General features: G+C 62.6%; 215 protein-coding genes, 6 tRNA genes and 4 pseudogenes (2 of these 225 running past the window's edge). 124 read left to right on the forward strand and 101 right to left on the reverse strand.

Annotated elements, in window-relative coordinates; translation table 11 throughout:
- The 7 genes and pseudogenes from F462_RS00190 to F462_RS00215 all read left to right on the forward strand — a co-directional run.
- Positions 1-712: the end of an asparagine synthase-related protein gene (locus F462_RS00190; RefSeq protein ID WP_244270823.1), read on the forward strand. Its footprint begins 1,073 nt before the window's first position; 712 of the gene's 1,785 nt are visible here — the last part of the coding sequence; its start codon lies off the left edge, out of view; its stop codon occupies positions 710-712.
- A gap of 78 nt (positions 713-790) precedes the next feature.
- Positions 791-918: pseudogene (locus tag F462_RS14030) on the forward strand (transposase); the annotation flags it as partial.
- A 649-nt stretch (positions 919-1,567) separates the two neighbouring features.
- Positions 1,568-2,518 (forward strand): glycosyltransferase family 2 protein, encoded by a 951-nt coding sequence (locus tag F462_RS00195; RefSeq protein WP_038050706.1) that lies wholly within the window; start codon positions 1,568-1,570, stop codon positions 2,516-2,518.
- A complete protein-coding gene (locus tag F462_RS00200) occupies positions 2,518-3,435 on the forward strand; it encodes a glycosyltransferase family 2 protein (protein WP_018874655.1) in 918 nt (305 codons plus the stop codon). Before F462_RS00195 ends, F462_RS00200 begins: the two co-directional genes overlap by 1 nt.
- Positions 3,436-3,601: 166 nt before the next feature.
- Entirely contained in the window at positions 3,602-4,615 is a 1,014-nt protein-coding gene (locus F462_RS00205; protein ID WP_244270824.1) for an EpsG family protein, read from the forward strand.
- Positions 4,616-4,810: 195 nt separating this feature from the next.
- The gene (locus F462_RS00210; protein WP_371180476.1) at positions 4,811-5,668 is read left to right on the forward strand and encodes a glycosyltransferase family 2 protein; all 858 of its coding nucleotides are present in this window, start codon (positions 4,811-4,813) and stop codon (positions 5,666-5,668) included.
- A gap of 16 nt (positions 5,669-5,684) precedes the next feature.
- The gene (locus tag F462_RS00215; RefSeq protein WP_038050710.1) at positions 5,685-6,635 is read left to right on the forward strand and encodes an NAD-dependent epimerase/dehydratase family protein; all 951 of its coding nucleotides are present in this window, start codon (positions 5,685-5,687) and stop codon (positions 6,633-6,635) included.
- 165 nt (positions 6,636-6,800) lie between these two features.
- Here F462_RS00215 and F462_RS00220 read toward each other — a convergent pair whose 3' ends face one another.
- Entirely contained in the window at positions 6,801-7,772 is a 972-nt protein-coding gene (locus tag F462_RS00220) for a hypothetical protein (RefSeq protein WP_038050712.1), read from the reverse strand.
- Positions 7,769-8,782: an aKG-HExxH-type peptide beta-hydroxylase gene (locus tag F462_RS00225; protein WP_051918092.1), complete on the reverse strand. Its 1,014-nt coding sequence runs from the start codon at positions 8,780-8,782 to the stop codon at positions 7,769-7,771. The genes F462_RS00220 and F462_RS00225 overlap by 4 nt, the downstream gene beginning before the upstream one ends.
- Positions 8,783-9,379: 597 nt before the next feature.
- Here F462_RS00225 and F462_RS00230 point away from each other — a divergent pair.
- Positions 9,380-10,507, forward strand: coding sequence for a DegT/DnrJ/EryC1/StrS family aminotransferase (locus F462_RS00230; protein ID WP_038050714.1), 1,128 nt, complete (start codon positions 9,380-9,382; stop codon positions 10,505-10,507).
- Between the two features lie 9 nt (positions 10,508-10,516).
- Here F462_RS00230 and F462_RS00235 read toward each other — a convergent pair whose 3' ends face one another.
- Complete coding sequence (locus F462_RS00235; RefSeq protein ID WP_038050715.1) at positions 10,517-11,665, reverse strand: ATP-grasp domain-containing protein; 1,149 nt, start codon at positions 11,663-11,665, stop codon at positions 10,517-10,519.
- On the reverse strand, positions 11,662-12,627 hold the full coding sequence (locus F462_RS00240; RefSeq protein ID WP_038050717.1) for a sulfotransferase: 966 nt from the start codon (positions 12,625-12,627) through the stop codon (positions 11,662-11,664). The genes F462_RS00235 and F462_RS00240 overlap by 4 nt, the downstream gene beginning before the upstream one ends.
- 1,135 nt (positions 12,628-13,762) lie before the next feature.
- Here F462_RS00240 and F462_RS00250 point away from each other — a divergent pair.
- From F462_RS00250 to F462_RS00270, 5 genes are all read left to right on the forward strand, one after another.
- Positions 13,763-14,407 carry an acetyltransferase gene (locus tag F462_RS00250; protein ID WP_038050720.1) on the forward strand — a complete coding sequence of 215 codons (645 nt, stop codon included), beginning with the start codon at positions 13,763-13,765 and terminating at the stop codon, positions 14,405-14,407.
- Complete coding sequence (locus F462_RS13905) at positions 14,404-15,510, forward strand: cytochrome P450 (protein WP_244270825.1); 1,107 nt, start codon at positions 14,404-14,406, stop codon at positions 15,508-15,510. Before F462_RS00250 ends, F462_RS13905 begins: the two co-directional genes overlap by 4 nt.
- On the forward strand, positions 15,447-15,797 hold the full coding sequence (locus F462_RS13910; RefSeq protein WP_244270826.1) for a phosphopantetheine-binding protein: 351 nt from the start codon (positions 15,447-15,449) through the stop codon (positions 15,795-15,797). Before F462_RS13905 ends, F462_RS13910 begins: the two co-directional genes overlap by 64 nt.
- Positions 15,798-15,885: 88 nt before the next feature.
- A complete protein-coding gene (locus F462_RS00265) occupies positions 15,886-16,491 on the forward strand; it encodes a sulfotransferase (RefSeq protein ID WP_244270827.1) in 606 nt (201 codons plus the stop codon).
- A complete protein-coding gene (locus F462_RS00270; protein WP_038050723.1) occupies positions 16,488-17,480 on the forward strand; it encodes a glycosyltransferase family 2 protein in 993 nt (330 codons plus the stop codon). The genes F462_RS00265 and F462_RS00270 overlap by 4 nt, the downstream gene beginning before the upstream one ends.
- Positions 17,481-17,812: 332 nt before the next feature.
- Here F462_RS00270 and F462_RS00275 read toward each other — a convergent pair whose 3' ends face one another.
- From F462_RS00275 to F462_RS00295, 5 genes are read right to left on the reverse strand one after another with little or no spacing between them, the layout of a single operon-like run.
- Positions 17,813-18,562, reverse strand: a complete 750-nt coding sequence (locus tag F462_RS00275) for a glycosyltransferase family 2 protein (protein ID WP_018874671.1) — start codon at positions 18,560-18,562, stop codon at positions 17,813-17,815.
- Complete coding sequence (locus F462_RS00280; RefSeq protein WP_371180477.1) at positions 18,559-19,590, reverse strand: glycosyltransferase family 2 protein; 1,032 nt, start codon at positions 19,588-19,590, stop codon at positions 18,559-18,561. The genes F462_RS00275 and F462_RS00280 overlap by 4 nt, the downstream gene beginning before the upstream one ends.
- The gene (locus F462_RS00285; RefSeq protein ID WP_038050727.1) at positions 19,545-21,269 is read right to left on the reverse strand and encodes a hypothetical protein; all 1,725 of its coding nucleotides are present in this window, start codon (positions 21,267-21,269) and stop codon (positions 19,545-19,547) included. Before F462_RS00285 ends, F462_RS00280 begins: the two co-directional genes overlap by 46 nt.
- Positions 21,262-22,536, reverse strand: coding sequence for an NAD(P)/FAD-dependent oxidoreductase (locus tag F462_RS00290; protein ID WP_081911333.1), 1,275 nt, complete (start codon positions 22,534-22,536; stop codon positions 21,262-21,264). Before F462_RS00290 ends, F462_RS00285 begins: the two co-directional genes overlap by 8 nt.
- Before the next feature lie 55 nt (positions 22,537-22,591).
- Positions 22,592-23,539: an NAD-dependent epimerase/dehydratase family protein gene (locus F462_RS00295; protein WP_038050728.1), complete on the reverse strand. Its 948-nt coding sequence runs from the start codon at positions 23,537-23,539 to the stop codon at positions 22,592-22,594.
- A gap of 410 nt (positions 23,540-23,949) precedes the next feature.
- Here F462_RS00295 and rfbB point away from each other — a divergent pair, with 410 nt between their 5' ends.
- The 9 genes from rfbB to F462_RS00340 all read left to right on the forward strand — a co-directional run bounded on the left by rfbB (position 23,950) and on the right by F462_RS00340 (position 34,508).
- The gene (gene rfbB, locus F462_RS00300) at positions 23,950-25,011 is read left to right on the forward strand and encodes a dTDP-glucose 4,6-dehydratase (protein ID WP_038050730.1); all 1,062 of its coding nucleotides are present in this window, start codon (positions 23,950-23,952) and stop codon (positions 25,009-25,011) included.
- The gene (gene rfbD / locus F462_RS00305; RefSeq protein WP_038050732.1) at positions 25,008-25,895 is read left to right on the forward strand and encodes a dTDP-4-dehydrorhamnose reductase; all 888 of its coding nucleotides are present in this window, start codon (positions 25,008-25,010) and stop codon (positions 25,893-25,895) included. Before rfbB ends, rfbD begins: the two co-directional genes overlap by 4 nt.
- Positions 25,892-26,776: a glucose-1-phosphate thymidylyltransferase RfbA gene (gene rfbA / locus F462_RS00310; protein ID WP_018874678.1), complete on the forward strand. Its 885-nt coding sequence runs from the start codon at positions 25,892-25,894 to the stop codon at positions 26,774-26,776. The genes rfbD and rfbA overlap by 4 nt, the downstream gene beginning before the upstream one ends.
- Positions 26,773-27,321, forward strand: a complete 549-nt coding sequence (gene rfbC / locus F462_RS00315) for a dTDP-4-dehydrorhamnose 3,5-epimerase (protein WP_038050734.1) — start codon at positions 26,773-26,775, stop codon at positions 27,319-27,321. Before rfbA ends, rfbC begins: the two co-directional genes overlap by 4 nt.
- Before the next feature lie 38 nt (positions 27,322-27,359).
- On the forward strand, positions 27,360-28,148 hold the full coding sequence (locus F462_RS00320; protein ID WP_018874680.1) for an ABC transporter permease: 789 nt from the start codon (positions 27,360-27,362) through the stop codon (positions 28,146-28,148).
- On the forward strand, positions 28,138-29,493 hold the full coding sequence (locus F462_RS00325; RefSeq protein ID WP_038050735.1) for an ABC transporter ATP-binding protein: 1,356 nt from the start codon (positions 28,138-28,140) through the stop codon (positions 29,491-29,493). Before F462_RS00320 ends, F462_RS00325 begins: the two co-directional genes overlap by 11 nt.
- Positions 29,493-32,393, forward strand: a complete 2,901-nt coding sequence (locus F462_RS00330; RefSeq protein ID WP_038050737.1) for a glycosyltransferase — start codon at positions 29,493-29,495, stop codon at positions 32,391-32,393. Before F462_RS00325 ends, F462_RS00330 begins: the two co-directional genes overlap by 1 nt.
- A gap of 150 nt (positions 32,394-32,543) precedes the next feature.
- Complete coding sequence (locus F462_RS14035) at positions 32,544-33,236, forward strand: class I SAM-dependent methyltransferase (RefSeq protein ID WP_371180480.1); 693 nt, start codon at positions 32,544-32,546, stop codon at positions 33,234-33,236.
- 720 nt (positions 33,237-33,956) lie between these two features.
- Entirely contained in the window at positions 33,957-34,508 is a 552-nt protein-coding gene (locus F462_RS00340) for a sugar transferase (RefSeq protein WP_026280117.1), read from the forward strand.
- A 113-nt stretch (positions 34,509-34,621) separates the two neighbouring features.
- On the opposite strand, the gene F462_RS00345 is transcribed toward F462_RS00340, so the two are convergent.
- Positions 34,622-35,566, reverse strand: coding sequence for an ATP-grasp fold amidoligase family protein (locus F462_RS00345; RefSeq protein WP_018874685.1), 945 nt, complete (start codon positions 35,564-35,566; stop codon positions 34,622-34,624).
- The gene (locus F462_RS12995; protein WP_244270829.1) at positions 35,563-36,276 is read right to left on the reverse strand and encodes a class I SAM-dependent methyltransferase; all 714 of its coding nucleotides are present in this window, start codon (positions 36,274-36,276) and stop codon (positions 35,563-35,565) included. Before F462_RS12995 ends, F462_RS00345 begins: the two co-directional genes overlap by 4 nt.
- Before the next feature lie 174 nt (positions 36,277-36,450).
- On the opposite strand from F462_RS12995, the pseudogene F462_RS00350 reads away from it, so the two are divergent.
- A pseudogene (locus F462_RS00350) lies at positions 36,451-36,858 on the forward strand (lipid carrier--UDP-N-acetylgalactosaminyltransferase); the annotation flags it as partial.
- A gap of 995 nt (positions 36,859-37,853) precedes the next feature.
- Here the strand turns inward: F462_RS00350 and F462_RS00355 are convergent.
- From F462_RS00355 to mgtE (F462_RS00375), 5 genes are all read right to left on the reverse strand, one after another.
- Positions 37,854-38,276, reverse strand: coding sequence for a type II toxin-antitoxin system VapC family toxin (locus F462_RS00355; RefSeq protein WP_038050743.1), 423 nt, complete (start codon positions 38,274-38,276; stop codon positions 37,854-37,856).
- Complete coding sequence (locus F462_RS00360; protein WP_018873277.1) at positions 38,276-38,518, reverse strand: type II toxin-antitoxin system Phd/YefM family antitoxin; 243 nt, start codon at positions 38,516-38,518, stop codon at positions 38,276-38,278. The genes F462_RS00355 and F462_RS00360 overlap by 1 nt, the downstream gene beginning before the upstream one ends.
- Positions 38,519-38,815: 297 nt before the next feature.
- Positions 38,816-39,250: a pilin gene (locus F462_RS00365; protein WP_038050745.1), complete on the reverse strand. Its 435-nt coding sequence runs from the start codon at positions 39,248-39,250 to the stop codon at positions 38,816-38,818.
- Between the two features lie 458 nt (positions 39,251-39,708).
- Positions 39,709-41,067 carry a magnesium transporter gene (mgtE, locus tag F462_RS00370; RefSeq protein WP_038050747.1) on the reverse strand — a complete coding sequence of 453 codons (1,359 nt, stop codon included), beginning with the start codon at positions 41,065-41,067 and terminating at the stop codon, positions 39,709-39,711.
- 10 nt (positions 41,068-41,077) lie between these two features.
- The gene (gene mgtE, locus F462_RS00375; protein ID WP_038050748.1) at positions 41,078-42,436 is read right to left on the reverse strand and encodes a magnesium transporter; all 1,359 of its coding nucleotides are present in this window, start codon (positions 42,434-42,436) and stop codon (positions 41,078-41,080) included.
- A gap of 530 nt (positions 42,437-42,966) precedes the next feature.
- Between mgtE (F462_RS00375) and F462_RS00380 the strand changes: the two genes are divergently transcribed.
- The 3 genes from F462_RS00380 (at position 42,967) to F462_RS00390 (ending at position 47,830) form a co-directional block, all read left to right on the forward strand.
- On the forward strand, positions 42,967-43,683 hold the full coding sequence (locus tag F462_RS00380) for an ABC transporter ATP-binding protein (protein WP_038050751.1): 717 nt from the start codon (positions 42,967-42,969) through the stop codon (positions 43,681-43,683).
- The gene (locus F462_RS00385) at positions 43,680-46,211 is read left to right on the forward strand and encodes an ABC transporter permease (RefSeq protein ID WP_038050754.1); all 2,532 of its coding nucleotides are present in this window, start codon (positions 43,680-43,682) and stop codon (positions 46,209-46,211) included. Before F462_RS00380 ends, F462_RS00385 begins: the two co-directional genes overlap by 4 nt.
- Positions 46,212-46,684: 473 nt before the next feature.
- On the forward strand, positions 46,685-47,830 hold the full coding sequence (locus F462_RS00390; RefSeq protein ID WP_038051074.1) for a lipocalin-like domain-containing protein: 1,146 nt from the start codon (positions 46,685-46,687) through the stop codon (positions 47,828-47,830).
- Positions 47,831-48,127: 297 nt separating this feature from the next.
- Here the strand turns inward: F462_RS00390 and F462_RS00395 are convergent, their stop codons facing one another.
- Positions 48,128-48,328 (reverse strand): PA3496 family putative envelope integrity protein, encoded by a 201-nt coding sequence (locus F462_RS00395; protein ID WP_038050756.1) that lies wholly within the window; start codon positions 48,326-48,328, stop codon positions 48,128-48,130.
- A 214-nt stretch (positions 48,329-48,542) separates the two neighbouring features.
- On the opposite strand from F462_RS00395, the gene msrP reads away from it, so the two are divergent.
- Positions 48,543-49,517 (forward strand): protein-methionine-sulfoxide reductase catalytic subunit MsrP, encoded by a 975-nt coding sequence (gene msrP / locus F462_RS00400; RefSeq protein ID WP_038050759.1) that lies wholly within the window; start codon positions 48,543-48,545, stop codon positions 49,515-49,517.
- Between the two features lie 25 nt (positions 49,518-49,542).
- Positions 49,543-50,187, forward strand: coding sequence for a protein-methionine-sulfoxide reductase heme-binding subunit MsrQ (locus tag F462_RS00405; protein ID WP_208854109.1), 645 nt, complete (start codon positions 49,543-49,545; stop codon positions 50,185-50,187).
- Between the two features lie 175 nt (positions 50,188-50,362).
- On the opposite strand, the gene argF is transcribed toward F462_RS00405, so the two are convergent.
- The 3 genes from argF to F462_RS00420 form a co-directional block, all read right to left on the reverse strand.
- Positions 50,363-51,280, reverse strand: coding sequence for an ornithine carbamoyltransferase (gene argF, locus F462_RS00410; protein WP_038050762.1), 918 nt, complete (start codon positions 51,278-51,280; stop codon positions 50,363-50,365).
- Positions 51,277-52,473 (reverse strand): acetylornithine transaminase, encoded by a 1,197-nt coding sequence (locus tag F462_RS00415; RefSeq protein ID WP_038050764.1) that lies wholly within the window; start codon positions 52,471-52,473, stop codon positions 51,277-51,279. The genes argF and F462_RS00415 overlap by 4 nt, the downstream gene beginning before the upstream one ends.
- A gap of 102 nt (positions 52,474-52,575) precedes the next feature.
- Positions 52,576-53,157: a superoxide dismutase gene (locus tag F462_RS00420; RefSeq protein WP_038050765.1), complete on the reverse strand. Its 582-nt coding sequence runs from the start codon at positions 53,155-53,157 to the stop codon at positions 52,576-52,578.
- 208 nt (positions 53,158-53,365) lie between these two features.
- On the opposite strand from F462_RS00420, the gene F462_RS00425 reads away from it, so the two are divergent.
- Complete coding sequence (locus F462_RS00425; RefSeq protein WP_018140891.1) at positions 53,366-54,868, forward strand: SLC13 family permease; 1,503 nt, start codon at positions 53,366-53,368, stop codon at positions 54,866-54,868.
- A gap of 331 nt (positions 54,869-55,199) precedes the next feature.
- Complete coding sequence (locus F462_RS00430; RefSeq protein ID WP_038050767.1) at positions 55,200-57,110, forward strand: methyl-accepting chemotaxis protein; 1,911 nt, start codon at positions 55,200-55,202, stop codon at positions 57,108-57,110.
- Positions 57,111-57,546: 436 nt separating this feature from the next.
- On the opposite strand, the gene F462_RS00435 is transcribed toward F462_RS00430, so the two are convergent.
- The 11 genes from F462_RS00435 to F462_RS00485 all read right to left on the reverse strand — a co-directional run bounded on the left by F462_RS00435 (position 57,547) and on the right by F462_RS00485 (position 70,359).
- A complete protein-coding gene (locus F462_RS00435) occupies positions 57,547-58,410 on the reverse strand; it encodes an amidohydrolase family protein (protein WP_038050769.1) in 864 nt (287 codons plus the stop codon).
- 95 nt (positions 58,411-58,505) lie between these two features.
- Complete coding sequence (locus tag F462_RS00440; RefSeq protein ID WP_018140894.1) at positions 58,506-58,961, reverse strand: glutaredoxin family protein; 456 nt, start codon at positions 58,959-58,961, stop codon at positions 58,506-58,508.
- Positions 58,962-59,289: 328 nt separating this feature from the next.
- Entirely contained in the window at positions 59,290-59,886 is a 597-nt protein-coding gene (locus tag F462_RS00445; protein ID WP_038050771.1) for a DsrE family protein, read from the reverse strand.
- A 67-nt stretch (positions 59,887-59,953) separates the two neighbouring features.
- On the reverse strand, positions 59,954-60,676 hold the full coding sequence (phoU, locus tag F462_RS00450; protein WP_018140896.1) for a phosphate signaling complex protein PhoU: 723 nt from the start codon (positions 60,674-60,676) through the stop codon (positions 59,954-59,956).
- Between the two features lie 11 nt (positions 60,677-60,687).
- A complete protein-coding gene (pstB, locus tag F462_RS00455) occupies positions 60,688-61,518 on the reverse strand; it encodes a phosphate ABC transporter ATP-binding protein PstB (RefSeq protein WP_018140897.1) in 831 nt (276 codons plus the stop codon).
- 348 nt (positions 61,519-61,866) lie between these two features.
- Positions 61,867-63,534, reverse strand: coding sequence for a phosphate ABC transporter permease PstA (gene pstA, locus F462_RS00460; protein ID WP_038050773.1), 1,668 nt, complete (start codon positions 63,532-63,534; stop codon positions 61,867-61,869).
- Positions 63,535-63,544: 10 nt separating this feature from the next.
- Complete coding sequence (locus tag F462_RS00465; protein WP_038050775.1) at positions 63,545-65,815, reverse strand: ABC transporter permease subunit; 2,271 nt, start codon at positions 65,813-65,815, stop codon at positions 63,545-63,547.
- Between the two features lie 273 nt (positions 65,816-66,088).
- A complete protein-coding gene (locus F462_RS00470; RefSeq protein ID WP_038050776.1) occupies positions 66,089-67,057 on the reverse strand; it encodes a PstS family phosphate ABC transporter substrate-binding protein in 969 nt (322 codons plus the stop codon).
- 299 nt (positions 67,058-67,356) lie between these two features.
- A complete protein-coding gene (gene phoR / locus F462_RS00475) occupies positions 67,357-68,700 on the reverse strand; it encodes a phosphate regulon sensor histidine kinase PhoR (protein WP_038050777.1) in 1,344 nt (447 codons plus the stop codon).
- A 55-nt stretch (positions 68,701-68,755) separates the two neighbouring features.
- Positions 68,756-69,445: a phosphate regulon transcriptional regulator PhoB gene (gene phoB, locus F462_RS00480; RefSeq protein WP_018140902.1), complete on the reverse strand. Its 690-nt coding sequence runs from the start codon at positions 69,443-69,445 to the stop codon at positions 68,756-68,758.
- Positions 69,446-69,579: 134 nt separating this feature from the next.
- Positions 69,580-70,359 carry a 3',5'-cyclic-nucleotide phosphodiesterase gene (locus tag F462_RS00485; RefSeq protein WP_038050778.1) on the reverse strand — a complete coding sequence of 260 codons (780 nt, stop codon included), beginning with the start codon at positions 70,357-70,359 and terminating at the stop codon, positions 69,580-69,582.
- A gap of 264 nt (positions 70,360-70,623) precedes the next feature.
- Between F462_RS00485 and F462_RS00490 the strand changes: the two genes are divergently transcribed.
- Positions 70,624-70,699 (forward strand) — tRNA-Ala (locus tag F462_RS00490).
- Positions 70,700-70,765: 66 nt separating this feature from the next.
- On the opposite strand, the gene cynS is transcribed toward F462_RS00490, so the two are convergent.
- The 8 genes from cynS to F462_RS00530 form a co-directional block, all read right to left on the reverse strand.
- Positions 70,766-71,212, reverse strand: coding sequence for a cyanase (cynS, locus tag F462_RS00495; RefSeq protein WP_018140904.1), 447 nt, complete (start codon positions 71,210-71,212; stop codon positions 70,766-70,768).
- A gap of 33 nt (positions 71,213-71,245) precedes the next feature.
- Complete coding sequence (locus tag F462_RS00500; RefSeq protein WP_038050779.1) at positions 71,246-72,157, reverse strand: ABC transporter ATP-binding protein; 912 nt, start codon at positions 72,155-72,157, stop codon at positions 71,246-71,248.
- 29 nt (positions 72,158-72,186) lie between these two features.
- A complete protein-coding gene (gene ntrB, locus F462_RS00505) occupies positions 72,187-73,038 on the reverse strand; it encodes a nitrate ABC transporter permease (RefSeq protein WP_038050780.1) in 852 nt (283 codons plus the stop codon).
- Between the two features lie 3 nt (positions 73,039-73,041).
- Positions 73,042-74,496: an ABC transporter substrate-binding protein gene (locus F462_RS00510; protein ID WP_038050782.1), complete on the reverse strand. Its 1,455-nt coding sequence runs from the start codon at positions 74,494-74,496 to the stop codon at positions 73,042-73,044.
- 188 nt (positions 74,497-74,684) lie between these two features.
- Positions 74,685-76,325: a sigma-54 interaction domain-containing protein gene (locus F462_RS00515; RefSeq protein WP_038050785.1), complete on the reverse strand. Its 1,641-nt coding sequence runs from the start codon at positions 76,323-76,325 to the stop codon at positions 74,685-74,687.
- Positions 76,326-76,499: 174 nt separating this feature from the next.
- Positions 76,500-77,339 carry an ABC transporter permease gene (locus F462_RS00520; protein ID WP_038050788.1) on the reverse strand — a complete coding sequence of 280 codons (840 nt, stop codon included), beginning with the start codon at positions 77,337-77,339 and terminating at the stop codon, positions 76,500-76,502.
- Positions 77,336-78,619: an ABC transporter substrate-binding protein gene (locus F462_RS00525; RefSeq protein WP_038050789.1), complete on the reverse strand. Its 1,284-nt coding sequence runs from the start codon at positions 78,617-78,619 to the stop codon at positions 77,336-77,338. The genes F462_RS00520 and F462_RS00525 overlap by 4 nt, the downstream gene beginning before the upstream one ends.
- Positions 78,620-78,658: 39 nt before the next feature.
- Complete coding sequence (locus tag F462_RS00530) at positions 78,659-79,513, reverse strand: ABC transporter ATP-binding protein (protein WP_038050790.1); 855 nt, start codon at positions 79,511-79,513, stop codon at positions 78,659-78,661.
- Positions 79,514-79,927: 414 nt separating this feature from the next.
- On the opposite strand from F462_RS00530, the gene F462_RS00535 reads away from it, so the two are divergent.
- Genes F462_RS00535 through F462_RS00550 form a run of 4 tightly spaced genes read left to right on the forward strand, consistent with a single transcriptional unit; the run spans position 79,928 to position 83,499 of the window.
- Positions 79,928-80,476 carry an OsmC family protein gene (locus F462_RS00535; RefSeq protein WP_038050792.1) on the forward strand — a complete coding sequence of 183 codons (549 nt, stop codon included), beginning with the start codon at positions 79,928-79,930 and terminating at the stop codon, positions 80,474-80,476.
- 33 nt (positions 80,477-80,509) lie between these two features.
- The gene (locus F462_RS00540; protein ID WP_038050793.1) at positions 80,510-81,649 is read left to right on the forward strand and encodes an acyl-CoA dehydrogenase family protein; all 1,140 of its coding nucleotides are present in this window, start codon (positions 80,510-80,512) and stop codon (positions 81,647-81,649) included.
- Positions 81,650-81,682: 33 nt separating this feature from the next.
- Positions 81,683-82,069, forward strand: coding sequence for a DUF302 domain-containing protein (locus tag F462_RS00545; protein ID WP_038050795.1), 387 nt, complete (start codon positions 81,683-81,685; stop codon positions 82,067-82,069).
- Positions 82,066-83,499, forward strand: coding sequence for an FAD-dependent oxidoreductase (locus tag F462_RS00550; protein ID WP_038050796.1), 1,434 nt, complete (start codon positions 82,066-82,068; stop codon positions 83,497-83,499). The genes F462_RS00545 and F462_RS00550 overlap by 4 nt, the downstream gene beginning before the upstream one ends.
- Before the next feature lie 21 nt (positions 83,500-83,520).
- Here the strand turns inward: F462_RS00550 and F462_RS13695 are convergent, their stop codons facing one another.
- Positions 83,521-83,685, reverse strand: coding sequence for a hypothetical protein (locus F462_RS13695; protein WP_018140916.1), 165 nt, complete (start codon positions 83,683-83,685; stop codon positions 83,521-83,523).
- Between the two features lie 3 nt (positions 83,686-83,688).
- Positions 83,689-84,735 (reverse strand): CAF17-like 4Fe-4S cluster assembly/insertion protein YgfZ, encoded by a 1,047-nt coding sequence (locus tag F462_RS00555; RefSeq protein WP_038050797.1) that lies wholly within the window; start codon positions 84,733-84,735, stop codon positions 83,689-83,691.
- Between the two features lie 191 nt (positions 84,736-84,926).
- Here F462_RS00555 and sdhC point away from each other — a divergent pair, with 191 nt between their 5' ends.
- The 6 genes from sdhC (at position 84,927) to F462_RS00585 (ending at position 89,511) form a co-directional block, all read left to right on the forward strand.
- Entirely contained in the window at positions 84,927-85,307 is a 381-nt protein-coding gene (sdhC, locus tag F462_RS00560; RefSeq protein ID WP_038050798.1) for a succinate dehydrogenase, cytochrome b556 subunit, read from the forward strand.
- Positions 85,304-85,642, forward strand: a complete 339-nt coding sequence (sdhD, locus tag F462_RS00565; RefSeq protein ID WP_038050799.1) for a succinate dehydrogenase, hydrophobic membrane anchor protein — start codon at positions 85,304-85,306, stop codon at positions 85,640-85,642. Before sdhC ends, sdhD begins: the two co-directional genes overlap by 4 nt.
- A 10-nt stretch (positions 85,643-85,652) precedes the next feature.
- Positions 85,653-87,428, forward strand: a complete 1,776-nt coding sequence (sdhA, locus tag F462_RS00570) for a succinate dehydrogenase flavoprotein subunit (RefSeq protein ID WP_038050800.1) — start codon at positions 85,653-85,655, stop codon at positions 87,426-87,428.
- Between the two features lie 80 nt (positions 87,429-87,508).
- Complete coding sequence (locus tag F462_RS00575; RefSeq protein WP_018140921.1) at positions 87,509-88,210, forward strand: succinate dehydrogenase iron-sulfur subunit; 702 nt, start codon at positions 87,509-87,511, stop codon at positions 88,208-88,210.
- 136 nt (positions 88,211-88,346) lie between these two features.
- Positions 88,347-88,601: an FAD assembly factor SdhE gene (locus tag F462_RS00580; protein ID WP_026181549.1), complete on the forward strand. Its 255-nt coding sequence runs from the start codon at positions 88,347-88,349 to the stop codon at positions 88,599-88,601.
- Entirely contained in the window at positions 88,555-89,511 is a 957-nt protein-coding gene (locus F462_RS00585) for a NifU family protein (protein WP_167549476.1), read from the forward strand. The genes F462_RS00580 and F462_RS00585 overlap by 47 nt, the downstream gene beginning before the upstream one ends.
- A gap of 215 nt (positions 89,512-89,726) precedes the next feature.
- Here the strand turns inward: F462_RS00585 and F462_RS00590 are convergent, their stop codons facing one another.
- Positions 89,727-90,713, reverse strand: coding sequence for a serine/threonine protein kinase (locus F462_RS00590; RefSeq protein WP_038050804.1), 987 nt, complete (start codon positions 90,711-90,713; stop codon positions 89,727-89,729).
- Between the two features lie 60 nt (positions 90,714-90,773).
- Between F462_RS00590 and F462_RS00595 the strand changes: the two genes are divergently transcribed.
- The 11 genes from F462_RS00595 to F462_RS00645 all read left to right on the forward strand — a co-directional run bounded on the left by F462_RS00595 (position 90,774) and on the right by F462_RS00645 (position 100,660).
- A complete protein-coding gene (locus F462_RS00595; protein WP_038050806.1) occupies positions 90,774-91,457 on the forward strand; it encodes a TVP38/TMEM64 family protein in 684 nt (227 codons plus the stop codon).
- A gap of 231 nt (positions 91,458-91,688) precedes the next feature.
- The gene (locus tag F462_RS00600) at positions 91,689-92,636 is read left to right on the forward strand and encodes an MBL fold metallo-hydrolase (RefSeq protein WP_051918094.1); all 948 of its coding nucleotides are present in this window, start codon (positions 91,689-91,691) and stop codon (positions 92,634-92,636) included.
- A 148-nt stretch (positions 92,637-92,784) separates the two neighbouring features.
- Complete coding sequence (gene thrS / locus F462_RS00605; RefSeq protein ID WP_038050808.1) at positions 92,785-94,701, forward strand: threonine--tRNA ligase; 1,917 nt, start codon at positions 92,785-92,787, stop codon at positions 94,699-94,701.
- Positions 94,702-94,707: 6 nt separating this feature from the next.
- Complete coding sequence (gene infC, locus F462_RS00610) at positions 94,708-95,241, forward strand: translation initiation factor IF-3 (protein WP_196800106.1); 534 nt, start codon at positions 94,708-94,710, stop codon at positions 95,239-95,241.
- A gap of 102 nt (positions 95,242-95,343) precedes the next feature.
- Positions 95,344-95,541 (forward strand): 50S ribosomal protein L35, encoded by a 198-nt coding sequence (gene rpmI, locus F462_RS00615; protein WP_017942014.1) that lies wholly within the window; start codon positions 95,344-95,346, stop codon positions 95,539-95,541.
- Between the two features lie 20 nt (positions 95,542-95,561).
- Positions 95,562-95,921: a 50S ribosomal protein L20 gene (gene rplT, locus F462_RS00620; protein ID WP_018140929.1), complete on the forward strand. Its 360-nt coding sequence runs from the start codon at positions 95,562-95,564 to the stop codon at positions 95,919-95,921.
- Positions 95,922-96,108: 187 nt separating this feature from the next.
- The gene (gene pheS / locus F462_RS00625; protein ID WP_018140930.1) at positions 96,109-97,137 is read left to right on the forward strand and encodes a phenylalanine--tRNA ligase subunit alpha; all 1,029 of its coding nucleotides are present in this window, start codon (positions 96,109-96,111) and stop codon (positions 97,135-97,137) included.
- Entirely contained in the window at positions 97,137-99,497 is a 2,361-nt protein-coding gene (pheT, locus tag F462_RS00630) for a phenylalanine--tRNA ligase subunit beta (RefSeq protein ID WP_038050809.1), read from the forward strand. The genes pheS and pheT overlap by 1 nt, the downstream gene beginning before the upstream one ends.
- A 3-nt stretch (positions 99,498-99,500) precedes the next feature.
- The gene (locus tag F462_RS00635; protein ID WP_018140932.1) at positions 99,501-99,800 is read left to right on the forward strand and encodes an integration host factor subunit alpha; all 300 of its coding nucleotides are present in this window, start codon (positions 99,501-99,503) and stop codon (positions 99,798-99,800) included.
- Positions 99,784-100,140: a MerR family transcriptional regulator gene (locus tag F462_RS00640; RefSeq protein WP_018140933.1), complete on the forward strand. Its 357-nt coding sequence runs from the start codon at positions 99,784-99,786 to the stop codon at positions 100,138-100,140. Before F462_RS00635 ends, F462_RS00640 begins: the two co-directional genes overlap by 17 nt.
- A 443-nt stretch (positions 100,141-100,583) precedes the next feature.
- Positions 100,584-100,660: transfer RNA gene (locus tag F462_RS00645), tRNA-Pro, on the forward strand.
- Between the two features lie 144 nt (positions 100,661-100,804).
- On the opposite strand, the gene F462_RS00650 is transcribed toward F462_RS00645, so the two are convergent.
- The 4 genes from F462_RS00650 to flgA form a co-directional block, all read right to left on the reverse strand.
- Positions 100,805-101,521, reverse strand: a complete 717-nt coding sequence (locus tag F462_RS00650; protein ID WP_038050810.1) for a flagellar brake protein — start codon at positions 101,519-101,521, stop codon at positions 100,805-100,807.
- 83 nt (positions 101,522-101,604) lie between these two features.
- A complete protein-coding gene (locus tag F462_RS00655; protein ID WP_038050812.1) occupies positions 101,605-102,090 on the reverse strand; it encodes a flagella synthesis protein FlgN in 486 nt (161 codons plus the stop codon).
- A 20-nt stretch (positions 102,091-102,110) separates the two neighbouring features.
- On the reverse strand, positions 102,111-102,416 hold the full coding sequence (gene flgM, locus F462_RS00660; RefSeq protein WP_038050815.1) for a flagellar biosynthesis anti-sigma factor FlgM: 306 nt from the start codon (positions 102,414-102,416) through the stop codon (positions 102,111-102,113).
- Between the two features lie 106 nt (positions 102,417-102,522).
- On the reverse strand, positions 102,523-103,254 hold the full coding sequence (gene flgA, locus F462_RS00665) for a flagellar basal body P-ring formation chaperone FlgA (RefSeq protein ID WP_038050818.1): 732 nt from the start codon (positions 103,252-103,254) through the stop codon (positions 102,523-102,525).
- A 266-nt stretch (positions 103,255-103,520) separates the two neighbouring features.
- Between flgA and F462_RS00670 the strand changes: the two genes are divergently transcribed.
- From F462_RS00670 to F462_RS00735, 14 genes are all read left to right on the forward strand, one after another.
- A complete protein-coding gene (locus F462_RS00670) occupies positions 103,521-104,450 on the forward strand; it encodes a chemotaxis protein CheV (protein ID WP_038050821.1) in 930 nt (309 codons plus the stop codon).
- A 229-nt stretch (positions 104,451-104,679) separates the two neighbouring features.
- On the forward strand, positions 104,680-105,495 hold the full coding sequence (locus tag F462_RS00675; RefSeq protein WP_038050824.1) for a CheR family methyltransferase: 816 nt from the start codon (positions 104,680-104,682) through the stop codon (positions 105,493-105,495).
- Between the two features lie 217 nt (positions 105,496-105,712).
- Positions 105,713-106,120, forward strand: a complete 408-nt coding sequence (gene flgB, locus F462_RS00680) for a flagellar basal body rod protein FlgB (protein ID WP_038050827.1) — start codon at positions 105,713-105,715, stop codon at positions 106,118-106,120.
- Between the two features lie 27 nt (positions 106,121-106,147).
- A complete protein-coding gene (gene flgC, locus F462_RS00685; protein WP_018140941.1) occupies positions 106,148-106,567 on the forward strand; it encodes a flagellar basal body rod protein FlgC in 420 nt (139 codons plus the stop codon).
- Positions 106,568-106,578: 11 nt separating this feature from the next.
- Complete coding sequence (locus tag F462_RS00690; protein WP_018140942.1) at positions 106,579-107,253, forward strand: flagellar hook assembly protein FlgD; 675 nt, start codon at positions 106,579-106,581, stop codon at positions 107,251-107,253.
- Between the two features lie 43 nt (positions 107,254-107,296).
- The gene (gene flgE, locus F462_RS00695; RefSeq protein ID WP_038050828.1) at positions 107,297-108,529 is read left to right on the forward strand and encodes a flagellar hook protein FlgE; all 1,233 of its coding nucleotides are present in this window, start codon (positions 107,297-107,299) and stop codon (positions 108,527-108,529) included.
- Between the two features lie 32 nt (positions 108,530-108,561).
- The gene (gene flgF, locus F462_RS00700) at positions 108,562-109,302 is read left to right on the forward strand and encodes a flagellar basal-body rod protein FlgF (protein ID WP_038050829.1); all 741 of its coding nucleotides are present in this window, start codon (positions 108,562-108,564) and stop codon (positions 109,300-109,302) included.
- 35 nt (positions 109,303-109,337) lie between these two features.
- Entirely contained in the window at positions 109,338-110,126 is a 789-nt protein-coding gene (gene flgG, locus F462_RS00705; protein ID WP_038050830.1) for a flagellar basal-body rod protein FlgG, read from the forward strand.
- Positions 110,127-110,130: 4 nt separating this feature from the next.
- A complete protein-coding gene (flgH, locus tag F462_RS00710) occupies positions 110,131-110,829 on the forward strand; it encodes a flagellar basal body L-ring protein FlgH (protein WP_038050831.1) in 699 nt (232 codons plus the stop codon).
- Positions 110,830-110,898: 69 nt separating this feature from the next.
- Positions 110,899-112,074 carry a flagellar basal body P-ring protein FlgI gene (locus F462_RS00715; protein WP_156100381.1) on the forward strand — a complete coding sequence of 392 codons (1,176 nt, stop codon included), beginning with the start codon at positions 110,899-110,901 and terminating at the stop codon, positions 112,072-112,074.
- Positions 112,074-113,114 carry a flagellar assembly peptidoglycan hydrolase FlgJ gene (gene flgJ / locus F462_RS00720; protein WP_038050834.1) on the forward strand — a complete coding sequence of 347 codons (1,041 nt, stop codon included), beginning with the start codon at positions 112,074-112,076 and terminating at the stop codon, positions 113,112-113,114. Before F462_RS00715 ends, flgJ begins: the two co-directional genes overlap by 1 nt.
- Before the next feature lie 62 nt (positions 113,115-113,176).
- Entirely contained in the window at positions 113,177-115,060 is a 1,884-nt protein-coding gene (gene flgK / locus F462_RS00725; RefSeq protein ID WP_038050836.1) for a flagellar hook-associated protein FlgK, read from the forward strand.
- A 22-nt stretch (positions 115,061-115,082) separates the two neighbouring features.
- Complete coding sequence (flgL, locus tag F462_RS00730; protein WP_038050837.1) at positions 115,083-116,303, forward strand: flagellar hook-associated protein FlgL; 1,221 nt, start codon at positions 115,083-115,085, stop codon at positions 116,301-116,303.
- Between the two features lie 74 nt (positions 116,304-116,377).
- The gene (locus F462_RS00735) at positions 116,378-117,067 is read left to right on the forward strand and encodes a hypothetical protein (protein WP_038050839.1); all 690 of its coding nucleotides are present in this window, start codon (positions 116,378-116,380) and stop codon (positions 117,065-117,067) included.
- A 404-nt stretch (positions 117,068-117,471) separates the two neighbouring features.
- Here the strand turns inward: F462_RS00735 and F462_RS00740 are convergent, their stop codons facing one another.
- From F462_RS00740 to egtC, 3 genes are read right to left on the reverse strand one after another with little or no spacing between them, the layout of a single operon-like run.
- A complete protein-coding gene (locus F462_RS00740) occupies positions 117,472-118,224 on the reverse strand; it encodes an SIMPL domain-containing protein (protein ID WP_038050840.1) in 753 nt (250 codons plus the stop codon).
- Positions 118,225-118,239: 15 nt separating this feature from the next.
- Entirely contained in the window at positions 118,240-119,430 is a 1,191-nt protein-coding gene (locus tag F462_RS00745; protein ID WP_038050842.1) for an SUMF1/EgtB/PvdO family nonheme iron enzyme, read from the reverse strand.
- Between the two features lie 15 nt (positions 119,431-119,445).
- Positions 119,446-120,228 carry an ergothioneine biosynthesis protein EgtC gene (gene egtC, locus F462_RS00750; protein WP_038050849.1) on the reverse strand — a complete coding sequence of 261 codons (783 nt, stop codon included), beginning with the start codon at positions 120,226-120,228 and terminating at the stop codon, positions 119,446-119,448.
- 83 nt (positions 120,229-120,311) lie between these two features.
- Between egtC and egtD the strand changes: the two genes are divergently transcribed.
- Genes egtD through ppx form a run of 3 tightly spaced genes read left to right on the forward strand, consistent with a single transcriptional unit; the run spans position 120,312 to position 123,354 of the window.
- The gene (egtD, locus tag F462_RS00755) at positions 120,312-121,334 is read left to right on the forward strand and encodes an L-histidine N(alpha)-methyltransferase (protein WP_038050850.1); all 1,023 of its coding nucleotides are present in this window, start codon (positions 120,312-120,314) and stop codon (positions 121,332-121,334) included.
- 5 nt (positions 121,335-121,339) lie between these two features.
- Positions 121,340-121,852, forward strand: a complete 513-nt coding sequence (locus F462_RS00760) for a SixA phosphatase family protein (RefSeq protein WP_038050852.1) — start codon at positions 121,340-121,342, stop codon at positions 121,850-121,852.
- A gap of 2 nt (positions 121,853-121,854) precedes the next feature.
- A complete protein-coding gene (ppx, locus tag F462_RS00765) occupies positions 121,855-123,354 on the forward strand; it encodes an exopolyphosphatase (RefSeq protein WP_038050858.1) in 1,500 nt (499 codons plus the stop codon).
- A gap of 255 nt (positions 123,355-123,609) precedes the next feature.
- Here the strand turns inward: ppx and F462_RS00770 are convergent, their stop codons facing one another.
- The gene (locus F462_RS00770) at positions 123,610-124,818 is read right to left on the reverse strand and encodes a response regulator (RefSeq protein WP_038050860.1); all 1,209 of its coding nucleotides are present in this window, start codon (positions 124,816-124,818) and stop codon (positions 123,610-123,612) included.
- Between the two features lie 114 nt (positions 124,819-124,932).
- The gene (gene ppk1 / locus F462_RS00775) at positions 124,933-127,017 is read right to left on the reverse strand and encodes a polyphosphate kinase 1 (protein WP_038050861.1); all 2,085 of its coding nucleotides are present in this window, start codon (positions 127,015-127,017) and stop codon (positions 124,933-124,935) included.
- Positions 127,018-127,486: 469 nt separating this feature from the next.
- Between ppk1 and F462_RS00780 the strand changes: the two genes are divergently transcribed.
- Together F462_RS00780 and F462_RS00785 are read left to right on the forward strand one after the other, a co-directional pair.
- Positions 127,487-128,104 (forward strand): hypothetical protein, encoded by a 618-nt coding sequence (locus F462_RS00780; protein ID WP_018874727.1) that lies wholly within the window; start codon positions 127,487-127,489, stop codon positions 128,102-128,104.
- Between the two features lie 48 nt (positions 128,105-128,152).
- The gene (locus tag F462_RS00785) at positions 128,153-128,467 is read left to right on the forward strand and encodes a putative signal transducing protein (protein ID WP_081911336.1); all 315 of its coding nucleotides are present in this window, start codon (positions 128,153-128,155) and stop codon (positions 128,465-128,467) included.
- A 351-nt stretch (positions 128,468-128,818) separates the two neighbouring features.
- Here the strand turns inward: F462_RS00785 and F462_RS00790 are convergent, their stop codons facing one another.
- Positions 128,819-129,568 carry a lytic transglycosylase domain-containing protein gene (locus F462_RS00790; RefSeq protein ID WP_018874729.1) on the reverse strand — a complete coding sequence of 250 codons (750 nt, stop codon included), beginning with the start codon at positions 129,566-129,568 and terminating at the stop codon, positions 128,819-128,821.
- A 114-nt stretch (positions 129,569-129,682) separates the two neighbouring features.
- On the opposite strand from F462_RS00790, the gene F462_RS00795 reads away from it, so the two are divergent.
- Genes F462_RS00795 through F462_RS00805 form a run of 3 tightly spaced genes read left to right on the forward strand, consistent with a single transcriptional unit; the run spans position 129,683 to position 131,434 of the window.
- The gene (locus F462_RS00795) at positions 129,683-130,483 is read left to right on the forward strand and encodes a biotin--[acetyl-CoA-carboxylase] ligase (protein ID WP_026280122.1); all 801 of its coding nucleotides are present in this window, start codon (positions 129,683-129,685) and stop codon (positions 130,481-130,483) included.
- Positions 130,476-131,258 carry a type III pantothenate kinase gene (locus F462_RS00800; protein ID WP_038050865.1) on the forward strand — a complete coding sequence of 261 codons (783 nt, stop codon included), beginning with the start codon at positions 130,476-130,478 and terminating at the stop codon, positions 131,256-131,258. Before F462_RS00795 ends, F462_RS00800 begins: the two co-directional genes overlap by 8 nt.
- On the forward strand, positions 131,246-131,434 hold the full coding sequence (locus tag F462_RS00805) for a hypothetical protein (RefSeq protein WP_018874732.1): 189 nt from the start codon (positions 131,246-131,248) through the stop codon (positions 131,432-131,434). Before F462_RS00800 ends, F462_RS00805 begins: the two co-directional genes overlap by 13 nt.
- Positions 131,435-131,475: 41 nt before the next feature.
- On the opposite strand, the gene F462_RS00810 is transcribed toward F462_RS00805, so the two are convergent.
- Genes F462_RS00810 through dapC form a run of 3 tightly spaced genes read right to left on the reverse strand, consistent with a single transcriptional unit; the run spans position 131,476 to position 133,871 of the window.
- The gene (locus F462_RS00810; RefSeq protein WP_018874733.1) at positions 131,476-131,829 is read right to left on the reverse strand and encodes an ArsC family reductase; all 354 of its coding nucleotides are present in this window, start codon (positions 131,827-131,829) and stop codon (positions 131,476-131,478) included.
- Positions 131,822-132,643: a 2,3,4,5-tetrahydropyridine-2,6-dicarboxylate N-succinyltransferase gene (gene dapD, locus F462_RS00815; protein ID WP_018874734.1), complete on the reverse strand. Its 822-nt coding sequence runs from the start codon at positions 132,641-132,643 to the stop codon at positions 131,822-131,824. The genes F462_RS00810 and dapD overlap by 8 nt, the downstream gene beginning before the upstream one ends.
- 34 nt (positions 132,644-132,677) lie before the next feature.
- On the reverse strand, positions 132,678-133,871 hold the full coding sequence (gene dapC, locus F462_RS00820; protein WP_018874735.1) for a succinyldiaminopimelate transaminase: 1,194 nt from the start codon (positions 133,869-133,871) through the stop codon (positions 132,678-132,680).
- 239 nt (positions 133,872-134,110) lie between these two features.
- On the opposite strand from dapC, the gene F462_RS00825 reads away from it, so the two are divergent.
- Positions 134,111-135,034 (forward strand): MBL fold metallo-hydrolase, encoded by a 924-nt coding sequence (locus F462_RS00825; protein ID WP_208854112.1) that lies wholly within the window; start codon positions 134,111-134,113, stop codon positions 135,032-135,034.
- Between the two features lie 17 nt (positions 135,035-135,051).
- Here F462_RS00825 and F462_RS00830 read toward each other — a convergent pair whose 3' ends face one another.
- Positions 135,052-135,780: a glycosyltransferase gene (locus F462_RS00830; RefSeq protein ID WP_038050870.1), complete on the reverse strand. Its 729-nt coding sequence runs from the start codon at positions 135,778-135,780 to the stop codon at positions 135,052-135,054.
- Between the two features lie 6 nt (positions 135,781-135,786).
- Positions 135,787-136,107, reverse strand: a complete 321-nt coding sequence (locus F462_RS00835) for a rhodanese-like domain-containing protein (RefSeq protein WP_018874738.1) — start codon at positions 136,105-136,107, stop codon at positions 135,787-135,789.
- Between the two features lie 644 nt (positions 136,108-136,751).
- On the opposite strand from F462_RS00835, the pseudogene F462_RS13570 reads away from it, so the two are divergent.
- The 3 genes and pseudogenes from F462_RS13570 to F462_RS00850 form a co-directional block, all read left to right on the forward strand.
- A pseudogene (locus F462_RS13570) lies at positions 136,752-136,959 on the forward strand (FCSD flavin-binding domain-containing protein); the annotation flags it as partial.
- 378 nt (positions 136,960-137,337) lie between these two features.
- Positions 137,338-138,141: an alpha/beta fold hydrolase gene (locus F462_RS00845; RefSeq protein WP_038050873.1), complete on the forward strand. Its 804-nt coding sequence runs from the start codon at positions 137,338-137,340 to the stop codon at positions 138,139-138,141.
- A complete protein-coding gene (locus F462_RS00850) occupies positions 138,107-139,150 on the forward strand; it encodes a sensor domain-containing diguanylate cyclase (RefSeq protein WP_156100379.1) in 1,044 nt (347 codons plus the stop codon). The genes F462_RS00845 and F462_RS00850 overlap by 35 nt, the downstream gene beginning before the upstream one ends.
- A 324-nt stretch (positions 139,151-139,474) precedes the next feature.
- On the opposite strand, the gene F462_RS00855 is transcribed toward F462_RS00850, so the two are convergent.
- Both F462_RS00855 and F462_RS00860 read right to left on the reverse strand, forming a co-directional pair.
- Positions 139,475-139,551: transfer RNA gene (locus F462_RS00855), tRNA-Arg, on the reverse strand.
- A 90-nt stretch (positions 139,552-139,641) separates the two neighbouring features.
- The gene (locus F462_RS00860; protein ID WP_038050876.1) at positions 139,642-140,349 is read right to left on the reverse strand and encodes an MBL fold metallo-hydrolase; all 708 of its coding nucleotides are present in this window, start codon (positions 140,347-140,349) and stop codon (positions 139,642-139,644) included.
- A 72-nt stretch (positions 140,350-140,421) separates the two neighbouring features.
- Here F462_RS00860 and F462_RS00865 point away from each other — a divergent pair, with 72 nt between their 5' ends.
- From F462_RS00865 to F462_RS00875, 3 genes are all read left to right on the forward strand, one after another.
- Positions 140,422-141,042: a methyltransferase domain-containing protein gene (locus F462_RS00865; protein WP_026280174.1), complete on the forward strand. Its 621-nt coding sequence runs from the start codon at positions 140,422-140,424 to the stop codon at positions 141,040-141,042.
- A 61-nt stretch (positions 141,043-141,103) separates the two neighbouring features.
- Entirely contained in the window at positions 141,104-141,904 is an 801-nt protein-coding gene (locus F462_RS00870; protein ID WP_038050877.1) for a TIGR01458 family HAD-type hydrolase, read from the forward strand.
- A gap of 152 nt (positions 141,905-142,056) precedes the next feature.
- Positions 142,057-142,581, forward strand: a complete 525-nt coding sequence (locus tag F462_RS00875; RefSeq protein ID WP_018875066.1) for a DUF302 domain-containing protein — start codon at positions 142,057-142,059, stop codon at positions 142,579-142,581.
- 76 nt (positions 142,582-142,657) lie between these two features.
- Here F462_RS00875 and F462_RS00880 read toward each other — a convergent pair whose 3' ends face one another.
- On the reverse strand, positions 142,658-144,616 hold the full coding sequence (locus tag F462_RS00880) for a DEAD/DEAH box helicase (protein ID WP_038050879.1): 1,959 nt from the start codon (positions 144,614-144,616) through the stop codon (positions 142,658-142,660).
- Positions 144,617-144,910: 294 nt separating this feature from the next.
- Here F462_RS00880 and F462_RS00885 point away from each other — a divergent pair, with 294 nt between their 5' ends.
- The gene (locus F462_RS00885) at positions 144,911-145,264 is read left to right on the forward strand and encodes a metalloregulator ArsR/SmtB family transcription factor (RefSeq protein WP_018875064.1); all 354 of its coding nucleotides are present in this window, start codon (positions 144,911-144,913) and stop codon (positions 145,262-145,264) included.
- 122 nt (positions 145,265-145,386) lie between these two features.
- Here F462_RS00885 and F462_RS00890 read toward each other — a convergent pair whose 3' ends face one another.
- The 7 genes and pseudogenes from F462_RS00890 to F462_RS00920 all read right to left on the reverse strand — a co-directional run bounded on the left by F462_RS00890 (position 145,387) and on the right by F462_RS00920 (position 151,840).
- On the reverse strand, positions 145,387-146,157 hold the full coding sequence (locus tag F462_RS00890; RefSeq protein WP_038050881.1) for a hypothetical protein: 771 nt from the start codon (positions 146,155-146,157) through the stop codon (positions 145,387-145,389).
- 155 nt (positions 146,158-146,312) lie between these two features.
- A complete protein-coding gene (locus tag F462_RS00895; protein ID WP_038050882.1) occupies positions 146,313-146,516 on the reverse strand; it encodes a YgaP family membrane protein in 204 nt (67 codons plus the stop codon).
- A 114-nt stretch (positions 146,517-146,630) separates the two neighbouring features.
- Positions 146,631-146,834, reverse strand: coding sequence for a YgaP family membrane protein (locus F462_RS00900; protein ID WP_038050884.1), 204 nt, complete (start codon positions 146,832-146,834; stop codon positions 146,631-146,633).
- 123 nt (positions 146,835-146,957) lie between these two features.
- Complete coding sequence (locus F462_RS00905) at positions 146,958-148,262, reverse strand: citrate synthase (protein ID WP_038050887.1); 1,305 nt, start codon at positions 148,260-148,262, stop codon at positions 146,958-146,960.
- Between the two features lie 107 nt (positions 148,263-148,369).
- On the reverse strand, positions 148,370-149,341 hold the full coding sequence (locus tag F462_RS00910; protein WP_038050891.1) for a sensor domain-containing diguanylate cyclase: 972 nt from the start codon (positions 149,339-149,341) through the stop codon (positions 148,370-148,372).
- 39 nt (positions 149,342-149,380) lie between these two features.
- Positions 149,381-150,330 (reverse strand): annotated as a pseudogene (locus F462_RS00915) (GGDEF domain-containing protein).
- Between the two features lie 13 nt (positions 150,331-150,343).
- A complete protein-coding gene (locus F462_RS00920; protein WP_038050893.1) occupies positions 150,344-151,840 on the reverse strand; it encodes an FAD-linked oxidase C-terminal domain-containing protein in 1,497 nt (498 codons plus the stop codon).
- Positions 151,841-152,222: 382 nt separating this feature from the next.
- Between F462_RS00920 and serS the strand changes: the two genes are divergently transcribed.
- The 3 genes from serS to F462_RS00935 all read left to right on the forward strand — a co-directional run bounded on the left by serS (position 152,223) and on the right by F462_RS00935 (position 155,036).
- Positions 152,223-153,509, forward strand: a complete 1,287-nt coding sequence (gene serS, locus F462_RS00925) for a serine--tRNA ligase (protein WP_038050896.1) — start codon at positions 152,223-152,225, stop codon at positions 153,507-153,509.
- 85 nt (positions 153,510-153,594) lie between these two features.
- Entirely contained in the window at positions 153,595-154,608 is a 1,014-nt protein-coding gene (locus tag F462_RS00930; RefSeq protein WP_208854113.1) for a thioredoxin family protein, read from the forward strand.
- A 23-nt stretch (positions 154,609-154,631) separates the two neighbouring features.
- Positions 154,632-155,036, forward strand: coding sequence for a hypothetical protein (locus F462_RS00935; RefSeq protein ID WP_038050901.1), 405 nt, complete (start codon positions 154,632-154,634; stop codon positions 155,034-155,036).
- Positions 155,037-155,076: 40 nt separating this feature from the next.
- Here the strand turns inward: F462_RS00935 and cyaY are convergent, their stop codons facing one another.
- The 3 genes from cyaY to F462_RS00950 form a co-directional block, all read right to left on the reverse strand.
- Positions 155,077-155,400 carry an iron donor protein CyaY gene (gene cyaY, locus F462_RS00940; RefSeq protein WP_018140988.1) on the reverse strand — a complete coding sequence of 108 codons (324 nt, stop codon included), beginning with the start codon at positions 155,398-155,400 and terminating at the stop codon, positions 155,077-155,079.
- Positions 155,401-155,470: 70 nt separating this feature from the next.
- Positions 155,471-155,857, reverse strand: coding sequence for a DUF423 domain-containing protein (locus tag F462_RS00945; protein WP_038050903.1), 387 nt, complete (start codon positions 155,855-155,857; stop codon positions 155,471-155,473).
- Positions 155,857-156,192: a hypothetical protein gene (locus F462_RS00950; RefSeq protein ID WP_038050905.1), complete on the reverse strand. Its 336-nt coding sequence runs from the start codon at positions 156,190-156,192 to the stop codon at positions 155,857-155,859. Before F462_RS00950 ends, F462_RS00945 begins: the two co-directional genes overlap by 1 nt.
- A gap of 136 nt (positions 156,193-156,328) precedes the next feature.
- Between F462_RS00950 and F462_RS00955 the strand changes: the two genes are divergently transcribed.
- Positions 156,329-156,832: a Rieske (2Fe-2S) protein gene (locus F462_RS00955; protein ID WP_371180481.1), complete on the forward strand. Its 504-nt coding sequence runs from the start codon at positions 156,329-156,331 to the stop codon at positions 156,830-156,832.
- Between the two features lie 11 nt (positions 156,833-156,843).
- Here F462_RS00955 and F462_RS00960 read toward each other — a convergent pair whose 3' ends face one another.
- From F462_RS00960 to F462_RS00985, 6 genes are all read right to left on the reverse strand, one after another.
- Positions 156,844-157,599, reverse strand: a complete 756-nt coding sequence (locus tag F462_RS00960) for a class I SAM-dependent methyltransferase (RefSeq protein ID WP_038050907.1) — start codon at positions 157,597-157,599, stop codon at positions 156,844-156,846.
- Between the two features lie 6 nt (positions 157,600-157,605).
- Complete coding sequence (locus F462_RS00965) at positions 157,606-157,824, reverse strand: SlyX family protein (protein WP_038050909.1); 219 nt, start codon at positions 157,822-157,824, stop codon at positions 157,606-157,608.
- 5 nt (positions 157,825-157,829) lie between these two features.
- Positions 157,830-158,813 (reverse strand): D-2-hydroxyacid dehydrogenase, encoded by a 984-nt coding sequence (locus F462_RS00970; RefSeq protein ID WP_038050910.1) that lies wholly within the window; start codon positions 158,811-158,813, stop codon positions 157,830-157,832.
- A gap of 77 nt (positions 158,814-158,890) precedes the next feature.
- Positions 158,891-159,580, reverse strand: a complete 690-nt coding sequence (locus F462_RS00975; protein ID WP_018140995.1) for a Bax inhibitor-1/YccA family protein — start codon at positions 159,578-159,580, stop codon at positions 158,891-158,893.
- Between the two features lie 123 nt (positions 159,581-159,703).
- Complete coding sequence (locus tag F462_RS00980; RefSeq protein ID WP_038050912.1) at positions 159,704-161,776, reverse strand: SulP family inorganic anion transporter; 2,073 nt, start codon at positions 161,774-161,776, stop codon at positions 159,704-159,706.
- Between the two features lie 469 nt (positions 161,777-162,245).
- Positions 162,246-162,335, reverse strand: a tRNA-Ser gene (locus F462_RS00985).
- Between the two features lie 235 nt (positions 162,336-162,570).
- Between F462_RS00985 and F462_RS00990 the strand changes: the two genes are divergently transcribed.
- Positions 162,571-162,645 (forward strand) — tRNA-Val (locus F462_RS00990).
- 30 nt (positions 162,646-162,675) lie between these two features.
- Here the strand turns inward: F462_RS00990 and F462_RS00995 are convergent.
- The 9 genes from F462_RS00995 to pdxH all read right to left on the reverse strand — a co-directional run bounded on the left by F462_RS00995 (position 162,676) and on the right by pdxH (position 168,477).
- Entirely contained in the window at positions 162,676-163,992 is a 1,317-nt protein-coding gene (locus F462_RS00995) for an RNA polymerase sigma factor (protein WP_038050917.1), read from the reverse strand.
- Positions 163,989-164,354 carry a DUF1428 domain-containing protein gene (locus tag F462_RS01000; protein ID WP_038050918.1) on the reverse strand — a complete coding sequence of 122 codons (366 nt, stop codon included), beginning with the start codon at positions 164,352-164,354 and terminating at the stop codon, positions 163,989-163,991. Before F462_RS01000 ends, F462_RS00995 begins: the two co-directional genes overlap by 4 nt.
- Positions 164,355-164,449: 95 nt before the next feature.
- The gene (locus F462_RS01005) at positions 164,450-165,367 is read right to left on the reverse strand and encodes a VOC family protein (RefSeq protein ID WP_038050919.1); all 918 of its coding nucleotides are present in this window, start codon (positions 165,365-165,367) and stop codon (positions 164,450-164,452) included.
- Entirely contained in the window at positions 165,364-165,963 is a 600-nt protein-coding gene (locus F462_RS01010; protein ID WP_038050920.1) for an AAC(3)-I family aminoglycoside N-acetyltransferase, read from the reverse strand. Before F462_RS01010 ends, F462_RS01005 begins: the two co-directional genes overlap by 4 nt.
- On the reverse strand, positions 165,953-166,408 hold the full coding sequence (locus tag F462_RS01015) for an SRPBCC family protein (protein WP_038050922.1): 456 nt from the start codon (positions 166,406-166,408) through the stop codon (positions 165,953-165,955). Before F462_RS01015 ends, F462_RS01010 begins: the two co-directional genes overlap by 11 nt.
- A gap of 51 nt (positions 166,409-166,459) precedes the next feature.
- Positions 166,460-166,816 (reverse strand): YciI family protein, encoded by a 357-nt coding sequence (locus F462_RS01020; protein ID WP_017926263.1) that lies wholly within the window; start codon positions 166,814-166,816, stop codon positions 166,460-166,462.
- 11 nt (positions 166,817-166,827) lie between these two features.
- Positions 166,828-167,211, reverse strand: a complete 384-nt coding sequence (locus F462_RS01025) for a VOC family protein (RefSeq protein ID WP_038050924.1) — start codon at positions 167,209-167,211, stop codon at positions 166,828-166,830.
- 415 nt (positions 167,212-167,626) lie between these two features.
- Positions 167,627-167,716: transfer RNA gene (locus tag F462_RS01030), tRNA-Ser, on the reverse strand.
- A gap of 116 nt (positions 167,717-167,832) precedes the next feature.
- The gene (pdxH, locus tag F462_RS01035; RefSeq protein ID WP_038050928.1) at positions 167,833-168,477 is read right to left on the reverse strand and encodes a pyridoxamine 5'-phosphate oxidase; all 645 of its coding nucleotides are present in this window, start codon (positions 168,475-168,477) and stop codon (positions 167,833-167,835) included.
- 124 nt (positions 168,478-168,601) lie between these two features.
- Here pdxH and F462_RS01040 point away from each other — a divergent pair, with 124 nt between their 5' ends.
- From F462_RS01040 to F462_RS01055, 4 genes are all read left to right on the forward strand, one after another.
- Positions 168,602-170,164, forward strand: a complete 1,563-nt coding sequence (locus tag F462_RS01040; protein ID WP_038051078.1) for a glutamate synthase-related protein — start codon at positions 168,602-168,604, stop codon at positions 170,162-170,164.
- A 66-nt stretch (positions 170,165-170,230) separates the two neighbouring features.
- Positions 170,231-170,674 carry a hypothetical protein gene (locus tag F462_RS01045; protein ID WP_038050931.1) on the forward strand — a complete coding sequence of 148 codons (444 nt, stop codon included), beginning with the start codon at positions 170,231-170,233 and terminating at the stop codon, positions 170,672-170,674.
- Between the two features lie 65 nt (positions 170,675-170,739).
- Positions 170,740-171,138 (forward strand): globin, encoded by a 399-nt coding sequence (locus F462_RS01050; RefSeq protein ID WP_038050935.1) that lies wholly within the window; start codon positions 170,740-170,742, stop codon positions 171,136-171,138.
- A 139-nt stretch (positions 171,139-171,277) separates the two neighbouring features.
- A complete protein-coding gene (locus F462_RS01055; protein ID WP_038050936.1) occupies positions 171,278-173,578 on the forward strand; it encodes a YgiQ family radical SAM protein in 2,301 nt (766 codons plus the stop codon).
- A gap of 12 nt (positions 173,579-173,590) precedes the next feature.
- Here F462_RS01055 and F462_RS01060 read toward each other — a convergent pair whose 3' ends face one another.
- The 3 genes from F462_RS01060 to hpnD are packed head-to-tail and all read right to left on the reverse strand — an operon-like array spanning position 173,591 to position 176,587.
- The gene (locus F462_RS01060; RefSeq protein ID WP_038050937.1) at positions 173,591-174,379 is read right to left on the reverse strand and encodes an SDR family NAD(P)-dependent oxidoreductase; all 789 of its coding nucleotides are present in this window, start codon (positions 174,377-174,379) and stop codon (positions 173,591-173,593) included.
- A complete protein-coding gene (gene hpnE / locus F462_RS01065; protein ID WP_038050938.1) occupies positions 174,376-175,722 on the reverse strand; it encodes a hydroxysqualene dehydroxylase HpnE in 1,347 nt (448 codons plus the stop codon). Before hpnE ends, F462_RS01060 begins: the two co-directional genes overlap by 4 nt.
- A gap of 1 nt (position 175,723) precedes the next feature.
- Positions 175,724-176,587, reverse strand: coding sequence for a presqualene diphosphate synthase HpnD (gene hpnD / locus F462_RS01070; protein ID WP_038050939.1), 864 nt, complete (start codon positions 176,585-176,587; stop codon positions 175,724-175,726).
- Between the two features lie 179 nt (positions 176,588-176,766).
- On the opposite strand from hpnD, the gene hemN reads away from it, so the two are divergent.
- Positions 176,767-178,155, forward strand: a complete 1,389-nt coding sequence (hemN, locus tag F462_RS01075) for an oxygen-independent coproporphyrinogen III oxidase (protein WP_038050941.1) — start codon at positions 176,767-176,769, stop codon at positions 178,153-178,155.
- 27 nt (positions 178,156-178,182) lie between these two features.
- Here the strand turns inward: hemN and hpnC are convergent, their stop codons facing one another.
- The 8 genes from hpnC to F462_RS01115 all read right to left on the reverse strand — a co-directional run bounded on the left by hpnC (position 178,183) and on the right by F462_RS01115 (position 187,610).
- Positions 178,183-179,040, reverse strand: coding sequence for a squalene synthase HpnC (hpnC, locus tag F462_RS01080; protein WP_038050943.1), 858 nt, complete (start codon positions 179,038-179,040; stop codon positions 178,183-178,185).
- A 49-nt stretch (positions 179,041-179,089) separates the two neighbouring features.
- A complete protein-coding gene (gene gph, locus F462_RS01085; RefSeq protein ID WP_038050944.1) occupies positions 179,090-179,779 on the reverse strand; it encodes a phosphoglycolate phosphatase in 690 nt (229 codons plus the stop codon).
- Positions 179,776-180,540, reverse strand: coding sequence for a bifunctional 2-polyprenyl-6-hydroxyphenol methylase/3-demethylubiquinol 3-O-methyltransferase UbiG (gene ubiG / locus F462_RS01090; protein ID WP_038050947.1), 765 nt, complete (start codon positions 180,538-180,540; stop codon positions 179,776-179,778). Before ubiG ends, gph begins: the two co-directional genes overlap by 4 nt.
- Positions 180,541-180,551: 11 nt before the next feature.
- A complete protein-coding gene (locus F462_RS01095; RefSeq protein WP_038050949.1) occupies positions 180,552-181,889 on the reverse strand; it encodes a TRZ/ATZ family hydrolase in 1,338 nt (445 codons plus the stop codon).
- A 79-nt stretch (positions 181,890-181,968) separates the two neighbouring features.
- Complete coding sequence (locus F462_RS01100; RefSeq protein WP_038050951.1) at positions 181,969-182,361, reverse strand: DoxX family protein; 393 nt, start codon at positions 182,359-182,361, stop codon at positions 181,969-181,971.
- 139 nt (positions 182,362-182,500) lie between these two features.
- A complete protein-coding gene (gene wrbA / locus F462_RS01105) occupies positions 182,501-183,121 on the reverse strand; it encodes an NAD(P)H:quinone oxidoreductase (RefSeq protein ID WP_018141017.1) in 621 nt (206 codons plus the stop codon).
- A 108-nt stretch (positions 183,122-183,229) separates the two neighbouring features.
- Complete coding sequence (locus tag F462_RS01110) at positions 183,230-186,034, reverse strand: EAL domain-containing protein (RefSeq protein ID WP_038050954.1); 2,805 nt, start codon at positions 186,032-186,034, stop codon at positions 183,230-183,232.
- A 511-nt stretch (positions 186,035-186,545) separates the two neighbouring features.
- The gene (locus tag F462_RS01115) at positions 186,546-187,610 is read right to left on the reverse strand and encodes a phosphate/phosphite/phosphonate ABC transporter substrate-binding protein (RefSeq protein WP_038050957.1); all 1,065 of its coding nucleotides are present in this window, start codon (positions 187,608-187,610) and stop codon (positions 186,546-186,548) included.
- 260 nt (positions 187,611-187,870) lie between these two features.
- Between F462_RS01115 and F462_RS01120 the strand changes: the two genes are divergently transcribed.
- A complete protein-coding gene (locus F462_RS01120; protein ID WP_038050958.1) occupies positions 187,871-188,923 on the forward strand; it encodes a hypothetical protein in 1,053 nt (350 codons plus the stop codon).
- The gene (locus F462_RS01125) at positions 188,923-189,687 is read left to right on the forward strand and encodes an OmpA/MotB family protein (protein ID WP_038050960.1); all 765 of its coding nucleotides are present in this window, start codon (positions 188,923-188,925) and stop codon (positions 189,685-189,687) included. Before F462_RS01120 ends, F462_RS01125 begins: the two co-directional genes overlap by 1 nt.
- A gap of 7 nt (positions 189,688-189,694) precedes the next feature.
- Here the strand turns inward: F462_RS01125 and glnD are convergent, their stop codons facing one another.
- Together glnD and map are read right to left on the reverse strand one after the other, a co-directional pair.
- Positions 189,695-192,370, reverse strand: a complete 2,676-nt coding sequence (gene glnD, locus F462_RS01130; protein ID WP_038050961.1) for a [protein-PII] uridylyltransferase — start codon at positions 192,368-192,370, stop codon at positions 189,695-189,697.
- A gap of 45 nt (positions 192,371-192,415) precedes the next feature.
- The gene (gene map / locus F462_RS01135; protein WP_018141023.1) at positions 192,416-193,201 is read right to left on the reverse strand and encodes a type I methionyl aminopeptidase; all 786 of its coding nucleotides are present in this window, start codon (positions 193,199-193,201) and stop codon (positions 192,416-192,418) included.
- Positions 193,202-193,445: 244 nt separating this feature from the next.
- Between map and rpsB the strand changes: the two genes are divergently transcribed.
- The 13 genes from rpsB to lpxA all read left to right on the forward strand — a co-directional run bounded on the left by rpsB (position 193,446) and on the right by lpxA (position 206,010).
- On the forward strand, positions 193,446-194,219 hold the full coding sequence (gene rpsB, locus F462_RS01140) for a 30S ribosomal protein S2 (RefSeq protein WP_038050962.1): 774 nt from the start codon (positions 193,446-193,448) through the stop codon (positions 194,217-194,219).
- 61 nt (positions 194,220-194,280) lie between these two features.
- Positions 194,281-195,150 (forward strand): translation elongation factor Ts, encoded by an 870-nt coding sequence (gene tsf / locus F462_RS01145; protein WP_018141025.1) that lies wholly within the window; start codon positions 194,281-194,283, stop codon positions 195,148-195,150.
- A gap of 104 nt (positions 195,151-195,254) precedes the next feature.
- Complete coding sequence (gene pyrH / locus F462_RS01150; protein WP_038050965.1) at positions 195,255-195,992, forward strand: UMP kinase; 738 nt, start codon at positions 195,255-195,257, stop codon at positions 195,990-195,992.
- Complete coding sequence (frr, locus tag F462_RS01155; RefSeq protein WP_038050967.1) at positions 195,985-196,542, forward strand: ribosome recycling factor; 558 nt, start codon at positions 195,985-195,987, stop codon at positions 196,540-196,542. Before pyrH ends, frr begins: the two co-directional genes overlap by 8 nt.
- Before the next feature lie 12 nt (positions 196,543-196,554).
- Entirely contained in the window at positions 196,555-197,307 is a 753-nt protein-coding gene (gene uppS / locus F462_RS01160; RefSeq protein WP_038050969.1) for a polyprenyl diphosphate synthase, read from the forward strand.
- On the forward strand, positions 197,300-198,136 hold the full coding sequence (locus tag F462_RS01165; protein ID WP_038050970.1) for a phosphatidate cytidylyltransferase: 837 nt from the start codon (positions 197,300-197,302) through the stop codon (positions 198,134-198,136). Before uppS ends, F462_RS01165 begins: the two co-directional genes overlap by 8 nt.
- A gap of 16 nt (positions 198,137-198,152) precedes the next feature.
- On the forward strand, positions 198,153-199,352 hold the full coding sequence (gene ispC / locus F462_RS01170; protein ID WP_038050972.1) for a 1-deoxy-D-xylulose-5-phosphate reductoisomerase: 1,200 nt from the start codon (positions 198,153-198,155) through the stop codon (positions 199,350-199,352).
- The gene (gene rseP / locus F462_RS01175) at positions 199,349-200,710 is read left to right on the forward strand and encodes an RIP metalloprotease RseP (RefSeq protein WP_038050975.1); all 1,362 of its coding nucleotides are present in this window, start codon (positions 199,349-199,351) and stop codon (positions 200,708-200,710) included. Before ispC ends, rseP begins: the two co-directional genes overlap by 4 nt.
- 72 nt (positions 200,711-200,782) lie before the next feature.
- On the forward strand, positions 200,783-203,116 hold the full coding sequence (gene bamA, locus F462_RS01180; RefSeq protein ID WP_371180478.1) for an outer membrane protein assembly factor BamA: 2,334 nt from the start codon (positions 200,783-200,785) through the stop codon (positions 203,114-203,116).
- Positions 203,117-203,169: 53 nt separating this feature from the next.
- A complete protein-coding gene (locus F462_RS01185; protein WP_038050979.1) occupies positions 203,170-203,673 on the forward strand; it encodes an OmpH/Skp family outer membrane protein in 504 nt (167 codons plus the stop codon).
- Positions 203,651-204,664 carry a UDP-3-O-(3-hydroxymyristoyl)glucosamine N-acyltransferase gene (gene lpxD / locus F462_RS13025; protein ID WP_081911337.1) on the forward strand — a complete coding sequence of 338 codons (1,014 nt, stop codon included), beginning with the start codon at positions 203,651-203,653 and terminating at the stop codon, positions 204,662-204,664. Before F462_RS01185 ends, lpxD begins: the two co-directional genes overlap by 23 nt.
- Positions 204,665-204,772: 108 nt before the next feature.
- Positions 204,773-205,231 (forward strand): 3-hydroxyacyl-ACP dehydratase FabZ, encoded by a 459-nt coding sequence (gene fabZ / locus F462_RS01195; RefSeq protein ID WP_038050982.1) that lies wholly within the window; start codon positions 204,773-204,775, stop codon positions 205,229-205,231.
- Entirely contained in the window at positions 205,228-206,010 is a 783-nt protein-coding gene (gene lpxA, locus F462_RS01200) for an acyl-ACP--UDP-N-acetylglucosamine O-acyltransferase (protein ID WP_038050985.1), read from the forward strand. Before fabZ ends, lpxA begins: the two co-directional genes overlap by 4 nt.
- Positions 206,011-206,452: 442 nt before the next feature.
- Here the strand turns inward: lpxA and lpxB are convergent, their stop codons facing one another.
- Genes lpxB through F462_RS01215 form a run of 3 tightly spaced genes read right to left on the reverse strand, consistent with a single transcriptional unit; the run spans position 206,453 to position 209,761 of the window.
- The gene (lpxB, locus tag F462_RS01205) at positions 206,453-207,625 is read right to left on the reverse strand and encodes a lipid-A-disaccharide synthase (RefSeq protein ID WP_038050986.1); all 1,173 of its coding nucleotides are present in this window, start codon (positions 207,623-207,625) and stop codon (positions 206,453-206,455) included.
- A gap of 40 nt (positions 207,626-207,665) precedes the next feature.
- Complete coding sequence (locus F462_RS01210) at positions 207,666-208,763, reverse strand: DegT/DnrJ/EryC1/StrS family aminotransferase (protein ID WP_038050988.1); 1,098 nt, start codon at positions 208,761-208,763, stop codon at positions 207,666-207,668.
- Positions 208,760-209,761, reverse strand: coding sequence for a Gfo/Idh/MocA family protein (locus F462_RS01215; RefSeq protein WP_038050990.1), 1,002 nt, complete (start codon positions 209,759-209,761; stop codon positions 208,760-208,762). Before F462_RS01215 ends, F462_RS01210 begins: the two co-directional genes overlap by 4 nt.
- A 120-nt stretch (positions 209,762-209,881) precedes the next feature.
- On the opposite strand from F462_RS01215, the gene rnhB reads away from it, so the two are divergent.
- From rnhB to glpK, 17 genes are all read left to right on the forward strand, one after another.
- Complete coding sequence (gene rnhB / locus F462_RS01220) at positions 209,882-210,490, forward strand: ribonuclease HII (protein ID WP_038050992.1); 609 nt, start codon at positions 209,882-209,884, stop codon at positions 210,488-210,490.
- Positions 210,487-213,960 (forward strand): DNA polymerase III subunit alpha, encoded by a 3,474-nt coding sequence (dnaE, locus tag F462_RS01225; protein WP_038050995.1) that lies wholly within the window; start codon positions 210,487-210,489, stop codon positions 213,958-213,960. The genes rnhB and dnaE overlap by 4 nt, the downstream gene beginning before the upstream one ends.
- Positions 213,961-214,361: 401 nt before the next feature.
- Positions 214,362-215,327, forward strand: a complete 966-nt coding sequence (locus F462_RS01230; protein WP_038050998.1) for an acetyl-CoA carboxylase carboxyltransferase subunit alpha — start codon at positions 214,362-214,364, stop codon at positions 215,325-215,327.
- A gap of 76 nt (positions 215,328-215,403) precedes the next feature.
- Positions 215,404-216,606 (forward strand): tRNA lysidine(34) synthetase TilS, encoded by a 1,203-nt coding sequence (tilS, locus tag F462_RS01235; RefSeq protein WP_208854114.1) that lies wholly within the window; start codon positions 215,404-215,406, stop codon positions 216,604-216,606.
- A gap of 100 nt (positions 216,607-216,706) precedes the next feature.
- Positions 216,707-217,435 carry a substrate-binding periplasmic protein gene (locus F462_RS01240; RefSeq protein WP_038051002.1) on the forward strand — a complete coding sequence of 243 codons (729 nt, stop codon included), beginning with the start codon at positions 216,707-216,709 and terminating at the stop codon, positions 217,433-217,435.
- Entirely contained in the window at positions 217,428-218,018 is a 591-nt protein-coding gene (locus F462_RS01245; RefSeq protein WP_038051004.1) for a SiaB family protein kinase, read from the forward strand. Before F462_RS01240 ends, F462_RS01245 begins: the two co-directional genes overlap by 8 nt.
- Entirely contained in the window at positions 218,018-218,410 is a 393-nt protein-coding gene (locus tag F462_RS01250) for a DUF1987 domain-containing protein (protein ID WP_038051005.1), read from the forward strand. Before F462_RS01245 ends, F462_RS01250 begins: the two co-directional genes overlap by 1 nt.
- Positions 218,411-218,433: 23 nt before the next feature.
- Entirely contained in the window at positions 218,434-219,276 is an 843-nt protein-coding gene (locus tag F462_RS01255; RefSeq protein WP_051918095.1) for a GGDEF domain-containing protein, read from the forward strand.
- A complete protein-coding gene (locus F462_RS01260; protein WP_038051006.1) occupies positions 219,276-220,952 on the forward strand; it encodes a PP2C family protein-serine/threonine phosphatase in 1,677 nt (558 codons plus the stop codon). The genes F462_RS01255 and F462_RS01260 overlap by 1 nt, the downstream gene beginning before the upstream one ends.
- Before the next feature lie 104 nt (positions 220,953-221,056).
- The gene (locus F462_RS01265; protein WP_038051007.1) at positions 221,057-222,724 is read left to right on the forward strand and encodes a CTP synthase; all 1,668 of its coding nucleotides are present in this window, start codon (positions 221,057-221,059) and stop codon (positions 222,722-222,724) included.
- Positions 222,725-222,789: 65 nt separating this feature from the next.
- Positions 222,790-223,632 carry a 3-deoxy-8-phosphooctulonate synthase gene (gene kdsA / locus F462_RS01270; protein ID WP_038051009.1) on the forward strand — a complete coding sequence of 281 codons (843 nt, stop codon included), beginning with the start codon at positions 222,790-222,792 and terminating at the stop codon, positions 223,630-223,632.
- A gap of 74 nt (positions 223,633-223,706) precedes the next feature.
- Positions 223,707-224,984 carry a phosphopyruvate hydratase gene (gene eno / locus F462_RS01275; protein WP_038051011.1) on the forward strand — a complete coding sequence of 426 codons (1,278 nt, stop codon included), beginning with the start codon at positions 223,707-223,709 and terminating at the stop codon, positions 224,982-224,984.
- A 190-nt stretch (positions 224,985-225,174) separates the two neighbouring features.
- Entirely contained in the window at positions 225,175-225,582 is a 408-nt protein-coding gene (gene ftsB, locus F462_RS01280) for a cell division protein FtsB (protein WP_038051013.1), read from the forward strand.
- Positions 225,575-226,321 (forward strand): 2-C-methyl-D-erythritol 4-phosphate cytidylyltransferase, encoded by a 747-nt coding sequence (gene ispD, locus F462_RS01285; protein WP_038051015.1) that lies wholly within the window; start codon positions 225,575-225,577, stop codon positions 226,319-226,321. The genes ftsB and ispD overlap by 8 nt, the downstream gene beginning before the upstream one ends.
- 2 nt (positions 226,322-226,323) lie before the next feature.
- The gene (gene ispF, locus F462_RS01290) at positions 226,324-226,815 is read left to right on the forward strand and encodes a 2-C-methyl-D-erythritol 2,4-cyclodiphosphate synthase (RefSeq protein WP_371180482.1); all 492 of its coding nucleotides are present in this window, start codon (positions 226,324-226,326) and stop codon (positions 226,813-226,815) included.
- Complete coding sequence (locus F462_RS01295; protein ID WP_038051018.1) at positions 226,812-227,201, forward strand: VOC family protein; 390 nt, start codon at positions 226,812-226,814, stop codon at positions 227,199-227,201. The genes ispF and F462_RS01295 overlap by 4 nt, the downstream gene beginning before the upstream one ends.
- 17 nt (positions 227,202-227,218) lie before the next feature.
- A protein-coding gene (gene glpK / locus F462_RS01300) for a glycerol kinase GlpK (protein ID WP_038051019.1) crosses the window boundary here: on the forward strand, positions 227,219-228,087 show its 5' portion. 634 nt of this gene lie beyond the right edge of the window; 869 of the gene's 1,503 nt are visible here — the first part of the coding sequence; its start codon is at positions 227,219-227,221; its stop codon lies off the right edge, out of view.

The following is a 228,087-nucleotide window of genomic DNA, read 5'->3' on the forward strand; positions in this document are numbered from 1 at the left end:
CTATGCACGGAAGCCCCGTGGCTATGAGAGGTTCCCGTTTCTTCCGGAGGTTTCGCTGAGTGGCGAATCGCGTTGCCGGCCGTTGGATAGCCCGGTGTTCCGCCTCGACCTGCTTCGGGAGGTCGAGCAACGGCGGTGTTCGCATCTAGAAAGGGTGCGGACCATCCGTCCGCGCACTGCCCACGAGTGGTTCGTGCTCTGGCCGATGACGATGCGTACGACCATCCCCAACCTCTACAGCACGCGCCGTCTATTTGCGAGCTATGAGCCGTTTATGTCGAATTCGGTGGTTAAGGTTTGCGCGTCGGTCCCATTGCGCTGGAAACTGAATCGCCGCTTGTTTTTGCGTTCGGCGCGGCCTTGGCTTCAACCCGCACGTTCTGTCCAGCACGGCGATGGCCGCTTTCCCCACCTCTCCTGGGTAACGAACACCCCACTGCAGGCAAGTGTGTGGGCATGGAGGCAGGTCCAGCGAAAAATCATGCGAAAGCGTTTCAATGAGGGGCCTTGGGGCGATTGGCAAACAGTGGTCCGCTCGCGGATATGGCAGGAGAAATGGTTTCGGCTGGCCGCTGGATCCGAGCTTTTTGAAAGACTTTTCGAGGGGGGAGGCGAGCAGGATAAGCATGAGCTCTTAGAACGCTTGCCAATACAGCAGCAGGTGAATCTGCTCCAGATCGCTGGGTCAGTAGGGTTCGTCGAAAAGGAATAGGACTACTGGCTTAAATTTCAGCAAATTCATTTTCCCGACTGAGAGTACGCCAGAAACGATGCGGGCGGTGCTGCGCACATGCCGCACCATTTGGTGTGGCGCGGGCACAACGGACAGGTGGTGTTTGCCGGGGCGAGGATTACGAGCGGTATCTGGAAGATTTGTGTGAGTTGAACGGTGCGCTGGGTATTCCGGTGTATGCGTACTGACCGATGTTCATCCTGTGCGCCTGCGCCTGCGCTTGCGGCAGGAAAGGAAGTGGCGGTGATAGGGCCGATGGTGAAGGCGGCGGCAGTTTTGGTCGGCGATATCGCTATTGATTCGAGGGCCGCTTGGGCACGTTGGCGAAAAGGCGTTAGAAATGCCGCCCGGAATAGAACGAGAAGGCCCTGTTTACGGCTGGGAGAGTGTATTTGTCCCCGTTGCCGCCAGTTCTATAGGCTGGTACCTGCTAGTCTGGATAGCTTGGTTCCAGTAATAACGGTTATCTGTGAGTTGTCGCTTTCACAGTGCGGCCGAGCGCTTACGTCCAGTGCAGTGGCTCGGGTAATGCCGGTTGGGTCAGCCTTGTGTCCGGCGATTCGACTGGGTCAGGCTGTCATGCGGTCAGGGGGAATGTTCGATGCGAGACTGTGGCCAACGTGGCGCTCATCATGATGGATTGGCAACGGTGCGGGGCAGCCTGGATTGCGGTCGTGCCAAGGGTGATCAGCCAGCGTATCCCGTAGTCGGCCCGGTCTGGGGGTGTGTATCAATGCGCGCAGACTGCCACGGGCGTAAGCCTGTCACACATGGAGGAATTGTCCCCAGCATTTCGCGCTCGCTTGGTGTGCCCGCGTAACGGAGTCGGTTGTCTTGCGTTTTTCCCTTATTGTCCCGTACTACGAGGATCCTGATCGTTTGGATCGCTTGTTGCGTTCGGTGCCGGTCGCGCGTGAGGACATCGAAGTAATTGTGGTCGATGACTGCAGCCTGGACCAGGCGGCTTTGGATGCATTGAGGGTGAGCTGGCCGGGCGTACGCTGGTGTTCGACGCGGGAGAACGCAGGTGCAGGGGTCGCCCGAAACGTTGGGCTGGACGCGGCGCGCGGGCGCTGGCTGGTGTTTGCGGATTCGGACGACGAGTTTCTGCCTGGGGCTTTCGAAACATTTGATGGCGTGCTGCGCCCGGACGACGAGCTGGTGTATTTCCTCGCGGAAGCGGTACAGGAGGCGGACGGTAGCCCGTCGGTTCGGTCCGAGCGGATAAACGCAATGGTGACGGCGTACGCCCGATCGCCGAATGTGGAAACGCTCGAAAGGCTTCGCTTGCAGCACGTGAATCCCGTTGCCAAGGTTTACTCACGAGCGTTCGTCGAATCGCGAGGGTTGCGCTTCGATACCGTTCGGAACGGTGAAGACGTAGCGTTCAATGTCTTGGCGGCTATGCAGGCAGAAACGCTGAGGGCCGAGTTGGTAGCGGTGTACCGCATTTATCGCCGCGCAGGCAGTCTCACGACGGATGCTACCGAAAAGGATTTGCTGGCGAGGCTCGAGGTCCTTGGGCAGTTGAATGAGCGGCTTCGGGACCTTGGCGTTAAGGAGCGCATGCACGCTGGTTCGTATATTGCGCGTGCGGCCCGCTTTGGTCCTAGGGCATGGATTGAGGCCTTTCGGCTGATGGTGCGCCACGAGATGCTGGCCGCGACGCTGCGCCGGACGCGGCCGCGAGAGGTGGTTCGGTTCCTGCGCTGGTTCTGGCGGAGTCGGCGGGAGCGGCAACGGCTCGAAGGACAGACGAGCTCCTCGGTGGATCGGAAGCTGTAATGGTAGTGGTGTATTCAGTGGTCGTCCCGCACTACGAGGATCCTGATCGTCTGGATCGCTTGTTGCGTTCGGTGCCGGTCGCGCGTGACGACATTGAAGTAATTGTGGTCGATGACTGCAGCCTGGACCAGGCGGCTTTGGATGCATTGAGGGTGAGCTGGCCGGGCGTGCGCTGGTGTTCGACGCGGGAGAACGCAGGTGCAGGGGTCGCCCGAAACGTTGGGCTGGACGCGGCGCGCGGGCGCTGGCTGGTGTTTGCGGATTCGGACGACGAGTTTCTGCCTGGGGCTTTCGAGGCGTTTGATCGAACCCTGCGTCCGGATGACGATCTGGTGTATTTCCTCGCGGAGGCAGTGCAGGAGGCGGACGGAGCCCCATCCGTGCGATCCGAGTGGGTGAACGAACGAGTGATTGAATATGCGCATTCACCCGATGAAGAGGCGCGGCAGGAGCTGTGCCTGCAGCATATTGTGCCCTGGGCGAAGGCTTATTCGCGTGCCTTTGTGGAGTCGAACGGGGTGCGTTTCGACCCAGTGCGGCGCGGCAATGACGTCGCATTCAATGTGTTGGCGGCCATGCGGGCGGGCCGGTTGCGAACGGAGCTGATCCCGGTATACCGAGTCTATCGGCGTTCCGAGAGCCTTACGGCTGATATGTCAGAGGCCGCGTTCATGGAGCGATTTTGGATTGATCGCTCGCTTTCACAGCGTCTATCGGCCTTGGGTGTGCGGAGGGGAAGATCCGCGACCGGTCAGATGTTGCTGTCTGTACGATATGGCCCTGGGACGGCGCTACGAGTGTGGTGGCTCGCGATCTGTTCACCGATGAAGATCGAATGGTCGCGTATTTTTGATGTTGGAAGATGGCGGCGGTTTTTAGTGAATCAGCGTCGGGATGCGCAGGAACGGATAAAGTGACGCCGTCGGTTCGACGGGATAATGCCTATCAGGGATGGAGGGGGTGCCCGTGACAGCATGGGTAGGCATGTTGGTCTGGGCGTTGTTGGTCGCAGGGTTTCTCCGAACTGGCACGGCTGTGGAGCGTACGTCTGGTCAGGCCGCAAGCCGGTTTGGCATGCTCGCAATGCGCGGTACCGAACTGCAAGTGCGGGGCGCGACTGGCGTGCTGGCGGTGTTGGCGGTTGCGCCGCTCGTGTTTTTACTCGCCGTGCGCCGCGATGTTGGTAACGATTACGCGAACTACGTTTGGATGTTTGAGTGGGCCCTTGCTGGGCACGAACTCACTTGGATTGAGCCGCTTTACTCCTTTCTTAATCGTCTGGCGGCACCACTCGGCCCCTCGGGAATGGTTCTGGTTTTCGCGGTATCGGCTGTCCTTGCCGCTTTGCCACTGTTCTATCGAGTGTTTCGCTCGAGTCCAATGCCGTGGTTGGGCGTTCTGATTCTGTTTGGACTGGCGGTTCCATTCTTCATGACCAACGCGGTGCGTTCGGCTATCGCCATCGGTATCGTCATGCTGGCCTTGCCTGCAATTTGGCAGCGTCAGCTCCTGTTCTGGACGTTCGGGGTTTCGGTCGCGGCAGGGTTTCACCTCACTGCACTCATCGTTTGGCCACTGTACTGGCTGTTGCACTTGGCTTGGCCGAGGCTTCTCGTGCTCGCGGGCCTCGCAGGCGCAGTCGTACTGTCCACGAGTCGCGACGCTGCGCTCGGATTGCTGCACTGGATGTCGGTTATCCTGCCTTTCTATGCACATTATCCGGGAAGGGTGGTCGAGCGACTGGATGCCTATGAGTTTGGGCTGGGGTATCTGATTTACCTGGGCTTGGTCGGTCTAGTGCTGCTGATGTGGGAACGCGTAGCCAGGGAAGGGCGTGCGGTGGTGGTGTTCCGAAACACCGCCATCCTAGGCCTATTGCTGACGATAGCCTTATACCAATTCTGGGCCGTGAATCGACTTGCGCTCTACTTTATGCCCGTTCTAGCCATGCTATTGCCGTGGGTTATCGCGTGCTTTGCAACAAGACTGGCGAGGATTGGGTGGACCGTGGGCTTCGTGGCCCTATTCGGAGCGATGTTCGCGCGAGGCTTGTGGGTCGGTGCCCATCAGGCGATGCCATACCAGTGGGTGCTTTGACGTTCTCGAACAGGATGGGAAACGAGCTTGCGCAGGATCGGTGCGCGCGGCGTGCGTGTTCGCCCATGCCTGGAAGCTGTAGCTAGACGGTGGGGCCGGTCCTGGAACTATGCAATGCGTTGATCGGGGTAATGGATGCGCCGCCGTTGCGCTCACACAAGAGAATGGCATGGGCTTTAGTGAGGACAAACTCCGTTGAACACTTCAGCAAATCATCACAAGCCTGTCGTTTCAGTGGTGATGCCGGTCTACAACGGCGAGAGATTCGTCGAGTCGAGTATTCGTTCGGTATTGGCGCAGACGTTCGTCGACTGGGAATTAGTAGTGGTCGATGATGCTTCGGATGATGCCTCTCCGCAGATTGTTCGCAGGTTCGCCAAGCAAGATGAGCGCATACGGTTGGTTCAGCTGGAGCGCAACGGGGGTGCGGCGGTGGCCAGAAACGCTGCGATCGACCTTTCCCGTGGGCGGTATCTCGCGTTTCTGGACGGGGATGACTTGTGGGTGCCGCACAAGCTGGAGCGCCAGGTGGCTTTCATGCAAGAGAATGGCGTGGCGTTCTCATACGGCGCGTATGACCGTGTCGATGAGAACGGTGACTGTCTGTCCGCGGTGGGAGTCCCGGCGAAATTGCGGTATTGCGACCTGCTGAAGACCTGCTATATCGGTTGTTTGACGGCAATGTACGACACGAACGTGTTCGGCAGGCGTTACATGCCGTTGATTCGCCGCCGGCAAGATTATGCGCTATGGCTTGAGTTGCTGCGCGACGGCGGGACAGCGATGGGCCTGAACCAGGTTTTGGGAGTGTATCGAGTGCGGTCTGGTTCCATTTCGTCGAACAAGGCGTCGACTTCGCTGTACACATGGCGGATGTACCGCGAGGTCGAGGGACTTTCTTTGTCGAGAAGTGCGTGGTGTTTTGCCCACCAGACTGGGCGGGCGGTGGTGCGGCACCGTTGGCCTGGACTCGCGCGGCGTCTGGGGTGGCTGCACTCGGTGGATGGGGCTTCGGCGGGGGGTTACTGTGGGCCCTATGGACCCTCGCAATGACTAGGGGACTTGAGTGATGGCGCGCTTGCTTGTCACGGGTGCGAGCGGGTTTGTAGGTGGCGCGTTGGTCGAGCGCCTGGCGGGTGAGGAGCGATGGAGGCCCGTGGCGGCTTCACGGCGCGATTTGTCGTTGCCGGAAGGAGCGGAGGTGGTGGTGGCTCCATCCCTTGGTCCTGACGCGGACTGGGGCAGCGCGGTGAGGGACGCGGATGCTGTTGTGCACGCAGCTGCTCGTGTACATGTGATGGAAGAGGGCTCTGCCGATCCGCTGTCGGAGTATCGGCACACCAACGTGGAGGGGACGTTGGCGCTGGCGCGGCAGGCGGCGCAGGCTGGGGTGCGGCGATTTGTGTTTGTCAGTTCGATCAAGGTGAACGGGGAGCAGACCGCTCCGGGTAGCGCATTTACCGCAGCAGATGCAGTCGCGCCAGTGGATCCTTATGGCGTCTCCAAGGCGGAGGCGGAGGCGGCGCTGTTCGCGCTGGGGCGCGAGACGGGAATGGAAATCGTGGCGGTGCGCCCACCACTAGTATATGGGCACGGTGCCGGAGGTAATTTCGCGAGAATGGCACGCTGGGTAGGAAAGGGCGTCCCGTTGCTTCTGGGCGCCGTGGACAATCGGCGTTCGCTGATCGGGCTGGATAATCTGGTGGATCTACTGATGACGTGTGTAGAGCATCCGGATGCGGCGAATCGGGTATTTTTGGCTGGCGACGGAGAGGATCTTTCCACCACCGATCTGTTGCGCCGGGTGGCGGTGGCAATGGATCGACGCGCTCGGCTGGTGCCGTTCCCCCCGGTGCTGTTGCGTGCTGCGGCGCGTGCGGTGGGGCGAGACGATTTGGCGCGGCGGTTGTTGGATTCGTTGCAGGTAGATATCACCGATACCTGTGAGACGTTGGGGTGGGAGCCGCCGGTGAGTGTGGATGAGGGGTTGCGGCGGTCGGTGAGGGCTCTTCTTCAATAGAGAGGCTATTGGGCTTATCGGTTACATGTCTGGCTGAAAGTCCGAAAGGTGGACCGGAAGCGGTCTTGTCTGCTCTCGCTTAGCATTCTCACAGCGTTGTGCAGCGCATTGAGGTTCTGTATGAGCTGTATGAATGTTGCGAGGACTCGCCGAAGCTCGACAAGATCAAGGCATGCGAGGCCAGCGGCTGAGGCGTCGTGTGCGGCGGAGATCGACCAGCCAGGCGCGCCAGGTGCGCGAGTCGGGAAGCTTGTGCCAGCGTTTTTGTGAAGGCGTGTCGATCTCAGACAAGGCATCGACGAGGTTATGGAAGAAGCACTGAAAGGTCTCAAGGCGAATGCTGAAGGGGTGGGACTTCAGGTTGCGGAAATAGGGATTGGTATTGATCTCGTAGACTTGGCGGCGTCCTTTGACCAGGCCAAAGTCCACCCGCCCGTATTCAATGTCGGCGGTATCGAATGCGCCGCCTAGAGCTTGTGCGTGCGTGTGCTCTGTAACCATATGATATTCTTCGTTATAAAGCTCCCCAGGTGCGATGCCACGCTGCCCATATTTGGCTACCCATGTTTCCTGGTGAGCGCAGGGCGCGCCGATGACGCGGTCGGAAATGCGGTAGGCGGCCAACTTGCGGTACAAACCCTCGTGCACAGGTTCGGCGGCGAACTGGACGATGATGAGTTCGCGTAGTGGAATGCCGCGGGCAACCTGTTCCTCAATGGCGTTTTCGAGGGACTTCGGGCTGTAGATCAAGTCTGTAAGGACACCCCGGTGCGCCGAGTCGGTACGAAGAAACACTGGGTACCGGTCGGTGGGCGGTTCGTCATCGGCTTGCCAGACGTTAAATTCGTTTATGCCTTGATGATGCAGGTGCCGCAGGAGCTGGTACCGGGAACGGTGTCGGGCAGGGTTGTTGAGGACTCGGGCGCCCGCCTCGCGCAGTTGCCTATAGATGCTGGCTACGCATTCCAGATCCCAGAAATGCAGCCGATCGAGGTCAGAGAAAATGTAGGTCGCCTGGGGTAGGCGCCTTGCTCGCAGGAGCCTTTCATACGGGATGACGCGTAAATCGATTTCCGGGTGACGTTCGAGGTCTCGATGTGTGGAGCAGTGCGGCTGCGTGGTAAAGAGAATGATCATTGATGGGTGGCGTCGATATAGGCCCGTGCATTGCTCATAAGGTTACTTCCCAGGTCGGTAAGGACACCGTGTGCGTCGACTACCTGATACCCGGCCTCGAAGTTGTCCCGGTCACGTTCTAGGGCCCTTCTTGCACGCTCTCGCTCCTCCTCGGCAAGAAGTTCCGATTGCAGAAGCTGTTGCATTGCCCAGTGCATTCGGGCTGACACGTAGGTGGCGTGATAAATGCCATCCATCGGGCGCGGGTCGGCGCGCAACGGCGAATCGAATAGTTCCGAGTCTTCGTTAAGTGTGAGCGGTTCATGTGTGCAAAAGCCGAACAGCAAGCTGTGTGCACTCTCGTGGGCGAGTACCTCGACCATCTCGATCCTGTCAGTGTGGAGAGCTGCGTTCAGGAACAGGGCGCCCCACAGCTGATAGTGAGAACCACCATGAAATTCGCCCTTGTCGTTTGGTCCTCCGGTTACGCCGACCACTTCGTGCACGATCGCCCGTATTTCTCCGGCAAGTCGGGGGGCCGCCTGATCGAGCAGGTCCATCGCGGCCTGGTAGCGCTTGACAAAGGCACTTGTGGTTTCGGGATCCGGCGTATGGAGGCTAAGGTCGGACCGCATGGAATCGCTCATGCGATTTTTGTAGCAGAGGCCACGGGTGCTGCTATCCAGTGCGCCGATCGCCTGGCCCGCGGCGAGCGCCTTTTCCTGCGCGAGCCGTTGCATGGAATTGGTAGCACGTTCTTCATCGTTCTCGATGAGAGCGAAGACAGCATCAAAGTAGAAGGCGAACGCCGTTGGTGCGAAGGTGGTGCCCGCTTCGAGTGCGGTGCATTGCTGCTCAAGCGTGCTGAAATCGAGTCTCAGGCGATTCTTGCAGGCATCAACGACCAGTCGCAGGCTGCGTCCAAGCTCGACATGCATGCGCTGATTGATGTGCTGGGCCCTTATCGGGTCGGGGCCGAAATCGGGTCGGATTGGCACAGGGGTAACCTTGAGGCGCAATGGCTGTCGCACTGGTTCGTACGGGTCGCTGGTCGACCCGTTGGGATCCGGAGGCACGCTGATCAACGCAACCAGCGATGGAATCAGCGTGCCCCCAGGGCTGTAGGAATACTGAATTTGCGAATACCACGGGTGGGTTTCAGTTGGGCCCACGGCATTCCCGCGTCAACCCAGGATCCTGGGAGAATTAGTCCTTGGCCACTCCAACCTTCGATCCAATCGAGGACGCAATAGGCTTCCCTTCTCCAATTTTCGCACCCAGGGCGGATGTCGGCGCTTTGGCGTGAAGAAGTCGGAAACCCAAGAGTTGGCGCGTGTCCAGCTTGATCATTTTTTTCATCTCGTGTTCCTTTACAGTGGCTTGGCAGAGTTAGTTGGTTGGGGGGCGAGAAACCACCCACCACCTTTGTAAACCAACCTCTCGCCGTCGCGCAAGCCTGCCGCTACCGGCGCGACCGTAAGTTCGGAGCGAGTAGTTCTGGATAATCCGAATCCGGAGAATATCCGGTGGCTCAGGGGATTTTGGGGCGAAGTGGAGACTCGAATGGTTTGGTTCAGAGTAGATTGGGACACGCTGAGAGCGATGCGATCTGATCGTAAATTCGCCACATGATTCCTGTTTCCCGTCCGTATCTACCCCAAAGGGAGAAGCTGGATGCCTACCTCGATGGCATCTATGCGCGCAATCGGCTCAGCAATGATGGGCCGCTTGTTCAGGAGCTTACGCGGCGGCTGTCGTCATTTCTCGGTGTCGAACATCTATTGCTGGTGGCCAATGGCACGCTCGCTCTCCAGGTAGCTTATCGAGCGCTGGGTGTTTCCACGGAGGCCGGCAAGAGTGAACCGAACGCGATCACCACTCCGCTAACATTCGTGGCGACCGCTAGCTCGCTAAAGTGGGAAGGCGTCGATCCGGTCTTTGGGGATGTTGATGCGGAGACATGGTGTCTTGACCCGGACAGCATCGCGCCACGCGTGACCCAGGACACCCGGGCCGTGGTGCCGGTGCACCTGTTCGGAAATGCTTGCGACGTGGAAGCGATCGATACGGTAGCAAGGGACTACGGGCTTCGTGTCATATACGACGGTGCCCACGCGTTTGGCGTGCGGTATCGGGGAGAGAGCCTGTTGAGCCGCGGAGACGCCTCTGCAGTCAGCTTTCATGCGACCAAGGCGTTCCACACGGTGGAGGGTGGAGCGATCGTGTTCCGCCACAAGGCGGATCTGGAACAGGCGCGCTCGCTGATCAATTTTGGGCAGACGGCTCCGGACCGCATCGAAGCGGTCGGGTTGAATGCCAAAATGAGCGAATTTCACGCGGCTATGGGTTTGTGCGTGCTGGACGAGCTGGAGCACTGTCTTGCGCCGCGCCGGGAGGCCTGGCATGCCTACGAGGCGGAACTGGGGGGTTGGGCTCGCATGCAGCGGCGCTCAAGCAGTGTCGAGAACAACAGTTATGTGTACTTCCCGGTCGCGTTCGCGGACGAGGCCCAGATGCACGCCGTCAAGAATGCGCTGGAACGGGCGGAGATCCAGGCTCGCCGTTATTTTTACCCAGCCCTGGATCGAATCCCGGATTTGAACCCTGTGCGCCCGCCAAGCGCACGCGCAGGGGACCTGGCTTCGCGTATGCTTTGTCTGCCGATGGGCCAGGACCGTTCCGAGACCGAGTATGTGCTGGAAATCCTGCGCGGGATGTCACGATCGATGCGCATGCAGGCGACGGGTGATGATTGAAGTGACGCTCTATGTTGGTTGCGCCGCCGCCTTCCAGTGCCCAGTTTGTTCGAGTGTTTCGACAGAGTCTTGCCAGGTGGAGTAGCTGTACAGAGATTTGCTAACCACCAGGTCGTACGCGGGTTCGGAACGCGAGAACCTGGGGAAGTCATGCTCCGGGAGCCACTCGTTCAGCAGGAAGCCAAGCTCGTCCTGTCCCATCATAAGCCTGGCGAACGTGCTGCCTGTTGTGCGCAGGTTCATTTCCTGGGCTTTGTTGTTGCCATTTCGATCTTCGCGGAACTGAACCGATAGAGCGCCTGCGCCTCCGTCGGCTATGAATGCCTGGGCAAACCGTCGCGCCAGCTCCTCCAGGTCCGGTCTGGCCGCTCGCTGCATGCGTGTGACCGCACCAAAATGATGATGGTTATGTAGTACGAAAATCTCACCGATCCGCCCATCGGGGGCAATGGGAATGTGGCAGGTGTGGTGATTGACTTCGGGGACTTCCGCGAACAGCGGTTTGGGGCCATCCAGGCGTTCGAAGTAGTCCTGTAGCGCGTCGCCCGGTCCGAGATACTCCTGAAACAGGTAGTCGCGGCGTTGAGCGAAATATTCTGCTTCCTGAGCGTCGCGTACAAAGTAAACGCCTTTTGAGGCGAAACCCTCAATGGGCTTGGCTACCATCGGATAACCGACCTGGCTCGCGAAGGCGTGCAATTTGTCGATATCGTCGGAGTGCTGCAAAACCAGCGTGTCGGCGAACGGCAATCCATGTGCCTTGCAGAAGGCGGCGCTTTTCCCCTTGTCCAGCGCGCCAATGATAGTCTCAAGGTTGCCGTAAGGGATGGCTCCTGGAAGTGCAGGGTTCGAATCAAGCAGACGCCACAGGGCGGCCGTATCGGCGTCGCGCGCGCTTAATATCAGATCGGGCTGTGTGCTCCGCAGAACCTGTGCCATTACTTTCGGGTAATCGATATGACCCGTCGTTGGCACTTGGTAGCACTCGTCGCACCGGAAATTGTTGGGGCTGGATGCAATGCTGTTGGTGCCGATGATATGCACCCGGTCGCGACGGTTCCATTCTTCGTATTCCAGGCTGTCGAGGATGTTCTGGCCTACAAGGCTCCCGACGCTGACGATGAGCAGGCGCGTTCGAGATCGCGAGGGTGTATTCATGTCGATAGGTCCTTTGGCATGTCTGGGACAACGTAACCGAGTGAGGGCAGGTCCAGCCCGGTTATCTCAGTGGTCTTGCGGTTGCTAAGGGCATAGCGCTCCTCTGCCCACGCTTCGAATTGTTCGACGAGCCTGTTCTCGACCAAGGCGTTCAAGTGACGGGGTAGAAAGGCACCCGTTCGTCTGGCCAGGGCAGCGGCGTAGCGCTCGGGCAGGGACCGACGTCCCGGGCGATTCGGTGAAGCGAGCAGACGGTTCAAGTTTCTCTGGATCGCGCAGAGTGTGGCGGGTGATCCAGGATTGACCCGGGCTTCGGGGGCGCTGGTGATCGTGCGCAGGCCCACAAACGTGCGGATTTGGTTCACGAAGTCTACGTGGTTTTCGGCAAGCCATTCGTAGGGAAGCACCAGTACGTTAGTCGTGCCGAAACGTTGCTGGTAATACTGAACGAGATGGTGGTATTCGAGGTATTTTCCGTTGAACAGGGGACTGTACCCATCCATGAGAGGCGATTGATCAAGGAACTGGCGCGGCGTGGCAGAAAGCCGGCCCTCCCAGCCACATACCATCCATTTGTAAATGGAGCGCAGCATAGCCCGCTGCTCGCGGATGACCATTAAGATGCGGGCGTCAGGAAAGGTGTCGTAGAGGCGATCGGCGAGTTCCTTTCGCCCAACCTCTCGTTCGCGCCGGCGTAGCCCATAACCGCCACCCGCTGGTTGGCCGGAGAATTGCTCGTGGCTGAGTACCGTTACGGTTTCCTCCGGATGATTGCTCGTTAGAAATTTGGAGAGGTGACTGCGGGCGAGCTCCGGCTCGAATGAGAACGCATCGGATGTGACGAACGTTTCCCGGAGCAGCAGCCGCGGTACAGGGCTTCGGAACCCAGCTCTGACATCATCAAATATGAGTCGCTGAAGATAGCTCGTACCAGTCTTATGCAGACCGATGTGTATCAGCATTGGGGTAGCCATGGCTTTGTATATGCTTCCTGTGCCCTGTCGTTTCGAGCAATCCGGGGTAAGCATAGTCAATGCCTGATGGGGATGCTTCCCGAGTGTGAGATCGCTCGTGTTCGCACGGAGTCCTCATGCGCGGAATTCGCTCTGGTGAAATCAATCATTCATCGGAACGGCGAACCAAGGTTGGTACCGTGTACAGGCCATGGTCCCAACGATCGTATTCGGGCAAGCCGTGGCCCGAGCGTTTCCAGTCGATGAACGGGGCGGCCGGATGGATTTCCCTGATATCGTGGTCGACCGGAGAGTCTGGATGCGGCCGGTTTATGGCCGTCGGTTGAAAACATGTGCCATGTTCCAGGCACTAACGAATGTGCTGGCCAGTGCCCGTGAGATAGGTGTGCGTAGGAGCAAATGGAAGGCCGCGCGCTGCGCAGAACGCGGTTGCTTTCGCACTTGCCATGGAGGGCTGAGCTGATTGTGGCACCACCCCACCGTGACGAAATCTCGGGCCCTATGAGTGCACGCGTTCCTTGAGTTCCGCAAGAGCAATGACGTCATCGTCCCGGCGGGGTATTACGAGGTCGGGTTGTTCGACCTCCAGTATCTGGTCAAGCCTGTCCTCGAAATCCCGACGTGCCGTCGCGGATTCAGGCACCTCGTAAGATCGGGTCAAATCGGTCGAGTCCATTAGCATTGGGCACGCTGTTGGTGGCAGCCACCAAAAGGCCGCTTCGACGGGCGGCAAGGCTGTCGCGAATGCTGTTTGCAACGAAGCTGCCGCCAGACAATAGCAACAGTGAACTCGCCCTCCCGGAAAGTGGGCGGGCTGGGACGTGATACGTCTTGCTAATGCCGAGGAACTCTGGATCATGGTGGCTCAGGGTAAGGAACGGTGCGAAACCGTTCAGTATTCTGAATGGGCTGCAGAATTGGGTTGTCCCCCCGATGCTCATGGTGGGTACTCCGCCGCGAGCAGGCGACGCAACTCACGCAAGGTTAGACCTGGATCAGGCGTCGCTCAAAAGCGGGTATGGTTCAGTGCAGGGTTCGAGCCGGTGCATCTTGCGGGGAAACCTCCAGTGCCTCGCAGGGAAACATGGACGCCCTCGCTCAAACGCGGAGGGTTGGGGGGAATATGAAAGTCCTGATCATCGGGGCCGGTGGCCATGGGCAATGTGTGGCTGATACGCTTCTGCGAGGTTGGCGGGCTGGGAGTGAGGTGGAGGCGCTGGGTTTTCTTGACGATGTGGAGCCGTTGGCGACGGACCACTTTGCTGGGCTTCCCCTCCTTGGGCGTGTTCCGGACCTGGGGGACTTTCCGGAAGCAGCCGTGGTTGTGGCAGTGGGCGATAATGCTGCGCGAAAGCGGCTATTTGAGGAGATGGCATCCTTGGGGCGCGTTCGGGCCACGGTGATTGATCCTACGGCTGTTATTGGCTCGGATGTGATCGTTGGGGCGGGTTCCTATGTTGGGCCCCTGTCGATTATAGGTCCCGGTTGTCGCCTCGGTTCGAATGTCATCGTGAACGGTGGCGGATGCATCGGCCATCACAGCAGGTTGGGGGACCATGTGCATATCGGCCCAGGTGTGGTGACTGCCAGGGGCGCGAACATCGGACACGGAGCGATGGTTGGCGCAGGTACAGTGATCAAGCCAGAGGTTTCGATTGGGCGCGGCTCCGTGGTGGGCGCGGGCTCGCTGGTTTCTCGCGACTTGGGTGAGCACGTTACGGCGGTAGGGGCACCCGCCCGAGCGGTTCGAAGGCAGGAGCCGTGGTGACCACCGAGACGCGTTCCTTATGGCTGCGCCAACTCATTCTGGAAAGAGTTCGTAAACGCCGTTCGGTTGCGCCACTACCTCACGAAGTTTCAACATCGAGGGTCGAAGTAATCGAACATCATGGGGAACGTTTGCACATCGTTGCCGACCCTGCGCTTATGCGCGAACTACTTTCGAATGCCCCTTTGTGTCCTTTTTCTCAGGCGGCTGGGTTAGAGGGGATGTGTGATCACTTTGGCCTGAATGGTTCGCTTGTCGGGGAGTTTTTCAGGCGGAGCCCAATTTTTCTCGACGGTGATTTTCACCGGGAGGGGAGGAAACATTTTTCCAGGCTGGCCCGTGTCGCGAAGGATGTCTTGCGGCCAGAGCTCGATGATCTGGTCGAGGTGCATTTTCGCACAATATGCCGTGCCGATAAGGGCATGGGGCTTGCGACCCTAGGGGCGGTGCAGTTTGTGGATAGGATGTTGTTTCGACTTTTCGAGCTTTTGTTACCAGGCTCGGAGAAGCATTACCCGGAATTGGCGGCGCACCCGCAGTCGCTGTTCGAGTTGGTGCACCATCCGCGTCGCCTCGGAGATACTCTAGATGCCATGGCGGGGCTATTGCAGGAGTATCACGAGGATTCCGAGGCACGAGAAAGGGCATGGGTGCTGATGAGCTTCGTCCTCATGGGGCGTGATCCGCTGGTCGGCGGTATGGCAGATTTTCTGCATTTGTGGCGTGCTCAGCCTGCGGCCGAACGAACGGAGTGGCTGGCCGGAATGCAGGCTCGGGATATCTTTCGGTATACGCGCCCGGTCAATCTAATCTCACGGGTGGCGCCCGGGCGATTGAATGAGGCCGAACTGGACGTGCACCCAGGTGAACTGGTGGTCTTTATGCTAATGGCTCGGGACCGGGCAGGTTCGACCTGTCCCGTCGCAAGGGATGATCTGGCTTTCGGACATGGGCCACATTTCTGTGTCGGAATGCCACTTTCTCTGGAGATTACGCAAGCCTGGATGGGAGGGCTGGCACGATGGGACAAAGAGATTCCATGGGAAAACTTTCAGCCGGAGCAGCCCGTTCCGAGCGTCTTCCGCCGCTACAGGGCGATGTAACCGGCGACGCCCTGGACATGTTCCTGGACCGGGTGGCCAAGCGGCTAAGGGACGCTGGTCAAGGCGAGTCTGCGGCCCGTGTGCTGACTGATGGGGCCGCCATGCGAATGGAGGATCTGGATCTGGACTCCCTCGAGTTGCTGGATCTGATGATGGGACTGGAAGATGATTTCAAGGTAGATATTGCGATCGAGAATCTGACGAATCACATGAGCCTTGGCGACGTGCTATCCGAGATCCAGCGTTGCCAGCGGGAACAGGGTGGCTGCGGAGCAGGGATTGCTTGACGAACTGAGGTTTGCGGCCCATCGGCTGCGTTTCGCGCCGAAGGTTCTGCGGAACCGTTGGCGGGCAAGAAATCGCCGCAAGATCTTCGTGATCGGACGAAACAAGACCGGTACCACGTCCCTGCGAAGGACGTTCGAGGATCTCGGGTTTCCGGTGGGCGACCAGCGCGAGGCGGAATGGCTCTATGACCGCGATTATTTCGAGGGGCGCTTCGGGGCGATCATCCGATACTGTGATTCCGCCCAAGTATTTCAGGATGTACCTTTTAGTTGTCCGGGGACGTTCCGGCATCTGGACGCAGCCTTTCCCGGAAGCCTTTTCATCTTGACGATTCGGGATAGTCCGGAGCAGTGGTACGAGTCCCTCGTACGCTTTCATTCCCGATTGTTTGGTCGCGATGGGAAGGTTCCAACGGCCGATGATCTGCGCCGCGCGCGGTACTGTCGAAAGGGGTTTCTGTACAACACCGTCCGAATGCACGGGACGCCTGATGACGATCCGTATAACGCGGAGATCATGATTCACCATTATCGACGGCACAATCGAGAGGTAATGGACTACTTTCGGACGCGCCCCCAGGATCTGTTGGTTCTCAATCTCGCTGAGCCTGGCGCCTACCAGCGCTTTCTCGAGTTCCTCGGGCTTCCCGACGAGCCAGAGGGTTCTTTCCCCTGGGAAAATCGAAGTTCATGAAGAGCGCAGAATCCAGTGGAAGCCGAGCGCCGGACCCGTCGGAGGAACCACGCTCCGAACAGGAGCTCCTGGCGGAGTGGGATGGACGCACCGAGCCCCTTCTAAGCATTCGATGCCTCACTTATAACCACGCTCCGTTTATTGAGAGTGCGCTTAGAGGGTTCCTGATGCAGCGCACCGATTTTCCGTTCGAGATCATTGTCCACGACGATGCGTCCACGGATGGCACGTCGGAAATTGTCCGTCGCTACGCGACGCGCTACCCAAACGTCATCCGTCCGATCCTGCAAGCCGAGAATCAGTATTCCCAAGGGCGGAAGGGCTGGCATGCGATGGAGCCTTTGACCCGCGGACGATACATCGCGGTGTGTGAGGGTGACGATTACTGGACTGATCCCGACAAGCTCCAGACTCAGGTGGACTATTTGGAGCGGCATCCGGAGTGTGTTGTGTCTGGCCACGATGCGGAGATCCGTGATGCGCAGGGGGAGCTTGTTGCAGCGTCAAAGCTGCCAAGGTATTGCCAGCGTGACTTTTCGGCGCGCGAGCTGGAGCAGGGCGACGGGTTTCTACTGACGCTGAGCCTGGTCTTTCGCAATGTGCCGCTTGCACGCTGCGTCGAGCGCAGTCTGGTCCGTAACGGTGACCGCTTTCTGCTGGTGCTACTGGGTGCGTATGGCGGAAGCCATCATCACAGCGACATTCGGCCTGGTGTTTACCAGGTACACGATGGCGGAGTCTGGTCCAGCCTCAATCGTCAGGACAGGCATGCAGAGGCCGCGCATACGTACTGCATGATTCACCGGTACTTCCGCCGCATCGGCCGCGAAGACCTGGCCCAACGTTTTCTGGACCGCTGCCGTGAAAATTACGCGTTGACCATACCCGTGCCGAACCTGTTGCGAGTGCTGGCGTTTCGTCTGGCAGACAGGCCCTGGCTGCGGCGCTGGTGGCACCGGCTGGTTCCATTTCACCCGCCGAGGCCTTAGGGAGACGCTGATTTAATCGCGCGTCCGCGCTCGAGTCGCTTTTGCGTGCGAACAAGGCGCGGTGACTGCCGTGCAGTCACTCTGCACAAGGGAACCGCAACGCTGTGCGCGCGCAAAAGCGGCCGAGCCCCTGCTTTCTATGGCTTGTGGGGTTGGTACCCCCTGTTTCCCGATCCTGCGTTGCGCCGCTTGCGGGTAGAACCACTACCCGCTGCACGACGCGCCTTGTCTCGGAAAACAGGGGGCACCAACGCGGACGTGCGACTAAATCAGCGTCTCCCTAACTGACAGGAATTCGTGTGCTGCTGGCAGGTCGACCGCGCGCAAATATATCAGGGCGCGTTCGGCGAGCGATTGGACCTCCTGGAGCGATGGAATCTGTGCTTTCGCAGGTAGCGCAGCAGACTTCGGACATGCATCAGGAAATGGATCGGATCTGCGTGGCTTCTTTTCTGTGCGTCGTGGGTGACGGCTGCGTTCGGGTCCAACACGACGGTGTGCCCGGCGGACCATATCCTGGCGCACAGGTCGACGTCCTCGTAGTAGAGGAAATAGGCCCTGTCGAAGCCGTCCACGTTGCGATATGCGTCCCTGCTCGCCAGCATGAACACACCGGCAACCCAGTCGGGGTAGGTGGGCGCAGACCCCGTGGGCGCCGGATAAGCGCCCATCTCGCCCTTCAGTAGCTTGCGGGTCAGTGAGGCCACCGTGGGGAAGCGGCGGGCACTGGGCTGGAGCCTATGAGCTGCGTCGTATACTTGAGGAGCCACAAGGCCTGCCCCTGTTTCGCGCAAAGTCTCGAGCAGGCTGGGAAAGGGATTCTCGGTGAGAATGACGTCCGGATTCATCACACAGAAATAAGGCTCAGTAGCGCGCTGGAATGCCCGGTTGTGGTTGCACCCGAATCCGACACGCCGTCGATTTTGAATGATTTCCAGCTTGGGGTGATCGGGAAACTCCAGGTTTTCCCGACGGTTGAGCGTGACCAGAATCTGGGACACTTCGGGAAGGGGGAGGAGGCTGCACGCGAGCTCGCTGACCATTTCGCCGTGTCCATGGCTGACGATCGAGACGGTGATCATCGCGGCCATCCCTTGTGAAGGAATGGCCACAAGGCGCGCGGGCCGACTCGGCGTTGTGCCTGTATGGCGCGTCGTTTCTTCCACACCTCACGGAGTTGGCTTGCCGCGTCCCACTTGGCGCGCAGGACAATGCGCCCCTGGCCGCGACTCATCGCGCGCAGGATGAGAAGGACGTTCACCAGGATGTGAGCGGGCAGCAGCGCCCACATCAACGTGGTCGGCATGTTCTTGAGGAAAACCCACGGTAGGTTGCGCTGGCCGTAGTAGGCCGCGAAATCGCTTTGCGTACCACCACTGGAGCCGCCCCCGACGTGGTAGGCGATAGCCTTAGGTACATAGAGCACGGTGTGGCCTGACAAGCGTAGCCTGAATCCCAGGTCGACATCTTCACCGTAGCAGAAGAAGTCTTCGTCGAATCCTCCCGCTTCACGAACGGCTTGCCGGCGATACAGTGCGGCCCCGGCGCAAGCCGAAAACACCGGGCGCGTGTGCAGCGTGGCGGGCGAGGGTTTGCGTCCGTGCCCGATGCGCCAGAAAAGGCCGGTAACGTGGTAGGCATCGCCCGCTCCATCCAATAGTTCGGGTTCATTATGCTGGATCATTCTGGATGCGAATGCGGCCGCCTCCGGACTCCGCTCTGCGGCGTGCAGGAGCTCTTCCAGCCACCCGGGTGCGGGGAATGCATCCGGATTGAGGAGGGCGATGAATTCGGTTGAGCACGCTTCGATGGCCCAGTTGTTACCGGCGGCAAAGCCCAGGTTGATGTCCGCCCGTTTCACCGTGATGTTTTCGGACTCGGGCAGGTTGTCGATGGAGCCATCGGTGCTGGCATTGTCGACCACCAGGATGCTCGAAGGGGTCACGCTCTGCTTCGAAAGGGCCTCCAAGCATTGCTGCAGGAGTCGACCGGAGTTCCAATTCACGATGATGACCGTGACCGGGGCGTACGTCGAACGGGAGGGATGTTCGCGAAACGCTTCCATTAGTGGGCCTTTTGGGTATGCATGCCGGGCAGCGGGCCACGACATCGCGTTGTGCCGATGCCCTGCACAGTCAAGTCATCCGTGAGCGCCGAGGCCTCAATGTAGCCCGAGAAACCGGCGTGTCTAGCGTCAGGGCCGATCGTTTCCGCCACGTCTGGGCGGTAGCGCCCGGTGATGCCGATGCCAACCGCTTCGCCACGCGAGTCCAGGATCTGAAGGGTTTGCGGCGATCGCCGCAGGTCGGGGGCGTGCGCCCAACCGGTGATATAGGCGAAGCCGGGTGCGAAAGGCAGGGCCTGGTAGCTATCGAGGAAGGCCAGGCAATTGGAAACCGGTCCGGGTTCTTTGGCTTGTTCGAGGAGCCGCGGTGCTTCGCGAAGGGGCGGTTTTGCGAACACGGTTACACCGGCGTCCTGTGCGCGTCTTGCCAGGTCAAGGGCGGTTTTCGAATCGGGATACACGCGCTGAATTCTTTCTGGATCATGGATCTGGAGGGCAAGGGGAAGTGCTGCGGCGTCACGATCGGAAGCCTGGTGGCCCTCGGGGTCCAGGGCCTGTAGTTGGTGTATGACGATAGCGACCGCCAGTACGGCAGCAGCTGCCAGCAGCGTGGCACGAACTGCAGCGGGAAGGATGACCAGCATGCGGGCATGGGCCACCAGCAATGCGGCCCAGCCCATTAGGGCCGGGGTGGTATATCGAGACGAAAGGGCCTGTTCGAGGCCGAAAGTCACACGACCGCCTGCGGTTGCGACAGCGGTGCCCACAATGAAGACGACAAAGGTCAGCATGGCGGCCTCGATCGTCAGTCGACGTGGCCCCAGCAGGAAGCGTATTCCCGTGAACGCGGTTGCGGCCACCATGAAGGCGCCTGCTGCGGTGGCAAGGTAGATCCCCTGTGTCCCGCCGCCCATCAGATGGAAGAAAGGCGAGCCCAGGTACAAGAAGACATAGCGCACGAGGCGGATCGGGCTGTCCCTAAGGGCGCTGGATAGCGATCCGTGACTCTCTACATCGTTGAAGCCATAGAAGTACGCGATTGGTCCGAGGATGGCGAGTGCGACCAGGATGGCGGTTCGGGAAAGCCCCTGTCGCGTCACGATGGCTAGAAGTGCCATAAGTGGGAGTGCGACGACGCCATTGGCCATCGTGCCCAGCGCGGCGACCCCGGCTCCGCATGCTGCGATGAAAGTTACATTGATCTCGGATGAGTAGTTGGAACGGTACAGCAGAAACAGGGCGAGGGCCGGCAGGAGTTGTGCCAGGAAAAATTGAATCTGAAATCCCCAAAGGAAGTTTTCGTGCTGCATCCATAGCAGGAACCAGGCAAACAACAGTGGGGCCAAAGCGGGGCCGAGCAGGCCGTCACTAGATTCCGAAAGCGCACTTCGGAGTGCGCCGATGAAGAGCATGGCGGCAGACACCGCGAGCAGATGATTCACTAGGATCAGCAGCCAGCCACTGCCGTTCAGCCAGTGGAGGTCCGCGAAGAAGAATAGCCGGGTCAGCAGGATGCGATGCTCGTTGTGCTGGTCCCACCAGGCTGTCAGGCCGGCCTCGGGAAGATTCAGGTAGAACGCTAGCTGCCCGTCCCACATGTCCCAGTAGGGCACCGGCGAGAAGCCTTGCACGGACCCAAAGGCCGTTAACCCGAGCGTCGCCAGGGCCACGCACCAGAAGAAAAGCATCGCCAGGCGCGGTGCCTGGTAGTTGTGCTCAGGCATCAACCATCCTTGCCAACTGGCGACCAAGGCGCACGCTCTCGGCAATACCGCGATCTTCCGGGTAGTAATAGGCGGTGTCGGCCATGTACAGCCCTTCGATCGAGCTGTTGGCAGGAGGAAGATCGTCAAGGTGTCCGGGGCGGCAAACCGGCTGCGCATGTCGGTATCGGCTGACTTCGGCCGCGATCCTGTCATCGGGCCGTAATGCCGGGTTAATCCGGCGCAGGTGTTCCCAGGTCCGCTCGATCAGCGTGTCGTCATCCTCCTGGTACGTCGGGTGCCCGGCAGGCAGGTAGTAGGGTGCATAGACAATATGGGCGTCCAGCGGGCGCAGGTTGGTGTATTCCACGATGCCGGGCAGGTCTACGGACGGATCGTTGATGTTGATCCAGAACTTGTCGCTAACTGGGCGCTTTAGTTTGAAAACCACACACGCCACGGCAAGGAACTTCAACGCGTGAATGCGGTTGCGGTCGCTCTGGGGGAGAGCGGGCACCATGTCCGGCACACGGCGGAGCGGAACGGTACTGATGACGGCGTCGTGTGCGTAAGTGCCAGCGTGCAGTTTCACGCCTTTGACCATGCCGTCTTGCACATGCACGCGGTCTACCGGGTGTCCGGGAAGTACGTGACCGCCTGCGGCGCGAATGTGCTCATGCAACGCTTGCAGCAACGTGGCCGAGCCGCCTTCAAGATAGCCGAGCCGTTCCTGCATAAGGTTTTTGCGCGAGCGGCCGAGACGGTGGATGCGGTTCCAGATCCAGGCGGCGGAAAGCTCCTCTGTGTGGTGGTGAAACTTCAATTCCAGGAGGGGCTTCCACAGACGATCATAGGCTCGCTTTCCTACCCAGCGCCGGAGCCAGGGGGCGGCCTGTTGCTGGTCCAGGTCGTGCCAGTGCCGCCATCGAGTGCAGAGGTAGGCATGGATCCCATATCGCAGTTTGGATACAGGGCCAAGTCCCGGCAGCCGGAGCAAGGCGAGGGGGTTCCCCCATTCATGGAGCTTGCCGTCCAGGAAGAATCCCATGCGCGTGGTTTCCCAGTGCAACCGGTCTTCGAGATCCAGCTCCTTCAGCAGGTCGAACATCGGCCGGTCGTGGGCACAGATAAAGTGGTAGAAGCGTTCTATTGGCGTTCCGCCCAGTTCGAATGTCGTGGACATTCCGCCGATGACGGGCGATGCCTCGTACACGTGAACCCGATGACCGTCCTGAAGGAGCTGGTAAGCGGCGGCCAGCCCCATGGGGCCGGCGCCGATGACGGCCACCTCGCGTTCCGGGCGTGGGGTGCCAGCGGATGCCCTGCGTTCGGTTGTGTGCCGTTCAGTCACCGGTGTGCCGGGTTTTGCCAAAGGTTTTTTCGAGCGCTTCGTGCAGCGGGGTAGGTTCGATTTCGAATCGCGCCGGCCAGTCGATTACTTCGAAATGGTCGCCGGCGATCAGCGCCTGCAGCTGGTTTCTGGTGAACGGGGGGCGCCGTGTCAGGGCCCCGTAGGTTTGCAGCAACGCTCCGAAAAGGGAAATGGGTATCGGCAGAAGCAGGGAGCGGGCTTGCGTGACGCGCCGCAAGTAACGGACCAGATCGATATACGTTATGGGCTCCAGGCCCGTCAGGTTGAGGCAGTCGAGTTCAGGGCGGTGGTCGAGACAGTGTTCGACGATCGCACAGAAGTCTTGCACAAAGAGCGGCTGGCGAAGATAGCGCCCGTCGCCGGGGATGGGGAACACCGGTGAGTACCGCATGAATCGAGCCAGCCATGCGAGGTGGCGGCGGTCATGGCGCCCAAACAAGAGCGTGGGGCGGAGAACAACGCCTGGAAGGCTGCTGTCCAGGAACATTTGTTCCTGCTCTCGCTTGGTCTGCGCATAAGGGTCTTCAGCCACGGAACAGACGACCGATGAACTCACATGCACTGTGTAAGGAACGCAATGTTGCTGTAGTGCGGCCAGTACTCGGCGGGTGCTCGCCAGGTTGTTGCGCTCGAAATCGGCTCGGTAACGACTGCTGATCTGGGCCTGGAGTACGACCGCAGCTGTTGCCCCATCAAAGCAGTCAGTCCAGTCACCAGGCTTTGACAGGTCGGCCGCAATGGTAGTCACACCGGGATGACGTTGTCGCAATTCGTGCAATCGAGCGACGTCCTTGTCGATGACGACGATTTCACCCGTCCCACTGGAAAGTATGCGGTCTACAAGGTTCTGCCCTACAAGCCCCGCGCCGCCGGCGAGAACGGTTTTCGGCGGGCACTTGGCGCCAGAGTCCTGCTTCATACGGGTCTCAAGAGGAAGAGAACAGCGGCGGGGTGCTGACGAAATGCGGGCTCGATGGCAAAGGGTGACAGCTGGCAATCGTGGGCAGTCTGACGGGGATGCATCTGGGTTGCTTCATGCTGTTTCACAAGCAGTCCCTGGCACGCTGGGCTTGCGGCGGAGGTTGGACCAGAAGAACAGGGGAAGTCCAGTCTGCGCCGGATTTGCAAAGCCCTGAACGAGGTCGTGCTGCGTGAATCCGGGGCGCTATTCAAGCCCGGATTATCCAATAACTGGGGTGTGGTTTTTCGCGGCTGAGATCGATATGGTGGGGAATCGGAGGCTGTGTTGAAAGCCCACGCCCACATTTGCTCTCTCGATACTGAGAGGGCGGGCGAATGTGGCCGACATCAGACTTCGTAGGGAGGATTGTGAGTATTCTGGTGACAGGTGGCGCCGGGTTCATCGGCTCGAATTTTGTGCTCGAGTGGCTGGCCACGCGTGATGAACCCTTGGTGAACCTCGACAAGCTCACCTACGCCGGTAATCTTGAGAATCTGATTTCGGTGCAGGGGGATTCCCGGTATCGGTTCGTCCGGGGTGATGTCTCGGATGGAGACTTGCTGTCGCGTTTGTTGCGGGAACACCAGCCAAGGGCTGTTGTGCATTTCGCAGCCGAGTCGCATGTGGACCGGTCCATTCTGGGGCCGGATGCTTTCATGCAAACTAATGTGTTGGGAACGTTCCGTTTGCTCGAGTCGGTGCGCGAGTACTGGGACACAATGAGTGGTGACCTGCGCGCTGGCTTTCGCTTTCTGCATGTGTCGACCGATGAAGTGTTCGGAGCACTAAACGAAGGGGATCCCGCCTTCGATGAGCAATCTCCGTATCGCCCCAACAGTCCCTACGCCGCCAGCAAGGCCGCATCCGACCATCTGGTAAGGGCCTACCACCACACGTATGGGCTCCCGACGCTTACTAGCAATTGTTCCAACAACTATGGCCCGTACCAGTTTCCCGAGAAGCTGATTCCACTGGTCCTCCACCGAGCGGTTCATGGGCAGCATATTCCGGTGTATGGCGATGGGCGTCAGGTTCGCGACTGGCTTCATGTCTCGGATCATTGTGCCGCGCTGCGCCATATGCTGGAGGCGGGCGAACCGGGAGCAGTGTACGCAGTGGGAGGCTCGGCGGAGCGCACCAATCTTGAGGTCGTCGAGGCCCTCTGTGATCTTCTTGGCGACGCGCGGCCGGGCCGCGATTATCGCTCACTGGTGCGCATGGTGAAGGACCGGCCCGGGCACGATCGACGCTATGCGATTGATGCCAGGCGAGCCATGGACACGCTGGGCTGGGCCCCGCAGGAGACTTTTTCCAGTGGGTTGCGCAAGACAATGCATTGGTATCTGGACAACGAAGATTGGGTCTCCCGGGTGACTACGGGCGCCTACCGCGATTGGATCGACCGTCAGTATCACGCGAGCGCGGGATGAGAATTCTGTTGTTCGGCGCGGGCGGCCAGGTGGGGTGCGAGTTGCGCGAGACCCTGGCCTCTCTGGGCTCTGTTCGTACTCTGACGCGATCGGAGATTGACTTGACGGATGTGGATGCCCTCCGGCAGGTGATTCGGGCGGCGCAGCCTGATGTGATTGTGAACGCGGCGGCCTACACCGCTGTGGATCGAGCTGAAGAAGAGCCTGCCGAGGCCGAGGTGGTTAACGCGATCGCACCTGGAGTTATGGCCAAGGAGGCGGACCGCCAGCAGTCGCTGATGGTGCATTTCTCTACCGACTATGTGTTCGACGGGTGTGCGTCGAGGCCTTATCGAGAGACGGATGTGCCGCGGCCCTTGTCGGTGTATGGCCAAACCAAACAGGCTGGCGAGGAGGCAGTGACCAGCCAGAATCCCCGGCATCTCGTCCTGAGGACCGGGTGGGTGGTGGGGGTTCACGGGCGAAATTTCGTGAAGACGATATTGCGTCTCGCAGCCGAGCGTGACGAACTGCGTGTCGTGAATGATCAGCGAGGTGCCCCCACCTCTGCGGCCCTGCTGGCCGCGGTGACCTCGCAGTTGGTCAACGCATGGCGTTCGAACGTTCGGGGCGAGTTTCCCTATGGTTTGTACCACGTCGCTACACATGGCGAGACGACCTGGTTCGACCTGGCAAGGCGGTTGGTTGGCTATGCTCAGAATCATGGGGCATCGCTTCGCGTGGCAAGAGATCGGGTGGTTCCCGTCAGCAGCGAGGAGTATCCGGTCCTTGCGACCCGGCCATCTTACTCGGTGCTTGACACTTCAAGGATCCAGCAGACATTTGGCATTACACCTCCCGCATGGGATGAGGAGGTGGATAAGATCATGGCTCGATTGTTATGAGTGAACGGAAGGGAATCATCCTGGCGGGTGGCTACGGGACGCGGCTGTATCCTGTTACGCGGGTCGTCAGCAAGCAGCTTCTACCGGTGTACGACAAGCCGATGATCTTTTACCCGCTCACGACTCTGATGCGGGCCGGTATCCGGGATATCCTGATTATTTCGACGCCGCGGGACCTGGGTGCTTTTGCCGAACTGCTCGGTGACGGCGAGCAGTGGGGCCTTAGCCTGCACTACGCAGCGCAGCCGAAACCGAATGGTTTGGCCGAGGCATTTCTGATTGGCGAAAACTTCCTTGCCGGTGACCCGGCGGCTCTGATTCTGGGTGACAACATCTTTCTTGGCGAAGGGTTGGAAGGAGTTCTGCAACAGGCCGCGGATCGAGAGGGCGATGGGACCATATTCGCATATCAGGTCCCCGACCCCGAGCGCTACGGGGTTGTCGAGTTTGATCAATCTGGGTGTGTCCGCACGCTGGAAGAAAAGCCGGTTTGTCCTCGCTCTGCATATGCCGTGGCCGGGCTCTATTTCTATGACGCAGACGTGATTGACCTGGCTCGAACACTGGAACCCTCGGCTCGTGGTGAACTGGAAATCACGGACCTGAATCGGCTGTATCTGGAAAAGGGGCGTCTGCGCGCGGAAGTCATGGGGGCTGACCAGCAATGGATGGACGCAGGTACCCATGCTTCGCTCCTGGAGGCCAGCCAACGTGTGAAGGTTCTGGAAGACGAGCGCGGAGTGAAGCTGGCTTGCCCGGAAGAGGTCGCGTATCGGAAGGGATGGATCGACGCGACGAAGCTTATGCAGGTTGCCCAGCCCTCCTCCGGGAATCCAGATGGGGAGTACCTTTCGCAGCTGGTCCGAGAGGTATCTCCATGAAGGGGTTCCCACTGGAACTTCCCGAAGTCATCGAGCTGCAGCCCTGCGCATTCGCGGACGGGCGTGGCTGGTTCTATGAGAGCTTCAATCAGCCGACTTTCGAGAGGATCGTCGGTGAGGAACACCACTTTGTACAGGACAACCATAGCTGTAGTGACACAGGCGTCTTGCGTGGGCTTCACTACCAGCTACCCCCGAAGGCGCAGGGGAAGCTGGTGCGCGTTGTCGCTGGGGCGATTTTCGACGTGGCCGTGGACATCCGACGCGATTCACCCACATTCGGTTCGTGGGTCAGTGCCGAGTTGACTGCGAAGAACCGAAGACAACTTTGGGTGCCGCCTGGGTTTGCCCATGGGTTCCTGTCGCTGACCGAAGGGACCGAGGTGCTGTACAAAACCACCGACGTTTACGCGCCAGACCGGGAGCGGGCAATTGCTTGGGATGACCGGGATATCGGCATCCAGTGGCCAGTGCTTCCCGTGGCGCCAAGACTGTCGCCCAAGGATGCCGAGGCGCCCCCGCTTGTGCACGCGGAGGTGTTCTAGTGGACCCGCATGCCATTGCTTCGACCGGACCACGAGCCATGGGGCAGAGTCTTTGGTCGAACAGACGGTTGTTGGCGCGGCTGACCAGGCGCGAGGTGGCCGGGCGATATCGAGGTTCAGTTCTGGGTTTGTTCTGGTCGTTTCTTCACCCCCTGTTGATGCTCCTGGTTTTTACATTCGTTTTTACCGTGGTGTTCGAGGCTCGCTGGGCCGTGGAACAACCCACGACGGTCCATTTTGCACTGGTGCTGTTCTCGGGCTTGATCGTTCATGCACTGTTTGCAGAAGTGCTGACGCGGGCTCCAGGCGTCGTAATTGGCCAGGCCAATTACGTCAAGAAGGTCGTTTTTCCGCTGGAGTTACTCCCAGTGGTTACGGCATCCAGTGCAGCGTTTCACGCTCTGGTAAGCGGCCTTATCCTCTTGTTGGCGTTTGCGATCGTGAACGGGCATTTGCATCCTACGGTTCTGCTGGTGCCTGTCATCTTATTCCCGTTGGTGGTTTTGAGTCTGGGTGTTGGCTGGATTCTGTCCTCCCTCGGCGTCTTTCTGAGGGATATTGGGCAGGTGACAGGGGTGCTGGCGACAGCACTGCTCTTTCTTTCGCCCGTGTTCTATCCGGTCAGCGCATTGCCTGAATTCATGCAGCCATGGATGGTGTTGAATCCGCTCACGTTGATGATCGAGTCTCTGCGCGACGTAGTGATCTGGGGGCGCGAACCCGATTGGTTAGCCTGGGCGCTCTATCTGATGGTCTCGACTCTGGTGGCGTGGGTTGGATTCGTGTGGTTTCAAAAGACAAGAAGGGGCTTTGCGGATGTCCTCTGACGACGTGGTCGCCAGAGTGACCGGCGTAAGCAAGCGATACGCCCTGTACGCCTCGCCGCGCGACCGCCTCAAACAGTATCTCCTACCCAGGCTCAGGGGAGCTTTGGGTCTTAAAAGCCACGCTTACTACCGGGAAGTGAATGCGCTGTCAGAGGTGGGTTTCACCGTGCACCGTGGTGAGTCACTAGGAATCGTTGGTTCCAATGGGTCCGGCAAGTCGACCCTGCTGCAGATCTTGTGTGGAACCGTCGCGCCCTCCTCGGGGACTGTGGAGATTCATGGACGGGTCGCTGCGTTGCTCGAGTTGGGGGCGGGCTTCAATCCCGAATTCACCGGTCGTGAAAATGTGTTCCTTGCGGCCTCCCTGTACGGGTTGACGCAGAGCCAGACGCAGCAGCGCTTCCAGAGCATCGCCGAGTTCGCCGATATCGGCGAGTACATGGAACAGCCGGTCAAGACGTACTCGAGCGGTATGTACGTGCGGCTCGCATTCGCCGTCATCGCCCATGTGGATGCTGACTTGCTGGTCATCGATGAGGCATTGGCTGTTGGTGATGCGACATTCATGCAGCGCTGCATGCGGTTTATTAGACGATTTCGCCAACGGGGCTCATTGATTTTCGTCAGCCATGACATGAACTCCGTGATGAGTCTCTGCGACCGGGCGCTATGGCTGGACCGGGGCCAGGTTCGAGCATTGGGAACGCCAAGAACCGTTGCTGAAGATTACCTCGAATACAGTATCCGTCAGGTCCATGGCGAGGAGGTGGAAGTCGAGAGCATTCGCTCTCCATCCCGAGACGATGGCGGGGTTCCACAATCCGACGAAGGGGCGAGGGCGCCGATCCCTGCATACGATGGCGAGTTGACGGTCAAGGCGAACCTGGATCTGGCCTCCGGCTGGAAGAGTGGCGCAGGGGAATTGCTCGACCTGTACTTCACGGATGAGCAGGGCGAGCATCAAAAGGTGATGCGTGGTGGCGAGCGGGTCGAACTAGTGATTAAGGCTAGAGTGCATCAACGAATGAATCGTCCAATCGTCGGATTTATGGTGCGCAACCGCTTGGGTCAGGATTTGTTCGGGGACAATACCCTTCCTTTCACGGACGTGAGTCCGACCCCGGCCACAGCGGGACAGACACTCGTGGCGCGCTATCGATTCCGTTTGCCAATGTTGCCCAATGGTGATTATGTGCTGACGGCCTCTCTGGCGGACGGAGACCTGCATGACCACGTCCAGCATCATTGGCTGCACGACGCACTGATGTTCTCGGTCGCCTCGAGCAAGGTGCGTTGGGGGATGGTGGGCGTAGCATTTGACCGTATTTCACTTGAGGCGAGCTGATGAAGTCGTTGAGATCGCTTTACCAGGAGCACCAGGGGAAAGTCTCGGACAAGTGGAGCGGCAATTTGGACGTGTACGAGGGTCTGTTCACCCCTCGCCGTGGTGAGTCCATCCGTCTGTTCGAGATCGGCGTCCAGAATGGAGGATCGCTTGAGCTGTGGTCCAGGTACTTCGCTTCGGCCGAACTCATACTCGGCTGCGATATCGACCCCGCTTGTGCTGAGCTGGCGTTTCACGACCCCCGCATCAAGGTGATCTCGGGAGATGCCTGCGAGCAGGCAACGGTGCGAGCGGTCGACGCGTGTGGTGGGGCGTTCGACATCGTCATTGACGACGGATCGCACCACGTAACGGACGTAGTGCGTGCGTTTGGAGAATACTTTCCTCGGGTCCATCCTGGAGGGGTGTATGTCGTCGAAGACCTGCACACAAGTTATTGGGAAGACTATGGGGGAGGCCTTGATGCCCCGTATTCCTCCGTCCACTTTTTCAAGCTCATGGTGGATGTACTGAACCGGGGTCACTGGGGTGTTCAGAGGACTGCATCCCAGTGGCTGACGGGGTATGCACGCCGCTTCGGTATTCGTCTGGATGACGCCATTCTTGGCCAGATCGAATCGATCCGTTTCTATGATTCCCTCTGCGTCATCGAGAAACGGGCCTCGCAGAGTGTTGGCCTGGGTACCCGGTTGGTTGCGGGCAAAGACGAAGGCGTCGCAGCAGGCCACCTTCGTTTTTCGGACGAGCCGTCCGAACCTCCTTCGCAGGCGGACAATCCTCGGTCGAAGTTGGACCGACCCTTAGTAGAGTATGTCGATCCCCTCATCCGCATGCTGGCACGTCAGCAGCACCGCGTCACCCAGCGGCGGCGGGAGCTCCAGGATTTACACAACGAGTTGATGGTTCGCATGCAGCGTATCGAGCAACTGCAGGCGGAAGTTGCGGAGGTTCGCGCTTCACGTAGCTGGAAACTCACCGCCCCCTATCGCCGCGTCGGTGGGTGGATCCACACGGGACGACACATCGTACGCAGTAAAGGAGGCTTGGCACGGACCCTCGGTGCAACTGGAAGAATTCTGCTGCAGGAGGGCCCGACAGGGGTTCGCAGACGCTGGCATGACGCCCGTACGTACGGAATCGGTGGCGCCGTTCGGGTCGATGGACGGATTGTAGATCCATCGGACTACCGAATGTGGGTGAAGCTGTATGACACCCTTGATGACACCGACCGTGCCGCGATCCGCGAGCGCCTCGACACCATTGAGGTACAGCCTACGATCTCTGTCTTGATGCCTGTCTATAACCCGAATCCGGAATGGCTCTATGAGGCCATCGAATCGGTGCGGAAGCAGCTCTACCCCGATTGGGAGTTGTGTATCGCCGATGACGCATCCACGGATCCGCATGTACGCGATCTTCTGCAGCGTTACGTAGATGAAGACTCACGCATAAAGCTCGCCCTTCGCGACAGCAACGGCCATATATCTGCCGCCAGCAATACCGCTCTGGAACTGGCCCAGGGCGAGTGGGTTGTTCTGCTGGACCAAGACGATGTCCTTGCCGAAGACGCGCTGTACCACCTGGTGGCATCTATCAATGAGTTCCCCGAAGCCCGGATGATCTATTCCGACGAAGACAAGATCGATGAGGATGGCCAACGTTTTGGACCTTATTTCAAGACGGACTGGAACCCGTACCTGTTTCTCTCGCAGAACATGTTTAGCCACCTTGGTGCGTATCAGAGAGACTTGGTTGTGACGCAGGACGGATTTCGAGAGGGATACGAGGGGGCACAGGACTACGATCTTGCCCTCAGGTGCAGCGCTGCAGTTCGCCCCGAACAGATCGTACACATCCCGCATGTCCTGTATCACTGGCGGGCACATGAAAAAAGCACCGCATCTGGGGCACAGGCCAAGCCCTACGCAATGGAAGCTGGCGCGAAAGCATTAGCTGAGCATGTTCGTAGCAGGGCGCCTGGCTCCGAGGTGAGAATGCTGCCCCATGGGTACCACGTGCGCTTCGCGCTGCCTAAAGAGCCGCCGGCCGCCACGTTAGTGATTCCGACTCGAAACAGGGTCGATCTGCTGCGTCGTTGTGTAGAAAGCATCCTCGCAAGGACTGATTACCCAAACTACCAGATCCTGATCGTCGATAACGGCTCGGACGACCCTGCAACCCTGGATTATCTGAGCGAGGTAGAGAGTAGTCGCGTCCGGGTTGTCCGGGATGAAGGGCCGTTTAACTTCTCGGCAATTAATAATCGTGCGATCGAGCATATCGAGTCACCAATAGTCGGGTTGATCAACAACGACACAGAAGTACGGCACCCTAACTGGCTGACCGACATGGTTGGGTATGCGTTACAGTCTGACGTCGGTGCAGTAGGTGCCCGGCTCCTCTACCCAAGCGGTACGATCCAGCATGCGGGAATTACGATAGGCGTCGGCGGTGTCGCCGCTAACGCTCACCAAGGCCTCTCGGAATACAGCTTTGGGTATATGGCGCGAGCGGGCCTCCCAGGCCAGTATTCAGCTGTGACAGCTGCGTGTCTTGTGATACGGAGGGAGGTCTATCAAGAGATCGGGGGCATGAACGAGGAACGTCTGGCAGTGGCATTCAATGACGTTGACTTGTGTCTAAGGCTAGCAGAGCGTGGTTACAGGAACGTTTTGGTGCCCACTGCTGAACTTTACCATCATGAATCCGCGAGCAGGCCCAGGGATGATCAAGGCGAATCGAGTGAGCGGTTCGTACAGGAGGTAGGCTACATGGAGAGTCGTTGGAAGGAGTGGATTCAGATGGATCCGATGTATAACCCGAATTTTTCATTGGAAACTGCGTCTTTTTCGCTTTCATGGCCCCCACGGAAGCCTAGGAACACGGCTGTGGTGAGCTAGTACATGCTTATGCTTGATTGTATTGCGTTGGGGTTAATCGAGTGATCGTAGACCGGTCGGAGAAAATACTTTCATGTATAAACGGTTATGGGCGAGGGCTGGAGATCGGCCCGAACCACCGGCCGTTAGCGCCAAAAGCCGCTGGGTATGATGTTGAAACGCTTGACGTGCGGTCTGGACCCGTCGCAAGTGGAAGAAATAGATTATGTATGGAGGGGGGAGCGGTACGCGGATTTGGTAGACCTTTCACGTGGCCGGTTCGACTGGATTATTGCCTCACATGTCGTGGAGCATGTCCCGGACCTGGTCGCGTTCCTTCGCGATTGCGAGCAGATATTGAACGACCGGGGGGTTGTTGTTCTCGCGGTGCCGGACAAGAGGTATTGCTTTGATCGGTATAGATCGATATCCGGACTGGGTGAGGTGTTGGATCGGTTTTTCGAAGAGCGAAGTCGCCACAGTATAGGAACGCTAGTCGAGTCACATCTCTATTACAGTGAGTTAGATGGCAAAGGGGCGTGGGGCTCGGCGAGTAGTGGCCGCCCGACCCTATGTAATGATGCGCAGTCAGCTCGAGAGCTTCTGCGCGCGCGTCCAGAGAGGGATGGGTATATTGACGGTCATGGATGGTGTTTTGTGCCTTCGTCGTTTCGGCTTATTTTGCAAGACTTATCGGATTTGGATTTGGTCGGATTGAGAGAGATTGGTTGGTTCCCATCCGAGGGTTGCGAGTTCTTTATATCGCTGGGAAGGCACGGCGATGGACCGGGGCTTTCGCGCAAGCAATTGCTAGAGAAGATAGACAGGGAGCTAGCGTCGGTCTGTGCCAGTGGCGGGAGGTGATGATTGGACGGTGATGTGCGCCTGCGGGGGGAAGAAGAACTTGACACGCTTGCTCGGGCTGTACCTCGGCTCGGACTGTCTCGCGTGGTGGGGCAGGGTCGTGACCCTTTTGAAATATTGGGGCAAGACAATAGGGCGGTGGGTTCAGGAACATGACTGACGCCTGTCGGCGGTTCTCTCTGAAAGTACGCAAGCAGGTGGGACACATTGCGGCAGTTTGCCATCGCTTGGACGGTGCGGCCGTTTAGCCTCTTTTGCGGTGCCGGCGTCTTGGTGCCGGTCTGTGACCTGAAGCCACCGTTGAAGGGGCATGGTCATTGGTGGGGCAAGCGCGATGAAGTTGACCGAGTCGTTTAGCTCTTCGAAAGAACGCATACCCGATGCAGACGCGGCCCTTCACGTTCGGCAGTGAGGATGGAGGCATGCTGGGCTACTTGAAGGGCTCGGCCGTCAGCTTTGATGGATCGTTGCGTCGATAATGCGAATCCTTAACTGGCTGCCAATGGCCGGTGAGGGCTATTAGCGATGGCTTTGTCGCCCGCCCCAGGGGCCGACTGTATGGTCGATTCGGCGGGAGCTTCGTGGCCCAGGCCGCTTCTACCGGGTGGAGAGAGGCCGCGCCGCTTCGGTTTAAGGAGGGTAACGCCTTGGGCGTGCCGTGCAGTGGGGCGTATTCACCGGGCTTTCGGTGCGGTGTCATAACAGAGATAGGGAGGTGTTCTGATTCGGGTTCTGGATGTGGTGCTGGCGTTGGTGGGGCTGGTGGTAGCGGCACCGGTGATGGCGGTGTTGTGGGTGCTGGGCTGGCTGGAGTCGCGTTCGCCGCTGTTCCTGCAGGAGCGGGTGGGGCGGTATCAGCGGCCGTTTGTGCTGGTGAAGTTTCGGACGATGCGGCCGGATACGGCGTCGGTGGCGACGCATCTGGCGCAGGCTTCGTCGATTACCCGTTTGGGTCACTTTCTGCGCAAAACGAAGCTGGATGAGTTGCCGCAGCTTTGGAACGTGCTGAAGGGGGAGATGAGCCTGGTGGGGCCACGGCCTTGCCTCGTGAGTCAGATGGAGTTGATCGCGGCGCGCGAGGCGCGCGGGGTATTTGCGGTGCGCCCCGGTATTACCGGGCTGGCGCAGGTGAACGGGATTGATATGTCGGACCCCGAAAGGCTGGCCGAGGTGGATGCCAAGATGATTGGGTCGATGACGCTTATGGGCTATTTCCGGTATCTGGTTTTGACGGTTACGGGGAAGGGTTCCGGGGATCGGGTGCGGGGTTAAGTTCCGCGGCGCTATTGGTGGTTTTCGGGTTTGGCGGGGGCTTCGCGGGCAAGTCCGCTCCCACCTGACAGGCGGAGCCAGGGGTACAACGTGTACTCAGGCTGCGCGTGTGTTCAGGTGTGCTGGCGCTGGAGCGCATGTCTGTACCAGTGGCGCCAGCCTGATAGTTCTCGTTGAAAGAAGCTGCTGTCGAGCACAGTCCAGTGTTGGGTGAGTGGTGAGTCTTTGTGGGTTCCCAAACGGCCCGGAAAGTGTCCGGCCTGGTTGTAGAGTGTAAGTTCTCCGAACCAGAGGCGTTCGCTATCCCAGAGAAGGTCGACCCGGACGTGGTCGAACTCTTGTCCCAGTTTTCGGGCAATCGTCAGAGCGTCATCGATGGATGGGGGCAATGGCTGGGTGGGGGATGGCGGGGCGACTGCGGCCCGCTCCACGCTGCGAATGGGTTCTCCCGATGGGTCGAAATTCCAGACGTTCGCACGCATGTCCCGAAAGCGGCCACTGATGTGGATGAGGCGTACCACACGAGAACCAAAGGTGTAGATTTTGAGTTCGTCCGGTCCGCCTGTGTTGGGTGCAATCATCTCTTCAAGGAATAGCTGGCGGGGGATCCCGAAATAGCCCCACTCGTGATGCCGTCGACCGTGTGTCTGAGACATCCACTGGAATCCCAGTTGCTCGATGTAGCCCCGGTCGCAGTGGCCCTGGTGAATTAGATGGTTAGTGCCGCAGCCATGGTTCGCCTTGAATACGGCGTTGCGCCGAAGGAGTGTGTCCGGTATGCCACGCGGGTCAGCACCCTTCCAGAGGACCGAAGCGATGGAGAGGCCGGGGACACGGGCTGCTACCCACTCCTTGCAGGCGAGTTTGTCGCTGACGATGGTAAATCGGGGGTCATGATCGAATATCTTGCGCCAGAAAAACTTGTCGTTTCCGGTTACGGGCAAGCCGGCACAAGGGAGACGATGCGTGCGGCGTAGGGTGCGCAATGTGATGGGGAGATACCGAATCCAGCACCAAAGGGTAACCGCCGCCAGCAGTGCTCGGTCCAGGTATTTCACGCGGAACTCGGATCTAAGGGCTTGGTACCTGAAGCATAGGTGAGAGACCATGGCATGTAGGCGCCACCGGGCGATTCGTAGGCTTCCAAGTGGTGGACAATAAGCCTCATGACGTCCGATGGCGGCAGTCGAACCATGCCGAACAACTGGTGAACAAAACGAGCCAAGGAGGGCAAGTCGGGGCATTGCCAAGTGATACGCTCTTCGGTCTCGAATGTGTTCAGGAATTTGGCTTGGACTAGGTGGTTGCGCAATTCACCGAGGGCGAAGAAGACACCGCGGTGGCCTGTCTCGGTCCAACGATCCACGGGTCCGTTCAAGAAAGCTGCAGCGGCTGATCCTGTTCGAACATCGGCGACAACGATCTGCCCGCCGGGTCGCAGCACCCGGCAGGCTTCGTTGAAGAAGCCGCGACATTCTGAAGAAGAAAGGTGATGGAGTCCCGCCAGGCTCGCAACCTTGTCAACGCTTTGATCCGGAAGAGGTATATCCCAGATTGGGGAGATGATCGTCGTATGGTTTTCTTCGAGAGGTGACGCAAACTCGGACGAGGGTTCTACGCACACCACTTCAGCGCCCTGGGTCTTCAACCGGTCGGCAACGTACCCACCCCCCGCTGGGGCATCCACGATCGTTTCCCCTGGAAGGGGCGACAGCCTGTTTAGTAGCTCGGCAAGCTCCTGATCACGGGCATTAGGGAACTCTGCCATCGCGTTGTTGTTACGAGCGGCCCCGCTGGTCGAATGTTTCGGTATACGTTTTCACAGCAGACGATCATAAGTGAGTTCAGGTTTTAAGCGAAAGCGATCTATCTGGTTCCAACTTGCGTTTGATACAGTCCATGCCCGAGGTGCCATTCGGCTTCTGTGGAAACGCATTGATCTGTGCTGGTGAAGTTTCGGACTATGCGGCTCAATACGGGATCGGTGGCGACACATCTAGCGGATGCTGCAGCGGTAACGCGGTTTGGGCAGTTCCTGCGCAAGTTCAAGTTGGATGAGTTGGCGCAGCTTTGGAATGTGCTGAAGGGGGATGTGAGCCTGGTGGGGCCGCGACCCTGCCTGGTGAGTCAGGTGGAGTTGATCGCGGCGCGGGAGGCGCGCGGGGTGTTTGCGGTGCGCCCCGGCATTACCGGGCTGGCACAGGTGAACGGGATCGATATGTCGGACCCGGAACGGTTGGCGGAGATGGATTCGGAGATGATCGGTTCTTTAAACCTCCGGGACTATTTCCGGTATCTGGTGCTCACGGTGACCGGAAAGGGTTCAGGAGATCGGATCCGACCGTCGTAACAACCAGGATCGGACTATTAGGTTCTGTTTTGTAGGAGCCTGCTTGCAGGCGAAGGTTGGGGTCGAATCGGGCGCTGGCGGGAGCTTCGCCTGCAAGCAGGCTCCCACGAGTCTAGGAATGCTTGATGTGGGCGGCGCAGCCCTTTGGCTGGCGTGCCGGCTCCGGTCTTCCATCGGCCAGGGGCTGGCCTCCTGCAGTGTGCTGTGCGCTTCGCCTTACGGCGTGGTTGGTTTTGGAGTCATCGTTGGGGTGCGCATTTGGTCCGTGAGTCGTGCTATTGGTAGGGTGATGGGCGAATACAGGTCGAGAGGCCCAGCGCTACCGTTGAGGGGTAAGAATCGACCGTTCGCATAAAGTTTGGTGAGAAGGGTGGAATCCTCTACTTTATGTGCTAGTTTTTGTCGCGGGGGACAAGGACGTCCCCTGAAAGGGCCACTTGGGCATGGACGCCGAGGTGGCCCTTTCTCTTTATGGGGCAGGCTCCCGCCAGTGTCACCCGATCCGATTATCTGTACGACGTGTAACAGTGGATGTCCCGCGTTCGAGGGCACCGCTGACATCGTCCTTGTCATTCCGGCCGTCGAGAAGCCGAGAGCCGGGATTCCCTGCGCGCCCCGGCGCTAGCTGTGCCGTACACGGTAAATCATGAATAACGGCATCCCCGGTGCCGGCAGGGCGTTCTAATCGATGTGCTTTCCAGGACCGAAGTCTCAGTGGTTCTGCGGCTTCGGTAACCGAGGGTTTTTTATTCCATGCACCTGCTACCGCTTAGCGGCCCAATCCGACCGTTGAGCAATTGAATTTGCGATACGCTGGAAATCGGCAGCATGTTTGATATGTTGCGTGTGGGGGCAGGGACGCCCCCGGAAGGGCCGCTCATGGAATGGATTCCAGGCGGCCCTTCTTTTTTGGGATGCCCTTTCTGCCCAAGGTGGGTGTCCCAGATGTCCCAGATGACCGGTGCAGAACGCTCGAAAGGTTTGGCGGGGTCTTATTACAGCAGCGTCGCATTCACGCCCATGGGTTCTGCAGCGGCCACAGGCGTCTTGTCGAGCGAGCAAAGTGCCACGCCGTGGTTGTACGCAATGGCCAGGTGAAGGGCGTCGCCAGCGCGCAACCCGAAGGCATGATCGTCGGCGAAGTGGGCAGCGGTGTGGTAATCGATAGTCCAGACCGGCAGGGTCGAGAGTGACGATTCCCGCAACGCCGCAAATGCGCCAAGCACGTTCGCCCGTTCCCAGGGTGTCAGGATTTCCATTCGAACCTTCATGGACAAGGCTGCGGAGAACTCCGTAAGCACCCAGTCACTGATGCATAGCGAATCGGCGTCCTGTGCCGCCAGCCAATTTTGTATATCTGCGGTACGGGGCTCGCGGGTGAGCGCCGCGACCAGGATGCTGGTGTCCAGATAGCGCATCAGTAGCGAGCATCGTCGCGGATGTGTCGCATGAAGGCCTCATCGGAACCGTGTTGCTGGGCATCCGTGACTGCACGGAGCGCATTTGCATCAATCGGTTTTTTGGGCGCCGTGGCGCTGGAAAGGCGTACGACGGCCTTCCCTCGCTTGGTGATGAGGATGGATTCCCCTGCCGCAGCGCGTTCCGCCAGCTCGCTCAGGTGGGCTTTGGCGTTCGCCAGGCTAACCGTCGGCTCGGGCATTTCGTGCGCTCCTGACCATGTAGATGGTCATATCATAGCTTGGCGACAACCGTCGCGGAAATGGGGTGGCGCGAGGGAAGGGGATGCAGACGCGGGGCTTGCGCCCGATTGCGTCGGCGAATCCGGCTTATGACAACAAAAACCCCGGCACGAGGCCGGGGTTCAAGAAGGGGAAAATAAATCTGTCCCCTTTTGATTCTTTCGTCGAAAATTAGACCAGCACAGACAACAAAAAACCCCGGCGTGAGGCCGGGGTTTGGAGAGGGGAAAATAAATCTGTCCCCTTTTGACCTAACCTTACGGACGGCAGGCAGACGGAAGGTACTTGTTTTCGAGACCACCGCATTGCCATTCGCTGATCTGGCCGTTAGCTTCAATTGCGGTCAGAGTCATTTCATCGCCAGAATGGACTCCCGAGTCAAAAGTGATCTCCAACACGCCAGGACCATCCAAGCTGACTCCTCCGGCGGAGAAGTAGTTACCGGCTAGAGCTGCAACGGAGGCGTCGAGGTCATCGTCGTCGCCATCGTCAGGCAGTGCACCCTCTTCTGAAAGATAGACGGCGATATCTGCACGAAGTCCGGCAGTCGCACTAAGAGCTTCCGAAGCCTGAGCCCGCGCCGTATAGTCCTGGTAAGCCGGCAGCGCAATGGCCGCCAGAATCCCGATGATCGCCACAACGATCATCAGTTCGATGAGCGTAAAGCCCTTTTGGGCGGTCTTCTTCTGCATGTTCGTACTCCCTTGATGTGATGAAAGCTGGGCCGGAGGCCCGGCCGCCCCGTGGGCAGCTGTCTGGGTAGAAGCAATGGGTGTGCCAGGAGCGGGCAAATCCGGATAAGCGGCGCTGTGTGGCCATTCGGTTTGGGGTTTGGGTCACGACATGCGGGCGTTCAGATGTGTCACGTGACAAAAATGGTCACCTGGGGTGACGTGGGTGGTCAGTTTGGTTTGGGGTTTGTCACCTGCGCGGTGCCGGCTCTTCGGGTTACTGGGCGCGGGTCTGCGAGAAGCGCTCGCGACTATCAGGCCGATTGCTTCGTCGCTCTGCTCCTCGCAATGACGGGTTTCTTTTGGCGAGGGCTTCGTCGATGAGGTCGCTCAGGGCTGCGTAGGACTCGGGGGTGTGTTCACGAGATTGCCACGGCCCCTTTGGGGCCTCGCAATGACGCGATTCCTGGGGCCGGGGGTTAGAGGCCGAGGATGGCGACGGCGACGCCGAAGTAGATGAGGATGCCGACGATGTCGACGACGGAGGTGATCAGCGGGGCGCTGGCTACGGCCGGGTCGAAGCCGAAGCGGGTCAGGGCGAACGGCAGGAGCATGCCGAACATGGAGCCGAAGATCACGACGAAGAACATGCCGAGCGCGATGGCGTTGGCCACCTGCATGTCGCCGAGCCAGTTGCCGGAGATCCAGATGGCGGCGGCCAGGGTGACACCCAGGGCGCCGGACACCAGGACTTCCTTGCCGCCGAGGCGCCACCAGTCGCGTAACTGTATGTCGTTCACGGCGAGTGATCGCACGACCAATGTGGCGGCCTGGGCGCCGGCATTACCGCCGGTGGCGATGACCATGGGCAGGAAGAACACCAAGGCGACGACGGCCTCGATGGCGGCTTCGTAGTAGCCGATGGCGATGCCCGCGAAGATGTTCACCGCGACGAGGATCAGGAGCCAGCCGATCCGCTTGCGGTAGAGGAGCTGCATGCTGGCATCGCGCAGGGAGAGGACGAGGTCGCCGACCGCGGCCATGCGGTGGAAATCCTCGGTGGTCTCGGCGCGCAGGACGTCCATGACGTCGTCCACAGTGATGATGCCGAGCAGGTGGCCGTTGTCGTCGACCACCGGGAGGACGTCCAGGTCGTAGTGGCTGATGCGGTGGGCGGCCTCTTCGCGATCTTCCTCGGCAGCGACGCTCACGACATCCGTGTGCATGCGTTCGCGCACGGTGGTGGTAGGGCGCGACAGCAGGAGTTCTTTTAGTCGTACCCAGCCAAGCAGCTCGCCGTCCGGAGTGATGACAAAGATCGTGTTGATGGTTTCCGCCAGCTCATGCTGTTCGCGCAGATGGTCCATCGCCTCGGCCACGGACCAGTCGGGCTGGACCGTGGCGAACTCGGGTGTCATCAGGCGCCCGGCGCTCTCTTCGGGGTAGCCGAGCAGGGTCTCCAGTGCCTCTTGGTCGTCGTCCGGCAGCGCTTCGAGCAACGTCTCGGCGTGGTCGTCCTTGAGGCCTTCGATGACCGATGCCGCGTCGTCATAGGACAGGGCGGCGATCAAGCGGCTGGCGTGTTCTTCCTCCAGGGACTGCAGAACCCGGGACTGGTGGTCCGGCTGCAGGTGGGCATAGATATCCGCCGTGCAGGCGATATCCAGGCGCTGGAAGAAGCGCTGCATGAGCTCTTCGGGCAGTGCTTCCAGGGCGTCGGACAGGTCCGGGGCCGCGTGGCTCGCGCACAGGGCTTGCAGGGCATCCTCCGTGGGTTGACCCAGCGCGGTGCCCAGCGTCTGTGGCAGGTGGTCGATCTCGTGGTCGGTCGGGCTCATCGCTTGCGTCCTACGGGGTGGCCAGGCCGAGCATTGCCACGGCCAGCGAGAAGTAGATCATGATGCCGCCAAGGTCGGCGATCGCGGTGACCATCGGTACGCTGGCCGTTGCCGGGTCCAGTTTCAGGCGGCTCAGAATGACCGGAAGCAGCATGCCGATCATGCTGGCAAAGGCGACGATCAGCGTCATGGCGACGGCGACCAGCAGTGCGATCTCGGCGCCGCCCCGCCACAAGCCTAGTAACGAGACGGCCAGGCCCATGGTCACGCCGATGCCGACGGATACCCCCAGCTCCTTGCCCCACAGCCGCAGCCAGTCGCGCGCGGTGACTTCGCCGGTCGCCATGGCGCGGACCATCAGCGTGGAGCTCTGGGCCCCGGCGTTACCGCCGGAGTCAATAATCAGGGGAAGGAAGAACACGAGCACGACGAGGGCCTCGATGGCCTCCTCGTACTGGGAGATCATCAGGGCGCCAATGCTGTTGAAGGCCACCAGCCCAATCAGCCAGCCCACGCGCTTGCGGTACAGCAGCCAGGGGCTGGCGGCGTCGGGCGACAGGGGGAGGCTGCCCACGGAACCCATTTTGTGGAAGTCCTCGGTGGATTCGGCCTCGAGGACGTCCATGACGTCGTCGACCGTGATCACTCCGAGCAGCTCGCCGGTTTCGCCGACCACCGGAAGCGTCTCCAGGTCGTAATGCTGGATCTTGCGGGCGGCGGCCACGGCGGTTTCGGAGACGCCGATGGTGATGGGGTCGGCGTCGTCCAGCAGGTCGCGTACCGGGCTGTCGGCTGCGGCGCGCAGGAAGTGCCGGATCGGTACGGCCGCCTGCAGCACCCGGTCCTGGTCGACGACGAAGATCACGTTGTTGGAGTGTTCGTCCGCGTTACGCCGGATGAAGGCCAGGGCCCGCTTGAGGGTCCAGTCCGGGTCCACGGCCACTACATCCGGCGACATCACACGGCCGGCGGAGTCCTCGGGGTAGTTCAGTTGTTTCAGGGCCCGGCGGATGGCGCGAAACGGCAGCAGTCGCAGATAGCCGCGCAGGGTGTCCGCATCCAGCGTCTGCAGCAGGGCGGTGAGGTCGTCCGCCTCCATCTCCGAGAGGATGAAGCGAGCATCGTCCCGCGGCGAGGACTCCAGCAGCCGGATCTGGTGCGCCGAGTCCAGGTAGGCGAAGACATCCGCTTTGCGCCCGGGGGGCAGCATGTTGAATACAGCGGTCAGGTCCGCCTCGCCCAGCTCCATCAGCGCGTGGGCGATATCCTGCACGCGCATGTAGTCGAGCAGTTCGTGGAGCCCGTCGCGGTCGTCCAGACGCAATAGCTCCTTCAGCTCGATGATGGATTGTTCGAGGTGAAGCTCCATGCCCTTCTCCCGGTGACATCCGGGCGCTGCGGGAGGGACACGTGCACGGGCACAGTCGCTCAAGGCGCCGCAAGGATGCGGTGGATGATTCCAGGGGCCAGTCGGGTTGTGGACCCGGCCGTTCCCGGCACTTTATTTAAAAAGGCCTGACGGGAAGCGACCGGTTTGGAGAACGGGCGCTTGCCGCTAGGCGCGGATAGATCGGCTGCGTGATTGGCGTTTCAAGGCGCGTTCCCGTGTGTAGAGGTGCTCTTCATTCTAACGGATGTGAGGCCTTAATCAACCGCTTGTGCGGGGTTTTGAAACGTTCATCTACTCTTCATGGTCTGCAGTGGGCGAAAGGGTGCGGCTGCCGATAAGTGCGGGGGGTTGGGTAATGGAGTGTGTTTCTGGACTCGGTTGGGGGTCGGTCGTTCGCCCGCAAGCAGGCTCCCGCACGGCAGGAAAATCCCCTGTAGTAGCCTGCTTGCAAGCGATCAACTCGGCGTCTGTCTGACGCAACGATTTGTGTATCAGAAAAGGTGTATGCGATGGAGCAACAAGGCTCGATAGAAGGCGCTGTGCTGTCGCTGACCGATGTGGCGTTTGCCTATCCGGGCGAGGGCGAGGTACTGCACGGGGTCGACCTGGAGCTGGCCGCCGGGGAGCGCGTGGCGATCGTCGGCGAGAGCGGCAGCGGCAAGTCCACCTTGCTGCATCTGGCGGCGGGGTTGGAGGCGGCGGATCGCGGCAAGGTGCACCTAACGGGGGAGGCGCTGGCGGGGCTGGACGAGGCGGCGCGGACGCAGCTGCGGCGTTCGCGCGTAGGGATCGTTTTCCAGTCGTTTCACCTGATTCCGACGCTGACGGTCCTCGAGAACGTGATGCTGCCGCTGGAATTGGCCACCGGTCTGAGCGCGCGCACGCGCCGCGAACGGGCGATGCGCCAGCTCGCCGACGTGGAACTGGGTGACAAGGCCGAGCGCTATCCGGAGGCCCTGTCCGGGGGTGAGCAGCAACGTGTGGCCATTGCGCGGGCGCTGGTGCATGAACCGGCACTGATCCTGGCCGATGAGCCGACCGGCAACCTGGATTCGCGCACCGGCGAGAGTGTGTTCCGGTTGTTGCTGGAGCAGGTGGCGGCGAATGGCTCAGCGCTATTGCTGGTGACGCACAGTGCAGAGCTTGCCGGGCGCCTGGACCGCGTACTGACGATGCAGGATGGGGTGCTGGAGTCGGATGGCGTGATCGAGGATGCGGGCGCGTGAGTTTGTTGCTGCGGGCCTGGCTGCGCGACTGGCGGCTGCGGCCGCTGCAACGCTTGTTGACGCTGGTGGGAGTGATTATCGGCGTGGCGGTCGTTCTGGCGGTGGATCTGGCGAATCAGTCGGCTCAGCGCGCGTTCGATCAGTCCATGGACGAAGTGGCGGGAGCCGCTACGCACCAGCTGCTGGGGCCGGCGCGCGGCTTTGACGAGTCGCTCTACCGCGATCTGCGCATGGCGGGTTGGCGCGATACGGCGCCCATCGTCGAAGGGCCGGCTCGCCTGTCCGATGGCACGACGATCTATGTGCTCGGGGTCGATACGCTGGCCGAGGGACCCTTCCGCGGGGCGGCCTCCGATATCGGGGATGCCCCGGTGCAGCGCCTGGTGACCGAACCGGGCACGATGCTGCCGCCTTCCGGCTGGTTCCGCGACTCGGGGCACGAACATGAGGCGCGTGTGACCCTGGAGGCGGCGGGAGGCGCGCGCGTGGTGACGGTGATCGACCGCGACCCTGAGCGCGAAGAGTCTGGCAACGAGGGGGATACGGGCGGATCGCTGTGGGTGACGGATATAGCGACGGCCCACGTTTTGCTCGACCGGCTCGGGCGACTGGACCGGATCGACGTTCGCTTGGCGGACGACGAGGTCGAGCGCTTCGAGGCCGCGTTGCCGGATGTGCTGGAGCTGGTGCCGGTCGAGGCTCGGGGGCAGGCCTCGCGCGAGCTGGCTCAGGCGTTTCGTATCAACCTGACTGCGATGAGCCTGCTGGCGCTGCTGATTGCGGCCTTCCTGATCTACAACACCCAGACTTTTTCGGTCCTGCGTCGGCGCGAGGTGATTACCAGCCTGCGCCTGGTGGGTGTGGGACGCCGGGCCCTGTTTGGTGTGGTGCTTGTGGAAGCGGCGCTGGTGGGCGTGATTGGGACCGTGCTGGGTGCGCTGCTCGGGATCGCGCTCGCCCAGGTGTTGGTGGGGCAGGTGGCGCAGACGGTCACGGATCACTTCTTCGCGGTGGCAGTGACCGAGGTGGCGCCGCGACCGCTGGCGCTGGCGGCGATTTTTTTGATCGGGGTCGGTCTGTCGTTGGCGGCGGCTTTGGCCCCTGCGTGGGAAGCCGCGCGTGGGGCCAGCCCGGCGCGGGCCGGTCATGGGAGGTTGGAGCGGCGTGCCCGGACCCTGACGAATTGGTTGGCGCTGGCCGCCGTTGGGTTGTTGCTGACTGGGGCGGGCTTACTGCTGACTGGGGCGGGGGCGCTCTTGGGTGGGTTTGTTGCGCTGTTCCTGCTGATTACCGGGTTTGTGCTCCTGTTGCCCTGGGTGCTGGCTTGGACGTTGCGCGGGTTGGGTGGAATGGTGCGCGGCATGGCGTTGCCGCGCATTGCGGTGCGCAGCCTGGAGCGCAGCCTGTCCCGCAGCGCACCGGCGACTTCCGCACTCACCCTGGCCCTGGCGGCGGCGATCGGCGTGGCGGTGATGGTAGGGAGCTTCCGTGGGAGTGTGGAGCAATGGCTGGGGCAGGCCCTGACTTCCGATCTTTACGTGGTGCCGGCGGCGCCCGCCTCGGCGCGTGGCGGGGCGCGATTGCCCGCCGACTGGATGGAGTCGCTGGCGGCACAGGCGGATGCAACGTCCGTGAGTACCGGCTCAAGTCAGGAGGTGGTGAGCGACCGAGGGCTAGTGGATTTATATATGGTGCAGCCACATGGCGACTGGCTGGAGTACTTGCCCCTGCTAGAGACGGCGCAGGACCGTTCCGAGCTGGGGCGGGCGCTGGTACAGGAAGATGCCGTGTTGGTGACCGAGCCGCTGGCCGCCTACCTGGATCTGGCGGTTGGCGATTTGCTGTCGTTGGCAGTCGAGGATGGCCGGCGTGCGTTCGAGGTGCTTGGGATCTATCGCGACTACGGCAACCCGCAAGGGACCGCGTTGATGACGCAGGCGGCGTACGCGGGGGGCGGTGCACCTCCGGACGAGGTCGGCTCTTTCGGTTTGCGGCTGTCTCCAGGCGCGGACGTCTCGGAGGCCGTGCAACGTCTGGAGCGCTGGCTGGCGGAGCAGGACCGGCCCGCGCTGGTGACTCGCCCCGGCGATATCGAGCAGGAATCCATGGCGATCTTCGACCGCACGTTTGCGATTACCCACCTGCTGCGAGTGATCACGCTGATTGTCGCGTTCATCGCGATCCTGGGGGCGCTGATTGCGCTGCAGATGGAACGCGCGCGGGAGTTCGCGACCTTGCGTGCGCTCGGACTGATCCCGGGCGGTGTGCGCGGGCTGGTGATCCTGCAGGGCGGCGTACTGGGCCTGTTTGCGGGGCTGGCGGCGATCCCGCTCGGATTGGGCATGGGCTGGTTGTTGATTGAGGTCATCAATCGCGAAGCCTTCGGCTGGGGCATGGATCTGCGCCTGCCATGGGCCGCGGTGGGCGAGACGGTGTGGCTGGGAGTGAGCGCGGCGCTTCTGGCCTCTCTATTTCCGGCCTGGCGAATGGCACGCATGCGGCTGGTGCCGGCGTTAAGGGAACACTGATCCATGTACACGCTCGCGTTGGCACCCCAGGTTTTCCGAGACAAGGCGCGTTGTGCAGCGGGTAGTGGTTCTACCCGCCCGTTTTCGATTGATTCGGGGCGCAACGCAAGATCGGGGAACGTGGGGTGCCAACCCCGAAGGGGCTCGGCCGCCCGTTGTTATCAAAAACGGGTGCGCGCACGGCGTTGCGGCTCCCTTGTGCAGAATGACTGCACGGCAATCACCGCGCCTTGTTCGCACACAAAAGCGACTCGAGCGCGAGCGTGTACATGGATCAGTGTTCCCTTAAGGGAGGTCGCGTGATGTTTGGGTTGCGGCTTGCGGGACCCGGCTTGGTGGCAGCGGGCTCTGTGGGGGTGGGCTTTGTGGGAGCGGGCTTGCCCGCGAAGCTCCTGCCCGCGCCAGCCTTTGGCAAGGCCCTTTCACGGGCAAGCCCGCTCCTACAGACACTCTTACAGCAGGTCCTGCGCCTTTTGGTGGTGGCTGGGCTCGTGGTGCTGCTGGTGGCCTGTGGCGGGGCGGAGCCGCCGGATGTGCGCGAGGCCGAGGTGTCCGGGCTGCGGGTGGGCGAGGCCCTGGGCGGGGAGGAGACGGACGGGTTTCGCCGCGCCGATGCGCCGCGGGTGTTCGAGTTTCCGCGTGATCACGGGCCACACCCAGGGTTTCGCAACGAGTGGTGGTATGTGACCGGCAATCTCGATGGGCCGGAGGGCGAGCGGCTGGGCTTTCACATCACCTTCTTCCGCGTTGGGCTGGCGCCGGAGCTGGCGGGGGACGACCCCTGGCATGACTCAGCCTGGGCCAGCCCGGATATCTGGATGGCGCATACGGCGGTGGTCGACCGCGAGGCTGGGCACCACGCCTCCGAGGAGCGCTTCGTACGCGACGGGGCGGGGCTGGCCGGCGCCACGGACCCGGTGGGCCGCGTTTGGACCGAAGACTGGCAGCTGGCGGATCTGGACCGGGATCGCTGGACGCTGGACTTCAGTGTGGACGACTACCGGCTGGCGCTGGAACTGGAGCCCCGGCGTGGACCGGTCCTCCAGGGCGTGGCGGGGCTCAGCCAGAAGGGCCCGGAGCCAGGGAATGCCTCCTATTACTACTCCGTGCCCCGCATCAAAGTGAGCGGCGAGGTCGAGCGCGCGGATCTCGGGCGCCTGGCGGTGACCGGCCAGGCATGGATGGACCGCGAGTGGAGCACCAGTGCGCTGTCCGAGGACCAGGTGGGCTGGGACTGGTTTGCGCTGCAGTTCGACGATGGGCTGGACGTGATGTACTACCAGCTCCGCAAGAAGGACGGCGAGCCGCACCTGCTGTCCAAGGGACGCTGGATGCCGGCGGATGCCGACGACCGGCTGCTGGAGCCCGATCAGGTCGAGCTGGAGGCCCGGCGCTGGGCCACACAGCCCTCCGGCAACCGCTATCCGGTGGAATGGTCCATGCGCATCGCTCCACCGGACGGCTCGGTGCCACGCGAATTCACCGTGCGCGCCATCCGCGACGAACAGGAAATGGACACGGTGATCCGCTACTGGGAAGGGGCGGTGGATATCCTCGGCCCGGATGGTAAGCCCATTGGCCGGGGGTTTGTGGAGTTGACGGGGTACGAGGGGGACTAAGGCGTTTTGACCACAGAGGGCACGGATAAAAACCCGATCAAAAGCGGCTAACAGGAAGACGCGAAGCCGGGAAGAGTTGTTTTGGGGCGCTTGAGTATCCCCTGCGCGCGAGCGACGATCCTGACGCCGATGTCGCATCGCAACGCACCGAAACAACCCCTTTAGGTCTTCCCATCTTCCTGTGGATGCTTTTCGCTTTTGACTGGGCTTTTCTCTGTGTCCTCTGTGCTCTCTGTGGTGGAGTAGGGCGGCTTGCAGGAGAAGGGTGGCGCGGGGCCACCCGGGCCCACCCGGGCGCTACCAGTCCATCGTCTCGTGGGGGGTGTCGAGGTCGAAGTCGTCCTGGAGGTGGGCGCGCAGGGCGCGTTCTTCCATCAGGCGTTCGAGGGTACGGCGGGCGGCGTGACGGGCCGGGCCGCGGTCGTTGACGAGCTGATCTTCGAACAGGCTGGCGATCTCGTCAGCGCCATCGGCCGAGAAGTCGATCGTCGGGTCCATTGTTGGGTCTCCTGACAAGCCGGCCGGGCCATCCCGGACTGCGGTATCAGAAAAGTCTTATAAAGTCTTCCGGCCGGTTCGCAAGCAGAAAATTCTTATTGTTCAGTAGTTCGCTTTATAGGGTCCTGGTGCCGAACTCACGGGCGCGGTTCTGGTCCATCGTGCACGAATGGCGACGCTTTCCGCCGCCACCGAACAGTCGTGAGGGCAGGCCATGTTGATCCGCACCCGACATCGTTCCGAATGTTCCCATAGTGAGGTCACCCCAAGGGAGGTCTACGCCCGCCGGCGCGAATTTCTGCGGACCAGTATCGGGTTGGGAGCCGGGTTGGCGCTGGGTGGACTCGGGATGAGTGCGCCGGCGGCGGCCGCGCTGCGTGGCTACGAGCTGGAATTCGAGCCCGGTGATTTCTCCACGGACGAGTCGAAGACCTCGCTTGATGAGATTACTAGCTACAACAATTTCTTCGAGATGGGACCCGGCAAGAGTGATCCGAAGACGTACGCCGACCAGCTGAAGACGGACCCGTGGACGATCACGGTGGACGGCCTTTGTGACAATCCGGGCGAGTATGCAGTGGAGGACTTCATCAACCCGTGGTCGCTGGAAGAGCGGATCTATCGCATGCGCTGTGTCGAGGGCTGGTCCATGGTGATCCCGTGGATCGGCTTTGAGCTGAATCGCATCATCGAGAAGGCGAAGCCAGGTGCCGGGGCGCGTTATGTCGCCTTCGAGAGCATCTACGACCCGGACAACTTGCGGGGTCAACGTCGGCGCCCCAGAGCTTCCGGTGGGCTGGAGTGGCCTTACACGGAAGGGCTACGCCTGGACGAGGCAATGCATCCGCTGACGATCCTGTCCGTGGGCCTGTACGAAGAGGTATTGCCTAACCAGAACGGGGCCCCGATCCGGCTGGTAGTGCCGTGGAAGTACGGCTTCAAGAGCATCAAGTCGATCCAGCACATCCGGTTTGTCGAGGAGGAACCGCCGACCCTTTGGAATCAGGCGCAGCCGGATGAATACGGTTTCTATAGCAACGTGAACCCGGACGTGGACCACCCGCGCTGGTCGCAACGCACCGAGCGGCGCATTGGCGAGTTCCGTCGCCGCCGAACCGAGATGTTCAACGGCTACGGGGACGAGGTAGCGTCGTTGTACGATGGCATGGATCTGCGCGAGCATTTCTGATGGGGCCCACCCTGAGGAGGCTCGTGTGACCGCTTCGCGGCGCCAGCGCGCGCAGCCGCCCAGAGGCGTGTGGACCGCGGTGCTGCTGCTATCGCTGGTCCCGGCCATCTGGATCGGCATGCGCGCGCTTGGACTGTTGGGTGGCTTAGGCGTCAATCCGATTGAGAAATTACTGGAGCTTTCCGGCACGCACGCCATGATCGCGCTGCTGATTGCGCTCTCGGTGACCCCACTACGGCAGATGACCGGGCTCGCCTGGATCGTGCGCCTGCGCCGGATGCTGGGGTTGGTGGCATTTGGCTATGTGACCGCCCACGCCCTGATCTGGCTGGGGGTGGATCTGTTTTTCGACTGGGAGCTGGTGCTCTACGACCTCACCGAACGTCCGTTCGTGATGGTGGGGTTTGCCGCCTGGTTGATCCTTCTGGTGCTCGCCGTCACGTCCACCAATGCCGCGCAGCGCTGGCTCAAGAAGAAATGGGTCTGGTTGCACCGAGGCGTCTACGTGGCCGGCGTGCTGGCGGTGCTGCACTTTCTGTGGCTGGCCCGAGCCGACTATGCCGAGGTCGCCCTGTACGCCGCCATCCTCACCTTCCTGCTCGGCTGGCGCGTCGTCTACCGCTGGCAGACCCGCCGGCGTAACCACGCCCGCCGCCGTGCCCCTGCCTGAAGGCCCGGGTCAAGGGCGTTTCACAGGAAGATGGGAAGACTGGAAGGTTTTGATTGTGGGGCCGAGATTTCGCCCACCGCGCGATGCTAGCCGCCCCGCCGGGGATGCCAAATCACCAATAACCCTTTCTAACTTCCCATCTTCCTGTTAACGCTTTTCGCCCTTACGACCCGCGCTAGCCGGCGTTGAGGGTGACGAGGAATTCGAGGAGGGCCTTTTGGGCGTGGAGGCGGTTTTCGGCCTCGTCCCAGACGACGCTTTGCGGGCCTTCGAGGACCTCGGTGGAGACCTCTTCCTCGCGGTGCGCGGGGAGGCAGTGCATGAACAGGGCGTCGTCGTTGGCCAGCTGCATCAGGTCCGCATCCACGAAGAAGCCGGAGAAGGCCCGGCGGCGGGCGCTCTTTTCCTGTTCCTGACCCATGCTGGCCCAGACATCGGTGACGACCAGGTCCGCGCCCTCGGCGGCGGCGCGGGCATCTCGCGTCAGCTCGAAATGGCTCTGGGTGGTGTCGACCACGCTGGGTTCCGGGTCGTAGCCCTCTGGGCAGGCGGCGACTAGCTGGAAGTCCAGCGAACGCGCCGCGTACATGTAGCTGTGACACATGTTGTTGCCGTCACCGATCCAGGCCACGCGTTTGCCGCGAATGTCGCCGCGGTGCTCGAAGTACGTTTGCAGGTCTGCCAGCAGCTGAGCCGGGTGTTCCAGGTCGGTCAGGCCATTGATCACGGGCACGGACGAGTGTTTGGCGAACAGTTCGAGCTTCTCGTGCTCGTAGGTGCGGATCATCACGCAGTCGACCATGCGCGACAGCACTCGGGCGGTGTCCTCAATCGGCTCGCCGCGGCCTAGCTGAGTGTCGCGTGGGGACAGGAATAGGGCATTCCCACCCAGTTGCTGCATGCCCACTTCGAATGACACCCGGGTCCGGGTCGAGGATTTCTCGAAGATCATGCCCAGGGTTTTGCCGCGCAGCAGGTCGTCGTGATGCTCGCCGCTCTTCAGTTGCTGCTTGAGCTCGATGGCCCGCTGCAGCAGGGCACGGGTTTCGTCTCCGGAGAGATCGAGGAACGAGAGATAGTGACGTGGGTTCATGCAGAGACCTCATTGACGGGTTTGGACGTCAGAAAGGCGTCCACCAGGTCGGAGACGGTTATGGCGATCTGTTCGACCTGCTCGTCGTCGATGATCAGCGGCGGGAGCAGGCGGATGACAGACCCGGCGGTGACGTTGAGGACCAGGCCCCGTTCCAGGGCCGCCATGACCAGTTCGCCTGCGGGACGGTCGAGTTCGACCCCGATCATCAGGCCGCGTCCGCGTACGGCCACCACGCCCGTGTGGTCCTCCAGACGCTGGCGCAGGCGTTGCAGGAGCAGCTCGCCCTGGCGTGCGGCCTGCTCGCACAGGGCCTCGTCCTGCATCACATCGAGCACGGCCAGGGCCGCGCGACAGACCAGCGGGTTGCCGCCGAAGGTGGTGCCATGCATGCCTGGGTTGAACAGCTCGCGGGCCGCGCCGGCCACCAGGTTGGCGCCGATCGGGATGCCGTTACCGAGGCCCTTGGCCAGGCTCAGTACGTCCGGGGTGATGCCCTCGTGCTGGAAGGCGAACCAGTATCCAGTGCGGCCGATGCCGGCCTGGATCTCGTCCAGCATCAGCAACCATTCCTTGCGGTCCGCCAGGTCGCGCAGCTGACGCAGGTAACCGGGCGGCGGGACATGGATGCCGCCTTCGCCGGTAACCGGCTCGACCAGGATGGCGACCACGTCGGGGTCTTCGGCCAGGGCCTCGACGGCGGCCGCATCCCCGTGCGGGACGTGCACGAAGCCTTCCACTAGTGGCTCGAAACCCTCGCGGATTTTGGCGTTCCCGGTGGCGGACAGCGTGGCCATGGTGCGGCCGTGGAAGCTGCCTTCCATCACGATGATCTTCGGCGTGCTAATGCCCTTGGCGCGGCCATGCAGACGCGCGAGCTTGATCGCCGCCTCGTTGGCTTCCGCCCCGGAGTTGCAGAAGAAGGCGCGGTCCATGCCTGACAGGGCGCACAGGCGCCGGGCCAGTTGCTCCTGTAGCGGGATGCGGTAGAGGTTAGAGGTATGGACCAGCGTGTTGGCCTGGTCGCAGACGGCATGCGCCACCTTGGGGTGGGCGTGGCCCAGCCCGCACACGGCGATGCCAGAGAGCGTGTCCAGATAGCGGTTGCCCTCGGTATCCCACAGCCAGGCGCCTTCACCGCGTGCGAATGCGATCGGCAGGCGGTTGTAGGTGTTCTGCAGGGCATCATTCATGGGTTTCTCCAAAACCAAAGAGCCGGCGGAGGACCGCCGGCTCGATGAAAGGCGTAGCCGCGTCATGCGGCCGAACACGCCTAGTGTAAGCCGCTTGGGGCGTTACTTCATCTGCTGGGCAACAAAGTCCCAGTTCACCACGGCCCAGAAGTTTTCCAGGTACTTCGGGCGCGCGTTGCGGTAGTCGATGTAGTAGGCGTGTTCCCAGACGTCGCAGGTCAGCAGCGGGGTCTTGCCGTCGCGCATCGGGTTGGCGGCGTTGGAGGTGTTCACGATTTCGACGGAACCATCGCTGTTCTGTACCAGCCAGGTCCAGCCCGAGCCGAAGTTGCCGACCGCGGATTCGTTGAACTTCTCCTTGAAGGCGTCGAACGAACCGAAGGCGCTGTTGATCGCATCAGCCACCTTGCCGGACGGCTCGCCGCCGGCATTCGGGGCCATGCAGTTGAAGTAGAAGGTGTGGTTCCAGACCTGGGCACCGTTATTGAAGATGCCGCCGGCGGGGGCCTTCTTGATGAGGTCTTCCAGCGAGGCATTCTCGAACTCGGAACCCGGCAGCAGGCCGTTCAGCTTGGTCACGTAGGTCGCGTGGTGCTTGTCGTGATGGTATTCCAGCGTTTCGGCGGAGATGTGCGGCTCCAGTGCGTTCTTGGCATAGGGCAGTTCGGGCAGTTCGTAGGCCATGAAAGACTCCTTGTGCTGTGTCGTGAGAAACTGCGTGGCGGCGCGCCCCGAAGCAGGACCGCCACCGAACTCGACAACGATAGTCACCTTGCCCAAGCGATGCAATTTCCGATGATTCCGCTCGGTCTTGTAATGGGGGGAAAACTGTTCTCGATTAGTGTTTCTTCAGTGGTTTTTCGAATCCCTGATCGCCTGAAAGACGAGGTAGATGGCCGATCGTGACGATAGTACGCAGCCGGACCAGGCGGAGTTGCCTGGAAAAACGCCGGTGAACTGGCGCGGCCGGTTCGGGTTGCTGCTTGGGCCACTGATCTTCGCGCTGTTCCTGATAGCGCCGGCACCGGCAGGCTTCGATCCCGCCGCCTGGTGGGTGCTGGGGCTGACTCTGTTCATGGCGATCTGGTGGATTAGCGAGGCTTTGCCGTTGCCGGTGACGGCGTTGCTGCCGATCGCGATCCTGCCGATCCTCGACATCACGTCGATGGAGTCGGCGACCGCCCCCTATGCCAACCCCATCATCTTTCTCTTTATGGGCGGGTTTGCGATCGCTCTGGCGGTGCAACGCTGGGACCTGCACCGGCGCATGGCGCTGGCGATTGTGGCGCGCTCCGGTAATCGTCTGCATATGCTGGTCGGGGCCTTCATGCTGGCGACCGCTGGGCTGTCGATGTGGGTCAGCAATACCGCGACCGCGGCGCTGATGCTGCCGATTGCCCTGTCCGTCCTGGGCCTGATTGAGCGGGGTGCCCCGCCGCAAGAGCAGGATGTGGCCTCGCGGCGCCCTGCGCTGGCCTTGCTATTGGGGATCGCGTTCGCGGCGAACATCGGCGGTATGGCCACCATCATTGGGTCGCCACCGAACGCCCTGACCGCGGCCTATCTTGGGGACCGGCACGGGATTGAGATCGGTTTTCTGGAATGGATGACCCTGGGATTGCCGCTGGCCGCGATTCTATTGGCGATGGCCTGGTGGCTACTGACGCAATGGGTGTTTCCTGTGCACCGGGTGGAGCTGAGCGGTCTACGTAGCTTGCTGGACGAGCAGCGAGCCTCTGTCGGTCGATGGTCGGCGGCGGAGAAACGGGTGGCGGGGGTGTTCGTGCTGGTCGCGCTGGCGTGGCTGACCCGGCCATCGCTGGAGGGGCTGCTGCCGATCTCGTTGACTGATGCTGGAATCGCGATTCTGGGTGCGGGGTTGTTGTTCCTGATCCCCTCGGGCTCGCGCGAGCAGCGCCGCCTGCTGACTTGGGACAACACCCGCGAACTACCCTGGGGTGTACTCCTTCTGGTCGGCGGCGGGTTGAGCCTGGGGGCGGCGATCGAGTCCAGCGGGCTGGCGGCGCTGGCGGCCGATGCGCTGGTGGTCGCACAGGTCTGGCCACTCATCTTGATCATGGCCGGCGTGGCTTTGCTGACGATGACGCTCAGTCATGTGACCAGTAACACCGCGACGGCGGCTACGTTGCTGCCCCTGGTGACCGCGTTCGCCTTGAGCATGGATGTGCCCGTGTTGTTGCTCGCACTACCCGTGGCGTTTGCTGCTTCGGTGGCTTTCATGCTGCCGGTGGCGACCCCGCCGAATGCCATCGTGTTCGCCAGCAATCGGTTGCGAGTGCTGGATATGGTGCGCGGTGGCGCGCTGTTGTCGGTGGTCGCGTTGGTTCTGATCAGCCTGGCGGTCTATGTCTTTGCCGAGGCGTTTTTGCTATAGGGAGACGCTGCTTTACGCGCGGGTTTGCGCTCGAGTCGCTTTGGCTTACATTTTATGCGCGGTTACTGCCGTGCAGCCATTCTGCACAAGGGAATCGCAACGCGGTTCGCGCACCCGTTTCTGGTCAACAACGGCCGGCCGAGCCCGCTCTTTCAATCAGTGTCTCCCCAGCCGCTTACGCCCGGTCATGGGTCGGTGTCTCCCCGGTGTTCTTGTGGGGAAAAAGGCTCTACGGGGTTCAAGTTTTAGCATTCGCCGCCGCTAGTGGGGTGACGGACCTGACTTTCCCGCGGTGCCGACTGGCATCCGATTGATCGAAGGAACTGGATAGATGTTCAACAACATTCGAATTGGCGTGCGGCTCATGGTGGGCATCATTGGCGTGGTGGTCCTCGCCGTGGCGCTGACCCTGGTGGTGGTGGTGAATGCCCTGGGGACGATGGCAGATCGTGCCGAACAGCGTGAGCTGAACGACCTAACCGGGCAGTTGCTGGATCGCCTGGATCAGGAAGCCGTGCGGGCAACCGCCATGGCCCAGGCCGTCGCACGTATCCCGGATGTCGAGGAGGCCATGGCCAATGGCGACCGGGAACGCTTGGCCGCGATGACCGTGCCCAGCTTCGAGTCGCTCAGCAGCGATTTCGGGGTGAGTCAATACCAGTTCCATACCCCGCCGGCGACCTCTTTCTTGCGTGTACATCGCCCGGATCGCTACGGTGACGATCTGTCTGGCTTCCGCCAGACCGTTGTGGATACCAACGATCGGCAGGCCCCCATCTCGGGTCTGGAAGAGGGTGTGGCAGGCCTGGGTATCCGCGGTGTCGTGCCGATCGCCCAAAACGGCGAGCATGTCGGCTCCGTTGAGTTCGGCTTGTCCTTCGGCGAACCCTTCTTCGAGCAGTTCACTGAAGAGCTGGGCGCCCCGGCTGCACTCTACCTGCGCGACGACGGTCGGTTCTCCCGCTTTGCTGGCACCATTGAGGGTGATGCGACCTTTACTGATGCGGAGATGCGTGGGGTGCTGGAAGGCGAGGAACGGGTGCGTAACGTCACCTATCAGGGCGAGCCGATGGCCGTCATCGCGCGTCCGGTGCTGGACTTTTCCGGTGATGCAGTCGGTGTGCTCGAACTCATGGTTGATCGCAGTGCCTATGTCGCGATGGCCCGCAATGCGACTGGAACGGTTGTGATGGTAGGCGCGCTTGCCGTCGTGCTGGGTGCCCTGCTGGCCTGGTTCCTGACTCGCAGCATTGTGCATCCGTTGTGCCAGACGGTGGTGCGCCTGAATGACATCGCCAGTGGGGAAGGGGATCTGACCCGCAAGCCGGAGGTTTCCGGAAAGAATGAACTGGGCGACCTCTCGATTGCCTTCAACCATTTCGTAGAGAAGATCCGGGTGCTGATCCAGCAGGTGGCTGCCGGGTCCGATCAGGTGGCAGCCGCCGCCACCGAGCTGTCCGCGACGAGCGAGGAGACCAACGAGCAGGTGCGCCGTCAGAAGGCGGAGACCGACCAGGTTGCCACCGCAATGAACGAAATGACGGCGACCGTCCAGGAAGTGGCGCGCAACGCGTCGGATGCCGCCGCTGCCGCGCGCAGCACGGACCAGGACGCCACTGCTGGCCAGCAGGTTGTGCAGAAGACCGTCAGCACGATCAATGGACTGTCCACGCAGGTGGAGAGCGCGGCGGATGTGGTGAGTCGCCTGTCGCAGGATGCCGAGCAGATCAATAAGGTCCTCGAGGTGATCGGTGATATCGCGGATCAGACGAATCTGCTGGCTCTGAACGCGGCCATCGAGGCGGCGCGTGCGGGCGAACAAGGCCGTGGCTTTGCCGTGGTCGCGGACGAGGTGCGCACGCTCGCGAGTCGTACGCAGGACTCGACCCACGAGATCCAGCAGATGATCGAGCGGGTTCAGAACGGTACCCGCGAGGCGGTCCAGGCGATGGAGGACGGGCGCGTTAAGGCGCATGCGAGCGTCGAACAGGTGAACCTTGCCGGCGAGTCGCTGATTGCGATTACCCAGTCCGTCACTCGTATCAGCGACATGAACACGCAGATCGCCAGCGCCGCGGAGGAACAGTCCACGGTGGCCGAGGAGATCAACCGTAACGTCGCCAATATCACCGAGGTACTGGACCAGACCGCCGCCGGATCGGAACAGATCCGCAATGCTTCCGAGGAGCTGTCCAAGCTGGCTTCGCAGCAGCAGCAGCGCGTGGGTCAGTTCAAGGTCTGATCACGCCCCAATGCCCGTAGCCGAGCCCGCCATCCTCGTTTCGAGGGGGCGGGCTTTTTCATGCGTGTGGGGGCGAAGGGGTTGATTCGCCACGGAGTGCGCGAAGGCACGAAGAAGGGCTGGGTCAAGGGCGAAGACCGGTCTACAGGAAGTGGGGAAGATCGGAAGAGAGATTGATGAGGTAGTGGAACTGGCAGGACTCGCCGGGGAGGGTTGGTGTGAAGGCCGGTGCTAGAGGACACGCGGGCGGGGGCTTCGCGGGCAAGCCCGCTCCCACAGGGGCGATCGGTGCGCCTGGTGGACCATCGTTTCGAACGGGTCCCGGGCGGTTCTGGCCGATCTATCCTTCGCGACTTCCAGTCTTCCTGTGAGTCGCCATTGACCTTGGCCCAGCCGTTTTTCGTGCCTTCGTGCACTTCGTGGTGAATAGTGGGCTTTACGGAGCGGGGAAGAGGCGTTGGCCGTTTTCCCAGGCGATCATGCGAGCGACGTTGTCGGGGAGCTGCATCAGCCAGTCTCGGGTGCCGTCTTTTAGCACGGTGAAGTGTTCCCAGCGTGCGAGGCTGAAGGTGTCATTGCCGATCAGGAAGCGATCGGGATAGTCGAGAAATAGTTCGAACCAGTCGGCGTCGATAATCCCACCGGGATTGATGCGCGGATTGCGCATGGAGACGTCGATGACCATGTTGGGGTGACGGATCAGGTAGTCGCGTACCAGTGATGGGTAGGCATAGGACCCGGCATGGGCCCAGAGGATGCGTACCTCGGGCTGGAGAGCGTAGGCATGGTCGATTACGGCCGGGTCGCCATGGATGACGATCCAAAGATTGCGTTCCACCGCCAGTTCGAGCAGGTCTTCGAAACTCGGCGCAAAGCGGTCATCCGCCTGGATGTGGAGTTCGCCGATGCCACGCCAGGCCACGGCGTCGCGGTCCAGAATGGCCTCGACCTGTTCGCGCAGGTCCTCAACGTACATCCAGTCCATCTTGCGCCCGAGGCGTTGAGAGATCTCGAGAAACGGGATAATGCGCGCCTGGCTGGAGGATTCGAGCGACTCGATCAGCGAGGCTCGGGGGGCCATCATGATCGCGGCCTCGATAAGGTTTTCCTCCAGCGTGCGAGCAACGGCATCAGGGGGGAAACGCTCGGCCTGGGTGTCGCGATAGTGGAGGTGCGCGTCGAACAGCGGTTCGATCGCGTGGCTTGGGCTGCAAATTAGCAGTAGCGGACCTAGCAGAAGGGCTGCGGCGGCAACGGTTATAACGTGGGGAAAGCGGCGCGGGGCGGTCGTCGATTCCATTCTGCGAGTTCCTCTAATACGGGAACTCCAATTTTATACCGTAGAGTGCGACAGGGCGGGCCTCACGGTCGAGGGCGTCGCAGCTGCGCGGGGCTTCAGGCGCGGCTATCCCCAGAGACGGTGGTGTCATTCGAAGAGCGATTGGAGTGGCCATCTCCGTGGTTGGGGTCGAAGCGTTCGCGCAGGTACTGGCCGATCGCGTCTGACTCGTACAGCCAGCGGACGCTCCCGTCGGCTTCCTGGATGCGCAGGCAGGGTACCTGCAGCTTGCCGCCCTCACTTTGTAGTTCCTCGCGCCACGCGCCGGCGGCCTGTGCGTTGCGTAACTCGATATCCAGCGAGAGACGCTGCATGGTTCGCCGTGCGCGGATGCAGAACGGGCATGCGGGGAAGTGATAAAGCGCGAGTTGGCGCGTCTGCTCATCGACCTTGGCCTGGTCAGCCGGGTCACGCTCGATTCCACGCGGGCGCGACAGGCGCTCGCCGATCAGCATGAACGGGGTGAGCAGCAGGCGTACGCCACGGAAGAACCATCGGATAAGAAATCGCATGGCCGAAGAATGCCACAGCAACCCGCGCCCAACACAACACCCCGATCCTCTGTAGCGTTAGTCATGCTGGGTCAAGGGCGTTTTTCACCACGAAGGGCACGAAGGCACGAAGAAGGTCAAAACCTTGTAACCACAGAGTTCACAGAGGACACAGAGAACGGCAAAACCCATGGTGGGATGGTGGCTTGGGCAGCCCGAAGCGATCATTCGACAGGATTATTCTACGGTCTTGACCTTCTCCGTGCCCTCCGTGGTGCAATCGCCGTTGACCTGGCCTGTCTTCCTGCCTTCGTGCGCTTCGTGGTGAAAAAGCCCTTTCAATGAAGGATCAGGGGGTGCCGAAGTCGAATTGCCAGGGGTCTTCTTCGGGGGCGTCGAGAAGCGAGGGGCGCAGGCGGATGATCTCGAAGCCGAGTTCGCGGTAGTCATCAATGCGATCGGGTGCGAGGTCGGCGACTTCGACGAACTCGGCGAAGGCATCGGCCTCTAGACCGCGCCAGTCAGCGAAGGTGCCGCAGACCGCGACGTTTACGCCCTCGTCGCGGACCAGGGCCTCCACCTCGGAATGCAGGCCTGGGTGCTGGGCCGCTTCGCTGCGAGTCAGGCTGAACTGCTCCGCGCCGTGCGCCACCACGGCGACCGGATAGTCCGGATCGCGTTCGCGCAGCCGGGCGATGTTGGCCCGGATCTCGGGCAGAAGCGCGGAGAGCGCCGCGCGGTCATTCTCGATGATCTCGAAGACCACGCCCTCGGGGAGTTCGTCGCGCTTCAGGAGTTCGAGAATGGCGTCCGAGGGTTCGCCCTCGGGTGTAGCGTCGGGGGCGCTGAGCGGGTCAGCTGCCAGTGCGGGCAGGACGAACAGACACAGGGTCACAAGCCCGCCGAGGCGGGTGGAAAATATACTGGCGAGTCGATGTGGGCTCATGCCCCCTATTCAATCGGGCGCGTGTTCAGGACGCAAACGACCGCGTCCTTTCTGCGATGGACTCCAATCAGTGGCGGTCGCCGGTGGCTTGCTCGGCCATCTGGTCGTAGCTGGTGTGGCGCACGTCCTTGCCCTTAACGAAGTAGACGACGTACTCGCAGATATTGCGTGCGCGGTCGCCGATACGTTCCAGGGATCGGGTGGCCCAGATGATGTCCATCAGGCGCGGTACCGAGTCCGGCGAAGCGGTCATCTGCTTCATCAGTTTCTGGGTGATGGTCTCGTACAGGCTGTCGATCTGGATGTCGAGCTGAGCGACGCGCACGGCTTGATCCACGTCCATGCGGGCGAAGGCGTCGAGGGCGCCACGGGTCATCTCGCGGGCGTGTTCCCCCATGCTCGCGATATCCGCCATCGGGGCGCTGTTGCGGTCCTCGTCCAGCAGGTGCAGACCCATACGGCCCACGCGCTCGGCTTCGTCGCCCATGCGCTCCAGGTCGGTAATGGTCTTGATCACCGCGATCACCAGGCGCAGGTCGGAGGCAGTGGGCTGGCGCCGCGCGAGGATGTGAGTGCACTCCTCGTCGATCTCGACTTCCTTGGCGTTGACCTGGTAGTCCGAGGTCATCACCTTTTCAGCGAGTTCGACATCCCCCTCGACCATGGCGTGGACGGCATCGGCGAGTTGCTGCTCGACCAGGCCACCCATGGCCATCACCTGCTTGATGATGTCCTCGAGCTCCGCATTGAACTGCTGCGAGATATGCTGTTTGAAGAAGGTCTTGTCCATGGTGCGTGTCCTCAGCCGAAGCGGCCGGTGATGTAGTCCTCGGTCTGCTTCTTGGCAGGCGAGGTGAACAGGGTGTCGGTGTCGGCGTATTCGATCAGTTCGCCCATGTACATGAAGGCGGTGTAATCGGACACGCGCGCAGCCTGCTGCATGTTGTGGGTGACGATGACCAGCGTATAGTCCTTCTTCAGCTCGATCATCAGCTCCTCGATCTTTAGCGTGGCCAGGGGGTCCAGCGCGGAGCAGGGCTCGTCCAGCAGCAGGACCTCGGGGTCGATCGCGATGGCGCGGGCGATCACCAGGCGCTGCTGCTGGCCGCCGGACAGGCCGAAGGCGTTCTCGTGCAGGCGATCCTTCACCTCGTCCCACAGCGCGGCACGCTTGAGCGACTTTTCCACCACCTCGTCCAGGCGTCGGCGATTCTTCACGCCCTGCAGGCGCAGACCGTAGGCGACGTTCTCGTAGATGGACTTCGGGAATGGGTTGGGCTTCTGGAACACCATGCCGACGCGGCGGCGCAGCTCCGGTACGTCCACCGCCTTTTCGTAGATGTCGTCACCGTCGAGCCGAATCGTCCCTTCGATGCGGGCAGCATCGATCAGGTCGTTCATGCGGTTGAAGCAGCGCAGGAAGGTCGACTTGCCGCAGCCCGAGGGGCCGATGAACGCGGTGATCCGGTTTTTCGGGATGCGGATGTCGAGGCCCTTCAGGGCCTGATCCTCTCCGTAGAATAGTTTCAGGCCTTCTGCGGTCAGGCAGATGTCCTCGCGATCCAGGCTCAGACCACGGTGGGCCTGCGTATTCTGGGCCACGTTGACGCTGTGGGTCTGGGAATCACTCATCTCGGGTACTCCATGGGGAACAGGGTTCGACACATCGCGTGATCGCGACGGTACGGAAAAGCATGGTCATCGCGAGCGCCGCAGGCGCGTGGCGATCGGCGTGGTTGGCCGCGACGCGACTCGGGGCAGGCGTCGGAGTTGCGTTGGGAGATGGCCACGGGTCCTGCGGACCCTCGCAATGACGGGGAAACAGCACCGTCATCGCGAGCGCCGCAGGCGCGTGGCGATCTCCGTGGTCGACCCCGACGTGAGCCAGGACGGGCGTCGCGCTTGCGTCACGAGGTTGCCGCGGCCCCCGCGGGGCCTCGCAATGACGGGGTGTGTGAGGCACGTTGTGCATCGCGTGCCTCAGTCGCTGTCGGCGCGGTACTTCTCGCGCAGGTAGTTGCGGATCGAGATCGCGGTCAGGTTGAGTACGATGATCAGCAGCACCAGCACCAGTGCGGTGGCGTAGACCAGCGGGCGCCCGGCCTCGACGTTCGGACTCTGGAAGCCGACGTCGAAGATGTGAAAGCCCAGGTGCATGAATGCGCGGTCCAGGTGCAGATAGGGGAAGTTGCCGTCCAGCGGCAGGGTCGGGGCCAGCTTGACCACGCCCACCAGCATCAGCGGGGCCACTTCGCCGGCGGCCCGGGCCACGGCCAGGATCAGCCCAGTCATCATCGCAGGGGCCGACAGCGGCACGATCAGGCGCCACAGGGTCTCGGCCTTGGTCGCGCCCAGTGCCAGCGAGCCGTGGCGGATGCTGGCGCCGATACGGGTCAGGCCCTCCTCGGTGGAGACGATCACCACCGGCAGCGTCAGCAGCGCGAGCGTCAGAGAGGCCCAGATAATCGCCGGCGAGCCGAAGGTCGGTGAGGGCAGGGCATCGCGGAAAAAGATCTGGTCGATATTGCCGCCGACCAGATAGACGAAGAAGCCCAGGCCGAACACGCCGAACACGATCGAGGGCACGCCGGCGAGATTGTTCACCGCGATGCGTATGGTCCGCACCAGCGGGCCCTGCTTCGCGTATTCGCGCAGGTAGATCGCGGCCAGCACGCCGAACGGGGTCACGAAGATGGACATCAGGATGACCATCAACACGGTGCCGAAGATCGCGGGCAGGATGCCCCCCTCGGTGTTGGCCTCGCGCGGGTAGCCGGTCATGAAGTCCCAGAAGGCGACGACGTAGTGGCGAAGCTTGGCGGGAGCGCTCATGTCGTTCGGCCACCAGGCATTCACGATGCGCGACAGCGGGATCGTCGCGCGTTCGCCGTCGGCGGTCTCCAGCACGATCGCGAAACGGGCCACCTCGTCGCGCAGGGCGTTGCGCTCGGCCTCCAGCTCGGCGTAGCGCGCGTCCAGTTCCTCACGTTCGGCATCCAGCTCTTCCTGCCGCTGGCCGCGCTCTTCCAGCGTCAGTTCGTCAGCCCGCTCGACGCCGCGCTGGGCGATGCGCAGCCGCTCGAGCTCGAAGTTCACCCGACCGATGCGGACGCGCTCGATTTGATCGATCTGCTGGACCAGTTCGCGGGTCTTCGGTAGGCGCTCCTCGAAGGCTGCACGCGCCTCGGCACCCTCGGCAATCGTCTCGCCGTCCTCTTTGTACTCCCGGATATAGCCGTAGAAGTCGCCCCATTGCAGGCGTTCAAGCACGACGGCGTCGCGCGGGCGCTCCCGCTCCGACATGAAGTCTTCCAGGTACCACTGGAAGTCACGGCTATCGAGGTCGCGGTTGCCGCGCTTGATCAGATGGCGCACCACGATGTCCTGGCCTTCCGGCACGGTGAACCCGGCGTCACGCATGGCCAGTGCGGTCATCGTCTCCGAGCGCTGCAGCTCGCCCATGACGCGTCGGGGCTCCGAGTCCTCTTCCGTCTGATATTCGAACTCGATGACCTCGGACGGCCAGAAGAAGGACAGGCCGTTGACGGCGATCATCAGGATCAGGCCGAAGACCATCACCAGCGAGGCAGCGACGGCTCCGGCATTCAGCCAGATCCACGGGGTGCCGGATTTGAACCAACGATTCATCGGGTATGCCTCAAAGGGAGCTGTATTTCTGGCGCAGGCGCTGGCGCACGATCTCGGCCACCGTATTCACCACGAAGGTCAGCGCGAACAGGACCAGGGCAGCCAGGAACAGGATGCGGAAGTGGGTCCCGCCGACCGCGGCCTCCGGCATTTCCACCGCGATGTTTGCGGAGAGCGTGCGCATGCCCTCGAAGATGTTGAAGTTGACCACTGGTGAATTGCCGGTCGCCATCAGCACGATCATGGTCTCGCCCACCGCGCGGCCGAAGCCGATCATTACCGCCGAGAAGATCCCGGGGCTGGCGGTCAGCAGCACCACGCGCACCACCGTCTGCCACGGCGTGGCGCCCAGTGCCAGTGAACCCTGGGTCAGGTGCTTGGGCACGTTGAACACCGCGTCCTCGGAGATCGAGTAGATGGTTGGGATGACCGCGAAGCCCATCGCGATGCCGATCACGAGCGCGTTGCGCTGGTCGTAGGTGATGCCCTGATCGGTCAGCCACTGGCGGGCATCGCCACCAAACATCCAGACCTCGATCAGCGGGCTCATGGAGACGGAGAACCAGCCGATGACCAGGATCACCGGGATCAGGATCGCGGCCTCCCAGCCCGCGGGCACGAGGTTGCGCAGGTTCTCCGGCAGCACCCGTGTCCACAGGAAAGCGGCAACCAGCATGCCCAGCGGCATCAGGATCAGGATGCTGGCAACAGCCGGCAGGTTGGCCTCGATGAAAGGCGCCAGCCACAACCCGGCCAGGAAACCGAGGATGACCGTCGGCAATGCCTCCATCAGCTCGATCGAGGGCTTGGTGATGCTGCGCATGCGCCGCGACATGAAATAGGCGCTGTAGATCGCCCCCATGATCGCCAGCGGGGTGGCGAACAGCATCGCGTAGAAGGCGGCCTTGATGGTGCCGATGGTTAGCGGCACCAGCGAGAACTTCGGCTCGAACTCGTCGGTGGCCGAGGAGGACTGCCAGACGTAGTCTCCCCCGGATCGGCCCTCGTACCAGACCTTCTGCCACAGCACGTGGAATGAGACTTCCGGGTGCGGATTGGACAGGTCCTGAAGGTGCCATGTCTCGTTGTCGTCGATGCCGATCAGCAGGCGGTTACGCGGGTCGACATACACCCGATGCAGCGGCTGGTCGGTGATCTGCCGTTCGATCAGGGTCCGCTGCGAGGTGGAATAGTGGATCTTGACCTCGCCCTGATCGTCGGCGGTCAGGAAGCCCTTGCGGATGTACTCCGGCTGGGTGTTGCGGATCGGGCCGGCGTGCGACGGGAAATCGCGCACTCGGGTGATGCGATTCACGTTGTCGTCGTCGCGCACCAGCATGTACTGCGCGACCGTGCCGTCGGAACCGCCGACGATGATGGAGACCGTGCCCAGCAGGTACTCCAGCGAGGTGACCTCGGCATCGTCACCGCGGATCACGCGCTTGCTGTCGACCAGGCTGGCGCGCGAGGGGTTGTTGATGTCAAAGAAGTGCAGCTGCCCCTGATCGTCGCCGACCAGCATGTGACGGCCCGTGATATCCAGCAGGATGCGGGTTGGTGTGGCGCCATCCGGCAGCGAGGGCAGATCGTAGGCGTCGCGGCGTATTTCGGTTTCGCCCGTCATCATCGAGGTGCGCTCCTCGAAACGCACCAGTTTAAGATCGCCATCTTCCGTCGCGGCGGCCACGCGTATGCCGCTGGAGCCACGCTGTACACCCACTACCGAGATCGCGCGGCCTTCGTCGTCCACGTCGAGCAAAGCGGAGTCCTCGTCGCCTAGCGGGTACACCAGGCCCGGGTCGTACAGGCGGCCCTCGGGGCTGAAACGTTCGTTGTATTCATACTCGATGGCCAGCACCTGGCCGTTGTCCAGGCCGGCGGCGACCAGACGCGTCCGCGGCTCGGCGGCGCTGAAACTCGTGACCTGGACGTCCTCCGGGATCGGTAACGATTCTTCGTGCTCGATATCGCCGCTGTAGGGGCGGAAGAATAGGGCACGGCGGTCCTCGGTCAGGCGCACGGCCATCTCGCGGTGGCGGTTCACCGCAAGGTGGATGGTCTGGGTGTCGGCGCCGCCGGGGGCCGCGTATTCGGTGCGCGGTTCCAGTGTGGCCCCCTGGAACATGGGCAGTGTCTCGCTGGCCAGGTACACGAACATCAGGGTTAGCGCGCCGATCACGGCCACACCGAAAAAGCCGATGGTGTAGCGGGCGGTATGATCCTTGGCGCGGCGCCAGCGCTGGAAGCGACCGAGGGTCGTGGTTGCGGTAAGGCTGGACATTCAGGGTCCCCTGATGCGGCAGGTGTAGGGTAGAGCTGGCGAGAATGCTACGGGTGCTTCGTGACAAAAACGTGACAGCAATATGACGGACGATTGAACGCTGGATGGCAGGCTGCGGTGCCTAGGTGTGGAGTCTCACAAGGTTGTCCTCGGGCTACCTGAGGACAACCTTGTGAGACTCCACACCTAGGCGCATGCAACGGCCACAAAAAAACCGGGCCCCGCGAGGGGCCCGGTTCAGACCATCCGGAGATGGCCGGTAACTGACCTGGATTATTCCAGGCCGAGGTTCTTGCGCTCGCGTTCGGTCACGGAGGCGGGCAGCGGGATGAACCCGTCACGCACCACGACTTCCTGGCCTTCCTTCGACAGCACCATCTTCAGGAACTCGGCCGCACGCGGGGTCAGGCCGTCTTCCGGGTGCTTGTTGACCATCACGTAAAGGAAGCGAGCCAGCGGGTAATCGCCCGAGGAGGCGTTTTCGGCGTTCGGCTCGTAGTATTCGCCTTCGTTCTCGCCGATCGGGATCGCGCGCACACCAGAGGTCATGTAACCGATACCGGAGTAGCCGATGCCGTTCAGCGACTCGGACACACCCTGGACGACGGAGGCCGAACCGGGCTGCTCGTTGATCGCATCCTTGAAGTCACCGTCGCACAGGGCGTGCTGGCGGAAGAAGCCGTAGGTGCCGGAGACGGCGTTACGGCTGTACAGCGTAATGTCGCGGTTTTCCCAGGAGCCATCCAGGCCGACCTGACCCCAGCGGGTGATGTCCTCGGCGCCACCGCAGCGGCGGGTGGAGGAGAAGATCGAATCGACCTGTTCGATGCTCAGGCCCTCGATCGGGTTGTCGCGGTTCACGTACACGGCGATGGTGTCGATCGCGACCGGGACGGCGGTCATTTCGTAGCCGTGGCGTTCCTCGAACTCGGCGGCTTCGCTGTCACGCGGCATGCGCGACATCGGGCCGAAGTCGGCGGTCCCCTCGGTCAGGGCCGGCGGAGCGGTCCCGGTGCCGGCACCCTGGATCTGCACGTTGACGTTCGGGTAGAAGTTCTGGAACTCCTCGGCCCACAGCGTCATCAGGTTGTTCAGGGTGTCGGAGCCGATGCTCGACAGGTTGCCGGAGATACCGGAAACCGACTCGTAGGCCGGGATATCGGCATCGACTTCGGCCATCGCCGGGGTGATGGCGAGGGCGGCGGCCGCGGCGGCGGCGAGAATGGTGCGCTTGAACAGCATAGGTGTACTCCCTGGTGCTTGCTTGAAAGGTTGCTCGGACCCGGTCGGTCCTTGATGGGGAATTATCGGGAGGCTTGCTTGCAGTTCGGTGACGCGCACGTGACAGCCATGTGACATTTGGTGGGCCACTATGCCTGCGCAGCGATCGGGGATAGGGGGTCGGCCAGGCTCGGGCGATCCCCGATGGATTACTTCGTTGCGCTCGCAATGACATGGCGCTGTAGCGGTCATTGCGAGGAGCGCAGCGACGCGGCAATCGGTCCTGAGGGACCGCGAGTCGGGAGCCTTGCGGATGACCGTTAGGCGCCCGCCGGGTCTGCCTGACTGGACCGGTCTGGGGCTTCGGCGTGGCGGGTACGGCTCAAGGGGAACAGACAGGTGAAGCGGCTGCCTTGGCCGACTTGGCTCTCGATTGCGAGGTGACCATCGTGGCGAGCGAGCACATGCTTGACGATCGCCAGCCCGAGCCCGGTGCCGCCGCGGGACTGCGTGCGCCCCGCATCCACGCGGTAGAAGCGCTCGGTCAGGCGGCCCAGGTGATGACTGGCAATCCCAGGGCCGGAATCTTCAACGATCAGCCGGGCCCCGTCTGGATCGCGGCGCCAACGCAGGGTAATTGGGGTCCCGCCGGGGGTGTATTTCACGGCATTGAACAACAGGTTCGCGCAGGCGGAGCGCAGTTCGTCCGGGTTGCCCCGGAACTCCAGTTCCGGGTCCGCCTGCAGCTCGATCTGGTGTGCCTCGCTGCCCGAAAGGAGGCGAGCCTCTTCAATCAGTTTATTGAGCATCGGGTATGGGTTGAACCAGTCCTGCGGGCCGGTGGTTTCGCCCGTCTCCAGGCGTGATAGCAGTAGCAGGTCATCCACCAGCAGTTTCATGCGTTCGGACTGTTCGCGCAGCATCTGGACCGAGCGCGTCAGTTGCGGCTGTTCCCCCAACTCGTCTTCAAGGCTTTCGGTGACGCCGTAGAGTACGGTGAGTGGGGTGCGTAGCTCATGCGAGACATTGGCAATGAAGTCGCGCCGCATCACCTCGAGCCGGTGAAGGTGGGTGGTGTCCCGGGCAAGCAACAGGTACTGCGCATCGCCATAGGGGAGCATGCGCATCTCCAGTTGACGCTCGCCGTCCAGTGGGCAGGGGACGGTGACGCGGGCCAGAGATTCGCGGGCGCGTTCCATGAAGGTGAGGAATTCCGGGTGGCGCAGCAGGTGGGTGATACGCTGCCCCTCGTCCCGGGGCCAGTGCAGCCCCAGTAGTTGGCAGGCCATGTCGTTGACCCATTCGATGCGCAGGTCATCGTTGAGGATGACGACGGCGTCCGGCATCGCGCGAGCGGATTCGCGGTAGCGCTCCAGCAGTTGGCGCAGGCGGTGGACCCGGTTCTCGTGGCGTTTGCGGCGGCGGTAGAGGTGATCGAAGATCACCCCCCAAAGGCCGCGCACGTCCGGTGGTTCGGCGCGCCCGCCGCGCCGCAGCCAGGTCTCCAGCCACATCAGGTTGGCGATGTTCCAGGCCAGTGCGGCGCCGAGCAGGAAGGCCACGGTAGGCCAGAACTGGCCCGTGGCCCAGCCGAGCAACAGGATCGGCAGCGCGATCAGCAGGCTGGTAATGAGGATGTCGGGCCAGGTATTGCGTGGCTGCACGGGGACCGCCGGAGCTCAAGTAGATACCGATGAGTGTACAAACATCGGGAGCCGATTACGGCGTTTGCGAGAAACGGTACCCCGAACCGCGGACGGTTTGCACAAGGTGGTCGTGGCCGGTGTCGGTCAACGCTTTGCGCAAGCGACGGATATGCACGTCCACCGTGCGTTCTTCTACGTAAACATTCGTGCCCCAGACCTTGTCGAGGAGTTGTTCCCGGCTGAATACCCGGTCCTGATGGGTCATGAAGAAATGCAGCAGGTTGTATTCGGTGGGGCCCATGCTGAGGGGTTCACCGTTGCCGGTGATGCGGTGCGAAATCGGGTCCAGGCGCAGCCCTTCGACCTCGATGGGTTCCTCGCTGGTGGTGGGCGAGGTGCGCCGCAGAACGGCCTTCATGCGGGCGACCAGTTCGCGTGGGGAGAACGGTTTGGTCACATAGTCGTCGGCGCCCACGTCCAAACCACGCACACGGTCTTCTTCTTCGCCGCGAGCGGTCAGCATAATTAGAGGAATGTCCTTGGTGACCGCGCTGGTCTTGAGGGTGCGTGCCCAGTCAATGCCGCTGATATCGGGCAGCATCCAGTCCAGCAAAATCAAATCGGGTGGGTCTTCCAGAAGCAAGGACTTGGCACTGCGGACATCGCCCGCTTCACGCACATCGTAGCCAGCCTTCTGGAACGGCAGCTGTAGCATCTCGCGGATAGCCGCGTCATCCTCAACCAGCAGAATTCGAGTGGCCATGGCCTCGCCTCGTGATTGCCTGGTCGGCATTAGATAACAGCCATGTTACAGCCATGTGAACGCACGGGCGTTGGATATCCGTGGAATGGATAGAAGACCGATTTTAGGGAGACGCTTTCTAGGGAGACGCGGATTTAACGGCCGAGGACGAAGCGCTCGTCCCCGTGGAGGAAGATCATGCCATCGTGGTGGGGCGAACGCGCCAATTGTTGACGTATGGCCTGTTCGTGACCTGGTTTGAGATGGGTAATGGCAATGCGCGGGCGATGTTCCAGCAGGGCCAGATCTTCTTCCAGGTGTTGCGGTGTGTAGTGCTTGGCCACGTCCGCCATGCCTTCCATCTCGTCGGGCAGCCCCGTCTCGATCATCAACAGGTCGAGATTGGGCATGGCGTTGAGGGCAGGCCAGAGCTTGCTGGAGGAGGTGGTGTCGCCGCTAAAGGCAAAGGCCGCGCCGTCGCTGTTGGTCACGCTATAGCCAACCGCCGGGACTGTATGGCGTGCAGGTAGCACCCGTAGCTCGCGTTGGTCGACTTGAAGGATCTGATCCGGCTGCAACGACTCCAGGCGGATCAACGGTTGATCGGGTCGGGGTAGCCGGGTGAAATCCGGCCAGATGACCCAATTGAACACGTGATCGCAGAGGGCTTTCAGGGTTGCTGGGAGCCCATGCACGTGAATGGGCTCGGCGTTCGGGCTGTAGACCATGTCCGCCAGCATCGGCAGAAAGGCGATATGGTCCAGGTGCGAGTGGGTCAGAAAGACGTGGCGAACCCGCCGCAGTTCTTCCAGCGTTAGATCACCCACGCCACTGCCAGCGTCGATGAGGATATCGTTATCGATCAGGATGGAGGTAGTACGCCGACCTGGACCGATTCCGCCACTGGCGCCAAGGATGCGAACGGAGAGGCTCATGGGTGATCGTCGTCCAGTCCCATTTCGGGTGCAACTGCGGCCCCCGATATAAACCGGAGGCCAGGGCCGCTCGCCCCGGAACGCTGTAAGTGGGTGACGGACATCTCGATATGCTAGATCGGGTCCAGGCGCCAGTTCCGTGATGGGTCACGCGAAAAGGGCATTCGGTTGATCGGTAGGACGAGTGAATCCTGTAACGATGGACCTTGTGCGGCCGGGGCTTCCCGCCAACAGGTGGAGTTGCTAGAATGCGGAGCTTCTGAAGGGGCGGTAGCTCAGCTGGGAGAGCGTCGCGTTCGCAATGCGAAGGTCGGGAGTTCGATCCTCCTCCGCTCCACCAGGATTCAAGAAAAAAGGCCTGCTTTTGCAGGCCTTTTTTTGGTTTCAGGTGTCGGCTCTTAACAACCTACCAGCTCTTGTAGGGCAGGAACTTGCCGTTCCAGGTGATTTTAACGCGGTCACCCTTGGGATCTTCGACTTTGTCGATGTCCATGGTGAAGTCAATCGCGCTCATGATGCCGTCGCCAAACTTCTCGTGGATCAGCGCCTTCATGGTGTCGCCGTAGACGTTGATCGCCTCGTAGAAGCGGTAGAGCACCGGATCAGTGGGAATGGTCTTGTCCCAATCCTTGTGCGGGAAGACCTGGAGTGCCTGTGAGACCTCCGGCCCGAGGCCGAGGAAGCTGACGAGCTTGTCGGCCTGGTCCGTTTCCAGGTGGTTCATGCCGTAGCAGGCGGAGGTCACGTAGACCTCGTGCAGGCCGGTGGCCTTGGCAATCTCGGCCCAGGTGGTGTCGCGGTTCTCCTTGGCCTCCAGGATGGTGGTGGTCATGGCGCTCTTGCTGAGACTCATCATGTGCTCCTTGAATGCAATGGATAAAGGGGGCTAGACCGCGCGGACCATGCGCGGGCCCGGTTCGGGGTTGGCCTCGGGTTTGGCCGGATTGACGCTGCGCGGGCTGTGGCGCGGATTGTCACCACGCGCGGCCGCTTCCTGGGCCTTGGCAGACATCACCTTGGCGCCCTCGACGAGGAAGTCGACCAGATGGTTTCGGATTGGGTAGTAGGCCTCTTCCTGGTGCAGCGTGGCCCGTGTGCGTGGACGCGGGATGTCGATCTTGACCGATTCGGCGACCTGGGCATGCGGGCCGTTGGTCATCAGCAGCACGCGGTCGGCTAGCAGGATCGCTTCGTCCACGTCGTGGGTGATCATGAAGACGGTCTGATGGGTCTCCGACCAGATCTTGAGCAGCTCTTCCTGGATCACGCCTCGGGTCAGGGCGTCCAGGGCCCCGAACGGCTCGTCCATGAGCAGCAGCTTGGGTTCGATGGCGAATGCCCGGGCAATCCCGACGCGTTGGCGCATGCCGCCGGAGAGTTGCGACGGCTTGCGGTCCATCGCATCGTCCAGGCCGACCATCTTCAGGTATTTCTCGGCGTGTTCCAGCCGTTTGGCCTTGCTCCAGTTCGGCCAGCGAGCACGTACCGCGAACATCACGTTATCGCGTGCCGACAGCCAGGGCAGCAGGCTGTGGTTTTGGAAGATCACGCCCTGATCGAGACTCGGGCCCTTGATCTCCTTGTTATCCATGATCACGTTGCCGTCGGTGGGAGTGGCCAGCCCGGCGAGCACATTCAGGATGGTGGATTTCCCGCAGCCGGAATGGCCGATCAGGCAGACGAACTCGCCTCTTTCAATCCCGAGGTCGACGCCCTCAAAGACCGTCATCAGGTCCGGCGAGTCGGGTTGCGGGAAGCGCTGGCTCAGGTTCTCGATTTCGAGGAATCCCTTGCTCATGGTTTTACTCCTGGTTGGGCTGCGCCGACTTAGTCGGCGTAGCGCACAAGTTTGGTGGCCTGGGCGAGGGAGGCATCCAGCAGGAAGCCGATTACGCCGATCATCAGGATCGCGAAGATCACGCTGGCAAGATCGAGGTTGTTCCACTCGTTCCAGATGTAGTAGCCGATGCCGGTACCACCCACGAGCATCTCGGCGGCGACGATGACCAGCCAGGCGATGCCGATGGAGATGCGCATGCCGGTCAGGATAGTCGGGGCCGCGGCGGGCAGGATCACCGTGAACGCGGTACGGACCTTGGACAGCTGGTGCGTCTTGGCCACATTCAGCCAGTCGTTACGGACCGAGGCCACGCCATAGGCGGTGTTCACCAGCATCGGCCAGATCGAACAGATGAAGATCACGAAGATCGCCGAGATGTTTGAGTCGCGGATGACGAACAGGGCCAGCGGCATCCAGGCCAGCGGCGAGATCGGTTTGAGCACCTGGATGAACGGATCGAAGGCCTTGTTCAGCAGGGGCGACATACCGATCACGAAGCCGAACGGGATGGCGATCAGAGCAGCCAGGAAGAAGCCCAGCAGGACGCGGTAGATCGAGTAGGCGAGCTGGATGCCAATGCCCTTGTCGTTCGGGCCGGCGTCGTAGAACGGGTTGCTCAGTTCGTTGAAGGCGTGAGCGAACACCTCGGTGGGTGCCGGGATGCCGCTGCTCGAGCTTCTGCGGTCCGTACCGGCACCCATCAGCTGTTCGTACTCGCTTAGCTCGCCTTGTTGCGGGACCAGTGCCTCCGGGGCGGTGGCAAGCTGCCACACGCCCAGGAAGAGCACCAGGATGGCGATCGAAAGCAGCGTGGCGCGGAAGTTGAGATTACTCAACATGCCTTAGCTCCTGCGGATTTCGAAGCTTTCGAGATAGCCTTCCGGGTCGGTGTAGTCGAACACCTTGCCCATGACCTCGAAGTTCTTGTAGGTATCGCTGGGGGCTTCGTAACCGAGCTCGGCCATGACCTCGGCACACTCACTGGCGAGGAATACGTCTTCGGCCAACTGGTTGTAGTCAAAGTCGCGATCCACGTAGCCCCAGCGCTTCATCTGCGTGAGAATCCAGGTCGCCATTGAGTGCCAGGGGAAGGGGTCGAAGTCGATCCGGTGCGGGTCGTTCTTGACCTCGCCCAGACCATCCGCGTAGCGCCCGGTCAGGACCTGTTCCACCACCGACTGCGGCTGGTTGAGGTATGCACGCGGGGAGATGGCCTCGGCGATCTCGGCCCGGTTGTTGATGTCCGAGCTGTACTGCGTGGCCTCAATCAGGGAACGGAACAGGGCCCCGAAGGTGTTCGGATGCTCTTCCGCCCAGGCCGCCGAGCAGGCAAAGGCGCAGCACGGGTGGCCGTCCCAGATCTCCTTGGTGAGCATGTGGATGAAGCCGATCCCGTCCCAGACCGCGCGCTGGTTGAACGGGTCGGGGGCCAGGTAGCCGTCGACGTTCTCGGCGCGCAGGTTGGCCACCATCTCCGGCGGCGGGACGACGCGTATGCTGATATCGCGATCAGGGTCCAGCCCGTGCTCGGCGACCAGGTAGCGCAGCAGGAAGTTGTGCATGGAGTACTCGAAGGGCACGGCGAAGGTGAAGCCCTTCCAGTCCTTCGGGTCCCGCTTGTCCTTGTGCTTGTTGTGCAGGGTGATGGCCTGGCCGTTGATGTTTTCCACCGCCGGCATGATGTAGTGCTCGCGCGAAGAGCCCGATCCCAGGGTCATCGACAGCGGCATCGGAGAGAGCATGTGCGAGGCGTCGTATTCGCCGGACAGCGACATGTCGCGGGCCACCGCCCAGCCTGCGGTCTTGATCACGTCGACATCCAGACCCTGGCGTTCGTAGAAGCCCATCGGGTGCGCCATGATGATCGGGGTCGCGCAGGTGATCGGCACGAAACCGACGCGCAGCTTGGTCTTCTCGAGCGGCCCGCCGTCCTTGATCGCGGCTTTCACCTTGTCCAGCGGCAGGACAGAGCCCAGAGCCGCGGCGACGGTGCCGCCCCCGATCATCTGCAGGAAGCGGCGGCGATTGATCTCGTTATGTCCGAACATCCCGCGGACGATGGCGCTTTCGACCGCGCGGTCGACCATGGCCTCGTCGCTCAGGTCTTCTCCGGTGGTGTGGGCTTCGGCTGCCACGGGATCGTGGGTCGCGCGGCGTTCCAGCTTTTCTTCCAGGTCCGGGGAGGCCGTATCGAAGCAGCTACAGCTACCGGGGCTGGTGTGGCCGTGGCGGCAACTGGAGCCGTGGCGCAGATCGGCATTGGCGTCAAACGGGTCGTGAAGGCTCTTGGTCGGCATGGGTTTGCTCTCCTCGTGTGTCGAATCGATGCGGGCTTCTTTACCGCGCATGTCGAGGGTCTCTGCAGGTGCCATGCCAACGCCCGGGAAACGCACAGGCAAGTGGACGAGGATCGAAAATGAGCAGACTCTTTGACGCCAATACGGACAAAGTGGACGAAACGTCCATACTCTGAATAGGAGGTGCGCTAAGTCGTTTCTATGCCGAGTTTTTTCAAGCGGTAACGCAACTGCCGCGGCGTCAGGCCCAGGGCCATGGCGGCGCGGGTCTTGTTCCCGCCGGTTTGCACGATCGCCTGCTTCAGGCGTTCCGCTTCGGAGGCATTGACTCGTTGATAGGGACGCACTATGTCGGTGCGCGCTGCGCTGGAAGGGGGCGCGGTTTGGCCCGTTGTGCCCGCCGATGGTGCCTCCGCGGGGGGCGATCGGGTTTCGGACTCGAAGGGGCTGATGCGCGACTCCTCATGCAGGATTTCGTCAATCAAGGGGGTGCCGATGCGTCCGTCGGTGGATAGCAGCACGGCCCGTTCCAGTACGTTCTCCAGCTGGCGAATATTGCCCGGCCAGTCGAAGCCTTCAAGGCGCTCCAGTACACCATCGTCGACGACTACGTTCCAGCCATGCAGATGGGTGTAACGGTCGAGGAAGTGGCGGGTCAGCAGGCGCACGTCACTGGAACGGTCGCGCAGGGCGGGCATGTGCAGCGGGATCACGTTGAGCCGATAAAACAGGTCCAGACGGAAGTGCCCGGCGTTCACCGCGGCCTGCAGATTCTGGTGGGTAGCGGCGATGATGCGGACGTCCACCGGTAGATCCCGATTGCCCCCGATGGGTTGTACGACGCGTTCCTGTAGCACTCGCAGGATCTTCGACTGCAGGGCCTCGGGCATGTCCCCGATCTCGTCCAGGAACAGCGTGCCACCGTCGGCCAGGGCGATCTTCCCGACCTTGGCGCTGGAGGCGCCGGTGAACGCGCCCTTCTCGTGCCCGAACAATTCGGATTCGAGCAGGTCGGCGGGGATCGCGGCGCAGTTAATGGAGATGAAGGGCTTGGCATTGCGCTGGCTGATCCGGTGGATCATGCGCGCAATCTTCTCCTTGCCCGTGCCCGAGGCCCCAGTGACCAGCACGGTCGCCTGGGTATCCGCGATGCGGTGCACCTGTTTGAGCACATGGCGCAGTGCGGGGCTTTCGCCGAGGATGCCGTACTGGCCGCCCTGGGTATCCAGCGCGCTTTTCAGATAACGATTCTCGGACACCAGTTCGGCGGTGCGTTCGGCAATCAATTGATGGATACGCAGGACCTGGCCGATCATGCTGGCGACCACGCGTAAAAGATTCAGGTCGTCCTGGAACTGGCGCGTGCGCCGGCGCAGGCGATGCACGCCGAGCACGCCGATTGCGTGTTCGTCCTGGACGATGGGGACCGCGATATAGGCGACCGTCTCCTGCGGCAGGGTGGAGCGGTCTATGGCGCGGGCGAGGTATTCCGGTTCGTTGTCGATGTCCTGGATCAGCGCGATCTGGCCCGTCTTCATGACGCGGCCGGTCACGCCTTCGCCGAGGCTGTAGCTGCCACGGTCGCGTTCGGCGTCGGTCAAGCCGTAGGCGTGTCGAATGCGCAGTTGGCCGCTATTGGGGTCCGGGAGCAGGACTCGGCCCCGGTTCAGGCCCAGCAACTGCGACATCATACCGAGGATGCGATAGATGGCGGCGTCCGGGTCGCCGGAGCGTCCCATCAGTTTGGCGACTTCCAGCAGGAGGGTGATCTCCTGTTCGCGGGTGGCCAGATCGGGGCTGGCGTGCTCTGTGGAAGTCTCCAGACTCATACAAGGAGACATGCAGAAAACTTGCCATCGGGGAACACAGGTTGCGGCCCGTTGTTCCGTCGCCAACAGGCGCCATTGTGGTGCTTGTGCGTTGCGATGGTGCGGGTGTTGCACCGGGCGGTGGCGAAAAACAAGAAAGGTGTGGCCGGGGTAGCCCCGACCACACCGGATGCATCAGTCTTGTGCGTGGTAGCTGCTGCGCTTGATGAGCCGTACACAGATCGCGTCCAGCATGTAGCCGATGATGCCGATCACCAGGACGATGGCGGCGAGCTTGTCGTACTCAAGAGTGTCGCGGGCGTCGTTGATCGCATAGCCCAGGCCGGAGGTCACCCCCAGGTATTCGGCCGGTACCAGGACGATCCAGGCCACCCCGACCGCCAGGCGGATCCCGGCGAAGACATCCTGGGCAATCGCAGGCATCACGATATAACGCAGGGTGTGATACGGGTTGGCACCCAGGTTGTTGCCGACCTTCAGCCACATCGGGTCAATGCGTTGCACGCCATGTGCGGTCGCGTAGGTGATGGGCCAGACCGCCGCGATGGCGATCAAGAAGATGATCGCGGCATCCCAGGTGGCAAAGGCCAGCACCGCGATGGGCATCCAGGCCAGCGGCGAGATCATCCGGAGGAACTGGAACGGGACGTGTGTGACCTGTTTCAGCGTCAGGAAGTAGCCAATCAATACACCCAGTGGCACGCCGATGGCGATGGCATAGGCCAGGCCCCAACCCACGCGATATAGGCTGGACTCGATCGGGGACCAGACGTTGCCGGTGCTGACGAGCTCCCAGAAGGCCGCCAGCGTGGGCCCGGGGGCGAAGCTGGCGAAGGCCATCGTGTCCTCGTTGTTGGCGATGGCCCAGCCGCCCCACCACCACAGAGCGAACAGGCCGGCGATGCCGAGCGCTGGGTACTGCAGCGCTCGACGGGCACGATCCGCGAGCCGCAGGAGCGGCAAAAGCCGCTCCACGGTCGGGGTGTCGGCGGAGAGAGTCGCTTCGCGGTTCATAGGACCACCACCTCCTCGCGGTCAAAGGGTGAATCCATGTCGACGCCGGGCGCGCCCTGCCACGCGGTGTGTTGTTCCATAGCCTTGCGCACGAAGTCGTAGTTGACCAGGTCGTCCTTGACGAAGTCCGGATCAAGGTCGTCCAGGAACCGGGTGTCGCCCCCGACCAGGGTCTCGTTCATTGCGCCCACCAGCATCTTGGTGGCGGATGGGTAGGGCCACGGGGAGAAATCGATGCGCCCGTTCTCCCATTCGGGATGCCGGATCGCGCCGCTGCCGGCGTAGGTGCTTTCGTCGTGGTAGTGGGTCATGGCGCGTTCGACCACATTGGCGGGCATGGGCAGGTAACCCTTGCCGTCGCGCGACAGCATGGTGGCGACGGTCTTCTTGTCTTCCTGAATGGTGCCCTGGGCGCGGACGACGGCGTTCATCACCTTCTGGGTCCACTCCGGCTCGCGTTCGGTCAGGCGCTCGTTCATGCAGACCACGCAGCAGGGGTGGTTCTTCCAGATGTCACCGGTGAAGCGCAGTACGTTGCCACGCGCCAGTAGTTCGCCGGCGGCATTGAAGGGCTCGGCGACGATGTAGGCATCGATAGAACGGGCGGCCAGGGCCGGGGGCATGTCCGGCGGCGGCATGATCATCAGGTTGACTTCGTGCGACTCGAGCGCTGCGCCCTGGTCGCGGATCACGGGGGTCAGGCCGGCATCGCGCAAGGCCATCTGCATCACGACGTTGTGCATCGAGTACCAGTAGGGGACCGCGACGCTCTTGCCTCCGAGATCGGAGAAAGTCTTCACATCCACGTGTCGGCCGGTGACCACGGCGGAACCGTTGGTGTGCGCCCAGGACATGATCTTCACCGGGAAGTCGTTCTGATAGCGCATCCACAGGGGGATGGGCTTGAGAAGATGCACCAGGTTGAAACGGTTGGAGGCGAAGGACTCGATCAGCGGCGACCAGCCCCGGATCAGGGTCGGGTCGGCGACCTCCAGGCCCTCGTCCTCGAAGTAACCCTCGGAGTGGGCGACCAGCAGGGCCGCGGCGTCGGTGATCGGGATGTAGCCGATGCGGACGACCCCGTCGAAGTCGCGGACGACGTTCTCGGGTTCTTCAAGGCTGTCCGGTTCGGCGCCGAACAGAGAGCCCGGCATGGCCAGGCCGGTACCGGCCAGACCACCCACAGCGGCGGTGCGCAGGAAGTTGCGGCGGGAAAAGCTGCGATCCAGCAGCTGGTCCAGTTCGCGGTCGATGTCGTGGTGATTGTCGCAGTTGCACATGATGGCAATTCCTCGGTCAGGGTCGGTGATGGCGTTGGATCAGGCGGCGCGCACGCGGGCGCTGGAATGCTCGGTCTTGCTCTTGTCCTCGCCAGCGTCGTCGTCCGGCGTGGTTTCGGTTTCTCCGGTGCTGCTTTCGGCGGTGGCCGCGGTGCGAGTCGCGCCGAAGTACCCCATCAATTCGGACTTGAGGTCGACGAAGGCCTGGCTGTTCCGGTTGCGTGGGTGGGCGATATCCACCTTCAGTTCGGCTGTGATGGTTCCGGGGTTGGAGCCCATGACGAGGACGCGGTCGGCCATGGCAACGGCCTCCTCGATGTCGTGGGTGACGAACACCACGGAGATCCCGCGTTCGTGGGCGAGGCGTACGACCTCGTCTTGCAAGGCGACGCGGGTAAAGGCGTCCAGGGCCGAAAACGGCTCGTCCAGCAACAAGAGTTCGGGGTCGGTGGCGAGGCTTCGGGCCAGGGCGACCCGTTGCTGCTGACCACCGGACAGGGACTGCACGTTGACCTCGGCCTTCTCGGTCAGCCCGACAGTCTCAAGCAGGCTGTCGATGCGGGACTGCATTTCGCGCTTGCGACCCTGAAAGATCAGGCCTAGCGAAGCGTTCTTGCGGACGGTCATCCAGGGATAGAGCGAAGGCTTCTGGAACATCATGTTCCAGCGCGGACTGGGCTTGATGACCTGATGACCGTTGATGCGCACGCAGCCGTCGCTGGGGATGAGCAGCCCCGCAAGCATGTGCAGAAGGGTGGATTTCCCGCAGCCACTCTGGCCGATCAGGGCGATGGTTTCGCCCGGTGTAACCTGCACCTGGATGTCCTTCAGGGTCGGCTGTTCCTGCCCGGGATAGTGATGGGTGATGTAGTCGATGGAGATGGCGGCGCCCATGGCGATTCCCTCTTGACCTTGCGTTCATGAGCCGGCGGATCTCGTGAGCCGACGGCGTGTTCACAGAGGTTCCTTACAAGGGGCGTGCCAAACCCGCGCCGGGGCCCGGAGATTGTTTGAAGAAAGGGATGGAAATCGTGTCTTGAAGCCGAATAGGGGTGGTTGCGGTCATGAAGCCGAACCACCGCGTGGTCGGTCGCGAGCTCGTCCCGGGCGGACAAATCGGACAAAGTGCCCGACGCGGTTGGACAAATGGGACGAATTGTCCAGTTTGGACGGACGGCTTTGGAAGCGACTTGCTGCGAAACGGCTTCATGCTGCGGTCTGCACGGTTTTGGCACGGCTTCTGCACTGGATTGGGCGACCCGGTCGAATGCCGGGCTTTATCGAATCCCAAACGTGAGGAGCCACACCATGTCCGTAGCCGAAGCCACCACTTCACTGTCCATGAACGCCCTGGAACCGATTGATCATGACGGCCTGAACAATCTGGCCACGAAGGGCAAGGCCAACCCCGAGAGCATCGTGACCTTGAAGGCCACCACGGTCTGTGAGGGCAAGTTCCGCAACCTGACCTACGTGCGCGATTTGGATGCCCACGTGATCGACGAGCCGCCGCACCTGCTGGGTGACGATACCGCCCCGAACCCCTCCGAGGCGGTACTGGCCAGCCTGGGTGCCTGCCTGTCGGTCGGCATGCATGCGAACGCGATCGATCGCGGCATCACCCTGACCAAGCTGGAGCTGACGCTGGAAGGGGATATCAACGTGACTGCCGTCTGGGGCGTGGGTGACACCGATCAGACGAAGCGTCTGGGTTTCACTGACATCCGCGTGAAGGCCCATCTGGAAGGCGATGCCAGCGAAGAACAGTTGAAGGACCTGGTCGCTCATGCGGACTTCTGGTCCCCGGTCGCCAACACCATGCGTAACCCGGTGAACGTCAGCGTCGAGCTCGGCTAAACCGCGCTCTGAACCCAACGGGAGAGAACCCCAATGCTTGAAACCCGCACTCAAGATGTGACGGGGGTGTCGCCGGCCGCAAGGCCGGCGGATGCCGACGCGGCTCTGCAGGCGCTGGTGGAGCGAGAACTGGCTCCGCTGACCGCCCGTATCGACCGCGAGGGCCTGTACCCCGAAGAATTTCTCCGCGAGGCCGGACGCCTCGGGGCCTTTAATCGCCACCTGGCCAGTCAGAACGCGACAGGGACGACCGACATCGCCAGCGCGATCCGCGGAACGGAGGTGATCTCGGCGGAGTGCATGACGACGGGCTTCGTGGCCTGGTGCCAGAACGCCTGCGCCTGGTACGTGGAGAACAGTGCTTCGGACACCCTGAAGCGCGAGGCATTGCCGAAGCTGGCCAATGCCGAGGCGCTGGGTGCGACCGCGTTGTCCAACCCGATGAAATGGTTCGCCAACATCGAGGACCTCAAGCTGAGCGCCGAGCGCGTGGACGGGGGTTACGTCGTCTCCGGCTCGCTGCCGTGGGTCTCCAACCTGGGCGAGGACCACTACTTTGGCGCGATCTTCCGCACGGCCGACGCCAACCCGCGCCCCGTGATGGCCCTGATCAACTGCTCCGACCCCGGTTTCAGTCTGACCGCCTGCCCGGAGTTCACCGCGCTGGAAGGTTCGCGCACCTTCGGCTGCCACTTTGATCGAGTCTATGTGCCGGATGAGCATGTTCTTGCGGATTCGCTTCCGGAATACATCCGCCGCATCCGCCCTGGCTTCGTGCTGCTGCAAATGGGGATGGGGCTGGGGTTGATCGACGGCTGCATTCGCACCATGCGCGAGTCGAACGAGACCCTGGCGCATGTCAACGGCTATCTGGACGACCAGGTCGGAGAGCTGGAAGAGGCGCTGGAGGATGGCCGCGCGGCCTGTTACGCCCTGTCCGAGACCCCGTTCGACGACTCCGAAAGCTTCTTTGCGGACGTACTGCAAATGCGGCTCACCGGATCCGAACTTTCCCTGCGGGCCTCGCAGTCGGCCCTATTGCACTGCGGTGCTCGCGGGTACCTGGCGAACGCGGCGGCCCAGCGCAAGCTGCGCGAGTCGTACTTTGTCGCCATCGTGACCCCGGCGATCAAGCACCTACGTAAGGAGCTGGCGCGTATCCACGCGCACTGAGTGCCCCCAACCCGAACCGCGAAGGATAGACCGATGCTTGAAATCACCACCCGACTCGATGCGGAAACCGTGGTCGAGAAGCTTAAGGCCGCAATTGAAGACCAGGGCCTGAAGCTGGTCGCGCACATCAATGGCCAGGCCAATGCCGCCAAGATTGGTGTCGAGGTCCCGACGGATCAGATCCTGGAGGTCTTTCATCCTGCCTACGCCGTGCGGGTCTGGGAGGCCTGCAAGTCAGCGGGCATCGACATCCCTCTGCGCATCCATGTGTCCGAGGAGGGTGGGCTGATTCACATTCGTACTCGCCTCGCGAGTGCAGTGTTGGCGCCTTGGGGTAGTCCGCAGCTGGATGCCCTCGGTGCCGAGCTGGATCCCAAGCTGGCGGCCGTTCTGGATGCCCTGGAAGAGGTGACGTCATGAGCGACGAACAAGACGATTTCAAGCGGTACATCTGCAAGGTCTGCGGCTACATCTACGACGAGGCGAAGGGTGATCCGGACTCCGGCCTCGCCCCCGGGACCCGTTTCGAGGATATCCCCGACGACTGGTACTGCCCGGACTGCAATGTGACCAAGGCCGACTTCACCGCGCTGGAACCGCGTGGCGAACTGGCGGATGCGGGCGCGGCGGCCATGGCCTGGAGCGCCACCGGTGGTGCGGATGATCCGAATGCGGTCGTGATCATTGGCGGCGGCATGGCGGGATGGGCCCTGGCCGAGGCGCTGCGTGAGCGCGATCCGCGCCGGACGATCCGGCTGCTCACCGCCGATTCGGGGGATTATTACAGCAAGCCACGGCTGTCCAACGCGGTCGAGCGCGGGGTGGCCGTGGAGGATCTGGTCGAGGAGCGCGGTGTGTCTCGAGCGGCGCGGTTGGGCGTCGAACTCATGCCGTTTGTTCGCGTGCTGGATATTCATCGTGCTCAGAAACGGGTGATTACGGCACGTGGGGGCATCCCCTACGGCGAGCTGGTCCTGGCGACCGGGGCGCGCCCGCGGCGCATCGAGTTTCCTGGCGATGCCGCGCCGCCTTTGAGCGTGAACACGCTGGATGATTACCGGCTTTTGAGGTCGGCGCTGGAGGATCGGGATGGGGCCCCCAGCCACACCCGTGTGGCGATTGTCGGTGCGGGACTGGTCGGCTGCGAGCTGGCGGATGATCTCGCCGCCGGTGGGTACCCGGTATCGTTGATCGAATGCGCTTCACATCCACTGTCCGGTTTGTTACCCGGGGCACTCGCGGAAGACCTGCAAAATGCGCTCGCGGAGCGGGGTGTGGAATGGCATATGGGGGCCACGGTGGAGCGCGTCGACCGCGTGGCCGAGGGTACCCAGCGTCTGCAGCTGGCCACTGGCGAAGCGATGGAGGCCGAAGTGGTGATTACCGCGCTGGGACTGGTGCCGAATCGGGACCTGGCCGAGCGCACCGGCTTGGCCTGTCACCAGGGTATCGAGGTGGATGCACTGCTGCGCACCACCGATCCGTCGATCTACACCCTGGGGGATGGCTGTGAGTTCGAAGGGAAGCTGCGACCCTATGTGGAAACCCTGCGGGGTCAGGCCGCTGCGCTGGCGCGCACGTTGTCAGGCGAGCCCACGGTGTTTCGTCCGGATGCCGGGATTGTCCAGGTGAAGACCGCAAGCCTGCCGCTCAATGTCTGTCCGCCGTCGGCGGCGGGTGGTGACTGGGTCGAGATCGCAGGCGGTGCCTCAGGGCGTCATCTCGAATATCACGCCGAAGGGCGCCTCGTTGGCTTTGCCCTGTCCGGAGACCAGGCCCGACGGGTGCGCGAGCTGGAGACGCGCCTGGGCGATCCGGCCGCGGATAACCGGCCCCGACTCGCGTCCTGACGATGCACCCGGCAGGCGGGGTTAGATGACCCCGTCGAGCCGCAGATAGCCGATCAGGAACAGCACGGCCAGTACGCCCGCCAGGGCATACAGCCAGTTGGACAGCGTTGGATTGTCGGGGCGGCTGAAGAAGGCCGCCCACAGTGCGAGCAGGATCAGCACGAAAAAGAAGAACAGGAAGCGCATCGGTCAGGCTCCTTCCGGCACAGCATAGGGAAGCTCAACAACCTGGGCCTTCGGGCCATCCGGAGTACCCCAGTGCAGATCAGACTCGGCAGCGGCGATCTGGACGACCGCGAGTGCGGAATACAGGCCGTCCGGATGTAACTCCGCCGCGACAATCTGGCCGTCCGACTGGTCCGGATTCCCGTCGGCCTGGAATACGGGGGAACCCGGCTGGGGTGGGGTCTGGGTGTGGATCGCCAGGCGGAACATGCGTTTTTTGAGCTTGCCCAGGTAGTGCATGCGGGCCACGACTTCCTGGCCGGGATAACAGCCCTTGTCGAAGCTGATCGCGCCCAGGGCGTGCAGGTTCAGCATTTGCGGCACGAACATCTCGGTGGTCTCTTCGACAACCGTCGGGACGCCGGCGAGGATGTCCAGCAGCGACCAGTCGCGCGGGCCGACCGGAGCGGCGTGGACGTTCAGGCTATCCCAGGCCTTGCGCATGGCGTCGAGTTCGCCGAACAGTTCGAAGCGCGGGTGCAGGCCCGGGACTCGGACGACGGTAACGCCATACTTCTCGGCGACATCCTCGGGGCTTTCCGGGCAGATGCCCAGGGCATTTTGCAGTTCCTTTTCGGCGTCCGGGCCAGAGAACCCGAAATGGATGCGCGAGTCGCCCGCGTGTTCGATGATCACGTTGGCGCGCAGCACGAACATCTGCAGGCGCTTGGCGACCGGATCGACACGATCGGCCGGCATCTCCAGCAGATAGCCGTCGGCTGTGCGCAGCACCCGAAATACCGCGTAGGCCCGGCCCTTGGGGCTCGCGTAGCTGGAGAGCTGACCGTGCTGGTGGTCGACCGCGCGGATGTCATTGCCGAACTGGCCCTGCAGGAAGTCGGTGGCGTCGTCACCGCGCACCTCCAGCAGGCCGCGATGGGAGAGATCACAGATCACCTCGCCGTTGACGGCCATGCGCCGTTCGCGCTCCGGATTGCCGTAGTGCAGGAGGTCGTCCTCCTCGAACTCGGCCCCGGCATTGATCAAGTGATTTTTCCAGTCTTCGCGCATCGGAGATCTCCCGTGGCAACACTCGCCGCCGTGCGCCGCCGGACCCGGTCGATGATCGGGTATCGGGGCGTGCGGACAAGGCAGCGCTGCCCTGGATTGAGGTGGTAAGCTGAACCAAGCGGCTCGATAGTAGACGAACCGTTTGCAGGGTGTCAGCCCTGTTTCTCTTTCTTCCCGTTCTTGGGGGTGGCATGGCTCGGCAGGCACGTCCCGTTTTTCTGGATTTGCGCAAGATACGGCTGCCGTTGAATGCCGTGGTTTCCATTCTGCACCGGATTACCGGTGTCTTCCTGATTCTGGCGATCCCCGTGGTGCTTTGGCTGCTGGATCGTTCTCTGGCCAGCCCGGAGGGGTTCGCACAGGTCGTTTCGATCATCCATCACCCGGCGGGGCTGGTGCTACTGGCCATCGGACTGTGGTGGCTGTTGCATCATTTGTTTGCCGGGATCCGCTACCTGTTGATGGAATTCGGGATTGGCGAGGACCGCGAGGGGTCGCTCCGCACCGCACGCGATGCCCTGTACGCAGGCATTCTCGCCACGGTGCTGGTGTGGCTGGGGCTGGTCCTGTGAGGCTCCTGAGCGGACAGCGCGCCTGGCTTTTGCAGCGCATCACCGCGGTGTATGTCGGGGCCTACGTGATCCTGGCGCTGGGCTTCTTTGTCCTGGCGGCCCCGGCCGATCACGCCGCCTGGCTGGGCGTTGTCGGGCACCCGGTAATCGGGCTGCTGACGGCCCTGTTTGTGCTGTTGCTTCTGCTGCACTCCTGGATTGGTCTGCGCGATGTGGTGATGGACTACGTGTACCCACCCGCGACGCGGCTCACCGTGCTGGTGTTCGCGGCCGGGGGGCTGCTGCTGATGGGATTCTGGGCCTTATTTATTCTGATCCGCGCGGGGCTTGCATGAAGGTTTTGGCATGAACGTGACACGACGCAAGTTTGACGCCCTGATTATCGGGGCCGGCGGTGCAGGGCTGCGCGCGGCACTGCAGCTGGCGAATGGCGACGCCAAGGTGGCCGTCGTGTCCAAGGTATTCCCGACCCGTTCGCACACGGTGGCAGCGCAGGGCGGGGTCAATGCCGCGCTCGCCAATGTGCTGCCGGATTCGTGGCACTGGCACATGTTCGACACGGTCAAGGGTTCGGACTACCTGGGCGACCAGGACGCGATCGAGTACATGTGCCGTGCCGCCCCCAAGGTGGTGTACGAGCTGGACCACTTCGGCGTGCCGTTCTCGCGACTGGACAACGGCAATATCTATCAGCGCGCTTTTGGCGGGCAGAGCCAGAACTTCGGCCAGGATCAGGCGGCGCGGACCTGTGCCGCGGCGGATCGTACCGGACACGCGATTCTGCACTCCCTTTATCAGCAGAACCTGCGCGCGCGCACGCACTTCTTCGACGAGTATTTTGCGGTCGATCTGCTTCGTGATGAGCAGGGCTACGTACTCGGCGTACTGGCCTTCGAGATCCTGACGGGCGAGCCGATCGTGATCGAGGCCAAGACCACGCTGATCGCCACCGGTGGGGCCGGGCAGTTGTTCCGCACCACTACCAACGCCCTGATCAACACCGGTGACGGCATGGCGATGGCGCTGCGCGCGGGCGTGCCGCTCGAGGACATGGAGTTTGTACAGTTCCATCCGACCGGCATTGCCGGGCGCGGGATGCTGATCACCGAGGGCGCGCGCGGGGAGGGCGGGTTCCTGATCAACTCCGAGGGCGAGCGTTTCATGGAGCGGTACGCCCCACGGGCGAAAGACCTGGCGTCGCGGGACGTGGTCAGTCGTTCTATCGCCACCGAGGTGCGCGAAGGGCGCGGTTGCGGGCGCAAGGCCGATCACGTGCTGCTGGATCTGCGCCACCTTGGGGCCGACACCATTATGCACAAGCTTCCGGGCATCCGCGAGACGAGCATGACCTTCCTCGGCGTGGACCCGATCGAGGCGCCGATTCCGGTTTTTCCGACCTGCCACTACAGCATGGGCGGGATCCCGACCAATCGTTTTGGGCAGGTGGTCGCCCCGGTAAAAGATACGCCCGAGGACCCGGTACCCGGTTTGTACGCGGCGGGCGAGGCCGCGTGTGTGTCGGTGCACGGCGCGAACCGCCTGGGCGGCAACTCGCTGCTGGATATCCTGGTCTTCGGCCGCGCGGCGGCCAACCATATCCTCGAATACCTGGCCGAGAACCGCTATCATCGCGCGTTGGACGACACCGCGGTAGAGCAGGCGATGGCGCGGCTCACCCGCTGGGACCGCAAGGACCCGGGCGATGGCTCCGCGGAGCAGGTCGAGCCGCTCAAGCGCGAACTGCGCAAGGTGATGGAGGATCACTGTTCGGTATTCCGTACCGACGAGGTGATGCGCGAGGGTGTGGAGAAGGTCCAGGCCCTGCGCGAGCGCCTGAATCATGCAGTGATCGCGGACCATTCCAGTACCTTCAATACCGCACGCGTCGAGGCGATGGAGCTGGAGAATTTGATGGACTGTGCCATCGCGACCATCCGTTCGGCCCTGGGCCGCGAGGAGAGCCGAGGGGCGCATTCACGCATCGACTTCCCGGAACGTGATGACCAGCACTGGCTGAAGCACAGCCTGTACTCGTTGACCGGCGACAGCCTCGACTACAAGCCAGTGCGCACGAAGCCCAACACCGTGGCCTCGTTCCCGCCGAAGGAGCGGGTGTACTGATGGCCCGTTGGCAATGCAATGCAACGCGGGATGCGGTTCGTGCGGCGAATCGCAGCGGCAAGCGCTGAAGGAAGAGACCGATGGAATTCTCGATCTACCGCTTCAACCCGGAGACGGACACGCTGCCGAAGATGCAGCGCTTCAGCCTGTCCGACGCTCAGGTAGAGCCGGGGATGATGCTGCTGGATGCCCTGCTGCTGCTGAAAGAGCAGGACGATTCGCTCGGTTTTCGCCGCTCCTGCCAGCATGGCGTCTGTGGCTCGGATGGCATGAACATCAACGGCATGAACGGCCTGGCCTGTATTACGCCGCTGGCGGATCTGGATGCACCCATAACCCTGCGGCCGTTCCCCGGCATGCCGGTGATCCGCGACCTGATCGTGGACATGGGCAACTTCTGGGATCAATACCGCAAGGCCGAACCCTGGCTGGTCAACGACAGCCCGGAGCCGGAGGTCGAGCGCAAGCAGAGCCCCGAAGACCGTGAACAGATTGACGGGTTGTACGAGTGCATCCTGTGCGGCTGCTGTTCCGCCGCCTGTCCTTCCTACTGGTGGAATCCGGACAAGTTTCTGGGGCCGGCGGCGCTGCTGCAGGCGGCACGGTTCATTCAGGACAGCCGCGACGAGGCCACCGAACACCGCCTGGAGCAGCTGGATGATGCCTGGAAGCTCTACCGCTGCCACACCATCATGAACTGCACCCAGGTCTGCCCCAAGGGCCTGAATCCGAGCCGAGCCATTAGCGACATCCGCCGCACCATGCTGAAGAAGTCGCTGTGACCGGCGCCATGCACCGTCTCAAGCGGGCCCCCGTGGGAGCCTGCTTGCAGGCGAATGCCCCCGCCAAAGCCGGACGCGGGCAGGGGCTTCGCCTGCGAGCAGGCTCCTACAGGGGGGCTGGGCGGGCGTGTTGGTGATGGAACCCGATAGTCGGACGCGCTGGCGTTGCCGCCGCGGCATGCTGGAGAACGACTGGCTGCTCGGGCAGTTTCTCGCGCAGGGATATGCGCAATTGGACCAGGAGGGTCGCGATGCCTTCGAGCGCCTGCTCGACTACCCCGACAACGTGTTACTTGATGTGGTCATGGGTCGCCAGACCACGGTGGACGACGGGATAGCCCGGCTTGTCCCGGCGATCCGCGCCGCCGCTCAGGCTGCGGCTCCGACCTGATCCGCTTCTCCCCCGGCTCGCGCTTGCGGGCCAGATCCTGCTGCTGTTGGCGGTTGTGGCCTACGTGCTGGTCTACAGCCCGCTGTGGACGCTGGCCCCGGTATTCGCCCTGGCCATAGCCGGATGGTGGTGGCAATGGCGTTCGCGCCCGCCGGCCTGGGACTGGCTGGGCCAAACGCCGGCTGGTGAGACCTGGCTGGCGACGGCTGAGGGCCTACGCCAAGAGCAGGTGGACTGGGTTGAGGTGTTGCCCGACACGCGGGTGCTGTGGCGCGTCGTGGTCCTGATCGTGCGTGAGCGCAGTAGCGGGCGCGTGTGGCGCCTATGGCTGCATGCCGCGCGCATGGCTGCGGACGACCTGCGCCGGCTGCGAGTGCGGCTGCGCTGGTCGCCCGGCCGCGAGGTGGCGGATCCCGGCTGGTGGGTGCGGCTTCGCGCGGGGGTTGCGCTGGGCGTTGCTATACTGGCGCAAAGCCGAGTACCCGGAGGCCCGAGCATGGCTGGACCCGATAACGCGCAGGTGATGGTGGATGTCTCGCATTTGCTTAGCGACGAGCCCGATCACGTCTACAGCGAGGACGAACTGGATGCGATCGAAGAGCTCGATCCGGAGCTTGCGCTGCGTCTGGACCGTGCGCAGACCCACGCCCAGCGCGAGGTGACGGACGTCCCGGCGGATGGCCCCATCGACGAGGACGCCGTGCGCGCGGCCATTGAGGAGGCTCGGCGCATCCTGATGCAGGACGGTGGCGATATCGAGTTCGTGGAGCTGGACGGTCGCACCGTGCGCGTCCGGCTCAAGGGCGCCTGTGTGGGCTGCCCGCGGTCCACGCTGGATCTCAAGAACGTGGTCGAACGTCTGGTCCGTTCGCGGGCCCCCGGCGTGGCCAGCGTCGCCAATACCTTCTGACCCCCTTTCCGGACTTTCTGGTCAGCAGAACCGGGTTGTCGGCTGCGTCCCGGGCCTGATCGGAGGTCCACTTTGCAAGTGCCCCAGGACATGAACCCCTGCGCTGGGGCACTGCGCCCGGACCGCGGGTTAGAGGATTGCCTTTGGGAGGCCTTCTGCAATTGGCGCCGGAGCCCTCAGGGCGTCTGATGCTCGATAAAAAACCGTTCGTCGCATCAGTAGCCGAGGTCCGGGGCGGGTTCGTCGAGGGCGGCGGCCTGCTCACGCAGAGTGAGGATGTGGTCTTCCCAGAAGCGCGGGGTGTAGAAGACCGGGAAGCCGTCGATGAAGGCGGGGTCGTCTGCGCGCCGTGCCAGCCATGCGGCATGGCGCAGGATCCGAAGAGTACGTAACGGTGCGATCAGGCCCAGTTGACGACGATCCAGGGGCACGAAGGTCTCGTAACCCTCCAGCAAGGCCTGCATCTGCCAGGCCATCTCGTCGAGGTCCCCTGACAGGAACATCCACAAGTCCTGCATCGCAGGGCCAGTGCAGGCGTCGTCCAGGTCCACGAAATGCGGGCCTTCCTCGGTCCACAGGATGTTGCCGGGATGAGTATCGCCGTGCAGACGCAACTGGGGGACCGGGCCGATGCTCTCCAGCGTGCGCTGGATGCGTCCGAGCAGGTCGGCGCTGAGATCCCGATACACCGATTCCAACCCCATCGGCAGAAAGCCGGAGGCCAGTACATCCTGGCGCGCCTCTTCGCCGCGCGGGATCGGATCCAGTATTGGGCGTTCGTGGAAGGTGGTGGCCCGGCCGACCTCGTGGATGCGTGCAATGAAACGTCCGATACGGACCAGCGTGTCGCGCTGTTCCAGATCCGGTGCGCGGCCGCCACAGCGTGGGTAAACGGCGAACAGGAAGTCCGCGTGCAGATGCAGCGTCTCGCCCTGGTCATCGGCGAGCGGTGCCACCACCGGGACCTCACGGGCGGCCAGTTCCTGGCTGAATGCGTGTTCCTCGCGGATCCCCGCGGGTGTCCACCGCTGCGGACGGTAGAACTTGGCGATGACCGGCGTCGCGTCCTCGATCCCGACCTGGTACACGCGATTCTCGTAGCTGTTGAGCGCGAGCAGGCGGCCGTCGCAGCGCAGGCCGGTGGTCTCCACTGCATCAAGGATGTGGCCAGGTGTTAACGCGTCGTAGGGATGTGCATTCATCCTTGCAGTGTACGGGTTTGCCGCGCATGGTTCCGGGCGGGATGGCGAAAGGGGACGCGGGTGAATCGGTATTACTGGGGGCTGTTGGCAGCGCTTGTGTTGTTGCTGATCGCGTGGTTGGTCGCAAGCACCGGGAACTGGCTGGACCTGGCATCGCTACAAGCCGCAGGTGGCTGGATCGAGTCCTGGCGGGCGGGTCATCCGGCGATCGCGGTGGTCCTGTTTTTCTTGCTGTACATGGTCGTAGCGGCGTTCTCGGTACCCGGGATTGTGGTGATGACCCTGGCCGGCGGTGCTCTGTTCGGGGTGTTCTGGGGAACCGTGCTGTCGTCACTGGCGTCGACCCTGGGTGCGACGATCACCTTCGCCGTCGCTCGGGTGCTGGCGCGGGATGCGGTCCAGCGGCGTTATGCGCAACGATTGGAGCGGATCAACGAAGGATTTCTCCGGGAGGGCGCGTTTTATCTGTTCGCGCTACGTATGATCCCGGTGTTCCCTTTTTTGTTGGTCAACGCGGGGATGGGCCTGTTGCCGATACGGGCCTGGACTTATTTCTGGGTGTCGCTGGTTGGGATGCTACCGGCGACCGCGGTGTTTGCGAACGCGGGTACGCAGCTCGGCCGGCTGGAGGGGCTTGAGGATGTGCTTTCACCCATTCTGATCCTGTCGCTGGTCGCGACCGGGGTATTCCCTCTCCTGGCCCGGTGGCTAGTGGGGGCTGTAAGGCGCCGAAGGCCGCGGTAGCCGCCGTTGACACAAGTCTCCACGGCCTACCGTTACACCACTCGATATACATATCTGAAAAAACAGATGTATTATTTTTTCGCAAGCCGTCGCATCGGCGGCCCGGAACGGCCGGCCGGGCGGGAAGTCATAACCACAACGAGAAGGGCGGTCGGCAATCCCCCGGGACGTCACCATGACGAGGAGTCTGCTTTGAAAACCAGTTTGTTGTTGCGACAGGGGCAGGCGATTGTGCTCGCGCTGGTTCTGCTGGGTCTTGTCCTGGTGGCACAAGCCGAGGAAGAGGAGCCGCGCGATCGTCCGATCGACCAGGTGCTGGAGCCGATCCAGCTGACGGATCGGGTGTATTACTTCTACGGTTCCCTGGAGAATCGCACACCGGAGAATCTAGGCTTCACCAACAACACGGGCTTTGTGGTGACCGATGATGGTGTGGTTCTGCTCGATTCCGGCCCCAGCTACAAAGTGGCGAAGCGGATGGCGAAGGCCATCGCCGAGCTAACCGATCAGCCGATCACCCATGTAATCTCGGTCGGGAGCCAGGATCATCGCTGGCTGGGCAACGGCTATTTTCATGAGCAGGGCGCCGACATCGTCGCTCTGGCGCGTACTGCCGCCACCCAGGCCGAACGCGGCGAAGGGCAGATCGCTTCGCTGGCGAATGCCGTGGGCGAGGACGCCATGAAAGGGACCGAACCGGTCCCCGCACTCAATCCGATTGACGCGGACGAGCACACATTGACGGTTGGTGGCGTGGACTTCGAGTTGATCTTTGCCGGTGATGCCCACTTCCCAGGTGACATCATGGTGCACCTGCCGGGGGAAGATGTGGTGTTCACTGGTGACATCGTTTACACCGAGCGCATGCTGGGTATCCACCCGTTCAGCAATCCGGTCGAGAAGCTGGAGGCGTTCCGCCATCTGGAATCCATCGATCCGGAGATTGTTGTTCCGGGGCATGGGCGTGCGACGGATATGGCCGAGGCCCGTCGTGACACTGGCGACTATCTCGAGCTGTTGGTGCGAGAAGTGACCGCCGGCGTGGAGGACTGGGAATCGCTGGACGAGACGGTTAGCCGGTTGGCCGACCTGGACGACTTCAAGCATCTGCGTCACTACGATGACTGGCATCGCCCGAACGTGAACCGCACCTACCTGTTCATCGAAGACAACATGTAAGTATCGACCGAACCCCGGCCGCAGGCCGGGGAACCTGCCGACGGCGCCTAGCACATGGTATGCTTCGCGCCGTTGTCGTTTCCGGCAACTTCCAATTTCTGATACGCGACGTTCGACCCCGCGTATGGGTCGGCGAAGGAGCCTCGCAATGCCCGCAGTAACCCTCCCCGACGGCAGCCGCCGCGAGTTCGATCATGCAGTCACCGTGCTGGATGTGGCCAAGGACATCGGTCCGGGCCTCGCCAAGGCGACCCTGGCCGGCAAGGTGAATGGCCAGCTGGTCGATGCCCGCCACCAGATCGACGACGACGTTGAACTCGCGATCGTGACCGACCGCGACCCGGAGGGGGTGGAGATCATCCGGCATTCGACCGCGCACCTGATGGCGCAGGCGGTCAAACAGCTCTTTCCCGAGGCGCAGGTCACCATCGGCCCGACCATCGAGAACGGCTTCTACTACGACTTCGCCTATGACCGCGGCTTCACGCCGGAGGATCTGGAGAAGATCGAGAAGCGCATGAAGGAGCTGGCCAAGCAGGACCTGGCGGTGGAGCGCTCGCTGATGGATCGCGACGAGGCGGTGAAGTACTTCCGCGACATGGGCGAGGCGTACAAGGCCGAGATCATCGCGTCGATCCCGCAGGGCGAGAACATCTCGCTGTACAAGCAGGGCGATTTTGTCGACCTCTGCCGGGGTCCGCATATCCCGTCCACCGGCAAGTTGAAGGCCTTCAAGCTGACGAAGGTGGCCGGTGCGTACTGGCGTGGCGATTCCGACAACGAGATGCTGACGCGGATCTATGGCACTGCCTGGCCGAACAAGGACCAGCTGAAAGAGCACCTGGAGCGGCTGAAAGAAGCCGAGCGTCGCGATCATCGCAAGATCGGCCAGGAGCTGGACCTGTTCTCGATCCAGGACGAGGCCGGCGGCGGCCTGGTGTTCTGGCACCCGAAGGGCGCGCGCATCCGTCGCGAGATCGAGAAATACTGGTACGACATGCACGAGAAGGCGGGTTACGACTTCGTCGTCTCGCCGCACATCGCGAACCTGGAGCTGTGGAAGACCTCCGGCCACGCGGACTTCTACGCCGAGTCCATGTACGAGCCGATGGAGGACGAGCACCAGGCCTTCCAGTTGAAGCCGATGAACTGCCCGTTCCATGTGCTGATGTACAAGGACCGGTTGCATTCCTATCGCGACCTGCCGCTGCGCTGGGCGGAGATGGGTACGGTGTACCGCCGCGAGATGTCCGGTGCGCTTCACGGGCTGATGCGTGTGCGCGGCTTCACTCAGGATGATGCGCATATCTTCTGCCGCGAGGACCAGATCGAGTCCGAGGTGATGGCCGTCATCGACCTCACCCTGGAAGTGCTGCAAACCTTTGGTTTCGAGAAGTTCGACGTGAACCTGTCGACCAAGCCGGAAGATGCGGTCGGGTCCGACGAGATCTGGGAGCACGCGACTGCGTCGCTGCGCTCGGCAATCGAGAAGAAGGGGCTGGAGTACTCGGTGGACGAGGGCGGTGGTGCCTTCTATGGCCCGAAGATCGACATCAAGATCCATGACGCCATTGGCCGCGAATGGCAGTGCTCCACGGTACAGCTGGACTTCAACCTGCCCGAGCGTTTTGGCATGGAGTACGTCGCCGAGAATAACGAGCGCCGGCGCCCGATCATGATCCACCGCGCGCTGCTGGGCTCGGTGGAGCGCTTCTTCGGCGTGTTGATCGAGCACTATGCCGGACACTTCCCGACCTGGCTGGCCCCGGTGCAAGCCGAGGTGCTGACGATCACCGAGCGCCAGGATGCGTATGCCCAGGAAGTGACCAAAGCGCTGCGTGACAGGGGTTTCCGGGTCGAGGCCGACTTGAGAAACGAGAAGATCGGCTTTAAGATTCGCGAGCACACGCTCAAGCGCGTGCCGTACTTGCTGGTCCTTGGAGACAAGGAAATGGAAAACAGGCAGGTCGCGGTGCGCACGCGAAGCGGAGAAGACCTCGGCGTCATGAGCCTCGAGGACTTCGGCGAGCACCTCCGGGAGGAGGTTGCCGCTCGCCAACACTGACCTTGAATTGGAGAAAAGGCTATTAGCGCAGCAAAAACGGTCCGCCTGAACGATCAGATCACCAGCCCACAAATCCGGCTGATTGATGCCGAAGGCGAGAATCGAGGGGTCTGCAGTACTGCAGAAGCTCTGGAAATGGCCGCCGAAAGTGGTCTGGACTTGGTCGAGATCTCGCCGAATGCCGAGCCACCCGTGGCCAGGATCATGGACTACGGGAAGTTCAAGTTCGAACAGGCGAAGAAGGCGCAGGAAGCCAAGAAGAAGCAGAAGCAGATCCAGATCAAGGAAGTGAAGTTCCGTCCGGGTACGGACGAGGGCGACTACAACGTCAAGATTCGCAACCTGCGCCGCTTCATTGAGGGTGGCGACAAGGGCAAGGTCACCATCCGCTTCCGCGGGCGCGAGATGCGCCACCAGGAACTGGGTGGCGAGTTGCTGGACAAGATCGAGCAGGATATGTCCGACATCGCGGTCGTCGAGCAGCGACCGAAAATGGAAGGACGCCAGATGATCATGGTGCTGACGGGCAAGAAGAAGTAAGCCCGTCAGACAACAAGGGCGGTCGGGTCTCCGCATACCCGCACCGCCTTTTCACAAACGGCCGACCCATTTGGGGTACGGCCCAAAATGCCGGAGAGAGTAATGCCTAAGATCAAGACCAATCGGGGTGCGGCCAAGCGCTTCACCCGTACCGGGTCGGGGAAGTTCAAGCGGTTCCAGTCGCACCGCAGCCACATCCTGACCAAGAAGCCTACCAAGCGTAAGCGTCACCTGCGCAGCCCAGCGATGGTGCACGAGTCGGATGCCCCGGCCGTGCGCAAACTGCTGCCATACCGTTGAACTGACCGAGGAATCGAGACATGCCACGAGTCAAGCGCGGTGTAACCGCTCACGCCCGTCACAAGAAAGTCCTGAAGCAAGCCAAGGGCTATTACGGCGCCCGGAAGAACGTCTTCCGTGTTGCCAACCAGGCCGTCATCAAGGCCGGTCAGTATGCCTACCGTGACCGTCGCCAGAAAAAGCGCCAGTTCCGGTCGCTGTGGATCGTTCGCATCAATGCGGCGGCCCGTCAGTTCGATTTGTCCTACAGCCGTTTGATGAACGGTCTGAGCAAGGCCGAGATCGATATTGACCGCAAGACCCTGGCCGATCTGGCTGTGCACGACCTGACTGCGTTCGGCAAGATCGCAGAGAAGGCGAAGGCCGCACTGCCGGCCTGATCAAGGCCTTAAGGACTGCCCGTCGGCGGTACGCCGGCGGGTCCCGAGAAGGGAGGGTCAATGCCCTCCCTTTTTTGTTTCGGGATCGACGAAAAAGGCGCCTGCAAGGCAGCAGTCCCTGAAATACGGACCGCTGCCTTGCAGGCGAATATGGGGCCGGGGAGGCCCGTACCAGTCGGGGGAAGACGTGGAACAACTGCAACAGCTGGTCGCCGAGGCGCGGGAACGCATCGAAGGGGCCACGGATCTGAAGGCGCTGGACGAGGTCCGGGTGCACTACCTCGGCAAGAAGGGTGCGCTCACGGCTCAGCTCAAGGAGTTGGGCAAGCTTCCGGCGGAGGAGCGGCCGGCGGCGGGCCAAAAGGTGAATGAGGCCAAGACCGAGGTGGCCGGGTTGATCGAGGCGCGCAAGGAAGCGCTGGCTCAGAGCGCACTGGCGGAGCAACTGGCGGGCGAGAAAGTCGATGTGACCCTGCCGGGGCGCCGTCTGGCCGATGGGGCCTTGCATCCCATTACCCAGACCCTCGAGCGGATTGAGGCCTTCTTCGGTGGCCTGGGCTTTCAGGTGGCGGAAGGCCCGGAGGTGGAGGACGACTTTCACAACTTCGAGGCCCTGAATATTCCCGAGCATCACCCTGCGCGCGCGATGCACGACACCTTTTATTTTGATGCCCATCGCGTGCTGCGGACCCATACCTCGCCGGTACAAATCCGCACCATGGAACAACAGCGGCCGCCGTTGCGCGTGATTGCGCCAGGGCGTGTCTATCGCTGCGATTCGGACCTGACCCATAGCCCGATGTTCCACCAGGTGGAAGGGCTGTGCGTGGACACCGACATTACGTTTGCGGATCTGCGGGGGGTGCTGAGTGCGTTCCTGCAGGCGTTCTTCGATCGCGACGATCTCGCCACACGCTTTCGGCCGTCGTACTTCCCGTTCACTGAGCCATCGGCCGAGGTGGACATCCAGTGTGTGCATTGTGGCGGGGAGGGCTGCCGGGTGTGCAGCCATACCGGCTGGCTGGAGGTGATGGGCTGCGGGATGGTGCACCCGAACGTGCTGGGGCATGTGGGAATTGACGCCGAGCAGTACACCGGCTTTGCCTTTGGCCTGGGGGTCGAGCGCATGGCGATGCTGCGCCATGGGGTGAACGACCTTCGGCTGTTCTTCGACAACGATATCCGGTTCATCGGGCAATTCGGGCAGACAGGCTAATGCGTATCAGTGTGCAGTGGCTGCAGGAATGGCTGCAGATCGACGAAACCCCGGAAGCGCTGGGTCATCGCCTCACCATGGCCGGGCTCGAGCTGGATGCGTTGGAGCCGGCGGCACCGGCGTTCAGTGGCGTCCGGGTCGGGCATGTGGTGGCGGTCGAGCCGCACCCGGACGCGGACCGTCTGCGCGTATGCCGTGTGGAAGCGGGCGAGGCGGAGCCATTGACCATCGTCTGTGGTGCGCCGAACGTCCACCAGGGGATGCGGGCGCCGGTCGCGGTGATTGGTGCCGTGCTACCCGGTGATTTCCGTATCAAGCGCTCCAAGCTGCGGGGTGTGGCATCCGAAGGGATGCTCTGTTCCGCCCGCGAGCTCGGGCTTGCCGAGGATGCCGCGGGCCTGATGGCCTTGCCGGAGGGTTTGGAGGCTGGTGTCGACCTGCGCGAAGCCCTGGGCCTGGATGACACTATCCTTGAGGTCGACTTGACGCCGAACCGGGCGGACTGCCTTGGAATGCGCGGGATTGCTCGCGAGTGTTCGGCGCTCTTGGATCGTGCACTTCATGCCCCGGAGTGGCCCGAGCCGAAGGTAAGCCTGGGGGCCCGTATCGCGGTGGAATCCGGGGACGCGGCGGCTTGCCCGTTGTATGGCGCACGGGTCTTTGAGGGACTCGATGCCAAGGCGGCAACACCGTTGTGGATGACGGAGCGTCTTCGCCGTGCTGGGGTGCGCCCGCTCAGCGCCATCGTGGACGTAACCAATTACGTCATGCTGGAACTCGGGCAGCCCTTGCATGCCTTTGATGCCGACCGCATTGGAGACCAAATCCAGGTTCGCTGGGCTAAGGAAGGGGAGTCCCTTACGCTTCTGGGTGGCGATCAAACAGTCAAGCTTTCGCCGCAGGACCTGGTGATTGCAGGTGCCGAACGACCCCTGGCGCTGGCCGGGGTGATGGGCGGAGCGGACAGCGCTGTCAGCGACACCACCACGCGGGTGGTCTTGGAGTGTGCGCATTTCGCACCGCGGGCCTTGGCCGGCCGGGCGCGCGCCCATGGCCTGCATACGGACGCCTCCCATCGTTTCGAGCGGGGCGTGGATCCAACGCTGGTTGCGCAGGCCATGGCGCGCGCGACGCAGTTGCTGCTGGAAATTTGCGGCGGACGCTGCGGCCCGGTCGCGCAGGTGGGGGAATCACCAGCCACCCATGGGGAGCAGGCGATCGGCTTGCGCTCGGAACGTATTCAGCGCTTGCTGGGTGTAAGCCTGGAAGCGCCTGAGGTCGAGCGCATCCTGCAGGCACTCGATTGTCGTGTTGAGCGTGCAGCGGACGGTTGGACCGTTCATGCGCCACGTGCGCGTTTTGATCTGGAACGCGAAGAGGACCTGGTCGAAGAACTGGCACGGGTGCACGGCTACGACGCCTTGCCGCAGACCCTACCCAAGCCGGTGGCGCCCGCCTTGCCGGCGACCGGGTTGCGGTCACTGCGCACAGGGCTTTCCCGCCAAGGTTTCCACGAGGTGATCAGTTTCAGCTTCATCGCCCGCGAAGCCGCGAGCGCCTTCTATCCGGATGTGGAGCCCTTGGCACTGGCCAACCCGATCTCGTCGGACCTGGCGGTGATGCGTCCAGGGTTGTGGCCGGGGCTCGTGACCACCGCCGCGTACAACCAGGCGCGGCAACAGTCGGATCTGCGTTTGTTCGAACACGGCCTGCGTTTTGTTCCGGATGCATCCGGGCTGCGCCAGGAGCCACGACTGGCGGGTCTGCTCGGGGGGCGGGCGTCCCTGGAGAACTGGGAGGGTGAGGCCCGTCGTCTGGACTTCTTCGATGCCAAGGGAGTGGTCGAAGGGCTGTGCAAACGCGTGGACGGGACGCTGGGCTTCCGGATGGAGCGGCACCCGGCCCTGCATGATGGCCAGTCGGCCCGCGTGCTGGTCGACGGCGCGGCAGTCGGCTGGGTGGGGCGCTTGCATCCAGCGCTCTGCGAGCGCTTCGATGTCGAGCCGGTCTTTCTGTTCGATCTGGATGCTGCGGCCGTAATACACGCACCAGTGGCCCAGTTCACGCCTTTGTCGGCCTATCCGTCGATCCGCCGTGACCTGGCGCTGGTTGTGGCCGACACGGTAGCTGCTGGGGATGTGCTAGCCGCCATCGACGAACTGGACCTGGAACTCCTGCAGGATGTGCGCCTGTTCGACGTGTACCAGGGCAAGGGCTTGAATCCGGACGAAAAGAGCCTGGCTTTGGGCTTGATTTTACGGGCTTTTGATCGCACCCTAGGCGAACAGGATGTGGCTGGCGTCACTGATTCGGTGGTGCAGCATCTCCAGGCTCAGTTCAACGCAACCTTGAGACAATAGCCGATGGCAGCTGTAACCAAGGCGGACCTCGCCGCCGCGCTTAACGAGGAATTGGGTCTCAACAAGCGTGAGGCGAAGGAATTCGTCGAGATGTTCTTTGAGGAGATGCGTCAGTCGCTGGAGACCGGCGAGGGTGTCAAACTTTCCGGCTTTGGCAACTTTATTCTGCGCGACAAGAACCAACGGCCTGGACGCAATCCCAAGACGGGCGAAGAGATCCCGGTCTCTGCACGCCGCGTGGTGACCTTCCGGCCGGGACAAAAGCTGCGTGAACGGGTAGAGAGCTATGCTGGAGGCGAGTAACCACCAGGAACTCCCGGCGATCCCGGGTAAGCGCTACTTCACGATCGGCGAAGTCGCGGAGCTGTGTCAGGTCAAGCCGCATGTTCTGCGTTACTGGGAACAGGAGTTCCCGATGCTGGAGCCGGTCAAGCGCCGCGGCAACCGACGCTACTACCAGCGTCAGGACGTGATCCTGATCCGTCAGATTCGGGCGCTGCTCTACGAGGAGGGCTACACCATCAACGGTGCGCGGCAGAAGCTCTCCGGTGATGAGGCCAAGGGCGATCGCCAGCAGGCCCAGCAAATCATCCAGGACACAATCTCTGAACTCGAATCCGTATTGCGGGTGCTGCGCGCCTGACGCTCGCTCCTGTCCGCGTTTGGAAAGGATTTTTTGAACCACAGAGGGCACGGAGTTCACGGGGAAGCCGTTAGGGTGTGATCGCGGATGAATGCCCTGCATGTCGGTATTTTCTTTAGCCGAGCGCCTTCACGCACGGGCTGGTTCCGCGCCAGTAAGGCTCACTTCTTCTTTGAATTCACTATCCATCAGAAACGGGCGGGTAGAACCCCTACCCGCTGCACGACGCGCCTTGTCTCGGAAAACAGGGGGCGCCAACGCGGACGTACGATTCAATCAGCGTCTCCTTGGCGCATTTCTCCGTGTACTCTGTGCTCTCTGTGGTGAAACAAACACCGAGCGCATGATGCCTATCGGCATGATTGCCTCATAGGCCGATAACTTCGCTATGGGGGCGATTGGCGCTTTCGTGAGGGGCGGGAATCCGCTATGATTCGCAGCTTCGGGGCGTGGCGCAGCCTGGTAGCGCATCTGCATGGGGTGCAGAGGGTCGCAGGTTCAAATCCTGCCGTCCCGACCAAAAAATAATGCCGGATCCGCCGCTTGGTCGATCCGGCTTTTTTGTGTCCGGGGATTGGTTCGGTACCATAGGCTCGATTGATTCGCGTCCCACGGCAACGGTGGCTTCAACGCGGGGCCATTCTGGTGGTGAGTGACGCGTCTCTCACTCCATGGAGCGGCGGCGTGCCTCGCGCTGATAGTGCAGCAGGGCGATGTTGGTTTGTCTCTCCAACCACTGTGTCATCCCTACGATCTCGAAACCGGCGTACTCGTGGCCGTCTCGGGTGCTGTTCCGGCGATTGGCCAGGCGCAGGTCGCCGGAAAGTCGTTCACTCACATCGGGAAGCAACAGGTTCGCGAAGGCAAGGGCCTCGCCGGTCTCGAGGGTATCCAGGATCGTGGTGGGAAGTTCGATGCACATACCCTGGCCGGAGAGATCGACGAGATCGCCGATGACTGGATCCTTCCAGTCCTTTGCACGCAGCTCGACCTGCGGCCGCTGGGACATGGGGATGTGGACCCGGAAGGTCTCGCGGCGTTGCAAATGCTGGAGTGTATCTGGGTAGGGGCAGGCATAGAGAGCCCCGTCTTCTTCGTGCTCAATGCGGGTGACCGGCGTCGTGAAGCGCACGGCGACTCCGCGCAAGGCGGCAAAGACGCGCAGGCTCATGCCGCTCTTCACGTGCTGATGGGCACGAGGCGGGTTCAGCTCGTCAAGAAAGAGTTCTTTGGCTTTGGGGTCGAGTCGGATCAGGGCAGATGTGTATAGCGGGCCGTCGGCGTCCAGGCGAACGCTGACCATCGTGAGTTTGTTATCCAGATCCTTCAGGATGCCGGCGATCCGGTCGGGTTTGTCGACCGTGTAGTCGGTTTCGTCCATGCGTCCGTGGAGTTAATAAAGTGTGAGGACGCAAGGTACTGGTGGATGTTCGGAAATGCCAGTACCGCGGCGAAAAAGATGCGTCAGGCTTGAGTAATTCGCCGCCCGCCGCGGCTATTGGGACGCGTTCGACCGTAGGGGTCGTAGGTCGCGGCAGGGCCGATTTCTTCCCCACGCAGGATTTGCATCGAAAGCTCAACACGCTGGCGGTCGCGCTCGATCAGGCGGGCATTTCCGTGGTTCAGGGTATTGCAGCGTTCGATGGACTGACGCAGGGCCTGCCAGTGGTCGTTTAGCACTGCACCATCCTCGAGCCGGGCCAGCAGGCGCGCCATGCCCTCGGGTGTAAAGGACTCGTGTTCGGCTTCGGCGATCTCGCGCTGTTGCCGCGTTTCGGTCTCGAGTTCCTGTAGCAGGCCCTGCTTGCTGGCGACCACGTCCTGCAACGTCTCGGGCGTGCGGGCCTGGACCGCACGGGTTTCCTGGATCAACGCCTCCTCCAGCTGATGGGCAAGCCGGATTGAGGTTTCCAGGGAGCGTTGCAGACGGTGGCGCGTGTCGGTTTTCATGGTGGGGTCCTGGCGTCGGATCAGCGCAGCAGGCGTTCGAGGTCAATCATGCGATCGGCCAGCTGTTCGTTGTCCATGGGGTAGTTGCCATTGGAGATCGCCTCGCGCAATTCGGCAACCCGTGCCGCGTCGAACGGAGCGTTTTCCCCGGCGCTGGAGGCCGAGCTCATGGCCTGGGCGGTGCCGGTCAATGTAAGCGAGTCGTCACCGGCCGCAGGGGCATTGCTGGGGCCCTGGGCGCTGTTTCCGGTGTCTTCGCGTCCTTTAACCGTGGAGCTTTGGCTGTCGGGGCGCAGACTGTTCGAATTGAGGCCCTTGATATCCATTGTGCCGTCCTGTCGTTGTAACTGTGCTGCAATTGTTTACGGCCGGGATGACTGAAACTGTAGCCCGAGCGCGACCGGTTTTGTAACCGTCTTCACAAACCGGTGTTTAAAGCGCGACCCGGACATGCCCGGAAGGCATGATCTCGCCCTCTACGATGCGCCCTGAAGAGGCATTCTTGACCCGAATGCGATCCCCCAGGGTACCGTTCTCCAGCGCTTCCCCTTGCATGCGGATGGCGATCGAGCCGTTCTCGGCCAGAATCGTCACCCGCTGACCGCGGCTCACGATTTCGCGCTGGGTGACATGCTGGGTGCCAATGATTTGTCCCGGTCGTATGCTGCGGCGGGTTTGTTGGCCGACCAGGTCGGATTTGTCTTCATGATAACTGCCGGCGTGCCGCGACGTCTCGATCCGCTGATAGCGGAGATCCCCGTTCGTGAGTGTGTGCTGACGCGGCAAGTTGCGGCTGGCTACCAACACTTCGGCGTAGCGCTCAACCGTGGCCGGGACGTACAGCTGCCAGGTCACCGGGCCCGCGCATTGGAGATGGACCGCGGTATTGCCATCACTTCGCCCGCCGGGTGGGAATCGAGCGTTCAGTCCATCGTGGCAATAGGCCAAACGCAAGCGGTTGTCGAGCTGGCCGATCTCGATGTTGATGTCGTTCGCGGCCGAGGCGTTTAGCTCTTGTAACAGGAATTGCTCGGCGGCTTGGCGAATCTCTCCGACGGGATGGATCTCCGCGGCGCCTGCGGCGCTTGGCAATATCAGAATAGCGATCAGGCCCAGCCAGCGGGGGGGCCTGATTCGGTGGTTATAGGTTGGCCACAGTGCCATTTTCGTTTCCTGTCCGCCCAGGGCGGAGGTGCGACGTCTTGTCCGGGGGCACAATGCCTCTGGCATGGCAAGAGGTATGCACGATTAATGCCAGGAAGAAATTGGGGTTCGGTTTAAGCCCGGGCCACAGCCGCCGTTATCCCGAGGAGACGGCGCAAGGCGGGGCCTGCGCGCCAGTATGAATGACAGGCCGGGGGCGCGCAGTGCAAACTCGGGCATAGATACCGGCCCGAGCGCAGGGTATTCGGTACAAGGAGAGCGGCACCATGAGTCAATTCATTGACGATGTGAATCAACGAACACAGTTGGTCGGGCAGAACCGGATGGAGCTGCTGCTATTCCACCTGGGCGGATCCCAGACATTTGGGATCAACGTGTTCAAGGTGCGCGAGGTCATCCCTTCGCCGCCCCTGCGCCAGATCCCGGGTTCGATGAGCGTAGTGCGGGGCGTGGCGACCCTGCGCGGCGGTACGGTTCCAATTATCGACCTGGCCCTCTCCATGGGCCTGCGAAGCGCCGCGGGTACGAGTGAAAGCGACTCCCAGAAGGTGGTGGTCACCGAATTTAACCGCTCTGTGCAGGGCTTTTGGGTATCGGCGGTGGATCGGATTGTCAACGTGAACTGGCAGGATGTGAAATCACCCCCGCGTGGTACCGGGCGCGAATCCTTCTTGGTCGCGGTGACCGAGATCAACAACAAGCTGGTAGAGATCATCGATGTCGAAAGGGTGCTTTCCATCGTGAATCCATTGCCAACCGAGGTCTCCGAATCCATTCGGCAAGAAGCTGTGTCACCAGAGGGGCGGAAGGTGTTAATCGTCGATGACTCGGTGGTGGCCCGCAAGCAGATCGAAAGCGCGATCAGGGGCTTGGGCTTTGAATACGTGGTCTTCAAGGATGGCCAGGAAGCGCTGGAGTTTCTGGAGCAGAAGGCCGAGGAAGGTCCGATCAGAGAACAGATCGAGCTGGTGATCTCGGATATCGAGATGCCGCGGATGGACGGCTATACCCTTACTGCCCGCATCCGGGATCATGCCGGGCTTAAGGATCTGAAGGTGCTGCTGCATTCCTCGCTTAGTGGCGAATTTAACACCGACATGGTCAAGCGTGCGGGTGCCGACGCCTTCTTGTCCAAGTTCAACCCGGACGAACTGGCGAGCGCGGTACTGGATCAGACCGGGCGTGATGGTCAGTGACACGGCGAAGCGGCAGTCGCTTGCCGGGTGGCGATGCAGGAGCGGTGCTGAATGGCCGGATCGGTGCGCACGCAGCGTTACGGGCTTGGATCCTGTCGTGCCGAGTGCTGGAAACCGTATACTGGAACCTGCTTAGTGATTTTGACCCGGACCGTGGAGCCGGGCGGCCCTGTCAAGGATTCGTCATCAGGATGCTCAATCATCATGGACTGCGCTCAGGGATGAACGGGTGATTGATTCCCGCGACTACGAGGAGTTCGCGCGTTTCCTGCAGGATTGCTGCGGTCTGGTGCTGGGCGATAGCCGGCAATACCTAGTGTCCAGCCGCTTGTCGCGCCTGCTCGACGAGTTTAGTTTCAAGAGCGTTCCTGAACTGTTGCATGCGATGCGCCAGGCGCCGAATCCGCGCCTGCGGACGCGTGTGATCGACGCGATGACGACGAACGAGACTTCCTGGTTTCGTGATGGTTTTCCGTTCGAGATCCTTCGCCATGTGTTGTTGCCTGAACTCGCTGCCAAGAACAGCAGTAACAAGGTCTGGTCATCGGGGTGTTCCAGTGGCCAGGAGGCCTACAGCATCTCCATGGTGGTCTCGGAGTGGGAGGAGTCCCGTCCAAGCCGCAAGGTGCCTGTTTCGATTCTGGGAACCGATCTTTCCGAGAAGATTGTCGAAGACGCTCGGCGCGCCATTTATGACGGACTGAGCATTGTGCGTGGCTTGAGTGAGAGTCGTCGAGCCCGCTTTTTCGAAACGGTTGCGGACGGGCACAAGGTCATCCCGGAGGTCCAGCGCCGTTGTCGCTTCCAGAAGCTCAACCTGATCGATAGCTATGCGGCGCTAGGCAAGTTCGACCTGGTGTTCTGTCGGAACGTGCTGATCTACTTCTCCGGCGAGACCAAGCGACAGGTTCTTGACGGTATTGCCCGGCAAATGAACCCAGGTGGCTATCTGTTTCTTGGCGCTTCCGAGACGGCGGGCCCCTATACGCAGTCTTTCGAGACGGTGCGGACCGAGTATGGCTCGGTCCTGCGGGTGAAGTCCTGATCGATCTCTGATACCGGGCTGTTGTGACCAAAAGGCCCGTGCAATGCGGGCTCCGGGTGAGGGACTGAATGGCTGGCCCTCTCCGCCTCCTCCTTGTACCTGACGTTTGTTCCCCTCCGATGGCATAGGCCTTGCATCTGCCTCCATACAAGGGAGCGCAATGGTTGCGTCTCCGTTTCGATGCGAGGGCCGCCAACGGCGGGCAGGACGGAAGCAGATGAGTCTCTCACTGGACAAGGCGATGGGGATTTTGCCGCAGGCGATCAACGTGCGTGCGCAACGCATGGAATTGCTGGCTTCCAACATCGCCAATGCGGACACCCCTAACTACAAGGCGCGGGATGTCGACTTTCGCTCGGTGCTGGAGTCCGCGGCCGGGAGCGGCAACGCCTTGCCCATGGTTCGCAGCCAGGCGGCACATCTCGACCCCAATGCAGGCGCTATGAACGGACAGGCTGAGGCGCTTTACCGAGTGCCTTCGCAGGCATCCCTGGACGGCAACACCGTGGACCCGCAGATGGAGCGGGCCGCCTTTGCGGAGAACGCCGTGCAGTACCAAAGCAGTCTGGAATTCCTAAATCGCCGGGTCTCTGGCATCCGCGAAGCCCTGCGGGGCGATCGCTAACGCCGACCTGATCGGGAGATCGATGTCGTGAGCAACCTCTTCAGTCTTTTCAATACCTCGGCCTCGGCGTTGTCGGCGCAATCCGTGCGCCTGAACACCGTGGCCTCGAACCTGGCCAACGCCAACACGGCGGCCACGAATCCGGACGAGGCCTACCGCGCCAAGCAGGTGTTGTTTCAAAGCGTGATGGATCAGGCCAACCCGAACGGTTCTGCAACCTCGGTGCGTGTCGCCGGTGTTACCGAATCGCAGGCGGCCCCGCATGCCCACTACGAGCCGCACCACCCGCAGGCGAACGAGGAGGGCTACATCTTCCGCCCGGCGATCAGCGTGGTGGAGGAGATGGCCAACATGATGTCCGCCTCGCGCAACTACGAGGCGAACGTCGAGGTGATGGAAACCTCGCGTCAGCTGCTCCAGCGCACATTGCAGATCGGTCAAGGCTAGAGGAACTCCACATGACACAGATATCCCCTGAACTCCTGGATCGTCTTGGCCTGTCGCGCCCTGACAAGAAGCCGGAAGGCGAGATGGACCGTTTGGGCCAATCGGACTTCCTAAAGCTGATGACCACTCAGCTTGAGAACCAGGATCCGATGGACCCGATGGACAACGGTGACTTTCTTGGCCAGATGGCCCAGTTCTCGACGGTGACCGGTATTGAGCAGTTGTCGAAGTCCTTTGAAAAGCTGGCGCAGTCGCTGGGGCAGAACCAGACGTTGCAGGCGGCTTCGCTGGTGGGTAAGGACGTGCTGGTTCCGGTGGAGTTCGGCGAGCTGGGCCCGGACGGGATGATCAATGGCGCAGTAGACCTCGAGCGCTCAACGGATGAGTTGCAAATCGATGTGTACAGCCCGAACGGCGAGCGCATACGCCGGATGAACCTGGGTGCTGCGGGTAGTGGTCTTCGGGAGTTCAGCTGGGACGGGATGCGCGACGACGGCACGTTCGCCCCACCCGGCGTGTACGAATTCAAGGCCTCGGCTCGTTCCGGCACTCAGACCGAATCCGTGGATACCTTTCTGGATGCTCGGGTGGAAAGCGTCGCGGTAGGTGGCGATTCGGGGCTTGCACTGACCGTGCAGGGCCTTGGCGAAATCAGTTTTTCGGATGTACGGCGGATTGGCGGCTGACGCCGGGCCCGCGACGAGCGAACCCTAACGGAGGAAACACCCTATGCCTTTCAATATCGGATTGAGCGGTCTTAACGCGGCCCAGGCCGACCTGCAGACCACCGGTAATAACGTCTCCAACTCTGGAACTACGGGCTTTAAGCGTTCGCGTGCGGAGTTCGGTGATGTGTTTGCCCAGAGCTTCGGTGGCATCAGCCAGACGGCCATCGGTTCCGGTACGCGCCTGCACGCCGTGACCCAGCAGTTCTCTCAGGGTCGGACCGAGTTCACCGAGAACGGCCTGGATCTGGCGATCCAAGGCGAAGGATTCTTCGTCCTTAACGATCAGGGCACCAGGGCCTATACCCGGGCGGGTGCATTCCAAGTCAGCCGTGATGGGTTCCTGGAGAATAGTCAGGGCCAGCAGCTGCAGGGTTACCCACCGCAGGATGCCAATTCTTCAGATCCAAATTTCAACACCGGCCAGCTGGAGGATATTCGGCTGCAAACGGGGGCGGCGCCTCCGAGGGCGACGACGTCGGTTGAAGCCCTTCTTAACCTGCAGTCCGATGCGGAGGAGCCGCCCGTCACACCGTTCGACCTGGGTGACCCGGACACGTACAACTTCTCGACGTCGTTGACGGTGTACGACTCCCTGGGCACGTCCCGCGACGCTAGCATCTACTTCGTGAAGGGTGCGGATGACCTCGAATGGACCGCTCATGTGGCTGTCGACGGTGAGGCCTATAACGCCTTCGATCTGACATTCGATGGCAGTGGGGCGCTCGATACGGTCGTTCCAGACCCCGCAGAGGTGACCGTTCCGGCGGGGACCTTTGGCAATGGTGCGGAAGAGCTGGTCTTCGAGATGGACTTTGCCGGTACGACCCAGTACGGCGGCGATTTTTCCGTCAATGACCTCGGCCAGGACGGCTTTGCTTCGGGGCGTCTGACCGGTGTGGATATCGATGATTCCGGTGTCGTATTTGCACGCTTCACCAATGGGCAGTCAACCGTCCTGGGGCAGGTCGCGATGGCCAACTTTACCAATCCACAAGGCCTGGAACAGCTTGGGGACAACAATTGGGCTGAAACCTTCGCGGCCGGGGAGCCGGTGTTCGCGGCCCCCGGCACCGGGAATCTTGGGACCATCCAGGCGGGCGCGCTGGAAGCCTCGAATGTGGATATTGCCCAGGAGCTGGTGAAGCTAATCACCGCGCAGCGCAACTTCCAGGCGAATGCGCAGACGATCTCCACGGCCGATCAGGTCACCCAGACGATCATCAACATTCGTTAAGTAGCGGATGAGACGCTGAAGAGGGCTTGAGCATGGATCGGTTCCTGTACATCGCGATGTCCGGTGCGAAAGAGACGATGCACGCACAGGCCATCAACAACCACAACCTGGCGAACGCCAATACCGACGGCTTTCGCCAGGCCCTGGCCACGGCGGACACCGTACCGGTACGTGGTCCCGGATATGCCTCGCGTGACTACACCCAGGTTGGCAATGAAGGCGTGGACTTCAGTAAAGGCAAGATGCAGAGCACCGGACGTGATCTGGACATCGCCATCGAGGGCGAGGGCTTTATCGCCGTGCAGGGTCCGGACGGGGAAGAAGGCTACACCCGAGCCGGCTCCCTGCACGTGGATGCTTTCGGCCTGCTGCGTACCGCGCAGGGCCACCAGGTGTTGGGTGATGGCGGCCCGATTGCCATCCCACCGTCGGAAAAGATCGAGGTCGGTACCGACGGGACGATCAGCGTGCGGCCGCTGGGCGTGGGGCCAGAAGCCCTGGCCGCAGTGGAGCGCATCCGGCTGGTCAACCCGGACACCGACGCGTTGCAGAGGGGTGACGACGGCTTGTTCCGTCTCGCGGAAGGCGGGGAGGCTCCGGCGGATGCCGAGGTGCGCCTGGTCTCCGGGATGCTGGAAGGCAGCAATGTCAACACCGTAGAGGCCCTGACCCGAATGATCGAGCTGTCCCGTCATTTCGAGATGCAGGTGAAGATGATGGACAGTGCCAACACGCTGGAACAAAGCAGCAACCGCTTGCTCGGCCTCGGCTAGCAGCGGTCACTTTGCAGGACTGACAGGAGAACACCATGAACCAGGCACTGTGGATCGCCAAGACCGGCCTCGACGCGCAGCACACGCGCATGTCGACGGTCTCGAACAACCTGGCCAACGTCAATACCACCGGCTTCAAGAAGGACCGGGCGGTATTCGAGGACCTGATCTATCAAACCGTGCGCCAGCCTGGCGCCCAGGCCACCCAGGATCAGCAGCTGCCCTCGGGCCTGCAGATCGGGACCGGGGTGCGCGCCGTGTCCACCGAGAAAATGTTCCAGCAGGGCAATCTGCAGCAGACGGACAACTCGCTGGATGTCGCCATTGAAGGTCGCGGGTTCTTTCAGGTCCTGCTACCGGACGGGAACGTCGGCTACACCCGTGACGGCAGCTTCCAGCTGAATTCCGATGGTCAGGTCGTGATGTCCAATGGTTATCCGTTGCAGCCGGGCCTGTTCGTGCCGGAGGACACTCAGTCCCTGTCGATTGGTAAGGACGGCACGGTGAGCGCGCAGATTCCGGGTCAGGCTGAGCCGGTGGAGCTGGGCAATATCCAGCTGGCCGACTTCGTGAACCCGGCCGGTCTGCAGGCGGTGGGCGAGAACCTCTTCCGTGAGACTGCGGCTTCGGGTGTGGCGCAGCAATCCCTGCCGGGCCTGAATGGCACCGGCACGGTGGTACAGGGTTCGCTGGAGACATCGAACGTGAACATCGCCGAGGAACTGGTGAACATGATCGAGACCCAGCGCGCCTACGAGGTCAACTCCAAGGCGATTTCGGCGGCTGACCAGTCGTTGCAGTTCGTCAATCAGACGATTGGGTGATGCCATGACCCGCCTCGGACACCTTCTTCGACCCGGTCTGGCCGTTGCTGCCGCGCTCCTGTTGTCAGGCTGTGCGGCGACGCATACGACCAAGCCGGACGACAATCCGGATTATCAGCCGGTGATGCCGGCGCAACCTGTGCCGCAGTCGCAGAACAATGGCGGCATCTATCAGGCGGCGCATTCCCAGGGACTGTTCGAGGATTACAAGGCTCGCAACGTGGGGGACATCCTCACGGTGATCCTGGCCGAGAGCACCAATGCCCAGAAGTCGGCGTCTACGTCCACCAGCAAGGATTCGAACCTCGACGTTGGCAATCTGTCCGCCTTCGGGCGCGATGCCACCTTCCAGGGGCGCCCACTGTTCGGCGCCAGCAATACCAGCTCGCGGGATTTCGACGGCTCTGGGGATTCCTCGCAGAGCAACCAGCTCGATGGCGAGATCACCGTGACCGTCGCCGAGGTATTGGCGAACGGGAATCTGGTGGTCCAGGGCGAAAAGTGGTTGGGCATTAACCAGGGCGAGGAGTACGTGCGCTTTCGTGGCATCGTGCGCCCGGTGGACGTGACGACCAACAACACCGTCCTTTCGACCCAGGTGGCCAATGCCCGTGTGTACTACGGCGGCTCCGGTGTCCTGGCGGACAGCAACACGCCTGGCTGGATCACTCGGTTCTTCAACAGCCCGATCTGGCCCTTCTGACCCGGTATGACCGCGGTGAGGTACGACATGGACACGACACCCATGAAACATAGCGCCCCCGGCAGTCGGATGACACCCTTTGGCGACTGGCTGCGGCTGGGATTGCTGCTCACCGTGACATTGGTAGTCGCGGGGTTGGGAAGCGCCGGTGTCTCCGCCCAGACTGCGATCCAGCAGCAGGCGGCCATGCAGGAACGCAGCTACATGGAGCGGGTCAAGGACGTGGCCAGTGTGTCCGGTGTTCGCGATAACCAGCTAATCGGGTATGGCCTGGTCGTGGGCCTGGATGGCACGGGTGACCAGACCACCCAGACGCCGTTCACGATCCAAAGTCTGAACAATATGCTGGGCCAGTTGGGCTTGACGCCGGATGCTGGCAACCCGCAGCTGCGCAATGTTGGGGCGGTCATGGTGACCGCAGAACTGCCCCCGTTTGCCAAGCCCGGCCAGCGGATCGACGTGACGGTTTCGTCCATGGGTAACGCGACCAGCTTGCGCGGCGGGACGCTGCTGATGACGCCTCTTAAGGGCGCGGATGGGCAGACCTACAGCATCGCTCAGGGCAACCTTGTGGTCGGTGGTTTCGGTGCCGAGGGCACGGATGGTTCTCGCATCACGGTCAATGTCCCGAGTGTGGGCCGAATCCCCAATGGCGCGACTGTAGAACGTGAAGTGCCAACGGCCTTCGCCCAAGGCGATCACGTCACGTTGAATTTGAATCGTCCGGACTTCACCACGGCCAATCGGTTGGTGCAGACGGTCAATGACACCTTTGGCCATGGTGTGGCACACGCCCTGGATGGCTCTTCGGTTCAGGTGCGAGCCCCGTCCAACCCTGACCATCGGGTTGGTTTTGTTGCGGAGCTTGAGAATCTGCCCATTGAGCGCGGTACTCCACCTGCGCGTGTGATCGTGAACTCGCGCACGGGCACGGTCGTGATTGGTTCCAGCGTTCAGGTCACACCCGCGGCGGTGTCGCACGGGAGCTTGACAGTCACAATCAGCGAGGCGCCTCAGGTGGTGCAGCCCGCGCCCTTTGGAGAGGGCGAAACGGCCATCCAGCCGGATACCGATATCGCGATCGAGGAGGGCGACAACACCATGTTCCTGTTCGACCCCGGTACCTCCCTGGATGAGATCGTACGTGCCGTCAACAATGTGGGCGCAGCCCCCGGCGATCTGGTGGCAATCCTGGAGGCCTTGCGCGAGGCGGGGGCCCTGCGTGCAGAGTTGGTGGTCATCTAATGATTAGCTCGGGCGTTGACACCCAGATGCAGGCTCGCGCGGCTATGGCCTCCGACCCCAGTGGTCTCCACGACCTGGCCCGGGGTGCCCGTTCAGGCGACCAAAAGGGCCTCGAAGCGGTTGCACGCGAGTTCGAGGCGATGCTGATCGGACAGATGCTCAAGCAGATGCGCGAGGCGTCTCTGGGTGACGGCTTGTTCGACAATGATCAAAGTAATATGTACCTGGAAATGCAGGATCAGGAATTCGCCAAGTCCATGAGCCAGGGGGACGGGATTGGGTTGCGCGAGGTCCTGATGCGCCAGCTTTCCGCCCAGCAGCCGGTCGATTCCGAGACGCTCTACGATCCGGATCGCCAGGCAGCCCTTGAGTTGCCGAGGCGCCGTGCGGAGCTGGATACCTTGCGGGCTTTGCAGGGCGAAGCTGAAACCGGGCTGCTTCCGGTGGGACCTCAACGACCGGATGCGGTGTCGACGGAGGCGGCGCGCAAGGCGGCGCCACTATCGACGTCGATCACTTGGCCCCCGCGCGATGCCGCCGACTTCGTGCAAACGCTGGAGCCCCTGGCGCGCGATGCGGCGGAAGAGCTGGGGGTCAACCCGGGCATTCTGTTGGCGCAAAGCGCCTTGGAAACGGGTTGGGGTCAGCACGTGCCGACACGGGCCGATGGACAGCCGAGTTTCAATCTGTTCGGTATCAAGGCCGACAGTCGCTGGGATGGGGATCGCGTATCGGTGGGGACGCTGGAGTTCCGTGAGGGCGTGGCCCAACGGGAACAAGCACGCTTCCGCGCCTATTCCGACCCGGCCGAGTCGTTTTCCGACTACGTGGACTTCATCCGCAACAACCCGCGTTACCACCGCGCCCTGCAGGCCGGAGATGACGCGCAGTACATTCGCGAGCTGCAGGACGCCGGTTATGCGACCGACCCCGCCTACGCGGACAAGGTCCTGCGGGTGCGGGATCAGTTGGCAGCCCACCAGGGCGCTGGATCGACTCAAGTCGCGGCCGAGGCGGCCGTTACCCGTAGCGAGGGGTAGAGCATGAAGCAGAAATGGCCCAATCCGTTGACTGAGCCGGTCCTCCATGGAGAGGAGCGGCTATGAGCACGTCCGGTATTGGTACTTCGGCGTTGCTGGCTTTCCAGCGCGCGATCGGGACCACCAGCAACAACATCGCGAACTCGGCGACCGAAGGCTACAGCCGTCAGCGCACCGAATTCTCCAATCAGACCCCTCAGTTTCTGGGTGGCAGCTTCCAGGGGCAGGGTGTACAGGTCGATACGATCCGGCGTATCTCCGACGACTTTGTAAATACCCAGCTGCGCAACTCCATTTCCGAACAGTCGAACGCGGAACTGAAGGCCTCTCTCGCTGGGCGCATCGATGACCTCCTTGGCAGCTCGAGTTCCGGTTTGACCCCTGTGCTGCAGGATTTCTTCGATGCGGCGCAGGACCTGGCGAACGACCCGACTTCCAATGCTGCGCGGACCGTTTTCCTCACTGAAGCGGAGTCGCTCGCGGAGCGATTCGGTGCCATCGACCGGCGTCTGGAGGAGCAACGCGAGATCATCAATGGTCAGATCCGTACCAACGTCGACGAGATCAATTCCTTGACGGAGGCGGTGGCCGGGCTCAATCGCGAGATCGTATCCAAATCCACTCAGGGGACGCCCAACGATCTTCTGGATCAAAGGGATCGGGTGCTCAACCAGCTGGCCGAGAAGATCAACGTGCGTGTTACCGAGCAGGACGACGGTGCGGTCAACGTGTTCGTGGGTAATGGTCAGGCGCTGGTGCTTGGCGGAAACAATCGTGAACTGGTGGCCGAGTCACTTACTGGGGACCCGCGGGCGCCGGATATTGGGCTCGTCGGCTCGGGGGGTACAGTCAACGTTTCACGTTTCATCGATGGCGGTGAATTGGGTGGATTGCTGGAGACTCGTTCGGGGATTATCGACGACGCGCAGAACACCTTGGGCCAGCTCGCCATCAGTATTGGTAGCGAATACAACCAGCAGAACAACCTCGGGCTGGATCTGAATGATCAACTGGGCGCCGATATCTTTGATGTCGGCAGCCCGGGGGTCCGAGGCTTCCCAGGCAATAGCAGCAACGGGACGCCCGCTGTGGATTTTGGTGATACCCGAGAACTCACGGCGTCGGATTACCGGCTGGATTTCGACGGGACGGACTACCAGCTGACACGTCTGTCCGATGGCGAGACCACGACGCTGGTGCTGGATGGCGATAACGTCGCGGAGCCGGTGGATGGGCTGGTGATTGATATTGATGGTCTCGGCGCGGCGGACGGCGATCAGTGGCTGATTCAGCCAACCCGCAATGGCGCGCGGGACCTTTCGGTGGACATGACGAACCCTTCCGGTATCGCGGCGGCTGCGGCCGTGCGGGCGGATCGTGGAGCTGGCAATAGCGGTGATGCGACGATTGCTTCGGTGCAGGCCGTGGATGCGGATGACCCAGATTTGCTGGCGGACGCGGTGGTCACCTTCGACGGCGCGACGCAGGAATTCTCAGTCGGAGGGGAGACATTTGCCCTTGATCCGGACGGTGTCACCACCATTAGCGTGAATGGCTGGGAGATGGAGATCCGCGGAACCCCGGCGGATGGGGACACATTCGAGGTTGGCAGCAATGCCGGGTACCCGGGCGATAACCGCAACATGCTGGCGATGAACGACCTGTCAGACGAGCGCCTTGTGGGCGGTGATCGCACCTTCGGGGATGGGTACAACAGTCTGCTTGCCAATGTCGGTACACGCACGCGCCAGGCCCAGGTCGCCCAGCAATCAGCCGATGCCCAACTGGAGCAGGCGCGCGCCCAACGCGAGGCGGTGTCCGGGGTTAACCTCGACGAAGAGGCGGCGGACCTGATTCGCTATCAGCAGGCCTATCAGGCGGCGGCACAGGTCATCTCGGTCAGCAACTCGCTGTTTGATTCGCTGCTGGGCGCGGTCCGCCGCTAGCGGCCATCGGAGACACAAGACTATGCGCATCTCGAGCACCCAAATCTTCCAGACTGGGATCGATCAGATCCAGCGTGGTCAGGTGGAATTGAACCGGACCTCGCTACAGATGGGCCGAGGGGAACGCATTTTGAGTCCCTCTGACGACCCGAGTGGCGCGACCCAGGTCAACCAGTTCGAGCGCATCATCCAGGCCACCAAGCAGTTCCAGCGCAATATCGACAATACCCAGCCGCGCCTGCAGCAGGAGGAATCCGCTCTGCAGAGTGGGACGGACCTGCTACAGCGGGCGCGCGAGCTGGTGGTTGCGGGTAACAATGACAGCCAGACCAATGAAACGCGTGAGTACCTTGCCGGTGAATTGCGCCAACTGCGGGATGGTCTGTTCGACATCGCGAACACCAAGGACCCGAACGGCGAGTACCTGTTTGCGGGTACCAAATCGTTGCAGCAGCCCTTCCAGCAGGATGGTTCGGGCGCGGTGCGCTACGAAGGTGCCGATGGTACCGGGAGTATCCGCGAGGTTGCGATCTCGGCCAACCGCAAGGTGCCGGTAGGCGATACCGGCGCCCGGGTGTTCATGGACATCCCGGAGAATGATGGACGTGTTGGTGCCGAAGTGATCAACCGCGAGCCGGGTAGCCGCCTGGTGGTCGATCAGACGGGCGTTAATGACTCGGCGGGCCTGACCGCAGACACCTACACCATCACCTTTGACGATCTGGGCGGTGGCGAGATCGGTTTTGTAGTCGAGGATGGGGGTGGTACCACGGTCGCCAATGGTCCGTATGTGCCGGGCGAGGCGATCACATTCCAGGGACGCTCGATTACCCTCAGCGGTACGCCCGAACTCGGGGATGAAGTGGAATCTCGGCCGGCGCAAAACAAGAGCGTCTTCGAAAGCCTTGACGCGATTATTGCTGCCCTGGAAGAGGGGGGCGCCAGCGGAAGCAGTCGCGCGAACCTGGCCACTGCCAGCAACACTGCACTGGCGGATCTTGATGCCGTGCTGGGTAACTTCAGTGACATCCGCGCCGAAGTGGGGGCGCGCCTGAAGAGCTTCGATCAGCAAAAGGACCTGAACGAGGACCGCCTGGTGGATTTGAACAGCGCGGTTTCCGAAATCCGCGACCTGGACTATGCCGAAGCGATCAGCCGGTTCAACCAGCAGCAGGTAGCCCTGCAGGCGGCTCAGCAGACCTATACCCAGGTGAATCGCTTGTCGTTGTTCGATTTCCTCTGATCGGATAATTCCGCGTACGTCCTGGGCGCGCCTTTATGCGAACATGAGGCCGTTCTGATCGACGAGAGTCCGGCATGGCCAAGAAGCAACAACCCTCCGCGCCCATTCAGTACCGATCCACTGGGCGGCCCCCGCGTTATCTGATTGTGCTGTTGATCCTGGCGGCTTTGTGGGCTGGATTCTGGGGCATTATCCACCTGCAGTCGGGCGAGCCGGAGTCGGTCACCCTGGACGTTCAGGAACAGGCCGAGCTGGAGGCCAAACTCCAGGCGCTGGGCCAGCGCGATGGCGAGCCTCGCCCGGATTCGGCGCCCAGCGATCCCATCATTGATCTCGACGCCGAGGCCGAGCCCTTGGTGCCGGAGCTCTACGAAGAACGGGCCGAGGCGCGCGAGGTGCGCTTCAGCGAGCGCGAGCTGAATGCCATGATTGCGCAGGATCCGGACATGGCGGGTCGGGTTGCCATCCGGCTGACGCCGGGGCAGGTCAGCACTCGGGTGCGGATCGATGTACCGGCGGACATCCCCTTGCTGGGCGGTCGCGTAATCAATGTGCGCTCGGGCGTGCGCTTCGGAACGGAAGAGGGGCAGGTATACGCCCATCTCGTGGGCGTCAGCGTTGCCGGGATCCCGTTGCCGGATGCCTGGCTGGGCGGCCTAAAGGATGAGGACCTCCTGGCGCTGGAACCGTTTCAGCAACTCCGTGCCGGTGTCGAATCCATCGAGGTCCGCGACGGCGAGCTGGCGCTGCAGCTGGCCCGCTGACGCGAATGCCTGGATCGGGCACATACGGTTTCATTCATAAGGACACAGGTTCTTCGTCTTGTATCTCCTCGAAGAGGTCTCCACCCCTAAAACCGGCCCCTTCACCCCCGCCATTCCGCAAGCTGCGCAGCAGTCATTCAGGGCTTCCCGGGGGCATTCGTGGCAGGGCCAGGAGATCCCGGCTCTACGCTCCGCGCCGGCCGGCCGGGATGGTTGGATTGGGGTGATCCGGGCGGGATGACCCGCACGCCCTGCCCAAGGTACGCCACCCAGACCCTTCACAATCCTCCCTGCCTTCCTGTGAATCGCCCTTGACCCAGCCCTCCTTCTGGTCTTCGCGCGCTTCGTGGTGAGTCTGCCCTTGACCTCGCTTTCCGCCTCGCTGCTGTCGGGAGGATCGCTCCCTAACGGGGTTCTACGTCAAGGGTTGCGGCGCCTAGCGCTTGGAGCGTTCCTCTGACCCGAAGGCTGAGTGTGGAATGCCCGGCCTCCAGGGCCGGCTGGCTTGCGGACTCGTCCATTGCGCGCATGGCCATCATGGGCTGCGGGCGGTCGTAATGGTCGTCCAGGAGTTCTATTTCCTCAGTGCGAAGCTGGCGGGACCCCAGCGACCGGGCTATCACGCGGGCCTGTGCTTGGAGGTCGGCTATCGCGGTCTCGAGCATGTCTTCGCGATGCGCCTGGCGTGCCTCGCGGCTCAAGGAGAAGCGGATCTGGCTGATCGTGAGTTCACCCTGTTGCAGGGCACCGGCCAGTTCGGTCAATGCCTCGAAGTCGCCGCTGGTCAGTTCCAGGTTCTGCTCCACCTGCCAGGCCTGGATGTGGCTACGGTCGTCGGGGTCGTGAATAGCGCGAGTGGAATAACCGATGGTGCGCGCCTCGATCACTTCGTATTTTGCGGCTTGCTCCAGGGCGGCTTTCATGTTGCGGTTCACGGTGGCCGCGGCGCTGGCCGCCTCTGGCGCCCGGGCCCCTGCGGTCATCAGTACGGTCATCTCGTCATTCGCTACCTGGCGTTCGGCTTGTCCCGTCAGAGTCAGTTTGGCAGTTTCATTGCTCGCCAGAGCGATTCCCGGCAGTGCCAGAATGATGCTGGCCAGGACGGCAAGATACCAGCCGCGAAGGTGGGTGGAATGGGGGCTATGGCGTGATGACATCATGGATCTCCGGAATCACAAGCTGCGTGCGAGCCGGAACCCGGAGAACACGTGGCGCTTGTCTGGGGTGAAGAAGTTTCTCATTGTAGGGCGTTTGAGAAGGGGATCGCTCCACGCGCTGCCTCCACGCAGCACATAGTGCGCCCCGTCAAACCAGGGGGCCGAATATTCGTCATAGGGAAAGGGTCGAAACCGGGGATAGGGCTGAAAGGTGTTAGCACACCATTCCCAGACGTGGCCTGTGTCCCGAAGGATGCCGGAACGGGCCGCATGTTCCCATTCGTGTTCATGCGGGAGGCGGGCATTGGCCCAGCGGGCGTAGGCATTCGCTTCGAACCACGACAGCCCGACAGCCGGGGCTTCTGGCTCCAGTGTGTGGGTCCCGTCCGGGAGGGTCTGGACGTGGGCGCCATCGCGCAGTCGCCACCAGCCTAGGGGGGCGCTGATACCTGTGCGTTTTAGCCAGGCTTCGCCGTCCGGGCCCCAGTGCTCCTCGGGCGCGTAACCACCGGATTCCACGAAGGCGATGATTTCGGCGTTGGAGACTGGCTGGGAACGAATGGCGTACGGTTCCAGTGTTATGGGATGCGGCGAGCGCTCGTTATCGAAGGTGATCACGGCATCGGACCCGATGCTGGTCTCGCCGCCCGGAATCCAGGCCCAGTCGGTGGTCGGCCACGTGGTTGTCCTTGGTCGAGTGGGGGCGGGGACCGGCGGGGTGAGACGCGTCAGCTGTGCCCACCAGCGGACCTGTTCCAGGCTCTCCAGATGCATCGCGTGATGCTGGGCCAGAAAACCGACCAGATAGTCCTGTTCCAGCAGGGGGTGTTGGCGAACCTGCGGGTCCTCTCGTAGCAGGCGGCGATGGCGTTCCTGGCACTCCCGTCCCCATGTCAGTAGGCGTTCGGACGATGGAAGCCGACCGCCGCGGCGCCATTTCGGACTGAGTTCGGGGAAGTAGAGCGTATGCCAGTCATGCTGCTGGCACGGTGCTTTTCCCAGGATGCGTTCTTGTAGCCATACCGCCTCGATGAAGTGGCAATGGGCGTAATGCCAGCCCATCGGGCTGAGGTCCGGGTGGTACTGGTTGCGCCACTCTTGGCGGGGTGTCGCCTCGAGCACGGCGTTCAGGCGCTGGTGCTGCGTGTGCAGGGCATCCAGAAGGTCGGGTTCCGGCGTGCTGGATAGCGGATGGACGGCATTCATATCCGATGGAGCCCGCTACAACGCCAGGAGTTCCGGAGGCTCATCCGGATCAAGGATCAGGAGGTGTCCAGGGGGCACGGGGCGCCAGCGTTCCCGGTCGGTTAATGGTTCAGAGGCCACGACCACACTGTCGTCGGGGAAGGTTTCATCATCCGTGGTGTAGTAAAGGCTGGGGCAGGGGGCATTGACCGCGTGGCGACTGGCGATGATCCGACGCCCGTCCGAGAGAATGACGTTCAGCAGCGCCGTGTCTGCGCCAAGCCAGGTCTCCACGGTTGAAAAAGCCTCACCCAGCGCACCTTCCAGCGTCGCGTTTTCGTCGTCTGCCAGGTACTGCTGCACTAGCGCGAATAGGTATTCGGAGTCAGTAGTGCCCTGGATACTGGCCTCGACCTCGGTACTCAGCATGTTCTGGATCTGGCGCCGGATACTGGGTCGAAAGCCGCTGATCAAACCGTTATGGCTGTACAGCAGACCTTCGCGGGCAAACGGCTGCGCGTTCACGGTATCGCCGCCGAACCCAGGTGTGGCGCTGCGGATCGCGGCGACCCACAGCGGTTGCGAGAGCTCGCTGGCCAAATCTTCCAGATTGGGGTCTTGCCATAGGGGATCGGCGCGACGGTAATTTCGGGCGATGTCTCCCGCACCGAACCAGCCGAATCCAAAGCCATCGGCGTTCACCCGCGCATACACCAGCTCCTGGGGCGCGATCGCCTGTTCGATCAGGTTGTGTGGTGGATCCAGGATCAGGCTGCGCAGCGTGATCGGAGGACCCAAATAAGCGAGGTGTCGGCACATTGATCCGGGCTTCCCTGGGGGCAGTTGGGACGTCGGTGATTTCATGCTAGCGTGCCGCAAACCCTCTTGATACGGAAGCCCGCATGTCCGCCGACGCCTGCGCTGTACCCGTTTCCCCTCGTTACAGCCGCCGGGTGGTGGAAGAGCGCGATGCCCACGCCGAGTTGCTGGCCGACTTCCGCGCGGGGATGCTCGAGCCGCCGCGATCCCTGCCGCCAAAGTACTTCTACGATGCACGGGGCTCGCAGCTGTTCGATGCGATTTGCGATACGCCCGAATACTATCCGACCCGCCTGGAGGCCGAGCTCCTGGAGCACCATGCCGATTCGATCGTGGAGGCATCCGGCGCCCGCGCGCTGTTCGAGCTGGGCAGTGGGACCTCGCGCAAGACCGAATACCTGCTGGCCGCCCTGGAACAGCGTGTGGCAGCGCCTCATTACGTCGCGAACGACGTGTGTGGGGAGATCCTGGACGGTGCGGGTGAGCGACTCCTGCAGCGATTCGATCAACTGCGGGTGGACAGCTTGTGCGGGGACTACGCGGCCGCCCTGGGTCACCTGGGCGAGGTCTCGGGCGCGCGTGACCACGGCCCCCGACTGTTCGCCTTTCTCGGCAGCAGTCTGGGGAATTTCGAGGACCCAGAGGCCGCCGCCCTGCTAAGCCGTATCCGCGCGACCATGAAAGCAAAGGATCGCCTGTTGCTGGGTCTGGACCGGGTCAAGCCGCGTCCGGTGCTGGAGGCGGCCTATAACGATGCGGCGGGGGTCACCGCGGCGTTCAACCTGAATCTGCTGTCGGTGCTGAATACCGAGCTTGGGGCGGATTTCGACCCCGAGGGTTTCGATCACCGCGCGCCCTTCGTGGAAGAGCATTCGCGGATCGAGATGCACCTGGTGGCGCGTCGCGATCAGGACGTACAGGTCTCGGAGCTCGAGGCTCGCCTGGAGATTGCGGCCGGCGAGATCATCCGCACCGAGATCTCGCGCAAGTTCAGCCGCGAGGCGGTCGCTCGTCTGCTGGCGGCGGCCGGGTTGGAACACGAGGCCGAGTGGTCGGCGCCCGAGGACTGGTATTCCCTGTTCCTGCTGCGGCCAGGGGCTGCCTGAACGGTATGCGGGAACCGCGGCTGGTGCTGGTGCGGCACGCCCAGGCCGGTAATCCCGGTGACTGGGACGGGTCCGATCGTGACCGGCCGCTGACCGAGAAGGGGCAGGTCAGCGCGGTGCGCATGGCCCAGGCGCTGGGCGATCTCCTGCCGGCTTGCGTGGAGCTCCTGTGCAGCCCCTATCTGCGCGCCCGGCAGACGGCGATCCCCCTTTCTCAGGCACTGGATGTATCGGTGCGGCAGAAAAAATGGCTGGCTCCGGGGCAACCCGCCGGGCTGGAAGTCGAGGCCCTGGCCCGCAACCTGCCGGCGAACGGCGGGTTGGTGCTTGTGGGCCACGAGCCCGACCTGTCGCTCCTGGCCAGCTGTTTACTGGGCGCGCCCGGGGGGCGGACTCTGGTGCATATGGGCAAGGGCGATGCCTGCGGACTGGCGGGTTCGCTGCCCGGACCGATGACGCTGGTGTGGCATCTGCCCCGCAAGATACTTGAAAGCCTGGGTGAACGGGAGGCGCGCTAGAGATGCAGGATGCACAGCAAAGCGAGACCGTCGCCGCCGTTGACCTCGGGTCCAACAGCTTCCACATGATCGTGGCGCGGCGTCAGGACGGAGAGGTCCTGAAGGTCGACCGGCTCAAGGAGATGGTGCGGCTCGCCAGCGGCCTCGACGATCAGGGACAGCTGGATCCGGAGGTCGGCCAGCGTGCTTTGGAGTGCCTGGATCGTTTCGGCCAGCGGTTGCGTCAACTGCCGCGTGGTCATGTGCGAGTGGTTGGAACCAACACGCTGCGCCAGATGCACGACAGCCGGGCCTTTCTGCGGTCGGCAGAACAGGCGCTCGGGCATCCGGTAGAGATCATCGCCGGGCGCGAGGAGGCACGACTGATCTACCTCGGCGTGGCCCACACGCTGGCGGATGACAGTGGCCGGCGCCTGGTGATGGATATCGGCGGCGGGAGCACCGAGTTCATTATCGGGGAACGCTTCGAGCCGGTCCTGGCCGAGAGCCTCGAGATGGGGTGCGTGACCTTTACCCGGCGCTTCTTCGCCGACGGCAAGCTGAGTCGCAAGGCCTTCGATGCCGCCCGGCTGCGGGCGGAGCAGGAGCTGCAGCCGATTGCCAGCGCCTACCGGGCGGCGGGCTGGGACCAGGCGCTCGGGGCCTCGGGCACGATCCTCGCGCTGGATCGCATGGTGCAGGAGTCGGGTCTGGACACGGCGCCGGGCATGGACCGGAAGGTCCTCGAGCGTCTGCGGGACGCACTGATCGAGCAGGGATCGATCGACGACCTGGAGTTCCCAGGCCTGGCGGCGGAGCGGGCGCCGGTCATCGCCGGCGGCCTGGCGGTGCTGCTGGGGGCATTCGAGGCGCTGGGCATCGAGCGCCTGCATCCCTCCGACGGGGCGCTGCGCGAGGGCGTGGTGCACGACCTGCTAGGGCGCTTCCGGCACGAGGACGTGCGCGGGCGCACCATTCATCATCTGCGCCGGCGCTTTGCGGTGGACGCGGCCCAGGCCGAACGCGTCCAGGCCACGCTGGCACGCCTGGTGACGGCGGTACGCGCCGCCTGGGGGCTGGACGAGGACGACGCCGAGCGCCTGGACTGGGCTGCCGAGCTGCACGAGATCGGCCTCGCCCTGGCCCACAGCAAGTATCACAAGCACGGAGAATACATCCTCACGTGGGCCGACCTGCCCGGGTTTTCGCAGCCGGAGCAGGCAGAGCTTGCGCTGCTGGTGCGGCTGCACCGGCGGAGCCTGAAACCCAAGCTGCTGGGCGGTGTGCGGGAGGATCGTGCCGGAGCGTTTCGGTATATGGCGGTGCTGTTGCGCCTGGCCGTGCTGCTGCACCGCTCGCGGGCACCCGATCCTGTGCCGCTGGAACGTATCGAGGCGACCGCGGACGGGCTCGCGCTGAGCTTCGCGACGGGATGGCTGGATGCCCATCCCCTCACGCGGGCCGACCTCGACGCCGAGCGCGAGGAATGGGCCCGCCATGCACTGCAGCTCGAGTTCGCCTGAGGGCCGACAGGAACTATCACTTGGTCTGAGGCGCTTGTCGGGGCTTCTGGCCGGGTGGGGATTCCAGTAAGCCTCTCTCCCTTAATGATCTAATCGCGCGGCTGCCTCTCTGTCTTCAGTCACGTGCGGGAGTTGTACTCCAGATTCACTGACCCGGTGTTGCGCCCCGAGTCCTGCAAGGAATGGGTAGAGGCGCTACTCGCTGTGGGAGCGTCCTGCCCCGGATCCCCGGGGTGCCAGACCCAAGCTTGTTCACTAATTGGCGTTTCCCTGGGGCGAGACCTGTTGGCCGGGCGTCTCGCCAGTCGTGTCGTAGTCTGACAAACCAAGGCGCCTCAGAAGTTTCTGGCATTCAGCGGAGTCCGCTGCCCCATTGGTCAGCAAAAAGGCAGTGCGCATGATCGGCAGATGGATGTGGCCGCTGCCCAGACCGAAGCCGTGGGCTGCCCCAATCATCTGCTTCAACGGGAGAGAAAGGCGCAGACGCGACTTCAGCGCCACTGCCATTCGAGCGGGCCAGGCCCCAGCGAGCGCGGTATCCAGGGCGGCTAGGTCGAGGGTGGCGCCCTTAAGGACGCAGCGCTGTGCGGTGGCGATGACCGCTAGCTCGCCCAGGCGGTGCATCAATCCAGCGGTAAAGCAAAGGCTGGCGTCCGCCCGCAGGCTGCGACCCAGGGCCGCAGCCTGGTGGGCCATGCGTTCGCTCTGTTCCTGGTAATGCCGGGCGCGGGTCTGGAGGGTGGGTTCCTGAAGTGTGGTGGTGAGATCAAGGGCCATGGCCATTGCCAGATTCAGGGCGGTGGGGATGCCCAGAACCTGCAGCGCGTCGCGTAGCGAGGTATTGGGGGTGTCGGTTCGCCGCAGTGCACTGCCGTTGGATGCATCGATCAGGCGCGTGACCAGGGACGGAATGTCCTGCCAGGCCTTCTCCAGTTCGGACAGGGGGAGTGTGTCGGCTCGCGCCCTCAGTTCCCGCAGTGCGTCGAGATCGACCGGTGTAGGCAGCCTCAGGTTCCCGGATTCGGCCAAATGCAGGGCTTCCTCCAGGGCGGGAACCTCCGCGCCGTCCCCGCTTTGTTCGGATAGCGGCTCGGTGGTGGTTCCCCCTGCCAGTATCTGTTGCAGGCGGTCGTGCACCAGTTCCGCTTCGAAGGGCTTGGAAATAAAACCCCGTACGCCGTAGCGAGCGGCACGCTGGACGCTGTTACGGTCCGCGTTCGCGGTAATGATGACAATGGGTGTGACGCGGCCATCGATGGCCGCCCGTCGCAGAAAGTCCAGCCCATTGCCGTCGGGCAGTGACAGGTCCGACAGCACCAGATCGTGGTGCGTCTCGTCCCAGAGCTGCAGCGCCTCGGTGATGGAACTCGCCTGGAAAATGTCGGAATCGGGATAAAGGCCACGAACGAGTGTCTCGAGAAGATCCGCCATGAGATCTTCGTCTTCCAGTATCAGGATCTTCATAGGGGGTCCGGATGCTCGTCCCTACAGGGAGATTGTGACTTTCAGGTTCGGTTGTCCGAAGGATGGGGTCAAGCGCGGGGCCGGGTGCCCCCGCGCCCGGCCATGGGTGTCGCGTCAGCCGGCGGTAGACCCCGCCAGACCGGTTGTCAGGGCCTCCTGTGCGGAGTAGGGCACCTGGGCGTCTGTGGGTCGAATGCGGGTGTAGCTGCCATCCGGTTGCAGGGACCAGGCGGTGGCGGTGTCGCGCAGGTAGTTGAACAGGGATTCCTCGGCCACGCGGTCGCGAAGGGCCGCGTCGCGCACGGGGAAGGCCACCTCGACGCGGCGGAAGAAGTTGCGCGGCATCCAATCGGCGCTGGACAGAAAGATTTCGGGGTCACCGTCGTTCTCGAAGTAGAACACCCGGGAGTGTTCGAGGAAGCGGCCCAGTACCGAGCGAACCTCGATGTGGTCGGAGACCCCGGGCACACCGGGGCGCAGGCTGCATATGCCGCGTACGATCAGCTGGATCTGCACCCCGGCCTGGGATGCCTCGTAGAGCGCCTGGATGATCTTTGTTTCGTTGAGCGAGTTCATGCGCGCGACGATGCGCGCGGTCTTGCCGGAGCGCACATTCTTGGCCTCGCGTTCGATCTTCTCCAGCATCGCGTCGTGCAGCCGGAATGGCGCCTGGATGAGCTGGCGAAGCTTGGTGACCTTACCCAGGCCGGTGAGCTGCAGGAAGATGCGGTGGACGTCCTCGGTCAGCACGGGGTCTGCGGTGAGTAGGCCCAGATCGGTATATGCCTTGGCCGTACCGGAGTGGTAGTTGCCGGTGCCCAGGTGGGCGTAACGAGTGATGCGTTCGCCGTCGCGGCGAACAACGAGGGCCAGCTTGGCATGTGTCTTGTAGCCGACGACGCCGTAGGTCACGTGGACCCCGGCATCCTGCATGCGGTTAGCCAGTTCGATGTTGTCCGCTTCGTCGAAGCGCGCGCGCAGTTCGATGACGACAGTGACTTCCTTGCCAGCCTGGGCGGCCTCGATCAGGGTTTCCACTAGGGGCGAGCGGGTGCCCGTGCGATAAAGTGTCTGCTTGATCGCGAGGACCCGTGGATCGGCCGCCGCCTGGCGCAGGAATTCCACCACCGGCATGAAGGACTGGTAGGGGTGGTGCAGCAGGAGCTCCTGCTCGCGGATGGCGGCAAAGATGCCACTGCCGGTGGCATCGCCGCGTGGCAGGTCCGGCACCATTGGCGGGAACTTGAGGTCCGGCCGGTCCACCAGCTCGTACACGGCCATCAGCCGGTTCAGATTGACCAGGCCGGTGACCTGGTAGAGGTCCTCCGGATCCAGGTGGAATTGCTGCAGCAGGAAATCCGCCGCCTCTTGCGGGCAGTTGTCCGCGACCTCCAGGCGTACCCCAGCGCCGTAGTTGCGCTGCGGGAGTTCCCCTTCCAGCGCATTCAGGAGGTCGTCGATTTCTTCTTCCTGTACGAACAGGTCGGAGTTGCGGGTCAGGCGGAACTGGTAGCACCCAGTCACCTTCATGCCCTGGAAGAGCTCGTCCACGTGGGAATGCAGAATGGAGGACAACAGCACGAAGTCGCTGCCCCCATTACTCACTTCCGGCGGCAGGCGCACCAGACGGGGAAGCGAGCGCGGGGCCTGGACGACCGCGCGGCCGGATTCACGTCCGAAGGCATCTTTGCCTTTCAGCGTGACAATGAAGTTCAGGCTCTTGTTCAGGATGCGCGGGAAAGGGTGGGCGGGGTCCAGCCCGATCGGACTCAGCACCGGTTGCAGCTGTTCGCGGAAATACTGGCGCACCCAGTCCTGCTGTGCGGAATCCCAGTGGGTGCGGCGCAAAAAGTGGATATTCTCGGCGGCGAGGGCTGGAATCAGCTCGTCGTTGAGGGTGCGGTATTGCGCCTCCACCAACTCGTGGGCGCGTGGCGCGATCTGCCGCAGCTGCTCGGCGGCCGACAGGCCGTCCGGCCCCGGTGCCTGGACATTCAGCTCGACCTGCTGGCGCAGGGAGCCCACTCGTACCTCGAAGAATTCGTCCAGATTGGTGGAGGAAATGCTGAGATAGCGTAAGCGTTCCAGTAGCGGGAAAGCCGGGTCCTGGGCCAGTGCGAGCACCCGCCGGTTGAATTCCAGCAGGGATAGCTCGCGGTTCAGGAAAAGCTCGGGTTCGGTCACGTCGTTATCCAGCATGCGTGACTCGCGGAAGAAGTAGGTCCGCAAGTCTGGGGGAACACTGATTAATCTACACGTTCGCGCTCGAGTCGATTTTGCGTGCGAACAAGGCGCGGTGACTGCTGTGCAGCATTCTGCACAAGGGAACCGCAACGTCGTGCGCGCGCAAAATCGGCCGAGCCCCTGCGTTCAATAGTTTGTGGGGTTGGTGCCCCATGTTCCCCGATGCAGCGTTGCGGTGCTTACCGGTAGCCCCACTACCGGCTGCGCACCGCGCCTTGTCTCGGGAAACATGGGGCACCAACGCGAACGTGTAGATTAACCAGTGTTCCCCTCCGACATTATGTCAGTTCGATGACTAGGTTTGCCGCAAGGCCGTGGCGAAGGCCCCGGGCCGCGTGCCTGAACTGCGGTGTACGGGGCCCGGCGGCTATAATTGGCGGATCAACCATGCAGAGGGCATCCCCCTGCCGTAAGGAGAAGTCCCTTGCCCGAATTTATCCTGACATTGCACGCCCGCGACGAAGTGCAGCCGGAACTGCGCAAGGTCTCGGTGACAGCCGAAGGCGAACTGCCCGAATACGGGCAGGTGTGGGTCTGGGACATCCTCTATGCCCAGCAGTTGTTTGCCCTGGGCGAAGTGCAGGCGTCCCAGGATCTAAAGGAGACCCTGGAGCTGTGGGCGGTGAACATGTCCAGCAAGGTCTTCCAGCCGCACGGTCATATCCTCGCCAAGGGCTATCTGGACCTGTCCGAGGAGCTGGAGGTCGTCAGCGGTGATGCGGTGCCGAGCCCGGCGGACAGTGATCGTCAGGTGGTCGTGTCGGTCGATGGGCAGGCCGGCCAGTTGCCGGATGTCCGTGTTTCCCCGGAAAGCCTGGCGGCCGACGAGCGCCAGGCGCTGGTGCTGGGTCTGGGGCAGTACTTCAACTTCGAGAACCCGATGTTCGCCCGTGAACTGCCGATTCACGTGCTGGCCATGCGCAAGTACCACGCGGACATCAATCTGCCGCATACCCAGGCCGCACTGGAGGAGGCACCCTTCTTCGCCATCCAGAAGGCGATGGAGTACTTCCAGGCCGCCAACCAGGGCACGGTCCAGTAGTCCTGCGGTCACTGCGTCTGGCCGTTAGCGCGTGCTACGGTTTCCCGCATGAGGACTGTCTACTCCGCTGCTGACCCGGTGATGGCCGGTTTCATCGAGAACCTGCTGCATGAGGCCGGGATTCCGGCCTACGTGAACCAGGCGGGGCTGTACAGCGCCGCCGGTGAAGTCCCGCCTACCGAGACCTGGGCGCGGATCATGGTGGTGCACGAAGAACAGGCCGAAGAGGCTCGCGCCATCATCCTGGAGTATTTCGAGGGCGAGCCGGAGCACGACGGTGAGAATTGGAAGTGCTCGCGCTGTGGTGAGGTGATTGAACCCCAGTTCACCCAGTGCTGGAACTGTGGCCGCGAAAAGCCCTAGGGAGACGCTGATTGAATCGCACGTCCGCGTTGGTGTCCCCTGTTTCCCGAGACAAGGCGCGTCGTGCAGCGGGTAATGGTTCTACCCGCCCGTTTTCGATGGATTCGGGGCGCAACGCAGGATCGGGGAACAGGGGGCACCAACCCCACAAGCCATTGAAAGCAGGGGCTCGGCCGCCCGTTGTTGATCAAAAACGGGCGCGGGAACGGCGTTGCGGTTCCCTTGTGCAGAGTGACTGCACGGCAGTCACCGCGCCTTGTTCGCACGCAAAAGCGACTCGAGCGCGGACGTGCCATTCAATCAGCGTCTCCCTAGACTTGAACATCCGCGCGCGGCGTTAAGGCTTCAGGGTCAGGGGTGCCCAGCGCGCCCATTGCCGCCGTACTGGCTGCGAATCCGCTGGATGTAGTTCTGCGTTTCCGCGAACGGCGGCACGCCTCCATGGCGTTCGACCGCGCCCGGACCGGCATTGTAGGCGGCCAGGGCGAGATCCAGGTTGCCCTCGAAGCGATCCAGCATAGCCGCCAGGTAGCGCGTGCCGCCGTCGATGTTTTGCGCCGGGTCAAAGCGGTCGCGGACTCCGAGCTCCGCGGCAGTCGCGGGCATGAGTTGCATCAGGCCATGGGCCCCGACGCGCGAAACCGCCTGTGGATCGAAGCAGGACTCTACATGAATGACGGCCTGCACCAGCGCAGGGTCTACACCCTGGCGTGCAGCGGCGCTGCGAATGAGATCCGCGAACGCGCCCCCGCCCGTGGCGAGGGCATGCCGGGCATGCTCGCCGCAGCGGGCGCGAGCGGTGGGGCGGCCATAGGTGGCGATGAGCTCCATGCCGCTGTCCTGCTGGCGCCGATTGGTGATCAGGCGCTCGCCTCCGGGGCCCTGAAACACAAAGACCTCACTGGGTGACCAGTCGCCGCCGCCTGTTGTCCCGGTGACCCTACCCGAACCGCTCGGTGAGCGGATCGTCTCGTAGCTTCCATGCTGGGGGCGTTCGTCGGTGAGGACGCGGGCACCCGAGGCGTCGCGATAGGTGAAAAACTCGGCCATGGCGGGCACGGCCAGGACGATCCCCGCGAGTAGCGCCGTGAGGCGCAGCACGCCGTGTCCGGAATGCTTACCATGTGGCCTTGTTTGCAAGCCCTGTTCCCCCTGGCCCGGATGCCGAGCCGAGTACGGATCCCGATGACCGAGAACCCTGTCACAGTCTGCATTATGGCCCGTGAAAGCGCACGGCTTAAAGTGCGTGTTGAATGCCTGTTGTCGGGGACGGGTGTCGCGATGCCCGTGATCGAGGTATTGGAGTCGGTGGGTTCGACCAATCAGCACCTGCTGCAGGCGTCGGAGCAGCGGGAACAGGCACCCCGAGCCTGTCTGGCAATGTCGCAGACGGCGGGTCGCGGCCGGCGTGGCCGCATGTGGCACTCGGCGCCAGGAAAGAACCTGGCGCTGTCCATGGCATGGCCTCTATCCAGGTCGCTTGTGCCTCCGGCCTATCCGGTGGGCGCAGGAACTGGGGTGGTCCGTGCGCTGGAGGAGTTCGGCCTCAGTCATGTCCGGCTGAAATGGCCCAATGACCTGATGGTGGGCGATGCAAAGTTGGGCGGGATTCTAGTGGAGCAACGCTTGGGAAGCGCTTCGGTTCCGGGGCGCCTAGTGGTTGGCATTGGAATCAATCTTGCGTCCGTTGAAACGCTGAATCTGGGGCGACCGGTGATCGACCTGGCGGCGCTCGGGGTCGATGTGGATCTCCTGGAGCTTGCCAGTCACGTGATCGCTCAGCAGTGCCGCCTGCATTCCGTGCTGATGGAGGAAGGCCTTGCCTCGTTAGCGCCGGAATTGGAGCGAATGGATATGCTGCGTGATCAGCCCATTGAGGTGCTCGATTCCGGTGCTCGCGGCTGGGCGCTTGGGATCGACCTTGAAAGCGGATGCCTGAATGTCCGCTTCGAGGATGGGGTGACCCGTACGTTGCACTCGGGCGAGGTCTCGGTACGGAGGTGTGAACATGTCTGATATCGCGCTGGTGGATATGGGCAGTACCCGCGTGAAGTGGCAGGTGCGCAGCGCCGACGGCGAGGTACTTGGCTCCGGTGCCAACCGTGAGCCCTCGGGTTGTGCGCGTGCCCTGGCGTCCATGGTGCGTGAGGCACCCATTGGCGCGATATGGCTTTCGCGAGTAGGACCGTGCGAGCGTGAAGAGGCGTTCGCTAAGGCGTTGGCCGCGGTCGGCGTTAATGCCCCGGTGCATGCCGCGACTGTGACCTCAGACGGGCCGAATGGACTACATATCGACTACGCCCCGGGACAGCTTGGGGTCGATCGCTACTGCGCCCTGGCCGCTGCAAGGGCCCGCTGTACCGCACCCGTGATCCTGGTGGATGCCGGCACGGGGGTCACGGTCGATGTGCTTGACGCGAACGGGTGCCATGCCGGGGGCTATCTGCTGCCGGGGCGCCAGCTCGGCTGGGAGGCGCTTCAGGCGCGTCTGGCCGATCGCATTGCTCAACGCGAGGCCACTCAGTGGCCGGACGATCTCGAGACAAGCCCAGGGCTCAATAGCACCGAGGCCCTGGAACGAGGTTGGGGGTTGGGTCTGGCCGCCGCGCTGGACGGACTGGTCGCGCGCCTACGAACCGGGGATCGGGCCGATGCAGCCTGTTGGCTGACCGGGGGGGATGCCTATTGGCTGGCCCCATTGATGCGTGAAGAGGCTCGTATCGTCCCGAACCTGGTATTGGACGGCCTTTGGGAGTTATCTCGCTGGGACGCGACCGCATGCGTTGGCTGATCCTGTTTTTCGTGCTGCTCAACGTGGGCTACCTTACCTGGGCCTGGCATGACGGACGCCTGAATCCCGATCCCTACGCGGATGTTCCGGCCCTGGAACGTAACGGCGGCGAGCTTGAGCTGCTGGATGCCTGGCTGGAACCCCGCGTCAACGATGATGCCGGGTCGGATCAGTAACGCGGGTGGCACGCCCCGGCCGGCGTGAGGAAGACCTGAGATCAGGCGGCCCCAAGGCGGCTGGCGTTCTCGGTGTTCCAGCCGACATAAACGGCACCCTCGAATTCGATGACTGGGCGCTTGATCAACGCCGGGTGTTCCCCCATCAATGCGATCGCCCGTTCCGCGTCCAACCCCGCGCGCTGACCCTCCGGGAGCTGGCGCCAGGTGGTGCCCCGCCGGTTCACCAGGGTCTCCCAGCCCAGCCTGTCGACCCAGCCGCGCAGTTGAGCTTCCTCGATCCCGTCTTTGCGAACGTCGACAAACCGATAGGACACACCGGCCGCGTCGAGCGCCCGGCGTGCCTTGCGCACGGTATCGCAGTTGGGAATGCCGTAGAGCGCGAGCTCAGACATCACGCAGCAGGGCGTTCAGGCCGACCTTGGCCTTGGTCTTCTCGTCCACGCGCTTCACGATCACGGCGCAGTACAGCGAGTACTTGCCGTCCTTCGACGGCAGGTTACCCGACACCACCACCGCACCGGCCGGCACGCGGCCGTACAGGATCTCGTCGTTCTCGCGGTCGTAGATGCGGGTCGACTGGCCGAGGTACACGCCCATGGAGATCACCGCGCCTTCCTCGACGATCACGCCCTCGACCACCTCGGAGCGCGCACCGATAAAGCAGTTGTCCTCGATGATGGTTGGGGCGGCCTGCAGTGGCTCCAGCACGCCGCCGATTCCAACACCGCCGGAGAGGTGCACGTTCTTGCCGATCTGCGCGCAGGAGCCGACGGTGGCCCAGGTGTCCACCATGGTCCCTTCATCCACATAGGCACCGATGTTCACGTAGGAGGGCATCAGCACCACGTTCGGGGCGATGTAGCTGCCGCGGCGCGCGGTCGCCGGCGGCACCACGCGCACGCCACCCTCGCGGAAGTCACGGCTGGAGGTGTCGGCGTACTTGGACGGCACCTTGTCGTAGTAGTTGGTGAAGCCTCCTTTGATGAACTCGTTCTCGGCGATCCGGAACGAGAGCAGCACGGCCTTCTTCAGCCATTCGTTGACGACCCACTCGCCGCCTTTCTTTTCGGCGACGCGGGCCTGACCGCTGTCCAGCATGTCCATGGCCTCGTTCACCGCGTCACGCACGTTGGTCTCGACGTTGCGCGGGTTGATCTCGGCGCGCTGTTCGAAGGCGGTCTCGATGATATTCTGGATATCCGACATTAGGTAATCCTTGTAACAAATTGAATGGAAATCGTTATTGGTAGAGCGAAGCGATTCGTTCTGCAGCCTCGATACAGGCTGAGGGTTCGGCGACCAGCGCCATGCGCACGTGTCCGGCCCCGGGATTGTGCCCGGTCTCGGGGTTGCTGCGGGAGAGGTAGCGTCCGGCCAGCACGGTGACGCCGGCTTCGGCATACAGGCGACGGGCGAAGGCCTCGTCGTCGCCATCCGGCACGCGCGGCCACAGGTAGAAGCCCGCAGCCGGCGGTTCCACGTCCATGACCTGCTGCAGGATCGGCACGAACGCGGCGAATTTTTCGGCGTACAGCGCTCGATTATCGGCGACATGGGCCTCGTCCGCCCAGGCCGCGCGACTGACCGCCTGCGTGGGCGGGGGCAGGGTGCAGCCGTGATAGGTGCGGTACAGCGCGAAGCGGTCGAGCAGGTCGGCATCACCCGCGACAAACCCCGAACGCAGGCCCGGCAGGTTGGAGCGCTTGGACAGGCTGTGGAACACAATGCAGCGATCAAAGCCAGTACGCCCCATGCGCGCAGCCGCCCCGAGCAGGCCGGCCGGCGGCTCCGCGTCCGGGTGGTAGATCTCGGAGTAGCATTCGTCCGCCGCGATCACGAAGTCGTGCCGGTCGGCGAGGCCGATCAGCTCCTGCATCGCGGACTCGGACATACAGGCCCCGGCCGGGTTGCCGGGATTGCAGATGTAGACCAGCTGCACCGCATCCCAGGTCGCGGCATCGACCGCGGAGAAATCCGGCAGATAGCCGTTCTCCGGCGCCAGGTCGTAGAAAGCCGGTTCCGCCCCTGCCAGCAGGGCCGCGCCTTCGTAGATCTGATAGAAGGGGTTTGGCATCAGCACCCGTGCCCCGGGCTTCTCCGCGACGACGGCCTGCGCGATCGCGAACAGGGCCTCGCGCGTGCCGCTGACCGGCAGAACCTGCCGGTTGGCATCCACAACGCCCAAATGGAAGCGCCGTTGCAGCCACGCGGCGATGGTCTCGCGCAGCGCGGGTTCGCCGCGGGTGGAGGGGTAGTGGTTGTAGCCCTGGAAGGCATCGCGCAGTACCGGTTCGACAAACCCCGGCAGCGCATGACGCGGCTCGCCGATCGACAGGGCGATCGGCTCCCGGTCGGTGGGCTGTTGCAGATCCGCGAACAGCCGGCGTAGGCGTTCAAACGGATAGGGTTGTAGCCGGTCCAGGCGCGGGTTCATGGCGGCTCGGGCATCGTGTTCGAGGGAAAAGAAAGACCGCGCAGTATACCGGAGCCAAGCACCAATGGGAGATCCACTCGCTTCCTGTGCGGCCAGTGTGGATGCCCTGGTTTTGCTCTCGCGCGGGCCATGCGGCAGGCTTGGCCGTTTCCGATCGGGAGCGATGCATGGCGTGTAGCCACGACCACACGACTCAGGGGAGGCGGGGCCCAAGTGCCTACCGTAAGGGATTGCATGACCTGGGGAACGGCGCCTGGGCCTATCTGCAACCCGATGGCGGCTGGGGCTGGAGCAATGCCGGGTTGATCCGCGATGGCGAAGAGGCGCTGCTGGTCGACACCTTGTTTGACGAGCGCCTGACGGCCGAGATGCTCGCGCAAATGGATGCCGCGACCGGGATCGGCGCGGGGGATATCAACCTCCTGGTCAATACGCACGCCAATGGCGACCACACCTTTGGCAACCGCCTGGTGCACCAGGCCGAGATCATTGCTTCACACGCGAGTGCTGACGAGATGCCGGAGCTGCCGCCGGCGATGCTGGCCGGCCTGATGGCGCAAAGCGGCGCGATGGGCGAGGTGGGTCAATACCTGCAGCGCTCCTTTGATGCGTTCGATTTCGGCGGGGTGGAGTTGACCCTCCCGACGCGCACCTTCACCGGGCGGCTGGATCTGACGGTGGGCGACAAGGCAGTGGAGCTGATCGAGGTCGGTCCTGCTCACACGCAGGGGGATGTGCTGGTGCATGCGCCGGCTGACCGGGTCGTCTACACCGGCGATATCCTGTTCATCGAAGGGACACCCATCATGTGGGCCGGCCCGGTGGGCAACTGGATCGCCGCGATCGACCGGATCCTGGCGATGGATGTCGAGCTGATTGTGCCCGGCCACGGGCCCATCACCGACAAGGCTGGTGCCCGGCGCGTGCGCGACTATCTGGTATATATCGATGCGCAGGCGCGGGCGCGTTTCGAAGCAGGAATGCCGGCGGAGGAAGCCGCCTTCGACATCGCCCTGGGCGACTACGCCAACTGGGGGGATGCCGAGCGGATCGCAGTCAACGTGGACACGCTGTACCGCGAATATCGCGGCGACACCGCACCGCCGGACATCATGCGTCTGCTCACACTGATGGCGCGTCTCGACGCCGACCGTCGCCAATAGCTGCGCGCGCCGGGCGCTCACCCCTTCGGGCGCGTGTACCAGAACCAGGCCAGGCGGCGCGAGCGCAGGCTCCAGGGCAGCAGCAGGGCCTGCAGCACCACCAGGATGTGCTGGGCGGGACCGAACCAGTCCGCCTTGCGTCCCGAGGTCATCACGGGTGTCTCCAGCATCTGGAACCGCTGCTCGTGGTGGTGGCCCCAGCGCGCCATCGCGCGCGACAGGAACACCTCCTCGCCCGCATAGACCCGCTCGCTGAACCCCCCGACTGCTTCGAAGGCCTCGCGGGTGCAGAAGACGTAGCAGCCGGCGGCGAGTCCCAGCCGAGCCGACAGGGCGTTCCAGGCCGCCGCACCCCAGCGGTAGATGCGATGGGTCAGGTGATCGAACGCGACGCGAGCGCCGCCGCCGCAGACCGTGCCGCTGTCCAGGGCATCGAGTGTCGCGCGGATCAGATCGGCGTCCGGCCAGGTATCGGCATCGACGAACAGCAGATAATCGCCGTTGGCAATCTCGGCCCCGGCGTTACGGGCACGGCTGATGCGGCGTTCGGGCTCGAAGACGACCCTGCAACCCGCTTGTTGCGCGATCCGTGCCGTGGCATCCGTGGAGGCGTTATCGACGACGATGATCTCGCTGGTGTGCTGAATACTGGCCAGTGCCTGCTGGGTCGCGGCCAGCGTGCGAGGTAGCCACTCGGCCTCGTTCCAGGCCGGGATGATGACGGACAGGCGGGGTGCGCTGACCACGTGGGGTCAGTAAGTCGGCATGTGCGGGTCGACGTCGCGGGCCCAGGCGTCGACGCCTCCGCTGAGGTTGATCACCTGGACAAACCCGGCCCGTTCCAGGAACCAGGCCACCTGTTGGCTACGGACCCCGTGGTGGCAGATCACCACCACTTCCTGTTTCGGGTCGAGCTCTTGATAGGTCGCCGGAATCTCGCCCATAGGCAATAGCCGCGATCCCTCGATCCGGCAGCGCTGGAACTCCCACGGCTCGCGCACGTCGAGCAGCAGCGGTGGGGTGCCGGTCTGGTCGAGGTGATCGCGAAGTTCGCGGGGCGACATCTGGCGCATGGGGCGGGTTCCGGTCGATAGGAGCCACCACGCTAGTGGTCCGGAGAACCCACCGCAAGAAGGCATGGTGACTGAGGGCTTCCCATTCCCGACCACACTTGCGTCGTTTTGCCCGCCGGGATCGAACCTGATCACTTGTCCGGAGGTTCGAATCCTTTGTGCCGTTCGGAAACGAAAAAGGGCACCCGAATGTGGGTGCCCTCTCTCAGGAACATGGCGCCTGGTTCGTAGCCAGGTTAAGCGTATACGAAATAGATAGGGTAAGAGTGGTCAGAATCTGTCCAAAACGCCTATGGAATTTTGTAAGAGTCCGAAAATACGGGAAAAGACGCCCCCTTTGGTATGACGAATAGCACCGACCTATGTCAACCGGGAGTGTCACAGGCGTGGGGACAAGGGCTATTGCTGTCACGGAAGCTGGCACAGGCCTGGCGCATCTGAGTGACCTTCTAGCGCATGCTTGATGCGTGTCACGTGCGCTAGTCTTGGAGCTGTCCCCGAGGTGATCATGAGCGCAAAAGATCCCTTCCCCTTTGCCAGTAGCACCGCTGACCTCTTCAGCGACTTCTCGGGTCAGTCGCGAAAGTCGGATGGAGGCCCTTTGGCCACTGCCGGATTGTTTCCCGCTCAATGCTGACGGGCGGATGGTGCGCGAGTTGATGGATCAGGAGCCTTTCAATCCCTCCTTCGCCAACACCTGCTACAGCCTGATCACGCCCGATAACGGGATCAGGGTTACGGCCGTTTATCGATACAAGGACGGAGCTCAGGCCGGTGTGGACGTTGCTGGGGGGCGTAAGCCGATCCGGCGAGAGCGCGGAATTGAGGAAGCGTGAAGCCGAATACACTCGGGGCTGAAGGACATCACCTACGACGGGTGGGGCTACTCGGCCTCATGTGTTCGATCGTGTCGGGCATTTCGATGCCGGGGTGTACGGCTTTTCTGTGCGTGCTGTTTCGGTCGAGAGTCCGGGGAGGGATTGGCGGTCGGTTTCTTTCCGGGAATCCTAGATTGGCGCCATATGCCAGCTGCTGGGTGCTGCCGAGGTCGTGTTTGGGGCGGGTATGTGTTGGGATACCGCTGGAAGCCGGGGAGTAAGGCGCCTACCTGTGCACGCAAGCCGCAATTGCCCCTTCGTGCAAGGCGCAATACAGTGTCCGATGAGATTAAGGTCCTCGACGGTCGGAAAATCGAATGCCTCCCACCACGCAACCCCTGGATGCCAGACGATGCAGCCGATCCTGACTCGCCACAACGTTTCGGATAATGGTGATGGTGGGTCGCCCCTGCTTTTTGCGCACGGGTTCGGCTGCGACCAGCACATCTGGCGGCACGTTACTCCAGCCTTTTCGCCCCAATACCGTACGATCCTTTTCGATTACGTCGGGCATGGTTGCGCCGACGGTGCCTGTTACGACAGGGAGCGCTACTCGACGCTCGAAGGCTACGCAACGGATGTCCTCGATATCTGCGATGCGTTGGCGCTATCCGATATCGTGCTTGTCGGCCATTCGGTCAGCGGGGTGATTGCAATGCTGGCGGCTATCCGGCAGCCGGAACGGTTTCGCCAGCTCGTGCTTGTCTGCCCATCTCCCCGCTACCTGAACGATGCACCCGACTATCATGGCGGGTTTGAGGCCGCTGATCTGTCGGCGTTGCTCGATCTCACGGAACGAAATCCGACGGCTTGGGCCTCAAGCCTAGCTCCAATAGTGATGCAGAACTCGGATCGCCCCGAGCTCGCCAACGAGCTCGAGCGGCGGTTCTGCGCCGTCGACCCGGAGGTTGCACGCGATTTCGCTCGGGTAACGTTCTATGCAGATAATCGGGACGATGTAAGCCGTGTGACCGTACCGACGGCGGTTATGCAGACGAGTCACGATGTAATCGCACCTCCATCAGTCGGTCGTTTCTTCGAGCACCATTTGCCACAGGGAACCCTCTGGCAGCTTCAAGCCACCGGTCATTGCCCACAATTGAGCCATCCGGAGGAATTTTGTGAAACGTTACGAACCATCCTCCGAACCCCCTGATCCACCGGGCCGGCCCACTCTCGATCGTGTGTTCGATCCGGAAACCATCCCCTGTGGTCTCTTGATGGTCAGCGAGGCCGGGGAGGTTCTGAGTATCAACCCGTTCCTCGGGGGTCTGCTCGGTATTGCCCCAGTGGAAATAATGGGTCGCCGACTTCCGGATGTCGTACCTCTTTCTGTATCGACGTTTCTTGATATCCAGATCATCCCGATGTTGCGACTTGAAGGGCACGTCGAGGAGATTTATCTGACGTTGCGCGGGGGCGAGGGAGAGGATGTACCCGTTTTGGCGAATGGCCGAATGCTTTTTGGCCAGAACGGCGGTGCCAGCTACTGCTTCAGCGTATTGCCGATGCGACGACGGTATGAATTTGAGGATCAGGTGATTGCTCACCGGCAACAAAGCGATGCACTGCGCAACGAGACTACCAAGCTTAACCAAAAGCTCGAGGCAACCAAGGCGGAGCTGGAGGAGAAACAGGCCGAATTGCTCGCGTTGGTGGACGAGCTCGGGCGAATGGCGATGATCGACGGGCTTACAGGTCTGAAAAACAAACGGGCTTTATTTCAGGATCTCGAGAACCACATCGCGTTGGCTCGGCGCCATGCAAAACCGTTGTCTGTTCTGATGGTCGACGTAGATCATTTTAAGCAGATCAATGATTGTCACGGTCACGAGGTGGGTGACCAATGTCTTGTCCGCATCGCAGGACTGTTGAGATCCCTGATCCGCGAATCCGATACCGCCGTGCGCTACGGTGGTGACGAGCTATTGGTGCTACTTCCGGATACTGATCGATTTGGCGCTGAACAAGTGGCCGATAAAATTGTTCGAGGTATTGCCCACAGCCCGTGGGAAGTCGGCCAGATCACTGTCAGCGTTGGCGTTGCGAGCTATCCTGAACACGCGGATGACGGAACAACCCTGGTGGGTAGTGCGGACAAGGCCCTCTATCGCTCGAAGCGGGAGGGGCGCGACTGTGTCAGCGTTGCCGTTCTAAATGAGTGACGGAGTCAGATACTCATAAGGTTCGAATAGGCCAAGCGGCGGGATGCGGGTTTGCCACCAAGGTGGCACGAGAGTGTCACAGGACGCGACCTGCCCCAAAACGAAAAACGGACGCGCGACTGTAGATCCCTTTCGCTGAAATATGGCGTGCCCGGAAGGATAGTGGCGACGCTACGCGTCTTGCCCTTCCGGTTGTCGGCCCGGTGGCCGACACGTACTTCGGTGCGCTCGGGATCGAACCGGATTGTCTGACGGAGGTTCGACTCCTTTGGGGACTGGAAACGAAAAAGGGCACCCGAATGTGGGTGCCCTCTCTCAGGAATATGGCGCGCCCGGAAGGATTCGAACCTCCGACCACCTGGTTCGTAGCCAGGTACTCTATCCAGCTGAGCTACGGGCGCATCGTCTGAAGGCGCGCATTATCGCGATTGGCTCCGAGGGATGCAAGCCGTCCCGACCAATTCTTCGTCCTGGCGGTGGATTGGCGGCGTTCAGCCACGCAGGATTGGGTGGTATGGGGTGCTGCGCACACGATCGTGCTCGTGCATGCGGTAATGCACGAAGTCGTCCTTGTCGTGGAAGTGCAGGAACGGGTTGCCGGCGTCCTGTTCTTCCAGCGTGGACTCGGCCTTCTCCGCGTAGTTGTGGCCGGGGTGGATGCAGGTATGGGCCGGGAGGCCTTCGCGCAGGCCGTTCAGGGTATGGAACATCTGCTCGGGGTCGCCGCCGGCGAGGTCACAGCGGCCACAGCCAAACACGAACAGGGTGTCCCCGGTAATCAGGTCATCGCCCGCGGGCATGTGGAAGCAGGCTGAGCCGGGGGTATGGCCGGGTGTGTGCAGGAAGCGGATCTCGGTGTCGCCCAGGCGCATCTCGTCGCCTCCGTGATGCAGTTCCGGGCGTTCGAGTGACTTGCCCCAGAATTCGGCCTCGGGCTTGAGCAGATGCAGGCGGGCGTTCGGATACTGTTCGAGGATCGCCTCTACCCCGTTGATGTGGTCGTGGTGGCTATGGGTGAGGAGGATGTCGGAGATCTCGACCTCGTTTGCGCGGGCCTGGCGAATGATCGCTTCGGGTTCCCATGCCGGATCGACTACGGCCCCGCGATGGCTGGCGCGGTCTTCGATCAGATAGACGAAGTTTTCCATCGGGCCGAGTTCCTGGCGGTGGATGCGATAGGGCACTGGGGTGCGGTCCATCGGGATCTCCGTGAGTCGTTGTCGCTTTGGTATGGTCTATCCAATACCCATCCTGTATCGAGAAGGATCACGATGCCAAGTTCTGAGCCTTTGCACGTTGAATCCATGACCGCCGAAGCCGAGGCGGACTGGGAGGCGCGTTATCAGGCTGGCTCCACGCGCTGGGATCGAGGTGCCGCCAGCCCATCGCTGGAGCGCTGGCTGGAGGTGACGGCGCTCGCGCCGGGTGCACGGATCGTCGTGCCGGGGTGTGGCTTTGGGCACGAGGTGCCGGCCCTGGCAGCACGGGGTTGTAAGGTCATTGGCCTGGATGTGGCGCCCACCCCTGTAGAGCATTTGCGCCAGCGCCTCGCGGCCGATGGCCTTGCCGCCGAGGTGGTGCAGGCCGATATGCTCACCTGGCAGCCAGAGATGCCCGTCGATGGCGTTTACGAGCAGACGTCGCTGTGCGCCTTACCCCCCGAGCAATGGTCGGCGTACGAGCGCCAGCTGCACGCCTGGTTGCGGCCGGGCGGGGAGCTGTTCGCCTGTTTCATGCAGACCGGGCGCGACGGTGGCCCACCGTTTCATTGTGCGTTATCCGACATGCAGGCCACTTTTCTGGAGGAGCGCTGGGAGTGGCGCGACGAGCTCGGGCGCACTGATCACACCAATGGGAAGTTCGAGATACTGCGCCGGCTGATTCGGCGTTGAACCGATGGCGAGGAAGGTCCGTTAACGTCCCTGGCCGATGACCGTTCCACAGGAGGTCTCCATGTCCATTGTGACGCCCAAGGGGTTGCCCGGTATCCGGGCCATTTTGCTGGATCTCTCCGGTGTGCTGTATGTGGGTAATCAGGCATTGGCGGGCTCGACTACGGCGGTGCGACGCCTTCAGGAGTCGGGCATCCCCATTCGGTTGATTACTAATACGACGCGCGAACCGCGGTCGGCCATCGTCCGAAAACTGCAGCAGATGGGCTTTGATTTCGCAGAGGATCAGCTTGCAACCGCACCCAGCGCGATTCGAAACCGTCTGGAAGCCGATGGTCGTCGTCCCCTCTTGCTTGTTCATCCCGACCTCGAACCCGAGTTTTTCGACATGACCACATCGGACCCCGATGTCGTCGTGTTGGGCGACATGGGGAAGGATTTTGATTACGCAGTCCTCAACCGCGCCTTTCGCCTGTTGATGGAAGGCGCGTCCCTGTGGGTGATGGGGACCAACCGCTATTTCCGCGAAGCGGCCGGCTTGTCGTTGGACATTGGGCCGTTCGTCCGTGCCTTGGAATACGCCGCCGAGGTGGAGGCCGAGAACTTCGGCAAGCCGGACCCGCGCCTGTTCCACGCCGCCATCGAGGATCTGCACCTGGACCCAAGTGAAGTGTTGATGGTTGGGGATGACGTCGCTGGTGACATCGATGGAGCGCGCATTGCTGGGCTGGCCGCCTGCCTGGTGCGGACGGGGAAGTATCAGCAGGGAGATGAGGACCGTGCCCTCGAGCCGGGTGCGGGTGTGGCAAGTGATCTGAATGAAATTGTCGAAGCCTTGATCAACTCGGGCAAGCCCCCTTGAGGGCAGCGGGTCCGGCCCGAGGCCTCTTTGAATTTGGTGAACGAATAAGATGATCCGGCGGCGGATGATCTAGGCTCAGAAGGGGAGTGTCGATCGAGTGCCCTGGGACTATTCGATGGCTCCCCTCTACGTCAATCAATTAGGAGTGCGCGATGAAGGCATGGGTCTTGGTACTGGTGGCGATGCTGTTCCCGTTAACGATAACCGCGAGCGCCTCGGAACCGGAGGGGTTCGAGGGGCTGGACCGCGAGACGTTGCAGCAAATGGTTCGCCACAGCGTTGTGAAGTTTCCAATAGAGGACGGCGTGACCATCGACGAGGCGATCGAGTCGATGCAGCTAAGGGCGAATCTCCGGAATTTCCAGGAGGTGGCGGACCTGCCGCTATCGGAGCAGGTGACTGCGATGGGAGGCGAAGGCAACTACATGCGCATCCTGGCGTTTTGTGATGCTTTGATTGCCAACCAGATGGTGAAGCACGACATTATCTTCGCCAGCTTCCTGCCTTGCCGCATTGCCGTGGTGGAGGATGACGACGGCCAGGGCTGGATCGTCACCACCAATATGGACATGATGCTGTATGCCACCGATCTGCCCGAGGACCTCGAGGTGATCGCCCGCGAGGTTCGGGACACGATCTACAGCATTGTCGAGGCGGGTCGTACGGGGGACTTTTGATGGCTGAACGGAAACCGCCGGCGGCTCCTTTCGGGGACGCGGGCGGTATGTCGGAGCGGAGGTGTGTTTCGGCGGGTTAGCCGTTGGCCACCTTGCGCTTGATCATCAACGTTCCATCGGCTCGGGAGCCAGACGATTTCGGGCCAGCTGGACCCTTCTTGTCAGCCGGGCGCTTGCCAGGGGCCGCGTAGGCCGGTCGCTTGCGGTTTGCCGGGGCCGTTCCGCGCTTGGCGGGGGCAGGCTTGCTGAAGGACTTGGGCTTTGCACTGATGGATTCAGATCGATCCGTACGCGGCTTGCTCGGCTTGCGCGGAGCAGCCGGACGCGCATCGTCCTGGTTCGCAGCCTCACCCGGGCGGGGCGCCTGACGGGTCAGTCCCAGCTTGCGATTGGCCACATGGATGTTACCCAAGCGCTGAATCGCGGCGTCATCGAGCGAGGCGGGCAGATCAACGTGGCTATGATCGTCGCGCAGGCCAATCCGGCCGATATCGCGACCGTTCAGGCCACCCTCGTTGGCGAGTGCGCCGACTATCGCCCCTGGAGCCACTCCGTTATTGCGGCCGACGGGCATGTAGTAGCGGACCATGTCGGCTTCCGGTTCGCGGTCCTTGCCGCGCGAGGGGCGTTCGCCCCGCGGTTTGCTGTCGCGGCGGCTATTGCCGCGCTCGGAGGGGGCAGACCGGGCTGCTGCCAGCACCGGATCAGAGCCCTGATGGGCGCTAGCATCCAGCGGGCTGCCCGCGGTGGCAAGGGCGATCAGGGCGGTGGCGAGGTCCCGCTCGGAGACTTCGCCATTGGCCAGCAGCCGATCGACCAGCGCCTCATGTGCGGTCGCTTGTTCGGTTCCCAGCAAGGCCTGCACGCGTTCTGAAAAGCGGGTTTCTCGACGCGCTTGCACGGCGGCGCGGTCCGGCACGGCCTGTTCGCGCACCGGTTTGCCAGTGAGGCGTTCGATGTCCTTCAGCATGCGGCGCTTGCGCGGCTCCAGGAACAGGATGGCACGACCCTTTCGGCCGGCGCGGCCGGTACGGCCGATGCGGTGCACATAGACCTCGGCATCGCCGGGGGCATCAAAGTTGAATACGTGGCTAATGCGCGGGACGTCGATGCCGCGGGCCGCCACATCGGTGGCCACGATGACATCCAGGCGGCCGTCGCGAAGATCGCTGACGACGCGTTCGCGTTCGCCTTGTTCCATGTCGCCGTTGAGCGCGGAAGCCGCGATACCCATGGAGCTCAAGGCATCGGCAATCTCGACCGTGGCGGCTTTCGTGCGTGAAAAGACCACTGCGGCGTCCAGATCCGCCTCGGTCTCCATCAGGCGGCCGAGGGCCTCCATTTTGTGGCGCTGGTCGACCAGGCAGTAGCTTTGGTCGATGTCGGTCCCGGCCTCGTTACCGGCACCAATTTTGATCTCTTCCGGGTCGCGCATATGGCGATGGGCAATGCGACGGATCGGGGCTGGCATGGTGGCCGAAAACAGGGTGGTTTGGCGCTCTTCCGGCGTCTGTTCCAGGATCCACTCGATCTCTTCGACAAAGCCCATGCGCAGCATCTCGTCGGCTTCGTCGAGGACCACCACGCGCAGGGTTTCAAGGTTCAGGGTGCCGCGCTTGATGTGATCCACGACACGACCCGGTGTGCCGACCACGATCTGCGGGCCCTTGCGCAGGGCACGCAGCTGCTCGCCCATCGGCTGGCCGCCGTAAACCGGCAGCACGTCGATGCCGCTGAAGCCCTTGGCGAATTCACTCAATGCGCCCGCGACCTGGTTGGCCAGTTCGCGAGTGGGCGCGAGGACCAGCGCCTGGGGCGTGCGGTTGCCCGCATCGATCAAGTCGATTAGCGGGAGGCCGAAGGCGCCAGTCTTGCCGGTGCCGGTCTGGGCCTCGCCCAACACGTCACGGCCGTTCAAGAGCGCCGGGATGCAAGCGGCCTGAACCGGGGTAGGAGTGGCGAAGCCCATATTCGACAGGGCACGAACCAGCGACTCGGAAAGCCCGAGCTGGGCGAAGGAGGGGGAATCAGACATTGAAGTACTCACACAGGCCGGAAACAAAGGCCCGGCGAAAATCGGATGGCAGCTGCCAACCCGGCATCATACACGAATCGGGGGCATGGGAAGAGGGAGAACGGTGAATTTCTTACCAGACTGGACCGGGCTCCAGATTTGCGACCGTTAGTAACGATCGAGTTGGGCGTCTATTGGCTTGCTACAGGGGGAATATCTCCGGTTGGTGCGAGCGTTGCAAGGCTTTGGGATGCGGCATTGTCCTAGCCATACAGTCGGGATATAGTTCGCCGAAGAAAAATTGCTGGATGTAGTATGCCGCTTAACCCGACGGATCTATTCAATCTGCTGGCCGACCAAACTCGGTTGCGGTCCTTATTTTTGATGCAGGCGGAAGGGGAGTTATGCGTGTGCGAACTCACGCATGCCCTAGAGATGTCTCAACCAAAGGTGTCGCGCCACCTTGCGGCGTTGCGTCAGCACAAGTTGGTACGTACTCGACGCGCCAGTAACTGGATCTACTACCGGCTTTCGCCTGATTTGCCTGCGTGGGCATCGGAGGTCCTGCAAACGGCCGCCCGACCCGTCGCGGCGGCCGAGCCGTTCACTGGCGATCGCAAACGGCTCGCCACGGCGCCTAGCCGAGTGGACTGCCGCGAGACCGCTTGAACGCCAGCAGGAACAGTCGGCCGCTGAATGCAGAACGGTCGGGATGCCTTTTTGGTTGTCCCGGCCGTTTTTCGTTTCGGCCCGCGCTCGGCCAAGTCGACGACTTTGATTGTACGGACCGCTCAGGCGGCACCGGTGGCGCCTTCACGATGGCGTCTTGCGATATCGCGTAGTTCATGGCGAAGGGCTGGGCGCAGGGGGGCGTTGAGGTGTGCGCGGATACGGGCAGGTGGCACGCCGTGTCGGCGGGCGAACAGGCCAAGGGCGTAGGCCAGGTCGTCGCGCGAGAGGGCGGCGTCTCGCTCCGCGGACGGGCCCTTGCAGGAACCGCACTGGTTCACGCGTACATGGGAAGCGGTATTGGCCAGGAATACCCCGAAGCCCATCTGCACAGCGACGAGTTCCGCGATATGAGCCTCATTGCCTTCCAAGGCTGGGGGCGGATTTCCGGCGGTAGCCAAAAGGCGCAAGGCGATCTCGCGCGCAAAATGGGCGATCAATGCCTGGGAATGGGGGACCAGAGCAGGATCGTAGGGAATGCCTACGGTGCCGGGTGGCGGGGTGAACGGATTCTGGCTCGGGCGCGCCTCACCCATGGCCGTCCAGGGAATTGGATCGTCCATCAGATTACCTGGTTGAACCAGGCGGAATGGACTGTCCGAAAGACCCCCATGGTACAGCACGCGATCAAATACGAGCTGCGCCATGGCCTGGTGCGTGTCTGCCTGGCCAGGAAAGTCCTCGGCGGTGGGTAATACCAGATGCGCTTTGCGGAGCATGGGCCCGAAGTGGGGTTCATTTCCGGCCCAGTCGAAGATGGCGTGGATCCAGGCACGGCTTTCCGGGTCAAGGGCCGGGGTACGCTGGAACAGGCGGGGAATGAGCGAGATCACGTGAGCCACTCGGGACGGGTGAGGGCCCATTGTAGTGGATGCGATCCGGTTGTCGCGATGCCTGAGTGGCGGGAATATGGAACCGGCTGGAGTGTGCCTGAACGCCGAGAGGCCCAGGGCACGGAGCCCCGGGCCTTTCGGGTGGGTCAAGACGCTTAGTTGAAGGCTTCGCCGGGCTTGACGCCCATGGCCTTCAGAATCATGGCCAGGGGGCAGAAGCCGGTGAAAGCGGACTGCAGCAGGTTAAAGCCGACGAACAGGGTCAGAATCAGCCACATCGGGGTGAAGATCCACGCGAGGATGGCGCTGATGATGATGACGGTGCCGGCAAAGGCCATTACGACGCGATCAATACTCATGGGTGGTGCCTCCTGGTGAAGTATTAGTAATATCTAATATGAGGGCTAGCGCCCGTGAACACAAGGGGCACCGGGGCGTGTTTTGTTGACTGCAAGCCGATGCGCCGACCGAGCTTAGGGAAATATCTCGCCCGGCTTGAGCCCGAGGGATTTGAGGATCTTCACTAGGGGGCAGAATCCGGTGAAAGACGCCTGGATCAGGTGCGCCCCTATAAAGACAGCGAGCAACAGCCACCAGGTGCTGGCGACCCAGGTCAGCAGGGCGCTGACCAGGACCACAATGCCGGCGAAAAGCATGAAGAAGCGGTCGGTGGACATGGGTTATCCCTCCCTTTTTGTCCGATACATATCCATGTAGATAGCACTTGGACGGGGCCACGGCAAGCGGGCCCTGTGCCGTATGACGCAGTGCGCGCCGGACCGTCGGAGAGGCGTGTCGGACTAGCGTTCTTCGATGGAGGTGTACTCGCGGGCCGGGTAGCCGGTGTAGAGCTGACGCGGCCGCCCGATACGCGATTCCGGGTCCTGCATCATCTCGTTCCAGTGCGAGATCCAGCCGACGGTACGCGCCAGTGCGAAGATCACAGTGAACATGTTCAGTGGGATGCCCATCGCGCGCAGGATAATGCCGGAGTAGAAGTCCACGTTGGGATAGAGCTTGCGTTCGATGAAGTACTCGTCCTCCATCGCGATGCGCTCGAGCTCCATGGCCACGTCGAACAAGGGTTGGTTGTCCGCCCCCATATCGCCCATTTCGGCCAGCAGCTCATGGGTCATCTTGCGGATGATTCGGGCGCGCGGGTCGTAGTTCTTGTATACGCGGTGGCCAAAGCCCATCAGGCGGAACGAGTCGTTCTTGTCTTTCGCGCGGGCGACGAAATCCTCCACGCTTTTGTCCGAGTGCACGATCTCCTCGAGCATGCGGATGACTTTCTCGTTTGCGCCACCGTGCAGCGGGCCCCATAGCGACGCGATCCCGGCGGATATCGCGGCGAAGGGGTTGGCTTCGGAAGAGCCGGACAGGCGCACGGTCGAGGTCGAGGCGTTCTGCTCGTGGTCGGCGTGCAGGATCAGGATCAGGTCCAGGGCGCGGACGAACACCGGATTCGGCTGGTAGGGCTCGCTGGGTACGCCGAACATCATTGCAAGGAAATTAGCGGTATAGGACAGGTTGTTGTCCGGATACATGAACGGTTGGCCGTGCGCGTACTTGTACGACCAGGCAGCGATTGTCGGCATCTTGGAGATCAGCCGGTGCGCGGCAATGCGGCGGTGTTCCGGGTTATGGACATCGACGTTGTCGTGATAGAAGGCCGACAGGGCGCCCACCACCCCGACCATGATCGCCATGGGATGAGCGTCGTGGCGGAAGCCGTCGAAGAAGCGGCGCACCGCCTCGTGCAGCATCGAGTGTTCCTTGATGATGCGCGAGAAGTCGTGCAGGTCGTCGGATGAAGGCAGGTCCCCATTCAGCAGCAGGTAGCAGACCTCGAGGTAGGTGCTGCCTTCGGCTAGTTGTTCGATCGGATAGCCGCGATAAAGCAACGTTCCTTCGTCACCGTCGATAAAGGTCACATCGGAACGGCAGCTGGCCGTGGACATGAAGCCGGGATCGTAGGTGAAGTAGCCCAGTTCCTTGTACAGCGCGCGTATGTCCAGGCAATTCGGGCCGTGGGAGCCCTCCTGGATCGGCAGTTCGATGCTCTTGCCCGTGATGTTGTCGGTCAGGGTGACGGTTTTGCTCATGAAACGGCCTCGTTGGAAAGGGGACGTCCGGATGGGAAGTAAACCATGGTAAACCATCGACCGGGATTCGGCAGCGACTCCGGCGGGGCGGGCCGGGTGCTTTGGGGTTACAGCTTCCGGGATGTGTGGCGGGCGCGCTTTTCCGCGTACATGGCGGCGTCGGCGTTGTTCTGGGCCTCAGTTAGCGTGCCGCTGATGGTGCGGCATGCGTACCCGAGGGACGCGGCGACCCCCGCATCGTGCAGTGCGGTGCGCAAGCGCTCCGCGATCTCGGGCAAATGATCGGCCGGAGTTTCAGGGAGCAGGACGGCGAATTCGTCCCCGCCCAGGCGCGCCACGACATCGACGTCACGAGTGGCACCCTTCAGGGCCTGTCCGGCCGCAGCGATGAGGCGGTCCCCGGCCTCATGGCCGTACTGGTCGTTGGCGGCCTTGAGGCCGTCGAGATCGAATCCCATGATCCCGGCGGGTAGGTGGTGGTCCTGACAGCGCTGTTCCTCGGCCTGTAGCGCGAGCTGCCAGCCTCTTCGGTTGTAGGTCCCGGTCAGGCTGTCGGTGTAGGCCTCCAGGCGCAGTGCTTCGCGTTCGCGCTCCAGATCATCCAGTTGATGACGCAGTTGAATGAGCGATTCGACTACCGCAACGGCGGATTCGATTTCGCTCGCATGGGCCTCCAGGTTGTCCGGCAGGGGCTCTGGGTGCATCGCGCACAGCACGCCGAACATGCCGTGGTCGCGATCGTTGACCGGGAACCCCACATAGCTGCCAATGGCCGGCGGATCGTCATGGGCGGCAAGGGCCTGTCGATAAGCGGGGATTTGCTGCACATCGGGTGCGATATGCGGCGCATCGCCCGCCAGCATGCGGATGCAGAAGGAGTTGCCCCAGTCAAAGGCCGTCCCGGACCCGATGCCGTAGCCGTGATCGTCTGCCCGCACAACGATCTGCTCGTCACCTTCGACCCGGGTGAGCATCCACACGTCCATCGGCACGATGCGGTGCAGCATCTTGAGGGTGTGGTCCACGCCCCGGTTAAAGGGCGAAGGGGCATCGTCGATAGGGTCCTGAGCTCGTGGCATGGCATCCGTCGCGGGTACCGGCGATCGTGGGGTCGTACTCTATTCAGCCGCTGCGGCGCCGGCTTGCCGCAGGTGGCGTTCGGCGCGTATCTGTGCCTGTTCCAGACTTCCGGAGGCCGCCTCGCGCATGGCGTAGCCCACGTCCGCGGGGATTCCTTGTCCAGCCAGGGCGTGCTCCAGGTTTTCGCTGTACTGGGCGAGGGTGGTCGCGGCGCGTCCACGGATCAGAATGCCAAACCGGGCGCCCCCAGTCGACCGACAAACTCGCCTGGACCAATCTGGGCCTTCAGCGCCAGCACGGAGTGCACCAGCCCGGCGTCCTCTGCCTGGCCGCCCCTCTGCCCGGAAGGGGTTTGTGTGGCGAATGCCAACACGATCACACCAGCGGGCTGACCGCCAAGACGGCAGCGGGTCTCTTCAGCCTCCAGGGCCATCTCCCCGCCGCGGCGATTCAATGTGCCGGTGGGCGGGTCGCTGTGGGTGGCCAGGGCCGTCTGCAGGCGCAGACGGTCCAGCTCTTCCGCGTGCTGGTCCAGTCGCAGGACGTGACTGAGGGCCGTAGCCGTCGCCTGGATGACCGGCTGGTGCCGAGTGATTTCGGTATCCATGGGTTTTGGGTGCAGCCCGCAGAGGGTGCCGAACAGCTTGCCGTCGGCATCGTGTAGCGGAAATCCGACATAACAGCCGATGTTCGCCTGTTCATTGATGGTGGCGCTCGAATAGGCCGGAACGGCCTGCGCATCCGCCGCGATGTTGGGACCTTCGCCGGCATGCATGCGGATGCAGCAGGAATGCTGCCAGTTAAAGACGGCACCGGGGCGGATCCGGGGTGCCTTGCCACGCGTGTGCAGGACGATCCAGTCATCGCCTTCGACGCGGGTGATCATCCAGAGATTCAGCGGAATCAGATGGTGCAGGGCCTCCAGAATGGCATCGATCGCACTGGTGAAGTCATCGGCCAAAGGCGTGGCAAGGGTGTTCGCAGACATTAGATGCTTCGCGCTACAGTCGGGGCAGGTCGGGGTGTGCGAGCTGGCCATGATGGACGTGCTCGCGGCCGAATTCGGCACAGCGGGCGAGGGTCGGGATCGCTTTTCCGGGGTTGAGCAGCCCCAGTGGATCGAAGGCGCGGCGCAGTCGGTGGAACTGTTCCAGTTCCGGGGCCGGGAACTGGGCGCACATGCCATCCAGTTTTTCTACGCCCACGCCGTGTTCTCCAGTGATTGTGCCGCCCACGGCGACGCACAGTTCGAGGATCTGCTGGCCAAATGCCTCGGCCGTTTCGAGCTGACCCGTCTGGTTGGCGTCGTAAAGGATCAGGGGGTGGAGGTTGCCGTCCCCTGCATGAAAGACATTGCAGACCCCGAGACCGTGTTCCGCCGACAGCTCGTTGATTCGGTGGAGGACGGTTCCCAGTTGATGCCGTGGGATGGTGCCATCCATGCAGTAGTAGTCCGGCGAGATGCGGCCTGCGGCCGGGAAGGCTGCCTTGCGCCCGGCCCAGAACAGGGCACGTTCGGCATCATCGCGAGCGGTGCGGACTTCGGTCGCGCCAAGATCCAGCAGTTTCTGGCGCACCACCATCACGTCTTCGGACACTTCCGCATTGGTGCCGTCCAGCTCGCACAGGAGGATCGCCGCAGCCTCCACCGGGTAGCCCGCGTGGACAAAGTCCTCAGCGGCGCGGATGGCCGCGTTGTCCATCATCTCCAGCCCCGCCGGGATCAGACCCGCAGCGATAATACCGGCCACGGCACCCCCGGCCGTCTCGATGTCATCGAAACTGGCCATCAGGACCTGCGTGCGTTCTGCGCGCGGCAGGAGCCGGACGGTGACTTCGGTGACGATGCCGAGCATGCCCTCGGAACCGATCATGAAGGCGAGGAGGTCCAGACCGGGGGTGTCCAGGGTCTTGCCTCCGAGGCGGACGACTTCGCCGTCGAGGGTGACGATCTCCAGGCCGGTTACGTTGTGCACGGTGAGCCCGTACTTCAGGCAATGCACGCCCCCGGCGTTTTCTGCCACATTGCCGCCGATGGAACAGGCGATTTGCGAGGAGGGATCCGGGGCGTAGTACAGACCCTGCGGCGCCGCGGCCTCGGAGATCGCGAGGTTGCGCACGCCGGGCTGGACGACGGCACAGCGATTGTCGGCGTCGATCTCCAGGATGCGGTTGAAACGCGCCATCGACAGCAACAAGCCGGTCTCGCTCGGCAAGGTCCCACCGGACAGGCCGGTGCCGGCGCCGCGTGGAATGATCGGCACACCATGCTCGCGGCAAAGCCGCAGGCACGTCATCAGTTCGTCACGGGTTCGGGGCAGGGCGACGGCCCCGGGGATCTGGCGATAGGCCGACAGCCCATCGCATTCATAAGCCCTCCGCTCGGACTCCTCGGTGACGAGCGCGTCGTTGGGCAATGCATCGCGCAGCGCATTTACTACCGCCGCGAGTGCCTGGGCGGCAGCCTCCATGTGCTTAAGCGGGGACACGGCATTCATAGGCGTGATGGTAGGGGCTCGCTGGGTCCATGCTGGGTGATCGCATAAACTGTACGTCTTTTCCAGGGGCGAGATGCAATGACGAGCGTGGGGATCGGTTCCTAGCTGGTCGTGGCCGTCGGGGGTGCGCTGGGGTAGGCGTTGCGCCTGGACATGCAGGAATGGATGGTGCCTGGGACCGGGCCCTTGCCTATATCGCCACGAGCCTCCTGCGTTGTGTGTTGGCGGCGGCGGCTGGGCTCTGCGGGGTCCGCTTTGTGCTGGGCGCCGGACCGGTTGCTTCGTAAAGCCGTTCCTACAGGCCAGCGCTTGGCGTGGACGCCACCGGGCCGCAACCGTAGACTTCTCCGTCGTTCCCTCAAACCGGTATCGGAAACCCGCCATGCTTGATATTCGCAGCCTGCGCCAGGATCTGGACGCGACCGCCACGGCGCTCGCTCGTCGTGGCTATAACCTGGATCGTGACCGCTTTGAGAGCCTGGAAGCGCGGCGCAAAGAGCTCCAGGTGCGCACCCAGGAGCTGCAGGCCGAGCGCAATTCCCGGTCCAAGGGGATTGGGCAGGCCAAGGCGCGGGGCGAGGACATCGAGCCGCTGAAGGCCGAAGTTGGACGCCTGGGCGACGAGTTGAAGCAGTGCGAGACCGACCTGCACGAGGTGCAGGAAGCGCTGGACGCGTTGCTGATGCAGATCCCCAATCTGCCCCAGGCGGACGTGCCCGACGGGCTGGACGAAACCAGCAACGTGGAGATTCGTCGCGAAGGGACGCCGCGTGCCTTCGATTTTGCGCCCCGCGACCATGTGGATCTCGGTCTGCCCGGCGGCTGGCTCGATTTCGAGGCGGCCGTGCGGGTGGCCGGGTCGCGCTTTGTGGTGATGCGAGGGGAGATGGCGCGCCTGCATCGCGCCCTGACCCAGTTCATGCTGGATCTGCACACCACTGAGCACGGGTATCAGGAGACCTACGTTCCCTACCTGGCCAATCCGGAATCCCTGGAGGGGACAGGGCAGCTCCCGAAGTTCGACGCCGATCTGTTCTCGGTGGACTGTGATCAGCGCTATCGCCTGATCCCAACTGCCGAGGTGACCCTGACTAACCTGGTGCGGGAGCAAATCCTGGAAGCGGACGAGCTACCCCTGCGAATGGTGGCGCACACCCCGTGTTTCCGTTCTGAGGCGGGTAGCTACGGTCGCGACGTTCGCGGACTGATCCGCCAGCACCAGTTCGAGAAGGTGGAGCTGGTGCAGATCGTGCGACCTGAAGAATCGGAGGCGGCGCTGGAGGACTTGCTCGGGCACGCGGAGAAGATCCTGCAGGCGCTGGAGCTGCCGTACCGGGTGATGCTGCTGAGTGCCGGGGATATGGGCTTTGCCGCGGCGCGCACCTATGACCTCGAGGTCTGGTTGCCCGCTCAGGAGGCCTATCGCGAGATATCCTCGTGCTCGAATTTTGAATCCTTCCAGGCGCGGCGCATGCAGGCACGCTTCCGCCCGAAGGCCGGAGAGCGGCCGGAATTGGTACACACCATCAACGGCTCCGGCGTGGCGGTCGGCCGCGCCCTGGTTGCGCTGTTGGAGAACCACCAGCAGGCCGATGGCTCGATCCGCATCCCGGAGCGGTTGCGCCCTTATCTCGGGGGAACCTCGGTGCTGGAGCCGCCGTCCGAATAGCAGGCCCATCCGGAGTGACCCCGTGAAACCTTCTCTGCCCGGAAATCATCGCTTCGGCGTTCTCGCCACCCTGGTGCTGTTCTTCATGGCGCTGGCGATCCTGCCGACGGCCGCGGGGGACGATCCGGAGGAGGACGAACTGCTGGAAGAAGGGCTCGTCTTCGACGACACTCCGCGGCCGATTGGCTTGCATACCCCTGAATGGTTTGAACTGAGTTTTCTCGATCTGCGGGAGGACCTGGAAGACGCCGTGGAGCAGGGCAAGATGGGGCTGGCGGTGTACTTCGGGATGGACGACTGCCCCTATTGCGAGGCGCTATTCGACAAGAACTTTTCCCAGGATGACATCCGTGACTATCTGTCTTCGCACTTCAATGTGGTGGCAATCGATGCGCTGGGAACGCGCGAGGTCACGGATCTTGATGGCGAGACCTGGCTGGAGCGGCGTTATGCCGCCGAGCAGCGCCTGAATTTTACCCCATCCATTGCCTTTTATGACGCCGAGGGTGAGCGGATTCACCAGATGCGGGGTTACTATCCGCCGTACCGGTTTCGGGCGTTGCTGGAGTATGTGATCGACCGCCACGATAAGGAAGAAAGCTTCCGAGACTATCTGGAGCGGGCCGATCCACCGCCCAAGTTTGATCTGGATGACATCAACGAACGCGACTTCTTTGTGAACCCGCCGTATGCGCTGGATCGCAGCCGGATTCCAGCGGATCGTCCGTTGGTAGTCTTCTTCGAACGCGAGGCCTGCCATGCCTGCGATATCCTGCATTCCGAGCCCTTGCAGGATGACGCCGTGTTAGAGCGCATTGCGATGATGGATGCGGTGCAGCTAAACGCGGACGATCCCGATACACCCGTGCTGACGCCGGCGGGGGAGCGTACCAATGCGAAAGAATGGGCGGCGGACCTGGACGTTCACTGGGCGCCGACCATGATCTTTTTCGACGAGAAGGGCGAGGAGATCATCCGGATCGACTCCGTGGTCCACCTGAATCGTCTGCGCAACGTGATGGACTATGTGCTGACGCGCGGTTACGAGGAATTCCCGACGTTTGAACGCTGGCGTGCGCAGCAGCCGGCGCGTCCCTGACACTGCAAAGAAAGGCCTACATCGTGCACTTCGAACGTGATTTCGTGATCCGTAACCGAGATGTCCTGGAGGGCATCGTCGCCCGCTCTCATCGCGTGGCGCTGGGCATCTTCGTGCTGACTTTTTCGGGGTATGGTGGGGCGGTCTGGCTGTGGTTCCAGGACAATCTCTGGGGCGCGCTGATCCTGGCGACGGTTAGCTACCTGGTGTTTCGGCAGTTCCGCATGCTCGCATTGGGCGTGGCGCGTATGCCCTTGCGCGGCGATCCGGAGGCGGTGGAGGCGCTCCGCGCGATTGATGTCGCGTTGGACCAGGACAAGCCACACCCCGTGCTGGCCGAGGTGGAGGCCCACCTGCGGGCGCTGGAGGATGAACCGCCCAGCGCCGAGGAGCGCCGCACGGTGGCGGACCAAGACGACACGAAGTAGGGACCGCTCGGAGCGGCGCTGCCACGTCCACTAATGGGGGTCAGAGTTCGACCGGCACGCCCAACTTCTGCTCGATCACGCGCACCAGGGTCGCGTGCAGCTCCTCGCCATTACGATCGTCGATCCAGGCGCCTTCCTCGTCGGAATAGCCGAAGTGGGCCGGCCCTTCGGGCGAGGACAGCCAGATCTGCTGGGCCGCCTCCTGACGATTGAGGATCATCTGGGCGCCGTCGTCGAATTCGATCGTCATGACTCCATCGATCAGGTCAATGTCGAGGTCATCCAGGGCGCTCTGGTCGCTCAGTCGGGTCTGGATGTCGTCCAGGGTGTTTTCGGCAAATACGGCAAAAGACGTCTGGCTCATGGAATTCTCGGTACGTTGGTCAAATGCGGACAGGCCGCGCCCCGGTGGGGCGCGGGTTCGGGAGTATAAGTCAGGCGCGCCAGGCGGCGATCGCCAACCCTAGCCAGCCCAGGATGAAGGCAGTCCCGCCCATTGGCGCGATCGCACCGAGGATGCGCGGCGCCCCAAGTGCCAGGGCGTAGAGGCTGCCGGAAAAGAGCAGGGTACCGATCACCATGGCGACGGCGCTGGCGGCGGCCCAGCCATGCGCCAGGTGGCTCCACAGTGCCGCGATCAGCAGCAGGGCCAGGGCATGGATGAAGTGGTATTGCACTCCGGTATGCCAGGTGGCGAGGGCGTGTCCGGATAGACGCTCCTGCAGGGCGTGGGCCCCGAAGGCACCGAGGATGACCGCTACGCCAGCGAGAAGGGCGGCGATCGTAATGATCGGCCGTATTAGCGGTTCACTGCCGCCCATCAGGCGTCGTCGCCCATCTCGCGGTCGATGTCCTCGCCAGCGACCCAGCCGTGTTCGCGGGCGCGATCGATCGCTTCCTGGTGGATGCGTTCGTGGCGCTCACGGAGTTCCGCGGGCAGGTTGCTGATGCGCAGGTCGTACTTGTCCCACTCGGCGTTGACCTGGTCGTGGAGCATCTGGATGCGGGAGACATCCCAGCCCTCGCAGGTCTCGGTTTCGGGCAGGATGCCGAATACCCAGGCATCGCGGATGAAATTGCCGATAGGCGTCATGCCGGCGTACATATCGTTGTACAGGCCGACGTAGGAGCGGCTGGAGCGTTTGGGTGCATTCATGCCGCATAGTGTAGGCGTGCACTTGGCCCAGGCAAAGCGATTTCGCAAGGGCCCGCAGGCCCACCATAAGAGGCGAACCGTGCAGGTCCCGAATGACACCCTGGCGCGGGTGCGAATCCGCGCCCTGATCAAGTTGATGGTTTTCGGCGCAGTTGCCTTGTTGGTGGTCGTGCTGTTGAGCTACGCGCTCTCACGCCCGGGCGATGCTCGCGGCGAGACCTTGCGTGTGGACCTGCGAGACATCGCGCCCGGTGAGGCGAAACGCCTGGTATGGGAGAGCCGGCGGGTACTGGTGGTGCATCGGGATGCCGCGTGGCAGGAAGCGTTGGCCGACGATGCAGACCTCGCCGACCCCAATGCCCGGAGGGGGCAGCAGCCGGATGGCCTGACGTTGCCCCTGCGTAGTTATCGCCCGGAATGGCTGGTGGTGATCGGCGAAAGCACCGATTTGGGCTGCGAACTGAATCTCGTGCATCCCGAAGAAGCGGAAGGCTGGTCCGGTGGGTTTGAGGATCGCTGCCGGGGTGGGCGGTATGACGGGGCTGGACGCGTCTATGCCGACCAGCCGGCGCGTAGAAACCTTCCAATTCCGGAATATCGCCTGTCCGGTGATGACCAACTCATGCTTGGGGGTTCCTGATGCTCGCAGGCTCAGGGGGCTTGAAGCGCGGGATACAGGTCGAAGCGCACGCTCTTTCCTTTCACGCTGGCCTGGGGTGTGTCCGGCCCGATGGCTGGGGCGTGCAAAGGCCGTTTAACGATCACACGGCGTTCGACTCCTGCGCGTAGGGTGGCGAGCGTCTGGTCGGCATCCGGGTCGGCCACATCCGGCATCAGCGCCTGAATCAATTGCATGTCCTTTTTTACGGCCGCTCGCTTGGCCCGTTCCGGGAACATGGGATCAAACACCGCTGCGGTCGCCAGTGGTTCCAGCTGGCTCGGGTTGGCCGGGCCTTCGAACAGGGTGATGCGTTCGATGATGGTTGCCAGCTCGGATGTTCGGCTCGCGCGCGCAAGCGCATCGGCAAGGACCCGGTACACCACCGGGTGGCGCTCCCAGGCGGTGACGCGGAAGCCATGCGCCGCCAGGAGCAGGGTGTCGCGGCCGATGCCGGCGGAGGCGTCAATGACATGGCTGTCGCGCGGCAGCTTGCCGAATGCGCGGATCAGCCCCTCGCGCTGATGCCCAGCATGGGCGAGCCGGTAACCCTGGCGCCCGGCGGCAAAATCGAGGCGAAGCCGCAAGGGTGGACGGCGATCGGTGCGCAGGAGCGCAAGCCCCTCGGGGCCGAGCTCCAACGTCAGTTCGGCCTCTCCCGAATGCTGATAACCAAGTGCCTCCAGCGTCTCGCGCAGGGCGCGGGCTTCGGCCTCGTGCCCCAGGATCGCTTGTACTGTGAGCGGCATGGGGGGTCAGTAGTGGGGCGGGGGGCGTTCGGCACCCTCGGGTCCACCGTCGCGTTCTTCCAGCTCACGGAGCCGGTCCCGCAACCATTGCACCTGCTGACGTAGCTCACTGTTGGCCTGTTGTAGCGCCAGCTGAACGCGGGCCTGTTCCTCCTGGGTGTATTCCTGATGGGCCAAGCGGACCTCCAGGTCCTCGATCCGTTTTTGCAGGGCTTGCGGGTTCATGCGTGTCACTCCACCACGTTGCGCGGTTTGCCGCTGGCAAAGGATCGGATATTCGCGGCCAGCTCGTTGATCACCCGCTGACGTGCCGAGCGGGCCGCCCAGGCCGTGTGTGGCGTCAGGATCAGGTTGGGGATGTCGTCGGCCAACAGCGGATGATCAGCGGGAGGTGGCTCGGGCTCGACCACGTCGATGCCGGCACCGCCCAGGTGGCCGCTGCGCAGGTGCAGGGCCAAGGCTTCGGGGTCGACCAGGCCCCCACGGGCCGTATTCAGAAGCAAACTGCCCGTTCGCATGCGCTGGAGGGCGTCGTCGTCGATCAGATGTCGGGTTTCCGGCGTCAGCGGGCAGTGCAGGCTGATGGCGTCACACTGCGCCAGGAGTTCCGCCAGCGGCATACGCTCCTGTGACCCGGAAGCCTGGTGTGCTCGGGTAGGTTCCAGGCTCTCGGCCAGGCGAACCTCCATGCCAAAGGCTTCGGCGATGCGGGCGGTCGCCTTTCCGAGGACGCCCCACCCGACGATGCCGATGCGCATGCCAGCCAAGGTGCCAATCGGATGATCCAGGAGGCAGAACTGATCGGATTCGGACCAGCGCCCGGCACGAATATCCGCGCGATAGTCGTCGAGTCGGGTGACCAGTGTGAGCAACAGCGCAAAGACATGCTGAACCACGGAGTCCGTTGCGTAGTCACGGGCGTTGCTGACAACGATCCCCAGCCGCTGGGCGGCCTCGACGTCGATGTTGTTGGTGCCGGTTGCCGCGGCGCAGATGAGTCGCAGCTTGGGTGCAGCGGCCAGTGCATCCGCATCAAGCTCGACCTTGTTGGTAATGACGACCTCGGCTTCATGGATGCGTTCAGTGACTTGGCCGGCTTGTGTGCGCTCGTGGAGGGCCCAATGCGGCAGGCAGTCCTGAAGCTCGCTCAGGTCAAGGTCACCACGGTTGACGGTGTCGAGATCGAGAAAGACGCCGCGCTGAGGCTGGTTCATGGTCGGGTTCCAATGAAAAAGGGCCCCGCGCAGCGGGGCCCTGGATCGCGTTCCTGCGATGCCGTACTCGCTGAAACCTAGTTGTCGCCCATGAAGGCGTGGAACAGGTTCAGCAGGTGCAGGAACATCACGTAGAGGTTCGCGTACAGCGAGACGGTCATCACGACGTAGTTGGCCTCCTTGTCGTGGATCATCCGGCTGGTGTCGAACAGGATGGCCGCGGACAGCAGAAGGACGACGCCGGTCGAGATCGCGAGCGACAGGGCCGGGATCGCCAGGAACAGGTTGGCGACAATGGCCAGCAGCGCTACCACCAGGCCGACGACGAGGAAGCCGCCCAGGAAGCTGAAGTCTTTCTTGGTGGCCAGTGCATAGCCGGAGAGCGTGACAAACGCGACCGCGGTCGCGGCGAAGGCGTTCCCGACGATTTGTGGCCCGTTCGGCAGGCCCAGGTACATGCTCAGGATCGGGCCAAGGAAGAAGCCCAGCACACCCGTGAAGGCGAAGGTGAGCACCAGGCCCAGCACAGAGTTGCGCGCGGCATAGATGGCGAACGGTCCGCCAATCAGGACGCCGAGCATGAAGATCCAGTGCACCGGCGGTGCGTTGACCGCCATGGCGATGAACGCGGTGATCGCGCTGAAGGCCAGGGTGAGCGACAGCAGCATGTAGGTCTGTCGGATCACCTTGTTGGTGGAGATGGTCTCGCTGATAGAACCCGTACTGGACGGATTACGGCTGGAGCGGACGATCTGGTCTCGGGACACGGGACAACTCCTTCAGTGGGTTCGAAACAGCAAACAGTGTAGCGAGAAGCGCGGATGGTTGCAGCGTTTCCATGGTCCGCCCGTGGCATCGGCCGGACCATGGCGTGAATCCGCCTGCGGGCGCTACTTGATGGGCTCCCCAGCCTTTTCCGAAACCGTCTTCACCGCCTGATCGGTGGACTTGAAGATGTTGTCCTTGCCGATGATCTCGTCGAGCCCGGTGCGCTGCATGACCTCCATCACCTGGGCCTTCACACCAGCGAACACCAACGTGATCCCGCGGGCCTTCAAGCGGTGCACCAACTGATGGATGACCTCCTCACCGGAGGCGTCGATCTCATTAATGCCCTTGCCGACCACAATCAGGTATTTGGCCTGCGGATGGCGGGCCAGAAGGTCCAGCACGGCATCCTCGAAGTATGGCACGTTGGCGAAGTAGAGGGAGCCATCGAAGCGCATCATGCCAACCTTCTCGTTGGTCTCCAGTCCATAGCGCTGGGCCTCGCGCAGGGTGCCGTCCTCGTAGCGCGCCAGCTCCGAGACACGCGGCTGCATGGTGCGGTACAGGTACAGCACGATCGCAAGGCCGGCACCGATGAGGATGCCGTAGTCCAGGTTGGGTGCCATGGCCAGCGTCGCGACAAAGGTGACGATCGCGGCGGCCCCGTCGTGCTTGTTGGCCACCCAGGCATGCTTGATGGCCTTGAAATTAATGAGCCCGACGACCGCCATCATGATGATGGCCGCCAGCACCGCCTGAGGCAGGTGATAAATCAGTGGTGTCAGGAACAGGAGTGCCAGGCCGATGATCACGGCCGTGATCACAGAGGCCAGCCCCGTTTTCGCACCCGAGTTCAGGTTGACCGCCGATCGCGAGAACGAGCCGCTCACCGGGTAGCCCTGGGAGAAGCCCCCTGCGATGTTCGCAAGGCCCTGACCCATCAGCTCCTTGTTGGGGTCCAGGCGTTGCCCGGTACGGGCCGCCATGGCTTTCGCAATCGCAATGGCCTCGGTAAAGCCGACCAGCGCGATGACGAAGGCGGTGGTCAAAAGGGTAGTGACCGTTCCAAAGGTGATTTCCGGTGCCGAGAGGTTCGGCAGACCCTGGGGCACATTGCCGACTACGGCGCCGCCCCCATTGAGCTGAACGCCATCTTCGCTGACGCGCTCGACGCGCCAGTTGGCTGAGTCTGCCCGTTCGCGTTCGGCGTCGGTGAGGTGCTCATCCGCGATGAAACGCGCCGGTTCATCGTTCTCGCCCGGTACGCGGCGTAGCCTGATGTCGCGGATCTCGTCACGCTTGCTGGCGAGTTCTGGACGCAACTCGTCGCGTTCCAGGCGCAATTGGTCGGCTTCGTGGCGTAGACGGACTGCCTCGGCGCCGTCCAGCCCCTGTGCCTCCGCTTCCAAGTTCCGGATCTCCTCATCGAGCTCGGCCAGGCGGCTGCTCTCGCGTTCGATGGCCTGGGCTAGCGTGACCACCTCGGCCGGTGCGATCTGGTCCACGGAGGTCTCGGCCTTGCGCTCGTAGCCAATGGCCCAGCTCAGCACAATGGCGACAACGACTGCGACAAGGACGCCGGGGACCTTCGGTGTGAAGCGCTTCATCAGGACCATCAGGGCGATGGCGCCCAGGCCGAAGATAAGCGTCGGCCAGTGAACGCTGCCTAGCTCCAGCACCACGCCCCAAAGGCCGAGCAGGAAATGACCGCTAGTGTCGATGGGCACACCCAGCAGCTTGTTGACCTGGGACAAGCCGATGATGATCGCGGCCGCATTAGTGAAGCCGACGATGACCGGGTGCGAGATAAAGCTGACCAGCGCGCCCAGCTTGAACAGACCCAGTACCAGCTGCACCACGCCGACAATGAATGCGAGTGCGATCGCCAGGGCGACGAACTCGGTCGACCCCTCGGCAGCCAGTGGCACCAGGGCCGACGCGGTAAGCAGCGAGACGACGGCCACCGGGCCGGTGGCGAGCTGGTTGGATGAGCCCCACAGGGCCGCGACCATCACCGGCAGCAGGGACGCATAAAGCCCGTACACCGGCGGCAGACCTGCCAGCTGTGCATAGGCCATCGACTGGGGAATCAGGACCAGGGCGACCGAGATGCCAGCGATGAAATCCGCGTTGAGGGTTTGCTTGGTCGGACGCCAGCTCAGGAAAGGAAACACTCGCAGCAGCATCGAATTCATCGGGTCACTCGCTCGGCCGGTTCGTGATAATGGACGACGGCCGGACCGATACTGCGGCGCCGGGGATGATGCGTCCGGGCCGGTCGGCTGCCAGGGCCGTCGTCACTGAGATGGCAGCCAGGCCTAAGCCCGAAGCGTGGGACGGGCGCAGGCGGAAAGGAGTCCGCAATTATAGAGCCCTATTCCATTTTCTTCTATCTAACTTGTTCAATATGACGCATACCACATGAGCTATGGATAGATATGAGCAAGTGCGGGGAAGTGTGAGGAGAGGGGGGGATTGAATATGGCGGAGAGGGAGGGATTACTGCGGCGCGTAGCGCCTTGCCCTTCGGGTCGTCACCTGCTGTGACGCTCTGGCATCGCTGCGCGCTGCCAGTCGAACCATTGTTGTCGATTCCTCGTGTTCGAATCTGTGGCCGGCTGCGTTTCATGTGTCAGGCGGCAGCGCGGACGCGGTTGCTTAATCTGGCGGAGAGGGAGGGATTCGAACCCTCGAGGGGCTTTCACCCCTGCCGGTTTTCAAGACCGGTGCAATCAACCGCTCTGCCACCTCTCCGAGGTTGGGCATTGTCTGGCAAGGGGGGCGGACTGGCAACCGGTGAGCACGCTGCGTGGCCTGGCGGCCACGAGAGGGAGGGATCTGGGCCTTCGGGTTTCACTTGGCTTGAAGGGCAGTGCCAGCTGGGTATCAGAGTCATGTGGCGGCCCGTTACAAATTCGCTGTGAGGCTAATAGGCGGCCTTGGAATGCTTGACGCAGGCCCGGTGTGGCCCTAATCTTGAGCGCGTTCTGGGCGGTTAGCTCAGCGGTAGAGCACTGCCTTCACACGGCAGGGGTCACTAGTTCGAACCTAGTACCGCCCACCAGCATTATCAAAGGGTTAGGTCCATGCGGGCCTAACCCTTTTTTGTTGGGGGTGCGGCTGCCCGCGCACGGTCAAGCAGCAGGTGCTTCTCCGCTTCATTGGCAGAGCGCTCGGCGGCCCGCCGGAACGCCGCTGCCGCGGCCTCGCGTTCGCCGCAGCGCTCCAGCAGATCCCCGCGTACGGCGTGCAAAGGCACATAGCTGGACAGCGCTCGGGTATCGATGTCGGTGTCGAGTGCCGCCAGTACCTGTGCCGGGTCGTCGAACTGGGCGGCGGCCTGGGCCTGATGGATGCGTGCGGCTGGCGAGCCCGTGGTCGCGAACAGCGTTGCGTAGTGACCCGCGATCTGTGGCCAGTCGGTGCCGGAAAAGCTGGTTGCTGTCGCATGGCAGGCGGCGATGGCGGCCTGAAGGCGAAACGGGCTCGGCCTGGCATTCCGGTCTCGGGCGAGCCTGTTGGCACGGGACAGGGCGATCAGGCCACGGCGGATGCCGCCGCGATCCCACGTGCCGCGATCCTGGCTCTTCAGTAGCACTGGGTTGCCTTGCGCATCCATGCGCGCGGCCAGGCGCGCACCATGCAGTTCGATCAGGCCGAGCAGTGCCTGGGTTTCGATGTCCTCGGGGATGGCCTGTGCGAGCACGCGGGCCATACGCAGTGCCTCATGACAGAACTCGCCGTGCGTCCAGGCGTCGCCCTGGCTGGCCACATGGCCCTCGGTGAACAGCCGGTAGATCACTTCGTGCACGGATCCCAGGCGTTCCCGGCATTCAGACGCCGATGGCGTTTCGAACCGGACGTTGGCCTGGGCGAGTTTACGTTTGCCGCGGACGATGCGCTGCGCGATGGTGGTTTCGGAGACCAGAAAGGCACGGGCGAGGGCGGTGTTGTCGAGCCCGGCGAGGGTGCGCAGGGCAAGTGCGCAGCGAGTGTCGGGGGAGAGGATTGGGTGGCAGGCAATGAACAGCAGGGCGAGCGTGTCGTGACGGACATCGTCGCTCCATTGGGGCGTCGATGCCCCCAGGTGGCTGCATGCGATTTCATGGCCGTAATCGGCGACCAAAGCATCGCCCCGAGCTTCGCGGCGCAGATGGTCGACCGCGCGGTTGCGCGCGGTATGAAGCAGCCACGCGCTCGGGTTTTCCGGGATTCCCTGGGTGGGCCAGTGTTTGAGGGCGGCGATCAGGGCATCTTGTGCCACGTCTTCGGCGAGGGCGTAGTCGCCGCTCCAGCGCGCCAGGGCTGCCACGATGCGGCTCGCATCCAGACGCCATATGGACTCGATGCGGCGCTGGATGTCCTGTGCCCCAGGTGCCGGTTGTGCACCGGATTGGTTGCGGCCGCTCACCGTTCCACCAGTACCTCGAAGCCGCCCCAGAACATGCGCTGCAGGTCGAACGGTGGGTCTTGTTCCGGCGTTTTGTCCGGGCAAGGCAGGCGAGGGTCCGCCATGACGTCAGCATTGACACGATCCCGATGCTCGCGCGATTCGAAGCGGATCCACGAAAACACGACCGTTTCGTTGTCGCGTGCCTGGACGCTGCGCGGGAACGACGTCACCTCGCCCGGCGCGACGTCATCAGCCACGCACTCGATGACTTCCAGTGCGCCGTGCTCGCGCCAGATCTGTGCGGCGAGGTCCGCCTGCTGGCGGTAGTCCTCGATCCGGTCTCGTGGAATCGGTATTACATAGCCGTCAACGTAGTTCATGGTCTGGCTCCTTTGGGGAATCGGACGGGATATGGGCGGGTACCCGGGCGTGCCGGGCCCCGGGCGTGCGGTTGGGGGCAGTGTTCTGGTTTGGGCTAGCGATCATCGTATGCACCCTGCAGGGCAGCGAGATCGACCTTCTTCATCTTGAGGATGCACTGGGTGACGCGGCTTAGCTTGTCCGGGTCGGGATCTTTCAGCATGTGGGACAGCTGTTCGGGGACGATATGCCAGGAGATCCCGTATGGGTCCTTGAGCCAGCCGCATTGCTCGGCCTCCGGGAAGGCCGACAGGGATTCCCAGCGCTGGTCGATCTCCTGCTGGTCAGCGCAGTTCACGACGAACGATATGGCTTCGTTGAAGCCGAAATCGTGCTCCTGCGCGCTGTCCATGGCGGCGAACCATTGGCCTTCCAGCATGAAATCGGTGAACATCACCGTTCCTTCGCGGTCGGGTTCCATGTCGCTGGGGTAGCGGACGAGCTGCCCGCGTTGCGAATGGCGAAACTTCGACAGGTAGAAATCGGATGCCTCTTCCGCTTTGCCGCAGACGTTTCCGACAAACAGTAGCGACGGAATGATCGGCGGGCGTTCTTCCCCTTGCGGATCGGTCAGGATCAGCTGCCATGACAGCCCGAACCGGTCCTGAATCCAGCCGTAGCGCTCGCTGAATGGATAGCGGTCCAGTGGCATGAGTACCTGGCCGCCGTCGGCAAGCTTCGCCCAGATCTCGTCGATCCGTGCTCTTGCGTCGGGATCACGCGAGGGGTCGAAATTGACCATGAACGAGATCGACGGGTTGAATCGGGACATCGAGCCCGCGTTGATCGCCATGAACGCATGACCCCATAGCACGAACGACACGACGTCGCAGTCGCCCCCCGGTGTGTCATGTAACGTGGTCAGGTATGTGATGCTCGAGTCGGGAAAGATGGAGCAATAATAGTCCACCGCCGCCCGGGCCTCGTTGTCGAACATGAGGTGGGGAACAATGATTTGGGATAAATGGCTCATGGCGTCTCGTCTCCTGTTTCGGAGCGCTTGATCGCGAAGGACCCCGTGTGGGGAACATCGGTGTTCCCCAAGTTGGTGCCGGAGTGCGATGGGGGTGCATTGCGCGGATTGTTCAGGGGCAAGTCGAAGTGGAGCACGTCCTCGCGCTGGCCCAGGCCGCTGTAGAGCGCTATGGCGGCATTGTCGGTTCGGTCGGCCTGGACAAATACCACCCAGGCACCCAGCTCGGCGGCGATGGCCTGGGTGTGGCGGATCAGGGCTGTGGCAATGCCGCGTCGGCGGAAGTCGTCGGCCACGGCGAGATCATAGATGTAGACCTCGCTGCGGGCCTGTTCGATCTTGTCCAGGACATAAGCGACCAGCCCGCCGACGACGTGGCCTTCCGTTTCGGCGATCAGGGCGATGAACGTTTCTCTTGCCAGCAGGCGCTTGAGGTACTCGTCGGAGGGACGCGCACCCGAGTAGGTGTCCGGTTCCCCAAACACGTCTGCAAACAGGTCGAGCAGGGCATGCGCGGCTGTCCGATCTGCCGGACCAAGGCGCCGGATCTTGAGCAAGGACCGCTCCTTCTGCGGGGGTGCTGGGTCAGCCGCCATCGGGGATCTCGGGTTCGACCAGGTAGGCGAGCAGGGTCAGCGACTCCTGCCAGCCGAGGACACAGAGCTCCGGTGGTATTGCCTCCGGCAGACCTTCCTGAAGCATATCCAGTGCGGTGCCGCAGGAGACTGGATCCAGAGTTACGGTGAGCGTCATCTCGCCGCCGAGCGAGGGATCGTCGAAGCGGTCGCTGACGACGATTCGACGGCCCGGCTCCAGTTCGCGGTACTCGCCACTAAAATCGTGATGAGTCCCCGTAGCAAAGTTGATGAAACTCATTCGGTAGCCGCCGCCTACGCGAGCATCCATCTCGTGGACGCGTGCGGTGAAGCCGTACGGTGCATTCCATTTGGTAATAGCGTCGGGTTCCAGGAATGCGCGATAGACGCGCTCCGGCGGCGCGCGCAGGACGCGGTGCAGGTGGACATTGCGGTCAATGGACATGGCTGATGGCCTCCGAGGTCGAACGGTTGTGGGAGGGGGCGCGTGATGCCGTCAGCGTTGGTGACAGGGGGCGCATTCGCGTACCTCGACCGTTGCAAAGCGCGCGGCGGGGCAGCGTGTGGCCCATTCCACGGCTTCGTCGCGGTCGGCGCAGTCGATCAGGAAAAATCCGCCGATCATCTCGCGTGACTCGATGAACGGGCCGTCGATGAAACGAGTTTTTCCTTCGTCGGATCGGATGCGGACGCCGTGGCGGTCGGGTCGCAGGGATTCGCTGGCAAGCAACTGGCCACGCGCGTCGAGTTCGGCGCCAAAGGCGAGCATTTCCGCGTAAAGCGCCTGCCCCTCGGCATCGCTGCGGGCATCGCGGTCGCCGTGATCTTCGAGGATGAGCAACAGAAAGTTCATGGTGGTATCCCCTAACGCTTTGAGTGGAGACCGAATCGATTGCCGTCCGGATCGCGTGCGATGACGCAGAATTCGTAGTCGCCAATCGACTCCTTGGGGCTTTCGACCGAGCCACCGGAGGTTGCGACGCGTTTCGCCTCGATCCCGCAGTCGTCGCAGCCGAAATAGACCATGCAGCCGCCGGAACCGACCGGGTTGTCGGGACCCTGTACCAGCGCGCCAGCACACCCCGGCCGGTCTTCCTCCATCGGAAACATCCAGATCTCCGTGCTGGGGGCGAATGCGCTGGTATCGGCTTGTGTGAGCGACATGTCCAGGACGGCTTCGTAGAACGCGCGGGCACGGCCGATATCCTCGGTGGGAATCTCGAACCAGACGACGGGATTGGCGGCCATGGCGGTGTCTCCTCTGGCGGGATCAAAAAACGGGCGCGGTGCAGCGGGCCCTTTGAACTGTAGACGAACGGGAATTGGGAAAATCGACATGGTTGGTGAAACCAGTCGAAAGGGTCGGGAGGGGGCTGCGGTCGATCGGGACTGACGCCAGGGTGAGCGGCTATACCGCGCAGCCAGATTACGAGGGGCCAGACATGCAAAGGGGCCACTCGGGCCCCTTTGCATGAATATGGCGGAGAGGGAAGGATTACGGCGACGTTGTAGCCGCCCTACGGGCCGACTCCGCTGCGCTGTGGCGTTCCGATGTCGCAATGCGCCATCGGTCGAACCATCGTTTCTGATTCCTCGGGTTCGAATCCCGGAACGCTGGGGCTGGGAACGCAAAAGGGGCCATTTAGGCCCCCTTGCTAAATTTTGGCGGAGAGGGAGGGATTCGAACCCTCGGTACTCGCGAGAGTACAACGGTTTTCGAGACCGCCCCGTTCGACCACTCCGGCACCTCTCCGAATTTCTGAACCGGGCGGGGTCGAGCCGCCACGGCGGAGCGAATCCTAGCAGATTCGTGTGCCGAAGCGGTAGCCGGCCCGATATGTGCAGGCTCGAGGCCTACATACCGTTCCCTCAGGGCATCAGGCGCAGAATTTCCCAGTCGCTGCCGACGCGACGGTACTGGAAACGGTCGTGCAGGCGGCTCGGCCGGCCCTGCCAGAATTCGAATAGCTCCGGTTGCAGGCGATAGCCGATCCAGGCGGCATCGCGCGGGATGGGCCCGTCCGGATGTTGCTCGCTCAGCGTGCGTACGCGTTGCTCCAATGCTTCGCGGTCAGCGACCGGGTGGCTCTGGGTGGAGGCGGCGGCCGCGAGTTGGCTGCCGCGGGGGCGTTGATGGAAGTATTCGTCGGCCAGTTCGCTCGGTAAGGCGGTGACCGGTCCTTCCACGCGAATCTGGCGTTCGGTTTCCGGCCAGTAGAACAACAGCGCGGCCCGAGGGTTTTCGTTCAGGTCCTGGCCTTTGCGGCTGCGGGAGTCGGTGTACCAGGCGAGGCCTTCGGCATCCACATGCTTGAGCAGGACAGTGCGGGCGGAGGGCTGGCCGTCGGCGTCCGCGGTGGCGAGGATCATGGCAGTGGGGTCCGGGTTGCCGGCATCGTGGGCGGCTTCCAGCCAGTCGTTAAGGAGGCTCAGCGGGTTCTCCTGAAGGTCTCGGCGGCGCAGCTCCGCATGCGTGTAGTCACGGCGGGTATGGCGGTGATCGGCAGTGCTCATGAGGGCCTCGGTGGTGGAACAGCGATACACTCATCATACGGTGCGTCGAAGGAATCGGAAATTTGTGGGCTTTTCGGTGTCACACCCCAAGACGATCGAAATCAACCGCAAGGAGCACCTTAAAATGGCCGCACCGACTATCGCTGCAGTAGAACCCAAGGGCGTGGAGCTGAAAAAGGGCGAGGAGTATGCATTCTGCCGCTGCGGACGCTCTCAGGATCAGCCGTTCTGTGATGGGTCGCATCAGGGCACGGGGATCGAACCGCTGATGTTCACCGCAGAAGAGGATGGCGAGGCCTTCCTCTGCCAGTGCAAGCAATCCGGCAATCTGCCGTATTGCGATGGAACCCACGCGCAGCTGGATGCGGACGAAGTCGGCAGGCCTGCAAGCGTGGGCGTGGATGGGCCACAGGATACGGAGGATGATTCCAAAGCTCCGGGTCCACGAAATACGGAAACGGAGCCCCATGTGGAGTGGATTCATGCCGTGGCACGTGGGGGTCTGGAAGCGGTCGGGCGCCACGGTACGACGGTGGCGATGGGCGTGCCCCGCGACGATCTTCCCAGCTGGGACGGGATGCAGTTGCTGGCGGCTCAGTTGGCGACACCTCCGTTGGAAGAAGATGGGGAGGTGAACACCCGTCTGGTGATCGGCCCGGAGGCGAAGCGCCCTCTGGAGCTGGATATTCCCTTGCTGGTGTCGGACATGAGCTTCGGTGCGCTATCGCGCGAGGCGAAGATTGCCCTGGCCCGAGGGGCGGAGCGGGCGGGCACCGGGATCTGCTCTGGCGAGGGCGGCATGCTGGAGGCCGAGCAGCAGGAAAACTCCCGCTATCTATTCGAGTTGGGGCCTGCCCAGTTCGGCTATTCCGATGCGGCGCTGAAGAAGATTCAGGCGTTTCATTTCAAGGCGGGGCAGGCGGCCAAGACCGGTGTAGGCGGCATCCTGCCCGGCAGCAAGGTGAGTGGGGAGATTGCCCAGGTGCGTGGCATCGAAGAAGGGCAGGATGCCCATTCACCGGCCGCGAACAAGGACCTGAAGACGCCCGCAGATTTTCGCCGCTTTGCGGACTCGGTACGCGAGAAGACTGGCGGGGTGCCGGTGGGATTCAAGCTCTCGGCCAACCACATTGAGGCGGACTTGGCCTTCGCCCTCGAGGCCGGGGCTGACTACCTGATTCTCGACGGTCGCGGTGGCGGAACCGGCGCGTCGCCGGCCCTGCTACGCGACCACATCAGCGTGCCGACAATCCCGGCTCTGGCCCGAGCCCGGCGCTTTCTGGATGCGAATGGGGCCTCGGGTCGGGTGACGCTACTCGTGACCGGCGGCCTGCGCACGCCCGCGGACTTCGTGAAGGCCATGGCCCTGGGGGCCGACGGCATTGCGTTGGCGAACTCGGCGATTCAGGCCGTCGGCTGTGTGGGCGCACGCATGTGCCACACCAACCAGTGCCCCAGTGGTGTCGCAACCCAGGACCCGAAGCTGCGGGCGCGGCTGGATCCGCAGGAGGGTGCAGAACGCCTTGGGCGCTTCCTTCAGGGGTCGACGGAATTGATGCGTGTCCTGGCCAGGGCCTGCGGTCATGCGAACCTGGAAGACTTTGGGCCGAACGACCTGACGACCTTTGATCGCAATCTCGCCCGACTGGCCGGGATTCAGTATGCCGGCGTGTTGGAAGGCACATGAATGCCTAAATTCGACATGCCCAATGTATAGTTCTTGGGCTGTGCCGCGTCGACCGGGGATCCGGGTGTGAACAACCTTGATGTTCGGCAGAGCGATCAGCGCTGCCGCTCTGAAGAGACCTTTCTGGGCCGCTTTCTTGCCCGGTTTTTGTCCGCCGATAAACGCGTGGATGCGGCGCTAGGCCGCCACACGAAGGCCCGTCAGGAGGTGATCCTGGATCAGTCGGTCCGTGCGGTCATCCAGCAAAGTCGCTCTGGGTCCGCGCCCGGCGATGGGATCCATCGTGTGGTCCAGGTGCACAGCCCGCATGGCGACGTACTCATCGACCCGTCGTTGTACCCAATTCGGGTCGAGAGCCTGATTGCAACCATCAAGGAATCCAACCCCGAGGGGGTCGAGACACCGGGACCAAAATGGCGTGCCGCCATTGCACCTGCGGTGGACGTTCTGATGGAACTGCACATGGCTGGACGGCCGGGCAGTGATCGTGGCGGCGCCTCCCGGGTTTGATCTGGATCAGAGTGGGGCGCGCGGAGCTTCGGTAGCATGGCCCGGTTTTCAGAGCGGGGCCTGCCATGAGCTATTCCGATGTCCATCAGAGTTACGGTCGCTGTCGCCGCGCCGGCAACTTTGTGGATCGTTTCTACGAACGTTTCCTGGCCGCGGATGACCGCGTGGCCGCGGCGTTCCAGACCACCAACTGGTCGCAGCAAAAGCGTGCCCTGGGCCAAGCGGTCTCGACCGCGATCAGCTATGCCGAAGGCGAAAGCTTCGTGGCACCCACCATGGAGAAGATGGCGGAGGTGCACAGCCGCCATGGCCGGGTTCCGGTCGAACCGGAACTGTACGGGGTATGGCTGGAGTGCATGGTGGAGACCGCGCGGGAGGTCGACCCCCGCTGGGAGGAGCCGCTGGCCCTGCGTTGGCGGGGTGCCTTAAGCCCCGCGATTGACCTGTTTATCGAGCGCTACTGATTTCCAAAGGGGCGCGCGACAAGTGCCTCTGTACCCATTGCAAGGCCTGTTGATCGGCGTGTGTTGTTGATCTCGGGGCGTCCGGGGCGTGTAATGCGCGCATTTCCTGTTGCCGGCGCTCGCCGGAAGAAGCTTGGTCATGTCCGCAGCACCCGATTCCCTGTTTGCCCGCAAGCCCTACTGGGCCAAGCGTTTCGGCACGGCGCCGTTCTTGCCGACCACGCGCGAGGAGATGGATGACCTCGGCTGGGATAGCTGCGACATCGTGTTGGTCACGGGCGATGCCTACGTGGACCATCCCAGCTTCGGCATGGCCATCATCGGGCGTCTGCTGGAGGCTCAGGGCTTCCGCGTCGGGATTCTGGCCCAGCCGGACTGGACCTCTGCCGAGCCATTCCGTGCGCTGGGGCGACCCAACCTGTTCTTCGGCGTCACCGCCGGGAACATGGACTCGATGGTCAACCACTACACCGCCGAGCGGAAAATCCGCTCGAACGATGCCTACACCCCGGGAGATGTCCACGGCAAGCGCCCGGACCGCGCGGTCATCGTCTACGCGCAGCGCGCCCGCGAGGCCTACAAGGATGTACCGGTGGTCGCCGGCGGCATCGAGGCCAGCCTGCGGCGCATCGCTCATTACGACTACTGGCAGGACAAGGTGCGGCGTTCCGTGCTGCTGGATTCGCGGGCCGACATCCTGTTGTTCGGTAACGCGGAGCGGGCCCTGGTAGACCTGGCGCATCGCGTGGCGGCGGGTGAGCACCCACGCGATATCACGGATCTTCGTGGTACGGCCCTGTTGCGCGACACCGTTCCCGGTGGTTTTGTCGAGCTGGACTCCAGCGAGGTCGATACCCCCGGCCCGGTCGATGCCAACCCGGACCCCTACGCAATGGTGTCGCCCGAGACCTGTGCCGACGTCGAGGCGCAGGACGCGGCCGCGGAGGCCGGGGCCAAGGTGGTCCGCTTCCACCGCGATATCCCGCGGGGAACGCCCCGGGAGATGACCGTGATTCGCATTCCCGCTTTCGAACAGGTCCGGGGCGATCCCGTGCTGTACGCACATGCCTCGCGGGTACTGCATCTGGAGACCAACCCGGGCAATGCCCGTGCGATCGTGCAGCGCCACGGCGACAAGGAAGTCTGGCTGAATCCGCCGCCTATCCCGCTCTCCACACCGGAGATGGACGCCGTGTTCGACCTGCCGTACGCACGGGCCCCGCATCCGTCCTATGGCGATGCGCGCATCCCGGCGTGGGAGATGATCCGGTTCTCGGTCAACATCATGCGCGGCTGCTTTGGCGGTTGTACCTTCTGCTCCATTACCGAGCACGAGGGACGGATCATCCAGAGTCGTTCCGAGGACAGCGTGCTGCGCGAGATCGAGGAGATCCGCGACAAGGTCGACGGTTTTACCGGCGTGATCTCGGATCTGGGTGGACCGACGGCCAACATGTACCGCCTGGCCTGCAAGGACCCAAAGATCGAGCACAGCTGCCGGAGACTGTCCTGCGTGTATCCGGGGATCTGCAGCAACCTGGATACGGATCATGCGCCGCTGATCCGTCTTTACCGCAAGGCGCGGGCTTTACCGGGGATCAAGAAGGTCCTGATCGCCTCGGGCCTACGCTATGACCTGGCGATCGAGTCACCGGAATACGTGAAGGAACTGGTGACCCACCATGTCGGTGGTTACCTGAAGATTGCGCCGGAACATACAGAATCTGGACCGCTTTCCAGGATGATGAAGCCGGGCATGGGCACCTATGACCGGTTCAAGGCCATGTTCGAGAAATACTCGAAGGCGGCCGGAAAAGAGCAGTACCTGATCCCGTATTTCATTGCGGCCCACCCGGGCACGACCGACAAGGACATGCTGGAGCTGGCGCTGTGGCTCAAGCGGAACGATTTCCGTGCCGATCAGGTGCAGGCGTTCCTGCCGAGCCCGATGGCGCTGGCGACTGCGATGTGGCACTCCGGGCGGGATCCGCTACGCGGCATTCGGCGCAAGGTCAGCGAGCGGGTACCCGTGGCGCGAGGGGTGCGTGCACGGCGTTTGCACAAGGCCTTTCTGCGCTACCACGATCCAAATAACTGGCCGCTCCTGCGGGATGCGCTGCAACGTATGGGCCGCGCGGACTTGATCGGAAACGGCAAGCACCACCTGGTTCCGACCTGGCAACCGGCTGGAACCGGGCAGAGTGCGGCGCGTCCGGCGGCGGGCGGGCGTATCACGCGTGGCGGCAAGGCCCTGAAAAAGCGTGGCCAGACCTTCCAGACGCAGCACAGCGGTGTCGAGGCCGCGGCGCGTCCAGGAGGCAAGCCAGTGTCCTCTGGCAAGTCCGCCGCGCCGGCGGCCGGCCGCACAGCCGGGAAGCCTCGTGCGGCCAGTGGCAAGCGGCCCAAGGGTCGCCCGGCCGGGAAACGGCCGCGCGTCTGAGGTCGAATCGGCTCAGGCCTTCCCGTCGGGTACCGGGGCGAACTCTTCCAGGCTGATGTTCTCGCCCGTGGTGGTGCGGTCCCCCGGGTCCAGGAAGTACAGGTAGGGACCCACTACTTCGTCCGGGGCGGGCAGGAGTTCGGCATTCTCGCCAGGGTAATGCCCGGCGCGGAAGCGGGTACGAACCGGACCGGTATCCACACCGTTGACATGCAGGAAGCGGGGCTCGTTGCGGTGTTCATTGGACAGGATGTCGATCAGCGCATCCTGCGCGGCCTTGGCCATGCCGAAGGCGCCCCAGAAGGCCTTGCGCGCATTCTGGGTCGAGATCACGATGCTGCCGATGGGGCTTTCTTCCAGTAGCGGAAGGACGGCCTGCATCAGGAAGAACGGGCCGTGCAGGTTGCTGTTGATGACCTTGAACCAGAGTTCCGGGTCGTAGTTTTTCATTGGCATCAGTGTGCCGGCCCATCCGGCGTTCAATACCACTCCATCCAGCCGCCCCAGGGACTCGCGGATATTCTCGGCCAGGTCACCATAGTCCTTGACCGTGGCGCCTTCGAGATTCAGCGGGTAGATCGCCGGTTGGGGATGGCCCGCCTGTTCGATGGCGTCGTAGACCTGTTCCAGCCCCTTGATGTCCTTGTCCAGAAGGACCACGGTCGCGCCGGCCGCTGCGCTGGCTTCGGCGACTGCGCGGCCAATACCGTCGGCGGCACCCGTGACGAGAATGACACGTTGGTCGAATGCGCCGGGTTCGGGTCGGTAATCCATCAGGCGGGGGATATTGAGGTCGGTCAAGGATGTTCCTCCAGGAGCAGGTGTGCCGATTCTAGTCCAGATTGTACGGCCGCTTCGAGGGTGGACGGCAGGGAATGGGTCAGGTAATCGCCTGCCAGAAAGCAGCCTGGCCACGGCGTTTGGGGTGGGGGCCGTTGTGGGTCGAGCTCGGTTCGCGCATTGATCGTGGCGCGGCGCTCGCAAACCGTAAGCCCCGTTTCGGGGGGGCCCAATTCGGGGAATGTCGCCGCCAACGAGCGGGAGACGGTGCGCCATCGTTCCACGGCCGTCAACGGTTCCAGGTCGTCGGCGGCCGAGATCACGACCGCCAGCCAGTGCGGCGCGCCTGCCACGTGTCGCGGGATCAGCCATTGCCCGTGCTGGTCGAGTAAACCCTGCAGTGGGGGGCGGCCGCGCAAGGGTTGGGCGTAGCGCAGGTAGACCGTGCAAATACTGCAGGCGCCCATTGCTGCGAGGCCCTGGTGCGTAGTGTCCCAGGCGGAATGTCGAGGGAGAAGCTTGGCGGTGGCAACGGGGGATGTGGCGAGGATGACGCCCGCCGCCGGGAGGGTCTCGCCGCGCCGGTCACGCAGCTGAAACGCGCCCGTGGCGCAACCAGGCTTGTGTTCCAGGCCTGTGATGCGGCGTCCCAGATCAACGCGGGCGCCACGTTCGCGGAGTTCGTGGAGGGCGGGCTCCGGGAAGAGTTCGCCCAGTGGGCGGGCCGGGATTAGCAGCTGGGCATTTTTGGGCCCGTGATTGAGCGCGAGGCGCAATACGTTCTGGAAGATACGCGCGGAGGCTTCCCGCGTCGGCGTGTTCATGATCGCGAGGCAGAGGGGGTCCCACAGGGACTTGATCAGCGTGTCAGGTTGATGCCATCCGCGCAGCCATTCCAGAACGGGCCGATCCTGGCGCAGTGGACGGTGCAACATGCCGGAGGCGCCGATCAGGGCCCATAGGCGGGTGCTCAGCGCGGTATCGGACAGGGCCCGGTATAGCGCCGTGGCCAGTGCAGGGAGGCGCGGCGAATTCGGTTCCAGTACCAATGCGGGCGTTCCCGAGGCGCCGGTAGAGGAAAACATCCTTAGGCCAAAAGGGACGGCATGAAAGCAGGTGTCCGGGTCGAGGCCGACGCCGCGGATCTGTGCCAGGGTTTCCTGGCAGGCCCCAACGAGGATGTGCTGGCCGTTGTCGAGTTCGGTCCCGTGGAGCGTGAGGCTGCGGGCTCGGCCACCCGGCGTCTCCCCGGCTTCGATGAGGTGCACAGATCGGCCTGCGCGCGCAAGGGTCAGGGCTGCCGTCAGGCCGGCCCATCCCGCGCCTACAATCACGACGGGCGCCGCGCTAGGGCGGGTGGGCATGTTATCCCGCCGCGCGGCGGCGCTGTTCACGCTTGAGACGCCGAGCCGTGCGCCAGGCGATCCACAGCTTGCGGATGGGCGTAAGGCGAACGCGGTGTTCCAGCACGCGATAGCCGTCGTCCTCGATCTCGTCAAGCAGGGTGCGGTAAATGGCGGCCATGATCAGTCCGGGACGTTGCGCGTAGCGGTCGGCGTCGGGGAGGTGTTCCTCGGCCCGGTCGTAGTAGCGCCGTGCGCGTTCGGCTTGTTGCGCGAACAGGGCTCGGTGGCGATCGTCGGTAATGTTGACCTGAAACTCTTCCGGTTTGATCCCGTGCTTGTGCAGTTCGTCCATCGGGATGTACACGCGACCGCGCATCGCGTCTTCGTGGACATCCCTAAGGATGTTGGTGAGCTGCAAGGCCATACCGAGGTCGTGTGCGTACTTCAGGGTATGCCGGTCGGAGTAGCCAAAGATGTGGGCGGACAGAATGCCCACGACACTCGCCGCGCGATAGCAATATAGCGATAGCGTGGTGAAATCCGGATAGCTGTCGTAGTCGAGATCCATCTGCATGCCATCGATGATCTCGTCGAAGTATTCGCGGCCCAGATCAAACGCGGCGACATGCGGTTGCAGCGCCTGGCTGATGGGGTGGCGCGGCTCACCTTCAAACAGGCGCTCGATCTCTTCGCGCCACCACTGCAGCTTCGTGCGCGCGATGCTCTCTTCGCTGACCTCGTCGACGATGTCGTCTACCTCCCGACAGAACGCGTAAAGCGCCGTAATCGCACGGCGGCGGTCGGGTTCCAGAAAGCGGAAGGCGTAGTAGAAGCTGGAGCCGCTTTGCGCGGCCTTCTCCTCGCAGTATTCGTCGGGGGACATGCGCTCTCGCGTGGCGGGTTTCACACAGGGAGAGGAAGGCTAGCACAAGCGGTGTGGCCGGCGGGAGCCGGCGCGGAACGCGGGATTGTTGACCTGCATCAAGGGGGCCGGTGCGGGGCCGTTCTAGCCTGTGCAACGAGGCTGCCAATGTGCGGCGCAAAGGGCGTAGGAGCTTCACGATGGAACAAGGCCTGGTATTTGATCCCGAGATCCTGAGTCGCTACGACGTGAGCGGCCCGCGCTATACGTCCTACCCGACGGCGCCACAGTTCCACGAGCGCTTCGATGACCGCGCCTATGCCGAGGCGGCCCAGGCGACAAACGCCTCGGGATCCACCCGGCCGCTATCGCTCTACCTCCATGTGCCATTTTGCGACACGGTCTGCTTCTACTGTGCCTGCAACAAGGTGATCACGGGAAATTACCAACGGGCGCAGCGTTATCTGCAGTATCTAGAACGCGAGGCCGAACTTCAGGGCGAGTTGTTCTCCACCGACCGCAAGGTGGGGCAACTACACTTTGGGGGTGGCACGCCAACCTATCTTGGGGACGAGGATCTGCGTCTCGTGATGGCCACACTGGGGCGCCACTTTCAGCTCGATACCAGTGATGACCGCGAATTCTCCATCGAGATCGACCCGCGCGCCATCCGGCCGGGGACCATACCGCTACTGGGCGAGCTGGGCTTCAATCGCATCAGCCTCGGGGTCCAGGATTTCGATCCCAACGTGCAGCGCGCGGTCAATCGCATCCAGCCCTTCGAGGTGACCGCCCGGGCGGTGGAACAGGCACGGGCCAATGGCTTCTCCTCTACCAATTTCGACCTGATCTACGGGCTTCCGCTACAGACCGTGGAGACCTACAGCGCCACCCTGGAGCGTGCCCTGGAGCTACGCCCGGAGCGTCTGGCGATCTACAACTACGCGCACCTGCCGGAGCTGTTCAAGACCCAGCGCCAGATCCGCGATGCCGACCTGCCGGATGCCGCCGAGAAGCTGGCGATACTGGAAACCACCATTCGGCGACTGACCGATGCCGGCTACGTGTACATCGGCATGGATCACTTTGCCCTCCCCGATGACGAGCTGGCGCAGGCGCAACGGGCCGGAACCTTGCAGCGTAATTTTCAGGGCTATTCCACGCGGGCCAAGTACGACCTGGTCGCGCTGGGCCCAACAGCCATCGGCAAGGTGGGGAACACCTATAGCCAGAACTTGCGGGACATGGAGGCCTACTACGGTAGGCTGGATGCAGGACACCTGCCGGTGTTTCGTGGCATCGAACTGAGCGCGGACGACCGTTTGCGCCGAGACGTGATTAGCGAGCTGATGTGCCACTCGCGCATCGACTACGCCTCCATCGAGGCGCGCCACGGAACTGTGTTTACCGAGGTGTTCGCGGATGCCCTGGAGCGCTTGAGTGGCATGGAGGCGGACGGGCTGGTGCGGATTGGGTCGGATCGCCTGGATGTACTGCCACGCGGGCGACTGCTCCTGCGCAATGTTGCGATGAGCTTCGATGCCTACCTCGACGCGGAGGCCGCGCAGCGCTATAGCAAGGTGGTTTAGAGGGCCACGCTGATTGCGTCAGTGTCTCTATCGGCGGCGGGGGCGCAGGCTGTGACGCAGGATGATCCAGGCGTCCCGGGTGCGCAGGCGGGGGCGGGCGAAGACATCCTCCTGCTGTCGCAGGCGCCAGAGCACCCGGGCGCCGCCGTTGATGATGGCGCGGATCTCCAGCCCCATCCGCCCGCGCAGCATGCCGCCCAGCGGTGCTCCGGCGCGTAGCAGCCGGTCGGCCCGGGCGTACTGGAACTGCATCAGATTACGTAGTTGGAAGGTGGTCTGACCCGCCTCCAGCATCGCCTCGGTTACGCCGTACTGATCCAGCTCATCCTGCGGCAGGTAGATCCGGTTGTTTTCCTGCAGGTCCTGCTGCAGATCCTGATAGAAGTTGATCAGCTGCAACGCGGAGCAGACCGCATCGGAATAGCCGAGCATCTCTTCGGTGGGGTTCCCGTCCAGGTGCAGCATCAGGCGCCCCACCGGGTTCGCCGAACGTCGGCAGTAGTCCATCACCTCGCCGAAGGTCGCGTATCGGGTCTGCTCCAGGTCCTGCACAAAGGCATCGATCAGGTCGGAAAACGGGGCGACCGGCAGATCGAAGCGCGAACAGGCGTCGGCCAGGGCAATCCATTCCGGCTCGTGTTCGGCCGCCGGGTCTTCTAGGATCTGGACGCGTTCCTGTATCGCCAGCAGTGCCGCCCGACGCTCCTCGATTGGGCGCGGGTCCTCGTCGGCGAGGTCGTCGGCATCCCGGGCGAAGCAGTAGATTGCGGCGACCGGACCACGCAGCCGGGCCGGCAGCAGCCAGGAGGCCACCGGAAAGTTCTCGTAGTGTGCGCTGGCGCGTTGGCGACAGTGACGGTAGGCCGCCTTGATCCGCGGTGACATCGGTGTTCAGGCCTGCTTTTCAGAGTACGGCGGGCGCACGAATTCGGATTCAGCTGGCAAGGCCAGCCTCCGGACGAAGGGCCGTGCGGTACCAGGCCCAGAAGTCCCCGGGGTGATCCAGTGCGCCGTCGGCACCCCAGTGTTCCGGCTCCTGCTGGGCGTCGATATAGCCCCAGTTGGCGATGAGCGTGGGCATCCCGGCGGCGCGTCCGGCGGCGATGTCACGCTCGGCGTCACCCCAGTAGCAATGCTGCGCCGGCGCCAGGCCGGTCTGCCGTGCGGCCAGCCACATCGGTTCTGGCGCCGGCTTGCGCTGTGGCAGCGTATCACCACTGACCACGGCGGCCAGGCGCGAACGCAGGCCAAGGGCTTCCAGGAGCGGATCGGTGAGCCAGCCGGGCTTGTTGGTAACGACGCCAAGGGACCAGCCGCGCGCCTCGCAGGCCTCCAGCAGCTCGGAGAGACCCGGGAATAATGCGGTGGCGAGGCACAGGTCGCGGGCGTAGATCTCCAGGTAGCGCGCCTTCAGATGCTCGGCGAAGGCCGGCTCGGCATCCGGGAATCCGAGCGCGACCAGGGCCTGCGAGCCGTGGGACACATGGTTGCGCACGGCGTCGAAGGGGAGCGGCGCGCGGTCATATTCGGCCATCAGCGTCACCAGGGCGGCGTGCATGTCGGGCGCGGTATCGAGCAACGTCCCGTCGAGATCGAACAGGACCGATCCCAGTTCTTGTCTCATTTGCCGTCTTCGGCTTCGGGCCGGCGCGCGGCCATCAGGTAGTTGACGTCGGTGCGGGCCACCAGGCGATAGCGGCCGCTCAAGGGGGAATAAGTCAGGCCGGTCATCGCGGTCACCTCGAAGCCGTGGCGGCGCAAGGCCGCGCCGAGTTCCGAGGGCCGGATAAAACGCCCGTACTCGTGGGTTCCGGTGGGCAGCATGTTCAGTACGTATTCCGCACCGACGATGGCCTCCGCAAAGGCCCTTGGTGTGCGGTTGATGGTCGACAGGAACAGCCAGCCTCCCGGGCGCACAAGCTGTACCAGGGCATCGATCACCGCATCCGGGTCGGGCACATGCTCGAGCATCTCCAGACAGGTGACCACGTCGTAGTCGCCCGCATGGCGTTCCGCGTGCGCCTCGGCGGTGGTGTGAAGATAGTGGATCTCGAGCCCGGCTTCGCTCGCGTGTTCGCGAGCGACTTCCAGGTGTTCGGCTCCGGCGTCCAGGGCCGTCACGTGCGCGCCACGGATCGCCATGGCTTCGGACAGGATGCCGGCACCGCACCCGACATCGAGGACCTTTTTGCCGGCCAGGTCGGCTTGCCCATCAATCCACTCCAGGCGCAGCGGGTTGATTGCATGCAGGGTGGCGAAGGGACCATTCGGATCCCACCAGTCGCGTGCCCGATGGGTGAACTTGTGGATCTCCGCCGCATCAACGTTGTCGCGAGTGTGTTTCCGGGATGCGGAGTCTGGCTGGGCGTGGGACTCGGGGCTCATGGGCTTCTCGATCAGGCGGTGGGGTCCTGCTGGGTCTCCAGCACGCGAGTACGCCAGTATTCCGCCTCGTTGTGGAGTTCTTGCCGCTTCAGCGTAAGCAGTTCACGGTCGCGGAGCAATGGCCGGCCTTCAACAAAGACATCGCGCACGGCGTCACGCGTCGCGGCATAGACGATCTGGGCGCTGGGGTCGTGCGCCGGCTGAAGTTCCAGCGCCTGAAGGTCCACGGCGACCACGTCGGCCTGCTTGCCGACTTCCAGGGAGCCGATCCGGTCTTCGAGACCCAGGGCACGGGCACTGCCCAGGGTGGCCATCTCCAGTGCGCCGGTGGCGGGCAGGGCGGAGGCGTCGCCACAGACCCCTTTGGCCAGCAGGGCCGCCGTGCGCATCTCACCGATCATGTCGAGGTCGTTATTCGACGCTGTGCCGTCGGTGCCCAGGGCCACGTTGATGCCGGCTTGCTGCAGGCGGGCGACGGGGCAGAATCCCGAGGCCAGCTTGAGGTTGGATTCGGGGCAGTGGGCGATGGAAACTGGTCGGTCGCGCATCAATGCGAGATCGGTATCGTCTATCTGGGTCATGTGTACAGCGATAAAGGGCTGATCCAGCAGACCCAGCCGTGCGAGACGGGCCAGTGGCCGTTCGCCGTGGTCGCGCAGGGCATCGGCGATCTCGCTTGCCGTCTCGTGTACGTGCATGTGGATGGGGGCGTCCAGTTCGCGGGCCCGGGCAGCTACACGCTCCAGGCTGGCATCGCCCACGGTGTACGGCGCGTGGGGCGCTACGTTGAAGGTGATGCGCTCGTGCGCACCCCAGGCCGATACGACATCGGCACCGCGCTGGAAGTATTCGTCCGGCGTACTGGCCCAGGGCGTGGGGAAATCGAACACGGTGAGCCCCAGCGAGGCGCGGATACCCGTTTCGTCGACGACCCGGGCGCCGTCCTCCACAAACAGGTACATGTCGCTAAAGCAGGTGGTCCCACCCCGCAGCATCTCGGCCACCGATAGTCGGGTCCCCGCCCGGACGAACTCGGGCGAGAGAAGTTTGCCCTCGGCAGGCCAGATATAACCCTTGAGCCACTCCATCAATGGGCGGTCACTACCGACGCCGCGCAGCAGGCTCATCCCGGAATGGGTATGAGCGTTGACCAGACCCGGGATCAGGGCGTGCCCCTCGCGGTGCTGGTGTTCGGCTTGTGGATAGCTGGCGAGCGCCTCGGCGCGTGGCATGATGGCCTCAATGCGTCCTTCGCGGATGACCAGAGCATGGTCACGCAGGATGGTGTCGCGCGGGATGACAGGCAGTATCTGGGTGGCGCTGAGGATCAGCGTCGGCTTTTCGGGCATGGCTATGGATCGCGGGAGTATGGGCCGCGAATGGTACCCGAAAGGAGCGTCGTTGCGGCGCCCCTTTCGGGGTTCGGGGCTACATGCGGTTAATGGCCAGGCGTCCAGGGCCGGTGAGGGCCAGGGCGATCGCGGCGAACAGGAACATGCCCTGCAGTTCCAGGGCCCAACCGCCGTGCGCAGTGACCTGAACGATCTCGTCGGCGTGGGCAAGGAAGATTGCGAAGACCATGTTGATCGCGATGATCACCGCGCCAATGCGCGAATACAGCCCGATAATGACCAGGATCGGTGCCAGGATCTCGCCGATGTAGACGCCATAGGCAAGGATTGCGGGCAGCCCCGCATTGACCACCATGCCCTCGATTCCACTAATCCCGCCGGTCACCTTGGCGATACCGTGCATCAGGATCATGACCCCCAGTGCCAGGCGCAGTACCAGCTTCCCGCTGTCGTCGAGTGTGTTGTCCATGGTGTAACTCTCCTTATCGTCATAGCGGGCAATTGCCCGAGGCTCGTACCGATTGGCACTGACTGCTTTGTAGCCTAAATTTTGGGGAAAGGGGCGCGGCCGGCGTTCCGTGCCTAGCGCGCCTTATCCTTGCGATGTGTTAATCCGCCTGACGACCCAGCCGCAGCGCGCGGGCAGTTTCCGCCACGTGGCGCCCCTGGCTGCTGGCCATGCCCAGTTCATTCTCGGTGGGCTGGCGCGATCCGTCTCCGGCGGCGAGGGTGGTAGCGCCGTAGGGTGTGCCGCCGCTGATTTCGCTCATGTCGAGCAGGCGCTTTTCGGTGTAGGGCAGTCCCACGATGGTCATGCCGTAGTGCATCAGATTCACGATGGTCGAGATCAGGGTCGTTTCCTGGCCACCGTGCTGGGAGGCGGTGGAGCCGAAGACGCTGCCGACCTTGCCGACCAACTTGTCGCCGAACCACAGGGCGCCGGTTTGGTCGAGGAAGTTCGCCATCTGCGCGGACATGCGGCCAAAGCGGGTCGGTGTGCCTATGATGATGGCGTCGTAGTCGGCCAGTTCTTCGGGCTTCGCGACGGGTGCGGCCTGGTCGAGTTTGGCCCCCGCACTGCGGGCCACCTCTTCCGGCATCAGCTCGGGTACGCGCTTGATGGTGACTTCAGTGTCGGCCACCTCGCGGGCTCCACGGGCGACGGCCTCGGCCATCTGCTCGATGTGGCCCCAGGTGGAGTAATACAGGATCAGAACCTTGGTGCTCATTGGAGTCTCGCCTCTGCGTGGGAGTGGAACGTAATGAGCCCAATGTAGGTTCTATTAATCCGAATTAAAAGGCGGTAAAAACGCGCAAACCATTCGTAAAAGTCGAATCTATGGGCGGTGGGCAACCCCGGTGGGGTGGTGTCCATTGGACAGGCTGTCGCTGACCCGGGATTCCAGCTGCGCCAGGGTTCCCGGGTACCCGAACAGGAAGCCCTGGAAGTGGCGGCAGCCAAGCCCGAACAGAAAGGCGCGTTGTTGTTCGTTCTCGACGCCTTCGGCAATCACGTTGAGGTCAAGCGTGCGGGCGAGATTGACCACCATCTGGGCGATGGCGGCGTCGTTCGCGTCATCGAGTACATCACGCACAAAGGATTGGTCGATCTTCAACTGTGCCAGGGGCAGGCGCTTGAGATAGGCAAGGGATGAGTACCCCGTCCCGAAGTCGTCGAGGGAGAATTCGATCCCGAGGGTGCGAAGCTTCTCGATGTGAGCGATAACGGTCTCAACATCTTCCAGCAGCATGCTTTCGGTGAGTTCCAGCTTGAGACGATTGCCCGGCGCGCCGGTGCGTTCTAGGGTGTCGGCCAGTTCGCGCACGAAGCTTCGATGCCGGAACTGGCGTGCGCTGACGTTCACCGACAGGGTGAGATCACGGAACTGCGGCTGTTCGCGCCACTTCGCGAGCAGCGCACAGGCATCACCGATGATCTTGCGACCAATGGGCACAATCAGGCCTGTCTGTTCCGCGACGGGGATGAATTCCGCCGGCGATACGGCGCCGCGGGTTGGGTGGTTCCAGCGCAACAGCACCTCGGCCCCAACGACAAGGCCGGCCGCGTCCACCTGGGGCTGGTATTCGACCGTAAACGCATCCAGTTCCAGCGCGTGGCGGAGCTCGCTTTCGAGCTCAAAGCGAGCCTCCACGGCACGGTGTAACTCAGGGTCGTAAAAGCGGATGGTGTTGCGCCCGGCGTTTTTCGCCCGGTACATGGCCAGGTCCGCTTGCTTGAGGACCTCTTCCACTCCCAGGTTGCGTCCACTGAAAAGCGTGGCGCCGATGCTGGGCGTGATGTGGCGTTTCTGACCGGCGAGCCGGAAAGGCTCGCGCAGGAGGTCGAGCAGTTTGCGCCCAACTGCTTCGGTTTGGGTGGCGGCGCGAGCGGGGTCCGGGTGGAGGTCATTAAGGATGATGACGAACTCATCCCCGCCCAGCCGTGCCAGGGTATCGGCCTCGCGTACGGATTCCATCATGCGTTCAGCAACTTGGCGCAGCAGGTCATCGCCGACCGCATGACCCAGGGTGTCGTTGATGTCCTTGAAGTTGTCGAGGTCGATGAACAGCAGGGCGCCATGCAGGCGCGAGCGTTCGGAATTAGCAAGGGCCTGGCCAAGTCGGTCATGCAGCAGGGTTCGATTGGGTAGTTGGGTCAGACTGTCAAAGAACGCCAGGCGCCGGATTTCGTCCTCGGCCACCTTGCGGTCGGTGATGTCGGTCATGGTGCCGAAGGTCGCGGTCACGTGACCGCGGTCGTCGAAACGTGCGCTGGCGTACACGTTGACCCAACGGACCTCACCGCCCTGGGTGTGCAGGCGGATCTCTTCCGACTGGGCTCGGTCGCATCCAGCCAATAAGGTCGCGCAGAAGGCGCGGGCGTCTTCCTGGTCGTCCGGTATAACGAAATCGCATATCGGGCGCCCCAGCGTCTCGTCCACAGTGAAGCCGGTTAGGGCCTCCCAGGCTGGATTGAGCAGCGTCCAGCGCCCATCGGCATCGGTGCGGAAGATGACTTCGGAGATGTGGTCCACGACATCGCGGTAGCGATTTTCACTTTCAGCGAGGGCATCGGTCGTGCGCCGGTGGGTGGTGATATCCAGCGTGAGGCCGCGCAGGCTCTGGCGGCCGCCCGCGTCTTGTGCGTGCGAGAGAATGTCGCGGAGCCAAATCCACTGGCCGCCATGATGTGCGAAGCGGTAGTCCACGGTGCGGGCCCGTTCGCGGCTTTCCCGTGCCGCGGCCTGGACTCGAGGTAAGTCGGCGGGATGGATATGTCGGGCTCGAAGTTCCCCGCGGCCCAGGTTGCGCGCGGGGAATCCCAGCAGGTGACGCGTATCCCCGGCCACAAACTCCCATTCGTGCGTATCGGGATTGGCCTCCCACAGGATTGCATTGGCCCCGCCCAGCATTGATTCCAGCCGCGCGACCGAGCGGTTTAGCTGCTGGTTCTGCTCTTGCAGGGTGGATTGAGTGTTATGCAGGTGGGCCGCCATTTCGTTGAACGTAATGGCGAGGTCACCGAACTCGTCGTGGGATCGAACCTGAACGCGATGGTCGAGCTGACCACGCTCTAGCGCCTTGCCCGCCAGGTTGAGTAGGCGCAAGCGACGCGTGATGACCAGGCTGAACAAGACCGCGGCCAGCGTCGATAAACCCAGCACCAATAGGGCCAGGGTGATGTTGCGCTCAAGCAGATTCCCGGACAACAGGTCGATGGCCTCGGTCGAGTAGCCAACCGCAAAGCTCCCTAGTGGTTGCCCTGCCAAATCAATCTCTCGTGCAACCTCAATCAGGCCATCACTGCTGCGAACCCCAGCGGCCGGTGCCGGCAAGGTCGTCGGGGCGATGCCCACGGAGCCCATGACTTGTTCGTTAGCATCGAGCACGACGGCATAGAGGAGGTTGGAATCGGTATCCAACAAGTCGAGTAGATCCTGCAACATCGCTGGGTCCGAATAGGCCAGGCCCGGTGTCAAAGCACTGGCCAGAAAACGGCTTTGCTGTTCGGCGCTGCGTTGCAATACCTCTTGCTGATTGTCCTTTACTTGGGTGATGCCGCTGAACAGAAGAACGCCCACCATGACCACCTGGATGGTCACCGTGCCGATAATGATCTGCCAGGCAAAATTCAGCCGCACGGATGCCTCGGGGGCGCATAAACCACTGCGATTGGGAAGGGCCTGACTGGCCCGGTTTGCGCATTTACAAAACGAGTCATGACTTCGTGCGTAGGTGGGTTTCCGACTTTGGTGACGTCTTTCGCATGATACGCGCTCGTGGCCAAGTCCGTTCTGGCTGTTGGCGAGTTGCTGTGAGGAGAGTGGGGTCGTTCACCAATGGGGCGCCCCTTTGAGCCCGCGGGTGCAGTGGTGGAGCCTGTAGTCGTTCTCAACTGAACGCAGCGTCGCAGCGAGCCTTCAAGCGCGCGGTCGGTGCGAAGAGCCAAGGGGGTCGGACGGCCCGGTACGTTAGTCAGAGGAAGGGTGGTGTCAAGCGGCCCCCGCTTTAATGGCGGTTAAGGAGACGATCTGGAAGGCCTCAAACGGTGTCTCGGTGCCGCCGGTCGCGGAGGCAAACTAGGGACTGTGGCATTACGTGAACAATATGAGCGCGTTGATCCTGTTTCAGAATGATTGAGTCTGTTGCGATTTAATGCTCATGGGCGGCAGGTGGTGGGGAGATAAGGGAGTCTGCCAGCATGCCGCGAAAAGGCGCGTAGTCCGATGCGTGTGCGGCTTCAAACCCACTGTGTCCGATCTCTCGAAGCATGCGGCGCCCGTTTGGCTGTCCGGCAAGCGCTTCGAGTTGGCGGCCGAGCACAGCCGCGTCCGGGATTCGATTCGCGCGAGCGAGCAGGGTGATCCCTGGGAACGGTTCCGATTGGCCGATGATCCGTTTGAGAGACCCGTCTGCCAGCGAAATCATGCGCGGTACTCCCTCTGCGATCTCATTGCGGGCAACCAGTGTCTGCCCATCAATGACTATCACAGCGGCGTCAGCCAGTCCGCGCTGCATGGCGGTGACAGCGGCTCCATGGTGAGGGTAGTGCTGAAAGGTAGGCAGTGGAATTTCGGGGGAGAGTGATTGCTGAGCGAGGTTCTTAATCAACACGCTACCCAGGCTTTCTTGGGCGGGTGCCGCGATATGGGCCCCGGACAGGTCCTGCAGGTTGCGCAGTGGTGAGTCCAGGCTGACGAGAACTACCGCTGCAAGGCGATCACTGGAGCTGGTTACGAGTTGGTACCCGCCTGCGTCCAGTAGGTCCGGCACCGCATGGGGGGCGGTGAGGAGCAGGTCGTACCGCCCCTCATGTGAGCGCGTGAAAAAGTCGGAAAACGTACGCGCGGATTCGATGCGCACCGGGGTATCTAGGGTGTCGGCAAGCCAGTCTCGCAGTGGCGCATAACGTTCGAAGAGGCTCGTTGGGCTGGCGAATGGCTGGATGCCCAGGGCGAGTGATTCCGGCTCTGTGTGGGCGGATGATGTGGCCCCGAAAGCCGATACGGCCAGGATTGCGATGAATGCGGCCAGCCGCCGTCGGATGGAGCGAAGAGCGTGGTCTGCGGAACGGGACGGTCCCATGGAACGTGGATGCCTGGCTGGAAGAGCGCCGATCGATGCGCGCGCGGTCGGGCGGCCCCTTTTTCCGGTTGCATCGGCGTGGGTCTCAATGGCTGAACGGACCCGATGGGGCACCAGCTTGAGCACGTCCATCAATTGGCGTCTCCTTAGGGCGCTCTTGGTACCCATCGATATAGCGTTTTTTGATGGCTCCGTCGATGCGTCAATAATCTGTCGGAACCGTGTGAGGCTCGGGGATCGTAGTGTATGAGTGACGGCTTCTCGTCAATCTGGGGCTGGGTTACCCCGCAGAAGGTTCTCCCGCCAGGTGTAATGGAGCGGTGGCGTTTTTCTTGCATGGCCTCTGGCCTGATCGCAATTCGCCAGACCCAGTAGAAGGCCGAGGAGAGGAAATGAATATTCTTGAACGCCTAGCCGAGGCATTGCTTGCCACGCTCGGCGAATTGAGCCCGATGACCGTGATCGGGGGCTTTTCGCTGCTGCTCTTCGGCCTTTTTGTCGCAGCCCTCGCTGCCTTGGCATTGCGTCGAGCCACTGCACTGCAGGCGGCCGCCCCGGGGTTGTTGACCACTTTGGGGATTCTCGGGACGTTCTTGGGCGTTTCGATTGGCTTGATTGATTTTGATGCCGCCCGCGTCGAGGCCAGCATCCCGGCATTGCTAGAGGGGCTCAAGCTGGCGTTTGTTACCAGTATTGTGGGGATTCTTTTGGCGGCCGTGCTGCGCCTTCTCCAAGTCCTGATGTCGGGTTCGGCGGCAGTGCCTGGCTCGGGCGAGGGGCAGGTAGAGGGAAGTGGGGAAGCAACGCTCGCGTTGATGCGAGACCAACAGGCCTCGGCTCGCGACCTGGTTACGGCCGTGCAAGCGATGGATCAGCGTTTGGATGCCCGGCTAGAGCGTCAGCACCGGGACCTGAATCAGACGTTGGGCGCGATGGCCGAACGCATGACCGAGATGAGCAGCGGACACTTGGTCGAGGCGTTGGAAAGGGTAATCCATGACTTCAACAGCCGACTGGGCGAACAGTTTGGGGAGAATTTCCGCCGGCTGGATGATTCGGTGGCACGACTCGTCGAGTGGCAGGAGCAGTATCGTCAGCAGATGGATAGTTTGCATCGGGCCTTTGATCAGGCCCGGTCCGGCGTGGAGCAGACCGAACAGACCCTTGAACGCATGACCGGTCAGGCCTTGCAGATTACGCGTCACGTGGAAGATCAGGAGTCGACCCTCTCCAGTTTGCGCCGGGAGACGGTGGAGCTTGAGGCCTTGCTGAGCAGTATTGCCGCCTTGAGGGATCGCGCGACCGAAGCGTTCCCGGCCATGGATGCGCGACTGGAGGCGATGCTCGAGAGTATCGAGAACGCCGTGCATGCGGGGCATGCAGCGGAGAACCGTTGGCAGCGAGGGACGGACAGCGTGATGGCCCCCGCCGGCGGTACGAACTGATGCTTTCGTGGATTGCGCGCCTGCGATCGCGTCATGGCGGCGGGCCCGGTAAAGAAGCCGATCACGGATCGCACTGGCTGGCAGTGGCGGACCTGATGGCCGCCTTGATGATGATTTTTCTGTTCCTGGCCCTATTGCACATGGTCCAGGTCGAGCGCGAAAGCGCGGCCCATACCGAGGTTCGGAACGAGGCGGCGGCCCTGCGAGCGGCGATTTACTCGGTGCTGGAGGAGGAGTTTCGTGAGGATCTGCCGCGTTGGAATGCGGAGCTGGATCGCGACACGCTGACCTTGCGATTCCGCGAGCCCGAGGTGCTTTTTGAACGCAGTTCTGCCCAGATTCGGCCGCGATTCGAGGCGATTCTCGATGACTTTATCCCGCGCTATGCGGAACAACTGCGGCCATTCGCTGGCGTCATCCGCGAGGTCCGAATTGAGGGCCATACCTCCAGTGAATGGGCCGGGAGCGATAACGAGATCGAGGCCTATTTCGGCAATATGGATCTTAGTCAGCGGCGGACCCGTGCGGTCCTGGAGTACGCCTACCGGTTGGAGCCCCTGCAGGAGGCGGACTGGTTTCGCGAACGTGTTGCAGCGGTTGGGCTCTCTTCGTCGCGCAAGGTCTTGGATGCCCGCGGTGCCGAGGATCGAGCCGCCTCGCGGCGGGTGGAGTTCAGTGTTCTGACCGACTTCGAGGCCCGTCTACTGGGTGACGCCTCTGCGCCGGAGCCGGAGCCGGAACCGCTGGAGGCCCGTTCCCGCTGATCGCCCTTCAGATCGCCGCGATCAGGGCCTTGCGCAGGGTCGCTTGCTCGTCGGGGCTTAGAGATTGTCGGCCGGGGCGGCTGAGCAGAAAGCTGTCCTCGACCTGTTCGCCCGCGGTGGCGATGCGGGCTGTGCGCACGTCGATCTCCTGTGCGGCAAGGATATGCCCGATCGTTGAGAGCAGGCCGGGTCGGTCCAGTGCGCGCAGGCGCACGCGGGTCGCCTGGCCCGAGGAAGCAGGCTCGAACTCAATGCGTGTATCCACATCGAAGTGCTTCAGGCGACGCGGTAGCTGGCGCGAAACCGGGGTGTCTGGAATACCTTCGCGGTGGAGCGCCTGCTCCAGGTTCTGGCGGATTTCTTCGCAACGGTATCCGGCGTCGACGGTTTGGTTGCCCCCACTTTCCAGCACCAGAAATGTGTCCAGCGTCCGCCCACCCGCGGTGGTGATAATGCGGGCGTCGACGATATCGAGGCCCAGCTGGGTCAGAGAGCTGGTGATGCGCGCGAAGATCTGCGGATGGTCCTCGGCGTACACGAAGATTTCGGTGCTGCCCCGAGAGGTTCTGGGGCGAACGAGGACGAGGGGAAGTGCCTCGATGGCCAGAGGTAGCAGGGCCTGCCCGTGCCAGGCGATTTCGTCCGGGGAGTGGCGCAGAAAGTACTCGTCGTCCAGTTCATCCCACAAGGCCTGGGCCTGCTCGGGCTGGAACCCCTGATGCTCAAGCAGGGCCAGAGCCTCGTTCCGGGTCTGGCGGATCTGCTCCTCCATGTCCGGAGGCGTATCCAGGCCTCGCTCCAACACGTTGCGGGTGGCGTGGTAGAGCGTCTGGAGCAGGGAGTCCTTCCAGCTGTTCCATAGCTCTGGATTGGTGCCACGGATGTCGGCAATGGTGAGCAGATAGAGCAGGTCGAGGCGCTCGCGCACCTGCACCTCGCGCGCGAACTGCAGGACCACGTCGGGATCGGAGATATCCTTGCGCTGAGCGGTCAGGGACATCAGCAGGTGCGAACGCACCAGCCAGGCGACGATCGCCGCGTCTTCGTCGGACAGGTCATGCTGTTGACAGAAGTGCAGTGCGTCGTGAGCACCCAGCTCCGAGTGATCGCCACCACGGCCTTTCGCGATGTCGTGAAACAGGGCGGCGAGGACCAGACGTTCGGGTCGCTCCAGCTGGGTGTGGATCTCGCTGGCGAGGGGTTGTTCGTGGGCGAACTCCGGCAAGGCCAGGCGGCGGGCATTGCGCACCACGTTCAGGGTGTGCTCGTCGACCGTATAGGCATGAAACAGGTCGTACTGCATGCGGCCGATGATGCGACCGAACGCCGGAAGGTAATTGCCCAGAACCCCGTAACGGTTCATCCGCCGTAGTTGGCTGGTGATGCCGCGCGGCGCGCGCAGGATGTCCATAAACAGCTTGCGGCAGACGGGGTTGCGGCGGAAATGACCGTCGATCAAATGGCGGTGGGCTCGAATCAGGCGAATCGTAGAGGCTCGAATGCCCTGGATTTCCGGGTGTTCCTGCAGCAGGCGAAAGACCTCCAGCAGCGCCGGTGGATAGATCATGAAGACCTGGTCATGCGCCGCTTCAAGGTATCCGCCCCGGATTTGAAAGCGCTGATGGATGCGGATCGGTTCCTGAAGCGATTGGGGGTCGTCGAGAATGGCCTCGTTGAAGTGCTGCAACAGGAGCTCGTTCAGGCGTTCCAGGTCGTTGATCGTGCGGAAGTAGCGCTGCATGAACTGCTCGACCGCACGGTTCTGGTTCTGATCCACGAAGCCGAACGTGTTCGCGAGCTGGCGTTGCAGGTCGAATAGCAGGCGATCTTCACGCCGGCCAGCCAGCATGTGCAGGGCAAAACGGACCCGCCACAGGAAATTCTGGCCCTCCATCATCTCGCGGAACTCGCCTTCGCGCAGGAAGCCGAGGGAGACCAGCTCCTCGATCCGTTCGGCCGCGTAGTGGCGTTTGGTGACCCAGCCGATCATCTGGATGTCGCGCAGGCCGCCGGGGCCTTCCTTGACGTTGGGTTCCAGGCGGTAGGCGGTCTCGCCAAACCGGCGGTGCCGCGCCTGCTGTTCCGCCAGCTTGGCGGCGTAGAAGCTGCGCGAATCCCAAATACGATCTGGTCCGATCGCAGTGCGAAAATCATTGAACAGGCCGAGGTGTCCGGAGAGGTAACGCGCCTCGATCAGGTTGGTGGCAACCGTGATGTCGTCGCGAGCTTCGCGCGTGCAGTCCTCAAGGCTGCGCACGCTGTGGCCGACCTCGATACCAATATCCCAAAGAAAGGTCACAAACTCGCTGATGCGGTCCAGCCGGGCACGGTCGTTCTCGCTCTCCATGAGGATCTGGATATCGATATCCGAGGCCGGATGTAGTTCTCCTCGGCCATACCCCCCTACGGCGATCAGGCAGAGTTGATCGTCGTCGGCTAGACCTTTCTGCGCCCAGATCAGCTTGAGCAGTTCGTCGATGCGCCGCGCATGACCATGGATCAGGTCGGTGATGGGCATGCCGTCGCGAAAGCCCTGGTACTGCTGTTCCAGGATGGCGCGTCGGCGATCACGAAACAGCGCGATGTTCCCGGGGTTGCGGCTCAGGCGCTGATAGTCGTCACCCCATTCCGGGGTGAAGGCGGGGACGTCGAGTTCGCCGGGTGTGTTGCCCGCTGGATTCATAGGGTCTCCGTGGAATGGGCGGGCTTTTGGCGGGAACGCCTGAAATCAGGCGGCGATCTCCTGCGGTGGGGTCTCGTCCTTGCGCAGGGTCAGTATCTCGTAGCCATCGGCGGTTACCAGAATCGTGTGTTCCCACTGGGCGGACGGGCTGTGGTCCTTGGTGACGGCAGTCCAGCCGTCCGCAAGCACCCGAGTGTGGCGACGGCCCGCATTGACCATGGGTTCGATGGTAAAGCACATGCCTTCCTCGAGTGCCATCCCCGTGCCGGGTTTGCCGTAATGCAGGACTTGCGGGTCTTCGTGGAAGCCGCGCCCGATGCCGTGACCGCAGAACTCCCGCACTACGGAACAGCGCTGGCCTTCGGCATATTGCTGTATGGCATGCCCAATGTCGCCAAGCGTGGCGCCGGGGCGCACCTGTTGAATGCCGAGGTACATGCTGGTGCGTGCCACGTCGATTACGCGCTGGGCCTGGATGCCAGCCTTGCCGATGGCAAACATGCGGCTCGTGTCGCCATGGAAGCCGTTCTTGATCACGGTGATGTCGATATTGAGGATGTCACCATTCTTCAGCTTTCGGTCACCCGGGATGCCGTGGCAGACCTGATGATTGACCGAGGTGCAGATGGATTTGGGGAACCCGCGGTAGTTCAGCGGGGCCGGGATCGCATCCTGGGTGTTCACGATGTAGTCGTGGCAGATCCGGTCCAGTTCTCCGGTGGTGACGCCCGCTTGCACATGGGGCTCGATCATTTCCAGGACCTCGGCGGCCAGACGGCCGGCTACGCGCATGTGTTCGATCTCTTCGGGGGTCTTGATGGAAACGGACATTTGGGCTCCCGCCGCGGCGCCCTGAGGGGCTCGGCGTTTGGTTCGAGTAAGCGTCCTATGCTATAAAGCGCGCGCCTCGCTGGCAATTCGGCGGGGCCGGAAGACCGCTTTTGGGGCGGTTCTTGCGAAACCTTAATCCACACACGTATCGGCACGGTCTGTCGGGTGCCCGCTCGCGAAGAAGATTCGGTTCGGGTTTCAGATCGGGATGCGTGGAGGCTCAACCCGTTACAGGAGAAACATCATGTCCCTCGTGACTATGCGACAGATGCTGGAGGCCGGTGTGCACTTCGGCCACCAGACGCGCTACTGGCATCCCAAGATGGCCCCGTACATCTTTGGTGAGCGCAACAAGATTCATATCATCAACCTCGAGAAGTCCCTGCCGATGTTCAACGACGCGTTGAACTTCCTCGGCAAGATCGCCGCCGACGGTGGCCACATCCTGTTTGTCGGCACCAAGCGCTCGGCACGCGACGTGGTCGGTGAAGAGGCGCGTCGCTGCGGTATGCCGCACGTGAGCCACCGCTGGCTCGGCGGCATGCTGACCAACTTCAATACGGTCAAGCAGTCGATCAAGCGCCTGAAGGATCTCGAGACGATGGACGCGGACGGCAGCTTCCAGGTCCTGAACAAGCGCGAGGCCCTGAGCCGTCGCCGCGAAAAGGAAAAGCTGGACCGGACCTTGGGCGGCATCAAGGACATGAACCGCATGCCTGACGCCATGTTCGTGATCGATGTCGGCTACGAGAAGATTGCCGTGGCGGAAGCGAAGAAGCGCGGCATCCCGGTGGTGGCCGTGGTCGACTCGAATCACTCCCCGGAAGGCGTGGACTACGTGATCCCCGGCAACGATGACGCGATGCGCGCGATTCAGCTCTATGTGGCTGCCATCGCCGACACCATCATCGAAGCCAAGGGCGCAGTGGCCACGGGTGGCGTGAACGAGGAAGCGTCCGCCGAGCCGGCCGCCGCCGCGGAAGGTTCGGACACCGCCTCGCCCGCGAACCCCGCTTGATAACAGGGGCCGGCTATCCCCTAGGTAGCCGGTCCAAGCACGATTTCAGGAGTATGTAACGATGCAGATTACTGCTGCACAAGTGAAAGAACTGCGCGAGCGCACTGGCGCTGGCATGATGGAGTGCAAGAAGGCCCTGACCGAAACCGGTGGTGACCTCGAAGCCGCAGTCGAAGCGATGCGCAAGTCGGGCATGGCCAAGGCGGACAAGAAGGCCGGTCGCGTGGCGGCCGAAGGTCGCATCGAAATTGCCAACGAGGGTTCGCAGGCGGTGATCGTGGAGATCAACTGCGAAACGGATTTCGTGGGGAATGACGATAACTTCCGCGCCTTCACCGGTACCTGCGCCAACGTCGCGCTGAAGACCGCTGCGGATTCGGTCGAAAGCTTGATGTCCGAGACCGTCGACGGCCAGACCCTGGAAGAGCAGCGCACTCAGCTGATCGCCAAGGTCGGCGAGAACGTCCAGGTACGCCGTTTCGAGCGCATGAAGGCCGAAGGCGCGCTGGGCTTCTACCAGCATGGCGTGCGAATTGGCGTTGTGGTCGCCCTGAACGGTGGAGATGAGGCCCTGGCGAAGGATGTCGCGATGCACATCGCTGCGAGCCATCCGGTGTGCGTCGACGAAACAGAAGTGCCGACGGAGTTGCTGGACAAGGAACGCGCGATCTTCAAGGCGCAGGCCGAGGAATCTGGCAAGCCGGAAAACATCATTGAAAAGATGATCGAAGGCCGGATTCGCAAATACCTCGGTGAGATCACTCTGGTCGGTCAGCCCTTCGTGAAAGACCCGGATCAAACCGTTGGTCAGTTGCTGGAAGGCAAGGGTGCCTCCGTTGCCGGTTTCATCCGCTACGAGGTGGGCGAGGGGATCGAGAAGAAGACCGAGAACTTCGCAGAAGAGGTAATGGCGCAGGCGCGCGGCGCCTGAGCCAGCAGGACTCCGGAGCGGCCGCTTGAAGCGGCCGCTTTTGGATGAACGGGCCAGAAAAGCTGGCAAGCGAGATCATAACGAGCCCCGAGATAAGGAACCCCATGAGTCAGGACAGCCAGCCGGCGTATCGGCGCATCCTTTTGAAATTGAGCGGGGAGGCCCTGATGGGCCAGCAATCCTACGGGGTTGACCCGGATGTCCTGGCGCAGGTGGCCGAAGAAGTCTCGGAGCTCTCCCGCATGGGGGTGGAGGTCGGCATCGTGATTGGTGGCGGCAACATCTTCCGCGGTGCAGGGTTGGCCCAGGGTGGCATGGACCGGGTGACCGGTGACCACATGGGCATGCTGGCGACCGTGATCAATTCTCTGGCGCTCCAGGACGCGATCGAGCGGGCCGGACGGTTTTCGCGCGTGATGTCTGCGATTCGGATCAACCAAGTTTGCGAAGACTATATCCGTCGGCGGGCGGTGCGCCATCTGGAAAAGGGCCGCATCGTGGTTTTCGCAGCCGGCACGGGGAATCCATTCTTTACTACGGACTCCGCTGCAAGCCTGCGGGCGATCGAGATTAATGCCGATATCATGATCAAGGCGACCAAGGTCGACGGGGTCTATGATGCCGATCCGATGGCGCGCAAGGACGCCCGGCGTTACGAGCGGCTGACGTTCGACGAGGCGCTGGAGCAGCGGCTCGGGGTGATGGATACCACGGCGTTGGTGATGTGCCGTGACAATGGCTTGCCGCTTCGTGTAATGAACATGTTTTCAAAGGGCGATCTGCACCGGCTCGTGATGGGCGAACCGGTCGGCACCCTGGTTGAGGGATCCCGTAATGAGTGACGCCACGATCAAGGATGCGCGCGAGCGCATGGACAAAAGCCTGGAAGCGCTGCGTAGCGAACTGTCCAAGATCCGGACGGGACGTGCGCACCCCACGCTGCTCGAACATGTGCACGTGGATTACTACGGCATGGAGGTCCCGATCAACCAGGTCGCGAATATCAATGCCGAGGACCCGCGCACGTTGACGGTAGTCCCCTATGAAAAGGACATGGTCGGCAAGGTCGAGAAGGCGATCATGACGTCTGACCTGGGGCTCAATCCGGCGAGCATGGGGACCGTGATCCGGGTACCTCTGCCGGCGTTGACCGAAGAACGCCGGAAGGATCTGGTGAAGGTCGTGAGGGCCGAGGCCGAGCACGCACGAGTGGCCGTGCGCAACATCCGGCGCGATGCCAACAATGCATTCAAACAGCTGGTCAAGGACAAGGAAATGTCCGAGGACGACGAACACAAGGCCCAGGATCAGATTCAGAAGCTGACCGACGACCACATCGCCAAGGTGGACGCGATGCTGGCGGACAAGGAAGCCGAGTTGATGGAAGTCTGACCGGCCCTGGCGATGCCGGTTACCAGGACACCCACCGGGGCGCTTCCCGCGCACGTAGCCATTATCATGGATGGCAACGGTCGTTGGGCCGAGGCCCGCGGTCTGTCGCGGTCCGAAGGGCACCGAGCCGGCCTTGAGGCTACACGCCAGGCCGTTCGATTCTTCGCGGAACAAGGCGTCCGGGCTCTGACGCTCTTCGCCTTTAGCAGCGAGAACTGGGGCCGCCCGCAGGAAGAGATCGACGCCCTCTTCGATCTGTTCGTCTCGGCAATCGAGGCCGAACTCCCGGAATTGGTCGAACGTGGTATCGCGTTGACCTTCATTGGCGATCGCGCCAGCTTCCCCACAGCGTTGCAGGCCCGGATGTCCGAAGCGGAGCAGGCCTCTGCGGGCAACGAGCAGATGCGGCTCGTGGTCGCACTGGGCTATGGCGGGCGCTGGGACATCCTGCAAGCGGCCCGACGCTGGGCGGCGGAGGGCGATGAGGGACGCGATTCCGAGGTAGAGTTTGCCAGTTACTTGAGTACGGCCGGTATGCCCGACGTGGATCTTCTAATCCGTACGGGAGGTGAGCGGCGCATCAGCAATTTTCTTCTCTGGCAGGCGGCGTATGCGGAACTGCTGTTCCTTGAGGCGTTTTGGCCCGAGGTGACGGCGACTGAGCTGGAGCAAGGGCTGGCCTGGTACACAAGCCGCCAGCGACGGTTTGGGCGCTTATCGACGGCCTCGACGGGCACTGCGAACAATGAGGCGCCGCATGCTTAAGCAACGCATTCTGACGGCTTCAGTACTGGGCCTGCCGGCTTTGGCGCTGGTGGCCTGGGGGCCGAACTGGGCCGTGCTGTTGCTGGTGTCGCTGATTCTGGGTTTGGCGACGTGGGAGTGGGCTGGATTGGCAGGGCTCCGGGGCGCAAGTGCCAGGGGATTGCTGGTGGCGGGCGTCGTCATACCGGTGTTGGCACTTGGGGCGAGCCCGATCGGGGCATTGCACTATCTGATTCTCGGGCTGGTTCTACTCTGGTGGTTGGTCGTCCTTCTGATACTCCCGTTCTATCGGGAGCGCGAGGTGGACGAAAAGGCGCACCGTGGCCACCTGTTCGCGCTCGCGGCGATCGTGGCATTGGTGCCAGCCGGGATGAGTTTGGTCTGGTTGCATGCGTTGGTGCCACTGCTGGTGGTCTATCTCGTGGTGCTTGTAGGCCTCGCGGATACCGGCGCTTATTTCGCCGGTAAGACCTTCGGGCGCAACCCACTTGCACCGCATATCAGTCCAGGGAAAACGCGGGAGGGGCTGTTCGGCGGACTCGTCACCGTGCTGATGTTCGCGATTGTGGGGGCGGCGATCTGGGGCCTTGAGCCCATGGATGCGTTGGTGTTCCTGCTGCTTTCCGTATTGATCGGGCTGGTCTCGGTGGTGGGGGATTTGTTCGAGAGCATCCTCAAGCGTGAAGCCGGAGAGAAGGACAGCGGTTCCTTGCTGCCCGGCCACGGGGGTATTCTGGATCGGTTCGACAGCATGGTCGCAGCCGCACCGGTCTTCCTGGCGGGTCTGCTGTGGCTAGCGCTCATTCCGGCGCCCCCGGCGGCGGCCTGAGCGCAGACAGGTGCCCATGACGACGCAGCTTACCATTCTTGGTTCCACCGGCAGCATTGGGCTCAGTACGCTCGATGTGGTCGCGCGCCAGCCAGATCGCTATTGCATCCATGCCCTGACCGCCCATCGCAACGTGGAGCGGATGCGTGAGCAATGCCTTCGCCATCAGCCTGCGGTAGCGGTCATGGTGGACGTCGAGGCGGCTGAGGGGTTGCGCACGGCACTGGCGGCTGCGGGCTGCAACACCGAGGTTCGTACGGGGGTGGAGGCACTTGCTGAAGTGGCCCGTGAGCCTCGGGTGGATGCCGTTATGGCCGCGATTGTCGGGGCAGCCGGATTGTTGCCGACGTTGGCCGCCGCAGAGGCAGGCAAGCGCGTTCTGCTGGCGAATAAGGAGGCGCTGGTGATGTCCGGGGCCTTGCTGATGGATTCCGTGCGCCGCTCCGGTGCCTGCCTGTTGCCGATCGACTCCGAACATAATGCCATTTTCCAGTGTCTTCCCAATGGCTATGTATGCGCGGAGTCAGTGACGCCCCATGGGGCCCGTCGAATTTGGCTCACGGCTTCGGGAGGGCCGTTCCGTGACCGCCCACTGGACAGTTTTGCGGGCATTACGCCGGACGAGGCCTGTGCTCATCCCAACTGGGATATGGGCCGCAAGATCTCCGTGGATTCGGCGACGATGATGAACAAGGGACTGGAGGTGATCGAGGCCTGCTGGCTGTTTGCCGTCGAACCCTCGATGATCCAGGTCGTGCTGCATCCGCAGAGCATCGTGCACTCCATGGTGGCCTACGACGATGGCTCGGTGCTGGCGCAGCTCGGGAACCCCGACATGCGTACCCCCATCGCGCATGCGCTGGCTTGGCCGGAGCGCATGGAGTCTGGCGTGCAGCCACTGGATGTGCTGGCGATGGGCAAGCTCGAATTCTATGAGCCCGAGGCGGCTCGGTTCCCCGCGCTGGGTCTGGCCTATAAGGCCCTGGAGCGAGGGGGGACCGCCACCGCTGTTCTGAACGCGGCCAACGAGGTTGCGGTTGAGGCCTTTCTTCAGGAAGAGCTGGCCTTCAGCGAAATCCCAACGGTGATCGCCGCCACGCTGGATGCAATCGAGGCGGAGCCGGTGGACTCTTTGGAACGGGTCCTGAGCGCGGACCAAAGGGGGCGCGAGGTGGCGTCTGAGTGGGTCGCGAAGACCCGGAACGTGGTCTCATGACGTTCCTGACGAGCGTACTGGCCTTTCTTGTGGCCATTGGCATTCTGGTCACGGTGCACGAGTACGGGCATTACCTGGCTGCTCGGATGATGGGTGTAAAGGTGCTGCGCTTTTCGGTTGGTTTCGGCCGGCCGTTGTTCACGCGTCACTTCGGGCGTGATCGAACGGAATTCGTGATTGCTGCGGTGCCGCTAGGCGGTTACGTCAAGATGCTGGACGAACGCGAAGGAACCGTTCCGCCAGCGGATGTAGCGCGGGCATTCAACCAGAAAAGCCTGAGCGCGCGCACTTTTGTCGTGTCGGCGGGCCCTGCCGCGAACTTCCTGCTGGCGATCGTGCTGTATGCAGTGATGTTCATGGTCGGAGTGGGTGGGGTTAAGCCGGTGCTGGGCGAGATTGCGCCGGACACGCCCGCAGCCGCAGCCGGCCTCGAGCGGGGTCAGGAGATCCTGCGCGTGGGTGATCGCGCAGTGGTGGACTGGGAACAGGCTAATCTACGGCTGCTCGATCACGCAGTACGCGGCGAACGAGTGGCGCTGTTGCTGCGCGAAGAGGATGGGCGCGAGGTCGAGCACGACTTGGATCTTAGCGACCGCCAAGGGCTGCTGGGAGAGGGCCAGTTTCTCGAAAGGGTCGGATTGCGTCCTTATCGCCCGATGCTGGAGCCCCGTATCGGCTCGGTAGAGGGGGGAAGCCCTGCCGCAGCGGCGGGGCTCGAGGTGGGGGATCGGGTTCTGGCGGTGGGCGGTGAGCCGGTGGGGGACTGGGATCGCTGGGTCGAGGTGGTCCGGGCACATCCCGAGTCGGACTTACAGGTAACGGTTGAGCGGGATGGTCGCACGCTAGAGCTGCGTATGAGTCCCGAACCGGTGGACGCGGACGGCACCACAATCGGGCGCATTGGGGCGGGGGTGGACACCGATCAGTCCGCGGCACGCGATATGGCCGTGCTGGTCCGGCAGGGTCCGATTTCGGCTTTCGTTTCAGGAATCGAGCGCACCTGGGATGTAACGACGCTGACCCTGGGGATCCTTTGGCGCATGGTTACCGGAGACGCTTCGGTTAAAAATATCAGCGGACCAGTTACCATAGCCGAATTCGCGGGCGTCTCGGCGGTGATCGGGATCTCGGCGTTTCTGGGTTTTCTCGGGCTGGTCAGTGTCTCGCTCGGGATCATCAACCTGCTTCCCATCCCGATGCTGGATGGCGGGCACTTGCTGTATTACGCCGCTGAGGCGGTGAAGGGGAGTCCGGTGTCGGAGCGGACCCAGATGATTGGCCAGCAGGTGGGTTTGCTGGCGATTGCGGGGTTGATGACACTGGCCCTGTACAATGATTTGACACGACTGTTCGGATAGGCGGAGGCGCCTGGAAGCGCACCCTGGGTGCCTTCGGTCAAGCCACCGAGCGGCCTTTTTTTGGCGGAGAGCATGGCGCGAAACAGCTTGAGAGCAATGGTCCTGGTCAGTTTTTTGGGCCTGGCGGGTACGGCCTGGAGCCAGGCCTACGAGATCGAGGACATCGAAATCGAGGGGCTGGAGCGGATTACCGCCGGTACCGCTCTCAGTTACCTGCCGGTTCAGGTGGGCGATACCTTCGACGATAGTCGCAGCCCGGAAGTAATCCGTGAATTGTTCCAGACCGGCTTCTTTGACGACGTCGAGATTGCGCGGCGCGGAGATGTCCTGGTGGTGATCGTCTCCGAACGACCCGCTATCAACGAAATCAACTTCTCCGGTAACCGCGACATCCCCGATGACGGATTGCGCGAGGCACTTGACTCGGCAGGCTTGCGCTCGGGCCGGGTATTCAACCGGACCATGCTGGATCGGATCGAAAGCGAACTCCGACAGCAATATTTCGCTCGGGGTCGCTATAACGTTCAGATCGATGTGGAGATCGTCGACCTGCCGCGTAACCGCGTGGACATCGAGATCGATATCGCCGAAGGGCCGGTGGCGAAGATCCGACAGGTCAACGTAGTCGGTAACGAGACCTTTACAACGCGCGAACTGACGCGTCGTTTTGAGTCTGGCGTCCCGCGTTGGTGGGCCTTCTTTAGCCGCCGTGACAACTATTCGCGCGAAAAGCTCTCCGGCGACCTGGAACAGCTACGGTCGCATTATCTTGATCAGGGTTTTCTAGAGTTCGATATCGACTCCACCCAGGTGACATTGACCCCGGATCGCCGGGATCTGTTCATCACCATTAACGTAGACGAAGGCGAGCGTTACACCGTGACGGGTGTGGATCTGGCCGGGGATTTCGTGATCCCCCGAGATGAGCTGGAAAGCCTGATTGAAGTGGACATCGACGCCCCATTCTCGCGCAGCCAAGTTACAGAGTCCGCGGAGCGGATCAGCGAACGCCTGACCCGGGAAGGCTTTGCGTTTGCCAACGTGAATCCCGTGCCAGACGTCGACGAGGACGCCCGAGAGGTCCAGATTACGTTCTTCGTCGATCCGGGACCCCGAGTCTACGTCCGCAACATCCGGATAACCGGTAACCGAAATACCGAAGAACGGGTCTATCGCCGAGAACTACGGCAGATGGAAAGTGCCTGGTACAACGGCGCGCTGGTGGATCGCTCGCGGGTTCGGATTCAGCGGCTTCCGTTCGTTCAGAGCGTGAATGTAGAAACCGAGCGGGTTGCCGGCACCGATGACGAGGTGGACCTGAACATCACGGTCACCGAACAGCAATCAGGGGCCTTGTCGCTGGGGGCGGGTTTCTCGCAGAACCAGGGACTTTTGCTGACGGCAGGTCTGACCCAAGACAACTTCCTGGGTACCGGTAACCGGTTTTCCGCGGACGTCAGCACGAGCCGTGTGAACCAGATTTTCCGGATGAGCGTCACCAACCCGCACTTCACGCCAGCCGGAGCCAGCCGCGGCTTTTCCGTGTTTTACCGAAAGATTGACGCTGAGGAAGCCAACATCTCGCGGTACTCCTCCAACCGGTATGGCTTCGACGTCACCTACGGGATCCCGTTGTCGGAGTTCGATCGGCTTCAGGTTCGACCGGGATTCGAGCATATCGATATCCAGACGGTGGAATCGGGCAGTGGACGTATCCGGACACCGGACGAAATCATTGATGAGCTGGACGAGTTCGGGTCTTCCGCGAATCTCTACAAGATCGAGACCAGCTACGTCCACGATACGCGGGACAGCACGACCTTTGCGTCCGAAGGGCGTCGCCACCGCGTCGGATTGGAGGTGGCACTGCCGGGTAGTGACCGCGAGTTCTACAAGCTGACCTATTCGGGCCAGGAGATTTTCCGCTTGTCTGATCGCTATTCGTTCAGCATGTCGGCGGGTCTTGCCTATGGCGATGGTTACGGTGGTGACGAGCTGCCGTTCTATGAGCGCCTGTTTGCGGGCGGCATCCGGTCCGTTCGTGGGTACGAAGACAACCGACTGGGTGACCAGCGTCCCTTGCGGGATGGGGACCCTGCGACTCGAGACTCCAATGACGACCCCTACGGAGGTCGATTCCGGACGACCTTGTCCGCCGAGTTGTTCTACCCACTGCCTTTTGCCGCCGACAATGACGCGGTGCGGATGAGTACCTTCGTGGACGCGGGTAACGTGTTCAACGAGGTCTCGGACTTCGATACCAGCGAGCTTCGGGCCTCGGCGGGTTTTGCGGTGACCTGGTTCTCTCCGGTCGGGCCGTTGAGCTTCAGCGTGGCCGAGCCGTTCAATAATCAGCCGGGCGACGATTTGCAGCGCTTCCAGTTCCTGCTGGGTGCGAGCTTCTGACCGTGACGAGTGCAAGCGATGCTAGGGCATCGGGAGGGCGCATGAGATCCTGGATGGCGGCAGTGGCGGCGGTGGCCTTGATCGCGACGGGCTGGTTGGCCGTTCCGGCAGTGGCCGGGGCCCAGAACGTGGCCTTCGTCACCATGAATCGGATTCTCGAGGATTCGCCGCAGGCCGAGGAGGCCATGCGCGAGCTGGAAAGGGAGTTTTCGCCGCGCGATTCGGAGTTGGTGGCCGAGCGCGAGGAGTTACAGCGTTTGCGCGACCGCCTGGAGCGTGACGGGGATTTGATGAACCCCTCGGAACGGGCGGATCTGGAGCGTGAGTTTTCCCAGCGCTCGCGGGAATTCAGGCGCGCCCAGGAAAGTTTCAGTGAGGACTTGAACGTGCGACGCAATGAGGAGCTGGCAAAGCTTCAGCGCCGGATCAATGATGCCATTGTAGACCTTGCGCGCGAGCGCGACATCGATCTGATCCTGACCGAGCGGAATGTGCTGTACGCCAGTGATCGAATCGACATCACGGACGATATCCTTGCCGCAATGCAGCGCGACTGAAGGCGGGTATTCCGCACGTGAACTGGCGGAGATGCTAGGCGCCCATCTCGCCGGGGACGAGGGGCGCCGTGTGACGGGCCTTGCGCCCCTGTCGACCGCCAGATCAGAGGATCTCAGTTTCGTGGTTCATGCCGACCGCCATGCCGAGGCGCTACAGGCGAGTGCGGCTGGGGTGGTGCTGGTTCCGGCTGGTGCGAATCTGCCCTTGAGGCCGGGCCGTACTCTGCTTGAGATCGAGGATGTCTATCTGGGATATGCCCGGGTAAGCCAGTATCTCGGTGCTGGGCATCGAGCGTGTGACCCGGGAATTCATTCCACCGCGACCGTGGATGCGTCAGCCGCGATCGCGCCGGATGCTCACGTCGGCGTGGGTGCAGTGATTAGCGCCGGGGCAGTGGTGGGCGCTGGTGCAGTGATCGGGGCGCATTGCTGCGTGGGCCGGGGGAGCCAGGTGGGTGCCCGCAGCTTTCTGCACCCGCGAGTGACGCTTCTCGACGACGTGACCGTCGGAGAACGCTGCATCCTTCACAGTGGTTGCGTAATTGGGGCGGATGGTTTCGGGTTTGCACCAGCGGGGGAATTGGGCTGGGAGAAAATCGAACAGCTCGGTGGTGTCGTAATTGGCGCAGAGGTGGAAATTGGTGCGAACACCACTATCGACCGAGGCGCCTTGCACGATACGCGAATTGGCACGGGTGTGAAGATCGACAACCTCGTTCATGTTGCCCATAACGTCGAGATTGGCGACCATACGGCCATTGCTGGCTGCGTCGGAATTGCAGGCAGTGCCCGAATTGGAGCGCATTGCGCAATTGGTGGCGGGGTTGGCATCCTCGGGCATCTTTCCATCGCGGATCACGTGACCCTCCATGCAATGACTCTGGTTACGCGTTCGATCGAACGTCCTGGTGAGTACGCATCCGGTGTGCCACACCAGGAGGCACGATTGTGGAACCGGATGTTGGCGCGTCTGCGACGGATGGCGCGCTAACTAACCCGGACCCGGCGGGCGTAAGCCGGGTCTGGACCGAACGTCGTACTGGATCTCCGCTCGGCGGCCCGGCTGCGGCATAACAAGTCTCAGAGAAAGGACATCTGCGTGGATGACTTCAACGTCCAGGAGATCATGCGCTATCTGCCGCATCGGTACCCATTCCTTATGGTGGATCGGGTGCTTGAGTGGGAGGCGGGCACCTATCTGACGGGTATCAAGAACGTCAGTATCAACGAACCCTATTTTCAGGGGCATTTCCCCATCAAGCCGGTGATGCCCGGCGTGCTGATTCTCGAGGCCCTGGCGCAGGCGACCGGCCTGCTCGCCTTCAAGACCGAGGAGGCCCGGAACGAGAATCAGGACAAACAGCAGCTCTACCTGTTCGTCGGGATCGACGAGGCGCGTTTTCGCCGCCCGGTCGTCCCCGGTGACCAACTGCATCTTCGGGTTGACCTGAAACGGACCGTTCGCGGTATATGGCGGTTCGACGCCATCGCCCGGGTGGGCGAGGATGTTTGTGCGACGGCGCAATTGATGTGTTCTGGCCAGGAAATCCAGCCGTGATCGATCCGCGGGCCGATGTTCACCCGAGCGCCGAGATCGATCGTTCGGTCGAGGTCGGTCCATTTTCGGTGATTGGGGCGAACGTTCAGATTGGCGCGGGCACAAAGATTGGCTCGCACGTGGTCATCAAGGGGCCGACCGAGATCGGTCGAGAGAATCGCATCTTCCAGTTCTCGTCGATCGGCGAGGAGCCTCAGGATACGAGCTACCGTGGCGAGCCCACGCGTCTGGTGATTGGCGATCGCAATGTCATTCGAGAGTCGGTGACACTGCACCGCGGTACCGAGAAGGGGCTGGGCGAGACCGTGATCGGCCACGACAACCTGATCATGGCGTATGTGCATATCGCGCACGACTGCACGATCGGCAGTGGCATTATCTTCTCCAACGCGACCTCGCTGGCGGGTCACGTCGAGATTCAGGATAACGCAACGCTTGGCGGCTTTACCCTGGTGCATCAGTTCTGTCGCGTGGGCACCTATGCCTTTACCAGCATGGGGGCCGCACTCAATCGGGATTTGCCGCCGTATTGCCTGGCGAGCGGCAACTATGCCCGGCTGATTGGGATCAACAAGGTGGGACTCAAGCGCAACGGCTTCTCGAATGAGGCTATCCAGGCGCTGCACCGGGTCTTCATCCAGGGCATGCGCGGGCGCGCCGGACGCGAGAGTCACCTGGATACGATGTTCGACGAGACCGAGGTCCCCGAGGTCCGGAACCTGATCGGATTCGTGCGCGGCAGCCGCCGCGGCATCCTCCGCGGCGGCCGCCCCCACTGACGTAGCACCCCAGGGCCCTTTTGTTTCACCACAGAGGACTCGGAGAGCACGGCGGGTCAAGATCAAGGGCGATTGACAGGAAGGTGGGAAGGCAGGAAGGGGTTATTGGTAGAGGGCCTGGAAGACTCGGATGCATCTGGGTGATCTTGGGTCATCATTGCGAGCGTAGCGCGGCAATCGCTAGGGTAACCGGGGCGTTCTCGCAGATCGCCGCGTCGCTTCGCGACTCGCGATGACGGATTTTTCGGCGTTGTCGGTCCCCTGGGGGGTATACGCCGGTGATGGCGAATTGGCATTGTGATTGCCGCAAGCGCCCACCTGAAAGAGCCGTTTCCTTAAGGCATATGAACCTGAATTTCTTCGTCTCTTCCATTCTTCCTGTGAATCGCCCTTGCCGTTCTCCGTGTCCTCTGTGGTGCAATCAAGGCAGCGGTGCAGCGAGCTAAGGGGTCTTCTGGTGGTCGGGCGTCAGGAGGTGGCCGTGGTGGAGGAGTTCGAGCGCCATCTCGGCGACGCGGCGATCGGCGCCGCCGTCTCCCAGGCGTTCGCGGACTCGCGTGAGCCGTTCGCGCATGGCCTCCAGGGCCTCCGGTTGATCCAAAAGCCGTTCGGCATCGGTGGCCAATCGCTCCGCGCTGGCCTCGCTCTGCAGGTATTCCGGTACCAGGCGGTCTCCCCCCACGATGTTCACGAGGGCGATGTTCTTGAGCCGCACCAGGCGCGAGAAGACCGCGTGGCTGAGCGCCCCCATGCGGTAGAACACCAGCATGGGGGCGCGCAGCAAGCCGGCCTCGAGCGTGGCCGTACCGGATGCGATGAGCAGCAGGTTGGCGCCGGCCATGAGCGAATGGGTAGCATCGTCGCCGTTCACAGAATGCAGCGGGAGGCCGTCAGGTTCGGCCAGGGCCGTGAGTCGCTTGCTGGTCACGCCGGGCGCGAGAGATACCACGAAGGCGACGTCGGGGTGAGAGATCCGCAGGCGGCGCGCCGTCGCGACCAGCAACGGCCAGTGGCGCTTGAGTTCGCCACTGCGGCTGCCCGGTAATAGGCCGACCAGGCGTGTTTGGGATGCGAGACCAAGCCGTTCCCGAATTGGGGGGGCGGTGGGCTTGACGCGGTCAACAAGTGGGTTGCCGACGTAGCGTACCGGGATATCCTCGGTCTCGTAGAGTTCGGTCTCGAACGGAAACAGGACGGCCATGGCGTCCACGCTGCGCTTGATGCGCTTGATCCGACCCGGGCGCCAGGCCCACAGCTGCGGACTGACATAGAACAGGACGCGAATGCCGAGCCGCCGGGCCTTTTCCGCCAGGCGCAAGTTGAACTCTACGTAGTCCACCAGCACAAGGAGGTCCGGGCGTGTGGCCTCCAGATGGGCGCACATGTGGCGGAACAGACCGCGCAGACGCGGGTAGTTGATCAGGACGTCGACCAGCCCAACTACGGCGAGCTCTTCGACATCGATGAGGGTTTCGACCCCGGCGGCCCGCATCTGTGTGCCGCCCATGCCGGTGTAACGAAGCCCGGGTTCCAAGTCGGAGAGTTTGTGGACGAGCCCGGCCCCAAGTGCGTCACCGGAGCTCTCCCCCGCGCAGATCACCACATGCTGCGTCATTGCTGGAGGAGGGCCCTCGCGGGCGCAGGGCGACGTGGCCTCATGCGAGGGCGTCGCGGATCTTCGCGCAGATCATGTCGATGGTCGCGTCCTCGAGTTCCGGGAAGACCGGGAGCGACAGACAGCGCTCCGCCACGGATTCCGTTACGGGCAGTGTTTCCGGCCGGTTCGGAAGATCGGCGAAGGCCTTTTGTTGATGCAGGGGCACCGGGTAGTAGATCGCGCATGCCACATCTGCGGTCTTCAGGGCCTCCATGATGGCGTCGCGGTGGTCGGTGAGCAGGGTGTACTGGTGGTACACGTGCGTTCCGATACCGTCTTCGAAGGGGACCTCGACCGGCAGGCCGGCCAGGCCATCGCGATACCGGGCGGCGACGCGGCGGCGTTCCGCGTTGTAGGTATCGATGTGCGGCAATTTCACGCGAAGGATCGCGGCCTGCATCTCGTCCAGACGGCTGTTGTAGCCAATTTCATCATGGTAGTAGCGCACGCTGGAGCCGTGGTTCCGCAGCCGACGCAGCGTCTCCGCGGAGGACGGGCAGCTTGTGGTCACAAGTCCACCGTCGCCAAAGGTGCCCAGGTTCTTGCTGGGGAAGAACGAGAAGCAGCCGAAGGCCGTGCCGGCGCCCGTCTGTACGCCGTCGATGGATGCCCCGAAGGACTGGGCACAGTCCTCGACGATCATCACCTTGTGCTGCTCGGCGATGGCCTGCAGGCGTGGCATATCGGCAGGCTGGCCGAACAGGTGCACGGGCAGGATCGCGCGGGTGCGCTCGGTGATCGCCGCTTCGACTTGATCCGGGTCAATATTAAAGGTGCGCGGGTCGATGTCCACGAAGACAGGATCGGCGCCGACGTAACGGATGGCCTCGGCCGTCGCAATGAAGGTGAACGGCGTGGTGATGACTTCGTCACCGGGGCCAATTCCTGCCGCGGCCAGTGCCAGATGCAGGGCATCAGTGCCGGAGGCACAGGTGATCGCATGCTCGACGCCGAGATACCCGGCAAGTTCCTCCTCAAGGGTTTGCACATTGGGGCCCAGGATGAAGCGGGCACCGGCCAGCACTTCCTGAAGCGCGGCATCGATTTCGGGGCGCAGGGTCTGGTATTGGCGCTGCAGGTCGACCATCGGGATCACGGCTTGACTCCTTCGATGTGGCTGTGCGGGCCATCGGCCCGGCTCATGATATTGAGGTTGTCGTACACCAGGTCGGTGATACGGCTGGCCGTTTCCAGAGCGCGCTGGCCATCGCGGCCGCTGACCACCACCGGACCCTGACCGCGCACGGCCGCGACAAATGCCTGAATCTCTGCAAGCAGGGCGTCGGCCTCGTCGAAGACGCTTTCGTCCCGGTGGATGGCCGGAGCGCCGGTCTCCGGGTCGGGTTCGCCAATGTGGTTCAGCGAAAGGATACGGTTCTGGAAGTCCACCGAGGCATAGGCATGCGACTGAAAGATGCGCATGCGCCGTTCGGACTTGGTGCTGACACGGCTGGAGGTGACATTGGCCACACAGCCATTGGCGAACTCAAGGCGGGCATTGGCGATATCGATGTCGCCCGTCAGCACGCGTGCCCCGGAGGCGCGGATCTCGTTCAGCGGGGCGTCGACCAGCGACAGGATGATGTCGATATCGTGGATCATTAGGTCGAGCACCACCGAGACGTCTGTCGCCCGCGGCTTGTAGGGCGCCAGGCGATGCGATTCGATGAAGCGGGGATGCAGCGGGCTCTCTGTCAGCCGCCGGAGCGCAGCATTGAATCGCTCCAGGTGCCCCACCTGCAGTACCAGGTTCTGCTGTTCGGCAATGCGATTCAGCGCTTCGGCCTGATCCAGCGTGGCCGTGATTGGTTTTTCGACCAGCACGTGGCAGCGGGCCTCGAGGAAGTCCCGGGCGATGGCGTAATGCAGGGTGGTGGGTGCCGCGATGGATACGGCATCTACCTGCCCAATCAGCGCGCGATGATCCGTCTCTGCCCGGCAGCCATGTTCGGCCGCTATGCGTTCGGCGGTTTCTGGATCGGCATCGACGACCGCGACGAGCTCGGTGTCCGGGAGTGCGGCGTATTTGGCGGCATGCCATTTACCAAGGTGACCGACGCCGATGGCGGCGCAACGAAGCGGAGATTGGGACATGGGCAGGCTCGGATCCGGAAGGGGGTGTGCTAGGATTTTTGGCGCTATTGTAACGGATCCCCGGCGCGGCGCATGGTCACGTTCGGGCGATTGCCCGCAGTTCACCGTCGTGGAGACTTCATGTCCGATACAGAAGCAGCGCAGCGCTATATCGCCGGCGTGGACGAGGTAGGTCGTGGGCCGTTGGCCGGACCGGTCGTGGCGGCCGCGGTCATCCTTCCGGTGGGCTATACCGGCGCCGGTTTGGCGGACTCCAAGAAGCTAAGCTCCAAACGCAGGGAATCCCTGGACCTGCAGATTCGGGCAGACGCTGTGGCATGGTCCCTGGGGCGCGTTGAGGCGGCCGAGATCGACGCGCTGAATATTCACCGTGCGACCTTGCTGGCCATGCAGCGTGCGGTTGCGGGGCTTTCGGTGACGCCGAGGCATCTTCTGGTCGATGGGCGCTTCACGCCCGAGGGGCCCTGGACGGCGGAGGCGATTGTCGGTGGAGATGGCTCGGTACCCGCGATCAGCGCCGCCTCCATCATTGCCAAGGTGGCGCGTGATCGCTGGCTGAAGGACTTGCATGACGAATACCCCGGCTATGGTTTCGACCGCCATTCCGGGTACCCGACGCCGGCGCATCGGGAGGCTCTGGAGCGCCTGGGACCCTGCCCGCAGCACCGTCAAAGCTTCGCACCGGTGGCGCGGGCATCGCAGCTGTGCGAACGGGAGTTCGGTGCATGAGCGCGGTGGAACACGGCTTCGTCCACCTTCGGGTGCACTCGGAGTATTCCCTGATCGATGGGCTGGTGCGGCTGAAACCGCTGGTCCATGCGGTGGCGGAGGCGGGCATGCCGGCGGTCGCGGTGACCGACCACTGCAACCTGTTCGGACTGGTGAAGTTTTATCGGGCGGCGATCGGGCAGGGGGTGCAGCCGATTATTGGCGCCGATGTGCTGATCCGCGACGCCCGTGCGGACGGCAGCCTGGCACGCATGACCCTGCTGGCGCAGGACGACCCGGGCTATCGCAACCTCACCCGCCTGATCTCTCGCGCCTGGCAGGAAGGCCAGGAGAAGGGTATCCCGCGCGTGGATTGTGCCTGGCTGGACACGGCGGCGGACGGACTGATCGCGTTATCGGGCGGCATCGATGGTTTGTTCGTGAATGGCTCGGGGGCCTCCCGCGCGCTGCTGGCGGAGGATCTGGAGCCCTGGATGCAGCGCTTCCCCGGCCGGTTCTACCTGGAACTGGTCCGCAGTGATCGGCCGGGGGAGGAGGCCTGGATCGAACAGGCTCTGGCGGCGGCCGAGGCCTTTGACCTTCCGGTGGTGGCCACCAACGACGTGCGTTTCCTGCGCCGTGAGGACTTTGAGGCCCATGAGGCGCGTGTCTGTATCCATGACGGGGTCACGCTGGACGATCCCCGACGCCCGCGCCGGTACTCGGAGGCGCAGTACCTGCGCACCCCCGCCGAGATGGCCGAGTTGTTCGCGGACATTCCCGAGGCGTTGGCCAACAGCGTCGCAATCGCGCGGCGCTGCAGTGTCAGCCTGACCCTGGGAGAATCCGTGCTGCCGGATTTCCCGGTTCCCGAGGGCTCCACGGTCGAAGACCACCTGCGGGAGACCTCCGCGCAGGGTCTGAATGCGCGGTTGGAGCGTTTCTGTTTCGCCCCAACAGAAGAGTACGAAGCGCGCCTGAAGCGCGAGCTGGACGTGATCTGCCAGATGGGCTTTCCCGGCTACTTCCTGATCGTGGCGGACTTTATCCAATGGGCCAAGGACAACGCGATTCCGGTAGGGCCGGGCCGCGGTTCGGGAGCAGGCTCGCTCGTCGCATATGCACTCGGTATTACCGACCTCGATCCATTGCGTTACGAGCTTCTTTTCGAGCGGTTTCTTAATCCGGAACGTGTCTCCATGCCCGACTTCGATGTCGACTTCTGCATGGAAAAGCGCGATGACGTCATCGACTATGTGGCGGAGCGTTACGGGCGTGACAAGGTCTCGCAGATCATCACCCACGGCACCATGGCGGCCAAGGCAGTGGTGCGCGATGTCGGGCGCGTGCTGGGGCATGGCTATGGATTTGTGGATCGAATCGCCAAGCTGATTCCGTTCGAGCTCGGCATGACGCTGAAGAGGGCGTTGACCGAGAGCGAGGACCTGAAGGTCCAGTACGATCAGGACGAAGAAGTCCGCGCGATCATCGACCTTGCACAGAAGTTGGAAGGCCTGACTCGAAACGCGGGCAAGCACGCGGGTGGGGTGGTCATTGCGCCGTCGGCGCTGACCGACTTCTCGCCGCTGTATTGCGAAGACGACGGGGGCTCGCTGGTCACGCACTTCGACAAGGACGATGTGGAGGCCGTGGGGCTGGTCAAGTTCGACTTTCTGGGCCTGCGCACGCTCACCATCATCGACTGGGCGGTCGAGAACGTCCGCAAGATGGATGCTGGTATCGCGATCGAGCTGGACGCGATTCCGCTGGATGATTTCGAGACGTTCCGTCTGCTGAAGGACTACCAGACCACGGCGGTATTCCAGCTGGAATCTGGCGGGATGAAAGACCTGATCCGCCGTCTGCAGCCGGACAGCTTCGAGGAGATCATCGCGCTGGTGGCGCTTTATCGGCCGGGTCCGCTGCAATCGGGCATGGTCGACGACTTCATCGACCGCAAACACGGGCGCGCCCAGGTCGAATACCCGCATCCGGACCTGGGGCCGATCCTGAAGCCGACCTACGGCGTCATCCTGTACCAGGAGCAGGTGATGCAGATTGCCCAGGTGCTGGGTAACTACACCCTGGGTGGCGCGGACCTGCTGCGGCGTGCGATGGGCAAGAAAAAGCCCGAGGAGATGGCCAAGCAGCGCGAGATCTTCCTCGAGGGTGCGCTGGGGCGCGGGGTCGACGAAGGGGTCGCGACCTATATCTTCGATCTGATGGAGAAGTTCGCGGGCTACGGCTTCAACAAGTCGCACTCGGCGGCGTATGCCCTGGTCGCCTACCAGACAGCCTGGCTCAAGGCGCATTATCCGGCGCCGTTCATGGCCGCGGTGCTGTCTGCGGACATGGACAACACGGACAAGGTCGTCGGGCTGATCGAGGAATGTCGCAACATGGGGCTGGAAGTCCTGCCGCCGGACGTGAACCAGTCCGATTACCGATTTACCTGTCGCGACGCGCAGACCGTCGTCTACGGCCTGGGGGCGATCAAGGGGGTCGGCGAGTCGGCGATTGACACCCTGCTGAAAGCGCGGGCCGAAGGCGGCACATTCCACGGTTTGGTTGATCTGTGCCAGCGGGTGGAGCTTGGCAAGCTGAACAAGCGTGTGCTCGAGACCCTGGTACGCGCCGGTGCCCTGGATGAAATCGGAGCCAATCGGGCCACGCTCCTCAACGATATCCCGATGGCCGTGGCCGCGGCCGAGCAAACCGAGCGCAATGCCAGCCTGGGTGTGGTCGACCTGTTCGGGGATCCCGCCGCTGCAGTGATCCCGGAGAGCGAGACGCTCCCGGAGATGGAAGATGACGATCGTCTGCGCGGTGAGAAGGACACGCTGGGGTTGTACCTGACCGGGCACCCGGTGGAGCGCTATCGGGCGGAACTCCTGCGGTTGACGGGTACGACGCTCCAGGCGTTGGAGTCGAAGCTCGAGGAGCGCCCGGACGAGTCGCCGAAGCAGAAGTGGCGAGGCAAACAGGAGACGGTGCGGATTGCGGGTCTGATCGTGGGTGTCCGAGTGCGGAACACGCAGAGTGGACGCATGGGTATTGTGACTCTGGATGATCGCAGCGGACGGGCGGAGGTGGTCCTGTTCAATGATGATTTCACTGCCTACAAGGATCGTCTGGAGCCCGACTCCCTTTTGGTCGCGGAAGGTACGGTGACACTGGATGATTACGCCGGTGGGGTCCGGATGCGTGCGCGGGTGGTGTACAACCTCGACGAGGCGCGCGCTCAGTGGGCACGGGCGCTGCACCTGTGTTTGGAGGGGGTCGTGCCGGAGCAAGTGGCCCATCTGCGTGGGTTGATGGAGGCGAACCGCGAGGGCCATTGTCGGGTGCACCTGTGCTATCGCCGCGATGGCCTGGAGGCGGATCTGAACCTGCCCGAGAACTGGACCATCCGGCCCGATGAACGGCTTCTCCGTGGCATTCAGCAATCCCTTGGGCCCGACTGTCTGGCACAGGTGCTCTACGGGCGGTGACGCGGGAAAGGCTCGTTCGGTTGGCCGCGGCTAGGGAGACGCTGATTGAATCGCGCGTCCGCGCTCGACGCTTTTGCGTGCGAACAAGGCGTGGTGACTTCCGTGCAGCCATTCTGCACAAGGGAGCCGCAACGCCGTGCGCGCGCCCGTTTTTGATAACAACGGGCGGCCGAGCCCCTGCTTTCAATGGCTTGTGGGCTTGGTGCCCCCTGTTCCCCGATCCTGCGTTGCGCCGCTTGCGCGGTAGAACCACTACCCGCTGCACGACGCGCCTTGTCTCGGAAAACAGGGGGCACCAACGCGGACGTGCGATTCAATCAGCGTCTCCCTAGCAGCGAAGTGCGGACCAATTGGGTACAATTTCGCTCCTGAACTTCTATCCTTCCGACGCGGGACCCTGCATGAATCCGGACTTTCTCGACTTCGAACAGCCTATTGCCGAACTGGAGGCGAAGATCCGCGATCTTCGCTATGTCGGTGACGATGCCGAGGTCAATATCCAGGAAGAGATCCATCGCCTGGAAGACAAGTGCCGGTCCCTTACGGAAAGTATTTTCGCCAAGCTGACGCCCTGGCAGGTCTCCCAGATGTCACGGCATCCGCGGCGGCCGTACACCCTCGACTATATCCCGGCGCTGTTCGATGAATTCGAGGAGTTGCACGGGGATCGCGCCTTCGGTGACGACCCGGCGATCGTCGGTGGGGTGGCCCGTCTTGATGGCCGCCCAGTCATGCTGATTGGGCACCAGAAGGGCCGTCAGACCCGCGACAAGGTCTACCGTAATTTCGGCATGCCGCGGCCCGAAGGGTATCGCAAGGCCTTGCGGCTGATGGAGATGGCGGAGCGGTTTCGGATGCCGGTGCTCACCTTCATCGACACCCCTGGTGCCTACCCGGGCGTGGGGGCCGAGGAGCGCGGCCAGAGCGAGGCCATCGCCCGCAACCTGCGCGTGATGGCGCGTCTGGATACGCCGATCATCGCCACGGTGATCGGAGAGGGCGGTTCCGGCGGTGCTCTGGCGATCGGGGTCGGCGATGCGACGTTGATGCTGCAGTACTCGACCTATTCGGTGATCTCGCCCGAGGGTTGTGCCTCGATCCTGTGGAAGAGCGCGGAAAAGGCCTCCGAGGCGGCCGAAGCCCTGGGCATCACCTCGGAACGCCTGAGGGAGCTGGGTTTGGTGGACCGGATCATCTCGGAGCCGCTGGGCGGTGCCCATCGCAACCCCGAGGCGATGTCGTCCAGCCTGCGGGTCGCCTTGCTGGAGACGCTGGATGGTCTCGAAGGTCTGGACCCGGGCAAGCGTCTTGAGCGGCGTTATCGGCGTCTGATGGATTACGGTGCCTTCCAGGAAACGCCTTCCTGATCCGCGGGCCGCGCGTGCGGAATCCGCTGTCGAAGCCCTAAGGGGGTTTCTCCAAGATCATCCGGTGGTCCGGACGGTGCGGGTGGCCTTCAGTGGCGGCCTGGATTCCACGGTGTTGTTGCACGTGGCCGCAAGCCTGCGCGTATCCGGGCTGGAAGCCATGCACGTTGACCACGGTCTGCGTCCGGACTCGCCGCGTCAGGCCAAGCATTGTGGTGATGTTGCGGCGTCTCTGGGCTGCCCTTTCCTGTTGCGAACCGTCACGGTGGGGACGGGACACGGGCAGGGTGTCGAGGCGGCCGCCCGCGAGGCGCGCTATGCGGCTTTGCGCGAGGGACTTGGGCAGGGCGATCTGATCCTCTCCGCCCAGCATGCCGACGACCAGGCCGAGACCTTTCTGCTCGCAGCCCTGCGGGGGAGCGGCCCAGAGGGGCTCCAGGCCATGCGAGCGCTTCGGCGCGAGGGCGACACCTGGCTCGGGCGGCCATGCCTGGGGCTTGCTCGTGATGAATTGACGGCCTATGCGGACCACCACGGGCTCGCGTGGTATGACGACCCCACGAACGCTGACTCCCGTTTTGATCGCAACTTCCTTCGGCAAAAGGTGATGCCCGCGTTGCGCGAGCGCTTCGATGTGCCGGGTAGCCTGGCTCGCAGCGCGCACTGGCAGCAGGAAGCGATGGATCAGCGCGATCAGTTCTTCGCGGGGCAGCTCGCGGTCGCGCAGTCATCCGTCGATCATTCGCTGGATCTGCGCGTGCTGCGGCGTCTGAACGAGCCGGAGCAGCGTGGCCTGTTGCGTTACTGGCTGCGCCAACGCGGGATCCGACCGCCCGGACACCACCGTTTAAGCGAGTTTGTGCGCCAGACCCTGGAAGGGGCGCTCGATGCCACACCCGCGTTGGAGTGGGACGAAGGGTGGATGCGCCGCTATCGTGACACCATTTTCGCGGGTTTCTCGAGCGATTCGGAAGAGGCGCTTCCGCTTGCAGACCGGCCCTGGCCCGCGGACCAGGAGGTCATGACACTCGAGGACGGACGCCGATTGATGCGCGCAGACCTCCCCGCCATAGGCGTGGATCCGGGGACAGCCCTCATCGTTAGCTATCGCTCGGGTGGAGAGGTCGTTGCGACCGGATGTGGCCATCGTTCGCTGAAAAAGCTGATGCAAGAGCGTGGCATCCCACCATGGGAACGTCACCGGGTTCCGCTTTTGCGTCAATTGGATGGCGTTGTCGTGGCGGTATGCTGGCCGCAATCGGCTCACGCCCGTAGTTGACTACGCCGCACGAATCGGACAATTCTTTGGCCGTCTATATGGGGTTTCGGGTGAGTGGCACGTGACTGGGTCTTTGACACAACGTGGACGACGCACGGGTATGGGTTTTCTGGCGGCAACGGTGCTGCTGCTGGCTACTCCGTTGGCGGCCGGTTCGCTGAGCCTGACGACCGAGAGCTATCCGCCCTTCAATTTCGTGACTGAATCCGGTGAACTGGACGGGATTTCGGTTCGGGTCATGGATGTGTTGCTGGATGCGGCTGATGCAGACGCCGAAATCCGCCTCCTGCCCTGGAGTCGCGCCTATGCCCAGGCCCAGTCCGAAGCCGGTACCTGCGTGTTTTCCACCACTCGTACCGAGGAGCGGGAAGACCTGTTTACCTGGGTTGGACCGTTGGTGGATAACCAGTGGCATGCGTTTGTACTGGAAGACTCCGACGTAGAGGCCGAGTCACTGGAGGATCTCGAACGCTACCGGGTTGGCGGATATCGCGACGATGCGGTGGCGCTCTATGTCGAGGCACAGGGCATCCCTGTTGATACGGCGCCCAACGACCGCCTCAATGCGCGCAAATTGGCGGCGAACCGGATCGACGTCTGGGTCAGCGGGGAATACCTGGCCCCATGGTATGCCCAGCAGGAAGGGATCGGGGAACTCCGCTCCCTGTTTGCGTTCAACGATACCGTTATGTCGCTGGCTTGCCACCCGGACACGGATCGCGAGGTCCTCGATCGCATGCAGGAGGAATTGGACGCCATGCGCGAGGACGGTCGCTATGAGGCGATCCTGAAGGAGGTGCTCGCACGAAACGGAGAGTCTGATGAGTGATACAGCCGAAGCCCGGGCCGATTCGACGCCCCTGATCGCCGAAGAGGTCCTAGACTTTCAGCAGAACATGTCGCGGCGCGGCATTATCTTCTCTTTTACCGGCTACATCTCTGAAGGCATCCTGAAAGCGCTTGGTGATGCCCTGCGGCAGAAAATCCGCCTGGAGTCGACCGACACCAAGACCGTCAACCGCGTGTTCTCGGTGTTCGTCGAACAGGTGCAGAACATCATCCGCTATTCGGCGGAACGGATTGAACATGATGCGGAGCCGCCGATCGAGTTGAGCTCCGGGATGATCACCGTAGGCTCGGATCAGGGCCGCTTTTTCGTGATCTGTGGCAATGTCATCGGCCGCAAGGACGCCGATACGTTAGCCGTACGGCTACGTGAACTTGCGGGTATGGACAGTGCCGAGTTGCGGCGTTTCTACAAGGAAAAGCTACGCGAACCCCCGGACGAAGGTAGCAAGGGCGGGAGCATCGGCCTGATCGAGATTGCGCGGCGGGCGAGCGAGCCGATCCAGTTCGATTTCCAGCATATTTCCGATGCGCAATCCTATTTTGTCCTGAAGGCCTATATCTGATGGCAGTCGCCGAGAGCATTGAACACGAGGCCACTGACCGGACCCCGGCGGTGCAGTTCGACTTTGGTGCCGGTACGTACCGGCTTTCCGGAGAGTCCTATCCGGAGGATGCGGCGAATTTCTATGGCCCTTTGACCCAAGGATTGCGGCAAGCGATAGAAAACCGAGTCAGCGACGAGGTGGAATTCACGGTCGAGATGATCTATTTCAACAGCTCTACCGCAAAGGCCTTGATGAACATGTTCCAGATTCTGGAGGATGCCGCTCAGTCGGGGGTGCAGGTGCGCATCAACTGGTGCTATCACGAGGATGACGAGACCATGGAAGAGTTCGGTGAGGACTTTTCCGAAGATTTCGAACACGCCGACTATCGGATGTGCCCCTCGTCATGACCGCCCCTTCGCGTGAGGATCCGATGAAGTCCCCGAGCCTGCCCCGAGAGGGCAAGGATGCGGAGGGCCTGGCCGACTTTTCATTGTTTGAACAGGAAAAGGCGATCATGCATCGGTCCGAGCAGATGCTCGAGGCCCTGGATGCGGTTGCGGATGGCGTCAAGGTGCTGGCCAAGGCCTACTCCGAGGGATACCGCGCACAACGCCGCATGATGCGCATGAGCGATCGGATGCAGGCAGACCTTCAGGATGCGAATCGCCAGTTGCGTGAACAGGCGGACCATCTCGCTCAATTGAATAACGCATTGTCGGATGAAGTCCGCGAGCGTGAACGCCTCACGGCGGAGCTGGAACGCTTGGCCCTTGAAGATGCCCTGACCGGCCTTTTCTCGCGCCGGCGCGTGATTGACTGTGTCGAGGGCATGGCGGAGAGCGTTGGCGATCAGACGAGTTCTCTGGCCGTCATGATGCTGGATCTCGACGACTTCAAGACGCTCAACGACACCCATGGCCACGCGGCGGGTGATTTCGCTCTGGAGAGTTTCGCCGACATCTTGCGCGGCGAACTCGGGGCGGAACAGTACGCGGGGCGTATGGGGGGCGAGGAATTCCTGGTGGTAGCCGCGGATCTGGATGTGGAAGGGGCGCGGGCACTGGCTGAACGGATTCGCAGCGCAGTCGAGAATGCATCCTTGCACTGGAAGGACGAGCCGCTTTCACTGGCGGTGTCGATCGGTCTCGTGGTCACCACGACCTTGTGGCCGGATGCCGGGGAGTTGGTGGCACTTTCCGATGATCTCCTCTACCGCGCCAAGAACGAAGGGCGCAACCGTGTCATCGTGCAAACGCACGGCGAACACGGCTGATGGGGGGCGGCGCGCGCCGACATCGAAGCCTTGTCGCCAAGCTGGCCGTCGCCACGCTGTTGGTGGCCCTGGCCTTGAGCCTTCTCTCCAGTGCGTACGTAATCGCCTCGGACTGGAATGCCTTTCGTGCCGAGACCACGGAGCAGATTGACCGGCTGCAACGTCTGGTTGAACCCCCGGCGGCCGAGGCGGCCTTTCAGCTTAGCGCGGACCAAGCGGACTCGCTGGTGCAGGGACTGCTCGTCTTCCAGGAAATTCGCCGCGTCGAGATCCTCGATGATTTCGGGAACACCCTGGCGTCGGATTCTCGTGAGCGCGAGCGCGCGGCCGGGGAATGGACGCAGTGGCTTTTTGGCGATCTGCAAACCCACGAACGCGAGCTTCGTCACCCCGATACTCGCGGCAATATCCAGGGGGTAGGGCAGCTGCAGGTCGAGCTGGACCCCGGCGTGCTGGGCCAGATCTTTGTTGCCCGACTTCAGACGGGCGTGGTGACCAGTGTTACGCAGGCGATCATCGTGTCGCTGGTCGTCGTGCTGCTGTTCTACGTGCTGATGTTGCGGCCGATGCTGCGGATTTCCCGTGCGGTGGCGGAAACCAACCCGGACCAGCCGGCACAGTGGCCGATGCCCCGACTCGGGCATCACGAAAATGACGAGCTCGGCGCGTTAGGGCGTTCGCTGGACCGACTGTTGCGGGCGTTTCAGGAAGGGCTCGATGCCCGCGATGGCGCGCGGGGCGAACTCAAGGCCCTGAATGCGGATCTTGAGCGCCGCGTAGAGGAACGCACGCGCCAGCTGGAAGAGGAGAAGGCGGAGACCGAGCGCGCCCTGGCGCAGGTCGACGAGGCGAACCGCGAGCTCGAACGCAGTAACCGCCTGGTGGTGGAAAGCATCCGCTATGCCCGACGCATCCAGACGGCGATGTTGCCGGACAAGCACGCCCTCGATGGGCACATGGACGAGGTCCAGATCTACTGGGAGCCCTTGCATCTGGTGGGTGGTGACTACTTCTGGGTGGAGGCGATCGAGGGCCAGAGCATCCTCGTGGTCGCGGACTGCACCGGCCACGGTGTGCCGGGGGCCTTCATTACCCTGGTGGTGGCCTCGGCCCTGGATCGAATCCTGCATGAACACCGACTGCTGGAACCTTCTGCGATCCTGCGCGAGATGGACCGTCTGGTGCGTTCGCGCCTGCGCCAGGACGGCTATGACTCCGACTCGGATGATGGGTTGGAGGCCGCGGTATGCGTGTACCACCCCGAGAATCGCAAGCTGGTCTTTGCGGGCGTTGGGCTCCCGTTGATGATCGACCGGTGCGGCGAGGTGGAAGAAATCCGGGGGGTGCGCGGCGGTTTGGGGTATCGCAGCCTGGAACCGGCGCAGCCGGTGGACCACGAGGTTGCAGTCGAACCCGGAACGGAGTTCTTTCTGATTACGGACGGGGTGCACGACCATGTTGGCGGCGAGCCCCCGCGGCTGTTCGGCCGGCGGCGCCTGCGTCAGGTTCTGGGGGAAAAGAGTGGGCGCGACCTTTCGGGCAAGATCGACGCCGTGGTGCGGGTGCTGGAGGATTACCGCGATGGCGAGCCCCGCCGGGATGACATGACGCTGGTCGCATTCCGACCCTTGTCGGCTGGGTCGGGAAATGGAGGTTTGCCCCCGCCCGCCGATTGAGCGGGGGCGGGCGCTCTGATACTCTCACAGGCGTTTTCCGCCGAACCCGGGTGGATTGGATGAACCGGGTCCGGTGCTTGTCAGCCCCCAGCCAGGTTTCCCGCATGACGCGTTTTGTATTCATCACCGGAGGCGTGGTCTCGTCTCTGGGCAAAGGTATTGCATCCGCCTCTCTGGGGGCCATCCTCGAGGCCCGCGGTCTCAAGGTGACGTTGCTCAAACTGGACCCCTATATCAACGTGGATCCGGGCACCATGAGCCCCTTCCAGCATGGCGAGGTGTTCGTTACCGATGACGGTGCCGAGACCGATCTCGATCTGGGGCATTACGAACGGTTCGTGCGTATCCGTACCTCGCGGCGCAACAATTTCACCACCGGCCAAATCTACGAGAACGTAATCCGCAAGGAACGCCGGGGGGATTACCTTGGCGGCACCGTGCAGGTGATTCCGCATATCACGGACGAGATCAAGCGGTCGGTCCATGAGGGTGCCGGGGATGCCGACATTGCCCTGATCGAGATTGGCGGCACGGTGGGTGACATCGAATCCCTGCCGTTCCTTGAGGCGATCCGCCAGATGGGGGTCGAGCTGGGACATGAGAACGCCCTGTTTATGCACCTGACCCTGGTTCCATACATCGAGGCGGCCGGCGAGATCAAAACCAAGCCAACCCAGCACTCGGTCAAGGAACTACGCTCGATCGGTATCCAACCGGACATTCTCCTGTGCCGCTCGACGCAGGCCGTCCCCGAGGGCGAACGGCGCAAGATCGCGCTGTTTACCAACGTCGAAGAGAAAGCGGTCATCTCCGCAGTGGATGTGGACAATATCTACAAGATTCCGTTGTGGCTGCATTCGCAGAAGCTCGACGAGATCGTGCTGCGTAAACTTCGTATCGAGGCGCCACAGGCGGATTTGTCGGATTGGAAGCACGTGGTCAACGCCATGGAGTTCCCGGAGTCGGAAGTCACCGTCGGCATGATTGGCAAATACGTTGATCTCACGGAATCCTACAAATCCGTGAACGAAGCTCTGACGCATGCGGGCATCCAGGCCGGCACGCGGGTGCGGATCCGCTACCTGGATTCCGAGAAGCTGGAAGGTGCGGAGAACGAGGCCGCCAGTGAGCTGGAAGGTTTGGACGCGATCCTCGTCCCCGGAGGCTTCGGTGAGCGCGGTGTAGAAGGCAAGATCGCGGCGGTGCGGTATGCGCGCGAACGTCGAGTGCCGTATCTCGGGATCTGCCTCGGGATGCAGGTCGCAGTCATTGAATTCGCGCGCGATGTGGCCGGTCTCGAGGACGCCCATAGCACCGAGTTTGCGCCGGATACGCCACACCCTGTGATCGCACTGATTACCGAGTGGCAGGACCAGGAGGGCCGTATCGAACGCCGGGACGTCGACAGCGACCTGGGCGGGACGATGCGTCTGGGTGCCCAAAGCGCCCGGCTGGCGGCAGGATCGCGGATCGCTGAAGCCTATGGCCACGAGCGAGTCGAAGAACGCCATCGCCATCGGTTTGAATTTAACAATGCCTATCGCGAACGCCTGGAGGCCGCCGGCTTGAAAATCTCCGGCGTGTCGGACTCCGGCGAGTTGGTGGAGGCCGTCGAGCTGATCGAACACCCGTGGTTCGTTGGGTGTCAGTTTCATCCGGAGTTCACTTCGACTCCGCGGGACGGGCATCCGCTGTTTACCGGCTTCGTGCGAGCGGCGCGTGATTTTCAGGATGCGCGGGCACCGGAAACCACGACGGCCCTTACGGAGTAGGCCGTCGGATCTGGATTTTTCGCGGTGGCTGGCCGGAGGCCAGGCTCTGCCAGACAGGACAGACCATGCAGCTTTGCGGTTTTGAAGTCGGCCTCGATCAGCCCTTTTTTCTGATTGCAGGGCCCTGTGTCATCGAATCCGAGGCAATGGCAATGGAGACCGCCGGCAGCCTCAAGACGATTGCCGATGGCCTGGGCATTCCATTGATCTACAAGTCGTCCTTTGACAAGGCGAACCGCTCGTCCACCAAGAGCTTCCGCGGTTTGGGCATGGCAGAAGGTTTGCGCATTCTGGACAAGGTGAAGGCCGAGATCGGTGTACCCGTGCTGACCGACGTGCACGAGGACACCGCACTGGACGAAGTGGCCAGCGTGGCGGATGTGTTGCAGACGCCTGCATTTCTCTGTCGCCAGACAAATTTCATCCAGAATGTCGCGCGTCAGGGCCGTCCGGTGAACATCAAGAAAGGCCAATTTCTGGCGCCGTGGGACATGGGCAATGTGGTCGAAAAGGCCCGCGAGGTCGGCAACGATCAAATCATGGTCTGTGAACGCGGCGTCTCATTTGGATATAACACACTGGTTTCCGATATGCGGGGCCTGGCCCAGATGCGCCAGACCGGTTGCCCGGTGGTCTTCGATGCAACCCATTCCGTACAACAGCCAGGAGGGCAGGGTGCCACCTCCGGGGGGCAGCGAGAGTTTGTTCCGGTGTTGGCCAGGGCCGCTGTCGCGGCCGGCGTCGCTGGGCTGTTCATGGAGACCCATCCGGACCCGGATAAGGCGTTGTCCGACGGTCCGAATGCCTGGCCGCTACCGAAGATGGCGGAATTGTTGGGGACCCTGAAGGCACTGGATGCCGCGACAAAGGCACAGCCATTCGCAGAGGCGGAATACGGCCTGCGCTAACAGCAAACGGTTTACTGATTCGATTAAACGTCCCGGGCGGTCCCGTTCGGGCGGGTATTTTCCAAGGAGAGAGCATGTCCCAGATTGCGGATATTTTCGCCCGCGAGATCATCGATTCCCGGGGTAACCCGACGGTCGAGGCTGATGTTGTCCTGAACTCGGGTGCCATGGGGCGCGCGGCGGTGCCGTCGGGTGCATCCACCGGTGCGCGCGAGGCGCTGGAACTGCGCGATGACGAGAAGCGTTACGGCGGCAAAGGCGTCCTGAAGGCCGTCAGTCACGTGAACGGCGAGATTCGCGATGCCCTGCGCGGAATGGAGCTGGACCAGACGGCCGTGGACCACCGCATGCTGGAGCTGGACGGTACCGAGAACAAGTCGCGCCTGGGGGCCAATGCCTTGCTGGCCGTGTCGATGGCCGCGTCCCATGCCCTGGCTGCCGATCGGGAACAGCCGTTGTTCGAAACCCTGGGGGGCGAAGACGCCACGGTGCTGCCGGTGCCGATGATGAACATCATCAATGGCGGTGCGCATGCGGACAACAGCGTCGATATGCAGGAGTTCATGATCCTGCCGGTCGGCGCGGAATCCGTACGCGAGGCGGTCCGTTATGGTGCGGAGGTGTTCCACGCCCTTAAAAAGGTACTGGCCAAGCGGGGCCTGGCGACAGCAGTGGGCGACGAGGGTGGCTTTGCGCCGGATCTTCCGTCCAATTCCGCCGCCATCGAAGTGATCCTGGAGGCGATTCACAACGCGGGCTTCAAGGCCGGTGAGGACATCTGGATCGGGCTCGACTGCGCCAGCTCCGAGTTTTACCGTGACGGGCGCTACCACCTGGATTCCGAAGGCAAGGCATTCTCCGCGGATGAATTCTCGGAGTATCTGGCGCACTGGGTGGATCAGTACCCGATTCTGACCATCGAAGACGGTATGGCCGAGGATGACTGGGCCGGTTGGAAGACCCTCACCGAACGCTTGGGCAAGCGGGTTCAGCTGGTTGGCGATGACCTGTTCGTGACCAACACGCGCATCCTCCAGGAAGGCATTGACAAGGGTGTGGGCAATTCGATCCTGATCAAGCTGAACCAGATCGGTACTGTGACCGAAACCCTGGAAGCGATCGAGATGGCGCGGCAGGCGAACTATACCGCCGTGATCTCGCACCGTTCCGGCGAGACCGAGGATGTCACTATTGCCGATTTGGCAGTGGCGACCCGTGCCGGGCAGATCAAGACCGGTTCCCTGTCGCGTTCGGATCGGGTGGCCAAGTACAATCAGCTGCTTCGTATCGAGGAACATCTGGGCGCGCGTGCAAGCTACCCGGGCATGTCTGCGTTCACCTTCCGCGGGTAACGAAAGTCGCAGCCTGGCTTGGTCCCTGCGAGATTTTCAGCGTGCGGCGCGGTTCCTGTCCCCGCGCGACAGGGGCTCGTAGAATGCCGGGCATGCTCGCCGACCCAACAACCATGCTGGCCCCATTCTCCGGGACCCTTGCGGGTCGCGGGGGTGGCGTGTTGGCGTTCGGCCATGTGGGGCGCGGGTAATGCGAGGACTCCTCCTGGGCCTGGGGCTCGTGTTGCTGATGCTGCAATGGCCGTTGTGGTTAGGCGAGGGGAGCTGGCGCGATGTGCGCGATCTGCGCGAGCAGGTGGAGCGCCAGCAGGAGGCCAATGCGGAACTGGAACAACGCAATCAAGCACTCGAGGCCGAGGTGCGCGATCTGCGCGGTGGTACGGAGGCCGTCGAGGAGCGCGCGCGCAGGGATCTTGGCATGATCCGAGAGGACGAGACGTTCTTCTTCGTGGTCGGGGACGAGCCGACGGTTATCCTGGAGGTGGAACCGCTTCCAGGACCGGCGGAGGACACGGCTCCCGGGCCGGACTCGCAGGTTCCGGAGCACGCCGAGCCGGCGACCGACACACTGCCCCCGGAGGATCCATTTGATGGCTGACGACCTGCGCGATCGGGATCGCGAGGCCGCATTTTGGGCGTTGATTCCCGCTGCCGGCATTGGGCGGCGCATGGGTTCGGATCGACCCAAGCAATACTTGACCCTCGGATCGCGGACCATCCTGGCCCACACCCTGTCCATCTTTTTGGAACATCCGCGTATCCGAGGTGTGGTACTAGTACTCGGGCCGGACGTGGACCCAGACGCCCTGGATCTTCCATCGGCGGGAGGACGGCTGTTTCGTGTGGCGGGGGGCGCCGAACGCGCCGATTCCGTCCAGAACGGGCTGGACTTCCTGAGTGAGCGGGCACACGGTGAAGACTGGGTGCTGGTGCATGACGCGGCACGGCCGTGTCTTCCGGTCAGCGATGTCGATCATTTGCTGCGGGCGCTGGGTGATGATGCAGTGGGTGGGCTCCTTGCCTGTCCAAGTACCGATACCATCAAATGGAGTGATGGGGCGGGGCATGTGGAACGGACGCTGGAGCGTGACCGCGTGTGGCGTGCATTGACCCCGCAGATGTTTCGGCTGGATGTGTTGCGTGAAGCCAATCGGAAGGCACGCGCCGCAGGGCACGCAGTCACCGATGAGGCCAGTGCCATCGAATATCTGGGCAAGAAGCCTCGACTGATTGAGGGCTCGGCGATGAATATCAAGATCACCCGATCAGAGGATCTGGACTTGGCGCGGCTGTACTTGATGCAGCAGGGACGTCTGGAAGGCGGGTTCCGTCCATGAGTATGCGTATTGGTCAAGGCTTCGATGTGCATGCCTTCGGCGAAGGTGATCACCTGGTGCTGGGCGGCGTGCGTATTCCCTTCGACCGTGGTTTTGTGGCGCATTCCGATGGCGATGTGCTGTTGCACGCCATCTGTGATGCCTTGCTGGGTGCGGCGGCGCTAGGCGATATCGGCCGCCACTTCCCGGATACTGACCCCCAGTTTCGTGGGGTCGATAGCCGGCGCCTGCTGCGGGAGACGGTGCGCCGCGTGGCCGATGCAGGGTGGCGGCCGACCAATCTAGATGCGACCGTAATTGCGCAGGCTCCGAAGATGGCGCCGCATGTAGAGGCGATGCGGGCCCATCTGGCATCGGACCTCGACTGTCCGCTTGCAGTCATCAACGTAAAGGCGACCACAACCGAACGTCTCGGGTTTACGGGGCGTGGTGAAGGCGTAGCCGCCCAGGCAGTCGTATTGCTCGAACCCGTGTCAGGCCTGATGAAGGTATGACGGCATCGTCGGTAAAAGCACGGGTGTTGCGAGTGGATCACGCCAGCCTGGTGGTGGCCGATCCCGAAGTGGCGCGTCACTTCTACGAGACGTTGCTAGGCCTCCTCCCTCTTCCGCGCCCCGATCTGGGTTTCCCTGGGCGATGGTATGACCTGGGTAGTGGACAGGCGCTGCATCTGCTGGGTGGTGAGAACCCGGATCCGGTCTCGCGTCCGGTCCCCGGGGGTCGCGATCGCCATCTAGCCCTGCGGGTTAAAGGGCTGGAGGAGCTGCTGCGACGGCTGGAGGCAGCCGGTTTTCCCGCGGAGCGCAGCCGCTCTGGGCGAATGGCTGCCTTTGTCCGCGACCGAGACGGCAATACCATCGAGTTATTGGAGGCCGACTAAGGTAACGGGGGAAGGGTATGCCGCAACCGGACTACATCCTCGCTCTGGATCAGGGGACTTCCAGTTGCCGGGCCATTGTGTTTGACCGGGCGGCGACCGTCCAAGGGGTGGCGCAGAAGGCGTTTACCCAGCACTACCCGCAGCCGGGCTGGGTGGAACATGATCCGATGGGGATATGGGCCACCCAGATCGGCGTTGCCCGCGAGGTGTTGGAGCGTCAACGGCTGGACCCCTCGCAGCTCGCAGGGATTGGGATCACCAATCAACGTGAGACAGCGGTGGTCTGGGAGCGAGATACCGGCCAGCCGATCCATCCGGCAATCGTCTGGCAGGACCGGCGCACCGCCGCGCTTTGTGACGACCTGAAAGCGCGCGGACTTGCCGAAAAGATTCGGGAACGCACAGGGCTTGTGGTGGACGCCTATTTCTCCGCCACAAAGCTGCGCTGGCTGCTGGACCATGTCGATGGGGCTCGTGTACGGGCCGAGCGCGGTGAACTGGCATTCGGCACGATCGATAGCTGGCTTGTCTGGAACCTGACACGCGGTGAACGCCACGTGACGGATGCCAGCAATGCCGCACGCACCATGCTCTACAACATCCACCAGGGCGATTGGGATGACGAGTTGCTCGTCGCGCTGGAGATCCCGCGCGCGATGCTACCGGAGGTTTGTGATTCCAGTGGCATCGTGGGCAAGACCGGGGCCGGCCTGTTCGAAGGGGCGCGAGTGCCTATTGCCGGTATGGCGGGTGACCAGCACGCCGCGCTATTTGGTCAGACCTGCTTCGAACGGGGCACGGCCAAGAACACCTACGGGACCGGCTGCTTTCTGCTGATGCAAACAGGTCAGGACCCCGTCACCTCGGAATCCGGCCTCTTGACGAC

Source organism: Thioalkalivibrio sp. ALJ1, assembly GCF_000745395.1.
Classification (GTDB): domain Bacteria; phylum Pseudomonadota; class Gammaproteobacteria; order Ectothiorhodospirales; family Ectothiorhodospiraceae; genus Thioalkalivibrio.

Coding starts and splice junctions, on each gene's coding strand:
- F462_RS00510 (WP_038050782.1), bottom strand. CDS start 74,496: ATGCCGACCAAGAGCCTTCACGACCCGTTTGACGCCAATGCCGATCTG.
- F462_RS00215 (WP_038050710.1), top strand. CDS start 5,685: ATGGCGCGCTTGCTTGTCACGGGTGCGAGCGGGTTTGTAGGTGGCGCG.
- ispF (WP_371180482.1), top strand. CDS start 226,324: ATGCGTATTGGTCAAGGCTTCGATGTGCATGCCTTCGGCGAAGGTGAT.
- argF (WP_038050762.1), bottom strand. CDS start 51,280: ATGAACCCACGTCACTATCTCTCGTTCCTCGATCTCTCCGGAGACGAA.
- F462_RS00275 (WP_018874671.1), bottom strand. CDS start 18,562: ATGATCACCGTCTCGATCGTCAGCCATGGACACGGCGAAATGGTCAGC.
- F462_RS01240 (WP_038051002.1), top strand. CDS start 216,707: ATGGGTTTTCTGGCGGCAACGGTGCTGCTGCTGGCTACTCCGTTGGCG.
- F462_RS00230 (WP_038050714.1), top strand. CDS start 9,380: ATGATTCCTGTTTCCCGTCCGTATCTACCCCAAAGGGAGAAGCTGGAT.
- F462_RS00785 (WP_081911336.1), top strand. CDS start 128,153: ATGAGGACTGTCTACTCCGCTGCTGACCCGGTGATGGCCGGTTTCATC.
- kdsA (WP_038051009.1), top strand. CDS start 222,790: ATGCAGCTTTGCGGTTTTGAAGTCGGCCTCGATCAGCCCTTTTTTCTG.
- rfbC (WP_038050734.1), top strand. CDS start 26,773: ATGAAGGGGTTCCCACTGGAACTTCCCGAAGTCATCGAGCTGCAGCCC.
- F462_RS00845 (WP_038050873.1), top strand. CDS start 137,338: ATGCAGCCGATCCTGACTCGCCACAACGTTTCGGATAATGGTGATGGT.
- F462_RS00240 (WP_038050717.1), bottom strand. CDS start 12,627: ATGCTGATACACATCGGTCTGCATAAGACTGGTACGAGCTATCTTCAG.
- F462_RS01020 (WP_017926263.1), bottom strand. CDS start 166,816: ATGAACTTTCTGTTGCTCATCCTCGAAGATCACGGCGACCGCGATGCC.
- F462_RS00435 (WP_038050769.1), bottom strand. CDS start 58,410: ATGGAATCGACGACCGCCCCGCGCCGCTTTCCCCACGTTATAACCGTT.
- F462_RS00440 (WP_018140894.1), bottom strand. CDS start 58,961: ATGCGATTTCTTATCCGATGGTTCTTCCGTGGCGTACGCCTGCTGCTC.
- F462_RS00285 (WP_038050727.1), bottom strand. CDS start 21,269: ATGCCTGAGCACAACTACCAGGCACCGCGCCTGGCGATGCTTTTCTTC.
- F462_RS00220 (WP_038050712.1), bottom strand. CDS start 7,772: ATGATCATTCTCTTTACCACGCAGCCGCACTGCTCCACACATCGAGAC.
- F462_RS00330 (WP_038050737.1), top strand. CDS start 29,493: ATGAAGTCGTTGAGATCGCTTTACCAGGAGCACCAGGGGAAAGTCTCG.
- F462_RS01165 (WP_038050970.1), top strand. CDS start 197,300: ATGCTTAAGCAACGCATTCTGACGGCTTCAGTACTGGGCCTGCCGGCT.
- F462_RS00575 (WP_018140921.1), top strand. CDS start 87,509: ATGGAATTCTCGATCTACCGCTTCAACCCGGAGACGGACACGCTGCCG.
- hpnC (WP_038050943.1), bottom strand. CDS start 179,040: ATGTCACCGCGGATCAAGGCGGCCTACCGTCACTGTCGCCAACGCGCC.
- F462_RS00280 (WP_371180477.1), bottom strand. CDS start 19,590: ATGTCGTGGCCCGCTGCCCGGCATGCATACCCAAAAGGCCCACTAATG.
- F462_RS00535 (WP_038050792.1), top strand. CDS start 79,928: ATGTCCGTAGCCGAAGCCACCACTTCACTGTCCATGAACGCCCTGGAA.
- flgJ (WP_038050834.1), top strand. CDS start 112,074: ATGATTAGCTCGGGCGTTGACACCCAGATGCAGGCTCGCGCGGCTATG.
- flgA (WP_038050818.1), bottom strand. CDS start 103,254: ATGGCACTGTGGCCAACCTATAACCACCGAATCAGGCCCCCCCGCTGG.
- ubiG (WP_038050947.1), bottom strand. CDS start 180,540: ATGAGCCCCGAGTCCCACGCCCAGCCAGACTCCGCATCCCGGAAACAC.
- sdhA (WP_038050800.1), top strand. CDS start 85,653: ATGAACGTGACACGACGCAAGTTTGACGCCCTGATTATCGGGGCCGGC.
- F462_RS00800 (WP_038050865.1), top strand. CDS start 130,476: ATGTCTGATATCGCGCTGGTGGATATGGGCAGTACCCGCGTGAAGTGG.
- F462_RS00360 (WP_018873277.1), bottom strand. CDS start 38,518: ATGCCCGAGCCGACGGTTAGCCTGGCGAACGCCAAAGCCCACCTGAGC.
- rfbA (WP_018874678.1), top strand. CDS start 25,892: ATGAGTGAACGGAAGGGAATCATCCTGGCGGGTGGCTACGGGACGCGG.
- F462_RS00320 (WP_018874680.1), top strand. CDS start 27,360: ATGGGGCAGAGTCTTTGGTCGAACAGACGGTTGTTGGCGCGGCTGACC.
- F462_RS01010 (WP_038050920.1), bottom strand. CDS start 165,963: ATGGCGGCTGACCCAGCACCCCCGCAGAAGGAGCGGTCCTTGCTCAAG.
- F462_RS00795 (WP_026280122.1), top strand. CDS start 129,683: ATGGCCCGTGAAAGCGCACGGCTTAAAGTGCGTGTTGAATGCCTGTTG.
- F462_RS00885 (WP_018875064.1), top strand. CDS start 144,911: ATGCCGCTTAACCCGACGGATCTATTCAATCTGCTGGCCGACCAAACT.
- F462_RS00545 (WP_038050795.1), top strand. CDS start 81,683: ATGCTTGAAATCACCACCCGACTCGATGCGGAAACCGTGGTCGAGAAG.
- F462_RS00860 (WP_038050876.1), bottom strand. CDS start 140,349: ATGGACCGCACCCCAGTGCCCTATCGCATCCACCGCCAGGAACTCGGC.
- ppx (WP_038050858.1), top strand. CDS start 121,855: ATGCAGGATGCACAGCAAAGCGAGACCGTCGCCGCCGTTGACCTCGGG.
- F462_RS00930 (WP_208854113.1), top strand. CDS start 153,595: ATGGCGCTGGCGATCCTGCCGACGGCCGCGGGGGACGATCCGGAGGAG.
- frr (WP_038050967.1), top strand. CDS start 195,985: ATGAGTGACGCCACGATCAAGGATGCGCGCGAGCGCATGGACAAAAGC.
- msrP (WP_038050759.1), top strand. CDS start 48,543: ATGTTGATCCGCACCCGACATCGTTCCGAATGTTCCCATAGTGAGGTC.
- glnD (WP_038050961.1), bottom strand. CDS start 192,370: ATGAATCCAGCGGGCAACACACCCGGCGAACTCGACGTCCCCGCCTTC.
- F462_RS01230 (WP_038050998.1), top strand. CDS start 214,362: ATGAATCCGGACTTTCTCGACTTCGAACAGCCTATTGCCGAACTGGAG.
- F462_RS00550 (WP_038050796.1), top strand. CDS start 82,066: ATGAGCGACGAACAAGACGATTTCAAGCGGTACATCTGCAAGGTCTGC.
- dapC (WP_018874735.1), bottom strand. CDS start 133,871: ATGAACCCGCGCCTGGACCGGCTACAACCCTATCCGTTTGAACGCCTA.
- F462_RS01055 (WP_038050936.1), top strand. CDS start 171,278: ATGTCCGCAGCACCCGATTCCCTGTTTGCCCGCAAGCCCTACTGGGCC.
- cynS (WP_018140904.1), bottom strand. CDS start 71,212: ATGAGTCTCAGCAAGAGCGCCATGACCACCACCATCCTGGAGGCCAAG.
- F462_RS00530 (WP_038050790.1), bottom strand. CDS start 79,513: ATGGGCGCCGCCATCTCCATCGACTACATCACCCATCACTATCCCGGG.
- lpxB (WP_038050986.1), bottom strand. CDS start 207,625: ATGACGCAGCATGTGGTGATCTGCGCGGGGGAGAGCTCCGGTGACGCA.
- F462_RS01125 (WP_038050960.1), top strand. CDS start 188,923: ATGCTTTCGTGGATTGCGCGCCTGCGATCGCGTCATGGCGGCGGGCCC.
- flgH (WP_038050831.1), top strand. CDS start 110,131: ATGACCCGCCTCGGACACCTTCTTCGACCCGGTCTGGCCGTTGCTGCC.
- F462_RS00655 (WP_038050812.1), bottom strand. CDS start 102,090: ATGAAAACCGACACGCGCCACCGTCTGCAACGCTCCCTGGAAACCTCA.
- F462_RS00735 (WP_038050839.1), top strand. CDS start 116,378: ATGGCCAAGAAGCAACAACCCTCCGCGCCCATTCAGTACCGATCCACT.
- hpnD (WP_038050939.1), bottom strand. CDS start 176,587: ATGTCCCCCGACGAATACTGCGAGGAGAAGGCCGCGCAAAGCGGCTCC.
- F462_RS00910 (WP_038050891.1), bottom strand. CDS start 149,341: ATGCCACGAGCTCAGGACCCTATCGACGATGCCCCTTCGCCCTTTAAC.
- F462_RS00960 (WP_038050907.1), bottom strand. CDS start 157,599: ATGCCGCTCACAGTACAAGCGATCCTGGGGCACGAGGCCGAAGCCCGC.
- tsf (WP_018141025.1), top strand. CDS start 194,281: ATGCAGATTACTGCTGCACAAGTGAAAGAACTGCGCGAGCGCACTGGC.
- dapD (WP_018874734.1), bottom strand. CDS start 132,643: ATGTCGGATATCCAGAATATCATCGAGACCGCCTTCGAACAGCGCGCC.
- F462_RS00690 (WP_018140942.1), top strand. CDS start 106,579: ATGACACAGATATCCCCTGAACTCCTGGATCGTCTTGGCCTGTCGCGC.
- F462_RS00520 (WP_038050788.1), bottom strand. CDS start 77,339: ATGAACCGCGAAGCGACTCTCTCCGCCGACACCCCGACCGTGGAGCGG.
- flgF (WP_038050829.1), top strand. CDS start 108,562: ATGGATCGGTTCCTGTACATCGCGATGTCCGGTGCGAAAGAGACGATG.
- flgK (WP_038050836.1), top strand. CDS start 113,177: ATGAGCACGTCCGGTATTGGTACTTCGGCGTTGCTGGCTTTCCAGCGC.
- F462_RS00355 (WP_038050743.1), bottom strand. CDS start 38,276: ATGCGCTATCTGGACACCAGCATCCTGGTCGCGGCGCTCACCCGCGAG.
- F462_RS01120 (WP_038050958.1), top strand. CDS start 187,871: ATGAATATTCTTGAACGCCTAGCCGAGGCATTGCTTGCCACGCTCGGC.
- F462_RS00465 (WP_038050775.1), bottom strand. CDS start 65,815: ATGTCCAGCCTTACCGCAACCACGACCCTCGGTCGCTTCCAGCGCTGG.
- F462_RS00640 (WP_018140933.1), top strand. CDS start 99,784: ATGCTGGAGGCGAGTAACCACCAGGAACTCCCGGCGATCCCGGGTAAG.
- F462_RS00270 (WP_038050723.1), top strand. CDS start 16,488: ATGAAGAGCGCAGAATCCAGTGGAAGCCGAGCGCCGGACCCGTCGGAG.
- F462_RS00205 (WP_244270824.1), top strand. CDS start 3,602: ATGCGCGGTACCGAACTGCAAGTGCGGGGCGCGACTGGCGTGCTGGCG.
- F462_RS00540 (WP_038050793.1), top strand. CDS start 80,510: ATGCTTGAAACCCGCACTCAAGATGTGACGGGGGTGTCGCCGGCCGCA.
- rpmI (WP_017942014.1), top strand. CDS start 95,344: ATGCCTAAGATCAAGACCAATCGGGGTGCGGCCAAGCGCTTCACCCGT.
- flgM (WP_038050815.1), bottom strand. CDS start 102,416: ATGGATATCAAGGGCCTCAATTCGAACAGTCTGCGCCCCGACAGCCAA.
- F462_RS14035 (WP_371180480.1), top strand. CDS start 32,544: ATGTTGAAACGCTTGACGTGCGGTCTGGACCCGTCGCAAGTGGAAGAA.
- egtD (WP_038050850.1), top strand. CDS start 120,312: ATGTCCGCCGACGCCTGCGCTGTACCCGTTTCCCCTCGTTACAGCCGC.
- F462_RS00745 (WP_038050842.1), bottom strand. CDS start 119,430: ATGAATGCCGTCCATCCGCTATCCAGCACGCCGGAACCCGACCTTCTG.
- ppk1 (WP_038050861.1), bottom strand. CDS start 127,017: ATGCTGGATAACGACGTGACCGAACCCGAGCTTTTCCTGAACCGCGAG.
- F462_RS00980 (WP_038050912.1), bottom strand. CDS start 161,776: ATGAATTCGATGCTGCTGCGAGTGTTTCCTTTCCTGAGCTGGCGTCCG.
- F462_RS01005 (WP_038050919.1), bottom strand. CDS start 165,367: ATGAGCCATTTATCCCAAATCATTGTTCCCCACCTCATGTTCGACAAC.
- F462_RS00760 (WP_038050852.1), top strand. CDS start 121,340: ATGCGGGAACCGCGGCTGGTGCTGGTGCGGCACGCCCAGGCCGGTAAT.
- F462_RS01265 (WP_038051007.1), top strand. CDS start 221,057: ATGACGCGTTTTGTATTCATCACCGGAGGCGTGGTCTCGTCTCTGGGC.
- egtC (WP_038050849.1), bottom strand. CDS start 120,228: ATGTGCCGACACCTCGCTTATTTGGGTCCTCCGATCACGCTGCGCAGC.
- F462_RS01295 (WP_038051018.1), top strand. CDS start 226,812: ATGACGGCATCGTCGGTAAAAGCACGGGTGTTGCGAGTGGATCACGCC.
- F462_RS00880 (WP_038050879.1), bottom strand. CDS start 144,616: ATGTCTGATTCCCCCTCCTTCGCCCAGCTCGGGCTTTCCGAGTCGCTG.
- F462_RS01050 (WP_038050935.1), top strand. CDS start 170,740: ATGAGCTATTCCGATGTCCATCAGAGTTACGGTCGCTGTCGCCGCGCC.
- F462_RS01025 (WP_038050924.1), bottom strand. CDS start 167,211: ATGGCCGCCAATCCCGTCGTCTGGTTCGAGATTCCCACCGAGGATATC.
- flgB (WP_038050827.1), top strand. CDS start 105,713: ATGAGTCTCTCACTGGACAAGGCGATGGGGATTTTGCCGCAGGCGATC.
- F462_RS00670 (WP_038050821.1), top strand. CDS start 103,521: ATGAGTCAATTCATTGACGATGTGAATCAACGAACACAGTTGGTCGGG.
- F462_RS00970 (WP_038050910.1), bottom strand. CDS start 158,813: ATGAACCAGCCTCAGCGCGGCGTCTTTCTCGATCTCGACACCGTCAAC.
- F462_RS00715 (WP_156100381.1), top strand. CDS start 110,899: ATGACACCCTTTGGCGACTGGCTGCGGCTGGGATTGCTGCTCACCGTG.
- F462_RS00920 (WP_038050893.1), bottom strand. CDS start 151,840: ATGAATGCCGTGTCCCCGCTTAAGCACATGGAGGCTGCCGCCCAGGCA.
- F462_RS13910 (WP_244270826.1), top strand. CDS start 15,447: ATGGGAAAACTTTCAGCCGGAGCAGCCCGTTCCGAGCGTCTTCCGCCG.
- pstA (WP_038050773.1), bottom strand. CDS start 63,534: ATGAATCGTTGGTTCAAATCCGGCACCCCGTGGATCTGGCTGAATGCC.
- flgG (WP_038050830.1), top strand. CDS start 109,338: ATGAACCAGGCACTGTGGATCGCCAAGACCGGCCTCGACGCGCAGCAC.
- eno (WP_038051011.1), top strand. CDS start 223,707: ATGTCCCAGATTGCGGATATTTTCGCCCGCGAGATCATCGATTCCCGG.
- rnhB (WP_038050992.1), top strand. CDS start 209,882: ATGTCCGATACAGAAGCAGCGCAGCGCTATATCGCCGGCGTGGACGAG.
- F462_RS01260 (WP_038051006.1), top strand. CDS start 219,276: ATGGGGGGCGGCGCGCGCCGACATCGAAGCCTTGTCGCCAAGCTGGCC.
- F462_RS01095 (WP_038050949.1), bottom strand. CDS start 181,889: ATGCCCGAAAAGCCGACGCTGATCCTCAGCGCCACCCAGATACTGCCT.
- mgtE (WP_038050748.1), bottom strand. CDS start 42,436: ATGGAGCTTCACCTCGAACAATCCATCATCGAGCTGAAGGAGCTATTG.
- F462_RS00945 (WP_038050903.1), bottom strand. CDS start 155,857: ATGGGCGGCAGTGAACCGCTAATACGGCCGATCATTACGATCGCCGCC.
- gph (WP_038050944.1), bottom strand. CDS start 179,779: ATGAGACAAGAACTGGGATCGGTCCTGTTCGATCTCGACGGGACGTTG.
- pyrH (WP_038050965.1), top strand. CDS start 195,255: ATGAGTCAGGACAGCCAGCCGGCGTATCGGCGCATCCTTTTGAAATTG.
- F462_RS01100 (WP_038050951.1), bottom strand. CDS start 182,361: ATGGACAACACACTCGACGACAGCGGGAAGCTGGTACTGCGCCTGGCA.
- rfbD (WP_038050732.1), top strand. CDS start 25,008: ATGAGAATTCTGTTGTTCGGCGCGGGCGGCCAGGTGGGGTGCGAGTTG.
- rplT (WP_018140929.1), top strand. CDS start 95,562: ATGCCACGAGTCAAGCGCGGTGTAACCGCTCACGCCCGTCACAAGAAA.
- F462_RS00295 (WP_038050728.1), bottom strand. CDS start 23,539: ATGAAGCAGGACTCTGGCGCCAAGTGCCCGCCGAAAACCGTTCTCGCC.
- pstB (WP_018140897.1), bottom strand. CDS start 61,518: ATGAGTGATTCCCAGACCCACAGCGTCAACGTGGCCCAGAATACGCAG.
- F462_RS00325 (WP_038050735.1), top strand. CDS start 28,138: ATGTCCTCTGACGACGTGGTCGCCAGAGTGACCGGCGTAAGCAAGCGA.
- F462_RS00650 (WP_038050810.1), bottom strand. CDS start 101,521: ATGGACGAAACCGACTACACGGTCGACAAACCCGACCGGATCGCCGGC.
- F462_RS00425 (WP_018140891.1), top strand. CDS start 53,366: ATGGCCGATCGTGACGATAGTACGCAGCCGGACCAGGCGGAGTTGCCT.
- F462_RS00740 (WP_038050840.1), bottom strand. CDS start 118,224: ATGTCATCACGCCATAGCCCCCATTCCACCCACCTTCGCGGCTGGTAT.
- F462_RS00420 (WP_038050765.1), bottom strand. CDS start 53,157: ATGGCCTACGAACTGCCCGAACTGCCCTATGCCAAGAACGCACTGGAG.
- F462_RS00470 (WP_038050776.1), bottom strand. CDS start 67,057: ATGCTGTTCAAGCGCACCATTCTCGCCGCCGCCGCGGCCGCCGCCCTC.
- F462_RS00525 (WP_038050789.1), bottom strand. CDS start 78,619: ATGTGCAACTGCGACAATCACCACGACATCGACCGCGAACTGGACCAG.
- F462_RS01255 (WP_051918095.1), top strand. CDS start 218,434: ATGAAGTCCCCGAGCCTGCCCCGAGAGGGCAAGGATGCGGAGGGCCTG.
- F462_RS00865 (WP_026280174.1), top strand. CDS start 140,422: ATGCCAAGTTCTGAGCCTTTGCACGTTGAATCCATGACCGCCGAAGCC.
- F462_RS00870 (WP_038050877.1), top strand. CDS start 141,104: ATGTCCATTGTGACGCCCAAGGGGTTGCCCGGTATCCGGGCCATTTTG.
- F462_RS00950 (WP_038050905.1), bottom strand. CDS start 156,192: ATGAATGCACCCAAACGCTCCAGCCGCTCCTACGTCGGCCTGTACAAC.
- F462_RS00430 (WP_038050767.1), top strand. CDS start 55,200: ATGTTCAACAACATTCGAATTGGCGTGCGGCTCATGGTGGGCATCATT.
- F462_RS01000 (WP_038050918.1), bottom strand. CDS start 164,354: ATGAACTACGTTGACGGCTATGTAATACCGATTCCACGAGACCGGATC.
- phoB (WP_018140902.1), bottom strand. CDS start 69,445: ATGGCCACTCGAATTCTGCTGGTTGAGGATGACGCGGCTATCCGCGAG.
- F462_RS00835 (WP_018874738.1), bottom strand. CDS start 136,107: ATGCGCCAGATGTCGCCCCGCGAACTTCGCGATCACCTCGACCAGACC.
- F462_RS00235 (WP_038050715.1), bottom strand. CDS start 11,665: ATGAATACACCCTCGCGATCTCGAACGCGCCTGCTCATCGTCAGCGTC.
- F462_RS00590 (WP_038050804.1), bottom strand. CDS start 90,713: ATGAATGCACATCCCTACGACGCGTTAACACCTGGCCACATCCTTGAT.
- F462_RS01115 (WP_038050957.1), bottom strand. CDS start 187,610: ATGGACGTGCTCAAGCTGGTGCCCCATCGGGTCCGTTCAGCCATTGAG.
- dnaE (WP_038050995.1), top strand. CDS start 210,487: ATGAGCGCGGTGGAACACGGCTTCGTCCACCTTCGGGTGCACTCGGAG.
- F462_RS00805 (WP_018874732.1), top strand. CDS start 131,246: ATGCGTTGGCTGATCCTGTTTTTCGTGCTGCTCAACGTGGGCTACCTT.
- map (WP_018141023.1), bottom strand. CDS start 193,201: ATGTCCGTTTCCATCAAGACCCCCGAAGAGATCGAACACATGCGCGTA.
- F462_RS00515 (WP_038050785.1), bottom strand. CDS start 76,325: ATGAGTCTGGAGACTTCCACAGAGCACGCCAGCCCCGATCTGGCCACC.
- F462_RS00500 (WP_038050779.1), bottom strand. CDS start 72,157: ATGAGCAAGGGATTCCTCGAAATCGAGAACCTGAGCCAGCGCTTCCCG.
- F462_RS01250 (WP_038051005.1), top strand. CDS start 218,018: ATGGCAGTCGCCGAGAGCATTGAACACGAGGCCACTGACCGGACCCCG.
- F462_RS00395 (WP_038050756.1), bottom strand. CDS start 48,328: ATGGACCCGACGATCGACTTCTCGGCCGATGGCGCTGACGAGATCGCC.
- flgL (WP_038050837.1), top strand. CDS start 115,083: ATGCGCATCTCGAGCACCCAAATCTTCCAGACTGGGATCGATCAGATC.
- F462_RS00380 (WP_038050751.1), top strand. CDS start 42,967: ATGGAGCAACAAGGCTCGATAGAAGGCGCTGTGCTGTCGCTGACCGAT.
- F462_RS00555 (WP_038050797.1), bottom strand. CDS start 84,735: ATGCGCGAAGACTGGAAAAATCACTTGATCAATGCCGGGGCCGAGTTC.
- F462_RS00905 (WP_038050887.1), bottom strand. CDS start 148,262: ATGAGCAAAACCGTCACCCTGACCGACAACATCACGGGCAAGAGCATC.
- F462_RS00580 (WP_026181549.1), top strand. CDS start 88,347: ATGGAACCCGATAGTCGGACGCGCTGGCGTTGCCGCCGCGGCATGCTG.
- serS (WP_038050896.1), top strand. CDS start 152,223: ATGCTTGATATTCGCAGCCTGCGCCAGGATCTGGACGCGACCGCCACG.
- F462_RS00200 (WP_018874655.1), top strand. CDS start 2,518: ATGGTAGTGGTGTATTCAGTGGTCGTCCCGCACTACGAGGATCCTGAT.
- F462_RS01015 (WP_038050922.1), bottom strand. CDS start 166,408: ATGTCCATTGACCGCAATGTCCACCTGCACCGCGTCCTGCGCGCGCCG.
- F462_RS01185 (WP_038050979.1), top strand. CDS start 203,170: ATGGCGGCAGTGGCGGCGGTGGCCTTGATCGCGACGGGCTGGTTGGCC.
- pdxH (WP_038050928.1), bottom strand. CDS start 168,477: ATGAGCACTGCCGATCACCGCCATACCCGCCGTGACTACACGCATGCG.
- uppS (WP_038050969.1), top strand. CDS start 196,555: ATGCCGGTTACCAGGACACCCACCGGGGCGCTTCCCGCGCACGTAGCC.
- ftsB (WP_038051013.1), top strand. CDS start 225,175: ATGCGAGGACTCCTCCTGGGCCTGGGGCTCGTGTTGCTGATGCTGCAA.
- sdhC (WP_038050798.1), top strand. CDS start 84,927: ATGGCTCGGCAGGCACGTCCCGTTTTTCTGGATTTGCGCAAGATACGG.
- F462_RS12995 (WP_244270829.1), bottom strand. CDS start 36,276: ATGGCAGAGTTCCCTAATGCCCGTGATCAGGAGCTTGCCGAGCTACTA.
- F462_RS01040 (WP_038051078.1), top strand. CDS start 168,602: ATGGCCGCACCGACTATCGCTGCAGTAGAACCCAAGGGCGTGGAGCTG.
- F462_RS01215 (WP_038050990.1), bottom strand. CDS start 209,761: ATGTCCCAATCTCCGCTTCGTTGCGCCGCCATCGGCGTCGGTCACCTT.
- wrbA (WP_018141017.1), bottom strand. CDS start 183,121: ATGAGCACCAAGGTTCTGATCCTGTATTACTCCACCTGGGGCCACATC.
- F462_RS00250 (WP_038050720.1), top strand. CDS start 13,763: ATGAAAGTCCTGATCATCGGGGCCGGTGGCCATGGGCAATGTGTGGCT.
- F462_RS00415 (WP_038050764.1), bottom strand. CDS start 52,473: ATGAATGATGCCCTGCAGAACACCTACAACCGCCTGCCGATCGCATTC.
- F462_RS00635 (WP_018140932.1), top strand. CDS start 99,501: ATGGCAGCTGTAACCAAGGCGGACCTCGCCGCCGCGCTTAACGAGGAA.
- F462_RS00365 (WP_038050745.1), bottom strand. CDS start 39,250: ATGCAGAAGAAGACCGCCCAAAAGGGCTTTACGCTCATCGAACTGATG.
- F462_RS00895 (WP_038050882.1), bottom strand. CDS start 146,516: ATGAGTATTGATCGCGTCGTAATGGCCTTTGCCGGCACCGTCATCATC.
- F462_RS00770 (WP_038050860.1), bottom strand. CDS start 124,818: ATGAAGATCCTGATACTGGAAGACGAAGATCTCATGGCGGATCTTCTC.
- F462_RS00810 (WP_018874733.1), bottom strand. CDS start 131,829: ATGTCTGAGCTCGCGCTCTACGGCATTCCCAACTGCGATACCGTGCGC.
- ispC (WP_038050972.1), top strand. CDS start 198,153: ATGACGACGCAGCTTACCATTCTTGGTTCCACCGGCAGCATTGGGCTC.
- F462_RS01245 (WP_038051004.1), top strand. CDS start 217,428: ATGAGTGATACAGCCGAAGCCCGGGCCGATTCGACGCCCCTGATCGCC.
- bamA (WP_371180478.1), top strand. CDS start 200,783: ATGGCGCGAAACAGCTTGAGAGCAATGGTCCTGGTCAGTTTTTTGGGC.
- F462_RS00485 (WP_038050778.1), bottom strand. CDS start 70,359: ATGAGCCTCTCCGTTCGCATCCTTGGCGCCAGTGGCGGAATCGGTCCA.
- rseP (WP_038050975.1), top strand. CDS start 199,349: ATGACGTTCCTGACGAGCGTACTGGCCTTTCTTGTGGCCATTGGCATT.
- thrS (WP_038050808.1), top strand. CDS start 92,785: ATGCCCGCAGTAACCCTCCCCGACGGCAGCCGCCGCGAGTTCGATCAT.
- ispD (WP_038051015.1), top strand. CDS start 225,575: ATGGCTGACGACCTGCGCGATCGGGATCGCGAGGCCGCATTTTGGGCG.
- F462_RS13695 (WP_018140916.1), bottom strand. CDS start 83,685: ATGCGCTTCCTGTTCTTCTTTTTCGTGCTGATCCTGCTCGCACTGTGG.
- ntrB (WP_038050780.1), bottom strand. CDS start 73,038: ATGTTGAGTAATCTCAACTTCCGCGCCACGCTGCTTTCGATCGCCATC.
- flgE (WP_038050828.1), top strand. CDS start 107,297: ATGCCTTTCAATATCGGATTGAGCGGTCTTAACGCGGCCCAGGCCGAC.
- hpnE (WP_038050938.1), bottom strand. CDS start 175,722: ATGCCCACCCGCCCTAGCGCGGCGCCCGTCGTGATTGTAGGCGCGGGA.
- pheT (WP_038050809.1), top strand. CDS start 97,137: ATGCGTATCAGTGTGCAGTGGCTGCAGGAATGGCTGCAGATCGACGAA.
- F462_RS00955 (WP_371180481.1), top strand. CDS start 156,329: ATGGTTTTCGGCGCAGTTGCCTTGTTGGTGGTCGTGCTGTTGAGCTAC.
- F462_RS00875 (WP_018875066.1), top strand. CDS start 142,057: ATGAAGGCATGGGTCTTGGTACTGGTGGCGATGCTGTTCCCGTTAACG.
- rpsB (WP_038050962.1), top strand. CDS start 193,446: ATGTCCCTCGTGACTATGCGACAGATGCTGGAGGCCGGTGTGCACTTC.
- F462_RS00900 (WP_038050884.1), bottom strand. CDS start 146,834: ATGTCCACCGACCGCTTCTTCATGCTTTTCGCCGGCATTGTGGTCCTG.
- F462_RS00965 (WP_038050909.1), bottom strand. CDS start 157,824: ATGAACCCGCAAGCCCTGCAAAAACGGATCGAGGACCTGGAGGTCCGC.
- phoU (WP_018140896.1), bottom strand. CDS start 60,676: ATGGACAAGACCTTCTTCAAACAGCATATCTCGCAGCAGTTCAATGCG.
- hemN (WP_038050941.1), top strand. CDS start 176,767: ATGGAACAAGGCCTGGTATTTGATCCCGAGATCCTGAGTCGCTACGAC.
- cyaY (WP_018140988.1), bottom strand. CDS start 155,400: ATGAGCCAGACGTCTTTTGCCGTATTTGCCGAAAACACCCTGGACGAC.
- mgtE (WP_038050747.1), bottom strand. CDS start 41,067: ATGAGCCCGACCGACCACGAGATCGACCACCTGCCACAGACGCTGGGC.
- F462_RS00445 (WP_038050771.1), bottom strand. CDS start 59,886: ATGAGCCCACATCGACTCGCCAGTATATTTTCCACCCGCCTCGGCGGG.